The organism is Klebsiella sp. K-3 (genome assembly GCF_051207495.1).
GTDB lineage: Bacteria > Pseudomonadota > Gammaproteobacteria > Enterobacterales > Enterobacteriaceae > Klebsiella > Klebsiella aerogenes.
Genome location: NZ_JBPNXF010000011.1, coordinates 56,915 through 225,671, shown reverse-complemented (window position 1 = coordinate 225,671; position 168,757 = coordinate 56,915). Strand labels below are relative to the sequence as shown.

Annotated in this window: 159 protein-coding genes, 4 tRNA genes and 5 pseudogenes (1 of these 168 only partly in view); 71 read left to right on the top strand and 97 right to left on the bottom strand. The window is 56.2% G+C overall.

All coding sequences use genetic code 11. The features are described from left to right. Window positions 1-350 precede the first annotated feature (350 nt). Window positions 351-1,472 (top strand): cupin domain-containing protein, encoded by a 1,122-nt coding sequence (locus ACSEMK_RS19480; protein ID WP_087858382.1) that lies wholly within the window; start codon window positions 351-353, stop codon window positions 1,470-1,472. Window positions 1,473-1,526: 54 nt separating this feature from the next. On the opposite strand, the gene ACSEMK_RS19475 is transcribed toward ACSEMK_RS19480, so the two are convergent. Together ACSEMK_RS19475 and cusR are read right to left on the bottom strand one after the other, a co-directional pair. Continuing rightward, window positions 1,527-2,969, bottom strand: a complete 1,443-nt coding sequence (locus ACSEMK_RS19475) for a Cu(+)/Ag(+) sensor histidine kinase (protein WP_087858381.1) — start codon at window positions 2,967-2,969, stop codon at window positions 1,527-1,529. Then, complete coding sequence (gene cusR / locus ACSEMK_RS19470; RefSeq protein ID WP_047046104.1) at window positions 2,959-3,642, bottom strand: copper response regulator transcription factor CusR; 684 nt, start codon at window positions 3,640-3,642, stop codon at window positions 2,959-2,961. Before cusR ends, ACSEMK_RS19475 begins: the two co-directional genes overlap by 11 nt. Window positions 3,643-3,706: 64 nt before the next feature. On the opposite strand from cusR, the gene ACSEMK_RS19465 reads away from it, so the two are divergent. The 7 genes from ACSEMK_RS19465 (at window position 3,707) to ACSEMK_RS19435 (ending at window position 11,524) form a co-directional block, all read left to right on the top strand. Further along, complete coding sequence (locus ACSEMK_RS19465; RefSeq protein WP_257394921.1) at window positions 3,707-3,829, top strand: hypothetical protein; 123 nt, start codon at window positions 3,707-3,709, stop codon at window positions 3,827-3,829. Next, a complete protein-coding gene (locus ACSEMK_RS19460; RefSeq protein ID WP_430915300.1) occupies window positions 3,816-5,201 on the top strand; it encodes an efflux transporter outer membrane subunit in 1,386 nt (461 codons plus the stop codon). Before ACSEMK_RS19465 ends, ACSEMK_RS19460 begins: the two co-directional genes overlap by 14 nt. 17 nt (window positions 5,202-5,218) lie before the next feature. Then, window positions 5,219-5,563, top strand: coding sequence for a cation efflux system protein CusF (cusF, locus tag ACSEMK_RS19455; protein WP_430915301.1), 345 nt, complete (start codon window positions 5,219-5,221; stop codon window positions 5,561-5,563). Window positions 5,564-5,607: 44 nt separating this feature from the next. Continuing rightward, a complete protein-coding gene (locus tag ACSEMK_RS19450) occupies window positions 5,608-6,870 on the top strand; it encodes an efflux RND transporter periplasmic adaptor subunit (protein ID WP_430915302.1) in 1,263 nt (420 codons plus the stop codon). An 11-nt stretch (window positions 6,871-6,881) separates the two neighbouring features. Next, the gene (locus ACSEMK_RS19445) at window positions 6,882-10,031 is read left to right on the top strand and encodes a CusA/CzcA family heavy metal efflux RND transporter (protein ID WP_435336628.1); all 3,150 of its coding nucleotides are present in this window, start codon (window positions 6,882-6,884) and stop codon (window positions 10,029-10,031) included. Window positions 10,032-10,348: 317 nt separating this feature from the next. After that, complete coding sequence (locus ACSEMK_RS19440) at window positions 10,349-11,068, top strand: DNA/RNA non-specific endonuclease (protein WP_435336627.1); 720 nt, start codon at window positions 10,349-10,351, stop codon at window positions 11,066-11,068. 114 nt (window positions 11,069-11,182) lie between these two features. Next, the gene (locus ACSEMK_RS19435) at window positions 11,183-11,524 is read left to right on the top strand and encodes a DUF1294 domain-containing protein (RefSeq protein WP_430915305.1); all 342 of its coding nucleotides are present in this window, start codon (window positions 11,183-11,185) and stop codon (window positions 11,522-11,524) included. A 74-nt stretch (window positions 11,525-11,598) separates the two neighbouring features. Here ACSEMK_RS19435 and ACSEMK_RS19430 read toward each other — a convergent pair whose 3' ends face one another. The 4 genes and pseudogenes from ACSEMK_RS19430 to ACSEMK_RS19415 form a co-directional block, all read right to left on the bottom strand. Continuing rightward, window positions 11,599-11,886, bottom strand: coding sequence for a MarR family transcriptional regulator (locus ACSEMK_RS19430; protein WP_430915306.1), 288 nt, complete (start codon window positions 11,884-11,886; stop codon window positions 11,599-11,601). A gap of 11 nt (window positions 11,887-11,897) precedes the next feature. Further along, entirely contained in the window at window positions 11,898-12,197 is a 300-nt protein-coding gene (locus tag ACSEMK_RS19425; protein WP_163312590.1) for a colicin immunity domain-containing protein, read from the bottom strand. Further along, window positions 12,187-12,489 carry a colicin D domain-containing protein gene (locus ACSEMK_RS19420; protein ID WP_430915359.1) on the bottom strand — a complete coding sequence of 101 codons (303 nt, stop codon included), beginning with the start codon at window positions 12,487-12,489 and terminating at the stop codon, window positions 12,187-12,189. The genes ACSEMK_RS19425 and ACSEMK_RS19420 overlap by 11 nt, the downstream gene beginning before the upstream one ends. Before the next feature lie 18 nt (window positions 12,490-12,507). Beyond that, a pseudogene (locus ACSEMK_RS19415) lies at window positions 12,508-12,762 on the bottom strand (DUF6883 domain-containing protein); the annotation flags it as partial. A 71-nt stretch (window positions 12,763-12,833) separates the two neighbouring features. On the opposite strand from ACSEMK_RS19415, the gene ACSEMK_RS19410 reads away from it, so the two are divergent. After that, window positions 12,834-13,954, top strand: a protein-coding gene (locus ACSEMK_RS19410) for an IS3 family transposase (protein ID WP_430915307.1) whose coding sequence is annotated in 2 segments (ribosomal slippage) — window positions 12,834-13,092 and window positions 13,092-13,954 — 1,122 coding nt in all. Because the reading frame shifts where the segments join, the coding sequence is not laid out codon by codon here. Window positions 13,955-13,982: 28 nt separating this feature from the next. After that, window positions 13,983-14,159: pseudogene (locus ACSEMK_RS19405) on the top strand (integrase); the annotation flags it as partial. Window positions 14,160-14,322: 163 nt separating this feature from the next. On the opposite strand, the gene ACSEMK_RS19400 reads toward ACSEMK_RS19405, so the two are convergent. From ACSEMK_RS19400 to ACSEMK_RS19375, 6 genes and pseudogenes are all read right to left on the bottom strand, one after another. Then, on the bottom strand, window positions 14,323-14,451 hold the full coding sequence (locus ACSEMK_RS19400) for a type I restriction endonuclease subunit R, EcoR124 family (RefSeq protein ID WP_430915308.1): 129 nt from the start codon (window positions 14,449-14,451) through the stop codon (window positions 14,323-14,325). 175 nt (window positions 14,452-14,626) lie between these two features. After that, window positions 14,627-15,859 (bottom strand): DNA (cytosine-5-)-methyltransferase, encoded by a 1,233-nt coding sequence (dcm, locus tag ACSEMK_RS19395; RefSeq protein WP_430915309.1) that lies wholly within the window; start codon window positions 15,857-15,859, stop codon window positions 14,627-14,629. Window positions 15,860-15,939: 80 nt separating this feature from the next. Next, a complete protein-coding gene (locus ACSEMK_RS19390; RefSeq protein WP_430915310.1) occupies window positions 15,940-16,659 on the bottom strand; it encodes an Eco47II family restriction endonuclease in 720 nt (239 codons plus the stop codon). A 400-nt stretch (window positions 16,660-17,059) separates the two neighbouring features. Further along, window positions 17,060-17,675 (bottom strand): annotated as a pseudogene (locus ACSEMK_RS19385) (IS3 family transposase); the annotation flags it as partial. Between the two features lies 1 nt (window position 17,676). Next, window positions 17,677-18,108: pseudogene (locus ACSEMK_RS19380) on the bottom strand (tyrosine-type recombinase/integrase); the annotation flags it as partial. Window positions 18,109-18,272: 164 nt separating this feature from the next. After that, window positions 18,273-18,357 (bottom strand) — tRNA-Leu (locus ACSEMK_RS19375). Window positions 18,358-18,929: 572 nt separating this feature from the next. On the opposite strand from ACSEMK_RS19375, the gene ACSEMK_RS19370 reads away from it, so the two are divergent. The 8 genes from ACSEMK_RS19370 to ACSEMK_RS19335 all read left to right on the top strand — a co-directional run bounded on the left by ACSEMK_RS19370 (window position 18,930) and on the right by ACSEMK_RS19335 (window position 27,282). Next, window positions 18,930-19,574 carry a carbonic anhydrase gene (locus tag ACSEMK_RS19370; RefSeq protein ID WP_430915311.1) on the top strand — a complete coding sequence of 215 codons (645 nt, stop codon included), beginning with the start codon at window positions 18,930-18,932 and terminating at the stop codon, window positions 19,572-19,574. After that, window positions 19,571-21,040, top strand: a complete 1,470-nt coding sequence (locus tag ACSEMK_RS19365; protein WP_435336626.1) for a SulP family inorganic anion transporter — start codon at window positions 19,571-19,573, stop codon at window positions 21,038-21,040. Before ACSEMK_RS19370 ends, ACSEMK_RS19365 begins: the two co-directional genes overlap by 4 nt. Before the next feature lie 113 nt (window positions 21,041-21,153). Further along, window positions 21,154-22,173, top strand: coding sequence for an NADPH-dependent aldehyde reductase Ahr (gene ahr / locus ACSEMK_RS19360; RefSeq protein WP_213794703.1), 1,020 nt, complete (start codon window positions 21,154-21,156; stop codon window positions 22,171-22,173). 142 nt (window positions 22,174-22,315) lie between these two features. After that, window positions 22,316-23,188, top strand: coding sequence for a carbohydrate ABC transporter permease (locus tag ACSEMK_RS19355; protein ID WP_113374809.1), 873 nt, complete (start codon window positions 22,316-22,318; stop codon window positions 23,186-23,188). Continuing rightward, a complete protein-coding gene (locus tag ACSEMK_RS19350; RefSeq protein WP_046654732.1) occupies window positions 23,178-24,065 on the top strand; it encodes a carbohydrate ABC transporter permease in 888 nt (295 codons plus the stop codon). The genes ACSEMK_RS19355 and ACSEMK_RS19350 overlap by 11 nt, the downstream gene beginning before the upstream one ends. 10 nt (window positions 24,066-24,075) lie before the next feature. Continuing rightward, window positions 24,076-24,900 (top strand): phosphodiesterase, encoded by an 825-nt coding sequence (locus tag ACSEMK_RS19345; protein WP_430915313.1) that lies wholly within the window; start codon window positions 24,076-24,078, stop codon window positions 24,898-24,900. Window positions 24,901-24,905: 5 nt separating this feature from the next. Further along, window positions 24,906-25,979, top strand: coding sequence for an ABC transporter ATP-binding protein (locus ACSEMK_RS19340; protein ID WP_430915314.1), 1,074 nt, complete (start codon window positions 24,906-24,908; stop codon window positions 25,977-25,979). Beyond that, on the top strand, window positions 25,972-27,282 hold the full coding sequence (locus tag ACSEMK_RS19335; RefSeq protein WP_430915315.1) for an ABC transporter substrate-binding protein: 1,311 nt from the start codon (window positions 25,972-25,974) through the stop codon (window positions 27,280-27,282). The genes ACSEMK_RS19340 and ACSEMK_RS19335 overlap by 8 nt, the downstream gene beginning before the upstream one ends. 100 nt (window positions 27,283-27,382) lie before the next feature. On the opposite strand, the gene ACSEMK_RS19330 is transcribed toward ACSEMK_RS19335, so the two are convergent. The 5 genes from ACSEMK_RS19330 to iolD all read right to left on the bottom strand — a co-directional run bounded on the left by ACSEMK_RS19330 (window position 27,383) and on the right by iolD (window position 33,883). Beyond that, window positions 27,383-28,879, bottom strand: coding sequence for a sugar porter family MFS transporter (locus tag ACSEMK_RS19330; protein WP_015368530.1), 1,497 nt, complete (start codon window positions 28,877-28,879; stop codon window positions 27,383-27,385). Between the two features lie 153 nt (window positions 28,880-29,032). Then, window positions 29,033-29,932 (bottom strand): myo-inosose-2 dehydratase, encoded by a 900-nt coding sequence (iolE, locus tag ACSEMK_RS19325; protein ID WP_430915316.1) that lies wholly within the window; start codon window positions 29,930-29,932, stop codon window positions 29,033-29,035. A gap of 23 nt (window positions 29,933-29,955) precedes the next feature. Further along, window positions 29,956-30,840, bottom strand: a complete 885-nt coding sequence (locus ACSEMK_RS19320; RefSeq protein ID WP_015368532.1) for a sugar phosphate isomerase/epimerase family protein — start codon at window positions 30,838-30,840, stop codon at window positions 29,956-29,958. 41 nt (window positions 30,841-30,881) lie between these two features. Then, window positions 30,882-31,895 carry a Gfo/Idh/MocA family protein gene (locus tag ACSEMK_RS19315; protein WP_335207057.1) on the bottom strand — a complete coding sequence of 338 codons (1,014 nt, stop codon included), beginning with the start codon at window positions 31,893-31,895 and terminating at the stop codon, window positions 30,882-30,884. Between the two features lie 47 nt (window positions 31,896-31,942). After that, window positions 31,943-33,883: a 3D-(3,5/4)-trihydroxycyclohexane-1,2-dione acylhydrolase (decyclizing) gene (gene iolD, locus ACSEMK_RS19310; protein WP_430915317.1), complete on the bottom strand. Its 1,941-nt coding sequence runs from the start codon at window positions 33,881-33,883 to the stop codon at window positions 31,943-31,945. Between the two features lie 527 nt (window positions 33,884-34,410). On the opposite strand from iolD, the gene ACSEMK_RS19305 reads away from it, so the two are divergent. Both ACSEMK_RS19305 and ACSEMK_RS19300 read left to right on the top strand, forming a co-directional pair. Next, window positions 34,411-36,324 carry a bifunctional 5-dehydro-2-deoxygluconokinase/5-dehydro-2-deoxyphosphogluconate aldolase gene (locus ACSEMK_RS19305; RefSeq protein WP_430915318.1) on the top strand — a complete coding sequence of 638 codons (1,914 nt, stop codon included), beginning with the start codon at window positions 34,411-34,413 and terminating at the stop codon, window positions 36,322-36,324. A gap of 148 nt (window positions 36,325-36,472) precedes the next feature. Continuing rightward, the gene (locus tag ACSEMK_RS19300) at window positions 36,473-37,327 is read left to right on the top strand and encodes a MurR/RpiR family transcriptional regulator (protein WP_015368536.1); all 855 of its coding nucleotides are present in this window, start codon (window positions 36,473-36,475) and stop codon (window positions 37,325-37,327) included. Window positions 37,328-37,412: 85 nt separating this feature from the next. Here ACSEMK_RS19300 and iolB read toward each other — a convergent pair whose 3' ends face one another. Beyond that, entirely contained in the window at window positions 37,413-38,213 is an 801-nt protein-coding gene (gene iolB / locus ACSEMK_RS19295) for a 5-deoxy-glucuronate isomerase (protein WP_430915319.1), read from the bottom strand. Window positions 38,214-38,231: 18 nt separating this feature from the next. Beyond that, on the bottom strand, window positions 38,232-39,737 hold the full coding sequence (locus ACSEMK_RS19290) for a CoA-acylating methylmalonate-semialdehyde dehydrogenase (RefSeq protein WP_430915320.1): 1,506 nt from the start codon (window positions 39,735-39,737) through the stop codon (window positions 38,232-38,234). Between the two features lie 122 nt (window positions 39,738-39,859). On the opposite strand from ACSEMK_RS19290, the gene ACSEMK_RS19285 reads away from it, so the two are divergent. From ACSEMK_RS19285 to ACSEMK_RS19275, 3 genes are all read left to right on the top strand, one after another. Continuing rightward, complete coding sequence (locus ACSEMK_RS19285) at window positions 39,860-40,063, top strand: hypothetical protein (protein ID WP_395226853.1); 204 nt, start codon at window positions 39,860-39,862, stop codon at window positions 40,061-40,063. Between the two features lie 29 nt (window positions 40,064-40,092). Further along, the gene (locus ACSEMK_RS19280; protein WP_430915321.1) at window positions 40,093-40,914 is read left to right on the top strand and encodes a TIM barrel protein; all 822 of its coding nucleotides are present in this window, start codon (window positions 40,093-40,095) and stop codon (window positions 40,912-40,914) included. Between the two features lie 87 nt (window positions 40,915-41,001). Beyond that, on the top strand, window positions 41,002-42,504 hold the full coding sequence (locus ACSEMK_RS19275; RefSeq protein WP_430915322.1) for a helicase HerA-like C-terminal domain-containing protein: 1,503 nt from the start codon (window positions 41,002-41,004) through the stop codon (window positions 42,502-42,504). Window positions 42,505-42,646: 142 nt separating this feature from the next. On the opposite strand, the gene lptG is transcribed toward ACSEMK_RS19275, so the two are convergent. Then, entirely contained in the window at window positions 42,647-43,729 is a 1,083-nt protein-coding gene (gene lptG, locus ACSEMK_RS19270) for an LPS export ABC transporter permease LptG (RefSeq protein ID WP_087858348.1), read from the bottom strand. Beyond that, complete coding sequence (lptF, locus tag ACSEMK_RS19265) at window positions 43,729-44,826, bottom strand: LPS export ABC transporter permease LptF (RefSeq protein WP_213317475.1); 1,098 nt, start codon at window positions 44,824-44,826, stop codon at window positions 43,729-43,731. The genes lptG and lptF overlap by 1 nt, the downstream gene beginning before the upstream one ends. A gap of 390 nt (window positions 44,827-45,216) precedes the next feature. Between lptF and pepA the strand changes: the two genes are divergently transcribed. From pepA to ACSEMK_RS19250, 3 genes are all read left to right on the top strand, one after another. Beyond that, on the top strand, window positions 45,217-46,728 hold the full coding sequence (gene pepA / locus ACSEMK_RS19260; RefSeq protein WP_008807121.1) for a leucyl aminopeptidase: 1,512 nt from the start codon (window positions 45,217-45,219) through the stop codon (window positions 46,726-46,728). 121 nt (window positions 46,729-46,849) lie between these two features. After that, complete coding sequence (holC, locus tag ACSEMK_RS19255) at window positions 46,850-47,293, top strand: DNA polymerase III subunit chi (RefSeq protein ID WP_020079783.1); 444 nt, start codon at window positions 46,850-46,852, stop codon at window positions 47,291-47,293. After that, window positions 47,293-50,148, top strand: a complete 2,856-nt coding sequence (locus ACSEMK_RS19250) for a valine--tRNA ligase (RefSeq protein WP_015368547.1) — start codon at window positions 47,293-47,295, stop codon at window positions 50,146-50,148. Before holC ends, ACSEMK_RS19250 begins: the two co-directional genes overlap by 1 nt. A gap of 46 nt (window positions 50,149-50,194) precedes the next feature. On the opposite strand, the gene ACSEMK_RS19245 is transcribed toward ACSEMK_RS19250, so the two are convergent. Beyond that, the gene (locus ACSEMK_RS19245) at window positions 50,195-51,391 is read right to left on the bottom strand and encodes a YjgN family protein (RefSeq protein ID WP_430915324.1); all 1,197 of its coding nucleotides are present in this window, start codon (window positions 51,389-51,391) and stop codon (window positions 50,195-50,197) included. 183 nt (window positions 51,392-51,574) lie between these two features. Here ACSEMK_RS19245 and ACSEMK_RS19240 point away from each other — a divergent pair, with 183 nt between their 5' ends. After that, window positions 51,575-52,078, top strand: coding sequence for a GNAT family N-acetyltransferase (locus ACSEMK_RS19240; RefSeq protein WP_087858344.1), 504 nt, complete (start codon window positions 51,575-51,577; stop codon window positions 52,076-52,078). A gap of 69 nt (window positions 52,079-52,147) precedes the next feature. Here ACSEMK_RS19240 and miaE read toward each other — a convergent pair whose 3' ends face one another. Together miaE and rraB are read right to left on the bottom strand one after the other, a co-directional pair. Continuing rightward, entirely contained in the window at window positions 52,148-52,912 is a 765-nt protein-coding gene (gene miaE, locus ACSEMK_RS19235) for a tRNA isopentenyl-2-thiomethyl-A-37 hydroxylase MiaE (protein WP_213317472.1), read from the bottom strand. A 71-nt stretch (window positions 52,913-52,983) separates the two neighbouring features. After that, window positions 52,984-53,409: a ribonuclease E inhibitor RraB gene (gene rraB / locus ACSEMK_RS19230; protein ID WP_015368550.1), complete on the bottom strand. Its 426-nt coding sequence runs from the start codon at window positions 53,407-53,409 to the stop codon at window positions 52,984-52,986. A gap of 163 nt (window positions 53,410-53,572) precedes the next feature. Between rraB and argF the strand changes: the two genes are divergently transcribed. Continuing rightward, the gene (argF, locus tag ACSEMK_RS19225; protein ID WP_087858342.1) at window positions 53,573-54,577 is read left to right on the top strand and encodes an ornithine carbamoyltransferase; all 1,005 of its coding nucleotides are present in this window, start codon (window positions 53,573-53,575) and stop codon (window positions 54,575-54,577) included. A 54-nt stretch (window positions 54,578-54,631) separates the two neighbouring features. Here the strand turns inward: argF and ACSEMK_RS19220 are convergent, their stop codons facing one another. Then, a complete protein-coding gene (locus ACSEMK_RS19220; protein ID WP_430915325.1) occupies window positions 54,632-55,084 on the bottom strand; it encodes a YhcH/YjgK/YiaL family protein in 453 nt (150 codons plus the stop codon). 164 nt (window positions 55,085-55,248) lie between these two features. On the opposite strand from ACSEMK_RS19220, the gene ACSEMK_RS19215 reads away from it, so the two are divergent. The 4 genes from ACSEMK_RS19215 (at window position 55,249) to ridA (ending at window position 57,290) form a co-directional block, all read left to right on the top strand. After that, window positions 55,249-55,383, top strand: coding sequence for a pyrBI operon leader peptide (locus ACSEMK_RS19215; protein WP_072201274.1), 135 nt, complete (start codon window positions 55,249-55,251; stop codon window positions 55,381-55,383). 36 nt (window positions 55,384-55,419) lie between these two features. Then, window positions 55,420-56,355 (top strand): aspartate carbamoyltransferase, encoded by a 936-nt coding sequence (gene pyrB, locus ACSEMK_RS19210; RefSeq protein ID WP_087858340.1) that lies wholly within the window; start codon window positions 55,420-55,422, stop codon window positions 56,353-56,355. A gap of 13 nt (window positions 56,356-56,368) precedes the next feature. Continuing rightward, the gene (gene pyrI, locus ACSEMK_RS19205; protein ID WP_015368555.1) at window positions 56,369-56,830 is read left to right on the top strand and encodes an aspartate carbamoyltransferase regulatory subunit; all 462 of its coding nucleotides are present in this window, start codon (window positions 56,369-56,371) and stop codon (window positions 56,828-56,830) included. 73 nt (window positions 56,831-56,903) lie between these two features. Then, window positions 56,904-57,290 (top strand): 2-iminobutanoate/2-iminopropanoate deaminase, encoded by a 387-nt coding sequence (ridA, locus tag ACSEMK_RS19200; protein ID WP_020079786.1) that lies wholly within the window; start codon window positions 56,904-56,906, stop codon window positions 57,288-57,290. 57 nt (window positions 57,291-57,347) lie between these two features. On the opposite strand, the gene ACSEMK_RS19195 is transcribed toward ridA, so the two are convergent. The 3 genes from ACSEMK_RS19195 to mgtL all read right to left on the bottom strand — a co-directional run bounded on the left by ACSEMK_RS19195 (window position 57,348) and on the right by mgtL (window position 62,808). Further along, window positions 57,348-59,741, bottom strand: coding sequence for a beta-N-acetylhexosaminidase (locus ACSEMK_RS19195; RefSeq protein ID WP_430915326.1), 2,394 nt, complete (start codon window positions 59,739-59,741; stop codon window positions 57,348-57,350). A gap of 158 nt (window positions 59,742-59,899) precedes the next feature. After that, complete coding sequence (gene mgtA, locus ACSEMK_RS19190; RefSeq protein ID WP_047080044.1) at window positions 59,900-62,608, bottom strand: magnesium-translocating P-type ATPase; 2,709 nt, start codon at window positions 62,606-62,608, stop codon at window positions 59,900-59,902. A gap of 146 nt (window positions 62,609-62,754) precedes the next feature. Continuing rightward, entirely contained in the window at window positions 62,755-62,808 is a 54-nt protein-coding gene (gene mgtL / locus ACSEMK_RS19185; protein ID WP_219340445.1) for a mgtA regulatory leader peptide MgtL, read from the bottom strand. 181 nt (window positions 62,809-62,989) lie between these two features. Between mgtL and treR the strand changes: the two genes are divergently transcribed. The 3 genes from treR to treC all read left to right on the top strand — a co-directional run bounded on the left by treR (window position 62,990) and on the right by treC (window position 67,193). Next, window positions 62,990-63,937 carry a trehalose operon repressor TreR gene (gene treR / locus ACSEMK_RS19180; protein WP_087858337.1) on the top strand — a complete coding sequence of 316 codons (948 nt, stop codon included), beginning with the start codon at window positions 62,990-62,992 and terminating at the stop codon, window positions 63,935-63,937. Between the two features lie 130 nt (window positions 63,938-64,067). After that, window positions 64,068-65,486, top strand: a complete 1,419-nt coding sequence (gene treB / locus ACSEMK_RS19175) for a PTS trehalose transporter subunit IIBC (protein WP_213317467.1) — start codon at window positions 64,068-64,070, stop codon at window positions 65,484-65,486. A gap of 51 nt (window positions 65,487-65,537) precedes the next feature. Next, entirely contained in the window at window positions 65,538-67,193 is a 1,656-nt protein-coding gene (gene treC / locus ACSEMK_RS19170) for an alpha,alpha-phosphotrehalase (protein WP_087858335.1), read from the top strand. 56 nt (window positions 67,194-67,249) lie between these two features. Here treC and celB read toward each other — a convergent pair whose 3' ends face one another. The 3 genes from celB to ACSEMK_RS19155 form a co-directional block, all read right to left on the bottom strand. After that, a complete protein-coding gene (celB, locus tag ACSEMK_RS19165; RefSeq protein WP_015704207.1) occupies window positions 67,250-68,602 on the bottom strand; it encodes a PTS cellobiose transporter subunit IIC in 1,353 nt (450 codons plus the stop codon). A 25-nt stretch (window positions 68,603-68,627) separates the two neighbouring features. After that, a complete protein-coding gene (locus tag ACSEMK_RS19160) occupies window positions 68,628-69,935 on the bottom strand; it encodes a 6-phospho-beta-glucosidase (RefSeq protein WP_032709707.1) in 1,308 nt (435 codons plus the stop codon). Between the two features lie 90 nt (window positions 69,936-70,025). Continuing rightward, window positions 70,026-70,334: a PTS sugar transporter subunit IIB gene (locus tag ACSEMK_RS19155; protein ID WP_020079792.1), complete on the bottom strand. Its 309-nt coding sequence runs from the start codon at window positions 70,332-70,334 to the stop codon at window positions 70,026-70,028. 261 nt (window positions 70,335-70,595) lie between these two features. On the opposite strand from ACSEMK_RS19155, the gene ACSEMK_RS19150 reads away from it, so the two are divergent. The 3 genes from ACSEMK_RS19150 to nrdG all read left to right on the top strand — a co-directional run bounded on the left by ACSEMK_RS19150 (window position 70,596) and on the right by nrdG (window position 74,661). Then, window positions 70,596-71,339 carry a MurR/RpiR family transcriptional regulator gene (locus ACSEMK_RS19150; RefSeq protein ID WP_430915327.1) on the top strand — a complete coding sequence of 248 codons (744 nt, stop codon included), beginning with the start codon at window positions 70,596-70,598 and terminating at the stop codon, window positions 71,337-71,339. Between the two features lie 356 nt (window positions 71,340-71,695). Then, entirely contained in the window at window positions 71,696-73,834 is a 2,139-nt protein-coding gene (nrdD, locus tag ACSEMK_RS19145) for an anaerobic ribonucleoside-triphosphate reductase (protein WP_087858331.1), read from the top strand. A gap of 362 nt (window positions 73,835-74,196) precedes the next feature. Then, window positions 74,197-74,661: an anaerobic ribonucleoside-triphosphate reductase-activating protein gene (gene nrdG / locus ACSEMK_RS19140; RefSeq protein ID WP_430915328.1), complete on the top strand. Its 465-nt coding sequence runs from the start codon at window positions 74,197-74,199 to the stop codon at window positions 74,659-74,661. A gap of 3 nt (window positions 74,662-74,664) precedes the next feature. Here nrdG and ACSEMK_RS19135 read toward each other — a convergent pair. From ACSEMK_RS19135 to pmbA, 14 genes and pseudogenes are all read right to left on the bottom strand, one after another. Then, window positions 74,665-74,950: pseudogene (locus ACSEMK_RS19135) on the bottom strand (type II toxin-antitoxin system RelE family toxin). Beyond that, window positions 74,940-75,182 (bottom strand): type II toxin-antitoxin system RelB/DinJ family antitoxin, encoded by a 243-nt coding sequence (locus ACSEMK_RS19130; protein ID WP_002886901.1) that lies wholly within the window; start codon window positions 75,180-75,182, stop codon window positions 74,940-74,942. Before ACSEMK_RS19130 ends, ACSEMK_RS19135 begins: the two are co-directional and overlap by 11 nt. Window positions 75,183-75,259: 77 nt before the next feature. Beyond that, entirely contained in the window at window positions 75,260-77,170 is a 1,911-nt protein-coding gene (locus ACSEMK_RS19125) for a BglG family transcription antiterminator (protein WP_213794684.1), read from the bottom strand. A 22-nt stretch (window positions 77,171-77,192) separates the two neighbouring features. Then, a complete protein-coding gene (locus tag ACSEMK_RS19120; RefSeq protein WP_430915329.1) occupies window positions 77,193-78,344 on the bottom strand; it encodes a lactonase family protein in 1,152 nt (383 codons plus the stop codon). Window positions 78,345-78,410: 66 nt separating this feature from the next. Continuing rightward, window positions 78,411-79,151: a 2-dehydro-3-deoxy-phosphogluconate aldolase gene (gene dagF, locus ACSEMK_RS19115; RefSeq protein ID WP_020079796.1), complete on the bottom strand. Its 741-nt coding sequence runs from the start codon at window positions 79,149-79,151 to the stop codon at window positions 78,411-78,413. Then, window positions 79,148-80,266, bottom strand: coding sequence for a DgaE family pyridoxal phosphate-dependent ammonia lyase (locus tag ACSEMK_RS19110; RefSeq protein WP_430915330.1), 1,119 nt, complete (start codon window positions 80,264-80,266; stop codon window positions 79,148-79,150). Before ACSEMK_RS19110 ends, dagF begins: the two co-directional genes overlap by 4 nt. Further along, window positions 80,250-81,383, bottom strand: coding sequence for an amidohydrolase/deacetylase family metallohydrolase (locus ACSEMK_RS19105; protein WP_087858328.1), 1,134 nt, complete (start codon window positions 81,381-81,383; stop codon window positions 80,250-80,252). Before ACSEMK_RS19105 ends, ACSEMK_RS19110 begins: the two co-directional genes overlap by 17 nt. A gap of 111 nt (window positions 81,384-81,494) precedes the next feature. Further along, window positions 81,495-82,139 (bottom strand): DUF4310 family protein, encoded by a 645-nt coding sequence (locus tag ACSEMK_RS19100; RefSeq protein WP_015368573.1) that lies wholly within the window; start codon window positions 82,137-82,139, stop codon window positions 81,495-81,497. 13 nt (window positions 82,140-82,152) lie between these two features. Beyond that, window positions 82,153-82,929, bottom strand: coding sequence for a DUF4311 domain-containing protein (locus tag ACSEMK_RS19095; protein WP_015368574.1), 777 nt, complete (start codon window positions 82,927-82,929; stop codon window positions 82,153-82,155). 21 nt (window positions 82,930-82,950) lie between these two features. Then, window positions 82,951-83,250, bottom strand: a complete 300-nt coding sequence (locus ACSEMK_RS19090) for a DUF4312 family protein (RefSeq protein WP_015368575.1) — start codon at window positions 83,248-83,250, stop codon at window positions 82,951-82,953. 2 nt (window positions 83,251-83,252) lie between these two features. Beyond that, complete coding sequence (locus ACSEMK_RS19085; protein WP_015368576.1) at window positions 83,253-83,615, bottom strand: SFCGS family glycine-rich protein; 363 nt, start codon at window positions 83,613-83,615, stop codon at window positions 83,253-83,255. Window positions 83,616-83,625: 10 nt separating this feature from the next. Then, the gene (locus ACSEMK_RS19080) at window positions 83,626-83,964 is read right to left on the bottom strand and encodes a PRD domain-containing protein (RefSeq protein WP_015368577.1); all 339 of its coding nucleotides are present in this window, start codon (window positions 83,962-83,964) and stop codon (window positions 83,626-83,628) included. 278 nt (window positions 83,965-84,242) lie between these two features. Further along, window positions 84,243-84,629, bottom strand: a complete 387-nt coding sequence (gene cybC / locus ACSEMK_RS19075; protein ID WP_015368578.1) for a cytochrome b562 — start codon at window positions 84,627-84,629, stop codon at window positions 84,243-84,245. 64 nt (window positions 84,630-84,693) lie between these two features. Continuing rightward, entirely contained in the window at window positions 84,694-86,046 is a 1,353-nt protein-coding gene (pmbA, locus tag ACSEMK_RS19070) for a metalloprotease PmbA (RefSeq protein WP_045360325.1), read from the bottom strand. Window positions 86,047-86,140: 94 nt separating this feature from the next. Here pmbA and yjgA point away from each other — a divergent pair, with 94 nt between their 5' ends. Beyond that, window positions 86,141-86,692, top strand: a complete 552-nt coding sequence (gene yjgA / locus ACSEMK_RS19065) for a ribosome biogenesis factor YjgA (protein WP_015368580.1) — start codon at window positions 86,141-86,143, stop codon at window positions 86,690-86,692. Between the two features lie 53 nt (window positions 86,693-86,745). Here the strand turns inward: yjgA and ACSEMK_RS19060 are convergent, their stop codons facing one another. Both ACSEMK_RS19060 and mpl read right to left on the bottom strand, forming a co-directional pair. After that, window positions 86,746-87,267, bottom strand: coding sequence for a GNAT family N-acetyltransferase (locus ACSEMK_RS19060; protein ID WP_430915331.1), 522 nt, complete (start codon window positions 87,265-87,267; stop codon window positions 86,746-86,748). 68 nt (window positions 87,268-87,335) lie between these two features. Further along, window positions 87,336-88,709: a UDP-N-acetylmuramate:L-alanyl-gamma-D-glutamyl-meso-diaminopimelate ligase gene (mpl, locus tag ACSEMK_RS19055; RefSeq protein ID WP_015368582.1), complete on the bottom strand. Its 1,374-nt coding sequence runs from the start codon at window positions 88,707-88,709 to the stop codon at window positions 87,336-87,338. A 174-nt stretch (window positions 88,710-88,883) separates the two neighbouring features. Here mpl and fbp point away from each other — a divergent pair, with 174 nt between their 5' ends. After that, window positions 88,884-89,882, top strand: coding sequence for a class 1 fructose-bisphosphatase (fbp, locus tag ACSEMK_RS19050; protein WP_015368583.1), 999 nt, complete (start codon window positions 88,884-88,886; stop codon window positions 89,880-89,882). 42 nt (window positions 89,883-89,924) lie between these two features. Here fbp and yjfF read toward each other — a convergent pair whose 3' ends face one another. The 4 genes from yjfF to ytfQ form a co-directional block, all read right to left on the bottom strand. Beyond that, on the bottom strand, window positions 89,925-90,923 hold the full coding sequence (gene yjfF, locus ACSEMK_RS19045; protein WP_430915332.1) for a galactofuranose ABC transporter, permease protein YjfF: 999 nt from the start codon (window positions 90,921-90,923) through the stop codon (window positions 89,925-89,927). Next, the gene (gene ytfT / locus ACSEMK_RS19040) at window positions 90,910-91,935 is read right to left on the bottom strand and encodes a galactofuranose ABC transporter, ATP-binding protein YtfT (RefSeq protein WP_430915333.1); all 1,026 of its coding nucleotides are present in this window, start codon (window positions 91,933-91,935) and stop codon (window positions 90,910-90,912) included. The genes yjfF and ytfT overlap by 14 nt, the downstream gene beginning before the upstream one ends. A 10-nt stretch (window positions 91,936-91,945) precedes the next feature. Continuing rightward, window positions 91,946-93,448, bottom strand: coding sequence for a galactofuranose ABC transporter, ATP-binding protein YtfR (gene ytfR, locus ACSEMK_RS19035; RefSeq protein ID WP_308957778.1), 1,503 nt, complete (start codon window positions 93,446-93,448; stop codon window positions 91,946-91,948). A 103-nt stretch (window positions 93,449-93,551) separates the two neighbouring features. After that, window positions 93,552-94,508: a galactofuranose ABC transporter, galactofuranose-binding protein YtfQ gene (ytfQ, locus tag ACSEMK_RS19030; protein WP_020079801.1), complete on the bottom strand. Its 957-nt coding sequence runs from the start codon at window positions 94,506-94,508 to the stop codon at window positions 93,552-93,554. 404 nt (window positions 94,509-94,912) lie between these two features. On the opposite strand from ytfQ, the gene ppa reads away from it, so the two are divergent. After that, window positions 94,913-95,443: an inorganic diphosphatase gene (gene ppa / locus ACSEMK_RS19025; protein ID WP_087858319.1), complete on the top strand. Its 531-nt coding sequence runs from the start codon at window positions 94,913-94,915 to the stop codon at window positions 95,441-95,443. Window positions 95,444-95,558: 115 nt separating this feature from the next. Here ppa and ACSEMK_RS19020 read toward each other — a convergent pair whose 3' ends face one another. The 3 genes from ACSEMK_RS19020 to tamA are packed head-to-tail and all read right to left on the bottom strand — an operon-like array spanning window position 95,559 to window position 101,409. Beyond that, window positions 95,559-95,900: a gamma-glutamylcyclotransferase family protein gene (locus tag ACSEMK_RS19020; protein ID WP_015704194.1), complete on the bottom strand. Its 342-nt coding sequence runs from the start codon at window positions 95,898-95,900 to the stop codon at window positions 95,559-95,561. Between the two features lie 2 nt (window positions 95,901-95,902). Next, window positions 95,903-99,679 carry an autotransporter assembly complex protein TamB gene (gene tamB / locus ACSEMK_RS19015; protein ID WP_430915334.1) on the bottom strand — a complete coding sequence of 1,259 codons (3,777 nt, stop codon included), beginning with the start codon at window positions 99,677-99,679 and terminating at the stop codon, window positions 95,903-95,905. Then, complete coding sequence (gene tamA, locus ACSEMK_RS19010) at window positions 99,676-101,409, bottom strand: autotransporter assembly complex protein TamA (RefSeq protein ID WP_063443878.1); 1,734 nt, start codon at window positions 101,407-101,409, stop codon at window positions 99,676-99,678. Before tamA ends, tamB begins: the two co-directional genes overlap by 4 nt. Before the next feature lie 202 nt (window positions 101,410-101,611). Between tamA and msrA the strand changes: the two genes are divergently transcribed. Both msrA and ACSEMK_RS19000 read left to right on the top strand, forming a co-directional pair. Further along, the gene (gene msrA / locus ACSEMK_RS19005; RefSeq protein ID WP_015368592.1) at window positions 101,612-102,250 is read left to right on the top strand and encodes a peptide-methionine (S)-S-oxide reductase MsrA; all 639 of its coding nucleotides are present in this window, start codon (window positions 101,612-101,614) and stop codon (window positions 102,248-102,250) included. Window positions 102,251-102,430: 180 nt separating this feature from the next. Next, entirely contained in the window at window positions 102,431-103,783 is a 1,353-nt protein-coding gene (locus ACSEMK_RS19000; protein WP_015368593.1) for a hemolysin family protein, read from the top strand. Between the two features lie 63 nt (window positions 103,784-103,846). Here the strand turns inward: ACSEMK_RS19000 and ACSEMK_RS18995 are convergent, their stop codons facing one another. Then, window positions 103,847-104,053 carry a DUF1107 domain-containing protein gene (locus tag ACSEMK_RS18995; protein ID WP_015368594.1) on the bottom strand — a complete coding sequence of 69 codons (207 nt, stop codon included), beginning with the start codon at window positions 104,051-104,053 and terminating at the stop codon, window positions 103,847-103,849. Between the two features lie 319 nt (window positions 104,054-104,372). On the opposite strand from ACSEMK_RS18995, the gene ACSEMK_RS18990 reads away from it, so the two are divergent. Further along, a complete protein-coding gene (locus ACSEMK_RS18990) occupies window positions 104,373-104,930 on the top strand; it encodes a YtfJ family protein (RefSeq protein WP_113374757.1) in 558 nt (185 codons plus the stop codon). On the opposite strand, the gene cysQ is transcribed toward ACSEMK_RS18990, so the two are convergent. Further along, on the bottom strand, window positions 104,920-105,663 hold the full coding sequence (gene cysQ / locus ACSEMK_RS18985; protein ID WP_430915335.1) for a 3'(2'),5'-bisphosphate nucleotidase CysQ: 744 nt from the start codon (window positions 105,661-105,663) through the stop codon (window positions 104,920-104,922). The two genes, ACSEMK_RS18990 and cysQ, sit on opposite strands and share 11 nt — an antisense overlap. A gap of 191 nt (window positions 105,664-105,854) precedes the next feature. On the opposite strand from cysQ, the gene ACSEMK_RS18980 reads away from it, so the two are divergent. Further along, entirely contained in the window at window positions 105,855-107,798 is a 1,944-nt protein-coding gene (locus ACSEMK_RS18980; RefSeq protein ID WP_430915336.1) for a bifunctional 2',3'-cyclic-nucleotide 2'-phosphodiesterase/3'-nucleotidase, read from the top strand. Window positions 107,799-107,961: 163 nt separating this feature from the next. Here the strand turns inward: ACSEMK_RS18980 and ACSEMK_RS18975 are convergent, their stop codons facing one another. Further along, window positions 107,962-108,333 carry a winged helix-turn-helix transcriptional regulator gene (locus ACSEMK_RS18975; protein WP_087858307.1) on the bottom strand — a complete coding sequence of 124 codons (372 nt, stop codon included), beginning with the start codon at window positions 108,331-108,333 and terminating at the stop codon, window positions 107,962-107,964. 89 nt (window positions 108,334-108,422) lie between these two features. Between ACSEMK_RS18975 and ACSEMK_RS18970 the strand changes: the two genes are divergently transcribed. The 4 genes from ACSEMK_RS18970 to ytfE all read left to right on the top strand — a co-directional run bounded on the left by ACSEMK_RS18970 (window position 108,423) and on the right by ytfE (window position 111,975). Continuing rightward, a complete protein-coding gene (locus tag ACSEMK_RS18970) occupies window positions 108,423-109,271 on the top strand; it encodes an SDR family oxidoreductase (RefSeq protein ID WP_045386747.1) in 849 nt (282 codons plus the stop codon). An 80-nt stretch (window positions 109,272-109,351) separates the two neighbouring features. Beyond that, window positions 109,352-110,176, top strand: coding sequence for an AraC family transcriptional regulator (locus ACSEMK_RS18965; protein ID WP_020079805.1), 825 nt, complete (start codon window positions 109,352-109,354; stop codon window positions 110,174-110,176). A gap of 76 nt (window positions 110,177-110,252) precedes the next feature. Continuing rightward, a complete protein-coding gene (locus tag ACSEMK_RS18960; protein WP_162750236.1) occupies window positions 110,253-111,227 on the top strand; it encodes a DMT family transporter in 975 nt (324 codons plus the stop codon). An 82-nt stretch (window positions 111,228-111,309) separates the two neighbouring features. Then, window positions 111,310-111,975, top strand: a complete 666-nt coding sequence (ytfE, locus tag ACSEMK_RS18955) for an iron-sulfur cluster repair protein YtfE (RefSeq protein ID WP_087858305.1) — start codon at window positions 111,310-111,312, stop codon at window positions 111,973-111,975. A 64-nt stretch (window positions 111,976-112,039) separates the two neighbouring features. On the opposite strand, the gene cycA is transcribed toward ytfE, so the two are convergent. After that, window positions 112,040-113,443 carry a D-serine/D-alanine/glycine transporter gene (gene cycA / locus ACSEMK_RS18950; RefSeq protein ID WP_015368603.1) on the bottom strand — a complete coding sequence of 468 codons (1,404 nt, stop codon included), beginning with the start codon at window positions 113,441-113,443 and terminating at the stop codon, window positions 112,040-112,042. 307 nt (window positions 113,444-113,750) lie between these two features. Then, window positions 113,751-114,371 (bottom strand): FKBP-type peptidyl-prolyl cis-trans isomerase, encoded by a 621-nt coding sequence (gene fklB / locus ACSEMK_RS18945; protein WP_002886687.1) that lies wholly within the window; start codon window positions 114,369-114,371, stop codon window positions 113,751-113,753. A gap of 209 nt (window positions 114,372-114,580) precedes the next feature. Between fklB and ACSEMK_RS18940 the strand changes: the two genes are divergently transcribed. After that, on the top strand, window positions 114,581-115,258 hold the full coding sequence (locus ACSEMK_RS18940) for a LysM-like peptidoglycan-binding domain-containing protein (RefSeq protein ID WP_430915337.1): 678 nt from the start codon (window positions 114,581-114,583) through the stop codon (window positions 115,256-115,258). Window positions 115,259-115,290: 32 nt separating this feature from the next. On the opposite strand, the gene ACSEMK_RS18935 is transcribed toward ACSEMK_RS18940, so the two are convergent. The 5 genes from ACSEMK_RS18935 to rpsF all read right to left on the bottom strand — a co-directional run bounded on the left by ACSEMK_RS18935 (window position 115,291) and on the right by rpsF (window position 117,810). Next, on the bottom strand, window positions 115,291-116,226 hold the full coding sequence (locus ACSEMK_RS18935) for a DMT family transporter (protein WP_430915338.1): 936 nt from the start codon (window positions 116,224-116,226) through the stop codon (window positions 115,291-115,293). Window positions 116,227-116,371: 145 nt separating this feature from the next. Then, on the bottom strand, window positions 116,372-116,821 hold the full coding sequence (gene rplI, locus ACSEMK_RS18930; RefSeq protein WP_015368607.1) for a 50S ribosomal protein L9: 450 nt from the start codon (window positions 116,819-116,821) through the stop codon (window positions 116,372-116,374). 41 nt (window positions 116,822-116,862) lie between these two features. After that, window positions 116,863-117,090: a 30S ribosomal protein S18 gene (gene rpsR / locus ACSEMK_RS18925; RefSeq protein WP_000135199.1), complete on the bottom strand. Its 228-nt coding sequence runs from the start codon at window positions 117,088-117,090 to the stop codon at window positions 116,863-116,865. Window positions 117,091-117,094: 4 nt separating this feature from the next. Then, a complete protein-coding gene (gene priB / locus ACSEMK_RS18920; RefSeq protein WP_015704181.1) occupies window positions 117,095-117,409 on the bottom strand; it encodes a primosomal replication protein N in 315 nt (104 codons plus the stop codon). 5 nt (window positions 117,410-117,414) lie between these two features. After that, window positions 117,415-117,810 carry a 30S ribosomal protein S6 gene (rpsF, locus tag ACSEMK_RS18915; protein ID WP_004098001.1) on the bottom strand — a complete coding sequence of 132 codons (396 nt, stop codon included), beginning with the start codon at window positions 117,808-117,810 and terminating at the stop codon, window positions 117,415-117,417. 339 nt (window positions 117,811-118,149) lie between these two features. On the opposite strand from rpsF, the gene ACSEMK_RS18910 reads away from it, so the two are divergent. Both ACSEMK_RS18910 and ACSEMK_RS18905 read left to right on the top strand, forming a co-directional pair. Next, the gene (locus ACSEMK_RS18910; protein WP_020079809.1) at window positions 118,150-118,425 is read left to right on the top strand and encodes a DUF1471 domain-containing protein; all 276 of its coding nucleotides are present in this window, start codon (window positions 118,150-118,152) and stop codon (window positions 118,423-118,425) included. A 147-nt stretch (window positions 118,426-118,572) separates the two neighbouring features. After that, the gene (locus tag ACSEMK_RS18905) at window positions 118,573-119,766 is read left to right on the top strand and encodes an MFS transporter (protein ID WP_430915339.1); all 1,194 of its coding nucleotides are present in this window, start codon (window positions 118,573-118,575) and stop codon (window positions 119,764-119,766) included. 61 nt (window positions 119,767-119,827) lie between these two features. Here ACSEMK_RS18905 and ACSEMK_RS18900 read toward each other — a convergent pair whose 3' ends face one another. The 6 genes from ACSEMK_RS18900 to ulaA are packed head-to-tail and all read right to left on the bottom strand — an operon-like array spanning window position 119,828 to window position 124,242. After that, window positions 119,828-120,514 (bottom strand): L-ribulose-5-phosphate 4-epimerase, encoded by a 687-nt coding sequence (locus ACSEMK_RS18900; RefSeq protein WP_087858300.1) that lies wholly within the window; start codon window positions 120,512-120,514, stop codon window positions 119,828-119,830. Next, entirely contained in the window at window positions 120,514-121,368 is an 855-nt protein-coding gene (locus ACSEMK_RS18895) for an L-ribulose-5-phosphate 3-epimerase (protein WP_430915340.1), read from the bottom strand. The genes ACSEMK_RS18900 and ACSEMK_RS18895 overlap by 1 nt, the downstream gene beginning before the upstream one ends. Window positions 121,369-121,377: 9 nt before the next feature. Next, complete coding sequence (ulaD, locus tag ACSEMK_RS18890) at window positions 121,378-122,031, bottom strand: 3-keto-L-gulonate-6-phosphate decarboxylase UlaD (protein ID WP_430915341.1); 654 nt, start codon at window positions 122,029-122,031, stop codon at window positions 121,378-121,380. 15 nt (window positions 122,032-122,046) lie between these two features. Next, entirely contained in the window at window positions 122,047-122,514 is a 468-nt protein-coding gene (gene ulaC / locus ACSEMK_RS18885; protein WP_015368614.1) for a PTS ascorbate transporter subunit IIA, read from the bottom strand. Between the two features lie 9 nt (window positions 122,515-122,523). After that, window positions 122,524-122,829, bottom strand: a complete 306-nt coding sequence (gene ulaB, locus ACSEMK_RS18880) for a PTS ascorbate transporter subunit IIB (protein ID WP_001577590.1) — start codon at window positions 122,827-122,829, stop codon at window positions 122,524-122,526. Between the two features lie 12 nt (window positions 122,830-122,841). Then, entirely contained in the window at window positions 122,842-124,242 is a 1,401-nt protein-coding gene (gene ulaA / locus ACSEMK_RS18875) for a PTS ascorbate transporter subunit IIC (protein WP_087858298.1), read from the bottom strand. A 364-nt stretch (window positions 124,243-124,606) separates the two neighbouring features. Between ulaA and ulaG the strand changes: the two genes are divergently transcribed. Next, the gene (gene ulaG / locus ACSEMK_RS18870; RefSeq protein WP_411325462.1) at window positions 124,607-125,671 is read left to right on the top strand and encodes an L-ascorbate 6-phosphate lactonase; all 1,065 of its coding nucleotides are present in this window, start codon (window positions 124,607-124,609) and stop codon (window positions 125,669-125,671) included. 103 nt (window positions 125,672-125,774) lie between these two features. Next, complete coding sequence (gene ulaR, locus ACSEMK_RS18865) at window positions 125,775-126,530, top strand: HTH-type transcriptional regulator UlaR (RefSeq protein WP_087858296.1); 756 nt, start codon at window positions 125,775-125,777, stop codon at window positions 126,528-126,530. Here the strand turns inward: ulaR and yjfP are convergent. Continuing rightward, window positions 126,527-127,243 carry an esterase gene (yjfP, locus tag ACSEMK_RS18860; protein ID WP_430915342.1) on the bottom strand — a complete coding sequence of 239 codons (717 nt, stop codon included), beginning with the start codon at window positions 127,241-127,243 and terminating at the stop codon, window positions 126,527-126,529. The genes ulaR and yjfP overlap by 4 nt on opposite strands. A gap of 208 nt (window positions 127,244-127,451) precedes the next feature. Between yjfP and bsmA the strand changes: the two genes are divergently transcribed. Both bsmA and yjfN read left to right on the top strand, forming a co-directional pair. Continuing rightward, window positions 127,452-127,760, top strand: coding sequence for a biofilm peroxide resistance protein BsmA (bsmA, locus tag ACSEMK_RS18855; protein ID WP_045379672.1), 309 nt, complete (start codon window positions 127,452-127,454; stop codon window positions 127,758-127,760). A 139-nt stretch (window positions 127,761-127,899) separates the two neighbouring features. Next, a complete protein-coding gene (gene yjfN, locus ACSEMK_RS18850; RefSeq protein ID WP_020079815.1) occupies window positions 127,900-128,175 on the top strand; it encodes a DUF1471 family protease activator YjfN in 276 nt (91 codons plus the stop codon). Here the strand turns inward: yjfN and ACSEMK_RS18845 are convergent. Continuing rightward, window positions 128,166-129,803, bottom strand: a complete 1,638-nt coding sequence (locus ACSEMK_RS18845) for an isovaleryl-CoA dehydrogenase (RefSeq protein WP_316425303.1) — start codon at window positions 129,801-129,803, stop codon at window positions 128,166-128,168. The genes yjfN and ACSEMK_RS18845 overlap by 10 nt on opposite strands. Window positions 129,804-129,982: 179 nt before the next feature. Between ACSEMK_RS18845 and ACSEMK_RS18840 the strand changes: the two genes are divergently transcribed. Next, entirely contained in the window at window positions 129,983-131,278 is a 1,296-nt protein-coding gene (locus ACSEMK_RS18840) for an MFS transporter (RefSeq protein WP_430915343.1), read from the top strand. A gap of 20 nt (window positions 131,279-131,298) precedes the next feature. Here ACSEMK_RS18840 and rlmB read toward each other — a convergent pair whose 3' ends face one another. The 14 genes from rlmB to nnr form a co-directional block, all read right to left on the bottom strand. Next, entirely contained in the window at window positions 131,299-132,030 is a 732-nt protein-coding gene (gene rlmB / locus ACSEMK_RS18835; RefSeq protein WP_015704174.1) for a 23S rRNA (guanosine(2251)-2'-O)-methyltransferase RlmB, read from the bottom strand. Window positions 132,031-132,111: 81 nt separating this feature from the next. Further along, complete coding sequence (rnr, locus tag ACSEMK_RS18830) at window positions 132,112-134,553, bottom strand: ribonuclease R (protein ID WP_316425302.1); 2,442 nt, start codon at window positions 134,551-134,553, stop codon at window positions 132,112-132,114. Window positions 134,554-134,644: 91 nt separating this feature from the next. Continuing rightward, a complete protein-coding gene (nsrR, locus tag ACSEMK_RS18825; protein ID WP_045379682.1) occupies window positions 134,645-135,079 on the bottom strand; it encodes a nitric oxide-sensing transcriptional repressor NsrR in 435 nt (144 codons plus the stop codon). Window positions 135,080-135,229: 150 nt separating this feature from the next. After that, window positions 135,230-136,528 carry an adenylosuccinate synthase gene (locus ACSEMK_RS18820; protein WP_087858289.1) on the bottom strand — a complete coding sequence of 433 codons (1,299 nt, stop codon included), beginning with the start codon at window positions 136,526-136,528 and terminating at the stop codon, window positions 135,230-135,232. Window positions 136,529-136,631: 103 nt separating this feature from the next. Beyond that, window positions 136,632-136,829, bottom strand: coding sequence for a DUF2065 domain-containing protein (locus ACSEMK_RS18815; protein ID WP_015368629.1), 198 nt, complete (start codon window positions 136,827-136,829; stop codon window positions 136,632-136,634). 198 nt (window positions 136,830-137,027) lie between these two features. Further along, window positions 137,028-138,032, bottom strand: a complete 1,005-nt coding sequence (gene hflC, locus ACSEMK_RS18810) for a protease modulator HflC (protein ID WP_015368630.1) — start codon at window positions 138,030-138,032, stop codon at window positions 137,028-137,030. A 2-nt stretch (window positions 138,033-138,034) separates the two neighbouring features. Further along, a complete protein-coding gene (gene hflK, locus ACSEMK_RS18805; RefSeq protein ID WP_015368631.1) occupies window positions 138,035-139,297 on the bottom strand; it encodes an FtsH protease activity modulator HflK in 1,263 nt (420 codons plus the stop codon). A gap of 58 nt (window positions 139,298-139,355) precedes the next feature. Continuing rightward, a complete protein-coding gene (gene hflX / locus ACSEMK_RS18800; protein ID WP_032713510.1) occupies window positions 139,356-140,636 on the bottom strand; it encodes a ribosome rescue GTPase HflX in 1,281 nt (426 codons plus the stop codon). A 75-nt stretch (window positions 140,637-140,711) separates the two neighbouring features. Next, window positions 140,712-141,020, bottom strand: a complete 309-nt coding sequence (gene hfq / locus ACSEMK_RS18795) for an RNA chaperone Hfq (protein WP_045396870.1) — start codon at window positions 141,018-141,020, stop codon at window positions 140,712-140,714. A 92-nt stretch (window positions 141,021-141,112) separates the two neighbouring features. Then, the gene (gene miaA / locus ACSEMK_RS18790; protein ID WP_087858288.1) at window positions 141,113-142,063 is read right to left on the bottom strand and encodes a tRNA (adenosine(37)-N6)-dimethylallyltransferase MiaA; all 951 of its coding nucleotides are present in this window, start codon (window positions 142,061-142,063) and stop codon (window positions 141,113-141,115) included. Next, window positions 142,056-143,918: a DNA mismatch repair endonuclease MutL gene (gene mutL / locus ACSEMK_RS18785; RefSeq protein WP_435336625.1), complete on the bottom strand. Its 1,863-nt coding sequence runs from the start codon at window positions 143,916-143,918 to the stop codon at window positions 142,056-142,058. The genes miaA and mutL overlap by 8 nt, the downstream gene beginning before the upstream one ends. A gap of 10 nt (window positions 143,919-143,928) precedes the next feature. After that, on the bottom strand, window positions 143,929-145,281 hold the full coding sequence (gene amiB, locus ACSEMK_RS18780; protein ID WP_113374744.1) for an N-acetylmuramoyl-L-alanine amidase AmiB: 1,353 nt from the start codon (window positions 145,279-145,281) through the stop codon (window positions 143,929-143,931). 16 nt (window positions 145,282-145,297) lie between these two features. After that, on the bottom strand, window positions 145,298-145,759 hold the full coding sequence (gene tsaE, locus ACSEMK_RS18775; protein WP_316425300.1) for a tRNA (adenosine(37)-N6)-threonylcarbamoyltransferase complex ATPase subunit type 1 TsaE: 462 nt from the start codon (window positions 145,757-145,759) through the stop codon (window positions 145,298-145,300). Then, complete coding sequence (nnr, locus tag ACSEMK_RS18770; RefSeq protein ID WP_183269110.1) at window positions 145,752-147,263, bottom strand: bifunctional ADP-dependent NAD(P)H-hydrate dehydratase/NAD(P)H-hydrate epimerase; 1,512 nt, start codon at window positions 147,261-147,263, stop codon at window positions 145,752-145,754. The genes tsaE and nnr overlap by 8 nt, the downstream gene beginning before the upstream one ends. 13 nt (window positions 147,264-147,276) lie before the next feature. On the opposite strand from nnr, the gene queG reads away from it, so the two are divergent. After that, the gene (queG, locus tag ACSEMK_RS18765; RefSeq protein ID WP_087858283.1) at window positions 147,277-148,416 is read left to right on the top strand and encodes a tRNA epoxyqueuosine(34) reductase QueG; all 1,140 of its coding nucleotides are present in this window, start codon (window positions 147,277-147,279) and stop codon (window positions 148,414-148,416) included. A 270-nt stretch (window positions 148,417-148,686) separates the two neighbouring features. Here the strand turns inward: queG and ACSEMK_RS18760 are convergent. The 3 genes from ACSEMK_RS18760 to ACSEMK_RS18750 form a co-directional block, all read right to left on the bottom strand. Beyond that, window positions 148,687-148,762 (bottom strand) — tRNA-Gly (locus ACSEMK_RS18760). Window positions 148,763-148,833: 71 nt separating this feature from the next. Further along, window positions 148,834-148,909 (bottom strand) — tRNA-Gly (locus ACSEMK_RS18755). 71 nt (window positions 148,910-148,980) lie between these two features. Beyond that, window positions 148,981-149,056, bottom strand: a tRNA-Gly gene (locus ACSEMK_RS18750). 292 nt (window positions 149,057-149,348) lie between these two features. Here ACSEMK_RS18750 and ACSEMK_RS18745 point away from each other — a divergent pair. Beyond that, window positions 149,349-150,080, top strand: a complete 732-nt coding sequence (locus tag ACSEMK_RS18745; protein ID WP_430915360.1) for an arginine ABC transporter substrate-binding protein — start codon at window positions 149,349-149,351, stop codon at window positions 150,078-150,080. Window positions 150,081-150,120: 40 nt separating this feature from the next. On the opposite strand, the gene orn is transcribed toward ACSEMK_RS18745, so the two are convergent. Further along, the gene (gene orn / locus ACSEMK_RS18740) at window positions 150,121-150,666 is read right to left on the bottom strand and encodes an oligoribonuclease (RefSeq protein ID WP_015704162.1); all 546 of its coding nucleotides are present in this window, start codon (window positions 150,664-150,666) and stop codon (window positions 150,121-150,123) included. Between the two features lie 94 nt (window positions 150,667-150,760). On the opposite strand from orn, the gene rsgA reads away from it, so the two are divergent. The 3 genes from rsgA to mscM all read left to right on the top strand — a co-directional run bounded on the left by rsgA (window position 150,761) and on the right by mscM (window position 156,286). Beyond that, on the top strand, window positions 150,761-151,822 hold the full coding sequence (gene rsgA, locus ACSEMK_RS18735; protein ID WP_087859205.1) for a small ribosomal subunit biogenesis GTPase RsgA: 1,062 nt from the start codon (window positions 150,761-150,763) through the stop codon (window positions 151,820-151,822). Window positions 151,823-151,972: 150 nt separating this feature from the next. Beyond that, a complete protein-coding gene (gene asd / locus ACSEMK_RS18730; RefSeq protein ID WP_430915345.1) occupies window positions 151,973-152,935 on the top strand; it encodes an archaetidylserine decarboxylase in 963 nt (320 codons plus the stop codon). Between the two features lie 24 nt (window positions 152,936-152,959). Beyond that, on the top strand, window positions 152,960-156,286 hold the full coding sequence (gene mscM / locus ACSEMK_RS18725) for a miniconductance mechanosensitive channel MscM (RefSeq protein ID WP_430915346.1): 3,327 nt from the start codon (window positions 152,960-152,962) through the stop codon (window positions 156,284-156,286). A 43-nt stretch (window positions 156,287-156,329) separates the two neighbouring features. On the opposite strand, the gene yjeM is transcribed toward mscM, so the two are convergent. Both yjeM and epmA read right to left on the bottom strand, forming a co-directional pair. Next, window positions 156,330-157,832 carry a glutamate/gamma-aminobutyrate family transporter YjeM gene (yjeM, locus tag ACSEMK_RS18720; RefSeq protein ID WP_430915347.1) on the bottom strand — a complete coding sequence of 501 codons (1,503 nt, stop codon included), beginning with the start codon at window positions 157,830-157,832 and terminating at the stop codon, window positions 156,330-156,332. Between the two features lie 202 nt (window positions 157,833-158,034). After that, window positions 158,035-159,012 (bottom strand): elongation factor P--(R)-beta-lysine ligase, encoded by a 978-nt coding sequence (epmA, locus tag ACSEMK_RS18715; RefSeq protein ID WP_015368646.1) that lies wholly within the window; start codon window positions 159,010-159,012, stop codon window positions 158,035-158,037. Window positions 159,013-159,289: 277 nt separating this feature from the next. Between epmA and frdA the strand changes: the two genes are divergently transcribed. The 5 genes from frdA (at window position 159,290) to ACSEMK_RS18690 (ending at window position 163,227) form a co-directional block, all read left to right on the top strand. Continuing rightward, complete coding sequence (frdA, locus tag ACSEMK_RS18710; RefSeq protein ID WP_113374740.1) at window positions 159,290-161,080, top strand: fumarate reductase (quinol) flavoprotein subunit; 1,791 nt, start codon at window positions 159,290-159,292, stop codon at window positions 161,078-161,080. Next, window positions 161,073-161,807 (top strand): fumarate reductase iron-sulfur protein, encoded by a 735-nt coding sequence (frdB, locus tag ACSEMK_RS18705; RefSeq protein WP_087859210.1) that lies wholly within the window; start codon window positions 161,073-161,075, stop codon window positions 161,805-161,807. The genes frdA and frdB overlap by 8 nt, the downstream gene beginning before the upstream one ends. 10 nt (window positions 161,808-161,817) lie before the next feature. After that, window positions 161,818-162,213 carry a fumarate reductase subunit FrdC gene (gene frdC, locus ACSEMK_RS18700; RefSeq protein WP_045362549.1) on the top strand — a complete coding sequence of 132 codons (396 nt, stop codon included), beginning with the start codon at window positions 161,818-161,820 and terminating at the stop codon, window positions 162,211-162,213. A gap of 10 nt (window positions 162,214-162,223) precedes the next feature. Next, complete coding sequence (gene frdD / locus ACSEMK_RS18695; RefSeq protein ID WP_015368650.1) at window positions 162,224-162,583, top strand: fumarate reductase subunit FrdD; 360 nt, start codon at window positions 162,224-162,226, stop codon at window positions 162,581-162,583. 113 nt (window positions 162,584-162,696) lie between these two features. Next, window positions 162,697-163,227, top strand: a complete 531-nt coding sequence (locus ACSEMK_RS18690; protein WP_047046300.1) for a lipocalin family protein — start codon at window positions 162,697-162,699, stop codon at window positions 163,225-163,227. Here ACSEMK_RS18690 and sugE read toward each other — a convergent pair. From sugE to efp, 4 genes are all read right to left on the bottom strand, one after another. After that, window positions 163,224-163,541: a quaternary ammonium compound efflux SMR transporter SugE gene (gene sugE / locus ACSEMK_RS18685; protein ID WP_015368652.1), complete on the bottom strand. Its 318-nt coding sequence runs from the start codon at window positions 163,539-163,541 to the stop codon at window positions 163,224-163,226. The genes ACSEMK_RS18690 and sugE overlap by 4 nt on opposite strands. 138 nt (window positions 163,542-163,679) lie before the next feature. Continuing rightward, window positions 163,680-163,826 carry a lipoprotein toxin entericidin B gene (ecnB, locus tag ACSEMK_RS18680; RefSeq protein WP_015368653.1) on the bottom strand — a complete coding sequence of 49 codons (147 nt, stop codon included), beginning with the start codon at window positions 163,824-163,826 and terminating at the stop codon, window positions 163,680-163,682. Window positions 163,827-163,977: 151 nt separating this feature from the next. Next, window positions 163,978-164,109 (bottom strand): entericidin A/B family lipoprotein, encoded by a 132-nt coding sequence (locus ACSEMK_RS18675; RefSeq protein WP_087859224.1) that lies wholly within the window; start codon window positions 164,107-164,109, stop codon window positions 163,978-163,980. A gap of 64 nt (window positions 164,110-164,173) precedes the next feature. Then, window positions 164,174-164,740 (bottom strand): elongation factor P, encoded by a 567-nt coding sequence (gene efp, locus ACSEMK_RS18670; protein WP_003855940.1) that lies wholly within the window; start codon window positions 164,738-164,740, stop codon window positions 164,174-164,176. A 42-nt stretch (window positions 164,741-164,782) separates the two neighbouring features. Between efp and epmB the strand changes: the two genes are divergently transcribed. Beyond that, the gene (gene epmB, locus ACSEMK_RS18665) at window positions 164,783-165,814 is read left to right on the top strand and encodes an EF-P beta-lysylation protein EpmB (RefSeq protein WP_430915348.1); all 1,032 of its coding nucleotides are present in this window, start codon (window positions 164,783-164,785) and stop codon (window positions 165,812-165,814) included. A 164-nt stretch (window positions 165,815-165,978) separates the two neighbouring features. Here the strand turns inward: epmB and ACSEMK_RS18660 are convergent, their stop codons facing one another. Then, complete coding sequence (locus tag ACSEMK_RS18660) at window positions 165,979-166,536, bottom strand: winged helix-turn-helix domain-containing protein (RefSeq protein WP_087859212.1); 558 nt, start codon at window positions 166,534-166,536, stop codon at window positions 165,979-165,981. A gap of 501 nt (window positions 166,537-167,037) precedes the next feature. On the opposite strand from ACSEMK_RS18660, the gene ACSEMK_RS18655 reads away from it, so the two are divergent. The 3 genes in view from ACSEMK_RS18655 to ACSEMK_RS18645 are tightly spaced (at most 56 nt apart) and all read left to right on the top strand, a layout consistent with a single transcriptional unit that may run on beyond the window. Continuing rightward, the gene (locus tag ACSEMK_RS18655; RefSeq protein ID WP_113374738.1) at window positions 167,038-167,601 is read left to right on the top strand and encodes a fimbrial protein; all 564 of its coding nucleotides are present in this window, start codon (window positions 167,038-167,040) and stop codon (window positions 167,599-167,601) included. Window positions 167,602-167,657: 56 nt separating this feature from the next. Beyond that, window positions 167,658-168,344, top strand: a complete 687-nt coding sequence (locus ACSEMK_RS18650; protein ID WP_113374737.1) for a fimbrial biogenesis chaperone — start codon at window positions 167,658-167,660, stop codon at window positions 168,342-168,344. 35 nt (window positions 168,345-168,379) lie between these two features. After that, window positions 168,380-168,757 carry the start of a fimbria/pilus outer membrane usher protein gene (locus ACSEMK_RS18645; RefSeq protein WP_430915349.1) on the top strand. Its footprint extends 2,166 nt past the window's final position, so 378 of the gene's 2,544 nt are visible here — the first part of the coding sequence; it begins with the start codon at window positions 168,380-168,382; its stop codon lies off the right edge, out of view.

The following is a 168,757-nucleotide window of genomic DNA, read 5'->3' as shown; positions in this document are numbered from 1 at the left end:
GCCGGCTGTTTGTGTGAAGTGATTCACATCTGCCGTGTCAGTGGGAGCGCATTATAGGGAGCTGCTGAGATATAGCAAGCCTTAAAATACAAAAAACTTATCAAGCGCTCATTTATTAAGCTTTTCACGTTTATCCGCGGTAAGACCGAATCGACAAAACCCAGTATTCATGCGGCCTGCAGTGCATTTCCTACCGAAACCACTTTTTTGCGAAAACGCGATTTTTCTCGTTTCCCCACCGCCGCTATCACGCCAATGGTGAATTAAGCACCACTCTTGACCCATGACAAAGCGCCCCGCTTCGTCATCTTTCTATAATCAGAGCCGTTTCTTCCTATTGGTAATAATCTATGGCTTATCAACTCAACATTAACTGGCCCGAGTTTTTAGAGAAGTACTGGCAAAAGCAGCCGGTCGTATTAAAGAAGGCGTTTCCGAACTTCATCGACCCCATCACGCCAGACGAGCTGGCCGGGTTAGCCATGGAGCCGGAAGTCGATAGCCGGCTGGTCAGCCTGGTCAACGGTAAATGGCAGGCCAGTAACGGTCCATTTGAGCATTTCGACGGGCTGGGCGAAAGCGGCTGGTCATTGCTGGCCCAGGCGGTAAACCACTGGCATATGCCGGCCGCCGAGCTGGTGCGCCCGTTCCGCGTGCTGCCTGACTGGCGTTTAGACGACCTGATGATCTCCTTCTCCGTCCCCGGCGGCGGCGTAGGCCCGCATATCGATCAGTATGACGTCTTTATTATTCAGGGCATGGGCAGCCGCCGCTGGCGCGTGGGCGATAAACTGCCGATGCGTCAGTTCTGTCCGCATCCGGCACTGCTGCACGTCGATCCGTTCCCACCGATCATTGATGAAGATCTGGAGCCGGGCGACATCCTCTATATTCCACCGGGATTCCCGCACGACGGCGTAACTCACGAAACGGCGCTGAACTACTCCGTCGGCTTCCGCGGTCCAAATGGCCGCGACCTGATCAGCAGCTTCGCCGACTATGTGCTGGAAAACGATCTCGGCGGCGAACACTACAGCGATCCGGACCTCACCTGCCGCGACCATCCGGGCCGGGTTGAAGAGTATGAACTCGACCGTCTGCGCAACATGATGATCGACATGATTCGCCAACCAGAAGACTTCAAGCAGTGGTTCGGCAGTTTCGTCACCACGCCGCGTCACGAGCTGGATATTGCTCCGGCGGAACCGGCATATGAAGAAGAGGAAGTGGTCGATGCGCTGCTGGGCGGCGAAAAGCTTTCTCGCCTGAGCGGACTGCGCGTTCTGCATATCGGCGACAGCTTCTTCGTACATAGCGAACAGCTGGATACCACCGATGCCGAGGCGCTGGATGCATTGTGCCGCTATACCTCATTAGGTCAAGAAGAGCTCGGCAGCGGCCTGCAAAATCCAGAATTCGTGAGCGAGCTGACGCGGCTGATTAATCAGGGCTACTGGTACTTCGAAGAGTAAAAGAACGGCAATACTGCGGGCAGCCGCCTGGCGCTGCCCGCTTGCTTTCAGCCGTTATTGCGCATATTTCGGCAGCACGATAATAAAGCGCGTAGAGCGCAGATCGGACTGCACCGCTACGCTGCCGTGATGGGCGCTGACAATCGATTTTACAATCGCCAGACCGATACCGCTGCCCTCGCCTTTGCGCTGGCGTGACGGGTCGACGCGATAGAAACGGTCAAACAGGCGCGGCAAATGTTCAGCAGCAATCGGCGCGCCGGGGTTCTCCACCACCAAGCGGATCTTTTCGGCGCTTTCGCTCAACTGAATGGTCACCGCCTGTCCGGCCGGCGTATAGCGGATCGCGTTCGACAGCAGGTTACTGATTGCCCGCCGCAGCATCAGCGGGTCGCCAATCACCCGGCAGTGGCTACCGACAAAACGCAGCGCCACCTCTTTCTCTTCCGCCCACGCTTCAAAGAACTCAAACACCTTATTCACTTCCTCGGCCAGATCCAGCGCCCGTTGTTCAGGGATTAACTGGTTATTATCCGCCTGGGCGAGGAACAACATATCGCTGACCATCCGCGACATGCGCGAAAACTCTTCGAGATTGGAATAGAGCACCTCTTCCAGCTCCTGCTGGCTGCGGCTTTGGCTCAAGGCGATTTCGGTTTGCGTCACCAGGTTGGTAATCGGCGTACGGATTTCATGGGCGATATCGGCGGAGAAATTAGACTGGCGGGTAAAGACATCCTCTATCCGCTCCAGCATATGGTTAAACGACAGCGCCAGCCGTTCCAGCTCGATGGGCACCGCCTGTGGGTCAAGGCGTACATCGAGATCCCGCGAGGTAATATTCTGGATCTGGCGGCTGATCTGGCGAATCGGCTTATGCCCCTGATAGACCACAAACAGCACGATGGCGATAATCAACAGGCTGATTATCGACGCCGCGGAAATCAGCTTCGCTTTGAGTTCATTAATATAGTGCAGGTGAAAGTCGATCGATAAAGCCATCAGCAGATGCCAGGCCGGTTTACCGTCCGACTGCTTGCCGAGCGGCAACATGATTAGCCGCCAGGAGCGGGTCTCCATTTGATGATTATCATGAACCATTTCCCGCGGCTGCGGGTCAGTCCATGAAATCACATTACCATCGCGCAACTTCATCGCCAGCCCCGGCGTACTCATAATATGGCTGAGTTCCGGGCCGTCTGGCGACTGAAATAAGATATTGCCCTCGGCATCATCCAGACAGATAAAGACGTTAGCGTAGCCGCCAATCACGTTTTTTAAGATCTCCAGCCGCCGCTCCTGCGGGTAGTCGGCGTGGTTGAGCACCGTCTCAAGCGTGGTGCTGAGCTGCTTGAGATCGTGAACGTCGCGTTCTTCAAAGTGGGCCTTCACCGAATGGATCATGATCCAGGTGAAGGCAAAGAAAGCGATGATGGTGGCGAGGCTGATAAAGAAGGTCAGCCGGGTGGCCAGCGAAAAGGGGCGCTTAGCGGCCATCCGGCACCTCAAGCATATAGCCGACGCCGCGCACGGTCTGGATAAGCTTCGGCTCGAAGTCGTTATCGATTTTGGCGCGCAGCCGCTTCACCGCCACGTCGATGGCGTTAGTGTCGCTGTCGAAATTCATATCCCACACCTGCGACGCGATCAGCGAGCGGGGTAGCACCTCGCCCTGATGGCGCAAGAAGAACTCCAGCAGGGTAAACTCTTTGCTGGTCAGGGTGATACGAGTCGCGCCGCGCATCACCTTGCGGCTGACCAAATCAACGCTGAGATCGGCCGCCTGAAACTGGCTTTCTACTATTACTGCCGCCCCGCGACGTAGCAGAGTGCGCACCCGCGCCAGCAGTTCCGCAAAAGCAAAGGGCTTCACCAGATAGTCGTCGGCGCCCAGCTCCAGCCCCTTCACCCGATGCTCGATAGTGCCAAGCGCGGTGAGCAGCAGGATCGGCATCCCTTTATTGGCGGCGCGCAGCATGCGCACGATATCCCAGCCGTTGACGTCCGGCAGCATGATGTCGAGGATCAGCAGATCGTAGTCGCTGGTCATCGCCAGGTGATAACCGTTAAGGCCGTTGTCGGCCAGGTCGACGACGAATCCGGCTTCGGTAAGCCCTTTGGTCAGGTACTCCCCGGTTTTCTTCTCATCTTCGACAATCAAAATCTTCACGGCTGGCTCCTTCACGCGCGCTCTGTGCGGGTATTCAATTTTAGAGGAGCCCCTCCGGATAGCAATGAAATATCAGGAAAATGACAGCTTTGTCATTTTCCTGTCACGCGTTGAACAGAGCCCGCTGCGTAAAGTATCCGCCATTGATAAATCGCCGAAAACCGTCTGCCGTCATGCGCCCAATTAAGCTTCTTTCTCTCAGCGTGATATTCGCCTTAACCGGCTGTCTGTCACTTGCTCCGGACTATCAGCGCCCCACCGCGCCGGTGCCACAGCAGTTCTCTCTCAGCCAGAACAAACTGGTTACTGCGACAGCGGGCTACCAGGAGACTGGTTGGCGCACCTTTTTCGTCGACCCACAGGTAAAAAGCCTGATTAGTACCGCGCTGACCAACAACCGCGATCTACGGATGGCGACGCTGAAAGTGCAGGAAGCCCGCGCCCAGTACCGGGTCACCGACGCCGACCACTACCCGCAGCTTAACGGCGACGGCAGCACCACCTATGGCGGCAAGCTCAAAGGCAACACCACCACCAGCAGCGATTATGCCGCTGGCTTGAATCTCAGCTACGATCTCGACTTCTTTGGCCGGTTGAAAAACCTTAGCGAGGCCGACCGGCATAACTTCTTCGCCAGCGAAGAGGCGCGGCGCGCGGTGCATATCCTGTTGATTGCTAACGTTTCACAAAGCTACTTCAACCAGCGTCTGGCGGCGGCGCAGCTACAGGTGGCGAACGACACCTTACAGAACTATCAGCAGTCTTACGCCTTCGTTGAAAAACAGCTGCTGACCGGCAGCACCACCGTCCTGGCGCTGGAACAGGCGCGCGGCATGATCGAAAGCACCCGCGCCGATATCGCCAAACGGCAGGGCCAACTGGCGCAAGCTAATAACGCCCTGCAGCTACTGCTCGGCAGCTATCAACGTCTGCCGGACGATAGCGCCAGCAGCGCGGTGGACCTGAAAGGCGTAACCCTGCCGCCGTCGCTCTCCTCAGAGATCCTGTTGCAGCGGCCGGATATTTTAGAGGCTGAACACAGCCTGTTGGCGGCCAACGCCAATATCGGCGCCGCGCGGGCGGCCTTCTTCCCGTCGATTACCCTGACCAGCTCGCTCTCCGGCAGCAGCAGCGAGCTCTCCAGCCTGTTTAACGCCGGCAGCGCGATGTGGAACTTTATCCCCAAAATCGAACTGCCGATTTTCAACGCCGGGCGTAACCAGGCCAACCTCGATCTGGCGGAGATCCGCCAGCAGCAGCAGGTAGTCAACTATGAGCAAAAAATACAGTCCGCCTTTAAAGAGGTGGCCGACGCGCTGGCCCTGCGCCAGAGCCTGGCCGATCAGATTGCCGCCCAGGAGCGTTATCTCGCTTCACTAAATATCACCCTGCAGCGCGCTACTGCGCTCTATCGTCACGGCGCGGTCAGCTACATCGAAGTCCTGAGCGCCCAGCGCGACATTTTCACCACCCGACAAACCCTGCTGGAACTCAACTATTCCCGTCAGGCTAATGAAATCACCCTGTTCACCGCCCTCGGCGGCGGCTGGATGGAATAACCCGAGGAGTTTTGATTATGAATTCACTGTCTAAATTCGCCCTGTTCACCCTGTTCTCTGGCGCAGTGTTCGCGGCCCAGGCCGCCGAACCGCACGCCGGTATGGCAATGCACGAGCAGCCCGCTGCCCTGCAAACGCAAAGCATCACGAGCAAAGGCGTCATTAAAGCCATTGACATGGATAGTAAAAAAATCACCATCGCCCACGAGGCCATCCCGGCGGTGAACTGGCCGCCGATGACCATGCGTTTCACCATCACCCCGCAGACGCAGCTCAACAATGTGAAGAACGGCGACAGCGTGGATTTCACCTTCGTTCAGCAGGGCAATCTGTCGCTGTTACAGGATATCCGCGCCCAATAACGGCCCGGCGACGGTAGGCTCCTCAACAACTGAATGGACGACACATGGCATCCCTGACACTGAAAAATACGGCGCTGATCCTTGGCAGCATGCTGATTGGCGGCGCGCTTACCGCGGCGCTGTATACCCGACTGACGCCGACAATGGATAGCGCTCCGGCGGCCGAGCAGCAGCGTAAAGTGCTGTTCTGGTACGACCCGATGTACCCGAACACCCGCTTCGATAAACCGGGTAAATCGCCGTTTATGGATATGGACCTGGTGCCGAAATACGCTGATGAGGAGAGTGCCGTCGCCGGTGCGCCAGGGGTGCGTATCGACCCGACGCAAACCCAAAACCTCGGCGTAAAAACCGCCGCGGTCACCCGCAGGCCGCTGCGCTACGCCCAGACCTTCCCGGCCAACATCAGCTATAACGAGTACCAGTACGTGATTATGCAGGCGCGGGCGGCGGGCTTTATTAATAAAGTCTATCCGCTGACCGTCGGCGACAAAGTGAAACAAGGCACGCCGTTACTCGAGCTGACCATCCCGGACTGGGTGGAGGCGCAGAGCGAATATCTTTTATTGCAGGAGACCGGGGGCACCACCACGCAGGTTGAGGGGATCCTCGAACGCCTACGCCTTGCCGGGATGCCGGATGACGATATCCGCCGTCTGAAAACCACGCGCAAAATCCAGACCCGCTTTACCCTCAAAGCACCGATCGATGGCGTTATTACCGCCTTCGATCTGCGTGCCGGAATGAATATCGCCAAAGATAATGTGGTGGCGAAAATTCAGGGCATGGACCCGGTGTGGGTCAGCGTGGCGGTGCCGGAATCCATCGCCTGGCTCATTAAAGACGCCTCGCAGTTCGCCATTCAGGTTCCCGCCTGGCCGGGCAAAACCTTCAGCATCAACAAATGGACCATTCTCCCCAGCGTCGATAGCGCCACCCGTACCCTGCAGCTGCGCCTGCAGGTCAACAACCCGGATGAAGCGCTGAAGCCGGGGATGAACGCTTATCTGAAACTGACCAGCGAAAGCGCGCCGATGCTGCTGATCCCATCAAAAGCGTTGATCGACAGCGGCAACGAGCAGCGAGTGATTACCATGGATAACGAGGGGCGCTTCGTGCCGAAGCTCGTGCAGGTATTCCACGAATCCAATGGCGTTACGGCCATTCGCAGCGGTCTGCAGGAGGGCGAAAAAGTCGTCGCCAGCGGCCTGTTCCTGATCGACTCGGAAGCCAATATCTCCGGCGCGCTGGAGCGCATGCGCGCGCAGGCTCCTGATGTCACAGCCCCTGCCGCCCACGCGCACTGAGGAACGGAACAATGATTGAATGGATTATCCGCCGCTCGGTGGCCAACCGTTTCCTGGTGATGATGGCGGCGCTGTTTCTCAGCATCTGGGGGACCTGGACTATCGTCCATACCCCGGTAGACGCCCTGCCGGACCTCTCCGACGTACAGGTAATCGTCAAAACCAGCTATCCTGGGCAGGCGCCGCAGATCGTTGAAAACCAGGTCACCTGGCCGCTGACCACCACCATGCTGTCAGTTCCTGGCGCCAAAACGGTGCGCGGCTTCTCGCAGTTTGGCGACTCCTACGTGTACGTGATTTTTGAAGACGGCACCGATCCTTACTGGGCGCGCTCGCGGGTGCTGGAGTATCTCAACCAGGTGCAGGGCAAACTGCCCGCCGGGGTCAGCGCCGAAATGGGCCCGGACGCCACCGGCGTTGGCTGGGTCTTCGAGTACGCGCTGGTCGACCGCAGCGGCAAACATGACCTCGCCGAACTGCGCTCGTTGCAAGACTGGTTCTTAAAATATGAGCTGAAAACCATTCCTAACGTCTCGGAAGTGGCTTCGGTAGGCGGCGTGGTCAAGGAGTATCAGATTGTCGTCGACCCAATGAAGCTGACCCAGTACGGCATCAGCCTCGGCGAGGTGAAATCGGCGCTGGATGCCTCTAACCAAGAAGCCGGCGGCTCTTCCGTCGAACTGGCGGAAGCCGAATATATGGTGCGCGCCAGCGGCTACCTGCAGACGCTCGACGACTTCAAAAATATCGTGCTGAAAACCGGTGACAACGGCGTGCCGGTCTATCTCGGCGACGTCGCGCGGGTGCAGATTGGCCCGGAGATGCGCCGCGGTATCGCCGAGCTTAACGGCGAGGGCGAAGTGGCCGGCGGCGTGGTGATCCTGCGCTCCGGCAAGAACGCCCGCGAGGTAATTTCTGCGGTCAAAGAGAAGCTGGCGTCGCTGCAAAGCAGCCTGCCGGAAGGGGTTGAAGTGGTCACCACCTACGACCGCAGCCAGCTTATCGACCGCGCCATCGACAATCTCAGCTACAAGCTGCTGGAAGAGTTTATCGTTGTCGCGCTGGTCTGCGCTCTGTTCTTGTGGCACGTGCGCTCGGCGCTGGTGGCGATTATTTCGCTGCCGCTCGGCCTGTGTTTCGCCTTTATCATGATGCATTTCCAGGGGCTCAACGCCAACATCATGTCGCTGGGCGGGATCGCCATTGCGGTGGGGGCGATGGTCGATGCCGCCATCGTGATGATAGAGAACGCCCATAAGCGGCTGGAGGAGTGGGAACATCAGCACCCGGGAGAGAAGCTCGGCAACGACATCCGCTGGAAAATCATTACCGATGCGTCGGTGGAGGTCGGCCCCGCGCTGTTTATCAGCCTGCTGATCATTACTCTGTCGTTTATCCCGATTTTCACCCTCGAAGGCCAGGAGGGCAAACTGTTCGGCCCGCTGGCCTTCACCAAAACCTGGTCGATGGCCGGGGCGGCGCTGCTGGCGATCGTGGTGATCCCGATCCTGATGGGCTTCTGGATCCGCGGCAAGATCCCTGCGGAGAACAGCAACCCGCTGAACCGCTTTTTGATCCGCATTTATCACCCGCTGCTGCTGAAGGTACTGCACTGGCCGAAGACTACCCTGCTGATTGCGCTTCTGTCGATCCTGACGGTGATTTGGCCGCTTAACCGGGTCGGCGGCGAGTTTCTGCCGCAGATCAACGAGGGCGATCTGCTGTATATGCCGTCAACGCTGCCGGGGATCTCCGCTGCGCAGGCGGCGGATATGCTGCAAAAGACCGATAAGCTGATCATGACGGTGCCGGAAGTGGCGCGGGTGTTCGGCAAAACCGGCAAGGCCGAAACCGCCACCGACTCGGCGCCGCTGGAGATGGTAGAGACCACGATTCAGCTTAAGCCACAGGACCAGTGGCGACCGGGGATGACCATGGAGAAGATCGTCGAGGAGCTGGATAAAACCGTGCGTCTGCCGGGGCTGGCGAACCTGTGGGTGCCGCCGATCCGCAACCGCATCGACATGCTCTCCACCGGCATCAAGAGCCCGATCGGCATTAAAGTTTCCGGCACTAACCTGGCCGATATCGACGCCATCGCCGAACAAATTGAAGTGGTGGCGCGCACCGTGCCGGGAGTTACTTCGGCATTAGCCGAGCGGCTGGTCGGCGGGCGCTACCTCAACATTGATATTCATCGTGAGAAGGCGGCCCGCTACGGCATGACCGTCGGCGACGTGCAGTTGTTTGTTTCGTCCGCCATCGGCGGCGCGATGGTCGGCGAAACGGTAGAGGGCGTCGAGCGATATCCGATCAACATCCGCTACCCGCAGAGCTATCGCGATAGCCCGGAGACCCTCCGCCAGTTGCCGATCCTCACGCCGCTGAAGCAGCAGATCGTGCTCGGCGACGTCGCCGAGGTTAAGGTCGTTACCGGGCCATCGATGCTGAAGACCGAGAACGCCCGCCCGACCAGTTGGATCTACATCGACGCTCGCGACCGCGACATGGTGTCGGTGGTGCGCGATCTGCAGCAGGCCATCGGCAAAGAGGTGAAGCTGAAGCCGGGCATCAGCGTCTCCTACTCCGGGCAGTTTGAGCTGCTGGAGCGCGCCAATCAGAAGCTGAAGCTGATGGTGCCGATGACGCTAATGATTATCTTCGTGCTGCTGTACCTGGCGTTCCGCCGCTTCGGCGAGGCGCTGCTGATTATCACCAGCGTGCCGTTCGCCCTCGTCGGCGGGATCTGGTTCCTCTACTGGATGGGGTTCCATTTGTCGGTGGCTACCGGTACCGGCTTTATCGCCCTGGCCGGGGTGGCGGCGGAGTTTGGCGTGGTGATGCTGATGTATCTGCGCCACGCCATCGAGGCGGAGCCATCGCTGGAGAACCCGCAGACCTTCAGCGCCGATAAGCTCGACGAGGCGCTGTATCAGGGCGCGGTGCTGCGCGTGCGGCCAAAGGCGATGACCGTGGCGGTGATTATCGCCGGCCTGCTGCCGATTTTATGGGGCACCGGCGCCGGGTCAGAAGTGATGAGCCGTATCGCCGCGCCGATGATTGGCGGGATGATCACCGCGCCGCTGCTGTCGCAATTTATCATTCCGGCGGCATATAAGCTGATGTGGCTGTATCGGCATCGGGGCAAACGCGGAGAATAAATAAAGACAAGCCCGTTGGTATTTCACCGGCGGGCTTTTTTATTATTAGCCCCACAAGCAATTACCTCATTTAACCCTCACCCGTTCTCATATTATCTCATCCTCTGCGCCAATCGGCCTTCACTCCTCGTTATCCCCTTTAGCTTCATTGATTTTCCTGCTCTCCCTGGCTGCGTATTTATCACGTGGAAAAAAGGTGGGCCTTAATTCAATGAGCGCTATCGATGAAACTGAATCCTTTTCCACCTTGTTTATTTTTGCTGTTATTACTTTCCCCCCTGAGCACGATATCCCCCTGCCATGCCGCGACAGTAAAGGTGGATAATTGCGAAGTTGGCTGCCCGACCGGCGGCAGCCAACAGACGCTCTTCCGCGCGGCCTACACCCTGAACAACAACCCTCACCGTAAGCTGGCCAACTGGGTAGCGTATAAAATCACCCGCGCCAGCGAGGCAAGCAACCGTAAGAGAGTGTGGAAACAGGACCCCGATCTCCCCGCTGCCGATACCCTGGCGCCCGCCGACTATCGCCGGGCTAATACTTTACTGGCGGTCGATCGCGGCCATCAGGCGCCGCTGGCGAGCCTCGGCGGCGCGGCGGACTGGCCTACGCTGAACTATCTGTCGAATATCACTCCGCAGGAAGCGGCGCTGAATCAGGGGGCATGGGCTCGGCTGGAAGACGCAGAGCGCGCGTTAGCAGAGCGCCCGGAGGTGACAGCGGTTTATGCGGTTACCGGCCCGCTGTTCGAGCGGCATATCGCCACCCTGCCCGCCGCGCCGGGCGTGGAGATCCCCAGCGGCTACTGGAAGATTATTTTCCTCAATGATGGTCTGCAGAGCGGCCAGTACGCGGCATTTGTGCTGGACCAGGCGACACCGCGCGATGCTAATTTTTGCGACCATCAGGTGACGGTGGCGGAGATTGAACGCCGCACCAGTCCGCATTTGACGCTGTGGCCGGCATTGCCGGCGGCCGTTGCCGCAACCTTAAAAAAGCAGCCCGGGAGGTTGGCGCGGGAAATGGGTTGCCGGTAAGGAGCAAGGGGTAAAGTTGTCGACCTGTCGCGAGTAACAATCGGCGTCTTACCGCCAGCCAGCAAACCAGGTATAGTTGCCGTCTCTGCCACTGCTAAGCGCTGTTGATATCGTATGAAGCTCGGTTATTTTTGTTACTTCCTGCTGGCCCTTGCCGCCGTCGGCAGCGTGTTACTGCCCTATTCCATCGCCATGTGGTTCCTGCTGGCGAACGTGCTGACCTGGCTTATCTACGGCATCGACAAATTAGCCGCCCGTAAAGCCTGGGGCCGGATCCCGGAATCCACCCTGCTGGCCTTCGGCCTGCTTGGCGGATGGCCGGGCGCGATTGCCGGGCAGCAGTGTTTTCGCCACAAAACCCAGAAGCAGCCATTCAGGACATATTTCATTATTAGCATCGTGCTGAATGTTGTGGTGCTGGTTGGCGGGTATTGGCTGTACCGGGATTATGGGTAGTGGGAAGAGGATTAAGTTACATAGGCGCTACAGTGACGTTTTACCTTACTCAAGGAGCCGCGCGTTGCAAAAAATCATGAGATATCGTAATCCCTTGTAACCTCGTCAATTTGTCCCAACAACTGATGACCTTGCTCTGATACGCGATAACGTAGTCTCGATGAGTTTTCGTTATAAACAGCATCGACCATCCCTTCATTCATCAAGTTGGTTACTATGTTCACAACATTGCTAAACCTGGGAATTCCCCTTGTAGCAAGGGTGCGATCCAGTATCATCCATGTCCAGTCGATGTCTTTTTCTGCCATGACTTTCAAGACATTGAGTTCTGTAGTAGTTAATGAGTATGTCTCTGTTATCATTATGAATTATGTCAAGCGAGTATGGCGTTTTCCCAAGTGGCTTTAAGGCGTGATACCTCACTTAGCAATTCATCCTCGTTTAAATCATCTTCGTCGATTAACTCGGGATCTGAACAGTAAGAATCGACTAATGAGAAAACTGAGTCAAAAAACTTCTGGGTAGCTATATCGGCTTTTTTTGTATCAGTTGAATCCCTGTAAGTTCGCCATGCGGCGGAGTATTCTTGTTCAAAATCCGATGCAGCAATGTTACCGCACGTAAATGCGTCAATAAGATCCAAAATCGCCGATTCATTTTGATTAAAAGACATTGCCATTACCTATTAGGTCGGTTGATTGAGTATCTGACAGCTTCCATCCGGAAATGAAGTTGCCATCTGTTTTTGTCATAATATTTAGTTTGGTTTCTGGATTGTAGTAGTGATAGACATCCTGATTCCATCGATATTTACCTGTAATTCTATTGGTTAACGGATCGTCTATATGACTTTTTAACGCCTGTTCAAATGATTTTAATCCTTCTGCATTTGGATTGCCGGAAACGTTGAAATCAACAGCATGTTTGAACTTTTTCTGTAGCTGTCGTGACTCGAAACTAACCAACGTTGAAGGCGATGGTTTAGGCGTTTTAGACAGATTGGATAGTGTTTCTATTTCATTTACTGGGGTTAATCTTCCGATGCTAAGTGCCGCTGCAACTGACGCACCGGTGATGAGTAACCCTTTGTTATCCATTACCTGATCGTAACCTGACGGAGCACCCCCGCCGAGCTGCTCTGCGGTCTTTCTGAACCCCTCAACATTACCGTTGTAAATACCGCCTGCGGCCAGAAGCCGACCCGCTGCTTTGCTGTTGATGGTTTTTGCCGCCTGAGCTAACCTGCTCCCCATTGATTAATACACCGCGATGTTAGTAATGTCTTCATAAGCCACATGAGGACATCCCCATGAAGAAGCGTTTTTCCGACGAACAGATCATCAGTATCCTCCGCGAAGCTGAAGCAGGGGTTTCTGCCCGTGAGCTCTGCCGCAAGTACGCCATTTCCGACGCCACCTATTATACCTGGCGTAAGAAGTATGGCGGTATGGAGGTGCCTGAGGTTAAGCGCCTGAAGTCGCTTGAGGAAGAGAACGCCAGACTCAAGAAGCTGCTTGCCGAAGCCATGCTGGATAAGGAGCCACTTCAGGTGGCTCTGGGGCGAAAGTACTGACGACAGACCAGAAGCGGGAAGCAGTGGTATTGATGTGTGATGCGACCGGTCTGTCGCAACGTCGTGCCTGCATGCTTATAGGCTTGTCCCTGTCGACCTGTCGCTATGAGGCTCAGCGTACGACGGCTGATGCGCATTTATCAGGGCGCATCACTGAGCTGGCACTGGAGCGAAGGCGTTTTAGTTACCGCCGCATCTGGCAGTTACCGCGCCGTGAGGGTCTTCATGTTAATTACAAGCGCGTGTACCGCCTTTATCATCTGAGAGAGCTGGGCGTAAAACGCAGACGGCGTCGTAAAGGGCCGGCAACAGAACGTCTGCCTCTGCTCCGCCCGGCGGCGCCCAACCTGACCTGGTCGATGGATTTTGTCATGGACGCGCTCGCCACCGTTCGCAGGATCAAGTGCCTGACCTGTGTGAACGACTTCACGAAGGAATGCCTGACGATTACCATCGCATTCGGGATTTCAGGCGTTCAGGTCACGCGTATTCTGGAAAGCATTGCACTGTTTCGAGGCTATCCGGCGACGATAAGAACTGACCAGGGGTCGGAGTTCACCTGCCGCGCACTGGATCAATGGGCTTTTGAGCATGGTGTTGAGCTGCGCTTAATCCAGCCGGGCAAGCCAACGCAGAACGGATTTATTGAGAGCTTTAACGGGCGATTTCGCGATGAATGTCTGAATGAGCACTGGTTCAGTGATATCGTTCACGCAAGGAAAGTCATTAATGACTGGCGGCAGGATTATAACGAATGTCGTCCACATTCAGCACTGAATTATCAGACGCCATCAGAGTTTGCAGCACGGTGGCGGAATGGAAAATGTGAAGGTAAACAAACCGACGTTACTAACTGATGGTTGTATCTTATACTGGGGGCAGGTCAGGCAGATGAGTCATATGGAACGTAACTCGGTACGCGCAGCATATATTCATAAAGCGGAAAATCTAGATGAACGCAAGTTGATGCTGCAATGGTGGGCTGACTTTCTTGATGCTAACCGAGAGGAAACAATTAGCCCGTTTGATTATGCAAAACTCAATAACCCGATGATTGATTGAATGCCAGCCAGCAGCCTCAGTATATAGCTAACGTTAATTTCATCGCGATGAATCAACGAGATTTAGAAATCCACGTCTTAAAGAATATAGACTTTCTCTTTGCTGGAGTGCTTTTTACCTTGTCTTGGATATCAAAGTATTTACTCGTAAAGTCTGCCTGCGTCTAGTTCGACAATATTTTAGCTGCATCGTTAAAATTGGAAAAGCTTTCGAGGATGTTTTTCAAAAGCATCACATCGCGGAATCCTGTTACAAACGCCAGTTGTGCCTCTTCATCCGGTAAAGCGACCACACTTTCTACTGTTGGGGTCAGCGTTAACAGCCGATGATAATTATTGAAGCACTTGGTGCGCTAACATTATAAATTTATTTCGGAAATCTATCGCAAGAACAATTCAGGAATAAATCTAATGAATCCAGTATAAGGTAAGAATATAAGGGTAGACTATGAAGCCTACCCTGCATGGTTATTTTTTATTTATTTTTTCTAAAAGATGTACAACGGATTTACCAATGGCAAATGACAGATTAACAGGAACAGCATTCCCTATTTGCTTATATTTCGCTGACATTGGACCTTCAAATACCCAGTCATCAGGGAAGGTCTGTATTCTTGCGTACTCACGCACTGTTAATGGTCGTGTTTCTTCCGGGTGGCAACGCTCTGTTTGTTTCTGTGCTGGGGCACATGTTAAAGTGAGGCTTGGTTCATCCCAAGACAAGCGACGAGCCATACCAGTTTTACCACCGCCTAAGTAAAAACTCTTGAGCATGTATTCTTTTTGGATATCTTCTGGAAGGTCTCTCCAGTACCCACCCGGAGGAACCATGCTTAGAATCTCGGCTTTTCTTTTAGGGTATTTTTGCCCATCAGATTCTGGCACGTCGGTATCGTACAGCTCTCCCTTTTTTAAGGCATCTTTAAGAGTTAAGATTTTATTGTAAGATGAAGGCCACTCATAATCTATGTCATTAGCAAGATCATTTCTTACAGCCACTATAATCAAACGCTCGCGTTTTTGTGGCACTTTATAGAAAATAGCCTTAAGCACTCTTGGCTCAAATAAAGTGTAGCCCAAGTCTGTGATAATATTTTTTATTGTATCTAAAGTTCGCCCATCATCATGGTTTAGCAATCCACGTACATTCTCTGCTAAAAGAACTTTCGGATTGATTTCTTTAACGGCTCTAGCGAACTCAAAGAAAAGGGTACCTCGTGTATCTTCAAAACCAAGTTTTTTGCCTGCATAAGAGAATGCTTGGCAAGGGAAACCGCCAGCCAGTACGTCAACGGTATCCCTATAAGGGGTGAAATCTACTTGACTCACATCACCTTCAACCACATTCCATTCAGGTCTATTTATCCGTAGCGTCTTACAAGCATGGGAATCAATTTCATTTAGTAAAACAGATTTTAAACCTGCTTTTTCCAAACCTAAAGCCATACCTCCTGCGCCAGCAAATAATTCTAATACAGTATAATTATTATTGCAGGCTTTAGACTCATCAGACCACTGGCTTTTAAATAAAAACTGAGCCTGCTCAAAATGTTTAAGTTGATCTTTTCTATAAAAACGATAGTTGTTCTCGTCATTTCGTTGAGAAACTAATTTTCCAGCAGTGTCCCAACGCCTTAAAGTTTCTTTTGACACACCCAAAATGTCTGCTACTTCTGAAAGTGAAAACTCTTCCTTTAACATACTTAGTAACCATGCCAACATTAGTCATGGTTACTACTGTATGGGTTTACACTGGCGTTGTCAAACATTGATCATGGTTATCAGCCGTAAGCGAGACCAAAATACTTAATAAAAGAATCTTTATCAGGGATGGAGAAGCCTTTCTGCCCAAGACGCTCGTTCAAAACATACTCAATTGCGTGAGGAAGAACACTATAAAGTTCTTGCAGAGCATCCGGTCTGCCCGTTACTAGTTCATAGAAGCTCGCACCATCAATGATTCGAATGTTAGGATTCGAAGGGCATAGAGTACCGCTACCTTTATTGGAGGGGGTAAAAGGGATGTCAGACCTGACAGGTTTGCGAGGGATTATATTAACAAAGTAAGCGCAGTAATCCTTAAAACGGCTATGTTTAGGTGATACCAGTTCATCTAAGCCTTTATACTTATCAGCTAAGTCCCCGCCAGTAACCGTTGAGTATTTATTCTTCACCTCTGCAATGATTCTTCTCTCTTCGTTGAGGAGATCAACGATGCCCCCAATTCCCATGTCCTGCCATCCATCAACATGGCCGAGGATTTTTTGGTGAAATGTACCAACATGATTCTGAATGGTCTTCTGACGTTGCCGTGCAAGTTCGGAGTTTCGCCACTCTTCATGGGATGAGAAACCCGGAGCTTCAAAAAGCGCGCCAAAAGGGTCAATCACATTGCTGTTAAAAGTCTTCTCAGCGGAGTCTTTTTTCTTTTTAGCTTTAGTTAATAAGGTTTCAACTTCGCTAAAAAGATCTTCATCACTGATATATTCAAGTAATGCCATGGCTTTCTCTCCATCATTCTTTATAATTCATTGACCTGTTTGCGTAGTAACCTTTGGAAACTATTGCTGTTACGGCTGATTACGCAGCAGCTCTCAAAAACATCATTGGAGCAAGTCTTCCCATCATAACGAGTGCGGACATAGATGAGAACGATCAATAGGCATTTAAATGATAGAAAAGGTAGATGTTTGCTGCGGCGGGCTTAGACGGTGTGATGAAAGATAACCCTGCTAAAGCACGCCTGGCAGAACGGGCGTTCCCTTTGATGACTGCCGCCCGTATACACGAGCGCGATCCTGAGGGAGAAGTTGTCGGTTGGATGCGGAGGATACGTGACATGCTTCAGTGATGCCGATACATCAAGATAGCTCTTTTTGTTCTACTGTAAGCACACCTGTTTTAGTTCCACGCACTTTTTGAGAGTCCCGTTTTTTGCCATCAGCCGGTACTCTTCCGGCGTCAGGTTGTTCATAGATTCATGAGGCCGCTCGTTGTTATATTCAATCAGCCAGCGCTCTGTAATTTCCCGTACTTCATTCAGTGTTCTGAACAGGTAAAAATCCAGGATTTCTGTCCGATATGTCCGGTTGAACCGTTCGATAAAAGCATTTTGTGTAGGCTTCCCCAGCTTGATAAATTCGAGCATCACGCCGTGTTCTTCGGCCCATTGTGCCAGCGCCAGCGAGACCAGTTCTGACCCGTTGTCCATCCGCATTTTCAGAGGGTAGCCGCGGTTTGCCACGATCCTGTCCAGTACCCGGATGACTCGCTGAGCCGGGATATTCAGGTCGATTTCTATCGCCAGTGCTTCACGGTTAAAATCATCCACCACATTAAAGGTCCGGAAGCGTCTGCCGCAGACCAACGCGTCGTGCATAAAATCGATGAACCAGCTCTGGTTTAACGCTTGCGGTGTCGCCAGTGGTGCTGGATTACGCACAGGCAACCGCTGTTTTCCCTTGCGGCGAAAATTCAGTTTCAGCAGGCAGTAAATCCGGTGAACACGTTTATAGTCTGGTTTTGAGCTGGCGAATGTCGGACGAACCGATATGAGGGAAAATGTAAAGCTCAAGATAGCGAAGAACGCGCGATCGATGGTCTTCGCTCCAGCGCTTGTTACTGTCATGCCATTCACGAGCGATAGTTTCGAAAGTATATGCCCCCGAATTCTCAGCCCGAGCTTCTTTCTGTTCGGCTTTAGGGTCAATGCCCTGGACTAACAGCTTTTTAGCTTCATCTCGCTTTGCTCTTGCCTGCGCGAGCGTCACTGTAGGCCAAACACCAAAAGCGAGGCGATCCTCTTTTTTGTCAGAGGGACGTCGGTATTTCATGCGCCAGTATTTAGAACCCTTGGCGGAAACCTCGAGATACAAACCGCGGCCATCGGCCATTTTGTAGGTTTTGTCTGTTGGCTTTGCGGTCTCTACCTGTTTGGCGTTGAGCTTCATTTGGGGGCACATTTCTAATCGAAGTTAAGATGCCCCCAATTATGCCCCCAATGACATCCGGATTTCAACGGACAACCTCAGACGAGGCAGGACGTAACAAATCTCTGAACGCATTGATTTTAAAGGGGTATTTGGACTTTCTCGGATGGTCTTGGAAGTACTAATGGTGCCGAAGGCCGGACTCGAACCGGCACGTATTTCTACGGTTGATTTTGAATCAACTGCGTCTACCGATTTCGCCACTTCGGCACTGAAGGGATACGGAAAACGTTTTGGATTATACCTGCCGCTGGCCGCCATGCAAGCGACAGCATGCATCAGTAGTGCTAAGTGTTGAAAAAAACAGCGTAATCCCACAAACGAGCGATGTGGCGTCACATTTTTCAGCCATCAATGCGCAGCAAACCGGCTTCCTGGCCTTCGCTTCCATGCCCCTACGACCAACACATCACAATCCCGCTCCAATTTTTCTCAAACCTATCTCACATTACACCCTCACCGCGCCAACGTTTTATCGCCGCCAACCATAAGCATTTACGCTTCCTTGGGCACTCAATATAAGATTCCAGAATAATTAATGTAATTGATTTATATATTCCATAAAAAACTACTCCATCGCTTTTTCTTATTACCACAATCCTTAAGAATTTATTAATTACGTCAATATTTTTATAACTTTACATTAATGAAAAGTTTTGTTTTCACTCTTTATTCCAGGATTTTCCTCAGGCGTGAAAGTTCCGGTAAATACTATTTTTACTAGTCGCTGTACGAGTCTCGATGGACATCTTCACTCGGTGAATTTACTCAGGAGAAAGACTGTGACTACCCTAAAACCTTTACTGGCGCGTAACCGCAGCTGGGCGCTGCAGAAGTGCCAGCATGACCCGGAATATTTTGAAAAACTGGTAGCCGGGCAGCGGCCACATTCGCTGTGGATTGGCTGCTCCGATAGCCGCGTTCCCGCCGAAGTGCTCACCGGCAGCCATCCCGGCGAACTCTTCGTCCACCGTAATATCGCTAACATGATTGACCCCGCCGACGACAACTTTATGAGCGTACTGCAATATGCCCTCCACTATCTCGAGGTCGAACGGGTGGTGCTCTGCGGCCACTACGGCTGCGGCGGCGTACAGGCGGCGCTCTCGTTGCCGGAGATGCCGCTGGCCAAAGAGTCCTCGGCGCTGGCCCGCCGCATCGGCTCGCTGCGCGATACCCTGCAGGGTGATATCGCTAATCTGACACCCACTGACACTGACACTGACACCGACGCGGCCGAAGCGCTCAACGCCCTGGTGGAGGCCAACGTTCGCGCCCAGTTCAGCCGCCTGCTTGACTGTGAACCCGTACAGACGCTGCTCGCCAGCGGACGGCCGCTCAGCCTGCACGGCTGCGTCTACGATCTGGCATCCGGCCATCTGACCACTCTCGTCGAACACCTCTCACCTCAGGAGCATGCCCCATGAATACTCTTCGTCAGGACTCTCTCGCAGGCATTGTCGTCTTCCTTGTCGCCCTGCCGCTGTGCCTCGGCATCGCCCAGGCCAGCGGCTTACCGCCCTTTGTCGGTCTGCTGACCGGTATCATCGGCGGCCTGGTCGTCACCGCCCTCAGCCCCTCCCGCTTCGCCGTCAGCGGCCCCGCCGCCGGACTGGTCACCATCGTCGCCGCCGCCATTGAATCCCTGGGTTCCTTCTCCGTCTTCCTGATGGCGCTGGTGCTGGCCGGCGTGCTGCAGCTGCTGTTCGGTATTCTGCGGGCCGGGCGCTTTATCTCGCTGGTTCCCGCCAGCGTCATCAAAGGTATGCTGGCGGCGATCGGCATCCTGCTGATTATGCAGCAGATCCCCGTCGCGCTTGGCAGCGCAGAAGAGACCGGGCTCGTTGATATCGTGCAGGGTAACGCCACCTTCTCCCTCAGCGCTATCGCCGTCGCCCTGGGCGGCCTGCTGGTGCTATGGCTGTGGGGTTCGCCGCTTATCCGCCGGGTGACGAGCCTGCGCTGGATCCCCGGCCCGCTGATCGCTGTCCTGCTCGGTTGTGCCACCACCGTATTAATGACCCAGGCTGCGCCACAGCAGCTTGCCTCCCTGCCGCGCATTACCCTGCCGGAGTTCGGTAGCCTCGGCGATCTGCTGGGCGAGCTGGAGTCTCCTGCGTGGAGCGCGTGGCGTAATCCGTCGGTGTGGGTGGTGGCACTGACCCTCGCGCTGGTTGCCAGCCTCGAAACCTTGCTCAGCCAGGAGGCGCTGAAAAAACTGCGTCCGCAAAATCCGCCGCCTTCGCCGAACCGGGAAATGGTCGCCCAGGGCGTCGGCAACCTGCTCTCCGGCGTACTCGGGGCGATGCCGATCACCGCGGTCATCGTCCGCAGCTCGGTCAACGTCAGCAACGGCGCGCAGAGCAAACTGTCGATCTTTATCCACGGCGTGCTGCTACTGATCTGCGGACTGTGGTTTAGCGGCCTGCTGACGTTAATCCCACTCGCCAGCCTCGCCGCCGTGCTGCTGTACACCGGCTATAAGCTGGCGACGCCGCGGCTGTTCATTGAACAGTTCCGCCAGAGCGCCGCGCAGTACGTCCCTTTCCTTGCCACCATTGGCGGGATTATCGGCTTCGGCATGCTGGCGGGGATCGGGATTGGCCTCGCCACCCAGGTGGCGTTCAGCATCTGGCGTAGCCATCGCCATTCGCTGCAGCTGGCGCGCTACGACGACCACTACGTGCTGCGCATCCAGCAGAACCTGACCTTTTTACACAATCCGCATCTGCTGGCGCTGCTGGCGAAAATTCCGGAAAAGAGCGTGGTGATCGTCGAGCACGATAACGTCGGCTATCTTGACCCGGATGTGCAGGCGGTGCTGGATGATTTTGCCGAGAGCGCGCCGCAGCGCGGTATCCGCCTCAATCAGTGGCCGCTTGCCAGCCGCTGACCGTCTCCCGGGCGGCTGGTCCGCCCGCTTATCCACCCCTCCTAATGCCAAGCGACGCCTGTTGCCATGCTCTACACTTTCTTCGTTACTACGCCAACCCCAAGGAAACAAACATGAGCATCATTAAAAGTTACGCCGCCAAAGAAGCGGGCGCCGATCTGTCGCTGTGGGAGTACGATGCCGGCGAACTGCTGCCGGAAGATGTTGAAGTCGAGGTGGAGTACTGCGGGATTTGTCATTCGGACCTGTCGATGATCGACAACGAATGGGGCATGTCGAGCTACCCGCTGGTCGCCGGTCACGAGGTGATTGGCCGGGTGGCGGCGCTGGGCAGCGCGGCGCAGGATAAAGGGCTGAAGATTGGTCAGAAGGTCGGTATCGGCTGGACGGCTCGCAGCTGCGGCCACTGCGACGCCTGTATCAGCGGCAATCAGATCAACTGCCTGGAAGGCTCTGTGCCGACCATTATGAACCGCGGCGGCTTCGCCGATAAGCTGCGCGCCGACTGGCAATGGGTGATCCCGCTGCCGGAGAGCATCGATCTGGCTTCCGCCGGCCCGATGCTGTGCGGCGGCATCACCGTCTTCAAACCGCTGCTGACCCACCGCGTGACCGCCACCAGCCGCGTCGGCGTGATTGGTATCGGCGGCCTCGGCCATATCGCGATTAAACTGCTGCGGGCGATGGGGGCGGAAGTGACCGCTTTCAGTTCCAACCCGGCTAAAGAGCAGGAAGTGCTGGCAATGGGCGCCGATCGCGTAGTGAACAGCCGCGATCCGCAGGCGTTAACCGCGCTGGCCGGTCAGTTCGATCTGATCATCAACACCGTGGCGGTGGATCTCGACTGGCAGCCGTACTTCCAGGCGCTGGCCTACGGCGGCAACTTCCACACCGTCGGCGCGGTGATGAAACCTTTCCCGGTTCCGGCCTTTACTCTGATCGGCGGCGACCGCAGCATCTCCGGCTCGGCGACCGGTAATCCGTCCGAACTGCGCAAGCTGATGAAATTCGCCGGGCGTAGCAAAGTGGCGCCAACCACCGAACTGTTCCCGATGTCGCAAATTAACGAAGCCCTGAAGCACGTGCGCGAAGGCAAAGCCCGCTATCGCGCGGTATTAAAAGCCGACTTCTGATTGGTATTTATCGCCGGGCGTCCCGTTCGCCCGGCGCTTTTCTCCTTGCTTCATCAAACCGTCATCTCCCCGCCATTCCTCTGTAGTCATCGCTTCCCACAATCCGGGCTTCCATAAACGCCTGAACGAGACGCCCGTCACCATGAATAAGCGCTGGCTCCCCTGGCTGATACTGTCGCCTTCTCTATTGTTTTTACTGCTGTTTACCTGGTTTCCGCTTGGCCGTTCGGTCTATGACAGCCTGTTTGATACCCGCATGGCCAGCGACGGCGCACAGTACGTCGGGCTGGATAACTTCACCCGCCTGTTTGCCGACGGCGTGTTCTGGCAATCGCTGGTCAATAACCTGCTCTATATCCTGCTGACGGTGGTACCTGGCGTGACGCTCGCTCTGCTGCTGGCGGTGGCGCTGAGCGAGAATCACCGCGTCAACCGCTGGCTGCGCACCGCCTTTTTCTTCCCGATGATTATCCCGATGGTTAGCGCCGCCGCGCTGTGGCTGTTTATCTTTATGCCCGGCCTCGGCCTCCTCGATCACTATCTGGCGAAGCTATTTGGCCCGCTGAACAACAACTGGCTGGGGCGCAGCAACAGCGCGCTGCTGGCGTTGGCGCTGATTGGCGTATGGAAGTTCGCCGGTTATTACATGCTGTTTTTCCTCGCCGGATTGCAGAGCATTCCAGCCTCGACGCGGGAAGCGGCGCTGATGGAAGGGGCCACCCGCACCCAGGTATTTTTTAAAGTGACGCTGCCGCTGCTGCGCCCGACGCTGAGCTTTGTAATCACCACCGCGCTGATTTACTCCATTACCCAGATTGATCACGTCGCGGTGATGACGCGCGGCGGGCCGGATAACGCCACGACCGTGCTGCTCTATTACATCCAGAATCTCGCGTGGGATACCCACGACCTCGGCAAAGCCTCCGCCGCCACCTTCCTGACGCTGGCCGGGCTGTTTGCCTTCTCGCTGATTAACCTGAAATTGCTGGAAAAAGGAGCCCACTATGAGCGCTGAAATCTCACCGCTGATGGTCCGCTCGCCCGCCGCTGCGCGTCCGCTGTGGTTGCGCCTGCGTCGCTCGCAGCCCTTTACCCTGACGGTAATCATGTGCTGCCTGGCGCTGCTATGGGTGAGCCCGTTTATCTGGATGCTGGCGACCTCGTTCAGCGCCACCACCTTCGGCGAAGATATGGCCTCATTGCTGCCGCGCCTGCCGCTGACTCTCGATAACTTCCGCGACGCCTGGGACAGCGCCGACTGGCTGAGCCTGTACGCCAACACCCTTATTTTTACCTTCGGCACTTTCTTCGTGCAGCTACTCACCATCACCACCGCCGGCTACGTCTTCGCCTGCCACGAATTTCGCGGCAAGAAAACGCTATTTCTGCTGTTTCTCGTCCAGCTGATGATCATGCCGGTGGTGATGATGGTGCCGAATATGCTGACCCTGAAAACCTTCGGCCTGCTCAACACTCTGACCGGCGTGATGATGCCCTACTTCACCTCGGCGTTCGGCGTGTTTCTGATGCGCCAGGCGTTCCTCGCCATCCCGAAAGAGCTGGAAGAGGCGGCGCTGATGGAGGGATGCCGCTGGTGGCAGGTGCTATTCCGCGTACTGCTGCCGATGTCCTGGCCGTCGGTGCTGGCCTTCGCCACCGTCAGCATTACCTACCACTGGAACGAGTACCTGTGGCCGCTGATGATGCTCAACGATCCTGATAAGCAGGTGCTGACGGTCGGGCTGGTCTCTTTCGCCATGGGCGCTGAATCCGGCGGCCAGTGGGGCACCATCGGCGCCGGGACGCTGATGGTCTGCCTGCCGCTGATGCTGGCGTTCATCCTTTTCCAGAAACAGTTCCTGCGAAGCTTCGGCTTCTCCGGGATCAAATAAGGAGTTATTCATGCTGTTAGCGCACATTTCCGATACCCATTTCCGCAGCCGCGGCGAAAAGCTATACGGTTTTATCGACGTCAATGCCGCCAACGCTGATGTGGTTTCTCAACTTAACGCGCTGCGCGAACGCCCGGATGCGGTGGTGGTGAGCGGCGATATCGTCAACTGCGGCCGCCCGGAGGAGTATCAGGTCGCCCGCCGGATCCTCGGCAACCTGAACTATCCGCTGTATCTCATCCCCGGCAACCACGATGATAAAGCGCTGTTTCTGGAGTACCTGCAGCCGCTGTGCCCGCAGCTCGGCAACGATGCCAATAATATGCGCTATGCGGTTGACGACTTCGCTACCCGCCTGCTGTTTATCGACTCCAGCCGCGCCGGCACTTCAAAAGGCTGGCTGACCGACGAGACCATTAGCTGGCTGGAAGCGCAGCTGTTCGACGGCGGCGACAAACCAGCAACGGTGTTTATGCACCACCCGCCGCTACCGCTGGGCAACGCGCAGATGGACCCGATTGCCTGCGAAAACGGCCACCGTCTGCTGGCGCTAGTGGAGCGTTTCCCGTCGCTGACGCGCATCTTCTGCGGCCATAACCATAGCCTGACCATGACCCAGTATCGCCAGGCGCTGATCTCCACCCTCCCCGGCACCGTCCATCAGGTACCGTACTGCCACGAAGACACTCGCCCGTATTACGATCTCTCGCCGGCTTCGTGCCTGATGCACCGCCAGGTCGGCGAGCAGTGGGTAAGCTACCAGCACTCGCTGGCCCACTACGCCGGGCCGTGGCTGTACGACGAAAACATCAGTTGTCCAACGGAAGAGCGCTAACCGCCATGCTCAGTCTGCAAAACATCAGTAAACATTTCGACGGTAAACCCGCGCTCAGCGCGCTGTCGCTTGATATTCACGAAGGCGAATTTGTGGTGCTGGTCGGCCCCTCCGGCTGCGGTAAAAGCACCCTACTGCGCCTGCTTGCCGGGCTGGATCAGGCCAGTGAAGGCGAAATCTGGTTGCATGATGAGAACATCACCGACACCACGCCGCGAGAACGCAATTTTGCGATGATCTTCCAGAACTATGCGCTGTTTCCACATCTTTCGGTGCGCGACAACATCACCTTCGGCATGAAGGTACGCAAGGAAGAGAAAAGCGGCTGGCAGCCGCGGGTAGATAAAGTCGCGCAGATGCTGCAGTTGGAGGCGCTGCTCGATCGCAAACCGGCGAAGCTCTCCGGCGGCCAACGGCAGCGGGTAGCGATGGCGCGGGCGATCGTGCGTAATCCGCGGCTGTTCTTAATGGATGAACCGCTTTCCAACCTCGACGCCCGCCTGCGCAGCGAAGTCCGCGACAGCATTATGGACCTCCACCAGCAGTTAAAAACCAGTACCGTCTACGTCACCCACGATCAAACCGAGGCGATGTCGATGGCCGACCGCATCGTGGTGATGAACGGCGGCCACGTGCAGCAGGTGGGGCGGCCAGAATATCTGTATGCCAACCCGGCCAATCTGTTCGTGGCTGGATTTATCGGTTCGCCGGCAATGAATCTGCTATCGCTCCCCTGCGTTGACGGTAACGTTCAGCTTGGCGAACTACGCCATCCGCTACCGTCGCGCCACCGCAGCCAGACCCGCGTCTGGCTGGGCATTCGCCCGGAACATATTACCGACCGCGTGGAGCAAGGCCATCTGCGCCTGCCGGGCACCGTCCTGCAACGAGAACTGATGGGAGCCGATTATCTGCTCCACGTCAGCACCCCGATCGGCACCCTGCGCTTCAGCCGTCGCCACCGCGGCGCAGTGCCGGAAAAAGGCGAATCGCTGATCCTCGGCTTCTCGCCTGCCGATGTGCATCTTTTTCATGCTGAGACCCAGCATAATTTACTGATGGAGTGTAATCATGTTTAAACCCCTCACCGCCCTGACGGTTGGGCTCAGCCTCGCTCTGAGCGGCGCGGCGCTGGCGAAAGAGAAAATAGACTTTATGTTTCCGGCCCCGGTAGACGGCAAGCTGACGATGGAGATGACCCGCGTTATTAAAGCGTTCAACGACTCGCAGCAGGATGTCGAAGTACGCGGCATCTTCACCGGCAACTATGACACCACCAAGATCAAAGCCGAATCCGCACAGAAGGCCGGACAACCGCCGGCGCTGGTGATCATGTCCGCCAACTTCACCACCGATCTGGCGCTGAAGGGTGAGATCCTGCCGATGGATGAGCTGTTTAAATATGGCGATCAAAAGGCCGGCGATTTTCTGCAAAAGGAGTTCTGGCCAGCGATGCATAAGAACGCCCAGGTGATGGGCACCACCTATGCGATCCCATTCCATAACTCGACGCCGATCCTCTACTACAACAAGACGCTGTTCGATCGGGCTGGGATCGCACAGCCGCCGCAGACCTGGGCCGAGCTGCTGGCCGATGCCAAAAAGCTGACCGACGAGAGCAAAGGCCAGTGGGGGATCATGCTGCCGTCGACCAACGACGACTACGGCGGCTGGATCTTCTCGGCGCTGGTGCGCGCCAACGGCGGTAAATATTTCAATGAAGACTATCCGGGTGAGGTTTATTACAACTCGCCGACCGCTATCGGCGCTCTGCGCTTCTGGCAGGATCTGATCTACAAAGACAAAGTGATGCCTTCCGGGGTACTGAATTCGAAGCAGATCAGCGCCGCATTCTTCTCCGGCAAGCTCGGAATGGCGATGCTCAGCACCGGCGCGCTGGGCTTTATGCGCGAGAACAGTAAAGATTTTGAACTCGGTGTCGCCATGCTACCAGCCAAAGAGCAGCGCGCGGTGCCGATCGGCGGCGCCAGCCTGGTGAGCTTTAAAGGCATCAACGACGCGCAGAAGAAAGCGGCCTACCAGTTCCTGACTTATCTGGTGAGCCCGCAGGTGAACGGCGCGTGGAGCCGCTTTACCGGCTACTTCTCGCCGCGCAAGGCTTCTTACGATACGCCGGAGATGAAAGCATATCTGCAGCAGGATCCACGGGCGGCGATCGCCCTTGAACAGCTGAAGTACGCGCATCCGTGGTACTCCACCTGGGAGACCGTCGCCGTGCGTAAGGCGATGGAGAACCAGCTGGCGGCGGTGGTCAACGATGCCAAAGTAACGCCGGAAGCCGCGGTACAGGCGGCGCAGAAGGAAGCTGACGCGCTAATGAAACCTTATGTTGATAAGACCGCGCTGGGAGAAGTGAAGTAGCACAGGTCTGTCGCGGGGCGCCCGGCTTGCGGCGTAAACGCCCAAGCCGGGTGACCAACCGCCCCCAGCGCAGAATGCGCCGGAGAGATTTTGCGAAGCCTTAGATTTTATCCGCCTGCGACGAAGCCCAGGATTTACGCGCGTAGGCTTTTCCCGCCGGGCTGGTATCCAGCTTCTCACGCAGATAGTGCTCGATCTGCTCAAGGCTGCGGTTGCGCGTTTCCGGCACGCATTTGATCACGAAGATCGCGCCGAAGATACCGATTGCCGCAAAGATAAAGAAGGTTCCGGAGAGGCCGACCCACGACAGTAGCATCGGGAAGAACAGCGAGATCAGGAAGTTGGCAATCCACATTGAGAACACCGCCCCGCCCATAAACATCCCGCGCATCCGGGTTGGGAAAATTTCCGACAACAGCAGCCAGGTCACCGGTGACAGCGCCCCCTGCTGGAAGCTCAGGAACAACAGCATTCCCGCCAGTACCATATAGGCGCGCAGCGCATCCGGCTGACCATTGACCGTTTCCGGCAGCAGGTAGCTCACCGCGCCGATAAACACCAGGCAGGCGGTACAGCCGAACTGGCCGATCATGGTCATCGGGCGACGGCCTATCTTCCCCAGCATCCAGATGCCGACAAAGGTCATCAGCACCGAAACCACGCCGTTGGCAATGGTGGCGAACAGCGCGGCATTATCGGTCATACCGACCGAGGTCAGCACCGTCGGCGCATAGTACATAATGGTATTGACGCCGGTCAGCTGCTGAATAACCGCCACGCCGATACCGATCATGAACAGCTTAAACAGCCACGGAGTCATGATTTCACGAATTTTGGGCTTACCGAGATTGCGCTGCTCGTCGAGAGTTTCCGTAATCTCCATTAGCTCCCATTCGACATCATCTTTACGCCGCGTACGCTCCAGCACCCGGCGCGCTTCCGCCAGTCGGCCTTTCATCGCATACCAGCGCGGGGTATCCGGCATAAACATCATGCCAAACCACAGCAGCACGGCAGGTAGCGTCGCCACCGCCAGCATCCAGCGCCAGGTACTTTCACCGCCCCACAGCTCATGAAAGGTGGCGTTAGAAATATAGGCCAGCAGTTGGCCTGAGACGATCATCAGCTCCTGCAGCGTGACCAGTTGCCCGCGTTTGTTGGCGGGCGCCATCTCAGCAATGTAAACCGGCACCGTTGCCGCCGCGCCGCCAACCGCTACGCCGAGAACCAGGCGGAAGAAAATCATCCAGTTGACGTCCGGCGCGAGGGCGGTTCCCACCGCGCCGATAGCGAAGATCACCGCCAGCCAGAGGATGATTTTCTTTCTGCCTGCGGCGCTGGCCAGATGGCCAGAAAGCAGTGCGCCGAATGCGGCGCCGAACAGCAGCGAGCTGGTCACCAGCCCGGTGGTAAACGGCGTGAGATGCAGCTCCTTACCCATAAACAGTAGGGCGCCGGAAATCACCCCGGTGTCGTAGCCAAAGAGTAAACCGCCTAAGGTCGCAATCAACGCGACGATCTTAACAAACGGCGTTGCCGGGGCGTCGCTATTCGGCCCCGACGCTTTATTGAGTGTGAGATATTGTTCCTGTGACATAGAAGACTCCAGTAACCTACCTTGTAGGGGGAAGATATGCTCTTGTCTGAATACAGAGGCCTCCTGCCTCACGGACGTGTCGTTCTCGTGTGGTTCTCTTGAGGTTTAGAAAAAGCGGGCCACGCAGCTGTGTGGCCCGAAATGCATCAACGATCAGATTCCTGCCGTTTCGCGGATGTACTTACGCGCCTTTACGGCGTATTCGAAGGGGTTCGCCAGCGCAGGGTCTTGTTCGGCTTCCACTACCATCCAACCCTTGTAGCCGTAGTCATCCAGCAACTGGAAGACCGGACGGAAATCTATTTCGCCATCTCCCGGTACGGTAAAGGTGCCTTTCTTGACGCCGTCGAGGAATGAGAGCCCTTCGCGGCGCACCTGCTCAATTACCGCGGGGCGGACGTCTTTCAGATGCACGTGGTTGATGCGCGGCAGATATTTTTTCAGGATCGTCAGCATCGGCGCCTCGCCGCCCTCTGAATACCAGGCGTGACCGGTGTCGTAGAGCAGGAAGACGCGTTCGTCCACCAGCGACATAAACTTGTCGATCTCCGCGGTAGTCTGAATGCCGGTGCCCATATGGTGATGCAGGCAAACCTGCATCCCCTTTTCTGCCGCCAGCTTGCCAAGCGCGTTATAACCTTCGGCTACCCGCTGCCACTCTTCGTCGCTAAAGCACGGCTTCGCATCGCCGAGAATCGGTTTATCGAGCCCCTGGATACTGCCACTTTGCTCAGAGCAGCCAATCACCTTCGCACCCATCGCATGGAGAAAATTCATGTGATTAACGAATTCATCGATGGTTTTTTCTTTTTGGCCATTCGCGAAGAAGGTGCTGAACCAGGCGTTGCAAATTTGCATGCCGCGAATATCCAGCATCGGCTTCAGCACCGCCGGATCGCGCGGATATTTGCTGCCGACTTCGCTGCCGGTAAACCCGGCCAGCGCCATTTCGCTGACCGTTTGCTGGAAGGTGTTTTCGCTTCCCAGCTCAGGCATATCGTCGTTAGTCCAACCGATAGGGGCGATAGCCAGTTTGACATTGTCTTTGTTCATTTTGATGCTCCTGCCGCCGCGCCTTACCGGCGCAGCAGTTCACGTTCTATAAGTTCACGCGTTTCCACGGCCTGGTATTTCATCTTTTCCGGGTAACCAAACAGCGAGGTGCAGACGATCGGTTCACCGCCAACTTTGAAGGTCTGTTCAGCGAAGCGCATATCGCGCAGGGTGCGGAACAGGGCATCGAAATCGACATCCCCCTCACCGACGCCGACGTGCTGGTGTACGGCGGCGTCAACGCCCGGCGGATTAACGATATAGCGGCAGTGTTTGGTGTGGTTGCGGGTATCGGCAATCAACACGTGCGACAGGTCCTGACCGGCATAGCGCAGCATCTTCTCAACTTCACCTTTGCCTTTGTCGTAGAAGAAGGTGTGCGGCACGCTGTAGACATACTTCACGTTGTCGCTGCGAAAGGACTTCACGATATCCACCGTCTCGTTGTTTTCTTCGCAGAAGTCCCACGGGTGGGCCTGGATTTCGACGCGGATACCTTCACGTTCGAATATCGGCAGTAATTCTTCCATCGAGCGGTAGAACATTTCTTCGCAAATTTCCGGCTGGTTAGGATCGCCGGAAAATTCGGTATTGATAACCTGCACGCCCATCTCCACCGCCACTTCGATTAACCGCTTCCAGTTCTTCACCGCCGCCTGACGACGCAGTTCATCCGGGCCGGACCAGCGATACACGCAGATGAACGAGGAGAGCTCAACGCCGTTGTCGCGCAGCGCCTGCTTATACTCGGCCATGATCTCTCGGCTGGCGCGCGGATGTTTGTAGAACGGGTTGATCTGCGGGTGCGGCGACTGCTCAATGTATTTGTAGCCCCACTCCGCCACCTGCTGAACCATTCTGGTGATTCCGAGATCGCGAATCACATCGACATCAAAAGCAATTTTCATCGTCGTTACCTGTTTGAAACGTTACGTCGGTGAAGGAGGATTTAGCGTTGGTAGAATGCCGGGCATTCAGGCAGCGTCACGGCTACCGGTTCGTTACACTCCTGCGCTTTCAGACAGGCGTCGGCGGCAACCGATGCCGCATAGCCGTCCCAGGCAGATGGGCCCTGCAGCTTGCCGGCTTTCACATCATTGATAAATGCCTGCAGTTCGACGTCGTAGGCTTTGATGAAACGGTCTTTCCAGTCGGTGAGGATGGCGGTCGACAGGCTGGCGGCTTTACGCATCTCCACCGCCGACGGTTCCGGCAGGCGCGCAATGCCCGTTTCGCCAACGACTTCGCACTGAATGTCGTAGCCGTACTGGCAATTTACGAAGACTTCGACGTCGATCAGGGTGCCCTTTTTCGTTTCAAACGAGACGATCTGTGGATCTTTCAGCCGCGCATGGGTATGGGAGGTCGAACGCGGGAAGCGTACCTGTACGGAGCGGTAGTCGTCATTTAGCAGCCAGCGCAGCACGTCCAGCTCGTGGATCAGGGTGTTGGTGATCGCCATATCGGTGGTGTAGTTCTCGCCGACCGACTGGTTGCGGTGGGCGCAGCGCAGCATCAGCGGCGCGCCGATATCGCCGTCATCAATGACTTTCTTCAGCGCCAGATAGCCTTCATCGTAAGGACGCATAAAGCCGACCTGAACGAGGCGACGCCCGGCTTTCATTTCAGCATCAACGATGCGGCGGCAGCCTTCCGCGCTCATCGCCAACGGCTTTTCGCAAAATACGGGCTTACCGGCCTCAATAGCCGCCAGGGTGTACTCTTCATGGGTTGGATCCCAGGAGGTCACCAGCACGGCGTCAACGTCGCTGGCTTTAATCACATCATGACCATCGGCGTAGACTTCCGCCTGCACGCCCGGCAGCGCCACTGCCGCACGGGCGTTATCGGCATTGATATCGGAAACGGCGACCACGGTCGCCCCCTGTAAGACCTGGGTGCAGCGACGGATATGTTCTTTACCGATGGCGCCTGCGCCGATGACACCTAATTTGAGTGACATGATGGTTCTCTCCGAAGTTCTGTAGGGTTCAGGGTTCGTGTTCTTTGTTAGTAATCCCGCGCCTGGGCGCGTTTTTCATTAATCATTTCAGCGACTTTACGGATACGTTCCGACAGTGCCGTCTGCGCCACGCCGACGTTCCACCAGCTACCGTATTTGTGGACCATAGTTTTCGGCAGTACTTTAATGTCGATGAGCGTGCTGACGGTTTCACGGCGAGCGGCATCCAGCGCGTGGCGTAGCTCTTCAAGGGTGGTGACCCGCCAGGTCTTGCAGCCGTAGCCGGAAGCGATCGTGGCGAAATCCACCGGCACCAGCCCGCCCTGCAACCGGCCGTTTTCCGCCGAGCGGTAGCGGAACTCGGTGCCGAAGCTATCCATACCGTGTTCCAGCTGCAGGTTGTTGATGCAGCCATTCGCCATGTTGTCGAGCAGAATGACGTTGATCTTCGCCCGCTCCTGCAGGGAGGTGACCAGTTCAGAATGCAGCATCATGAAGGAGCCATCGCCGACCAGCGAATAGACCTCGCTCTGCGGCTGCGCCAGCTTCACGCCGAGAGCGGCGTTGACCTCATAGCCCATGCACGAGTAGCCGTACTCGACGTGATAGGTATTCACCGCCCGGTTGCGCCAGACGCGTTGTAAATCCCCCGGCAGGCTACCCGCCGCCGCCACAATGACCGCATCCGCCGCCAGCGACTCATTCAGCAGGCCAAGAACGCTGCTTTGCGTCAGGGTGGAATCCGTGATTTGACGGAATTCGCGATATACCGATTCACGGTCAATATGGTCGTCAATTTCTGGTACGAAATCCGTTTCCTGCCAGACAGCCTGGTAGACGCGCTGGGTCTCTTTCATCTGCCGGCTCTGCACGCTTGCAATCTGCGCGCCCCATCCTGCCTGCCAGGACTCGTTCGCCAGCGCAGCGCTGAGCGCGCTTAGCGCCTCGCGGGCGTCCGCCAGCATTGGGATGCCGTCCAGCTTCCAGGCATCAAAATTACTGACGTTAACGTTAAGAAAGCGCACGCCCGGGGACTGGAATATCCATTTCGAGGAGGTGGTGAAATCGCTAAAGCGCGTGCCGATACCGATGACCAGATCGGCCTCTTTCGCCAACAAATTGGCAGCCAGACAGCCCGTTTCGCCAACGCCGCCGACGTTCAGCGGATGCGATGAAACCACCGTACCCTTACCGGCCTGTGTTTCCGCAAACGGAATGCCGTAACGTTCGGCGAAGCTCACCAGCGCTTCGCCTGCCGCGGAATATTTCACGCCGCCGCCGCAGACGATGAGCGGTTTACGGCTGGCTTTAATTGCCGCTACCGCATCCGACAGCTGCGCTGCGCTTGGCGGACGGCGATCCAGACGGTGGACGCGGCGGGCAAAAAAGGACTCGGGATAATCCCAGGCTTCACCCTGCACGTCCTGCGGCAGACACAAGGTGACCGCGCCGGTTTCCGCCGGATCCGTCAGCACGCGCATGGCATTAATGCAGGCGCTCATTAGCTGTTCCGGGCGTGTAATTCGATCCCAGTACTTACTCACCGCGCGAAATGCGTCGTTAGTCGTGATACTCAGATCGTGGCTCTGTTCGATTTGCTGCAGTACCGGGTCCGGCTGGCGGGTGGCAAAGACATCGCCCGGCAGTAATAACAACGGGATACGGTTGGCTGTCGCCGTCGCCGCGGCGGTGATCATGTTGGCCGCCCCCGGACCGATGGAAGAAGTGCAGGCAATGATCTGCCGGCGCAGTGATTGACGGGCAAAGCCTGTAGCCGCATGGGCCATGCCTTGTTCATTACGCCCCTGGTAAACCCGCAGTTCGCCGCTGTTCTCTTCCAGCGCCTGGCCTAAGCCCAACACGTTGCCGTGACCAAAAATAGCGAAAATCCCTTTCACGAATTTCTGCGCTTCGCCGTCCACCTCCAGATACTGGTTATCAAGGAACTTCACCAGCGCCTGCGCCATTGTCAGTCTCAGTTTGCCCATGTTGCCTAATCCTTATCGTTCAGTATTTGTCGTGTGAGTTAGCGCTTTGCTCGCCAGAGAAGATGGCGTAGGTGAGGGAAAGCCGTTAACGTCCACTGGAATATTTTTGGATTATAGGCAAACATTTTTTTCATTAAACACAAATACAGAAGAAATGTTTCATTTTGCGAGAAGGATCAAACTCTCTACCCATTTCACACGTTTCACTTACATCTCCTTCGCGAGCAGGTTTCCAAACGAAAGGGTGAATATAAGATTATCTACATGAAAATTATGGATAATATTGATATTAAAAAAAGGGAAACATGGATAAGCGGGATGCATACAACATGTATGGGTGGGCAGCCGCTCATCCGCGCAGAGTGGTAGATCCTTCACACTTTTGGTTTTTTAATTTCGATTAGATTTGAAAATGAAATATTTATTTCTCAAACTAGAGATAACTAATAACCATCAGGCTGTTCACGGCAGACTGTCACTCATGCGACCTTCTCCTGGCAGCAGATTTGCAAAAGGAAACCCTAGCGATGAATGCAGCAGTTAAGCGGCTCGACGTCATCTGTATTGGCCGGGTGGCCGTCGATCTCTACGCCCAGCAGATAGGGGCAAGATTGGAAGATGTGGCCAGTTTCGCCAAGTATCTCGGCGGCTCCTCGGGCAACGTCGCCTTTGGTACCGCGATTCAGGGATTAAAATCGGCGATGCTGGCGCGGGTGGGCGATGAGCACAACGGCCGGTTTCTGCGTGAAACCCTCAGCCGCGCAGGTGTCGATACCGAATATCTGATCACAGATAAAGAACGGCTGACCGCATTGGTGATGCTGGGCATTAAGGATCAGGATACCTTCCCGCTGATTTTCTACCGCGACAACTGCGCCGATATGGCGCTGACGCCTGACGATATCAATGAAGAGTACATCGCCTCTTCACGCGCTCTGGCGGTGACCGGCACCCACCTTTCACACGCCAATACCCGCGATGCGGTACTGAAGGCGCTGGAATACGCCCGCCGCCACGGCCTGCGTACCGCACTGGATATCGATTACCGTCCGGTGCTGTGGGGGCTCACTTCGCTGGGCGACGGTGAAACGCGTTTCATTGAGTCGGGTCCGGTGACCCGTCAGTTGCAGGAAGTTCTGCACCTGTTCGATTTAGTCGTCGGCACTGAAGAAGAGTTTCATATTGCCGGCGGCAGCACCGATACCCTCACCGCGTTGAAAAACGTTCGCCATGCCACCAACGCGACGCTGGTCTGCAAGCGCGGGCCGATGGGCTGCGTGGTGCTGGAGGGCGCCATCCCGGATAGCTGGGACGAAGTGCCGCTGCAGCAAGGCGTTCGCGTCGAAGTACTCAACGTACTCGGCGCCGGCGACGCTTTTATGTCCGGACTGCTGCGCGGCTGGCTTAATGATGAAGGCTGGGAACAGGCCTGCCGCTACGCCAACGCCTGCGGCGCGCTGGTGGTGTCACGTCACGGCTGCGCGCCGGCGATGCCGACGAAAGTGGAGCTTGATGATTATCTATCGCGGGCCGGTGCCGTTCCACGCCCGGATATCGACGCGCGGCTTAATCATTTGCACCGGGTGACCAGCCGATGCCAGTCGTGGCCGGAACTGTGTATCTTCGCCTTTGACCATCGTAAACAGCTGGCGGATCTGGCATTAGAAACCGGGCGCGACCCGGCCTGTATTCCCGAACTCAAACTGCTACTGTTGGCCGCCGCCGAGGCGGCAGCCACAGAGGCCGGACTGGATCGGCGCAGCGGCATCCTCGCCGATGGAACCTATGGTCAACGTTCACTTAACGCCATTACCGGTAAAGGCTGGTGGATCGGTCGGCCGATTGAGCTCCCCAGCTCGCGTCCGCTACGTCTTGAACATGGCAATATTGGCTCACAGCTGATCGACTGGCCGCTTGAGCACGTCGTCAAATGCCTGGTCTTTTACCACCCGGATGACCCGGCAGCGCTGCGCGCCGAGCAGGACGCGCTGCTGCTGGAAGTCTGGCAGGCCTGCAATAAGTCGGGGCACGAGCTGCTATTGGAAGTGATCCTGCCGGAGAACGGACCGGACAAAGATGAACGCCACTACCACACTATGCTGGAGCATTTCTATCAGTTGGGCATCCAGCCGGACTGGTGGAAGCTGCCGCCGCTGGCCAGCGCCCAGTGGGAGCGGATTTCAGCGCTTATCGAGCGCGAAGACCCATGGTGCCGGGGCATCCTGCTCCTGGGGCTGGATGCGCCATCGGATCGATTGCGTTCAGGTTTCGCCGAAGCGGCCGGGCACCCGATGATCAAGGGTTTTGCCGTCGGCCGAACCATCTTTGGCCAGCCTTCGCGCCGCTGGATGCAGGGCGAACTGGATGACGCAGCGCTAATCGATGAAGTGAAACGCAACTATCTACGGCTCATCGGCTACTGGCGCGAAGCGCGCGGCTAACCTCCTTCAGGCCCGCCTCTTCCTTGAAAGCGGCGGGCCTGCGGTTTCTTCGTGAAATGAATCGCGTATTTCATCGCAAAAAATGAAAAATTCGCTTCATTTGGTACACTGGAAGCCATATTCCTTCCATTTTCTCAGAGCGCAACTTATGGCTAATAATCCGACCCAACTGACCATCCTGCAGGATGAAATCAGACGGCGCTACGACACGCTCAGCAAACGTCTGAAGCAGGTGGCGCGCTATATACTGGATAACAGTAATAGCGTTGCTTTCGATACCGTAGCCTCCATTGCGCAACAGGCTGACGTTCCGCCCTCAACGCTGATTCGCTTCGCTAACGCCTTTGGCTTCAGCGGCTTTAACGAAATGAAGCAGATGTTCAGGCAGCATCTGATGGAAGAGACCGCCAACTACACCGAGCGCGCGCGTCTCTTCCGCCAGACTACTAACGACGAAACGACGCCGCCGGAAACGCCGACGGAAATCCTCAACATGTTCAGCATGGTCAATACCCAGGCATTACAGCAACTGGCAATGCAGACCTCCGGCGAAGACCTCAACCGGGCGGTAGATTTACTGGCGGATGCGGAAAATATCTATGTCATCGGTCTGCGTCGCTCGTTCAGCGTCGCCTCTTACCTGACCTACGCGCTGCGCCATCTGGATCGCAAAGCCTTCCTGATCGACGGCCTCGGCGGGATGTTCACCGAGCAGCTCAGTCTGGTGGGGCCGAAGGATGTGGTTGTGGCGGTGAGCTTCTCGCCCTACGCCCGTGAAGTGGTGGAACTGGTTGAGCTTGGCGCCCAGCGCAAGGCGCGACAAATCGCCATTACCGATAGCCAGGTAAGCCCGCTTGCCGCCTTCAGTGATGTGTGCTTTGTTGTGCGTGAAGCGCAGGTTGATGGTTTCCGCTCGCAGGTGGCCTCGCTGTGCCTGGCCCAGACGCTAGCGGTATCGCTGGCATTGAATAGCAGCAAAGAGCCGCAGCAGCACCGCGCCTGATTACCCGTTACACTACGCTGTATACAACGGCAATCAACAGACAAAAAAGCCGGGGACATCCCCGGCTTTTCTCGTTTATCGCGCACTATGAATAGCGCTCGCTGTTGATCCAGGCGTGATCGTCTTCCCAGGTAAATAGCCACTTACGATCCGGCCCCGCCATTACGTTCAGATAGTAGCTGTTGTAACCGGCGATCGCCGCTACCGGATGGTAGCCGCGCGGCACCATCACCACATCATGGTTATAGGGCGCCATACAGGCATCCAGGCTGCGGTCATCGGTGTACACTCGCTGAAAGGCAAAGCCTTGCGGCGGATCGAAGCGGTGGTAGTAGGTCTCTTCCAGCTGGGTTTCCTGCCCCGGCAGCGCGGTATCGTGCTTGTGCGATGGCCAGGAGCTGGTCGCCCCTTCTTCGGTGTAGACTTCCACCACCAGCAGGCAATCCGCCTGCGCATTATCCGGCAGAATATTATGTACCAGCCGCTGGTTACGCCCTTTACCGCGATGCTCTACGCCGACATCCTCAGGCCGTATCACTCGCGCCGGGAAGCTGCCTTTGCCCGGCGCGCTGCAGACCGCCAGCTCAAGATCGGAATCTGCAGTGACCTCGACCTTATCGTGCGGCGGCACATAGACCGACCACGGCGGCGTACGCTCGAATGGCGACATGCGTTTACCAAGGTCGGGAAAATCGGCGTGCTGAGTTTTGATCGAGGCCAGCCCAGAGACCAGAACCAAACATAGCTCACGATCACCGCTCTCCAGGGTCACGGTTTGCCCCTGTTTTAACATCCAGACATCAAAGCCAATATACTGCCACCCCGCGCTCTGCGGGGTGATGTGCTGGATATGTCCCTCTTGTTGCGCTTTAGCCAATAACGACATAGCGTTCTCCTTCGCCGATTAACCTAACGTCGGCATACTGAATTCAGATACGGTTTGCTGCCCCTGCGGCCAACGCACGGTGGCAGTTTTCATACGGGTATAGAAGCGGACGCCGTCCGGCCCGTGGACGTTCAGCGCGCCAAATACCGAGCGCTTCCAGCCGCCGAAGCTATGGAAGGCCATCGGCACCGGCACCGGTACGTTGACGCCAACCATGCCGGCCTGTACGTCATGGACGAACTCGCGGGCGGTATGGCCGTTGCTGGTAAAGACGGCGCTGCCGTTACCGAATTCGTGGCTGTTAACCAGCGACAGCGCGCTTTGGTAATCAGCGATGCGGACAATCCCCAGCACCGGACCAAAAATCTCTTCGCGCCAAATGGTCATTTCCGGAGTGACGTGGTCAAACAGCGTACCGCCAACGTAATATCCGTCCTCATGCCCGGCCACGCGCAGCCTGCGGCCATCCACCACCAACGACGCCCCTTCGCTGACGCCCTTATCAATATAGCCAAGTACTTTTTTCTGATGCGCTTCGGATACCACCGGCCCCATTTCGTTTTCGTCTTTGCCGCGCAGGCAGCCAGGACCGACTTTCAGCGACTCGACTAATGGTTTCAAGCGGGCAATCAACTTATCTGCAGTCTCGTCACCGACGGCCACCACTACCGGCAGGGCCATGCAGCGCTCGCCAGCGGAACCATACGCGCCGCCCATAATGGCATTCACGGTCGCATCAAGATCGGCGTCCGGCATCACGATGGCATGGTTTTTCGCCGCGCCAAACGCCTGGACGCGTTTTCCGTGAGCGCTGGCGGTTTTATAGATATATTCCGCCACGCCGGAGGAGCCGACAAAGCTGACGGCTGCAATACGCGGGTCGGTATAAAGCTGCTCGGCATCTTCATTGCTGCAGTGAATGACGTTAAAGACGCCATCCGGCAGACCGGCTTCTTTCAGTAACTCAGCCATGCGTACCGCCGCGGTCGGGGCCAGCGCAGGTGGTTTTAGCACGAAGCTGTTGCCGCAGGCCAGCGCGATGGGGAACATCCACATCGGCACCATCGCCGGGAAATTAAACGGCGTTATCCCCGCCACCACGCCCAGCGGCTGCATGAGCGAATAGCTGTCGACGCCGGTACCCACGTCGGAAGAAAACTCACCTTTAATGAGGTGCGGAATGCCGCAGGCAAACTCAACCACTTCCATGCCTCGGGTCAGCTCGCCCAACGCATCGGACCATACTTTGCCATGCTCGCTAACGATAATGCCCGCCAGTTCATCGACGTGCTGTTCGAGCAGCATTTTGAAATTGAACAGCACGCGGGCGCGGCGCAGCGGCGTGGTGCGGGACCAGCTGTCAAAAGCGTCGCGAGCGACCTGGATTGCATCGGAAACCTCCTGCGCGGTGGAAAGCGTGACTTCGCGAACCACATCGCCAGTAGCCGGATCGTACACCGGCATCGTTTCCCGGCTGCTGCTGGTTACCGTTTTCCCACCAATAAAGTTACCTGTGATAGTCATCTTCTCGCCTCATAGTGTAGAAGGCCGTGCAAGTTACGGCCCGTCGCTGATTGTGCTGTGCTATAACCGTAGTAAAATGAAATTTATATTTCAATAATCAGATAAAATGAAATTCTACTTTGGTGATGGTTGTCGCATTTTTCAGCAAACCAATCTCCATACAATTTCAAATCACAGCAGTAGCGAAGGTGAGATTTTATGCGGTTATCTTTGATGTAAACCATGAAATGGCGCAGCAACTTTTTTGCGATCGTGCTCAAACAACCATCATTTCATCCATTGCCAATGATGAAATAAACATTTTAACTATCTGGCAAGCGAACTAAACCAGTCAACATCTTGTCAGGAGTGTCAAATGGCCATTGCCCTGCAGCGTTTCTGTATCAATCGTAAAATTGCGCCGTCGCTCAGCATTGAGGCGTTTTTCCGTCTGGTGAGCGAACTCGGGCTGCACAAGGTCGAGCTGCGTAATGATTTACCCAGCGGTAAAGTCACCGACGCGCTCACCCACCAGCAGGTGCGCAGGCTGGCCGACCGTTACCAGCTTGAAATTCTGACGATCAACGCCGTCTATCCTTTCAACCGCCACAGCGCTGAAGTACGTCACCTGACGGAGTCGCTGCTGAAAGAAGCGCAGGCTATTGGCGCCAAATCGCTGGTGATGTGCCCGTTAAATGATGGCACCCCGGTAGCGCCGCAAGAAACGCTTGCCGCTATGCGCGAGCTGGCGCCGCTGTTCGAACAATATGGCATTCAGGGCCTGGTCGAGCCGCTGGGCTTCCCACAAAGTTCGCTGCGCTCGGCGGCGCAGGCTCAGGCGCTCATTCGCGATGCTCAGGTGCCGTTTAAGCTGTTGATTGATACTTTCCACCATCACCTTTATCCACAAGCAGAAGAGGAATTCAGCCAGCTGGACATTGCTGAGATAGGTCTGGTTCACCTCTCCGGCGTTGACGATTCCCGCCCGCGAGAACAGTTGACCGACGACGAGCGCATCATGCTGACGCCGCATGACCGGCTGCTGACCTGTCAACAGGTGCGGCATCTCGAAGCCCGCGGATACCAGGGGGATTACGCCTTCGAGCCTTTCGCTCCGCAGCTGGCGTCATGGCGCGAAGAGGATATTCGCCGCGAGATTGAACAGAGCATTGCGCTGATTCAGCGCCACTGCGCGTAAGATTAAACGTTGAGAGTTATCGATTTCCTCCCTCTTTTTGCTGTCAGGTTGCCTATAATCGACGCAGGATAAATGGAGGAATCGATCATGAGCTCACCCTTGCTAATCGCACGCACGCTGGACAAACAGCTCCATCTGCTGCCAGCAATGGCTAACCGTCACGGCCTAATTACCGGCGCCACCGGTACCGGTAAAACCGTAACGTTGCAAAAACTGGCGGAGTCATTTTCCGAGATCGGCGTGCCGGTCTTTATGGCCGATGTGAAAGGCGACCTGACCGGTATTGCGGAGGCAGGCCAGAGCTCTGAGAAGCTTCAGGCGCGTCTGGAAAAAATCGGCGTTACCGACTGGAAGCCGCACACCAACCCGGTGGTTGTTTGGGATATCTTTGGTGAAAAGGGCCACCCGGTGCGCGCCACGGTGTCGGACCTCGGCCCCCTGCTGCTCGCCCGCCTGCTCAATCTTAATGAAGTACAAAGCGGCGTGCTGAACATTATTTTCCGTATCGCTGACGATCGCGGTCTGCTGCTACTGGACTTTAAAGATCTCCGCGCCATCACCCAGTTTATCGGTGATAACGCCAAAGCCTTCCAGAACCAGTATGGCAACATCAGCAGCGCTTCGGTAGGCGCTATCCAGCGCGGGCTGTTAACCCTGGAGCAGCAGGGCGCAGAGCACTTCTTCGGCGAACCGATGCTGGATATTCAGGACTGGATGCGTGTCGATGCCAGCGGTAAAGGGGTGATTAATATCCTCAGCGCCGAAAAGCTCTATCAGATGCCGAAGCTTTACGCCGCCAGCCTGCTGTGGATGCTCTCCGAACTCTACGAGCGCCTGCCGGAAGCCGGCGACCTCGAAAAACCGAAGCTGGTGTTCTTCTTCGACGAAGCCCACCTGCTGTTTAACGATGCGCCGCAGGTACTGCTGGATAAAATCGAGCAGGTGATTCGCCTTATCCGTTCTAAAGGGGTCGGCGTCTATTTTGTCTCGCAGAATCCGTCGGATATCCCGGATGCCGTGCTCGGCCAGTTGGGCAACCGCGTGCAGCATGCCCTGCGCGCCTTTACCCCGAAGGATCAAAAAGCGGTGAAGACCGCCGCCCAAACCATGCGCGCCAATCCGGCGTTCAGTACCGAGCAGGCCATTCAGGAGCTCGGTACCGGCGAAGCACTGATCTCCTTCCTCGACGAAAAAGGCAGCCCATCGATAGTAGAAAGAGCGATGGTTATCGCCCCATGCTCGCGGATGGGGCCGGTCAGCGACGATGAGCGAAATGGCCTGATTAACCACTCGGCGCTGTACGGCAAGTATGAAGAAGAGATTGACCGCGAATCGGCCTTCGAAATGCTGCAAAAAGGGGTGCAGGTCGCCACCGAGCAGCAGTCGGCGCCGCCGGCAAAAGGCCAACAAAGCGGCGATGACGACGGGCTGCTCGGGGGACTGAAAGATATTCTGTTCGGCACTACCGGCCCGCGCGGCGGTAAACGAGATGGTATTGTGCAGACCGCCGCCAAAAGCGCCGTACGTCAGGTCACCAACCAGATCGTCCGCGGCATGCTGGGAAGCCTGCTAGGCGGAAGGCGCCGTTAACGTCAGTGTCGAGCCCCGGATTGCGGCGCGCTGCGTCCGATCCGGGCGACAACAATACAGGGCATTACACTGCGGATCGCCACTCAAACCGCGGGCACAAAAAACCCGGCGTTGCTTGCGCTTGGCCGGGTCATTTATCGAACTACGCTTTTCTCATCATCAGCCAAAGGCTTATCAGGAAGAAGCTTGCGCTTGGCAGCAGCGCGCCGATTATCGGCGGTATGCCGTAAACCAATGTTAGCGGGCCAAATATCTGGTCGAGTACGTAAAAGATAAAGCCGAAGCTAATCCCGGTAACGACTCTCACGCCCATTGCCACGCTCCGCAGGGGACCAAAGATGAACGACAGCGCCATCAGCATCATCACGGCCACCGACAGCGGCTGGAAGATTTTGCTCCACATGTTGAGCTGGTAACGGCCAGGATCCTGGCCGCTGGACTTCAGATAGGTCACATAGTTATGCAGGCCGCTGATTGATAGCGCGTCCGGATCCAGCGCAACCACGCCGAGTTTGTCCGGCGTCAGTTTGGTCTTCCAGGTTCCGCTGACCATTTGCGTGCCGGTAACCTGTTTCGGATCGGTCAGATTAGATTCATCCACCTGCGACAGGCGCCAGATCTTGGCGTCATTATCAAACTTAGCGGAAGCGGCGTAACGAACAGATTGCAGACGACGGTTATCGTTAAACTGGTAGATGCTCACCCCGCCCAGCTCATCGTTACCCTTTACGCGTTCAATGTAGACAAAATTATGCCCGTCTTTCGCCCACAACCCCTGCTGGGTCGACAGCAGCGAACCGCCGTACATCTGCTGCGCACGGTAGTTACGCGCCATCTGTTCGCCCTGCGGCGCCACCCATTCACCCATCGCCATGGTCAACAACACCAGCGGGATCGCCGTTTTCATCACCGCCAGCGCCACCTGCATACGGGTAAAGCCGGAAGCCTGCATCACCACCAGTTCGCTGCGCTGCGCCAGCATACCCAGCCCCAGCAAAGCCCCAAGCAGGGCCGCCATTGGGAAGAAGATTTGCACATCTTTTGGCACGCTGAGAATGGTATAGAGTCCTGCTCCCAGCGCATCATAGCTGCCCTGCCCGGCTTTTTTCAGCTGGTCGACAAACTTAATAATGCCGGAGAGCGACACCAGCATGAACAACGTCATCATGATGGTGTTGAAAATGGTTTTACCGATATAGCGGTCAAGTACGCCAAACGCCTGCATCACACCGCTCCTTTATTAAACCGGGCACGGAAACGACGCATCGGCACCGTATCCCACAGGTTAAGCAGCACCGCCAACGCGAAGTAGAGCAGGTTCACACCCCACATCCAGATGGCGGGGTCCATTTTGCCTTTACCCGCGTTCGATTTGATCGACGTTTGCAGCAGGAAGAACACCAGATACAGCAGCATCGCCGGCAGCATAGACAGCACGCGGCCCTGACGCGGGTTCACCACGCTGAGCGGGACAACCATCAGCGCCATCATGAACACCGCCGCCACCAGCGTAAATCGCCAGTGCAGCTCGGCGCGGGCGCGATCGGTGTCGGTATGCCACAGGGTGCGCATATTCATCTGTTCAGTGTCGCCAGGATCGGCCGCTACCGCCTGATGGCCAATAACCGCCTGGTAGTTTTTGAAGTCGGTAATACGGAAATCGCGCAGCATCGCCGTGCCTTCAAAACGCGTCCCTTGAGTCATGGTGACCACCTGGGAGCCGTCTTTTTTCTGCGACAACTCGCCGGAATCCGCAACCACCACGGAAGGACGCGCGTTGCCTTTAGGCCTCAGTTGCGCCAGGAACACGTCGTTGAAGCGGTTACCGTTGACGTTTTCGATAAACAACACCGCGCTGCCGTCGCTGGCCTGCTGGAACTGGCCCTGAGCCAGCGCCGCCATTCCGGGGTTAGCTTTGGCTTCCGCCAGCACTTCGTCCTGATGGCGCGACGACCACGGCCCCGCCCACATCACGTTGACCGCCGCGACAGCGCCGGTAAACAGGGCAAGGATCATTGCCGCCTTAATCAATACGGCTTTACTTAAGCCGCAGGCGTGCATCACCGTAATTTCGCTTTCGGTATACAGTTTGCCCAGCGTCATCAACAACCCGAGGAAAAGACTCAGGGGCAGAATGAGCTGCGCCATTTCCGGTACGCCCAGCCCTAACAGCGAGAGCACCAGGTTGGTCGGGATATCGCCATCTACCGCGGCGCCGAGGATCCTGACGAGTTTCTGACAGAAGAAAATCAGTAACAGGATGAATAGGATCGCCAACTGGCTTTTCAGCGTCTCACGAACCAGATATCTTATGATTATCACTATAAATACGCCCGTAAAAACCCGTCTTATTGCAGGAAAATTGCTTGTTTCATGGCTTAAACGTCATTTATTCTCTTTTGTCGTCGAAAACATCGCTAAGATTAAATGACTCATCGGTTCTGCGTATCAGGATCTTTTCTGACGAACCAAGGCCGTAATAACGTTAAGATTAACACGAAGTCACCGCAACAGCGGACATGAGTTACGAAAGCTTGCAATTATATACTCAATGGATTTCGAGTTGTAGAAAGGCGGCAGGACTGTGAAGCCCCAAAGCGGCATCAGCCAGCGTCAGGGGTAAGCAGGCGTAGCCAACGCATCTGCAACTGGAAAGGCGACGAGTATAGCCGTAGCCACCACTGTTGTCTTTAAGATTCAGGAGCATAGTGCATGGAGTTCAGTGTAAAAAGCGGTAGCCCGGAGAAGCAGCGGAGTGCCTGTATCGTGGTCGGCGTCTTCGAACCACGTCGCCTCTCCCCCATCGCCGAACAACTCGATAAAATCAGCGACGGTTACATCAGCGCCCTGCTGCGTCGCGGCGAGCTCGAAGGCAAGCCTGGCCAGACCTTGTTACTGCACCATGTGCCGAACATCCTGTCTGAGCGCATTCTGCTCATCGGCTGTGGTAAAGAGCGCGAACTGGATGAACGTCAGTATAAACAAGTTATTCAGAAAACCATTAATACTCTGAATGACACTGGCTCGATGGAAGCCGTCTGCTTCCTGACCGAACTGCACGTTAAAGGGCGCAACAACTACTGGAAAGTTCGCCAGGCCGTTGAAACCGCCAAAGAGACGCTGTACAGCTTCGATCAGTTGAAGACCAACAAAAGCGAGCCGCGTCGTCCGCTGCGTAAAATGGTCTTTAACGTGCCGACCCGCCGCGAGCTCACCAGCGGCGAACGCGCCATTCAGCATGGCCTGGCGATTGCCGCCGGCATCAAAGCGGCGAAAGATCTCGGCAACATGCCGCCGAATATCTGTAACGCGGCTTATCTGGCTTCCCAGGCGCGCCAGCTGGCTGACACCTACAGCAAGAACGTCATCACCCGCGTAATCGGCGAGCAGCAGATGCGCGAGCTGGGGATGAACTCCTATCTTGCCGTCGGCAACGGCTCGCAGAACGAGTCGCTGATGTCGGTCATCGAGTATAAAGGCAACCCGTCTGAAGACGCGCGCCCTATCGTGCTGGTCGGTAAAGGCCTGACCTTCGACTCCGGCGGTATCTCCATCAAGCCTGCCGAAGGCATGGACGAGATGAAGTACGACATGTGCGGCGCGGCGGCGGTTTACGGCGTAATGCGAATGGTTGCCGAGCTGCAGCTGCCGCTGAACGTCATCGGCGTGCTGGCGGGCTGTGAAAACATGCCTGGCGGTCGCGCGTATCGCCCAGGCGATGTTCTGACCACCATGTCCGGACAAACCGTTGAAGTGCTGAATACCGATGCCGAAGGCCGTCTGGTGCTGTGCGACGTGCTGACCTACGTTGAGCGCTTCGAGCCGGAAGCGGTTATCGACGTTGCGACGCTGACCGGCGCCTGCGTGATTGCCCTCGGCCATCACATCACCGGCCTGATGTCGAACCATAATCCGCTGGCTCATGAGCTGATCGGCGCCTCCGAACTGGCCGGCGACCGCGCATGGCGTCTGCCGCTGGCCGACGAGTTCCAGGATCAGCTGGAGTCCAACTTTGCGGATATGGCCAACATCGGCGGCCGTCCTGGCGGCGCGATTACCGCTGGCTGCTTCCTGTCACGCTTCACCCGCAAGTACAACTGGGCGCACCTCGACATCGCTGGTACCGCCTGGCGTTCCGGGAAGGCCAAAGGCGCGACCGGCCGCCCGGTGGCGCTGTTATCGCAGTTCCTGCTCAATCGTGCGGGTTTTAACGGCGAAGAGTGATTGCCGTCTGATGCCCGGTGGCGCTACGCTTACCGGGCCGACGGAAAGATGCCGTTTGTAGGCCGGGTAAGCGTAGCGCCGCCCGGCTTTGCATTTAAATCCACAACAAGAAGCCCCATATATGAAAAACGCAACGTTCTATCTTCTGGACAACGAAGACACCGTCGACGAGCTCAGCGCCGTCGAACAGCTGGTGTGCGAAATTGCCGCAGAACGTTGGCGCAACGGCAAGCGCGTACTGATCGCCTGTGAAGATGAACAGCAGGCTATTCGCCTCGACGAAGCGCTGTGGACGCGTCCTCCGGAGAGCTTTGTGCCGCATAATCTGGCGGGCGAAGGCCCGAGAGGCGGCGCGCCGGTGGAAATTGCCTGGCCGCAAAAGCGCAACAGCAGTCCGCGGGATATTCTTATCAGCCTGCGGCTAAACTTTGCAGATTTTGCCACCGCTTTCACAGAAGTGATAGACTTTGTCCCTTACGAAGATTCTTTGAAACAACTGGCGCGCGAACGCTATAAAGCGTACCGCATGGCTGGTTTCAACCTGAACACGGCAACCTGGAAATAATGGAAAAGACATACAACCCACAAGATATCGAACAGCCGCTTTACGAGCACTGGGAAAAGCAGGGCTATTTCAAACCGAATGGTGATGAAAGCCAGGAGAGCTTCTGCATCATGATCCCGCCGCCGAACGTCACCGGCAGTTTGCATATGGGTCATGCCTTCCAGCAAACCATCATGGATACCATGATTCGTTACCAGCGCATGCAGGGTAAAAACACCCTGTGGCAGGCCGGTACCGACCACGCGGGTATCGCTACCCAAATGGTGGTTGAGCGTAAGATTGCCGCTGAAGAAGGTAAAACCCGCCACGACTACGGCCGCGATGCTTTCATCGACAAAATCTGGCAGTGGAAAGCGGAATCCGGCGGCACCATTACCCGTCAGATGCGCCGCCTCGGCAACTCCGTCGACTGGGAGCGCGAGCGCTTCACGATGGATGAAGGCCTGTCCAACGCGGTGAAAGAAGTCTTCGTTCGCCTGTACAAAGAAGACCTGATTTATCGCGGCAAGCGCCTGGTCAACTGGGACCCGAAACTGCGTACCGCCATTTCCGACCTCGAAGTGGAAAACCGCGAATCGAAAGGGTCCATGTGGCACATTCGCTATCCGCTGGCCGATGGCGCGAAAACCGCTGACGGTAAAGATTACCTGGTGGTCGCCACCACGCGTCCGGAAACCCTGCTGGGCGATACCGGCGTGGCCGTTAACCCGGAAGATCCGCGTTACAAAGACCTGATTGGTAAATTCGTAGTGCTGCCGCTGGTTAACCGCCGCATTCCAATTGTTGGCGACGAACACGCCGACATGGAAAAAGGCACCGGCTGCGTGAAAATCACCCCGGCGCACGACTTTAACGACTACGAAGTTGGCCGCCGTCATCAGCTGCCGATGATTAATATTTTGACCTTTGATGGCGACATCCGCGAAAGCGCGGAAGTTTACGATACCAAAGGCAACGAATCCGACGTTTATTCCAACGAGATCCCGGCTGAATTCCAGAAGATGGAACGTTTTGCCGCGCGTAAAGCGATGGTTGCCGCCGTCGACGCGCTGGGCCTGCTGGAAGAGATCAAACCGCACGACCTGACCGTGCCTTACGGCGATCGCGGCGGCGTGGTTATCGAACCGATGCTAACCGACCAGTGGTACGTGCGTGCCGACGTACTGGCCAAGCCGGCAGTTGAAGCCGTTGAGAATGGCGACATTCAGTTCGTGCCGAAGCAGTACGAAAACATGTACTTCTCCTGGATGCGCGATATTCAGGACTGGTGTATTTCCCGTCAGCTGTGGTGGGGTCACCGCATCCCGGCATGGTACGACGATCAGGGCAACGTCTACGTTGGCCGCACCGAAGACGAAGTACGCCAGGAAAATAATCTCGGCGCCGACGTTGCCCTGCGTCAGGACGAAGACGTTCTGGATACCTGGTTCTCTTCCGCGCTGTGGACCTTCTCCACCCTCGGCTGGCCGGAAAACACCGACGCGCTGCGTCAGTTCCACCCGACCAGCGTGATGGTGTCCGGCTTCGACATCATCTTCTTCTGGATTGCCCGCATGATCATGATGACCATGCACTTCATCAAAGATGAAAACGGCAAGCCGCAGGTTCCGTTTAAGACCGTCTACATGACCGGCCTTATCCGCGACGACGAAGGCCAGAAGATGTCCAAATCCAAGGGTAACGTTATTGACCCGCTGGATATGGTTGACGGTATCACCCTGCCGGAGCTGCTGGAAAAACGTACCGGCAACATGATGCAGCCTCAGCTGGCGGAAAAAATCCGTAAGCGCACCGAGAAACAGTTCCCGAACGGCATCGAGCCACACGGCACTGACGCCCTGCGCTTTACCCTGGCGGCGCTGGCTTCTACCGGCCGCGACATCAACTGGGATATGAAGCGCCTTGAAGGTTACCGTAACTTCTGCAACAAACTGTGGAACGCCAGCCGCTTCGTACTGATGAATACCGAAGATCAGGATTGCGGTTTCAACGGCGGCGAGATGGTGCTGTCCCTGGCCGACCGCTGGATCCTGGCTGAATTCAACCAGACCGTGAAAGCGTACCGCGAAGCGCTGGATAACTTCCGCTTCGATATCGCCGCGGGCATCCTGTATGAGTTTACCTGGAATCAGTTCTGCGACTGGTACCTTGAACTGACCAAGCCGGTCATGAACGGTGGCAGCGAAGCGGAGCTGCGCGGGACTCGCCATACTCTGGTGACCGTGCTGGAAGGTCTGCTGCGCCTGGCGCACCCGATTATTCCTTTCATCACCGAGACCATCTGGCAGCGCGTGAAAGTAATCTGCGGTATCACCGCCGATACCATCATGCTGCAACCGTTCCCGCAGTATGAGGCTTCTCAGGTTGATGAAGCGGCGCTGGCCGATACCGAATGGCTGAAGCAGGCGATCGTCGCCGTACGTAACATCCGTGCGGAGATGAACATTGCGCCAGGTAAACCGCTGGAACTGCTGCTGCGCGGCTGCAGCAAAGATGCCGAGCGTCGTGTTAACGACAACCGCAGCTTCCTGCTGAACCTCGCGCGTCTGGAAAGCATCACCGTGCTGCCTGCCGATGATAAAGGTCCGGTTTCCGTGACCAAGATTATCGACGGCGCCGAGCTGCTGATCCCGATGGCGGGTCTTATCGACAAAGAAGCCGAGCTGGCGCGTCTGGCGAAAGAAGTGGCGAAAGTCGAAGCGGAAATCGGCCGTATCGAAAGCAAGCTGTCCAACGAAGGCTTTGTGGCCCGCGCGCCGGAGGCGGTTATCGCCAAAGAGCGTGAGAAGCTGGAAGGCTACGCGGAAGCGAAAGCGAAACTGATTGAACAGCAGGCAGTGATCGCCGCACTGTAAAAACTCGCGATAGAAAAAAGCCGGAGCTTGCTCCGGCTTTTTTACATTATAAGAACGGCAGGTTAGGTAAAAAACCGCTGCACAATTTACCAGCTACTGGCGGCTGACAGGCCTCATCTTGCTGCAGGTCGAGCGTTTCAAAGTCACCAATCACCTCAGTGTTGGCGGCAATATAGCGCATCAAATTAATCTTTAACCAGGGATACGCCAGACCCAATGTCAGCGGAGAAAGAAACGTCAGAGCCAATAAACGCGGAGCAAGGCCAAAAAACGTCAGGGTAGAACGAAAACGAATGCTGTCGCCAAGCACCAAATTATTCCACGCGTGATTACGTAAGGCCACCCGGATAAATGCCATGGCTAATACGATACCAATGGTGAGAGATAAATATCCACTCAATACCGCACTAAGATGCCGCAATGCCATAAACAGCGCTGTATTTTCATTACACATGCCGAACATACATCCTGTGAAAAATTGCATAAATGCGGAAATGAAAAAACCCAAAAACAGCACCATAAACGGCAACAAAATTACCGTTGCCCATAAAAACGCCACGATGCAACGCTTCGTGCTGATATAAATATTAAATTTAGTTTTACCTAAGTTTCCGCCTTTGCCGATCAGCTCAAGCCAGTGACTGTAAACCACCCCACTGGCGGCGGCCATGACACACAGTGCCAGTAAAAGCAGGGCAACGAAACCCACTAACATGCCATTTATGCTAAAACCTAACCAGAGACGGCTTCCGGGAATGAAGAGGATAACCGCCATTAGCACGACTATCAGCAAAGGTAACCCGAGCATAATCCACCATGCGCGCAGTAGATTACATTTAAACCCAAAACGAATATTAGCGAATGAGGTCATATTCGCGTGATAGCTTAACCCCTTCATTACCATGACCGGCAGCAGGATAAGAAATGCCAGCGTCTCGAGCCCTTCACTACCGGGAGAGAAAATGGCAAGCGCCAGACTAAGTAAAACCAGCACGATAAACATCAGCAGCCAGCTAAGTAAAATCGTGAAACCGCGCCCGTGGTAAGCAAAACGGTTACCGTTAACTTCCATATTTTCACAAAAATAACGGCGACTACGTACCCATGCCCAGGGAATGAATATCCCTAAAGTAATTACAGACAGTATAATATTAACCAAACAAATAAAAAAATAACTCTTTGCCCGACCGTGAAAAACAAAAAAATGACTACTGCTTTGTTTTTCCCCTGAAAAAATCTCCATACCTCGCCGTCCTTGCATTTTAAAGTATATATATAAATAATAAGCCAGAATTATTGCCATTAAACATACAGAATATATTATCTGGAAATTACCCAGCAATATATTTATGCACGTCTTGCGTCGTTCAAAGAATAATGGTATTAAAACAATGTATGGTTATTTAAGCTAAAATTGAGTGATTCTATGAATCTTGCTGCGCCACAGACCTTTACTTTACGCCGCATTACGGCGGCAGATAATGCCGCCATCGCCCGAGTTATCCGCCAGGTCTCAGCGGAATACGGCCTGACCGCCGATAAAGGCTATACGGTCGCTGATCCCAACCTGGATGAACTGTACGAACTTTATAGCCAACCGGGCTCCGCCTATTGGGTTGTGGAGCAAAATGGCGAAGTGGTCGGCGGCGGCGGCGTGGCGGCGCTCTCATGTAGCGAGTCCGATATCTGTGAGCTGCAGAAAATGTACTTTATGACCTCGGCGCGCGGCAAAGGGCTGGCGAAAAAGCTGGCGCTGATGGCGATGGATTACGCTCGCGAACAGGGTTTTAAACGCTGCTATCTGGAGACCACCGCTTTTTTGAAAGAAGCGATTGCCCTTTATGAGCATCTCGGCTTTGAGCATATCGACGAGCCGCTGGGCTGCACCGGCCACGTCGATTGCGAAGTACGAATGTTGAAACCGCTTTAACGCCTCGCTACCGTGGGCGACCCCGGTAGCGCTGCGCTTACCGGGGCTACAGAGTCCGGAAACCGCGGGCTACGGCGCCGTCGGTACGCCGCTGTGGAAGCGGAACTCGGACTCCGGGCGGAGAATCAATGCCGCTTCCGCCTCGCCAAGCTGGCGTACGCGCTCGCTGATATCTTCCCCCGCTATCTGCTGCGCCAGGTCCAGGTAATCCTGATAATGACGGGCCTCGGAGCGCAGCAACGACAGATAAAACTTCTGGAGATCATCATCCAGCCACGGCGCCAGCGCGGCAAACCGCTCGCAGGAGCGCGCTTCGATATAAGCGCCGCAAATCAGCTTATCGATCAGCATCACCGGCTCGTGCGATCGCACCTCCCGGCGCATACCGCGGGCATAGTTGCTGGCGGTGATTTTGACGTAAGGGATATCTCGCGCCAGCATGATCTCGCGCACCTGCCAGAAGTGGTGCAGCTCCTCTTTAATAAGCAAAATCATGCTGTCGAGCAACTGGCTACCCCACGGGTCGTTGGTTCGCGGCATAGCGCTTTTGTTGATCCGCTTATGCAGAGCGACAAAATCCGGCTCCGGCCCACGGCGATAGGTAAAGTCTTCGTACGGTTTCAGGCATTCCAGTAGCTCGTCGGCGCCGTCTTTATCGGCGACGTAGCGACGCACCAGCAGCATGGCGTTTTGCGCCGCTTTCAGCTCGCATACCATGTGGTCGGTCAGCAGCAGCGGCAGGTTTTCCGGTTTACGGGCTTCGTCAATCCACGCCTGCGGCGTTGGGCAGTGCAGGAATGCTAAAATCGGGGAGAGTATTTGCGGGTAATCCATTGAAGCTCCAGGCTATACCCTAATCAGGACGGGTATATACGGCGGCAGACGCCGCCGTATCCGTTGACGACTTAGTGGCGTACGCCGTTGTCGTCTTCGTCAATTAAATCTTCGTCATCTTCGCCGTCATCGTCTTCGCCGTTCGGGTCTTCGTAATAGGTACCCCAACCGTCGTACTCGACGTTGAATTTTTCCGCCAGGTTCATCAGCTGTTCAACCTGGGCGTCGATCAGATCGGCGTTGAGCGCGCTTTCGCTCAGAATATCGCAGCAGATCACCACTTCGCCTTCTTCGACTTCCAGCTCTTCCGGCTCGGTGACTTCATAACCCATCTTGAAAGCCTCTACCGCCACTTTTTCCAACGTTTCGAAATCGTCGGCAGAGAGATGATGCTCAATGGTATACAGCGCGTCCGGATCGCTGCCATCTTCCAGCAGCTCTTCGATAATCAGACGCGTTTCCTCACGCTGCTCTTCCAGTAGTTCCGGGTTTGCCATGGCTCGTTCCTCATAATGTGCGGCAGATACTCCTATTGTCACATACCGCCGTGATTGCCTCCACCTTCTGTGTAAAAGATTTCTTACTCGGGGTTGCAAATGAATATTCATACATATAAAGTGAATTTTAATTCAATAGTGGCGTTTGCCAGGTGAGGGAATTATGTCCGCGTTATATCAGAAGCATTTCTTGAGATTACTGGATTTCACTGCTGCAGAAATTACCGGCCTTGTCGACCTGGCCGCGCAATTAAAAGCCGATAAGAAAAACGGCATCGAGGCCCAGAAACTAAAGGGCAAAAACATCGCGCTCATCTTCGAAAAAGACTCAACCCGTACACGATGCTCTTTCGAAGTTGCCGCTTACGACCAGGGCGCCCGCGTGACCTATCTCGGATCCAGCGGTAGCCAGATCGGCCACAAAGAATCCATGAAAGATACCGCCCGCGTGCTGGGTCGCATGTATGACGGTATTCAATATCGCGGCTACGGCCAGGAGCTGGTAGAAACCCTGGCGGAGTATGCCGGCGTGCCGGTGTGGAACGGCCTGACCGATGAATTCCACCCGACGCAACTCCTGGCCGACCTGCTGACCATGCAAGAGCACCTGCCGGGTAAGGCATTTAATGAAATGACGCTGGTCTACGCCGGCGACGCGCGTAACAACATGGGTAACTCCATGCTGGAAGCCGCCGCGCTGACCGGGCTGGACCTGCGCCTGGTGGCGCCAAAAGCCTGCTGGCCGGAAGAGGGTTTAGTGGCGGAATGCACTGCGCTGGCGAAAAAGCACGGCGGCAATATTACCCTGACGGAAGATATCGCCGCGGGCGTAAAAGGCGCTGATTTCATTTATACCGACGTGTGGGTGTCGATGGGCGAGGCGAAAGAGAAATGGGCGGAGCGTATCGCCCTGCTGCGCGGTTACCAGGTGAATAAAACCATGCTGCAATTGACCGGCAACCCGCAGGTGAAATTCCTGCATTGTCTGCCCGCGTTCCACGATGACCAGACCATTCTCGGCAAACAGATGGCGGCGGAGTATGGGCTGCACGGCGGCATGGAGGTGACCGACGAGGTATTTGAGTCGCCAGCGAGCATCGTCTTCGATCAGGCGGAAAACCGCATGCACACCATCAAGGCTGTGATGGTGGCGACGCTTGGAAAATAGCCATTAACCACGGTAGATTCCCGGATAGCGCCAGGCGTATCCGGGCTACCCGTTTTAAGCCATCAACACCTTCACCACCGCTTTGCGCACCTTCGCCGGCGTCCCGACCACACAGAGCGGTTTATGCACTTCGCCTGGATAAAACACCACAAAATCGCCCTCGTTAAGGATAACGGTTTTCTCCTGCGCGCCTTCGGCGAGGAAGGCGATGTCTTTGTCCGCCAGCCAGTCAGTCTGCGGCTCGCCTGCGGGTAAGGTGCTGAAGGTCATCCCTTCCTGCCCGCGTAGCACAATCTGGATATCCAGATAGCGGGCGTGATACTCGGCGCGACGCTCGGCCTGCGGTTCGGTGCTGTCTTCAGAAATCAGATAGAACAGATTGTTGCCGTCGATATCGTGCTTGCCCAGCGGCGTCGCCTCGTTGACGTGAGCCTTAACATGCTCAATCGCCTGACGCAGCGCGTCTGGCAGCCAGGATTGCAGATGATGAATGTTGCCGATAATCATAAGAGCCCTCAAATATAAAACAGCTTTTCATTTTTGTTTTATACGCCGCTTACCACTGCCAGACCACATTTTTATCGCGGTTTTTTGCGCTGGCGCAGCCTTCGCAGGCAAACGTTTCCCTGATTGTGGATTAATCGCTTGATTGCTCATCAAAGCTGCGTATAATGCCAGCCGTTTTGCCGGGAGGAAATATGGTCAATTGCGTACGACATTGCTGTGTCTTACCGCGTCTGAAAGCAGGCGCTGGCCTGGCGTTTTTCTTTCCGTTGCTCAATGAATTCTCGAAGCCCCTTATTTAAGGGGCTTTTTTTTTGCTCAGGCGTCAGGAGATAAGCATGGCTAACCCGCTATATCAAAAACATATCATTTCCATAAACGATCTCAGCCGCGAAGACCTCGAACTGGTGCTGGCGACGGCCGCAAAGCTGAAAGCCAATCCGCAACCCGAGCTGCTGAAGCATAAGGTTATCGCCAGCTGTTTCTTTGAAGCCTCCACCCGTACTCGCCTCTCTTTTGAAACCTCCATGCACCGCCTCGGCGCCAGCGTGGTCGGCTTCTCCGACAGCAGCAACACCTCGCTCGGTAAGAAAGGCGAAACCCTGGCCGACACCATTTCGGTGATCAGCACCTACGTCGACGCTATCGTGATGCGCCATCCGCAAGAAGGCGCCGCGCGTCTGGCAACCGAGTTCTCCGGCGGCATACCGATTCTCAACGCCGGCGACGGCGCCAATCAGCATCCAACGCAAACCCTGCTCGACCTGTTCACCATTCAGGAAACTCAGGGCCGCCTTGAGAACCTCAATGTCGCGATGGTCGGCGACCTGAAATATGGCCGTACCGTACACTCGCTGACCCAGGCGCTGGCAAAATTCAACGGCAACCGCTTTTACTTCATCGCCCCGGACGCGCTGGCGATGCCGCAGTACATTCTCGATATGCTGGATGAAAAAGGCATCGCCTGGAGTCTGCATAGCGCCATCGACGAAGTAATGGCTGAGGTCGATATTCTGTATATGACTCGCGTGCAGAAAGAGCGTCTTGACCCATCGGAATACGCTAACGTGAAGGCGCAGTTCGTGTTGCGCGCCGCGGATCTCGAAGGCGCGCGCGCCAATATGAAAGTGCTGCACCCGCTGCCGCGCGTTGATGAAATCACCACCGATGTCGATAAAACGCCGCACGCCTGGTACTTCCAGCAGGCAGGCAACGGCATCTTCGCCCGCCAGGCGTTACTGGCACTGGTATTGAATAGCGAGCTGGCACAGTAAGGGGGATTGAGAGATGACACACGACAATAAACTGCAAGTAGAAGCCATTAAACGCGGCACCGTAATCGACCATATCCCGGCCCAGGTTGGCTTCAAACTGTTGACCTTGTTCAAGCTGACCGAAACCGACCAGCGCATCACCATCGGCCTGAACCTGCCGTCCGGCGAGATGGGCCGTAAAGATTTGATTAAAATTGAGAACACCTTCCTGACCGATGAGCAGGTCAATCAGCTGGCGCTGTATGCGCCGGACGCAACGGTTAACCGTATTGATGATTACGAAGTAGTGGGCAAATCCCGCCCGAGCCTGCCTGAGCGCATCAACAGCGTGCTGGTCTGTCCGAACAGCAACTGCATCAGTCACGCTGAGCCGGTTTCGTCGAGTTTCGCAGTGAAAAAACGCGCCGATGACATTGCACTCAAATGCAAATACTGTGAAAAAGAGTTTTCCCATTATGTGGTGCTGGCCAACTAATTGCGGTTGGTATTAATACCGGCCCTCCCTATAATGGCTACGACCTAATTACTGCAGTTCATCTGGAGATATTATGAGCAAAACTATTGCGACGGAAAAAGCACCAGCAGCTATTGGCCCTTATGTACAAGGCGTTGATCTGGGTAGCATGATCATCACTTCCGGCCAGATCCCAGTAGACCCGAAAACCGGCAGCGTGCCGGAAGATGTCGCCGCGCAGGCGCGTCAGTCCCTGGACAACGTAAAAGCTATCGTTGAAGCCGCTGGCCTGAAAGTGGGCGATATCGTGAAAACCACCGTTTTCGTGAAAGATCTGAACGATTTCGCCACCGTGAATGCCGCGTATGAAGCGTTCTTCACCGAGCATAACGCCACTTTCCCGGCGCGTTCCTGCGTAGAAGTCGCGCGTCTGCCAAAAGACGTGAAGATTGAGATTGAAGCTATCGCGATCCGTCGCTAAGCGCTTCTCTGCCCTCACCCCAGGCGCTTGCGTCATCCGCGGGGTGAGGGAAATGCCCTATTTTATCTTCGTTGCCCGCAGCAGTTTCTCCAGCGGATAGACCGCCGCAATCACCAGCTCATCCTGGGTTTTCGCTGCCGTATCCAGCTGCGCCTGGATTGAGGCGTACTCTTTATCGTCCAGCGTTCCCTGCCGCGCCACCAGATCGGTCAAGCGCAGCCCGAGGCTCGCCAGCTTATCAACCTGCTGCACCACCGGTTTAATCGCCGCCAGCTGATAGTTATTGTCAGTCAGCGCCAGCGCATCGCCGCTGTTGTTCTGCCAGCGGGTAAAAACGTGGCGCAGCGCATCGGCGCTCTCTGTATCTTCAGCATCGCTGATTAGCCGCTCCGCCCACTGGTTCAGGCTGCGTACGGTGTCGCTCTCCGCCGGTAGCGCATCGGCCAGCCGGTTAAGCGGTTCAAATTGATGGTAATTGTTCGCCTGGAACTTGAGATGCTGACGGGTGTAGTAATGCGCTGGCTCCAGCGCCTCGGCGAGGATCTGCAACGCCAGCGTATGGCTGCTGTTCGCCAGCCGGGTGAACTGCTCCAGCTGCTGAGCGTGCTGCTGCAGGCCGACGGAGATCGTTGACCAGCTGTCCATCGCCTGCAGGCGCTGATACATATTGTCGCTGTCTTTGACGTCTTCGGCCGACCACAACCGCTCCGCCACCGCAAAAGCGCGCGGCCACAGCTTGATATCGATGACCGGCGCGGCGACATTTTCCGCCCACAGCGCCGCCTCGCCGCCGAGCAGATTCTTCTGTTGCGGCGCGTCGGGCAGCGTCGGCTGAATGCCCTGCGGCACAGCATCCAGCCGCTTGCCGTCAATGGGATAACGGGTGTTGCCAAGCAGGAAGTAGCCTGCGAGCTTGTCGTCGTTAATGGTTAGCACCGGGCGGGTCTCGCCCATCCAGGTATCAACGCGGAACGTGACCTGATTGTCGCCGAGCCATTCAATCTCCTGCACGGCACGCCGTAATTTCCCTTTAAAATCAATGAATCCACGCCAGCCGCTATCGCCTTTTACCAGCGTAAAGCTGCCCTCAACCGCGCTGCCCTTCAGCCGCGGCATCGAAAACTGCCAGCTCTGGGCGCTGTCGTTATCGGTAATCGTATCCACGCCGTTGAGCCCCTGCGGGATAATTTCATTACGATAGTGATAGGCGGTGTACTGCGGCTGGTCGAGATAAAAACCGGTGGAGAGAATGCCGCGATAGCCGTGTTTAGCGACGTCGCCTAATGCGTCCTGCCCCTGCCACGACTGGATCAAAATGCTCTTCGGTAAATCAGGGTGGTAGATTTCATCCCAGCCGACCATCTGCCGGTGATGTTTTTCGAGTAACGTCTCCAGGCGCCGGTTAAAGTACGCCTGTAGCGCGTGGCTGTCCGCCAGCCCCTTCTCTTTGAGGAATTTCTGAATGGCCGGATTGGCGCGCCACTGGCTGTCATCGACTTCATCACCGCCGATATGCAGATACGGATCGGGGAAGATAGCCGCCAGTTCGCTGACCATCGCCTCGGCAAACGCGTAGGTGGCCTCTTTTGTTGGGTCGAGTACCGGTTTCAGCACGCCCCAGTGGCGCTCCATCGCGTAAGGCCCCGGCGCGCTCATCAGCTCCGGATAAGCCACGGCGATCGCCGAGGCGTGGCCCGGCATATCGATTTCCGGCACCACGCGAATACCGCGTTCGGCGGCATAGCGCACAATGTCTTTCATCTGCGCCTGGGTATAAAACAGGCCGTCGCTTGCCTGCTGCTGCAGCTTCGGATAGCGGCTGGAGGCGAAGCGCCAGCCCTGATCGTCGGTCAGATGCCAGTGCAGTACATTAAGCTTCGCCGCCGCCATACCGTCAATCTGCCGTTTGATCGCCGGTAGCGGCATAAAGTGACGGGCGGAATCCAGCAGCAGTCCACGCCACGGGAAACGCGGCGCATCGTCAATGGCGACATAAGGAATGGTGGTGCCGTCAGGGCCGTTTTGTACCAGCTGTAGCAGCGTTTCCATGCCGCGCAGCGCGCCAAAACGCGTATTGGCTTTCAGGGTCGCGCCGTCTGCGTTAACGGTTAGCTGATAGCTTTCGTCGCTATCCGGCTGCGGCAGGAAAGGCACTTTTTTACTGACGATCACGTTAATGGTTGGGCTTTTCGCCGGCGCCGTCTGCGGCTGAAGCGTCCAGCCGGTTTGCCGCGCAAGACGTTCGCGCCAGCGGTTTGCCGCCTCGCCCAGATCGTCGCCGCTGACGTTGATCGTCAGCTGGTTATTCAACGCCAGCGCCCCGTGCGCCTGCGGGCGCTCCACATGGGCGGGCCACGGCATCAGCGGCAGATCGCCCGCCGGGACGGCAAGCGCCATGCTGCTCAGTAATATTCCGCCGGTCAGCAGACTGTAACGCACGGTGTTAATCATCAATGTTCCTTTTTATGACGGGCCAAAAAAAGCAAAACATTGGGTTAACATGCGCACAAAATTGCGTCAATACATGGTGATGACGGGCTTCACAACTTGATGAGATTTAAGAGAAATACCGGTAAGCCCCTCTGCCGAACGGCAAAGGGGCGAAACCACTACTGCCAGCCGTAGCGGCGGCTGTAGAAGCCTTTAACGGTCTGGGTCAATACCATGTAACCCGCCAGAATCGCCACCAGCCACGGGAAATAGCTGAGCGGCAGCGCCTGCAGCTGCAGGTAGCCCGCCAGCGGCGAGAACGGCAGCGCGATCCCCACCGCCATCACCAGCAGCGTCATCGCGAACAGCGGCCACGCGGCGCGGCTCTGGACGAACGGAATGCGGCGGGTACGAATCATATGCACAATCAGCGTCTGCGACAGCAGCCCTTCAATGAACCAGCCGGACTGGAACAGGGTCTGCATCTCGACGCTGTTGGCGTGGAACACCCACCACATCAGGCCAAAAGTGAGGATATCGAAAATCGAGCTGATCGGCCCGAAGAAGACCATAAAACGCCCGAGATCGGCCGGGTTCCAGCGCTGCGGTTTACGAATCTGCTCATCATCGACGTTATCAAACGGAATCGCCACCTGAGAGACATCGTACAGCAGGTTCTGAATCAACAGGTGCAGCGGCAGCATCGGCAGGAACGGCAGGAAGGCGCTGGCCACCAGCACGCTGAAGACATTGCCGAAGTTGGAGCTGGCGGTCATTTTGATGTACTTGAGCATGTTGGCGAAAGTGCGGCGGCCTTCGATAACCCCCTCTTCCAGTACCATCAGGCTTTTTTCCAGCAGAATGATATCCGCCGCCTCGCGGGCGATATCCACCGCGCCGTCAACGGAAATGCCAATATCCGCCGCGCGTAGCGCCGGGGCGTCGTTAATACCGTCGCCCATAAAGCCCACCACGTGACCTTCGCGTTTCAGCAGCGTCACGATGCGCTCTTTATGCAGCGGCGCCAGGCGCGCGAACAGCGTGGTGCGTTTCGCCAGCGCCGCCAGTTCGTCGTCGCTCATGGCTTCAATCTGGCTGCCAATCACCACTTCGCCGGCATCCAGCCCCACTTCATGACACACTTTCGCCGCCACCAGTTCGCTGTCGCCGGTGAGGATTTTCACCGTAATGCCGCTGGCCTTCAATGCTTTCAGCGCCGGGGCGGTAGTCTCTTTCGGCGGATCGAGGAAGGCGATGTAGCCTTCGAGGATCAGGTCGGATTCATCCGCACGCTGATAGTCGCCTTCCCGCGCCGGCAGGTATTTAGTCGCTACCGCCACCACCCGCAGTCCCTGACGGTTCAGGGTATCGGTCACCCGGCGGATACGGCGCAGCATGGTATCGTCCAACGGTACGATTTCACCGTTGTAGCGCACCTGGGTCGAGACGTTGAGGATCTCCTGCAATGCCCCTTTACAGATCAGCTGATGCGCCTCGTCCTGCTCTTTCACCACCACCGACATGCGGCGGCGTTCGAAATCAAACGGAATCTCATCCACCTTCTGCCAGCGCTCCGCGAGACCGCGAGCGGCATCCAGCTCTACGCCTTCCAGCACCGCGGTATCAAGCAGGTTTTTAAGCCCCGTCTGGTAATGGCTATTGAGCCAGGCGGTGTGCAGGACTCTCTCGCTGGATTTACCGGAAACATCGGTATGGTTCTCCAGCACGATTTTGTCCTGGGTCAGGGTGCCGGTTTTATCGGTGCAGAGGATATCCATCGCGCCAAAGTTTTGAATGGCGTCGAGGTGTTTGACGATAACCTTTTGTTTTGACAGCTTCACCGCCCCGCGCGCCAGCGTCGAGGTGACGATCATCGGCAACATCTCCGGCGTCAGGCCGACCGCCACCGACAGCGCGAACAGCGCCGCTTCCCACCAGTCGCCTTTGGTGTAGCCGTTGATCAGCAGCACCACCGGCGCCATCACCAGCATAAAGCGGATCAGCAGCATGCTGACCCGGCTGATGCCTTTCTGGAAGGCGTTCGGCTCGCTTTCCTGCTCGCTGACGCGCCCGGCAAGCTGGCCGAACCAGGTGTTGCCGCCGGTGGCGTAGACGATAGCCTGCGCCGAGCCGCTCACCACGTTGGTCCCCATAAAGCACAGGGTGTCGCATTCCAGTGGATTGGTTTGTAGCGGATCGCGGGTGCGCGCGACTTTCTCAACCGGCAGCGATTCGCCGGTCAGCGAGGCCTGAGCGACAAACAGGTCGCGCGCCACAATGATGCGCAGGTCCGCCGGGATCATATCTCCCGCCGATAGCCTGACGATATCGCCCGGCACCAGTTGGTCGATGGGCAGTTCGAGCCAGCGGCTCTCGCCCTGCTCGTTGATAACCCGCAGCACCGTGGCGGTATTACTGACCATCGCCTTCAGCGCATCCGCCGCTTTGGTCGAGCGCGCTTCCTGGATGAAGTTAAGCAGCGTCGAGATGCCGACCATCAGCGCGATAACGCCCGCGGCGAATAGATCTTCAGTTGAATAGGAGACGATGCCGAGCACCGTCAACAGCAGGTTGAACGGGTTGCGATAGCAGGTCCACAGATGAACCCACCACGGCGACGGCTTCTGCGCCGGGATTTGGTTATCGCCGTGCAGGGCGATTTTCGCCGCCACTTCGGCGTCGTTCAGCCCTTCAGGGTGGCTATCGAACGCGCGCCAGATCTCCTGCTCATCCATGGCCGCGACGTCCAGACAGCGCTTACCGAGTGAATCCGGGATCGGCGCGCTGGCCAGGTTACGGGCATCGGGCAGCGGATCGCGCTGGATCAAACGATGTGGTAAATGACGGCTAAGCTGCGCGAACAGCTGCCGGGTAAAATTTTTCAGCATAAACAGTCCCTCCGCGCTCGCGCGAGCGAACGCAGCGTTGCCAACAGGCGTGGCAAAGCCTTACCTGTCAGGCATTATTTTTATAGGGCAGGGACATCGAGGACGTCACTGCTTTACGCTTTCCGGTAAAGCAGTGCTAAACAGGCTTACCGGAAAGAAAGGTTGCTCCATCGAGGATGAGGAGTGGGATCGGGGTCCATAAAATTCTCCGGTAAGTAACTCAAGACGGCGCGGAGTATACCGCGACCAGGAAACTATTTGTGGCTATTATGGCTATCATACCGTCCGGCAACTAAACCGGACATCAACCAGTCTTTGCTCATTGAGGATTCGTTGAGTAGCATTAGACTCACTCAAATCGGACGACGGCGAGAACCTCGTATGCAAAACCGGCTAACAATCAAAGATATCGCGCGTTTAAGCGGCGTCGGAAAATCGACGGTGTCGCGCGTGCTGAATAACGAAAGCGGCGTCAGCGAGCGCACCCGCGAACGGGTGGAAGCGGTGATGCAGCAGCACGGTTTCTCCCCTTCCCGCTCCGCCCGCGCCATGCGCGGTCAGAGCGATAAGGTGGTGGCGATTATCGTCACCCGTCTGGATTCGCTGTCGGAAAATTTAGCGGTGCAGACCATGCTGCCCGCCTTTTATCAGCAGGGCTACGATCCTATCATGATGGAGAGCCAGTTTTCTCCGGCGCTGGTGGAAGAACATCTGGGCATGCTCGCCCGGCGCAATATCGACGGCGTGGTGCTGTTCGGCTTTACCGGTATTAGCGAGGAGATGCTCGCGCCGTGGCGCGAAACGTTGGTGCTGCTGGCGCGCGATGCCCCCGGCTTCGCTTCGGTGTGCTATGACGATCATGGCGCGATCAAGTTACTGATGCAGCGTCTCTATGAACGCGGACACCGGCATATAAGCTTCCTCGGCGTGCCGCACAGCGACGTCACCACCGGGGAACGCCGTCATCAGGCGTATCTCGATTTCTGCGCGCAAAAGAAGCTCACGCCAACCGCTGCTTTGCCGGGACTGGCGATGAAGCAGGGGTATGAAAGCGTCGCCAGCGTGCTGACTCCCGAGACCCGCGCGCTGGTCTGCGCCACCGATACTCTCGCTCTCGGCGCCAGTAAATATCTGCAGGAACAACGTATTGAAACTTTACAGCTCGCCAGCGTCGGCAGCACGCCGCTGATGAAGTTTCTGCATCCGGAGATCCTCACCGTCGATCCCGGCTACGCCGAAGCCGGGCGCCAGGCGGCGCAGCAGCTGATCGACCAGATCGCCGGCCACGCCGAACCCCGCCAAATCGTCATTCCCGCTGCCCTGAATTAATCTCGTTCGGGCGATTTATGTGATCTTCGCCGAGTTTCGGGAACGTTCCCATTTTGCATTGCCAACGGAACGGTTAGGATGCATGCAAGTTAAAAACGGCATCTCTCCCCTCTGTTTTTGAGGCTTCATCATGAGCAAAGTAAACCAGCAGGACATCGATAAACTGATCGAACTGGTGGGCGGGCGCGGCAACATTGCCACCGTCAGCCACTGTATTACCCGTTTGCGCTTTGTGCTAAACGATCCGGCCATCGCCAAACCGAAAGACATTGAGCAGTTGCGCATGGTGAAGGGATGCTTCACTAACGCCGGGCAGTTCCAGGTGGTCATCGGCACCGAAGTCGGCGATTACTATAAGGCGCTGCTGGCCACCACCGGCCAGGCGTCCGCCGACAAAGAGCAGGCCAAACAGGCCGCGCGGCAAAACATGAAGTGGCACGAACGGTTGATCTCGCACTTTGCCGAGATCTTTTTCCCGCTCCTGCCGGCGCTAATCAGCGGCGGTCTGATCCTCGGTTTCCGTAACGTCATCGGCGATCTACCCATGAGCAACGGCCAGACGCTGGCGCAAATGCACCCGTCGTTGAAAACGATTTATGACTTCTTGTGGCTGATTGGCGAGGCTATCTTCTTCTATCTGCCGGTGGGGATCTGCTGGTCAGCGGTGAAGAAAATGGGCGGCACGCCGATCCTCGGGATCGTGCTTGGCGTCACGCTAGTCTCTCCGCAGTTGATGAACGCCTACCTGCTCGGCCAGCAGGTGCCGGAAGTGTGGAACTTCGGCCTGTTTACCATTGCGAAAGTCGGCTATCAGGCGCAGGTGATCCCGGCTCTGCTGGCGGGGCTGGCGCTGGGCTTTATCGAAACGCGCCTCAAGCGCATCGTGCCTGACTACCTCTATCTGGTGGTGGTGCCGGTGTGCTCGCTGATTCTGGCGGTGTTCCTTGCCCATGCGGTTATCGGCCCGTTTGGCCGTCTAATCGGCGACGGCGTGGCCTTCGCGGTGCGCCATTTGTTAACCGGCAGCTTCGCGCCGATCGGCGCCGCGCTGTTCGGCTTCCTGTATGCGCCGCTGGTAATAACCGGCGTACATCAGACCACTCTTGCTATCGATATGCAGATGGTACAGAGCATCGGCGGTACGCCGGTATGGCCACTGATTGCGCTATCTAATATTGCTCAGGCATCGGCGGTGGTCGGCATTATTATTGCCAGCCGTAAACAAAATGAACGCGAAATTTCGGTACCCGCGGCGATCTCCGCCTATCTCGGGGTCACCGAACCGGCGATGTACGGTATCAATCTGAAGTACCGCTTCCCGATGCTGTGCGCGATGGTCGGATCCGGCCTTGCTGGCCTGCTGTGCGGCCTGAACGGCGTGCTGGCTAATGGCATCGGTGTCGGCGGCCTGCCTGGCATCCTGTCGATTCAGCCAAGCTACTGGCAGGTCTATGCCATGGCGATGGCCATCGCGGTGATAGTGCCGATTATCCTCACCACCGTAGTTTATCAACGCAAGTACCGTCAGGGCACCTTGCAGATTATCTAACGTCTTCTTTCGGGGCGCCGCTTGCGCCTCCTTTATTCGCAGGAACGTAATATGAATATTCTTCCCCGCTGGTGGCAAAACGGCGTTATTTATCAAATCTATCCGAAGAGTTTTCAGGACACCACCGGCAGCGGTACCGGCGATTTACGCGGCGTCACCGCCCGTCTCGACTACCTACAAAAGCTCGGGGTCGACGCTATCTGGCTGACGCCGTTCTATGTTTCGCCACAGGTGGACAACGGGTATGACGTGGCGAACTATACCGCTATCGATCCCTCTTACGGCACGCTGGAGGATTTCGACCAACTGGTCGCCGGAGCGAAGGCGCGCGGTATCCGTATCGTTCTGGATATGGTACTGAACCATACTTCGACAGAGCATGAATGGTTCCGCCAGTCGTTAAATAAGGCGAGCCCGTACCGCCAGTTCTATATCTGGCGCGACGGCGAGCCGGGAACGCCGCCGAATAACTGGCGCTCAAAATTCGGCGGTAACGCCTGGCAATGGCATGCGGAAAGCGAACAGTACTATCTACACCTCTACGCCACCGAACAGGCGGATCTCAACTGGGAAAATCCGGCGGTACGCGCCGAGCTGAAAAAAGTCTGCGAATTCTGGGCCGATCGCGGCGTTGATGGCCTCCGTCTGGACGTCATTAACGTAATATCAAAAGACCAGAACTTCCCGTCTGATACCATTGGCGATGGACGGCGCTTTTACACCGATGGACCGCGGGCGCATGAGTTCTTGCAGGAAATGAGCCGCGATGTTTTCACTCCGCGTAACCTGATGACCGTCGGCGAAATGTCTTCCACTTCGCTTGAACACTGCCAGCAGTACGCCGCGCTGGACGGACGCGAACTGTCGATGACGTTTAATTTTCATCACTTAAAAGTCGATTATCCCGGCGGCGAAAAATGGACCCTTGCCCGTCCAGACTACGTCGCGCTGAAAGCGCTATTCCGCCACTGGCAGCAAGGGATGCATAACCGGGCATGGAATGCGCTGTTCTGGTGTAACCACGATCAGCCGCGCATCGTGTCGCGCTTCGGCGACGAGGGCGAGTACCGAGTGCCGGCGGCGAAGATGCTGGCGATGGTACTGCACGGCATGCAGGGCACGCCCTATATCTATCAGGGCGAAGAGATTGGCATGACCAACCCGCATTTCAGCAATATCAGCGATTATCGCGATGTGGAAAGCCATAACATGTTTATCGAGCGCGCGGCGCAGGGGCAAAGCCCCGATGAACTGCTGGCGATTCTGGCCAGCAAATCGCGCGACAATAGCCGCACGCCGATGCCGTGGCACGACGGCGATAACGGCGGTTTCAGCGATGGAAAACCCTGGATCGCGTTGGGTGATAACTATCGCGAGATTAACGTCGAGGCGGCGCTGGCGGATCCGGAATCGGTGTTTTACACCTATCAGCAGCTGATCGCGCTGCGAAAAACCACGCCGGTGCTGACCTGGGGGGATTATCAGGATCTGCTGCCGGACCATCCGTCGCTGTGGTGTTATCGCCGCCAGTGGCAGGGGCAGACCCTGGTGGTGGCCGCCAACCTGAGCCGTGAGTTCCAGCCGTGGCAGCCGCCGGAGATGTCCGGCGACTGGCGGGCGCTGATTGGTAACTATGCGGAAACGTCCAACCGCCCGGCGGCAATGACGCTGCGGCCGTTCGAAGCGGTATGGTGGTTGCAGGCGTAAAGCTTTTCCCCGGTGGCGCTACGCTCACCGGGGCTACCGGTTCGTGGGGCTGGAGTTTACGCGCGGTCAGCGTCAGGAAGGATAACGCTCTCCTGCGGCTGCGCTGAGGCGTGCTCCTCTTTGGCCTTCAGCCGATCCCAGGCGCGGAAGAACGGATAATAAACCACCAGCGAAATAGTTAAATTCACGACCTGCAGTATGGTGCCGGAAATATGGCCGCCGGTCGCCAGATAGCCGCTGATGAAGATCGGCGTAGTGAACGGCAGCGCGATTCCGGCCGGCGGCGCAACCAGCCCGGTCGCCATTGCGGTATAGGACACGATCACCAGCAGCACCGGCGTTAAAATAAACGGCAGGAAGAAGTACGGGTTCATCACCAGCGGGATGCCGAACACCATCGGCTCGCTGATGTTAAACAACGCTCCCGGCGCGGCAATTTTCCCCAGCTGTTTCATCTGCTGACTACGGCTGCGCAGCAACATAAAAATCACCAGCCCCAGCAGCGCGCCGGTGCCGCCGGGCGCAATCCACAGGTCGTAAAATTGCTGGGTAATAATATGCGGGATCGGCTGGCCGTTCTGAAAGGCCGTCAGGTTCTCTGACATATTCGACAGCCACACCGGCTGGATAAATACCAGCACAATCGCGTCGCCGTGCAGGCCCAGCGTCCACAAAATACCGATCACTATCACCGAAATAATCATCCCCGGCAGCGTACCGCCGACGTGGTGCATCGGAATACCGATCAGGGTGGCAATCATGCTGTTGATGTCGCCGAACGGCGAGGCCTCAACCGCCAGGCGCAGCGCCAGCACCACCGCCAGAACACAGAAGCCGGGGATCAGAGCGAGGAAAGATTTCGCCACTGCCGGCGGCACGCCGTCAGGCATGCGGATAACGAGGTTGCGGCTGGCGACCAAACGATAAATCTCCGTCGACAGCAGCGAAATAACAATAGCGACAAACAACCCCTGGCTGCCGACCATGCTCACCGGGATCACCCCTTTAATCACCTCCGCCGCGCCGTGTACCGGGGTAAAGAGGGTGTTCTGCGGGATAGTCATCACAAAGGCCACCAGCGACATCGCCCCGGCGCTCAGCGGGTCGATGGTGCGGTACTTCTCCGCCAGCCGATAGGCAATGCCGAAGCTGGAAATCAGCGCCATAATGTCGTAGGTCGCTTTCACCGGGTACAGCATTTTATCGCGCCAGACCTCGCCAAACAGGCCGCTCATCATGTCGGCATAGCCGGGGATCGGCAGGTAGGCGAAAATCAGGAAAAACGAGCCAATCAGCATAAACGGCATATTCAGAATGATGCCATCGCGTACCGACAGGACGTGCTTTTGCCCGGCGATTTTCAGCGCCGCCGGCATGACGTAACGTTCAATCCAGCTTGTATTCGACATGGTGTGCTCCCGAGGGAAATAGCGGTCAGTTAAATTGCGTCAGCCATTGACGGTTTATCGTTAACACTTCATCCAGCAGCGCCTGGGCATCGGTGACGTTACCGACCAGCGGGTTAGCCACTAGCGCCAGCAGCGCGCTCTCGCGGCAGCCGTGTACCGCGGCTTCGATCGTCAGCCTTTCAAAGGCCTTCACCTGCTGCGTCAGGCCGTTCATCGCCGGCGGCAGCGGGCCGAACGCCAGCGGCCGCGCCCCTTGCGCATCGATAATACTGTTGGTTTCCACCACCGCATCATCATCAAGGCCGTGAATCGCGCCGTTGTTGCGGGTGTTTACCACCATCTCCGCGCCCAGGTTGTTGTGAATCGCGTTAATAAGCTCAACGGCCACTTCCGAGTAGTAAGCGCCGCCGCGAAAGCTCAGCTGCTCTGGTTTTTCTTCCAGCTGCGGGTCGGCGTACAGCGCAAACAGCTCCTGCTCGACCTTCATCACCTGCTCGGCGCGGGTGCCTTTGGTTTTCGCTGCGGCGATCTCTTCCGCCAGCATCGCCGGCGTCAGCCAGAAATAACGATGATAAGGGCACGGAATCGCCTTTAGCGCGCGTAGGAATTCCGCCGGCCACGGCAGTTCTTTAATGTTGTTCATCGACAGCGCCTTACCGTCGCAGAGCATATCGATCACTTTACCGGTGACATCCTCGCGCCCCTGTAGCACCTTATGCACCCAAACCATATGGTTGAGCCCGGCAAAGCGCAGTTTCACTTCGGACTCCTGCGCGCCCAACATGCCGACGATCATGTGCTGCATGTTGATCGGCACGTTGCACAGGCCGATGATCTTCGCCTTGCTGTAGCGGCTGACCGCCTCGGTGACGATCCCCGCCGGGTTGGTAAAGTTAAGAATGAACGCTTCCGGCGCCAGCTGTTCCACTTTGCGCGCAACTTCGAGGATCACCGGGATCGTCCGCAGCGCCTTGGCGAACCCGCCGACGCCGGTGGTCTCCTGGCCCAACAGATGATATTTGAGCCCCAGCCGTTCATCGGCGGCGCGCGCCGCCAGTTGACCGACGCGTAGCTGCGTCAGCACAAAGCTGGCGCCGCGGATCGCCTCATCGAGCGTAAAGTGGACGCTGACCGCCACCTGCTCCAGCCCTTTATGTTTCAACATCCGTCGGGCCAACGCGGCAATGATCTCAACTTTTTCCCTGCCGGATTCGACATCCACCAGCGCCAGCTCGGTGACCGGAAGCTGCTCATAACGAACGATAATCCCTTCAATAAGCTCCGGCGTGTAGCTGCTGCCGCCGCCGATAACGGCGATTTTCAGTGCTTGCATAGTGACCTCTATTCGCATTTTTCGGCATGCAGATCGCCGCGCGCGATCGCCAGGACCGCGCGTGAGGGTGATAAAAACGGGATTAGAAAATTAGCGTTCGAGCAGGGCCAGCGCTTTATCCAGCACCGCGGCGCCGCGCATCATGCCGTAGTCGGCCATATCAATCACCGCCACTGCTTTACCCTGCGGCGCCGCCAGCGCGGTCAGGCGGCCGGCTTCGTATTTGACCTGCGGCCCGAGCAGGATGACGTCGGCGTTCGGCAGTTCGCGTTCAAATTCCGCCACCGCTACGGCATAGATTTCCAGCGCCAGCGCGCGCTGCTGGGCTTCCGCTTTCATTTTGTTCACCAGCATGCTGGTCGACATGCCTGCGGCACAACAGAGTACGATTCGTGGCATTGCGCTTCCCCTTTGCGTGTTTATCGCTTCAGCCCTCACGGCCTATGCGACTATATTGTTAATGTTGTGTGATAGTGAAGGCTATATGAAAATAATTTTCACCGATGTGATCGAGGCTCAATTTTTGCGCACTATTTCTTCGTGCCATTGCGAAATATCGACGCCAGACATAGGAAATCGCCTGCGCAGATGCTATAAAAACGGCTATTCACTAAGTGAAAAATATTTTCAATTCCGGGTACTGCCAAAGGGAACATCAGGATGGATATCGTAGGTCAACTACAGGAAGGATTGATCCGCTTTAGCGCTCAGGAGTCGCGCGTCGCCGCCTTTATTCTGGAAAATCTTAGCTTTACCGCCAGCGCCTCCATTGATGAGCTGGCCGCCAGCGCGGGGGTCAGCCCGGCCACCATCACCCGCTTCGCCCGTTCAGTGGGCTGTGATGATATTCGCGATTTACGTAAACAGCTGGCGCAGGCCAGCGAACGGCGCGCCAGCTGGCTCACGCCGGATAGCGCCGCCCTGCCCGTCGCCTGGCGCGACAAACTTAGCAGCCTCGGCGATACGCTAACCCGCCAGCTCGGCCACACCGCCGAAGCGGCGGTGGAGAAGTGCAAATCGCGCCTGCTGAGCGCCCGCGCGGTGCATTGCTTCGCCCTCGGTGCTCAGGATGTGGCGCTGGCGGCGCTGCTGCAGCACCAGCTGCTGCCATCCGGCATCGCGATTAATCTCTGCCAGGATGCGGCGCTGATGCGAATGACCGCCAGTACCCTTAATGACGATCACCTGCTGCTGGTGCTGGCCACCGCCGAAGCCAATACCATATTGCAGAGCGCGACGCTGCAGGCGCGTACGCAAGGGGTGACGATTATCGCTCTGACCCCGGAACAGCATGCGCTGGCCGATATGGCAAGCGCCGTGCTTCCGCTGCCAGCCAACCCGCTGCATGCCCGCTACGCCCTGCTGCTGCTGGTCGATCTGCTTAACGATACATTGATTGCCTGAATATTCTGCCCGTTCCTTTAGCGTTCGGGCCCAATTTTTGCTTATATTTTAAGCGCCTAAATTTACATTTACGCCAGCGCCCATCATCCGTACTCTCACCTTTTTACCTTGTTCTGGGTCAATAAAATCGCAAACATCTTTGATGCAAATCACTACATATAGAACTTAAAATGCGCCCCGGCCCTACATATTGTATTAATCGTCTATTATGTCACCATATCTTGTCGTTGTTGGGCGGTGATGAGATGTGGATAAAAAGGGCCGGATCCGAAGGCAAACGCCGCTACTCGTAGCGTGGCGCGCTTTTGGGAGACCTTCCGCCTCTGTGGATAACCTGTTCTATATATGGAGTGATCATGACACCGCATGTGATGAAACGTGATGGCTGTAAAGTGCCGTTCAAGTCAGAGCGCATTAAAGAAGCAATTCTGCGTGCAGCTAAAGCAGCGGGAGTCGATGACGCAGACTATTGCGCCACCGTCGCAGAAGTCGTTAGCCAGCAAATGCAGGGCCGCGCGCAGGTCGATATCAACGATATCCAGACCGCCGTGGAAAACCAGTTGATGTCCGGCCCGTGGAAACAGCTGGCGCGCGCCTATATCGAATATCGCCACGATCGCGATATCGAGCGTGAAAAGCGCGGCCGTCTGAACCAGGAAATTCGTGGTCTGGTCGAGCAAACCAACTCATCGCTGCTCAACGAGAACGCCAACAAAGACAGTAAAGTGATCCCGACCCAGCGCGATCTGCTGGCCGGTATCGTAGCCAAACACTATGCCCGTCAGCATCTGCTGCCGCGCGATGTCGTACAGGCGCACGAGCGCGGCGAGATCCACTACCACGATCTCGACTATTCGCCGTTCTTCCCGATGTTCAACTGCATGCTGATCGACCTGAAAGGCATGCTGACGCACGGCTTTAAAATGGGCAATGCCGAAATTGAGCCGCCGAAGTCTATCTCTACCGCCACCGCGGTCACGGCGCAGATTATCGCCCAGGTCGCCAGCCATATTTACGGCGGCACCACCATTAACCGTATCGATGAAGTGCTGGCGCCGTTCGTCACCGAGAGCTTCAAAAAGCATCGTAAAATTGCCGAAGAGTGGCAGATCCCGGATGCCGAAGGCTATGCGCGTACGCGTACCGAGAAAGAGTGCTACGACGCGTTCCAGTCGCTGGAGTATGAGGTCAACACGCTGCATACCGCCAATGGCCAGACGCCGTTCGTCACCTTTGGTTTTGGCCTCGGCACCAGCTGGGAGTCGCGCCTGATCCAGCAGTCGATTCTGCGCAACCGCATCGCCGGCCTCGGCAAAAACCGCAAAACGGCGGTATTCCCGAAACTGGTCTTCGCTATTCGCGACGGCCTGAACCATAAATTCGGCGATGCGAACTATGACATCAAACAGCTGGCATTAGAGTGCGCCAGCAAGCGCATGTATCCGGATATTCTCAACTACGATCAGGTAGTGAAAGTCACCGGGTCGTTTAAAACGCCGATGGGCTGCCGTAGTTTCCTCGGGGTGTGGGAAAACGAGAACGGCGAACAGGTACACGATGGGCGCAACAACCTCGGCGTTATCAGCCTGAACCTGCCGCGTATCGCGCTGGAAGCGAAAGGCGACGAAGCCGCCTTCTGGGCGCTGCTGGACGAGCGCCTGCTGCTGGCGCGCAAAGCGCTGATGACCCGTATCGCCCGTCTGGAAGGGGTGAAAGCCCGCGTCGCGCCGATTCTGTATATGGAAGGCGCCTGCGGCGTGCGTTTGAAAGCCGACGACGACGTCGCGGAAATTTTCAAGAACGGCCGCGCGTCCATTTCCCTGGGCTACATCGGGATTCACGAGACCATCAACGCGCTGTACAACAATCAGCATATGTACGATAGCGAAGCGCTGCGTGAAAAAGGCATCGCCATCGTTCAGCGTTTGCGCGACGCCGTTGAACAGTGGAAGGAAGAGACCGGCTACGGCTTCAGCCTGTACAGCACGCCGAGCGAAAACCTGTGCGATCGCTTCTGCCGCCTCGATACCGCCGAATTCGGCGTGGTACCGGGCGTGACCGAGAAAGGCTACTACACCAATAGCTTCCATCTCGACGTCGAGAAGAAGGTTAACCCGTACGACAAGATCGATTTTGAAGCGCCGTATCCTCCGCTGGCCAACGGCGGCTTCATTTGCTACGGCGAATATCCGAATATCCAGCATAACCTCAAGGCGCTGGAAGACGTGTGGGATTACAGCTATCAGCACGTACCGTATTACGGCACCAATACGCCGATCGATGAATGCTACGAGTGCGGTTTTACCGGCGAGTTCGAGTGCACCAGCAAGGGCTTTACCTGCCCGAAATGCGGCAACCACGACGCCGCCCGCGTATCGGTGACCCGCCGGGTATGCGGTTATCTCGGCAGCCCGGACGCGCGTCCGTTCAATGCCGGCAAGCAGGAAGAAGTGAAGCGCCGCGTGAAGCACCTGGGCAATGGGCAGATCGGTTAAGTTCTGCACAGGGTTCTCACCCTCACCCTAACCCTCTCCCTCAAGGGAGAGGGAACCGTTCGAGCCCGGCATTAAGCCCGGCGCTGGTTTTCCCCCTCTCCCCTTGGGAGTGGGAACCGTTCAAGCCCGGCGCTGGTTTTCCCCCTCTCCCCTTGGGAGAGGGCCGGGGTGAGGGTATCAGCCCCTGGTAGCCCGGCCGAGCGCAGCGACGCCGGGAAATGGCCCCACTCCTCCGTTTTCGCAAAGCAATTAACGTCAGAGCAAGGCGGCAAACGAAGGAATCCCCAGGAGCGTACATTCAGTACGTGACTGGGGGGAGTGAGCGCAGCCAACGCCGCTATGGCGTTAATTGAGAAGCGAAAATGAATTATCACCAGTATTACCCCGTCGACATCGTCAACGGCCCCGGCACTCGCTGCACCCTGTTTGTCTCCGGCTGCGTCCACGAGTGCCCCGGCTGCTACAACAAAAGCACCTGGCGGGTGAATTCCGGCATGCCCTTCACGACCGGGATGGCCGACCGCATCATTGCCGACCTCAACGATACCCGCATTAAACGCCAGGGGCTTTCACTCTCCGGCGGCGATCCGCTGCATCCGCAAAACGTCGCGGAGATCCTCAATCTGGTGCAGCGCGTGCGCGCCGAATGCCCGGGCAAAGATATCTGGGTCTGGACCGGCTATAAGCTCGACGAGCTCAATGACGCACAGATGCAAGTGGTGAACCTGATTAACGTGCTGGTCGACGGTAAGTTTGTGCAGGATTTAAAAGACCCGGCGCTTATCTGGCGCGGCAGCAGCAACCAGGTCATGCATCATTTGCGATAGCGTTTAGAGCCGTTTATTCGCCTGATGATAAACGGCCGCTTTCTCTCTTTTGCCAATGGCAATAACGTAAACCACCACCACACTATCTCGTACTTGATACACCAGCCGATAACCTGACGCCTTAAGCTTGATTTTGTAGCAATCCGGTAAATCGCTCAGCCTGGCCGACTCCATTCGCGGATTCTGCACAATCTGCAGGAGCTTATTTTTTGAACTGTTTTTTGACCGTCTCACCAAGCTTCTGCCATTCGCGCCAGGCTCGTGGATCAAACTCCAGTTCATAGGTCATCCAGACTCACCTTAACCCCCGGCCGTGGGTTTTCCAGCCGTTCGCGAACGGTGCGTAATAACGCCGCTTCGCCATCACTGATGGTCATACTTTTCACCGGCATGCGGCCATTTTCCGCAATGTATTGAAACAGCAGGCGTACCGCCTCCGTTGGCGTCATATCGAGTTTCTCCAGCACGGCATAAGCCTCTTTTTTGAGTTTATCGTCCAGTCGAACATTGAGCGTGGCCATTATGCCTCCAGAAAGGGGAATTTTGTAATGCATTATAGCATTACATTTGAATTACATTCGAATCTGGAAAACGCCTCTCAAAACCGGCTGACGCACTCCATCGCCACCGTTTTAAACTCATCGAAGCTGCGGGTCGCGGCGAGGCGGCTCATGGCTCGCTCGCGCAGGAACGTCACAAAAATATCGTAAATCGCCATCGCCTCTTCATACTCGCTCTTACTAATAGCGAGCAGGAAGATGATATGGGCGGTTTCGTCGCCCCAGGCGATTCCCTGCGGAGCAATAACGGTATAGACCACCGTCTTTTTCGCTAACAGGCCGAGGGCGTGCGGCAGCGCAATACCGTCACCCAGCATGGTGCTGACAATCGCTTCACGCTCGACCACCGAATCATGAAATTCTGCATCGACAAAACCTTCTTGCTCCAGCTGCTGGCACAGCTCGGCGAACAATGTTTGCTGATCCATCGGCTTATCGATCACCCGGAAGTGGGCGGCATCGAAGTACTTATTCAACATCCACGGACGGGTACGGTCCACCAGCACCAGCTTGCCAATTTGATCCAACTGGTAATCGGTGGGGAACGGCGCGATGGTCACCACCGGTTTATCTTTTTCGCTAATCCGCACCGTTGAGATAACAAAGTCCTCATCGATCGCTTCTCGCTGTTCGTACTCGCGCTGGGAAATGGTGGCGGCGATCTCCAACTGCGGATATTTGCGCTGCAGGATCGCTTCGATCATCCGCACCATCGCATTGCTGGTATCGCATACCAGCAATACGTGCGGTTGGCGCTGGTAGCCAATGTTGTAGTGGCGTTCCAGCCCGACGCCGATATGCAGCACCAGAAAGCCGATTTCGTTTTCGCTGATGGTATAAGGCGTGTATTTACCCCAGCTCGATACCGCGGCAAGTGTCATATCCCATGCCATCGGATAGTGCTGTTTGATGTTATCGAGCAGCGGATTGGGGATCATTATCTGATAGCGCACGCGGGTGATCATGGTCTTAATGTGGGTCAGCAGATCGGCGTGCAGCTGGGCGTCGTCCAGCAGGTTGTAGTTATACTGGCTGTTGATGTAACGCAGAATGTAATTGACCAGCGCTTCGTCATCGTCGGCGCTGATCGTTTCCGGGTCGACATCCTGTACCTGGCGAGCGGCGATATGCACGCACAGCCACTCTTCTTCGGCGGGCGAGAAGGGTTTTCCGGCCAACCGCTGTAGCTCTCCCGCCAAATCACGCGCGGCGTCGCGGACGTTTTGCGCCACATCTTCGGCGCTAAAATCGGCCAGCGGGTAGCCTTCACTCACGCGGCGCACCACAACCGCGCCGTACAGGCAGATAAAGCGCTCGCCGACATCGGTGAGGCGAATATGATGCCGCGTGAGCGTCTCCTGCAGCACCGGTTCCAGTTGCGCAGGAACATCCGCTTCCAGCGCCTCGGCGCTAATCAACGGATTAATGCCGCCCTGCAGCGTCAGCTCCCACAGTAAATCGGTCAGGCAGGCGCGAATCGATACCTCGCTGCCGAACAGCTTCATGCCGTGGCGCGGGCGGGTTTCAAGAGTCAACTGATAACGCTGGAAGCGCTCGCGCACCTCGACCATATCATTTTGCAGCGTGGCGCGGCTGACGAACCACTCATCGGCCAGATCTTCCAGCTTGATAGAGAATGCCGACGTCAGAAAACGCACCAGCAAAAAGTGGATGCGCTCCTGGGCGGTACGCGGCACGTGCTGCGTCTTCGGCGCCGTCTCCTCCAGCGCCTGAAAACGCGATCGGTCGTCAATCTTCAACTGATAACCGCTACCGCGGTTGAGGGTAAACTGCGCGCCATACTGCGCCAACAGCGCATTCAGCGCGGTAATATCAGCGCGCACGGTACGGGTAGAAACCGACAGCCGCTGCGCCAGTTCATCCTGCGGCAGCGTTTCATTTCGCAGCAGGGTGAAGAGTTGCGCTAAGCGTTGGTTGGGAAATCGCATGTCAGTTCCTTGTTGTTACGGCTCAGGGTTGGGCGGATATCACCATCTGCGATGGGCTACCGACCGGCGTGTAGTCTGAGGCAAAGGTTAATTTGCCATCCTTCGGCGCCACGCTAAAACGGGTAATATTATCGCTACGCTGGTTCATGACGTACAGCCACTGCCCCTGATTATCCAGCGTCAGCGTACGGGGGTAATCCCCGCGCGTCCAGATATCCTCCTGGTGGCTCAGGCTGCCGTCAGCCAACACGCTAAAGTGAGCAATGCTGTTATGCAGGCGGTTGGCGACGTATAGCTGTTTGCCATCGTTGCTCAGCACAAGGCCCGCGGCAAAGCTGGTGCCCTTATACTCTTTCGGCAGCGCGGAGACGGTTTTGCCTTCGCGCAGCAGGCCGCTTTGCTTATCAAGATGATAGAAGGTCAGCGTCGACGCTTCTTCGTTAATCAGCCACAGACCGTCGCCCTTTGGCGTAAAGACGAAGTGGCGCGGACCGGCGCCCGGCGACGAGGCGGCGATAAACGGCGGATCGTTTGGCGTCAGTTTGCCGCTGGCGCTATCCAGCCGATACTGATAGATCCGATCCAGCCCGAGATCGGTGGAGTAAACAAACTTTCCGCTGGGATCGGCGGCGATCATATGGGCATGCGGGCCATTGTGATCGCTAATAGCAAAGCTGCCCTCGACGGCCGCCGCCGGACGTTCGGCGCCGGCCGGACCTTCATCCTGATGCACATCCACCGCTTCGCCCAGGCTACCATCTTCTTTCACCGGTAGCACGGCGGTGCTGCCGCTAACGTAGTTGGCCACCAACAGATATTTACCCTCCGGCGTCAGGGAGAGATACACCGGCCCGGCGCCGCCGGAGGCAACCTGGTTGAGTTCCGTCAGCTCGCCGTTCTTGTCAATTCGCCACGCCTGCACCACGCCTTTTTCGACTTCACTGGCGGCATACAGCGTTTTGCCATCGCGCGACACGGTTAGCTGCGCGACGTTCGGCAACGAGCTTACCAGCGCCTTATCGCGCAGAGCGCCGGTTTTGGCATCGACGGTAAAGCGATACAGACCTTCGCCATTAGGATTATAGGTGCCAATCCAGGCGTAGTGGGTTTGCGCGGCGGCGCCGGCGGCAAGCAAAGACAGTGAAGCAACAAGCAGGTGACGAGCGGTTGGCATGGTAACTCCTTGATGGTTCGGTGGGATAAGTTTCCCCTCACCCTTTGAGGGTGAGGGGCAAAGGCACTACTTCACTAACTGTTTGGTCATCTCCAGCAACTGGCGCACATCGGCCGGGCGGGTGTTGCCGCTGGCTTTATCGATAATCGAGCTGTAAATATGCGGGATGATTTTACTCACGCCGGCATCCAGCGCGATTTTCAGGATCTCGCTGTAGTTTTCCAGATCGATACCGCCGGTCGGCTCCAGCCAGAAATCGTGCGCGGCGCAGGCTTTGGCGACGGCTTCGAACTCAGCGCGGTGCTTCAGGCCGCCCATCGGGAAGTATTTGATTGAGCTGCCGCCCATATCTTTTAACAGCGCGATGGCGGTTTCCAGCGGAACAATCCCATCCGCCGCGCCGCTGCTCAGCGGGCCGGTTGAGATCTTCACCATTCCCGGCGTGCCGGTCGGCGAGACCAGGCCATTCACCACGGTCTCATTCTGCCCGAGCAGCGCGCGGCTGGTAGCCACGCCGGTGAAGACCTGGTTGACGTGCTGCGGCTGCACCTGGCGAGAAATCTCGCTCACCATCGCCGACTGGTTTGGGTCGCCTGCGCCCAGCCCGACGGAGAGCGCGTTATCAATCAGCTTCGCGTATTCACGCATATCGGCCACCGCGCTGGCGACGTCCGGATAGTTTTTGGAGAGCACGCCAACCAGTACGTGACCTTCCGCCGCGTCGTAAATTTCACGGGCGTTGTCTTTGCTGCCCGCCAGTACGTTCAGACACACGCGGTCACGGTAAAAGTTTGGGGTCAGTTTCATGCTTTTTTCTCCTTATTCAGAACTTCTGCGATGCGGCGAGCGACCACATCCAGCTGTTGCGCGTTCACGCTGCGGACATCGGCTTCAATAATGCCTTCATTCGCTTTATAGCCGCGGAAGTAAATGGCGTATTCGCCCTGCTTCAGCGCGTTAACCAGATCGCCGGTATTCACGCCGGTGGTCGCTTCATCAAATTTAATTTCGGCACGAGCGATATCGCGGCCCGCGCTATCCCACACCACCCGCGCGGTCACGCCGTTGAGAGTGTTGAGCTGTTCGATAAACGGCGTCATCTTGGCTACCATCTGCTGGCCGCTCTCTTTGGTCGCCGTCAGGTAGTGTTCAATGGCGCAGGTCAGGCCGAGAATGCCCTCTTTTCCCACTTTCATCGCGCGGCCAATTCCCATCGACTGGCGTTTAACCCATTCAACGTACTGGGTTTTGCCAATCACCAGCCCGCTGGTCGGCCCTTCAATCGCTTTCGCGCCGCTGTAGATAACCAGGTCGGCGCCCATGCGGTAGTAGCACTGCAGATCTTCTTCCGCCGCCGCATCGACGATCAGCGGTAAGTTATGCTGGCGCGCTACTTCCGCGGCCTGCGCGACGTTAAGCATGCTTTTTTGCACGCAGTGGTGGGATTTGATATACAGAATCGCCGCGGTGCGCGGAGTGATCGCCGCCGCCAGCTGTTGGGCAGAACATTCGTTGGCGTAGCCCGCCTCCACCAGCTTACCGCCGCCCAGCGCCACCATGGTGCCAACCGGCGCGCCGAAGTTGACGTTATGCCCTTTCGGCAACACGATTTCGTTATTCTCAACTGGCGTAACGTGCAGGTTCTCCAGCAGCCAGTCGCTGTCTTTCACCAGCACCGCTGCGACCGACTGGGCAATCCCCGCCGACGCGCAGGAGACAACGGTCGCCCCTTCCACATCCAGCAGTTTGGCGATGTACTCGCCGGTTTTATTCACCAGGTCTTTCATTTCAAAGTACTGGTTCATACCGGCCATCGCGGCTTCAACCACTTCCGGGCGCGGCGTGGAGACGCCCAGCGCCGTCATCCGGCCTGAAGTATTAATAACTTGTTTTAAATGGTATTTCTCAAAAATCGAAGGCATGTTCCGCGCTCCCTTGTTCGGTCAGATAGCCCTTGCCCGCGCGAATCGCGGCCAGCGGCACCAGAATGTTGTCAGCCTGCAGGCTCTCTTTTTCGGCATCCACCAGCAACGTGGGCTGATGCTGCAGGCTAAATAGCGTTAAATCGGCATCAAAGCCCACTTCGAGGCGCCCTTTACGCGCCAGGCGCAGCCCCTCGGCGGCGCTGACGGTCACGCAGTCAATCACCTGCGGCAGGGTCATGCCGATGGCGAGGAATTTCGACATCACTAGCGCCAGCGAGCGCACCGGGCCATCGATACGGTTACGGCAGTAAATATCGGAGCTAATGGTGTGCGGCAGAATGCCCATCGCAATTGCCCGCCGCGCCACTTCAAAGCTGAAACTGGCGGTACCGTGGCCGACATCGAGTCGCACGCCGCGCTGCAGAGCGCGAGTAATGGAGCTGCGCAGCTCGCCGGCAGGATTAAGAATACGGTTCGGCTTGCCGTTATAGCAGTGGGTAATGATGTCGCCGCTGCTCAGCAGATCGGCGATTTCATCGAGGTTCGGCGGGTTATTGCCGATGTGCACCATCAGCGGCAGATCGCCGTTTTCCTGCTGAATGGCCTTGGCGCGCGCCAGCGGCGTAATGCCGTTTTCGCCGACGACGCTGCTGCTCATCCGCGCCTTCAGGCCGACGATAAAGTCAGGATGACGCTGCACCGCCTGCTGCACCGCGGCGGCGTCGATATTGGCCATATTCGCCAGCTCATTCTGCGCAATCAGCCCGACGCGGGAGATGTTGAGCAACGCATAAACTTCCGTCGCCGCTTTGCGGGTCAGTTGATAGAAGTCATCAACGTCGTCGGCGCCGGTGCTGCCGGCATCGATCACGGTGGTGACGCCGGTGGCGATGCCGACGCTATCCGGCTCATCGTGATAAATCGGTGAATTCGGGTAGCAGTGAACGTGAGAGTCAATCCAGCCAGCGCTGACGTAAACGTTGCCGTTCAGCTCAATGGTTTTACGGGAGGGCGCGCTAATCTCGCCCAGCGCCGCGATTTTCCCGTCCTGGATGGCGATATCAGTCAGGGTATCGTCGACGAGGCGCGCACGGCGCAGGAGTAAATCAAACATAGCTATCTCCTGATGAAAGAGTGAATCTGTTGCCGGATGGCGGCGTACCGCCTTATCGGGCCTACAAATCGCGCTGACTTGTAGGCCAATAAGCGCAGCGCCATCGGGCAATTAGCTAATCGCAATCGGGAAGATGGAACCGAGGATCATCGCGCCGAGGATGGCGCCGCCGGTGATCGGTTTCTGCCAGATGTAGAACAGCAGTGCGCCAACCAAAGAACCAATCCCAATAGGAATAGACGCCGTCATCGCGCTGAGGATGATCAATGGACCGAGGAAGCGGCCGGAGGCGTTACCGGCCCCCATCATCACGTCAGCGCCGTAGGTAGAGTCGCTCTGGTTGATGGTGAACTTACGCGCCAGAATGATGATGTAGCCGACCGCCAGGCCGAGGATCAGGCCGGTTGCCAGCGACGCGGCGAAGTTCGCCACCGGGAAGACAAAGCCCGCGCCGAGCAGCAGCGCCGGTACGCCGAGGCCGATACCGGTCTGAATGGCGCCGCCGATATCCAGAATCCCCACCAGCGAACCTTCGATGATGCGGGCGAACAGGAAGCTCGCGCCGAATGCCGCCACCGCGCCGTACGCGCCGGTATCAATCCCTGCCTTCAACATCGCCACGAAGGCCACTTCGTTAAAGGCGCCGATGCCGTACAGATAGTACATGTGCGTCCCGGCGAAGACGCCGGAGGAGAGCAGGCCAACAAAGATCGGGAACGACCAGTCGGCATACCAAAAACCTTTATTCTGTTCCATTATCAGGCTCCCGTTACTTGCCGCTGAGTGAGTTGTGGATCATGTCCAGCCAGTTCGGCACGGTCAGATGGAAGGATTCGAGCATCTTCATGTCGAAGCCGCGGAAGAAGCCGCTGAGGACAAACAGCGCGACAATGGCGATCATCATCACTTTGGTTACCCGGTTCCAGCCGCTCTCTTCTACGCCTTTACCGATCAGGATCCCCAGTACCAGACCCGGTACGGCGTTACCCATAATCAGCTGCGCCGCGCCGCCGAAAATCGTCGCCCAGAAGCCTGATTTCTTACCGGCATCAATAGCCGCCAGCCAGAAAATCACCGGCATCACGGTGTTCACCAGCAGGTTTGCCGCCGGAACCAATACCTTAACGGCGGTGACCTGCAGCGCTTCCGGTACGGAAGAGGCGGTCAGGTTAAGGAAGGCGACGACGATCATGCCGATGATGCCGCAGGCAATCGCCATTTTTTTCGGATCGTGTAGCGTTTCGCCAACGTTACGATTTTTCACCATCAACGCCGCCGCGCCCCAGTTCGGGATAATGCGGTGGTCAACGTCTTGGGTGAAGGAGCCTGCTGCAACGGAAGAGGCCCAGGCGTTAAAGAAGAAGCCGAGACCAAAAGAGAAGTGAGAAGCCGGATCGCCTTCGCAGGAATTCAGCTCGCCCAAGGTACGAAACGCCCCCATCCCTTGCGTGGTGGGCGCGTGAAACATGCGTGCCGCTCCGGCGCCCACGCCGACGCCGACCAGGCCGCCGATGATGAGCGATTTTATTAAAATTATCAGGAACATAATCTGACCCTTTGGTAACAATCAGGTTTGCGTGACGAAATCCACTTTATCGAGATCGATGGCGGTCACGTTGACGGTGACGTCCAGCTCCACGCTGTAGGTCCGTCGTTCACGGCGCAAAAAGATGAACAGAAACGCCTCTTTTCGTACCGCTTCGCGCGCATGAACAACCGTCACGTCCTGTGGCTCAATACGCAGTAGGATGCGCGATGATGACTTCATCACCGCAGCCTGCACATGGTTCAGGGCATCGGCGAAGGCCCGTGATTTGCTTTCGCCTTTGCCTGCAACCCTCACCGTGGTGGTGAATTGCTCTTTCATACTTATGCGCCGTATTTCTTTTTCCAGGCTTCAACCAGACGCTCGCCCAGCTCTTCTTTATCCATGAAGCCGAAGCCCAGCACGTTGCAGCCTTCGTTGATGGCGGTGACGCCCTCTTCAATAGAACGCATGCCGTATTTTGCTTTGTAGCCGTACTTGGTCTGCGCGGTGATAGCGCCTGCGCCGCCGCTGCCGCAGAAGGAGATGCCGAAAGAGGCGTTTTCCGCTTTCATCATGTCGCCAAGTTTCATGTCTGCAGCAACGCCAGGGACGACCACTGCACGTGCGCCGGCTTTTTCTGCGCCTGCCGCGACTTTTTGTCCTTTACCCAGACGGTCGCCAATAACTACGGTGATTTGTTCCATGTTTTGCTCCTTACAGGTTTTCTTTTGCGACTTCGAAGTGGACGGACAACAACCAGGCCTCTTCATCAGGCAGGTTGCCGAACTGTGCGACCACTTCGCGGGCCAGCATCATTGAATCTTCAGAAATTTCTTCGAACAGACTGGCATCCACTTCCGGTAGCGGTTCGCCGCTGATTGACCGGTGGGCCATGGCCCGCACGTGGGAAGTCAGCATTTGCTCCTGAACGTCGTTAGGGACGATGTCGTGACGGCTTAACAGGGCGAAGACCTGCTGTAACATCTTGTCAGCCAGGCGTTCGGTCTGCGCCGCCTGCTCCCCTACGTCGTTTATTACCGCTCCGTTATTCACTTGTGTTACCCCGCTGATGTCTCTGGAATCCAAAGTAGCGCCGGGGGTCAGGAGTTTGTAGCGAGTTGTTTTCCACTTCGAAGTGGAAAGGGAGAAGGCTTAGGTGATCGACTCCACATATTCACCGGATAAATGTAAAAACAGGCGATATGACGTGATACGCATCACAACAATGCTCGAGGTTGAGCGGAAAAAGACCGGAAAAAGAAAAGGGAAAAATGTGATACAGGTAGGTTTTTAGGCGGGAGACATCGGCTGACGCCTCCCGAAAACGGCGATTAGCGATACTTCTTATGGTAGGTATTGCGGGTAGTTTTGAAGTCCTCCGCGGCGGCCTGCGCCTCTTTCAGCTTACCGGCGTCAGCTAACTTCAGCGCGCCGTCGATCTGGCCGACCAACGTCTCCAGACCGTGGCGGAAATCTTTCATCTCCGGGCTATCGGCCGCTTTGCCTTCCAGTTTTGGCGGCGTCTCTTTCTGGGCGTCAACCGCAGCGGTACGCATCTTATTCAGCGCCGCTTTCAGCTCGCCAATGTCTGAGGTTTTCTGTACCACCTGCAGGTTTTCCGCAAGGGTGTCCATGTCTTCGCCAAGGTCGGCGAACGCCGATGCCGAACCGAGCGCAAAAGCAGAGACGGCCAGCATCGCTAACAGTTTTTTACGCATTGCTCACTTCCTTTTTATTATGAAGATATCAAGCGGGCGCGGCAGGACGCGCCCGGCACACAGGTCATTGACCGGCGATTTTCATTTCCGGCAGCAGTACGGAACCACACTGAATATTGCTGCGCGTTTCGATATCGTCGCCGACGGTGACAATATTACGCCACATTTCTTTCAGATTTCCGGCGATGGTGATCTCACTGACCGGATACTGAATTTCGCCGTTTTCTACCCAGAAACCGGATGCGCCGCGCGAGTAGTCGCCGGTCACGCCACTGACACCCTGCCCCATCAATTCGGTGACCACAAGCCCGGTGCCCATCTCTTTAAGCATCTTTGCAAAACTCAGGCCGCGGCCGTTGATGCGCCAGTTATGGATGCCGCCGGCGTGGCCGGTGCTTTTCATACCCAGCTTACGCGCGGAGTAGTTAGTGAGCAGCCACTGGGTCAGCACGCCGTCTTTGATGATGTCGCGACGTTCGGTGCGCACGCCTTCGCTGTCGAACGGCGTGGAGGCCAGCCCCTTCAGCAGATGCGGATGTTCTTCGATGGTCAGCCACTCCGGCAGGATCTGTTTGCCGAGGGAGTCGAGGAGGAAGGTCGATTTACGGTAGACCGCGCCGCCGGCGATCGCCCCAACCAGGTGGCCAAACAGCCCGGTAGCCACTTCGTTGGCGAAGATAACCGGCGCTTTCATCGTCGACAGCTTACGCGGCGCCAGGCGCGACAAAGTGCGGCGGGCGCATTCGTTGCCGACCCACTCCGGGGTCTGTAAATCGCCAAGGGCGCGGCCAATGGTGTAGGCGTAGTCGCGTTCCATATCGCCGTTTTCTTCGGCAATCACGCAGCTGGAGAGCGAGTGGCGGGTAGAGCAATAGCTCTGGAGCATGCCATAGCTGTTACCGAACACTTTAATTCCATAGTGGCTGTTGAAGCTGCCGCCTTCGGTATTGGTGATACGTTTGTCGGCCTGCAGGGCGGCCTGCTCGGCGCGGGCCGCCAGCTCGATGGCTTCATCGGGGGAGACCTCCGCCGGATGGAACAGGTCCAGATCCGGGGCGTCAAAGGCCAGCAGTTCTTTATCCGCCACGCCGGCAAACGGGTCCGGCGAGGTGTAACGCGCGATATCCAGCGCCGCCTGCACGGTACGGGCGATAGCGTCCGGGCTCAGGTCGGTCGAAGAGGCGCTGCCTTTACGGTTTTGATGATAAACGGTGATGCCGAGCGCGCCGTCGCTATTGAATTCAACATTCTCCACCTCACCGTAGCGGGTGCTGACGCCGATGCCGGTGGTCTTGCTGACGGAGACTTCCGCACCGTCGGATTTGCCTGCCGCCAGTTCCAGTGCCGTACTAACGGCTTCTTCCAGCGTCTTACGCTGCTGTGCAACTTGAGAGATGACTTTCATTGCTAATGCCATAATGTAAGAAGGAGTTAACTGAAGTCTAACAGAGAACCGTTTTTCAGTGCGCGCCTTAACTGGTAACATTAGCCTCTTTTTTAAGGAGCCTGAGATGACAAAGCAGCCCGAAGACTGGCTCGACGACGTGCCCGGTGATGACGTTGAAGATGAAGATGATGAAATTATCTGGGTCAGCAAGAGTGAAATTAAGCGCGATGCGGAAGAACTGAAGCGTCTTGGCGCGGAAATGGTAGACCTTGGTAAGAACGCGCTGGATAAGCTGCCGCTCGATACCGACCTGCGCGACGCCATTGAACTCGCCCAGCGTATCAAGAAAGAAGGCCGCCGCCGCCAGCTGCAGCTGATTGGTAAAATGCTGCGTAACCGCGACGTCGATCCGATTCGCCAGGCGCTGGATAAGCTGAAGAACCGTCACAACCAGCAGGTGGCGCTGTTCCATAAGCTGGAACAAATCCGCGATCGCCTGATTGATAATGGCGATGATGCGGTCGTAGAGGTATTGAACCTGTGGCCAGACGCTGACCGTCAGCAGCTGCGCTCACTGATCCGCAATGCCAAAAAAGAGAAAGAAGGCAACAAGCCGCCAAAATCCGCGCGCCTGATCTTCCAGTATCTGCGCGAACTGGCCGAAAACGAAGGCTAATTCCCACGCTAACCGCCATCTCCCGGATGGCGGCGCGTTGCGCCTTATCCGGGCTACCCCATCACCTCTCGCCCTAAATCGCGGGCAAACTGCTGATACTGCGCCACATCGATCGGTTGCGGATAGCTCAATACCAGCAGTTCATGATCGTCGATCCCTTGATGATAGGTCGGATGGCGGTGCGCCCAGGCATTGGCATGGAATCCCATCGACTGGTAAAAGCGCAGCCGTTTATGGGCGATTTCGCTGGTGAGCGGATCGATTTCCAGAATGGTCAGCGGCGCGCGCGTCAGGATCTGCGCCAGCAGCTGTTTGCCATAACCGCGCGAACGCAGGGTGTCATCAATCGCCAGATGTTCGATATAGCTATAACCGGCAAACTGCCAGCAGCCGCTCAGGCCAATAAATCCCCCGTCATCAAACCACGCTTCCAACGCATAGTGCGGGTTGCTCAGCGCCTGAAGTTTGGCGTCGCTTTCGCGCTGTTCGTGCCACGGAAAGGCGCGGGCGTACAGCGCGTCAAGCGTGGCGAAATGGGGCGAGTCGGTAGAAAGTACTCTTTCACAGGTCAGCATCACACAATCCCTGGTGGCAAAAACAAAACTGCCCTCACGCGGAGGGCAGTAACCGGAAGCGTTCGCGCTTATTCTGCCGCGACCGCTTTTTGCGCCAGTTTATCCAGCAGCTTCTGATGAATGCCGCCGAAGCCGCCGTTGCTCATCACCAGAATATGGTCACCCGGATGCGCGGTTTTCACGATCATGTCCACCAGCGTATCGACGTCGGCGCTCCAGTGCGCCGGCTGAACGCAGGCTTCCGCCACTTCCGCCACCTGCCACGGGATATGCTGCGGCTGTAGCAGGAAGACTTCATCGGCGCGGCCGAGAGACGGCGCCAGATCGTCTTTGCAGACGCCCATTTTCATGGTGTTGGAACGCGGCTCCAGCACCGCCAGAATACGCGCGGTGCCGCCGACTTTGCCGCGCAGCGCCTGCAGCGTCGCGAGAATGGCCGTCGGATGGTGGGCAAAATCGTCGTAGACGGTCACGCCGTTGGCTTCGCCGCGTAGTTCAAGGCGGCGGCGGGCGTTGATAAAGCTGCCCAGCGCGTTAGCGGCATCCGCCGGCACCACGCCGACATGACGCGCCGCGGCAATCGCCATCAGGCCGTTGTGCATATTATGTTCGCCGACCAGCGCCCAGTTCACTTCGCCGACTTTTTCGCCGTCGAGCAGGACTTCCCACTGCGAGGCATCGGCATTGAGTTTCTTCGCCTGCCAGTGCCCCTGCTCGCCCACCAGCTCCTGTTCGCTCCAGCAGCCCATCGCCATCACCTGCTTCAGGTTGATGTCGCTCTCCGGCAGAATAATTTTGCCTTTGCCCGGCACGATGCGCACCAGGTGGTGGAACTGTTTCTGAATCGCTTTCAGGTCGTCAAAGATATCCGCATGGTCAAACTCAAGGTTATTGAGGATCAGCGTGCGCGGGCAGTAGTGAACGAACTTGGAACGCTTGTCGAAGAAGGCGCAGTCATATTCGTCGGCTTCAATCACGAAGAACGGGCTGTCGCCCAGGCGTGCGGAAACATCGAAGTTCCCCGGTACGCCGCCGATAACGAAGCCCGGCTTATAGCCGCAGGCTTCGAGGATCCACGTCGCCATGCCGGCGGTGGTGGTTTTACCGTGAGTACCGGCGACGGCCAGCACCCAGCGGTCGCGCAGAACGAAGTCGTGCAGCCACTGCGGGCCGGACATGTACGGAATGTTGTTTTCCAGCACCGCTTCGACGCACGGATTACCGCGGGTCATAGCGTTGCCGATAATCACCAGGTCCGGCTGCGGGTCCAGTTGGCTGGCGTCATAGCCCTGAATCAGATCGATGCCCTGGTTTTCCAGCAGGGTGCTCATTGGCGGATAAACGTTAGCATCCGAGCCGGTTACTTGATGCCCGAGGGAACGTGCCAGCATTGCCAGCCCCCCCATAAACGTGCCACAGATTCCTAAAATATGAATGCGCATTCGTTACTTCCCTCATTAATCTGACCCGCATTTTACCCATATGTAGGCCCCCTGAGAAATGCATTTCAGGCAAATCTGCATTTGCTGGCGCGATTCACCTGTGCGCAGTTTTTTTATTATTTGTTAAGATTGTTGCGTTCGTTTTACTCAACATAAAAATGCAGGGAACGAGTTATGAAAACGTTAGGTGAATTTATTGTCGAAAAGCAGCACGAGTTCTCCCACGCTACCGGTGAGCTGACTGCTTTGTTGTCGGCAATAAAATTGGGCGCCAAGATCATCCACCGCGATATCAATAAGGCCGGTCTGGTCGATATCCTGGGTGCCAGCGGTGCGGAAAACGTTCAGGGTGAAGTTCAGCAGAAGCTGGACCTGTTCGCGAATGAAAAATTAAAAGCTGCACTGCGCGCACGTGATATCGTCGCCGGTATCGCCTCGGAAGAAGAAGATGAAATCGTGGTCTTCGAAGGGTGCGAACACGCCAAATACGTTGTGCTGATGGATCCGCTGGATGGCTCCTCCAACATTGACGTTAACGTCTCCGTGGGGACTATCTTTTCTATCTACCGCCGCGTCACACCGGTCGGGACGCCGGTCACCGAAGAAGACTTCCTGCAGCCGGGTAACAAACAGGTTGCCGCGGGTTATGTGGTTTACGGCTCCTCCACCATGCTGGTCTACACCACCGGCTGCGGCGTGCACGCCTTTACTTACGACCCGTCACTCGGCGTCTTCTGCCTGAGCCAGGAGCGGATGCGCTTCCCGGAGAAAGGCAAAACCTATTCCATCAACGAAGGTAACTACATCAAGTTCCCGATGGGCGTGAAGAAATACATCAAGTACTGTCAGGAAGAAGATAAAGAGACCCAGCGCCCGTACACCTCGCGCTATATCGGTTCTCTGGTGGCTGACTTCCACCGTAACCTGCTGAAAGGCGGCATCTACCTGTATCCGAGCACCGCCAGCCACCCGCAAGGTAAACTGCGTTTACTGTACGAATGCAACCCGATGGCGATGCTGGCGGAACAGGCTGGCGGCAAAGCCAGCGATGGTAAAGAGCGTATTCTCGATATCATCCCGGAAAGCCTGCACCAGCGCCGTTCGTTCTTCGTCGGCAACGACCACATGGTAGAAGACGTCGAGAACTTCATTAAAGAGTTCCCGGACGCTTAAGTTCTGCCTTCCCTTCCCGCCTTGCGGGAAGGGAGTTCCCTGTCAGCGATTCACCACCCCACCCACGCGAGTCACCGCCGCATTCTGGCGATTTTCCCACAGCACCGTCAGCCCGCGCTGCAGCGCAATGAAGATAAACAGCAGAATGCCGATGGCAATCTTCGTCCACCATGAACTGAGCGTACCGTCAAAGTTGATGTAGGTCTGAATAAGCCCCTGAATCGCCACGCCGAACAGCGTCCCCAGTACCGTTCCGACGCCGCCGCTCAGCAGCGTGCCGCCTATCACCACCGAAGCGATGGCATCTAGTTCCACGCCGACGCCCGCCAGCGCGTAGCCCGCCTGGGTGTAGATAGAGAAGACAATGCCGGCAAGCGTCGCCAGGCCGGTCGACAGCATATAGATGCGAATGGTGGTGCTACGCGTGGAAATGCCCATCAAATTGGCCGACGTGGCGTTGCCACCGATCGCGTAGACCTGATTGCCAAAACGGGTACGGTGGGCGAGGAAAATTCCCAGCACCACCACCAGCAGCATCAGCAGCCCCATCGCGCTCAGGCGGCCGCCGCCAGGGATGGTCCACGCCAGCCCGGACAGAGTGTCATACAGCGGGTGGTTAATGGGAATCGACTCTTCCGAGACCAGATAGCTAACCCCACGCAGGAAAAACATGCCGGCGAGGGTGATGATAAATGCCGGGATTTTTAGCGCATCGATCAGCAACCCCATAAACGCGCCGAAGGCGCAGCCCATGGCCAGTACCAGCGGGAAAGCCAGCAGCGGCGAGATCCCCCAAAAGCCGATCGCTTTGGCCAGAAACACGCCGGTGAAGGCAATCACCGACCCGACCGACAGATCGATACCGCCGCTGAGGATCACGAAGGTCATGCCGACGGCGATGATCCCAAGGAAAGCGTTATCGGTCAGGATATTGCAAATCACCCGCGTCGACGCAAAACCCGGAAACTGGGTCAGGCAGTAGAGATAGCCCAGCACGGATACCGCGAGGGTAATCATCAAAGGTAAATTACGTTTTATCACGGCCGCGTACCCCTTTCAGTAGACCGATAAAGCGCGGCGACTGAACGATCAGTACGCACAGCACCACCACCGCTTTCACCACCTGGTTGAGCTCCGGCGGGAAACCGGAGAGTAAAATCCCGGTGTTCATCCCCTGGATAATCAGCGCCCCCACCACCGACAGCAGCAGATTAAAGCGCCCGCCCATCAGCGAACCGCCGCCGATCACCACCGCCAGGATGGCGTCCAGCTCCAGCCATAATCCGGCGTTGTTGGCGTCGGCGCCGCGAATATCCGCCGCCACAATAATCCCGGCAATCGCCGCACAGATGCCGCTCAGCACATAGGCCAGCATCACCACAATGCGGGTATTCACTCCGGCATTTTTCGCCGCGCGGATATTGATCCCCACCGCTTCAATAAACATGCCGAGCGCGGTCCGGCGGGTAAACAGCCAGAACAGCAGCAGCGTTGCGACGGCGATAATCACCGGCGTCGGTAGCAACAGCAGCGATCCGCTACCGAGCCAGGAAAGCGCCGGCGAATCAAAGGTGACAATCTGCCCGGAGGTAATCAGCTGCGCGACGCCGCGTCCGGCTACCATCAGGATAAGCGTGGCCACGAAGGGCTGGATCTTCAGCACGGCCACCAGAATGCCGTTCCACAGGCCAGCCAGCGCGCCTGCGCCCAATGCGGCGAGCAGCACCACCGGCAGGCTGTGCCCGGCGACGGTCATCGAGGCAGCGGTCGCCCCGGCGATAGCCATCACCGCGCCGACCGACAGATCGATGCCGCCGGTGGCGATGACCAGCGTCATGCCAATCGCCAGCAGTGCCACCGGCGCCGCCCGGTTGAGAATGTCAATCGGGCTGCCAAACAGCCGCCCATCCTGCAGTAGCACCTGGAAGAAATGCGGCGCCACCAGGCTATCCACCGCTAATACCAGCAGGAGAGCGATAATTTGCGGCATCCCTTTCGGCCAGCTATAGCGCCGTTTTGGCTGTCCGCTTTGTGGTACGGTTCTGGGCATCATGCTGGGCTCCTTATGCCGCAATCGCGTTCATGATCGCCGGGACCGACAGCTCGGCAAGGGGGATTTCCGCCACCTGCTGGCGATCGCGCATGATGATCACCCGGTCAGCGTAGCCCACCAGTTCTTCAAGCTCCGAGGATATAACCAGCAGCGCCAGACCATCGGCGCAGAGGGTTTCTATCAGGCGAATAATCTCAGCGTGGGCGCCGACGTCGATACCGCGCGTCGGCTCATCGAGGATCAGGAACTGGGGTTTGGTCAGCAGCCAGCGCGACAACAATACCTTCTGCTGGTTACCGCCGGAGAGAAATTCGATCGGCTGTTCGGCGCTGGGCGTCCTGATACCTAACTGGCGAATAAAGCGTTCGGCAATCTCATGTTGTTCGCGGCGCGGGATCGGCCGCAGCCAGCCGCGCTGCGCCTGTAGCGCCAGCACGATATTTTCCCGTACCGAGGCGGCGGCGATGATGCCGTCGGTTTTACGGTCTTCAGGACAAAAACCAATGCCGAGGCAGGAGGCCTGATGCGGCGAGCGCAGCGTTTGCGGCTTGCCCTTGATCCACGCTTTACCGCTGTCGGCGGGCTTGATGCCGAAAATGACCTCCGCCGTTTCGGTGCGCCCGGATCCCAACAGCCCGGCCAGGCCGACGATCTCGCCCGGCCGCACCTGCAGAGTAAACGGCGCAATCGTGCCCTTCTTGCCAAAATCTTCAAATGCCGCCACCGGCTTATCGCTGAGCAGCGTGCGCCCGGCGCGCTGCAGCGCCTGATGGTCCAGCTCGCGGCCGAGCATCATTTTGACCAGTTCGATTTGCGGCAGCTCGCGGGTCTCCCGACAGCCGACAAAACTGCCGTTGCGCAGCACGGTAATACGGTCGCTGACGGCATAGACCTGGTCGAGAAAATGGGTCACAAAAATCAGGCTGACGCCGTTATCGCGCAGCTGACGCATCAGGGTGAATAGCATTTCCACTTCCTGAGTGTCGAGACTGGCGGTTGGTTCATCGAGGATCAACACTTTCGCCGACAGGTCGATGGCCCGGCAGATAGCGACGATTTGCTGCATCGCCACCGAAAAACGATTCAGCGGTTCGCGCACGTCGAGCGAGAAGCCGTAAGAGGCCATCAGCGCGGTAGCGCGTTTTTCCATCTCTTTGCGCCGCAGCAGACCAAAGCGCTTCGGCTCGCGGCCAATAAACAAATTATCCGCCACCGACATATTCGGCAGCAGGTTAACTTCCTGGTAAACGGTACCGATACCCAACTGCTGAGCGTGAGCGGTGTTTTTCGGCGATATTTGCTGCCCTTCCAGCCAAATCGCCCCGCGGTCGGCATGATACACGCCGGTGAGCGCTTTAATCAGCGTCGATTTTCCGGCGCCGTTTTCGCCCAACAGAGCCATGATTTCGCCGCGCCGCAGGCTGAAATTAACGTTATCCAGCGCCTTCACGCCGGGGAAGAATTTGCTGAGTCCTTCGGTACGAAGGATCTCCTGGTATTGGTCGGTGGTCATGGTTCCCCCTGCATCACGCCGGATGGCGCTGCGCTTATCCGGCCTACAAAAGAGCGAAATGTAGGCCGGGCAAGCGTAGCGCCCCCGGCATTTTCATGAAGGCTCAGTAACCCATATTTTTCTTCTTCTCTAACTCTTCTTTTGCCGTATCCGGCAGATAAAGGGTCGATTTGGTAATGGTCAGCTTCTCAGGCAGGGTGCCGTCTTTTTTGTATTTTTCCAGCGCATCAAACGCCGGACCGGCCATATTCGGCGTCAGCTCAACGCTGGCATTCGCCTCGCCGGCGATCATGGCTTTATAGATATCCGGCACGCCGTCGATAGACCCGGTGAGGATATCTTTGCCCGGCTTCAGACCGGCCTCTTTGATGGCCTGAATCGCGCCGATGACCATGTCATCGTTATGGGCGTAGACCATGCAGATGTTCTTACCGTTATTCTCCGCTTTGATAAAGCTCTCCATCACCTCTTTCCCCTTACTGCGGGTGAAGTCGCCGGACTGCGAGCGGATAATCTTGATGTTGGACGCTTTGGCAATCGCCTCGGCGAAGCCTTTCTTACGATCGATAGCGACGCTGGCGCCCACGGTGCCCTGGAGCTCCACGACGTTACACGGCTTGCCATCGACGGTTTTCACCAACCAGTCGCCAATCAGCTGGCCTTCCAGCACGTTGTTGGCGGTGACCGTGGTCATATACAGCGACTTATCTTTAACGTCGATCGAACGGTCGAGGAGGAACACCGGGATATTGGCCTCTTTCGCTTCTTTTAGCACCGGCTCCCAGCCAGTCGCCACGACCGGCGCGATAAAGATCGCGTCCACGCCCTGGGCAATGAACGAGCGCACGGCTTTAATCTGGTTTTCCTGTTTTTGCTGACCGTCGGCAATCTTCAGGGTGATACCACGCTTCGCCGCTTCTTCCTTAGCAACATTCGTTTCGGCCGCGCGCCAGCCCGATTCAGAGCCGACCTGCGAAAATCCTACGGTCAGGTTGGCGGCCATCGCCATAGACGACATAGCTGCCGAAACCGCGGTGACGAGAAGTAAGCGCTTCCACATAAGATGTTCCTCGTAGGGTTATTGTTGGTTAAATGCTCACCTGCGAACAAACTATAGACAATCCGTTATGTAACTGAATGCGTTACATCACACTTCGAAAAAGTAAATAAAATGTTAAGTGGTGCGATTTGTCTGAGCTGAGCGGCGATAAGGCTTCCCGCCCAACGGCATGCCCTGCGCCAATGACGAAAATTTACCTTCTGGATAACCGCCGTTTGCGACATTGAAAACGGTTACACAAATTTATTCAGAATGTGGCTATCTTTATGGATTTTAGGGTTATCTGAGGAAGAGAAATTCAGACGCTTCCTCCTGTATCAAGGCAAAAAGAAGCGAAGACATTCGATGTGAGTTGGCTATAATACCGGGCACTTGTTTGCCAAACATTTTTAAAGGAAACAGACATGAGCTTACTCAACGTACCTGCGGGCAAAGAGCTGCCGGAAGACATCTACGTCGTTATCGAAATCCCAGCTAACGCAGACCCAATCAAATACGAAGTTGACAAAGAGAGCGGCGCGCTGTTTGTTGACCGTTTCATGTCCACTGCGATGTTCTATCCGTGCAACTACGGCTACATCAACCACACCCTGTCTCTGGACGGCGACCCGGTTGACGTGCTGGTCCCAACTCCGTACCCGCTGGAACCTGGTTCAGTTATCCGCTGCCGTCCGGTTGGCGTACTGAAAATGACCGACGAATCCGGTGAAGATGCCAAGCTGGTTGCGGTTCCGCACACCAAGCTGAGCAAAGAATACGATCACATCAAAGATGTGAACGACCTGCCGGAACTGCTGAAAGCCCAGATCACTCACTTCTTCGAGCACTACAAAGATCTGGAAAAAGGCAAGTGGGTTAAAGTCGACGGTTGGGACAACGCTGAAGCGGCTAAAGCTGAAATCGTTGCTTCCTTCGAGCGCGCTAAACAGAAGTAATTCTGTTTATCCAGCATAAAAAACACCGCCTCCGGGCGGTGTTTTTGTATGGGCCTGTTCTGGTTTCAGACGGCCAAAAAACAACGCCACCCGAAGGTGGCGTTGCCGTTTTCAATTACTGGTCTCTGTCCAACCAGTTTCCGCTCTCAATCTGCGCAAACCCCTCGACGGAGCGCTGGTAGACATACATCCACGCGCTGCCGTAAGGCGTTTGGATCAGATGGCGCGCGTATTCACCGCCCTTGGTGCGCAGCGCATCCAGCTCGGCCAGCGTCGATGCGTCGATACGATACACTTCACCATGTACTGTGCCCTCGCCCGGCACCGCGCCTGGATAGTGGCCCAGGCTGTACAGCTGATAATCGTCGACACTATGAGCGCCCAGCAACTGGGCGTTGGTCATCCAGTGGCTGTTGCCTTGTTTGCGTCGTAAACTGCCGTAAACAAATATTCGCATTGCTAAAACTCAAACTGATAGAGCAAATCGAGAGCCTGGTCTACGCCAGACACCGCTTCCATATATAGCTTAGGCATCAGGCGATAACGCAGAGTAAGCGTCGCCAAAGAGTCGAAGATGCCGACGCCGTATTTTACCTGAAGACCTGGCAGCACATAGCCGCTGACTACCACCTGGGAGGAGTCGCCTACCCCCTGGGTATCCAGCGCCAAATTGCTTACGCCAAACGTCTCGCCGATTTTACCCACAACCTGACCACTTTGTGCAACCCCCATTCCAATAAGCATTGAGGTCATCGCCGCACTATCGCTCTGTTCGCTGCCTAAACCCTGACCGCGTAACAGATAAGAAAGCGCTTCCTGCTGCGACATTGCCGGGTCGGAGAAGATCTCGGCCTTCGGCTGATCGGCAGAACCGGTGACGCGAACGCCGGCGATCACGTCGTCTTCGGTGGCTTCCGGGTTACGAATCGCTTCGATATTGAGCAGCGGCTGATCCGGCGGCCCGGAGAACAGCAGCTCGCCTTTACGCACGATCAGATCCTGACCATAAGCGTGGAAACGACCTTCCGGAATATTGATCTGGCCATTGAGCCCCAGCCCCTGCTTATCCTGCGCCACTTTCAGATCGCCGGTCAGACGCGCTTTCAGGCCGAAAGCGTCCAGACGCACGTTGTTGCCGACGTGAATCGTCAGGTTGCTGTTGATCGGAATACCGGCGCTCTGCGGCTTAATCGGCTTCAAATCTTTATCCAGCATCACCTCATCGGAAGAGACGCCCACCGCGCTCTCCGGCACCTCGTTCACCACAATACGCGCCCAAGGTACGTCAACGCGGCCATCGAGGTTAAACAGGCTTGGCGTGGCGGTAAACACCACGTCCGGAGAAACATCCAGGCGGACCATCGGCGGCACGGTAATGCGCACCCGGCTGCCCTTCGCCGCAATCTGCGCGCGCCAGTTGTCGATTTGCGTCCAGTCGGCGTTGCCGCTCAGCGCAATCTGCCCCTGTTTGGTATTCACCGTCCCCTGCAGGGTCGAACGCGTTCCATTGAAGTTCATCGCCAGCTGGCTCGGCTGCATATCAAACGGCATAAAGTTGCCGTCGATATCAACGCCGCTCAACTGCATCTGACCAAACAGTTGCGGGCTCTGTAAGTTGCCGCCCAGACGCAGACGGGCATTAAGCTTGCCTTCTGCTTTCTCGCCGCGAGCGAAGATCGGGTTAATCATCGCCAGCGAGAAGTTGCTAATGTTGACGTTGCCGCCCAGGTTACGCCGCCCCTGCGGGTCGGTCACCTCCACCTGGCCATCAAGCTGGCCGTTGTTGGTCAGGCGTATCAGCCAGCCCAACTGCGCCCGGTTGTTATGCAGGTCGGCGCTGAGGTTAAGCGTATCGAAAGCCACCGGCAGCGGTGCGTCGTTGACCGTCTGGGTGACTTTGACGTTGCGCCCGCTGAGGGTGACTTTGCCCTGCGGCAGCCCCTCTTTGGTGGTATCCCAGCTCACATCGGCGTTACCGCTAAACACGCCGCTTGCCTGGGTCGCCTCCGGCATAAACGGCTTCAGCATCGCCAGATCGAAACGGTTGAGATTGACCACCGCGCGCCCGCTGGCGCCGGCATCGATGGTCTGCGGTACGCACAGCTCGGCATTCGGGTTGCTCCAGCAATGTGGCCCGATGCTGATTTTCTGTTCCTGATTACGGTAATCCAGCGCAATGTTGCGCGTCAGCGCTACCGGCCCGACCGGCGTCTGGAAACGGGTATTGCTCAGGGTGCCCTTCCAGCGCTCCTCTTTACGATCGAAGCTGCCCGCCAGCGTCAACTGGCCCGACACCGGCTCGCCCTGTACGCGCAGCTGTAAATCATGCTGCTTCTCAGTCCCTTTGGCATTCAACTGCACCAGGCTGATGTTAACGCCCGGCTGGCTGATACGATCGACGCGTACGTCAAGATTACCGCCAATCTGGTCGCTGGATTTGACGTCGCCTTTGACGTTGACCTGAGCTACCGTCAGTTCCTGCCAGCGTAAAGCGCGAGCGGTGATATCCGCCAGCAGCTGCGGCGCATCGATGGTGCCGCGCACCTTCAGCAGACCTTTCGCCGTACCGCCGAGCCCCGGCAACGCGTTATCGAGATGCGGCGCATCGATGGTGGCGTCGAGATTGAGGTCTTTCACCCCCAGCTCGCCTTTCACATCGGCGCTGTTTGGGCCAAGCGCCAGATGCAGTCCAGGCACTTTCCACTGCATATAGCTGTTACCCTGCAGCGAGCCGTGGACATCCACTTTATTCTGTTTCACGTTGCCGGTAATTTTCAGCTCAGGAACCGCCATCTGCCAGCTGCTGCCATACAGGCTACCCTGGGTTTTGATAATCCCGTTCAGCTTCGACGGCCAGTCCGGCACCTCTTTGGCGGTATTAATGCCATCGAGGGTCAATTCGCCGCGCCAGCTGATCGCCTGCTGCCAGTCGAGCAACGCTTTCAGTTCGGTTTTCCCCTCCAGCGCCGCTACGGTCAGCTTATCCAGGTTCACCTGCTGTTCATTGCCTTTAGCATTAAGGGTAATTTTAGCCGGCGGCAGCGACTGTCCTTTCACCGCGGTACTAAACGCCATGGTGTAGTCGGTCATTTTGCCGCTGAATTTCAGATGCAGATCATCCGCCTGGAACTGTTTCTCGCCGGTAAACGGCCAGTACAGCTGCTTACTCTTCACTTCCATATTCAGCGGCAGACCGGCTTCCGCCAGCTGCGCTTCGGCGCGCAGGGTCATGGCCACCGAGCCGGCTAAATCAACGCCGACCTGCAGTTTTTTACGCAGCTCGCCGCCTACTTTCAGCTTCACCTTCTCGCCTTTCAGCGGGTCGATGTTCAGCGTGCTGTCGAGAGTAATATCGACCGGCCAGTTATCCTGCAGTTGCGCGGTGCCGGAAGCGGTAACCTTGCCCTGGTCGGAATCGACGTCCAGCGCATCAAGTTTCATCTGCCCGTCGATGCTGCTGACCTTCAGCAGCAGGTTGTAGACGGTCATATCGGTATCGCCGGTCAGGCGCAGCTGTTCGCCGCGGAACTCCTGAATATTAAGATTCAGCGGCAGATGCACATCGACCATTTCCGGCAGCACCGGCTGCGAGAACAGATCTTTCATCGTCTCGCCGAGAGGCTTCTCTTCCGGTTTCGGATGGTCAATTTTCGGCTCCACAACCTGCTCCTGCGCCACTTTCGCCACCTTCGGCAGGGCGATGAGTAACCCCTGCAGCGAGGTCGGCGTCAGTGTCAGGTTTTTCTCCTGCCAGTTCAGGCCGGTGGAGAAATCGCGCAGCGAAACGGCGGTGTCGTCGATTTTGACATTGACGTTATGCAGCGCCACGCGGCTGAGGGTAATGGGGTATGGCGTCGAGAGGTTCAGCGGGCCGGAATCTTCTTCCTCTACCGGCGCCGAAGGCGGCATCTTTTTGGTATCGATAGCGACGTAGATATCACGCAGCGAGATATCGTTAACGCACAGACTGCTATCCCACAGGCAGCGCAGCTTGACGCCGAGATGGAACTGGCCGGCCGTCACCGCTACGCCCGGCTGTTCGAAGCGTACGTTCTGTAAGGTCAGGTCACGCCAGCCGCCGGTAACCTTGCCGATCTCCAGCCCCGGCACCCAGCGGTCCGCCGCTTTCAGTACCAGATGCAAACCGGTAGTAGTGCCGACTAAAAAGCCGACCGCGCCAATCAGCAACACTAAAAAGAGTAATACGCCGAGGCTTATCTTCTTCCATAAATTCATAATTCAGGCCCCAGACCGATATAAAACTGTAAACCGTGTTCTTCTTTGTCGCCGATAGGTCTGGCGATATCCAGCTTGATCGGCCCGACCGGCGATTGCCAGCGCACGCCGACGCCCGCGCCGGTTTTAAAATCGCTTTTACGGATGTCGCTCACCGCTTCGCCGCTGTCAATAAACATCGCCCCCCACCATTTTCCGGTGACGTTGTATTGATACTCCAGCGAGCCTGTCGCCAGCTTTGACGCACCGATCAGCTTGCCGTCGTCATCTTTCGGCGAGATCGACTTGTATTTATAACCACGAATGCTGCGGTCGCCACCGGCGAAGAAACGCAGATCCGGCGGGACTTTGCTGAAGTCATCGGCTTCAATCCAGCCGAGGTTGCCGCGCACCACGAAGCGGTGGCGGTCATAGAGGGTGCGGATCCACACGTCCTGCGCCTGCATGACGATAAAGTTAATGTCCGAGCCCCACATGGTGTTGGAGTAGTCCACCGAATAGCGCTGGGAATCGCCCCAGGTCGGCATCAGGCCGCCGCGGGAGCGGGTGCGGTTTACCGAGACGCCGGGATAAAGCAGCATAGTGGTATTGGTGACGTTAGCCTGGGTAAAGTGGTCCAGACTCCAGCGCAGGTTAATCGCGCGCTGCCAGCCGCTCGACATCTCCCAATAGCGCGACAGCGCCAGGGTGGTGGAATCGGCCTTGGTATCGTTAAGGTCGGTACGCTTAAAACCGCCCTGCATCAGGTAATACTGCTCAAGCGGGCTTTTTAATAGCGGGACTTTATAGCTGAAATCGAGCTGCTGTTCCGGCGCGGAGAGGCTAACGCTGGAGGTCAGGCTGTGGCCGTAGGAGTTCATCCACGGCTTTTTCCACGTTGCTTTCACGCGCGGCCCGACGTCTGTCGAATAGCCGACCCCGGTTTCCACGGTGTTCTCTTTGCGTGGCGAAACGACGCCCTGCAGAGGCAGCACCTTGGTTTTACGTGATTTATCAAACTGCGGCGCGACGACCACCGAGTTAAACCAGCCGGTCGCCGCCAGGCGGCGGTTCAGCTCCGCCAAATCCTGCGAGGTGTAATAATCACCCTGTTTAAAGGGCACCAGGTTTTGCAGGTACTCTTCGCGGATCTGCGAACCGGTAAAGCTTACCGGGCCAAAGCGGTAGCGCTCGCCGCTGTTGTAGTCAATGTCCCAGAAAGCCTGATGGCGATCGAGCGACACGCCGAGCTGGCTTTTATTGAACTCGCTATCGAAATAGCCTTTGCGCAGCGCCACCTTGGTGAGCGAGCTTTTGAAGCCGTCATAATCACTGTGATTGAGCACCGTGCCAATTGCCGGACGCGTTTTCAGCAGATCCAGGTAATCGCGGTCGGTGCGCGCGCCGCCGCGCAGGATCACCTCGGTGCCGCCAATGCGCACCGGCTCGCCGGGAGTCACTTTGGCAATCAGCACCTGACGCCCTTTTTTGGGCGGCGGACGCAGATCGAAATCGATGGTGGGTTCATAGTAACCCAGCGCTTTCAGGCCCTCGCGGATGGCGTCATCGACGCGCGCGCGAAAACGACGATCCGGCGTGACCTCATCGCTCTGGATCGTGGATAGTTGGGCGCGGACGTTTTTTTCCAGTTCCCCGGATAACCCCTCAACTTGCAAACGCACATTCGCTGCGCTGGCGACCCCGCTGACCAGCAAAAGGCTGGTAACGCATATCTGGCGGATTTGTTGCACGTGTTCTCCTGAATATCCTTGTTTCCCCCCGAAGGAAACGCAAGTGCCGCTCCACGGCTTAACAAAACCCTAACAACTAAGGGTTGAAAAAGTGACGGTAACCCAAATAATTCTTATGTTTAAATTTAGACGTATTGAGCGTGTTTATTGTCTAAAAAGATACGCGACGTTACAACCTTAACCACAAATTGCGAGGCCAACCGTGAGTCTATTTGATAAAACGCATCTTGTCGCCCAGGCGGATGCGCTGCCGGGGCGCAACACGCCGATGCCGGTAGCAACACTCCACGCCGTTAACGGCCACTCAATGACCAACGTTCCTGAAGGAATGGAGGTAGCGCTGTTCGCGATGGGCTGCTTCTGGGGCGTCGAGCGTCTGTTCTGGCAATTGCCGGGGGTCTACAGCACCGCGGCGGGCTATACCGGCGGCTACACGCCAAACCCTACCTATCGTGAAGTGTGCAGCGGCGATACCGGGCATGCGGAAGCGGTGCGCGTGGTATATGACCCGCAGGTCATCAGCTATGAACAACTGCTGCAGGTTTTCTGGGAGAACCACGATCCAGCGCAAGGGATGCAGCAGGGTAACGACCACGGCACGCAGTACCGTTCGGCTATCTACCCGCTGACGCCGGAACAGCTTGAAGCGGCGCAGGCCAGCATGCTGCGTTACCAGGCAGCGATGCGCGACGCCAACGATACCCGCGAGATCACCACTGAAATCGCCACGGCAAAACCGTTCTACTATGCCGAGGACGATCATCAGCAGTACCTGCACAAAAATCCGTACGGCTACTGCGGTATCGGCGGGATTGGCGTTTGCCTCCCTCCGCAGGCGTAATCCTGTAGAAGAGGCCGCTGGCGAGAATAATTATCGCTCTGGTGGCTTTACAGACATTTACGCTATACTACGCTGTGTCATAGCCGGTCCAGCGCCTTCGGACCGGTTTTTTATGTATTCCACATTAAAAGAGTTATCCACTTCCCTTCCGAGGATCTGGCCTCAACGGTCAGAAAAGATATGTTAAACAGTATTTTAGTAATACTTTTCCTTATTGCCGTCAGTGCATTTTTTTCGATCTCTGAAATCTCACTGGCCGCATCACGTAAAATCAAACTCAAATTGCTGGCTGATGAAGGCAATGTGAATGCGCAGCGCGTTCTCAAAATGCAGGAAAACCCTGGCACCTTCTTCACCGTCGTGCAGATCGGCCTCAACGCCGTGGCCATTCTGGGTGGTATCGTCGGCGATGCCGCATTTTCACCCGCGTTTCACAGCGTATTGAGCCGCTACATGTCGCCGGAGCTTTCCGAGCAGCTGAGCTTTATTTTCTCTTTCACCCTGGTCACCAGCTTGTTCATCCTGTTTGCTGACCTGACGCCGAAACGCATCGGTATGATTGCGCCAGAAGCCGTGGCTTTGCGCATCATCAACCCGATGCGCTTCTGTTTACTGGTCTTCCGCCCGCTGGTGTGGCTGTTTAACGGCATGGCGAACAACATCTTCCGCTTGTTTAAAATCCCGATGGTGCGTAAAGACGACATCACCTCCGATGATATCTACGCGGTGGTGGAAGCCGGCGCGCTGGCCGGGGTGCTGCGTAAACAGGAACACGAATTAATTGAAAACGTCTTTGAGCTGGAATCCCGTACCGTCCCCTCTTCGATGACGCCGCGCGAAAACGTGATTTGGTTCGATTTACACGAAGACGAGCAGAGCCTGAAGAATAAAGTGGCGGAACATCCGCACTCCAAGTTCCTGGTATGTAACGAGGATATCGATCACATCATCGGCTACGTCGATTCAAAAGACCTGCTGAACCGCGTGCTGGCAAATCAGAGCCTGGTGTTAACCGGCGGCGTGCAGATCCGCAATACGCTGATCGTGCCGGATACCCTGACGCTCTCTGAAGCGCTGGAAAGCTTTAAAACCGCCGGCGAAGACTTCGCGGTGATCATGAACGAATACGCGCTGGTGGTGGGGATTATCACTCTCAACGACGTCATGACCACCCTGATGGGCGACCTGGTCGGCCAGGGGCTGGAAGAGCAAATCGTCGCCCGCGATGAGAACTCATGGTTAATTGACGGCGGGACGCCGATCGACGACGTAATGCGCGTGCTGGATATCGATGAATTCCCGCAGTCCGATAATTACGAGACCATCGGCGGCTTTATGATGTTCATGCTGCGTAAGATCCCGAAACGCACCGATGCGGTGAAGTTCTCTGGCTACAAGTTTGAAGTGGTGGATATCGATAACTACCGTATCGACCAACTACTGGTTACCCGTATCGACAACAAACCAACGGTGCTGGTACCGAAACTGCCTGATATCGAAGAAGCGGCGAAGAAAGAAAAAGGCGCGGCGTAAGCGGCCCTGAAAACATCAACGGCTCCCATCGGGAGCCGTTTTTTTTCGTGCCGTCATACCACGTTATGCGGTCTCAGTTTGCAGACGCATAACCTGACGATTGACTTCGGACATCACTGAGAAATGCAGCTTGTCCTTAACCTTCGGGATAAGGATTTTGCCCTTATCAAATTCAAAAGCGCCAACGTCCTTGATGTACAACCGTCCACGAAACAGGATCTTCACGTACTTCGCCACTTGCAGCGGATTGTAGCGTTGGAAAATTTTCATTGTTGTCTCCTGCCAGGGTTACGCTCCTGCGGTGCCACAGTTAGCCCACGTATCGGGAGCGCAAATTTTAATGCCCTAAAACTATAGTCCAGATTTCCGAAGTCACCCAGTCTGTAGAAGTTTTTTTACCCTTTGATGACAATAATTCAGAATTTTCGTTTCAGGCATACGTAGTTGTTAGTATAAGTTTCCGTTTTTTATTGAATGTGTGCGTTGGCACGCAAACTGGCATCACGCTTGCGGGTAATGGCGACAATTCGCACTTATCATTAAACAAGACCAAGTGGTCGGATCACCTGCATATAAAAAAGGATATCTCATGACCCTACGTAAGTTGCTGGCGGTTTCCGCCCTCCTGTTTCCGTTAATGGCTTCGGCGCATAATTTTGTCGACGGTCAACGCGTCGCGCCGGTAGGCATCGCCGATCGCGGAGAACTGATACTGAATAACGATAAGTTTAGCTACAAAAACTGGAATAGCTCGCAGCTGGCGGGAAAAGTGCGCGTCATCCAGCATATTGCCGGGCGCACCTCGGCAAAAGAGAAAAATGCCAATCTGATTGAGGCGATTAAGGCGGCTGGCCTGCCGCACGACCGCTACCAGACCACCACCATCGTCAATACCGACGACGCGATCCCCGGCTCCGGGATGTTCGTGCGCAGCAGCATCGAGAGCAACAAGCAGCTCTATCCGTGGTCGCAGTTTATCGTCGACAGCAACGGTCTCGCGCGCAAAGCCTGGCAGCTCGATGAAGGCAGTTCGGCAATTGTGGTGTTAGATAAAGACGGGCGTGTTCAGTGGGCAAAAGACGGCGCGCTGACCCAGCAAGAGGTGCAGCAGGTCGTCGACCTGCTGCATAAGCTGCTTAATAAATAGAGACCCGGAAGCCGGGGTTGAGGAAGGATTCACGCGGCGTGTAGTCAAGAGTTTTGCCTTGCCAGTCGTGAACATGCGCCCCGGCGGCGACCGCGACCGCATGACCGGCAGCGGTATCCCAGGTGCTGGTCGGCCCGAAGCGCGGATAGAGCTGCGCCTGGCCTTCCGCCACCAGGCAGAATTTCAGCGACGAACCGATTGAGGTGGTCTGGTGCTCGCCCAGTTGCTCCAGATACTCCTGCAGCTCCGGGTCATTACCATGGGAGCGGCTAATCACCACCAGCGGCGGGCGAGCATCGCGAACCTGAATCTGCTTGCGCACGCCGCACTCTTCTTTCCACGCCTTGCCATTTTGCGCGCTGTACATCACTTTCATCACCGGTGCGTACACCACGCCCAGCGTCGGTTTGCCGTTTTCAATCAGCGCGATATTAACGGTGAATTCGCCATTGCGCTTGATAAATTCTTTGGTGCCGTCCAGCGGGTCGACCAGCCAGTAGCGCTGCCAGTGCTGCCGCACTTCCCACGCCGGCGGATCTTCTTCCGACAGGATGGGGATTTTGGCATCCAGCGCCAGCAGGCCGCTGACAATGACTTTATGCGCGGCGATATCCGCCGCGGTAACGGGAGAATCATCCTTTTTGCTGCTCACATCCATCGGCTGGTTCCCATCGTAGACATCCATGATGGCATCGCCCGCGGTCCGTGCAAGCTGACATACTTGTTCTAACATTCTCCACCTCTTCTGGTTACAGTGGCGTTAACTCGTTGTTTTATTTATATCGCATCATCACCAGTTCCGCTATCTGTGATAACACTAGCGGTTTCCATTCACGCTTTTCTGGCAGAATTCACAATTCTGTAAGCAACAGAATGTAAATACATTTTCTTTTGTGCCATTGCTCATAAAAAAGGACGCCTCTGATGATTAAGTTTAGCGCAACGCTGCTGGCCACGCTGGTGGCGGCCAGCGTCAACGCGGCGACGGTCGACCTGCGGATCATGGAAACCACCGATCTGCACAGCAATATGATGGATTTCGATTACTACAAAGATGCCGCGACGGAAAAATTCGGCCTGGTCAGAACCGCCAGCCTGATTGAACAAGCTCGTGCGGAAGCGAAAAACAGCGTGCTGGTGGATAACGGCGATGTTATTCAGGGTAGCCCACTGGGCGACTATATGGCAGCAAAAGGACTCAAAGAGGGGGATGTGCACCCGGTTTATAAGGCGATGAACACCCTGAATTACGCCGTCGGCAACCTGGGCAACCATGAATTTAACTATGGCCTCGACTTCCTGCATAAAGCGCTAGCCGGGGCGAAGTTCCCTTACGTTAATGCCAATATTATTGATGTAAAAACCGGGAAACCGATGTTTACGCCATACCTGATTCAGGATACCCAGGTTCAGGATAGCGATGGTCAGCCCCATACCCTGCGCATCGGCTACATCGGTTTTGTGCCGCCGCAGATCATGACCTGGGATAAAGCCAACCTCAACGGCAAGGTGAAGGTCAACGACATCACCGAAACCGCGCGCAAGTACGTGCCGGAGATGCGCGCGAAAGGCGCTGATGTGGTCGTGGTGGTCGCGCATTCGGGGCTCTCCGCCGATCCGTATCAGGCAATGGCGGAAAACTCGGTCTACTACTTAAGCCAGGTACCCGGCGTTGACGCCATCATGTTCGGCCACGCCCACGCGGTGTTCCCCGGTAAAGACTTCGCCACCATTAAAGGCGCGGATATCGCCAAAGGTACGCTGAACGGGATCCCGGCGGTGATGCCGGGAATGTGGGGCGATCATCTCGGGGTGGTCGATTTAGTGCTGAATAACGATAGCGGTAAATGGCAAGTGGCTCAGGCCAAAGCCGAAGCGCGACCTATTTACGACGCGGTAGCGAAAAAGTCGCTGGCGGCGGAAGATAGTAAAATGGTGGCGGTGCTGAAAGCCGATCACGACGCCACACGCGAATTCGTCAGCAAGCCTATCGGCAAGTCCGCCGACAACATGTACAGCTACCTGGCGCTGGTGCAGGACGACCCGACGGTGCAGGTGGTCAACATGGCGCAAAAGGCCTATGTCAAGCACTACATCCAGGGCGATCCAGATCTGGCTAAACTGCCGGTACTCTCCGCCGCCGCGCCGTTTAAAGTAGGCGGGCGTAAAAACGATCCGGCAAGCTTTGTCGAAGTGGAAAAAGGCCAGCTCACCTTCCGTAACGCCGCCGACCTCTATCTCTACCCGAACACGCTGGTGGTGATGAAGGTAAGCGGTAAAGAGGTCAAGGAGTGGCTCGAATGCTCCGCCGGGCAGTTTAACCAGATTGACCCCGCCAGCAGCAAACCACAGTCGCTGATTAACTGGGACGGGTTCCGCACCTATAACTTCGACGTGATTGACGGCGTAAATTACCAGATCGACGTGAGTCAACCGGCGCGCTACGACGGCGAGTGCCAGATGATTCACCCGCAGTCAGAACGCATTAAAGACCTGACCTTTAACGGTAAGCCTATCGATCCGCAGGCCACCTTCCTCGTCGCCACCAATAACTATCGCGCCTACGGCGGCAAATTCGCCGGTACCGGCGACGACCATATCGCTTTTGCCTCCCCGGACGAAAACCGTTCGGTGCTGGCGGCGTGGATTGGCGCGCAGTCGAAGAAGGATGGTGCGATCCATCCGGCGGCGGATAACAACTGGCGTCTGGCGCCGATTCACAGCAAAACGCCGCTGGATATTCGCTTTGAGACCTCGCCTGGCGACAAAGCCGCGGCGTTTATCAAAGAGAAAGCACAGTATCCGATGCGGCAGGTAGCGACCGATGATATCGGCTTCGCTATTTATCAGCTGGATTTGAGTCAATAATGCCTGCTCCCCGGTGGCGCTGCGCTTACCGGGGCTACAAAGCGGAGCTGGCTGGTAGCCCGGAATAAGGCGCCGGCCGCTTACCGGGGCTACAAAGCGGAGCTGGCTGGTAGCCCGGATCAGGCGCCGGCCGCTATCCGGGGTTACAGGGAGTGATACTTTTTCACTCCCCGTGGTTAGCCAGCACCGCGGGGAGATTCAGCTCGATCCAGTCCGCCAGCGCCGCCACCTTCTCGCTCACCTGCAGACCGAGCGGCGTCAGGCTATATTCAACATGCGGCGGCACCACCGGATACGAGACGCGGTCGATAAAGCCATCCAGTTCCAGCGCCTGTAAGGATTGCGCCAGCATTTTTTCGCTTACGCCACCCATTTTGCGCCGCAGATCGCTAAAGCGGTGAGTCCCCTCGCGAAGCGCCACCAGAATCAACACGCCCCAGCGGCTGGTCACGTGTTTTAGCACATCACGCGACGGGCACTGTTCAGCAAACAGATCCCCGTTGCGCAGTTTGTCGCTCAGCGTCGGTTCGGCCATTTTATACTTACCTTTTTGTACGTACTTACTAAAAGTTAGTTAAGGTGTTAGCTTACCACAACTGCCAATGAACACGAAGGAGAAGAACTATGATCGCGATTACCGGCGCCACCGGCCAGCTTGGCCAGCACGTACTGCATGATCTGTTAAAAACCGTCCCCGCCAGCCAGATTGTGGCGATTGTCCGCAACCCAGCGAAAGCGCAAGCGCTCAGCCAGCAGGGCGTGATTGTGCGCCAGGCCGAATACGGCGATGAAGCCGCGCTTACCGCCGCGCTGCAGGGGGTTGATAAACTGCTATTAATCTCCTCAAGCGAAGTCGGCCAGCGTGCCGTCCAGCACCGTAACGTCATCAACGCCGCCAAAGCCGCTGGGGTGAAATTTATCGCCTATACCAGCCTGCTGCACGCCGATACCTCACCGCTGGGCCTGGCCGGTGAACATATCGAAACCGAACAAATGCTGGCTGATTCCGGTATTCCTTACGCGCTGCTGCGCAACGGCTGGTATACCGAAAACTATCTGGCCAGCGCGCCGCCGGCGCTGGAACACGGCGTGTTTATTGGCGCCGCCGGGGAGGGTAAAATCGCCTCCGCCACCCGTGCCGATTATGCCGCCGCCGCCGCCCACGTTATCGCCGGCGAGGGCCATGCCGGGAAAGTTTACGAACTGGCGGGAGACAACGCCTGGACTCTGAGCGAACTGGCTGCCGAGCTGAGCAAGCAAAGCGGGAAAAATGTGGTTTATCAGAACCTCAGCGAAGCCGATTTCGCCGCCGCGTTGAAGAACGTCGGCCTGCCGGCCGGGCTTGCCGATATGCTGGCGGATTCCGATACCGGTGCGTCGAAAGGCGGACTGTTTGACGACAGCCGCACCCTGAGCAAACTGATTGGCCGCCCGACCACGTCGCTTGCCGATAGCGTAAAAGGCATCATCTAACCAATCCCTGTCAGTTTTTGCGGTTGCGTCCCGGCGCTTCATCTCTAATATTGAAGGGATGAATCGTCGGGAGACACGGCATGCAGGGCGTACCACCACAATTTAGCGATGAAAAAGACCGCGCGCGCTTTCGCCATCTCGAACAACTTCCCGGCGTAGAGCTCTATCACGCCCATATTTCTCGTTATGCCTTTGAACCGCATACCCACGAAGCCTTCGGCATCGGCGTGATTGAACAAGGCGCCGAACGCTTTCGCTATCGCGGTAGTCAGCACGTCGCTTCAGCCAATTCCATCGTCACCATGAATCCGGATGAGCTCCATACCGGCGAGGCGGAAACCGCCGAAGGCTGGCGCTACCGGATGATTTATCTGGAGCCGGATCGGCTGGAAGCCTTCACCGGCGTTCGCCACTGGTGGTTCAGTGAGGTCGTGCGCCAGGAGCCGCAGCGCGCCCGGCAAATCGGCCAACTGATTTACGGCCTGTGGCACGCTGACGATCCGCTGGCGCAGCAAGGGATGCTGCTCGACCTGGTTGATACCTTTCGCCCGCTGGCTCACCATGCGCCAATGGCGCCGGAAGCGGCGCACCGCTTCGATCGGGTACGCGACTACCTGCACGATAACTATATGCGCGCCGTCAGCCTTGATGAACTGGCGCAGGTGGCAGCGCTCAGCCCCTATCACTTCCAGCGCCAGTTTAAAGCCCACTTTCACGTTACCCCGCACCAGATGCTGATGGCGATTCGCCTGTGGCGCGCCAAGGCGTTTCTGACCCACGGCATGCCCGCCGCCGAAGTGGCCATCGCCGCCGGATTAACCGACCAGTCACATTTAACCCGCGCCTTCACCCGTCGCTACGGCATCACGCCGGTGCGTTATCAAAAACAGGTCGCCGGGCGCTAAAGCGCAATCTCATACAATATTCTTACCCTCGCGCCCTCCTACACTTGGCGCAAGCAAACTGAAGATGGATGTCATCATGATTAGCGGCGTGTTGTATGCCCTGCTGGCGGGGTTAATGTGGGGGCTGATTTTCGTCGGCCCGTTGCTGGTGCCGGAATATCCCGCGGTGCTGCAGTCGATGGGGCGCTATCTGGCGCTGGGACTTATCGCCCTGCCGCTGGCATGGCTCGGCCGCGCGCGTCTGCGGCAGCTGAACGGCAAGGATTGGTGGACCGCGCTGGCGCTGACCATGATGGGGAACCTGATCTATTACTTCTGTCTTGCCAGCGCCATTCAGCGCACCGGCGCGCCGGTCTCGACAATGATTATCGGCACCCTGCCGGTAGTATTGCCGGTGTGCGCCAACCTGCTGTATAGCCAGCGCGATGGCAAGCTACCGTGGCGGCGGCTATTTCCGGCGCTAATCTGTATTGCGCTGGGGCTGGTGTGCGTCAACGTGGCGGAGCTGCAGCACGGGCTTCCTGATTTCAGCCCGTGGCGCTATGGTTCGGGCATTGTTCTCGCGCTGATCGCCGTCGTCTGCTGGGCGTGGTACGCCCTGCGCAACGCCCGCTGGCTGCGTGAAAACCCGGATAAGCCGCCGATGATGTGGGCCACCGCGCAGGCGTTGGTCACCCTGCCGGTATCGCTGGTCGGTTATATTGCCGCCTGCGGATGGCTGCAGGGCCAGCATAGCGACTTCCCGCTCCCCTTCGGCCCGCGCCCGGCGGTGTTCATCGTCCTGATGCTGGCGATCGCCGTGCTCTGCTCGTGGGTCGGCGCACTGTGCTGGAACATTGCCAGCCAGCGCCTGCCGACGGTGATCCTCGGGCCGCTGATCGTCTTCGAGACGCTGGCCGGTCTGCTGTACACCTTCCTGCTACGCCAGAGTCTGCCTCCGCTGCTGACGCTGAGCGGGATCCTGCTGCTGGTGCTCGGTGTGGTGTCGGCGGTTCGCGCCCGCCCGGAAAAACCGGTTCTGCAGGAACTGCGCGTCGAGCCAAAAAAATAGCCTGGTATCCTAAAGGGGTATTCCCATGGATTAAAGATGCATTTAATATACATCTTATATTCTTGATGACGAGGTAACTGCTATGGCTTTCCGTGACCAACCTTTAGGCGAGCTGGCGCTGAGTATCCCGCGCGCCTCCGCGCTGTTCCGTAAATACGATATGGATTACTGCTGCGGCGGCAAACAAACCCTGGAGCGCGCGGCGGCGCGCAAAACGCTGGACGTCGCGGCGATTGAAGCCGAACTGGCAAAACTGGCCGAGCAGCCGATCGAGCGCGACTGGCGCGCCGCGCCGTTCACCGACATCATCGACCACATCATCGTTCGCTATCATGATCGTCACCGTGAACAGCTGCCGGAACTGATCCTGCAGGCAACCAAGGTTGAACGCGTCCACGCCGATAAACCGAACGTGCCAAAAGGGCTAACTAAATACCTGACCATGCTGCACCAGGAGCTCTCCAGCCACATGATGAAAGAAGAGCAGATTCTGTTCCCGATGATCAAACAGGGGATGGGAACCCAGGCCGGTGGTCCTATCAGCGTGATGGAAAGCGAGCACGACGAGGCGGGCGAACTGTTGGAAGTCATCAAGCACATCACCCATAACGTGACACCGCCGCCGGAAGCCTGCACCACCTGGAAAGCGATGTACAACGGCATTAACGAAATGATTGACGACCTGATGGAGCACATCAGTCTGGAAAATAACGTGCTGTTCCCGCGTGCCCTCGCCGGAAAACCATAAAAAAAGGCGCCCGCAGGCGCCCTCTCGACATTGTCAGTTTATTGGCCACTCCGGGTGGCCTTTTTTATTTCGCCAGACGTTTTTTACCGGCAAACAGCCAGCCTGCGCCCAGCAGAACAAACCACAGCGGGGTGACCATCAGCGCCTCGCGGGTATCATCTTCCAGCGTCAACAGCACCAGTACGAAGACGAAGAAGGCCATGCACACCCAGCACATCACTTTACCCAGCGGCATCTTATAGATGGACTTCTCGTGCAGCTGCGGACGCTTTTTACGATAGACCAGGTAAGAGCAGAGGATAATGGTCCAGACGAACATGAACAGAATTGCCGACACCGTGGTGATCATGGTGAACGCGGCAATCACGCTCGGGTTGACCATCAACATCACCACGCCGCCCAGCAGGCACATGCAGGAGAAGGTTAAGCCCTTCGCCGGCACCGCACGTTTAGACAGCTTGGCGAACATTTTCGGCGCCTGACCTTCCTGCGCCAGACCGAACAGCATACGGCTGGTGGAGAACACTCCGCTGTTAGCGGAAGAGGCGGCGGAAGTCAGTACCACGAAGTTGATCAGGCTGGCGGCAGCCGGCAGTCCGACCAGAACAAACAGTTCAACGAACGGGCTCTTGCTCGGCACGACGGAGCTCCACGGTGTCACCGACATAATCACAATCAGCGCGAAGACGTAGAACATAATGATACGCAGCGGGATGGAGTTGATCGCCCGCGGCAGCGATTTTTCCGGGTCCTTGGTTTCCGCCGCGGTGGTACCCACCAGCTCAATCCCCACGAAGGCGAATACCGCTATCTGGAAACCGGCAAAGAAGCCGCTGAGGCCTTTCGGGAACCAGCCGCCGTCATTCCACAGATGCGCGAATGAGGCTTCAACGCCGGTCGGCGATTTAAAGTGCATCATCACCATCACCAGGCCGACCACGATCAGCGCCACGATGGCGACGATTTTGATCATCGCGAACCAGAACTCCATTTCGCCAAACATCTTCACGGTAGCGAGGTTCAGGCCCAGCAGCAGCAGGATAACCGCCAGCGAAGCGACCCAGTCAGAAAGTCCGGGGAACCAGAACTGCGCGTAGGCGGTGATGGCGACAACGTCCGCCATCCCGGTGACCACCCAGCAGAACCAGTAGGTCCAGCCGGTAAAATACCCCGCCCACGGCCCTAACAGGTCGGAGGCGAAATCACTGAATGATTTATATTCGAGGTTTGACAGCAGCAATTCGCCCATCGCGCGCATGACGAAGAACAGCATAAAACCGATGATCATATAAACAAAAATAATGGATGGCCCGGCGAGACTGATGGTCTTGCCAGACCCCATAAACAGCCCGGTGCCGATCGCCCCGCCGATAGCAATAAGCTGAATATGCCGGTTAGTGAGATTTCGCCGTAGCGATTGTTCAGTCGTCTCCTGCTCGTCGGCAACGACTTTGACCTGATCTACCATGTGATTTTCTTCCTGTTGTACCTGTCTGTGTTGTTCAGGCTCTGTTGGCCTGTCATTTGTCGCAACCCTGGCAAGAGGGTTTATCGATATTAGGTAAGAATCGGAGGGATGAATACTATGATTTAGATATAATGTTAATTTTATGTTTAAAGTGAGTGTTATATCACCAATGTAACGCGAAACAGCTCACAAAAATACACTCAACGAACTTATATGCAATACAAAATTCCAATAAATTTATAACTTAAGGATTTTGCACTATTTTTATTGGCTCCCTCCCCCTGACAGGAGAGGAAGCCCCTGGTGCTTATATAATGTCCAGCAGCTCAACTTCGAAGATGAGGGTGCTGAATGGCGGGATAGAAGCACCCGCGCCGCGCTCGCCGTAAGCCAGGTTGTGCGGAATGGTCAGCTCCCATTTGGAACCCACCGGCATCAGGGTCAGCGCTTCGATCCAGCCGCCGATCACGCCGGTCACCGGGAATTCAGCCGGTTCGCCGCGGGCCACGGAACTATCAAATACGGTACCGTCGATAAGTTTGCCGGTGTAGTGAACGCGTACACGGTCGGTGCGCGCCGGGATCGGGCCTTCGCCCTGCGTCAAGACGCGGAACTGCAGGCCGGATTCAGTGCTGTTCACGCCTTCTTTTTCACGGTTTTCATCGAGGTATTTCTGGCCATCAGCGGCCATCGCCTGGAAGCGCTCGCGACGCACGGCGTCAGCGCGTTCATGGATTTCACGCAGCGCACGGTGTACCGCTTCAACCGGCACCTGTGGCTGATTACCTTCCAGCGCATCGGCAATGCCGGCAACCAGCGCTTCCGGCAGCAGCCCCTGCAGGCCGGATTCGCTCAGTTGTTGTCCAACCTGCAAGCCGATACCGTAACTTGCCTGCGCTTCGATAGTGTCAAAAGTCGGGGTTGCCATCTTTGTTCCTTTTTTGGGTGATAAACATCTGGAGAAAAGCGTTCGAAAGCATAACAGCCATAGAGGAATGGGTAAAACTTTGTCGGTGGATGATGACAAATCTCAGCGAAACAGAAACAATAGGCGATATCAGGTTAACCTCTACCTTCAGGACGTTAGCCGTCTATACTTATAAGCAGGATAAAAATATGCGGAGCAGGAGGAAAGCCATGCCCGGGCGCTTTGAACTGACATCTACCCTGGCGAAGATCTGGCACGCCCCGGATCAACTTCGTCTTATGGATCCGCTACCGCCCATGCATCGCCGCGGCATCATTGCCGGCTTCCTGCTGGTCATTATTGGTTTCCTGCTCCCTTCCGGCGATAACAGCACGCCAACTCAGGCCAGCCGCGAAGCCAGTCTCGATCTACAGTCCCAGTCTCAGCCGCAAGGTTCAGGCAATCAGGCCGTGCCGCTTCCGCCAATCACCAATACGCCGACGGTCAGCGATGCCGACCAGGTTGCGCCTGTGGCGCCTGAAGCTATTCAGGATGAACAGCCGGACCAGCCGCAGACGCAAACCTCATCCTCTTCTCAGCCGTACCAGCAGCCTGCGCAGCAGCAGTCTGCTCCGGGCATTGAACAGCAATGGCGCACCTACCGGATTGAATCCGGTAAAACGCTGGCGCAGCTGTTCCGCGACCACGGTCTGCCAGCCACTGACGTCTACGCCATGGCGCAGGTCGAAGGCGCCGGCAAACCATTAAGCACCTTGCCGAGTGGACAGACGGTGCAAATTCGCCAGAACGCCAACGGCGTGGTCACCGGCCTCACTATTGATACCGGCAACGGCCAGCAGGTGCTGTTCACCCGCCAGTCGAACGGCAGCTTCGTGCGCGCGCGATAAACGCTTCGCTTAGGCCGGGTTGTACTCCCGGCCTAACGCGCCTGGCTTTTGTTCACCCAGCGGATCCCTACACACACCAGCACCAGCGCGATCGCGTACTTCCACTCAAAGATATTCTCGCCAAGAAAGATCGCTGACAGCACCGTTCCGGCCACCGGGATAACAAAATTAAACGGCGCAATCATACTGACGCGGTTGTGCTTGAGCAGCACGCTCCATAGCGCAAAAGCTATCGACGACAGCAGAGTTAAATAGCCAAGGATCATCGCTGCGGTCAGGCTGTGCATCCGTAGCTCCCCGCCGGTCAAATACCCGCCCGCTACCAGCACCAGACCGCCGAAGGCCAATTGCCAGCCGGTCATCACCGTTGGGTCGACGGTTTGCGAGATGCGTTTGCCGTAGAGCGTCGCCGCCGAGAGGATGAACGCAGCCAGCACAACAAAGCCATCGCCCTGCCAGACAAAATTAAAATCGCCCAATGAGGTGTTGAAGTTCACCAACATCACGCCAATAAAGCCAAGCACGCAGCCGATCGTCTTGTTATAGCTGAGCCGGTCATTCTGGTAGATAAAATGCGCCAGCAGAACGCTGAAGAACGTTCCGGTGGCATTCATGATCGATCCCTTTACCCCGGTGGTAAATGCCAGGCCGACGTAGAAGAAGGCGTACTGGATAGCGGTCTGCGTTAGCCCCAGCATCGCCAGCTGCCCGCACTGGCGGCCATTGAGTCGGGCGATAGGTTTGCGCTGCGCCAGCGCAAACAGCAGCAACAATAAGCCCGCAAAGAGGAAGCGATAGCCGGCAAAAACAATTTTTGAGGGGACATCATCGGTGGCGATGTGCAGAAGCTCATAGCCGTTTTTAATCGCCGGATAAGAACTGCCCCACAGCAGACAGCATAGCGTCGCGCAGACATAAGCTACTTTTTTATTAGCAAAAATCGAGGGGGTCGGAGAGGAAGCGTCCATTAACTTTACCGGAAATAAAATCGTGTTTTATTTTATCATCCAGAAAGTGGCGAGAATAGCTACCATACCAGATAAAAATCAGGCAGGCGCTAAAAAGCAAAACGCCGGCACAAGGCCGGCGCATCGACGTGAGTTGAGTAAAAAATTACTCAGCTACAACGTTAACAACCAGTTTAGCGAAGACTTCGCTGTGAACCTGGAAGTCTACTTCGTGCTCACCGGTGGTGCGCAGAACGCCGTTCGGCAGGCGAACTTCGCTCTTCGCAACGGCAACGCCAGCTGCAGAAACAGCGTCAGCGATGTCGCGAGTACCGATGGAACCGAACAGTTTACCTTCGTCGCCAGATTTGGACGCGATGGTAACGGTGCCCAGTGCGTTGATTGCTTCAGCACGTGCGTTAGCAGCGGCCAGAACGTCAGCCAGTTTGGCTTCCAGTTCAGCGCGGCGCGCTTCGAAGAACTCAACGTTTTTCTTGGTAGCTGGAACAGCTTTACCCTGTGGTACCAGGAAGTTACGAGCATAGCCCGCTTTAACGTTTACCTGATCACCCAGGCTACCCAGGTTTGCTACTTTATCAAGCAGAATAACTTGCATTACCTTATCCTCTCAAAGTCGTATTAATGGACCGTGACCGATTACTGATGACGATCAGTGTACGGCAGCAGGGACAGGTAGCGTGCGCGTTTGATAGCGCGAGCCAGCTGACGCTGATATTTTGCACGGGTACCGGTGATACGGCTTGGGACAATCTTACCGCTTTCGGTGATGTAGTTTTTCAGCGTAGCGATATCTTTATAGTCGATCTCTTGAACGCCTTCCGCGGTGAAACGGCAGAACTTGCGACGACGGAAATAACGTGCCATATGGCTAGTCTCCAGAATCTATCAATTCAATCTGCTCGGCATGCAGAACCATTTTACTCAAGCCGTTCTTTGCCTTATGGCAACTAATGAACCCTTGAACGGTGACTGCGCTACCGACCGTTATACTGTGAGTAATGGCCTGGTTCTCGTGTCCGCTAATAATAACGGGCATTTGGCACCACGCCTGCCGGTGAAAACCGGCTTCCTCCTGCACAGAACGATGCTCAAGCACGAACTGGCAATGAGGAATTCCTGACGGGCTGACCTTTCGAAGGGGCATCCTGCACACGGTGCCGGACAACACCAGACGGTTGGTCATCAGGATTACTCTTCAGAATCCCCAGCTTCAGAATCATCTGCGGTTTCGTTAGCGAAATCTTCACGACGCTCACGGCGCTCGTCTTTCGCTTTAACCATCGGAGATGCTTCGGTAACAGCGTGCTTAGTACGCATTACCATGCTGCGGATAACGGCGTCGTTGAAGCGGAAGTTAGTTTCCAGCTCATCGATCGCTTCCTGCGGCGCTTCAACGTTCAGCAGAACGTAGTGAGCTTTGTGCAGTTTGTTGATCGGATAAGCCAGCTGACGGCGGCCCCAGTCTTCCAGACGGTGGATCGTACCTTCTGCTGCAGTGATTGCACCAGTGTAACGTTCGATCATGCCCGGAACCTGTTCGCTCTGGTCAGGATGGACCATAAAAACGATTTCGTAATGACGCATCGAATTGCTCCTTACGGATTATTCAGCCTCCTGTCTGGGTCAGCCGCGGCCCATGGAGGCAAGGAACGTGTTAAAGGGCGGCTGAAAAATTGACGCGTCATTCTAATTGCGCCCCCCCAGGAACACAAGCGCATTTGCACAAATAATTCGCACTAAGCGCCAAGCTGGGCTAAGTGGGTGATTTAAAATTAACCAATAACGAACGCGGCATTTTTTTGAACAACTGCATCAGAAAAGGTCGCTATCAGGCGACGCGCCAGCGATTACAATTTAATCAATGGCCAGACACCAGCAAGAGGAGTCCAGCGTTTTACCCGTACTGTCAGTAAGGAGCGTTCTATGAAAAGCATTATCATCGCCGTTATGGCTGCGCTACTCCTTAGCGCCAACGCGCTGGCAGCCATCAAAATCGATGGGCGTCAGGCTCGCAACATGGACGATGTGCAGAGTCTGGGCGTAATTTATATCAACCATAATATGGCTAGCGAGCAAGAGGCCGACCAGGCCCTGAACCAGGAAAGCGATGCCCTGGGAGCGAAGTACTTCCAGCCAATCCTGATTCACGAACCGCAGAGCAATGGCCTTATTCATGCCAGCGCCGCTATTTACCGCTAACCCAGGTCGATGCTTCGCCTCTCCTCACGAGGGGCGAAGCGATAGCCGATGTAAACGCAATTGAGAATTATTTTCCAAACTGACTTACCAGCGTCATCGCAACCTGATTTAATCATCAATTCACCGTTTGTTAATCAGGAGTGATTGATGGTCCCGCGTTTCGCGACGTTAGGTCGCATCCCGAAAGGAGTTTGGGTGCTCGGCGGCGTCAGCCTGCTAATGGATGTCTCATCCGAGATGATCCACAGCCTGCTCCCGCTGTTTATGGCCACCACGCTCGGCGCCAGCGTCATTATTATCGGTCTTATCGAAGGGCTAGCCGAAGCCACCGCCTTAATTCTCAAAGTCTTCTCCGGCGTCATTAGCGACTACGTTGGCAAACGCAAAGGGCTGGCGCTGCTTGGCTACGGGCTGGGGGCGCTGAGTAAACCGCTGTTTGCCCTCGCGCCGAGCGCCGGGGTGGTATTTAGCGCCCGCATGATCGACCGCGTCGGAAAAGGTATCCGCGGAGCGCCGCGCGATGCGCTGGTCGCCGACGTAACACCGCCGGAGATCCGTGGCGCTGCCTACGGGTTACGCCAGGCGCTAGATACCGTCGGCGCCTTTCTCGGCCCGCTGCTGGCGGTGCTGCTGATGTTCATCTGGGCCAACGATTTTCACGCTATCTTCTGGGTGGCGGTCATTCCCGCCGTACTATCCATTGCTCTACTGGGCTTTGGCCTGCAGGAGCCGAAATCCGCCATCGCGCACAAACGTAGCAATCCGCTGAAGCGCGAAAACCTGAAAAAGCTCTCCGCCGCCTACTGGTGGGTGGTGGCGATCGGCAGTATTTTCACCCTCGCCCGCTTCAGCGAAGCTTTTTTGGTACTGCGCGCCCAGCAGATGGAGATCCCGCTGTTTACTATTCCGCTGGTCATGGTCGCGATGAACCTGGTCTACAGCCTCACGGCTTACCCGTTCGGTAAGCTCTCTGACAGCATGAGCCACAGTAAACTGCTGCAATGGGGGCTGCTGGTGCTGATCCTCGCCGATATCGTGCTGGCGCTCAGCGGCCACTGGAGCACGCTGCTGATCGGCGTCACGCTGTGGGGGATTCACATGGGGATGACTCAAGGCCTACTGGCGGCCATGGTTGCGCATACCGCGCCGCCGGAACTACGCGGTACGGCATTCGGCATGTTTAACCTGATGAGCGGCCTGGCGCTGCTGCTGGCTAGTACCGGCGCAGGGGTACTGTGGGAAACCTTCGGCGCAGCCTCGACGTTTTACGCCGGCGCGATGATTTGCGTGGTCACGCTCATCGGCATGCGCTGTATGCCATCGGCCTATCGTCAGGGTTAAAAACGGCTCCGGGGCCAGACCAGTTGCTTCACCCTGAGGTGAAAGCCCCGGAGCGCGTAGCTTACTTCTGCCCGTAGTAGGCGTCAGGCCCGTGTTTACGCAGAAAATGTTTCTCCATTAGCCAGCCGTCGATGGGCTGTAGCTGCGGATTAATCCCGCGGGCGATCCACGCCATTCGCGCCACTTCTTCCATCACCACCGCATTGTGCACCGCCTCGTGGGCATCTTTCCCCCAGGAAAAGGGTCCGTGCTGATAGACCACAATCCCTGGCGTATGTAACGGGTTAGCCTCGCCCAGCGTTTCGATAATCACCTTCCCGGTGTTCAGCTCATAGGCCTCTTCCACCTCCTGTGCGCTGAGCGCCCGGGTGCAGGGGATATCACCGAAGAAGTAGTCCGCGTGGGTGGTACCGAGCGCCGGGATTGCCAGCCCCGCCTGCGCCCAGGCGGTAGCGTGCGTCGAGTGGGTATGCACCACCCCGCCGAGGCCGGAATAACGGCGGTACAACGCAAGGTGGGTAGCGGTATCAGAAGAGGGACGCCAGCGCCCCTCCACCACGTTGCCCTGCAAATCGACCACCACCATATCATCTACGGTCATTGACTCGTAGGCTACGCCGCTGGGCTTAATCACCACCAGCCCACGCTGCCGGTCGATTGCGCTGACGTTGCCCCAGGTAAAGGTCACCAGCCCGTAGCGCGGCAGATCCATATTAGCTGCAAATACCTGCTGTTTAAGCTGCTGCATTATGCCGCCTCCGTCAGGCCTGCGCGGGCCATCCGCGCCTTCACCCAGTCACGAGCCTTTGCGACTTCCGCCGCCGGGTCATCGGTGTTTTCGCTCCACATTTCAATCAGATACGGACCGCAGTAGCCTGTCTGCTTGAGCGTTTCGAAGCAACGTTCAAAATCGACGATCCCTTCACCAAACGGCACGTTTTTGAAGACGCCGGGTTTCGTATCTTTGACGTGTACCGCCACGATATGCCCCATGCCGGCCTGCAATTCCATCTGTACGTCGTTATCCCACGCCGACAGATTGCCAATATCCGGATAAAGCTGGAACCACGGATTATTCAGGTAGTGAGCATAGCCCAACGCCTTACTGATCGAGTTCATCAGCGGATAGTCCATGATTTCCATCGCCAGCGTCACCTGGGCCCGGCTGGCCATCCCGACGCTCTCTTTCAGGCCTTCGCGAAAACGGCGTCGAGTCTCATCATTCGCCTGCTGATAATAAACATCGTAGCCCGCCAGTTGGATCACCCGAATCCCCACATCCTGCGCCAGCTGGATGGCTTTACGCATGATGTCCAGTCCCTGATTACGCACCGCGTCATCTTCGCTGCCGAGCGGAAAACGACGATGGGCGCTAAGGCACATCGATGGTACCCGGACGCCGGTTTCGGCTACCGCCTTGACCAGCGCCAGGCGCTGCTCCTGGCTCCAGTCCAGCCGGGCGAGACGAGCATCGGTTTCATCAAGCGACATTTCGACAAAGTCAAAACCGAGGGTTTTCGCGAGCTGTAACCGCTCCAGCCAGCACTCCCCGCCGGGGAGCGCTTTTTCATAGATACCGAGCGGAATATGTTTCGACAACATAGCCGCTCCTTAACCCCACAGCTGGGCGATAGAGCGTTTAAACTGGCGAGCCGCTTCCACCGGCGAGGCGGCATCGCGGATACTGCGCCCGGCAATAAAGACGTGAATAGGGATACCGGCGAACAGCGGCAGGTCTTCCAGCGCCAGCCCGCCGGTCACGGTGACTTTGAAGCCCATATCGGAAAGGCGCTTAATCGCGCTGATATCCGCCTCGTTCCACGCCACGCCCGCGGCCTGCGCGTCGCGGCTGCGGTGATAGACCACCTGCTGAATGCCCGCGTCGCGCCACGCCTGCGCCTGCTCCCAGGTCCAGAAACCGGTCAGTTCAATTTGCACGTCGCCGTTGAACTCTTTGGCGACATCCAGCGCCCCTTTGGCGGTGTTGATATCGGCGCAGCAGATCACGGTCACCCAGTCGGCGTTGGCCTCAAAGCACATCCGCGACAGGATTTTTCCGGCATCGGCGATTTTGGCATCCGCCAGCACGATTTTATGCGGGTACAGCGCTTTCAGATCGCGCACCGCGCGCACCCCTTCGCCAACACAGAGAATAGTACCGACTTCAATGATATCCACCTCTTCGGCGATCAGTCGGGTGGTCTCATAGGCGTGAGACAGGGTTTGGTTATCCAGCGCAACCTGCAACATTGGTAACTGAGACATCGTATAAACTCCCTCTTAAACAGCCGCCGCAGTGGCGTTTTCAATTAAATCCAACACTTCCTGCTCGGTGCGGCAGGCGCGTAAACGGTCGAAATTGGCTTCGTCATCAAACAGGTTAACGATCTGCATGATGCCCACCTCCTGGTGGGTGGTAGCGTCAACTGCCGCCATGGTGATCAGAATGTCGACCGGGTCGTTATCTTCGTGATTGAAAATCAGCGGTTTTTTGAGCGTCACCAGCGCAAAGCCGGTTTTCTTAACGCCCTCTTCCGGACGGCCGTGCGGCATCGCCAGCCCCGGCGCGATAACAAAATAGGGACCATGCTGCGCGACGCCATCGAGGATCGCCTGGTAGTAACGCGGTTCCACTACGTCGGCGGCCACCAGCAGATCGACACCGATTTTCACCGCCTCCTGCCAGCTTTCCGCCTCCGCCTGCAGGCGTATGGAGTGGTTCTGCGCCAGAGAATCATGAAGTTTCATGGCGGCTCCTTATTTCACGTCCTGCGGGAAGTGGGCTTTGATCACTTCAAGCAGTTTTGGGCCGAAATCCGCAGGCGACAGCATGTTGCGCACGCCAACCACGTATTTATTGCCAGTAACGGTGATTTCACCTGCGATGTGGGTCGAGGCAATAATGATATCCGCGCCGTTTAGCTCGCTTTTATACTCACCTACCGCGCAGCTGTTCACCGTGTGGTCTATGTTTGATTGCGTCAGGAACTGGTCCACCTTCATTTTCATGATCATGGAACTACCTTGCCCGTTGCCACACACAGCCAGAATACGTACGGTCATAATCAGAACTCCTTATTGAGCAGAGGCTTCTGCCAGTTGTTTTTCCGCATCTTCCTCGGCGCGCAGCGCGCGGCCGGCGAAGAACATATAAGCCAGTGAAATCAGAATAATGACGGCCATAAACGCCAGCCCTATCGAGGCGAAGCCCTGCATCATCGGCGGCGCCAGGATTGACCAATCCGCCATGCCCATCCAGGCGCTCATCCCGGTCAGCTTCACCGCCCATACGCAGCCGAAGATTTCAATCATGCCCATCACCAGACAGATCTTGAGCGCCGCGCGCCAGCCGCCGAAGTGATTAGCAAAAACGCCAATCGTCGCGTTAGAGAAGAACATTGGGATAAAGCCCGGGATGATCAGAATGGAGGAGCCAATGCCGACGAGAATACCAACGGCAATCAGTTGACCGATGGTGCCCCACATAAAGCCCCAGACCACGGCATTCGGCGCAAAGCTATAGATAGCGGCGCAGTCAATCGCCAGCACGGCGCCGGGAATCAGGCGCTGAGAGATGCCGTTGAAGGCTTCGGACAGCTCGGCGACGAACATGCGCACGCCCTGGGTAATGATGAAAATGGCCACGGCGAAGGAGAAACCAGTCTGCAGGATATAGACCGTCCAGTGGGTTTTGCCCGCCATCGTCTGTACAACATCGATACCAAACGAGAGCAGAATGGCGCCAAAGAAAATGGTCATCACAATCGCGGTAGAGACGATGTTGTCGTGGAAGATATTGAGCCAGCCCGGCAGCTTGAGGTCTTCGACGCTCTCCTCTTTTTTCCCCAGATACGGCGCCACTTTATAGGCAATCCACGAGGCAAACTGCTGTTGGTGGCCGATAGAGAAGCCGCAGCCGTCGGTAACCAGTTGAGTCGGCTTGAACATCATGTTGGAGGTGATACCCCAGTACAGGGAGACCAGCACCGCGGTGCAGATAATGGTCGTCCACATGGAGTAGCCGAAGATGAAGAAAGAGACAGCAATCAGCCCCGCCTGCTGAAACATGATATGGCCAGTCAGCATGATAGTGCGGATGCCGGTAATGCGGCGCAGCAGGACGTAACAGATGTTTAGCGCCAGCGCCAACAGCACCGCATACCCCACCCAGCTGTAGGCCTCGCCCATCCGGTCGATGGTCGCCATCATTGAGGCGTAGGTATCGGAAATCGCGCCATTGATGCCATAAACCTCTGACATTTTCGCCACCACCGGCTTAAAGGTGCTGGTAAGAATGCCGGAGCCGGCTTGTAACAGCATGAAACCAATGATGGTTTTGATCGTGCCTTTGATAATCACGCTGACGCTTTTACGCAACAAGATATAGCCAAGGCAGGTCACGATACCCAGCAGCAGCGGGGCATTAGTCATTACCTGATTAAAGAAGACGGTAAAGATGTTGTAGAGGATCTCCATAACACACTCCAGAAGAGGAAGGCTTAGAACGCGCATGACGCTCAGCAGTTGTCGTCGCCCTCACTCTAATAATCAAAAACAATCACAACAAGATTGAATTTGATTAAATGTGACGCATCACGCAAATAATCATATTTTTTATAGGTGTATTCTCTCCCACGTCACGCGATAACCAAACAAACCACTAATATCAACAATATACATACATGTCCGATATTAAATTCAGGGGTTTTCAGCGCGTTAGCGCTACGATATCACCGTATTTCATCGAAAATAGCCGATTGCATTCCTGAAAAAACAGTGCCAGTATCAATCAAAACAAATCACCAATTGATTACTTTTGAAATAAAAGAGGAAGAGATCGATGAGTAAAGTGCAAACCATCACCCGTGAATCCTGGATTTTGAGCACTTTCCCGGAATGGGGCAGCTGGCTGAATGAAGAGATCGAACAAGAGCAGGTTGCGCCGGGCACCTTTGCCATGTGGTGGCTGGGATGCACCGGTATTTGGCTGAAATCGGAAGGCGGCGCTAATATTTGCGTCGATTTCTGGTGCGGCACCGGTAAGCAGAGCCACGGTAATCCGCTGATGAAAACCGGCCACCAGATGCAGCGCATGGCCGGAGTGAAAAAACTGCAGCCGAACCTGCGCACTACGCCATTCGTGCTCGATCCTTTCGCCATCCGTCAAATTGACGCCGTGCTGGCGACGCACGATCACAACGATCATATCGACGTTAACGTCGCCGCCGCAGTGATGCAAAACTGCGCCGCCGATGTGCCGTTTATTGGACCAAAAACCTGCGTTGACCTGTGGATTGGCTGGGGCGTGCCGGCAGAACGCTGCATCGTCATGAAGCCGGGCGATGTGGTGAAGATCAAAGACATTGAGATCCACGCGCTCGACGCATTCGATCGTACGGCCCTCATTACCTTGCCTGCCGATCAAAAAGCCGCCGGCGTGCTGCCGGACGGCATGGACCAGCGCGCGGTCAACTATCTGTTCAAAACGCCGGGCGGCAACCTGTACCACAGCGGCGACTCCCACTACTCCAACTACTATGCAAAGCACGGTAACGACCATCAGATTGACGTCGCCCTCGGTTCCTACGGGGAAAACCCGCGCGGTATCACCGACAAAATGACCAGCGCCGATATCCTGCGCATGGCGGAATCGCTAAATGCCAAAGTGGTTATCCCGTTCCATCACGATATCTGGTCCAACTTCCAGGCGGACCCGCAAGAGATCCGCGTGCTGTGGGAAATGAAAAAAGATCGTCTGAAATACGGCTTCAAGCCGTTTATCTGGCAGGTCGGCGGTAAATTTACCTGGCCGCTGGATAAAGACAATTTCGAGTACCACTACCCACGCGGGTTCGACGACTGCTTTACCATTGAGCCGGACCTGCCGTTCAAATCCTTCTTGTAAGCGTATCCCGGCGGGCACGCCCGCCGGAATTCCCTTTCCGCATTAGTATTTAGCGTTAATTTCAAATATCATCTTTGCTTGTCACTTTTAATCGGATTCGCTCATGACTGAAGCGCAAAGACATCAAATTTTACTGGATTTGCTGGCGCAAACGGGATTCGTCACCGTTGAACAGGTAATCTCCCGCCTCGGCATCTCTCCGGCGACGGCAAGACGCGATATCAATAAGCTTGATGAAAACGGCAAGCTGAAAAAAGTCCGTAATGGCGCGGAAGCCATCAGCGAACAGCGTCCGCGTTGGTCGCCAATGAACATTCATCAGGCGCAAAACCACGATGAGAAAGTGCGGATTGCCCGCGCCGCCTCGCAGCTGGTGTCGCCGGGCGAAAGCATCGTTATCAACTGCGGCTCCACCGCCTTCCTGCTTGGCCGTGAATTATGCGGCAAACCGGTGCAGATCATCACCAACTACCTACCGCTGGCCAACTATCTGATTGACCAGGAGCATGACAGCGTGATCATTATGGGGGGGCAATATAACCACAGCCACTTCATCACCCTCAGCCCGCAAGGTAGCGAAAACAGCCTGTATGCCGGGCACTGGATGTTCACCAGCGGCAAAGGGTTAACCGCCGAGGGATTGTACAAAACCGATATGTTGACCGCGATGGCCGAACAGAAAATGCTGAATGTCGTCGGCAAGCTGGCGGTACTGGTCGATAGCAGTAAAGTCGGCGAGCGCGCCGGGATGCTATTCAGCCAGGCCAGCCAAATCGACCTGGTCATTACCGGCAAGCAGGCCGATGAAGCGATCCTCAAGCAGCTTGAGGATCAGGGCGTGCAGGTTATCCGCGTTTAAAGGTGCTGTAAAAAAAAGGCGGTGGTCGCGTCCAGCGCTTCCGGGGTAATGCGGTGACGCACGCCCTTTTGCCAGTGGCAGGTCAGGTTAGTTGCCAGGCCGCTCTGCGTTAACGCCTGCTGCAGGCGGAAAGTTTCGCCTGGCGGAACCACGTCGTCTGCGTCGCCGTGCCACAACAGCAGCGGCTTGTCGGCTAGCGCCGCTAACTGATGAGTCACGTCCCACTCCGCCAGGCTTGCCGTATCGAATCCGGGCGACGGAAACAGCGTCTGCGCGAGGCTGCTGAAATAGCCCGAGCCCATCAGGCAGGCCACGCATTTTAGCTCCGGATGATGAGTCATGATGCCAAGCGCGGTCATGCCGCCCATTGACGCGCCGGCCACCGCCAGCCGCTCGCCTTCCAGCCACCCCTCAGCGATAATCGCTTCTCGCAGTGCGGAAAACTCAACAAAGTTCTGTCGCAGGATCGGCCAAAAGCGCTGCATTCGCCCGGCATCATCGCCGTGAAAACGCGCGCCGTGTTCGGCGGCATCAGGCATAACCACCCGGAAACCGGCATCGGCCAGCGCGACGGCGAAGTAGCTGTAGACCAGCTTGGAAGAGGTAAAACCGTGATAGAAGACGATAACCGGCAGAGGCTTATCCGCCATCCCAGCCGGATAGGCGTGAATCACTTCACCGCCTGCCAGATTGCGCATTTCGAGTGTAATCAACTATCGTCTCCTTCTTTATAGTGGCACGACGTTGCGCACCAAAACATTCGCCAAAGCTTTACGTTGAGCACGATTTATAATGTTGAGAGCTCGGTTACGCTTTCATAACATTTTCATTCGAAAATCGCGCGATAGATAACAATTCGGGAACATTCCCCAGAAATGATGTTCAGGCTACCACTACACTATCACTATCAGGAAACGAGATATGGTCATGCGTAGGTTTACACCGTGGTTACTGGCTCTCGCCTTAAGCGGATGTAGCATCCTGCAGGGTACGCCGGAGGCGCCGCCGCCGGCAAGCGATCATCCGCAGGAGATTCGTCGCAATCAGACTGAGGGCCTGCAAAAGATAGGTACCGTCAGCGTTCTGATGTACGGTTCGCCGATGGATGTCGAGACCGCGTTGAAAGCCAAAGCAGAAGCCGCAAAAGCGGATTACTACGTCATCGTCATGATCGATGACACCATGGTTCCCGGCCAGTGGTATTCGCAAGCGATTCTGTATCATAAATAGCGGTGTGATGCGTTTTTAACCAGCTTTACACTGCTTTGCGTCCATTCACGTTCTCCTGCGCATAATAACGTTCAGCCAGCCTTTTGGCAGAACGTTAGCAAACGGACTGCCCTCGGGATTACGTGAAATGGAGCTGACGATGAAACGATCACTGACCTTACCCAGCCTGTTGCTGACCACCGCGACGGCCAATACTTCCGCTCAGTCAGCCGAATTCGCCAGTGCGGATTGCGTCACCGGCCTGAACGAAATTGGTCTGATTTCCGTCAATAATATTTCCGGCAGTCAGCAGGATGTCGAGCACGCCATTGCCGTAAAAGCCGATGAGCAGGGCGCTTCCTGGTATCGTATCGTTCAGATGTATGAAGAGCCGCAGCCGGATAGCTGGCGAGTGCAGGCTATTCTCTACGCCTGAGAAGGCTGTCGTCCGCGCCCCATCGCCCGCAGCAGCGCATCGTCCAGCAGCTGCGCGTCCAGGCGGATACCTCCTCGCGGATCCAGCATCATCCGGCACCATGCCTGGGCCAGCGGTGGAGACGCAAAGCGCAGCATCTGCGCGCCCGCCCCCAGGCAATACACCAGACGCGCTATTTCTCGTCCCTGCGCCTCAACAGGTCGCCGTAAGAGTTGCTGAAGCTGTCGCCACGCGCGGTCATAATGCCGGTTCTGCCCCTTAACCTCAGCACACTCCGCTGCCAGCATTTCTAACGCCGCCGGCTGCTTGCCAAGCACCCGCATCACGTCGAGACACATAATATTGCCGGAGCCTTCCCAGATACTATTCACCGGCATCTCACGGTATAAGCGCGGGAGTTCGCTCTCTTCGCAATAACCGATACCGCCCAGCACTTCCATCGCCTCAGCGACAAACGGTATACCGGCGCGACAGATAGCAAACTTGGCGACCGGGGTAAATAAACGAGCCCATAGCACTTCATGCGCATCGTCGCGCCGATCCCAGGCGCGAGCCAGACGGAACAGAAAAGCGGTTTGTCCTTCAAGACGCAGCGCCATCTGGCCCAGCACCTGGCGCATCATCGGCTGATCGGCCAGATTCTTGCCGAACGCCTGACGCTGCAGCGCATGGTACAGCGCCACCGAGTATGCGCGGCGCATCAGGGCATGGCTGCCGGCCGCGCAGTCGAAGCGGGTCAGCGCGCCCATCTTGAGAATTTGCCGCACGCCATCGCCCTCTTCGCCTATCAGCCACCCGCAGGCGTCAAAGAATTCGGCTTCGCTACTGGCGTTAGAGCGGTTGCCTAATTTATCTTTCAGCCTCTCCAGGCGCACGCCATTGCGTTGGCCATCGGGTAAAAAGCGCGGCACAAAGAAGCATGAGAGCCCGCCCGGCGTCTGGCCTAATACCAGATGCGCATCGCTCTGCGGCACCGAGAAGAACCATTTATGGCCCACCAGCCGATAGAATCCTTCCGCCGTTTTTTCCGCTCGGGTGGTATTGCTGAGCACATCCGAACCACCCTGTTTTTCGGTCATTCCCATGCCAATCAGCAATCCACGTTTCTGATCGCCCGGTGCGAGATGCGGGTCATAGCGATCGCTGAGTAATGGCGGCAACCAATCGCTGAACACAGCAGGTAACGCGCGCTGCAGCAGCGGCGTTGCGGCGAAGGTCATGGTTATCGGGCATAACGTTCCCGCCTCCACCTGAGCATGCAGCATAAAGCGGGCGGTACGGGCAACAAATGAACCCGCGCGGGCGTCTTCCTGCCAGGAGAGGTTATGCACCCGGTTGGCGCACAGTCCCTGCATCAGCAAATGCCAGGCGGGATGAAACCGCACGTCATCCAGCCGGGCGCCGGTGGCGTCATAGCGTAATAGTTCTGGCGGGTTGCTATTCGCCAGTCGCCCCAGCTCCAGCGATTCCGCCGTGCCCAACTGTTGGCCGATGCTGGCGAGCAGATCGCCATCCCAACCGGCGCCTTCACGCACTACCGCCTCACAAAGCGCGGTATCGGACAAAAACAGATTGCTGTTACACAGCGGCGTCGGTTGATTGAATACGGTATGCGTTTGCCAGTGCATGATGTCTCCCTCCGTCAATGGCTCTGATAGTAAGTATGGTCGCCCGCATAGACGGTCACAAAAAAACCGCTACGCCTTCGTGAAGCCCATCACAGGCATAAGAATTTAAAATTTCCTCAGGAAAAATGTATGGAATAATTTATTCATTCGTTACTGTTTTGTATCAGTCGGGGCTTCCTATGCACACCGCCAGCACAACATCAGCGGCGCAAAAACGCGCGCTGATCGCCGGTTCTATCGGTAACTTTATTGAATGGTACGAGTTTGCGGTCTATGGCTTTCTGGCGACCGTAATTGCAAAAAACTTCTTCCAGTTGAACGGGGAAGCGCCGCTGACCGGGCTGATTCTGACTTACGCCTCTTTCGCGATTGCGTTCTTCTTTCGCCCGCTGGGCGCCATCGTTTTTGGCCGTCTCGGCGATCGTATTGGCCGCAAGCCGACGCTGATTATCGTGTTGGTACTGATGACGCTCGCCACCACGGCAATCGGGCTGGTACCGGTTTACGCCAGCATCGGTATTGCGGCGCCACTCCTGCTGACCGGATTACGTATTCTGCAGGGGTTGTTTGCCGGCGGCGAGTATGGAGGAGCGGTATCGCTGATGACCGAGTTCGCCCCTAAAGGTAAACGCGGTCTGTATGGCGCATGGCAATCTTTTACCGTGGCATTAGGGTTGCTGGCAGGCGCAGGCGTGGTCGCGCTGATTTCCGCCGTACTGAGCCCCGAAGCGCTGCATGACTGGGGCTGGCGAATTCCCTTCTTCCTCGCCATACCGATGGGCATCGTTGCGCTATGGCTACGCGTTAAAATGGAAGAGACGCCGGGCTTTTTACGCCAGCAGCAGACTACGCCGCCTGCGGAAACCCGCGCCAGTTGGCGCCAGACGCTCAAAGCGATTTTCACCGGCATTGGCCGGCTGATGGTATGGTCGGCGGCGGGTTATACCTACCTGGTGATCATGCCCTCGTACCTCCAGTCCGCGCTACACACCGGTTTTAATCAGGCGCTGCTAATTGCGGTGATCTCCAACATTGGCTTCGCCATCACCATCTTGCCTGCCGGGATGCTCAGCGATAAGTTGGGACGTCGGCGGGTGATGGTCGCGGCTGCGGTATTGCTGCTGGTACTGGCGCTACCGCTGCTGAAAATATTGCAGGCGGAAAGCAGCACGCTGCTGGTGAAAGGTATCGTGGTGCTGATTGCGGGTGGACTGGTGGGGATTCTGGCCGGGCCTGGGCCGGCGATGCTGGCGGAGATGTTCCCTACCAGGGTGCGTTATACCGGGCTGGGGTTAGCCTATTCGCTATCAAATGCCGTGTTTTCCGGCTGTGCCGGATTGATTATTACCGGCCTGATTAAACAGACCGGTAATCTGGACATTCCGGCGTACTACGTGATGGCGACATCCGTCGTCAGTATTGCCGCGCTAATGACGCTCAATAAGAACGATCATCTGCGCGCGCTGGATGACTAACCCACCGCGCCAGCGGCGGCTTAGCTGCGCTGGCGCACCGCTTCAAACAGGCAGATACCGGTGGCGACGGAGACGTTCAGCGAAGAGACGCTACCCGCCATCGGGATGCTGATCAGTTCATCACAATGCTCGCGGGTCAAACGACGCATACCTTCACCTTCCGCGCCCATCACCAGCGCCATCGGGCCGGTCATTTTGCTCTGGAACAGCGTATGGTCGGCTTCGCCGGCGGTACCGACAATCCACACGTTTTCTTCCTGCAGCAGACGCATAGTACGCGCCAGATTGGTGACGCGGATCAGCGGCACGCTTTCCGCCGCGCCGCAGGCGACTTTTTTCGCCGTAGCATTGAGCTGAGCGGAACGATCGCGCGGCACGATCACCGCATGCACGCCTGCGGCGTCGGCGCTACGCAGGCAGGCGCCGAGGTTGTGCGGATCGGTGACGCCGTCGAGGATCAGCAGGAACGGTTGATCGAACTGCGCCAGCAGATCCGGCAGATCGTTTTCCTGATACTGACGTCCCGGCTTCACGCGGGCAATGATGCCCTGATGCACCGCGCCTTCGCTTTTCTCATCGAGGAACTGGCGGCTGGCAACCTGAATCACCACGCCCTGCGCTTCAAGGGCATGGATCAGCGGCAGCAGACGCTTATCCTCACGGCCTTTCAGAATAAAAACTTCCTGAAAACGCTCAGGGGCGCGTTCCAGCAGTGCCTGCACCGCATGGATGCCGTAAATCATTTCACTCATTGATGTACTCGTTTTAGGTTCTGTTATCCGTTCCCTTCACCCCGTTCTGCGCCAGCAGACTTCAGGGCGAAGGGACGTCAATCACTCGGCGATCTTCTTTTTCGCCGCGCGCTTGGCTTTGGTTGCCGCGGCGATTTTCTGCGTTTTCGCCGACGGTTTTTTCGCTTTCTTTTCGCCTTTCGGTTTGGCTTTAGCTTTCTCTTTTTCCTTACGGAAGGCGCTATCCGGCTCGAAGTTTACCTGCTTGCCAACCTGACGACGACGGCCGCCGCCGTTTTTACCCGGCGCGCCCTTCTTCGCTTTTTCGCGTGCGGTTTTGCCAACATTACGCGGACCGCGTTCGCTGGAAATCAGGCTGAAATCAATCTTACGCTCATCCATATTGACCGCTTCGACGCGCACTTCCACGCGGTCGCCCAGGCGGTATGTCTGGCCGCCGGACTCGCCGATCAGCCGCTGCCCGACCTGGTCGAAGCGATAGTAGTCATTATCCAGCGAGGAGACATGTACCAGACCATCGATAAACAGATCGTTCAGGCGGACGAAGAAGCCAAAGCCGGTGACGCTGGCGATCACGCCGGAGAAGGTGTTGCCCACCTGATCCTGCATGAAGTCGCACTTCAGCCAGTCTGACACTTCGCGCGTCGCTTCATCGGCGCGGCGCTCGGTCATCGAGCAGTGCTCGCCCAGCTGCAGCATCTCTTCCATGCTGTAGTGCCAACCGCCGGTCTCGGTGCTATTGCCTTTATGTCCCTGCTCTTTCGCCAGTAAATACTTAATAGCGCGATGCAGCGACAGGTCAGGATAACGACGGATCGGCGAGGTGAAGTGGGCGTATGACTGCAGCGCCAGGCCGAAGTGGCCGCGGTTTTCCGGATCGTAGACCGCCTGCTTCATGGAACGCAGCAGCATCGTCTGCAGCATTTCCGCATCCGGGCGATCGGCGATGGAAGTCAGCAGCTCGGCGTAATCGCGCGGCTCCGGTTTGTTGCCGCCCGGCAGCTCCAGCCCCAGCTCCGCCAGCACGGTGCGGAAGGCGGTAATCGCTTCGGTGCTTGGCTTATCGTGAATACGGAACAGCGCTGGCTCCTGCGCTTTCTCAACGAAACGCGCCGCGGAGATGTTCGCCAGAATCATGCACTCTTCGATCAGCTTGTGCGCATCGTTACGCTGAGTCTGTTCGATACGCTCGATACGACGCTCGGCGTTGAAGATGAATTTAGCTTCTTCACTTTCAAATGAGATACCGCCGCGCTCTTCACGGGCGCCATCCAGCACCTTATAGAGGTTATGCAGCTCTTCAATATGCTTCACCAGCGGCGCGTAGTGTTCGCGCAGCTCTTGATCGCCCTGCAGCATATGCCAAACCTTGGTGTAGGTCAGACGGGCGTGAGAGCTCATCACCGCTTCATAGAATTTAAAGCCGGTCAGGCGACCTTTTGACGAGATCGTCATTTCGCAGACCATACACAGGCGATCGACCTGCGGATTCAGCGAGCACAGGCCGTTGGACAGCACTTCCGGCAGCATCGGTACGACCTGCGAAGGGAAGTAGACTGACGTCCCGCGGCTGCGCGCTTCGCCGTCCAGCGGCGTACCAGGGCGCACATAGTAGCTCACGTCGGCGATAGCCACCCATAGACGCCAGCCGCCGCCGCGTTTTTTCTCGCAGTACACCGCGTCATCAAAGTCGCGGGCATCTTCGCCGTCAATAGTAACCAGCGGCAGAGAGCGCAAATCAACGCGCCCCGCTTTCGCCTCTTCCGGCACCTGCTCTTTGAGGCCGGAGACCTGTTTTTCCACCGCCGGCGGCCAGATGTAAGGGATCTCATGGGTACGCAGCGCCATATCAACGGCCATGCCAGTGCCCATATTGTCGCCCAGCACTTCAACTATTTTGCCGACCGCCTTGGTACGACGGGTTGGACGCTGGGTCAGCTCGACCACCACCACGTAGCCCATACGCGCGCCCATAATCTCTTCAGGCGGGATCAGGATATCGAAGCTAAGACGGCTGTCGTCCGGCACCACGAAGCCTACACCGGCATCGGTGAAGTAACGGCCGACGATCTGGCTGGTTTTCGGCACCAGAACGCGAACGATGCGCGCTTCTCGACGGCCCTTGCGGTCCGCGCCCAGCGGCTGGGCCAGTACCTGGTCGCCATGAATACACATTTTCATCTGCTCAGATGAAAGATACAGGTCGTCTTTGCGCCCTTCGACGCGTAAAAAGCCGTAGCCGTCGCGGTGGCCAATAACGACGCCTTTGACTAAATCGAGACGCTCCGGCAGCGCATAGCACTGACGACGAGTGAAGACCAACTGGCCGTCACGTTCCATCGCACGCAGGCGGCGACGCAGCGCTTCAGTTTGTTCTTCGCCCTCAATATTTAACTCAATCGCCAGCTCATCACGGCTGGCCGGTTTTTCACGTTTGGTTAAATGTTCGAGGATAAATTCCCGGCTCGGGATTGGATTCGCGTACTTCTCAGCTTCGCGTTCCTGGAATGGGTCTTGTGACATATCGGTTCCTCCGTTGTCATCTCCGATGAAAGTCTGACTGCGTTTTACGCCGCCGCTTTGTGGGTTCTCTTTACGCTGCGGCGCAAATCATTCAGCGCTTTTCTTCCACCAGTAATAATTTATATAGCGGTTGATTCTTTTCAACCAAATCGGCCAGCGTGTAGTTATCCAGTTCCTTCAGGAAACTTTGCGCGGCTTCGGCAAGTGCCTGTTTCAGGCGGCAAGCGGGAGTAATGTGGCAAAATTCGCTGCTGCAATTCACCAGCGATAGCGGCTCCAGATCGCGTACAACATCACCCACGCGAATCATTTTAGCCGGCTTGCCAAGGCGAATCCCCCCATTCTTTCCCCGCACGGCCGTCACGTAGCCAACACGGCTTAACTGATTGATTATTTTGACCATATGATTACGGGAAACGCCATAGACATCCGTCACCTCGGAAATACTGGTCATTCGGTCATCCGGCAACGACGCCATATAAATCAGCGCGCGTAATCCATAATCGGTGAAACTCGTTAACTGCACATCAACCTCAGGGTAAGGGGAAAGCGGTGAATCCGCGGGTATTAACTCTATTGATGATAAACCAGCCAGCGCTCAGGCCGCTAATTTATTTGAAATGGGGCGGGCGAACTGCAAAAACAAGGGCGCCCGAACGGCGCCCCTGGATGATGATTACGCGTCGAACGGGTCACGCAGAATCATAGTCTCAGTACGGTCAGGACCGGTAGAGATGATATCAACCGGCACGCCGGTCAGCTCTTCAATACGAGCGATGTAGTTCAGCGCTGCCTGCGGCAGACCGCTGCGCTCTTTCACGCCGAAGGTGGTTTCGGACCAGCCCGGCATGGTTTCGTAGATAGGCTCAATACCTTCCCAGTTGTCGGCAGCCAGCGGAGTGGTGGTCACTTCACGGCCGTCCGGCATACGGTAGCCGACGCAGATTTTCACTTCTTTCAGGCCGTCCAGGACGTCCAGTTTGGTCAGGCAGAAGCCGGACAGGGAGTTAATCTGCACCGCGCGGCGTACCGCAACAGCGTCCAGCCAGCCGGTACGACGACGACGGCCGGTAGTGGCGCCGAATTCGTTACCCTGCTTGCACAGGAACTCGCCGGTTTCATCAAACAGCTCGGTCGGGAACGGACCCGCGCCTACACGAGTAGAGTAAGCTTTGATGATACCCAGAACGTAATCCACATAACGCGGGCCCAGGCCGGAACCGGTCGCCACGCCACCAGCAGTGGTGTTGGAGGAAGTTACATACGGATAGGTACCGTGGTCGATATCCAGCAGCGTGCCCTGCGCGCCTTCGAACATCACGAAGTCGCCGCGCTGACGCGCCTGATCCAGCAGATCGGAAACATCAACGACCATGCCGGTGAGGATGTCGGCAATCGCCATCACATCGTCCAGCACTTTCTGGTAGTCAACCGCTTCTGCTTTATAGAAGTTCACCAACTGGAAGTTGTGATATTCCATCACTTCTTTCAGTTTGTCAGCGAAGGTGGCTTTATCAAACAGGTCGCCAACGCGCAGGCCGCGACGAGCGACTTTATCTTCGTAAGCCGGGCCGATACCGCGACCGGTCGTACCGATAGCTTTCGCACCGCGTGCTTTTTCACGCGCTACGTCCAGCGCAACGTGATAATCGAGAATAAGCGGACAGGCTTCGGACAGCAGCAGACGCTCACGAACAGGGATACCACGGTCTTCCAGACCTTTCATCTCTTTCATCAGCGCAGCCGGAGACAGCACAACACCGTTACCGATGATGCTGGTTACATTCTCGCGGAGAATACCTGATGGAATAAGATGGAGGACGGTTTTTTCACCGTTGATTACGAGAGTATGGCCTGCGTTATGGCCACCCTGGTAGCGCACAACATATTTAGCCCGTTCTGTCAGGAGATCGACGATCTTCCCTTTACCTTCGTCACCCCATTGGGTGCCCAGTACGACGACGTTGTTACCCATTTTTTCAAAATCACCGTTTGCTTAAAAATGGATTCTACCATCGCTTTTTCAGAGTTACAGCACTTTTTGCACTCAAAATGAGGGTAATCCGATTATTTTTTGATCAGCCAATCGATTTCCTCAACATGTAGTAGATGACGATGCCAGCTACCACAAGACCGCCGCCAAAGCGACGCAATAAATTATCCGGCAGTTGGCTCATGGTCGCTACCATCTTGCGCCAGGCGCGGGGATAAAGCAGTGGGCCAAGACCTTCGAGAACTAAAACCAGCGCCAGTGCCAGCCAAATTGTTGCATTCATTATTGATGACCCTTATAGAAAAACAAAACCGCCGCCAGTTTGGCGCCGGTGAGTATTACCGCAAACCCTTTTTCTTTCTTCACATTCTCCGGCATTTCATAGGCAATATGAAACCACTAGCTGAGAGAAAAATCACAATCAATGGCATGAAAAAAGGCGCCTCTTGCAAGGCGCCTTCTGATTTCACACCAACCCGGCTTATTTACGCACGGAATCCGGTGACTTCATGTAACGGAAGAAATCGCTATCCGGGCTGAGAACCATCACGTCCTGGTTGCTCTGGAAGCTCTTCTCGTAAGCACGCAGGCTACGGATAAAGGCATAGAAGCCCGGATCCTGACTGAATGCATCGGCAAACAGTTTTGCCGACTCGGCATCGCCTTCACCGCGCAGGATACGCCCTTGACGCTCTGCTTCCGCCAAAGTCTTGGTCACTTCATAGTCCGCGGTCGCGCGCAGTTTTTCCGCCTCTTCCTGACCTTGTGAACGATGGCGACGAGCAACCGCTTCACGCTCAGCGCGCATACGGTTGTAGATCGCTTCAGACACTTCAGCAGGCAGGTTGATCTGCTTGATACGTACGTCAACGACTTCAATACCCAGCGCCGCCATACTGTTCGGGTTGATCACCTGAACCTTACCGTTAGTTTCAGCTTCTACACGCTCTGCCGCTTTAGCGATAGCGTCATCGGCTGCCGGCGTCGAAACTTCATCTTCTGTACCTGCAGAACCTGAGTTCAGCGCATCACGCACTTCCAGGGTCAAACGACCGCGGGAATCAGTCACGATGTCTTTCACGTCCAGACGACCAATCTCAGAGCGCAAACGGTCAGAGAACTTACGTTTCAGCAGAACTTCGGCCTGGGAGACGTCGCCGCCGCCGGTCGCCAGATAGTAACGACTGAAGTCACTGATGCGCCACTTGATATAGGAGTCGACGATCAGATCTTTCTTCTCTTTGGTAACAAAGCGGTCAGCCTGGTTGTCCATGGTCTGGATACGCGCATCCAGCATTTTCACGGATTCAATAAACGGGATCTTGAAGTGCAGACCCGGCGCATACACCAGCGGCTTGTTCTCATCGTCGCGCAGAACTTTGCCGAAGCGCAGCGTAATGCCACGCTCGCCTTCTTTCACCACGAAGACAGACATGTAGAGCACTACCAGCACGACGACAATGATCGCGATAACAGATTTACGCATCGTTATTCCCCCTGACGCTGGTAGTCGTTACGCTGCGCGTTGGCGCGGCGTTGGTCCATAATGGTACCCCCGGTTGAACTCGAGGTTGATGAAGTGCTGGCGCTGCTTGAGCTGGACGCAGGCGGCAGGCGCAGCAGATCGCTTGCGCCACTGCTATCGCTCTTTGCCGGCGCACCAGTGGCGCCTTTCAGCATCTGATCCAACGGCAGAACCATCAAGTTGCCGCCCTTGCTGTCATTAACCAGCACTTTGCGGGTATGGCTCAGCACTTTTTCCATGGTTTCGATATACAGACGCTCGCGGGTAATTTCCGGCGCGGCTTTATATTCCGGCAGGATCTTCGCAAAGCGAGCGACTTCACCCTGCGCTTCCAGTACGGTCTGGGTTTTATACGCACGCGCCTCTTCGAGGATACGCTGCGCCTGACCGTTAGCACGCGGCTGAACTTCGTTGGTATAAGCTTCCGCTTCGCGGATGTACTGCTGCTCGTTCTCACGCGCGGCAATGGCATCATCAAACGCGGCCTTCACCTCTTCCGGCGGACGCGCCGTCTGGAAGTTGACGTCCAGCAGGGTGATACCCATGTTGTACGGACGAATGGTCTCTTCCAGCTCGCGCTGGGTATCGCTACGGATAACGGTACGACCTTCGGTCAGTATACGGTCCATGGTGTACTTACCAATGACGCCACGCAGGGCGCTGTCGGTGGCCTGACGCAGACTATCGTCGGCGCTGGTCACGCTAAACAGGTAGCGCTCCGGATCGGTCACCCGGTACTGTACGTTCATCTCAACGCGCACGACGTTCTCATCGGAAGTCAGCATGACGCCGGACGCTGCCAGTTCGCGAACCGACTCGACGTTCACCGCTTGCACATTATCGACAAAAGTTGGCTTCCAGTTCAGACCTGGCTCAACCAGATGGCTGAACTTGCCAAAGCGTGTCACCACACCACGTTCCGCTTCCTTGATGGTATAGAAACCGCTGGCTGCCCAGATAATCACCGCCGCTGCAGCAACGATGCCGACAATGCGCCCGCCCATCGGGCCACGCGGCCCCTGCGTCACATTACCGCCACCCTGGCCGCCTTTACCGCCGCCGAGACCGCCAAGTTTTTTGCTTAACTTGCGGAAGATATCATCCAGATCGGGCGGCCCCTGATCGCGACCGCCTTTGTTGCCATTTCCCTCAGAGTTGCCGCCATTCTTGCTGCTTCCCCACGGGTCGCGGTCCTGTCCGTTATTACCGGGCTGATTCCACGCCATGTATATGCTCCATATTTGTTTTTGATATCCCCACAGGGGTTAATATCTTCAGGCCAGGTCAAACCACGTAGTCGACCAACGCAGGCTCTTGTTTGCAGAGGCGACGCCAGTCCACGATGGGCATGCGCACTTGCAGGCTTACGCTGCCGTCATCCTCCATCCACTCTTTTTCTATCGCCTGAAGCTGATAGAACCGGCTTCTCAGACGACCTTCCTGCGGCGGTAAACGCAGCGTATGCTGCGCCACTTCGCCGGAAAGACGTTCTGTTAACGCCTGAAAAAGCAGTGGTACGCCAATCCCGGTCTGGGCGGAGAGCCAGACCCGAATCGGTTTATTCTCTTCATCCCGATCGATGCGCGGTTCAAAATCGTCAAGCACATCGATTTTGTTCATCACCAGCAATGACGGAATTTCATCGGCCTCGATTTCAGCAAGGACCGTATTTACTGCATCAATATTTTCCTGCACGCGGACATCCGCCGCGTCGATAACGTGCAGCAGCAGCGTCGCCTGACGCGTCTCCTGCAGAGTCGCTTTAAACGCCGCCACCAAATCGTGCGGCAGATGACGAATAAAACCTACGGTGTCTGCCAGTACCGTTTCGCCGACGTCTGTGACGTTAATACGGCGCAGCGTCGGGTCCAGAGTGGCGAACAGTTGGTCCGCGGCATAGACTTCCGCTTCGGTTATCTGGTTGAACAGCGTTGATTTTCCGGCGTTGGTATATCCCACCAGCGAGACGGTAGGGATATCGGCCTTGGCGCGTGACCGCCGACCTTGCTCGCGCTGTTTTTCTACTTTTTCCAGTCGCGACAGGATCTGCATAATACGGTTACGCAGCAATCGACGGTCGGTTTCGAGCTGGGTTTCACCCGGTCCGCGCAAACCAATCCCGCCTTTCTGCCTTTCAAGGTGGGTCCAGCCGCGTACCAGACGCGTGGCCAGATGGCGCAACTGCGCCAGCTCAACCTGCAGTTTCCCTTCGTGGGTACGTGCTCGCTGGGCAAAAATATCTAAAATCAGACCGGTGCGATCGATAACCCGGCATTCGCATAGCTGCTCCAGGTTACGTTCCTGGGCCGGACTCAAGGCATGATCGAACAGCACGACCGAGGCGCCGGTCGCTTTTACGGCTTCCGCAATTTCAACAGCCTTACCTTCACCAACAAAATACTTCGGGTGCGGTGCTTTACGGCTACCGGTAATCACCTGCATTGCTTCGACACCGGCGGAAGAGACCAAGGATTCAAACTCCTGGAGATCCTCCATATCTTTGTCTTGCGAAAAATAGATGTGTACCAGTACCGCCTGCTCACCGGCATCATAACGGTCAAACAAGCGTAAACCCCTTATAAAATACCAGCGGGGAACGCAGAAAACCTGGCTCCCCGACGTGGAAAAACAGCATTAGCCTTATTCGGCGTCGTCGCTGTCTTGCTGCGGCGCAGAAGAACCTTGCGCGCTACCACCATGGTGATAGTTGCTTGCACCGCCGCCAGCATTATTGCTGTGGTGAGACACCGGACGGGACGGGACAACAGTAGAAATTGCGTGCTTATAGACCATCTGGCTGACCGTGTTCTTCAACAGGATCACGAACTGATCGAAAGACTCAATTTGCCCTTGCAGCTTAATACCATTCACCAAATAAATAGAAACCGGAACACGTTCCCGACGCAAAGCGTTCAGGAACGGATCTTGTAAAGATTGCCCCTTAGCCATTCTCTCTTTTCCTTATATGTATGCTTGTTTTGTACTCAGAACCTTACGATTCTTAAAAAAAATTACGCACGATACCGTTCAATTGTACACGTTCAGTTCTGGCTAGCACCAACAACCTGTAATACTTTGTTGAGCGCTTGTTCAGGTTGCTCACTGTCTAACCAGTGAACATCTTCCCAACCGCGCAGCCAGGTGACCTGACGTTTCGCTAACTGTCTCGTCGCGCAAACACCTCGATAAACCATTTCATCATACGAGACCTCGCCTTCAAGGTATGACCACATCTGGCGGTATCCAACACAACGAATGGAAGGCATATCCGTATGCAAATCTCCACGGGCAAATAGCGCCCGCACTTCTGCTTCAAAACCTGAAGCCAACATCTGATGAAAACGCTGCTCAATGCGTTGATGTAGCAGTTCACGGCTCGCCGGGGCGATGGCGAACTGATGCACCTGATACGGCAGAGCCTCTCCTGACGTTTGCGTCAGTTCCGTTAAAGTTTTACCCGAAATGAAAAAAACTTCCAGTGCTCGGGAAAGTCTTTGCGGATCATTTGGATGAATACGCGCGGCGGCCACGGGATCGATCTCCTGTAACTGCCGGTGCAATGCGTGCCAACCCTGCTCTGCTGCTTGTTGCTCAATTCTGGCCCTGACTGCGGGATCCGCCGAAGGCAGCGGCGATAACCCTTCCAACAACGCTTTGAAATACAACATCGTTCCGCCGACCAACAGCGGTATGCGCCCGGCGGCGACGATATCCGCCATTTCCGCCAACGCATCGCGACGAAAATCCGCCGCCGAGTAAGACTCTGCCGGATCAAGGATATCCAGCAACCGATGCGGCGCAGCGCTAAGCTCCGCGGCATCGGGTTTGGCCGTACCGATATCCATTCCTCGATAGATGAGGGCGGAATCGACGCTAATCAACTCTACGGGCAAAACTTTACGCAAGGCGATAGCTAATGCGGTTTTACCGGAGGCCGTCGGCCCCATTAAAAAAATTGCCTTAGGCAGGCTCGCCTCAGTTACATCACTCATCTTTCAGGGCTGTCATCGCCGAATGTAAATCAACAGGTTGTAACAGACCACCCGGCGGCGCTTTAATCAGCTGCGGACATAAACGCTCAACGTCCGCCAGAACCGAAATCGCCTGCGCCATACTCCACTGCGCGTGCTCGCTCGTCAGATTACGCGCCGTCCACTGGGCAATGTCGGCGACGTTGAATGCCGTTAGCTGCGCCAGGTAGCCTATCAGTTCAGGAATCAAGATTTGTAAATTTTGTTGTCTTAAGGGTAAAGGCACCGCGCGGACCGTCACGTGCTGGGCATCTGCTTGTAAATCGATGCCCAATTGCGCCAGCGCCGGCTGCGCCTTTTCCAGCGCCTTACGTTCTGCTTCACTCACTTTAAGACGCAGCGGGATAAGCAGCGGCTGCGCGCAAACCGCTTCCGCGCCCGGCGTTAGCTGCGCCTGACGCAGCCAGCGTTCCGCCACCGGCAGCGCCAGCAACGCCAATGTGCCGCCCCGCTCGAGCAGCGCGCAATCGCCGCCGATAATAGTCAGCACCCGGCCAAAGCTTTGGCCATGGGCCGCCAGACTTTCCGCAGGCGCCGGCGCAACGGGTGCCTTTTCCGCCGCCGGGGTTTGCAGCAGTTGACGATAAAGCGCCCCTTGCTGTTTTTGATAACCCGGCTGGGCGTGCGGCCAGCTGGCGCCGCCTGCGCTATAGCCGCCGGCGGCGGCAGGTTCGCGCGGCGCGCGAGTATCATAACCCGCCGCCGGTTCCCGGGTCGGCGATGGGCGAGCGAAATGGTTCGCGCCCGCCGCCACGCGGTTTTCCGGCACCTGCCGCGGCGCTGGCGCTTCGTCCTCTGCCACCAGCGGCGCATCAAGCTGCTGCTGCAGCACGCTCAGTACGCCCTGGTAGATAAAATCATGCACCAGCCGTGATTGATGGAATCGCACTTCGTGCTTCGCCGGATGCACGTTGACATCAACCTGATGCGGGTCAATCTCCAGATACAGTACAAACGCCGGCTGCTGGTCAGCGCCCAGCTTGTCTTCGCAGGCCTGGCGAATGGCATGGTTGATAAGCCGGTCGCGCATCATACGCCCGTTGACGTAACAATACTGGATTTCCGCTAGTGCCGGATTGGTATGCAACGGGTCGGCGACCCAGCCGCGCAGTGTCAAATCGCCATGCTGCCACTCAATGGCCAACGCATGTTCCAGAAACGCCGCGCCGCAAATCGAGCCGAGGCGACGTTCACGCGGGCCGCCTTCCGCCACTGCGCGATACTGGCGCATCATTTTGCCGTTATGGCTGAGATTAATCGTCACATCGAAACGCGCCAGCGCGATGCGGCGGACGATTTCATCAATATGATTAAACTCGGTTTTTTCGGTGCGCATGAACTTGCGTCGCGCGGGAGTGTTGTAAAACAGATCCAGCACTTCCAGCGTGGTGCCTATCGGATGCGCCGCCGGTTTCACCGTCACCGCCTGGTCGCGCCCTTCAGCATAGGCCTGCCATGCCTCTTGCTGCTCCGCGGTACGCGAAGTCAACGTCAGGCGGGCGACAGAGCTGATACTGGCCAACGCTTCGCCGCGAAAGCCAAGACTGATGATCGCCTCAAGGTCATCCAGCGAGGCGATTTTACTGGTGGCGTGACGAGCCAGCGCCAGCGCCAGCTCATCTTTTTTGATCCCACAGCCGTTATCGCGAATACGGATAAGCTTCGCGCCGCCGCGTTCGATATCAATGTCGATACGGGTCGCGCCGGCATCAAGGCTGTTTTCGACCAGCTCTTTAACGACCGACGCCGGACGTTCCACCACCTCGCCAGCGGCAATCTGGTTGGCGAGCTGCGGCGGTAGAACCTGAATCGGCATGACCTTCTCCTTAGTTAATCAACGACCCGCCAGGCGAACTGGCGCTGGCGGTTTGCGCAGCCGTGCCGCGCGGCGCTGATTGCAGCGGGTGCTGCATATAATAGTTACGCAGCCCTTTATAAATCGCCTCTGCAATCTGCTGTTGGTAATCATCGCTACCCAGCAGGCGCTCTTCGCCGTTATTACTGATAAAGCCAGTTTCTACGAGGATCGACGGAATATCCGGCGAGCGCAGAACGCCAAGGCTGGCATGCTCCGGGCGGCGTTTATGCAGATTACCAACCCGCTGGAGCTGGCTGAGTACATCGGTCGCCACATCATAACCGACGCGCTGGGAATGGCCGAACTGTAAATCCAGCACCGCCTGGCTCAGATAAGGATCCGACTGGCTATTCGCCAGCACATCGCCCGCACCGCCCAGAAGTTCGGATTGTTTCTCATGCTGTTCAAGCCAGCCGGCCATTTCGCTGTTAGCGCGGCGGTTAGAAAGCACCCACACCGATGCGCCAGTCGCATCGCGATTCGGGGCCGCATCGGCATGGATAGAGACCAGGAAATTGGCGTTTTGTTTGCGCGCCACGTCCGAACGCCCCATGACCGAGATGAAGTAGTCGCCGTTGCGGGTCAGCACCGGTTTAAACTGCGGATCGTTGTTGAGCAACGCCCGTAGCTTATGGGCGATAGCAATCGTGACGTTTTTCTCTTTGGTGCCGCCCGGCCCAATAGCACCAGGATCCTGGCCGCCGTGACCGGCATCAATAGCGATAATTATTTTTTCGTCAGATGAGACGGTACGCGCCGCCGGTCGGCTGATGGTCTGGTTGTTAGTCATCGCCGGCTGACTGCTGGTGACCACCGTGGTTCTGTCGCTACCAGAGTTTTTAAACGGATTGCGCGGCGGCTCGCTCGGACGCGGGGCCACTACCGGCGCTTCGACCCGTTTCGCTACCACTGGCGGCGGCGGAGGGGGCGGCGGCACATCGGCGTTAATGGTAAAGACGACGGTATAGTTGGCGCCGTTTTGCTGCTTCGCCGCCCGCGTTTTACCATCTTCCGTCAGATCGACCAACAGACGCAGAGATTGCGTATCCTGAGGCGAGCCAGAGCGAATGCTTTTGACCAGATTATTACCGCTAAACTGCAGCGGCAGCCCCTGAAGCACGCCGGTTTGTTTGATATCCAACGCCACCACGCGCTTACCTTGCGGGGTGAAGGAATATTCGGGATCGCCGACAAAACTTAGCGTGATGCGGGCCTGCCGATCGCCGTTTGAGACCTGGATATCGGATAAACTTGCCGCGGACGCCTGAGTGCCGAACAGCATCAGAGCGGCGGCCAGCCAACTGGTTATACGATACTTCATCCCGTCATCCTTTAGGCTAAATGGCTAAACGCGCCAATAAAGACTCACCCAATGAAGAGACCGCCGTTACGCGCGCCTCACGCCCTTGCGCCTGGTAATCCAGGTGAATTTCGACATCCGGGTCAGGCAGTACACCCGCGCCTTGTTGCGGCCATTCCACCAGGCAGATGGCATCGTTAGCGAAGTAATCGCGGATCCCCATAAATTCGAGCTCCTCAGGATCCGCCAGGCGGTACAGGTCGAAGTGATACACCATCAGATCTTCGAGGGTGTAAGGCTCCACCAGCGTATACGTTGGGCTTTTGACATTGCCGCGGTGGCCAAGGGCCTGTAGAAAACCGCGGCTGAAGGTGGTTTTACCCGCGCCTAAATCGCCATACAGATAGATAACCGTCGCGCCGGTACAGGCCTGCGCTACGCGGTTGCCAAGGTCTAATGTCGCCTGCTCGTCGGGTAAAGGAATCACACGGTTAATCATGGTCTAGGTCAATCACATCCGGGTTAACAACACGCCTTAGCGTGCAAAAAAGATCGGTCGCCAGCATCCCTCGGGCGCCATCTCTGGCGGCCAGTCGGTCTGCGGCTTCGCCGTGCGCCACGCAGCCTGCGCAAGCGGCATCATATGGGGTCAGCCCCTGTCCCAACAGCGCGGCGATAATGCCGGTGAGCACATCGCCCATCCCGCCGCTGGCCATTCCGGGATTACCGGCATCAATGATACCGATTTCACCCGCGTTATTCGCCACTACGGTTCCTGCGCCTTTTAGCACCACCACGCCGCCATACCGTTTTACCAGACGTTGTACAGAATGTAAGCGATCGCTTTCAACTTCTGCCACGCTGATATTCAATAAACGGGCGGCTTCGCCAGGATGCGGGGTTAACACGCGATTGTGACGTTTATCGGGATTGATTGCCAGCAGGTTCAACGCGTCGGCATCCCAGACCATTGGTTTGCGAAAATTCTCTACCTGCCGCAGCGCCGCTTTCCCCCATTCGCTTTGCCCAAGACCGGGGCCAATCGCCACGACATCCGCCCACTCCAGGCTCTCGGTAAGGGTGTCGCCGTTCAGCTCATGAACCATCAATTCCGGCCTGGCAGTCACGATCCCCGCGATATTTTCCGCCCTGGTCAGCACGCGTACTAAACCCGCGCCGGCACGCAGCGCGGCCTCACCCGCCATACGAATGGCGCCAGCGGTGCCGCGATCGCCGCCGATAATCACCAGCCGACCATGCGAGCCTTTATGCGACGTCGGGCGACGCGGCGGCAGCCATCCTGCCAGCTGCGCTGCGGAAAAACGACGAATAGCGGTGTTTTGCCCGGAAAGCCAGCGCTCCAGGCCGAGTGCATGATGATGTAAGCGCCCGACGACGTCGCGGGCATTGCCGGTCAGCAGTCCGGGTTTTAGCGCGATAAACGTCAGGGTATGGGCGGCGTGAATCGCCGCGCCAGGCGTCGCGCCGGTTTGCGCGTTCAGCCCGGAGGGGATATCAAGCGCAATAACCGGCGCGGGATAGGCGTTCGCCAGTTCAATCAGCCCGGCGACGTTAGCGCGCGGCGCGCTATGCAGGCCGGTGCCGAGCAGCCCGTCAATAATCAATGAGATATCATCCGGCCAGGCGCTATCGGCGGCGTGGATGACGCCGCCGGCATTGAGCCACTCTTCCCGCGCGGCCTGCGCCTCTTCCGGCAGCGGCTTATCGCTTTCCAACGCCAGTAGCGTTACCGCGATGCCCTGCGCCTGCGCCAGCCGCGCGACGACATAGCCGTCGCCGCCGTTATTGCCGTGGCCGCAAAGAATCAACCAGTGCTGGCTGGCGGGATAAAGGCTTCGGGCCAGTTGAAACGCCGCCTCGCCGGCACGCCGCATCAATTCAAAAAGCGTCAGCCCGAGACTATCCGCCGCCTCTCTTTCCGCCTGGCGCAGCGTCTCCGCTGGCCATACGATGTGTGGTATACTGTCAGGGTTTTTCGTCATTGTATGGTCCATCATGTCACAGCCCCTCGATCTCAATCAGTTAGCGCAGCAAATCAAACAATGGGGCACCGAGCTTGGCTTCCAGCAGGTCGGTATTACCGATACCGATCTCAGCGCCAGCGAACCTAAACTACAGGCATGGCTGGATAAACAATACCATGGCGAAATGGAATGGATGGCTCGCCACGGCATGATGCGCGCCCGACCGCATGAACTGCTGCCCGGTACGCTACGGGTGATTAGCGTGCGCATGAACTATCTGCCCGCCAATGCTGCTTTCGCCAGCACTCTGAAAGATCCCACGCTGGGTTACGTCAGCCGTTATGCCCTGGGGCGTGATTATCATAAGCTGCTACGTAACCGCCTGAAAAAACTCGGCGAGATGATTCAGGAACAGTGTGCTTCGCTCAATTTTAGACCGTTTGTCGATTCCGCGCCTATCCTGGAGCGGCCAATCGCTGAAAAAGCGGGCCTTGGCTGGACAGGTAAGCACTCACTTATCTTAAGCCGCGACGCCGGATCGTTTTTCTTCCTGGGCGAGTTGCTTATCGATCTGCCACTGCCGATAGACCAGCCGGTTGCCGAAGAGTGCGGGCGCTGTGTCGCCTGTATGACTATCTGCCCCACCGGCGCCATCGTCGAGCCCTATACCGTTGACGCACGGCGCTGCATCTCCTATCTGACCATCGAGCTGGAAGGCGCTATCCCGGAAGAATTTCGTCCGCTTATCGGCAACCGTATTTACGGCTGCGATGATTGCCAGTTGATTTGTCCGTGGAACCGTTTTTCGCAGCTTACCGATGAAGAGGACTTCAGCCCGCGTAAAGCGCTACATGCGCCGCAGCTGATTGAGCTGTTCGCCTGGAGCGAAGCCTGGTTCCTGAAAGTCACCGAGGGGTCGGCGATACGCCGTATCGGCCACTTACGCTGGCTACGCAATATCGCCGTCGCGCTCGGTAATGCTCCCTGGAATGAAGCCAATCTGGCAGCGCTGGAAAGTCGCCGAGGTGAGCACCCACTTCTCGATGAACACATCGAATGGGCGGTTGCGCAGCAGATAGAAAAGCGAAATGCCAACGTTGTCGAAGTGCAGTTGCCGCAGAAACTACGCCTGGTCCGGGTGGTCGAGAAAGGATTGCCGCGCGACGCCTGATTCATTCACAGGCTGTGAATAAAAACAAAAAAACATTGCGTTTCAACGGGCAGACGTACGTCAAGTGATCAAATTAACAGTTTGAAATGAAATTTAAATGTTAAATTTCAATCAGATACAATAATACTATTTACAAAGTGAAGCATTTGTCGCGCAGTCAGCCAAACGACAGCCTGTGGATAACTCTGTTTACAGTATTTTTGGATAGGTAATGAAAATCATCCCCGGCGCGATTTCGCACTGTGGATAAATTGGATAAAGGAAGAAATTTGGAGCGGGAAACGAGACTCGAACTCGCGACCCCGACCTTGGCAAGGTCGTGCTCTACCAACTGAGCTATTCCCGCTTACATCGGTTTTCAATTTACCTGCTGGTAACCTGAAAACTATGCTTTGGTATGGTGTGTCTTTCAAATTTTGGAGCGGGAAACGAGACTCGAACTCGCGACCCCGACCTTGGCAAGGTCGTGCTCTACCAACTGAGCTATTCCCGCTTACATTGGCTTTCAATCTACCTGTCGGTAACCTGAAAACTATGTTTTGGTATGGTGCTGCTTTCAAATTTTGGAGCGGGAAACGAGACTCGAACTCGCGACCCCGACCTTGGCAAGGTCGTGCTCTACCAACTGAGCTATTCCCGCGTTACTGCTTTTTTGCCATATTTCGATGGCGTCGTAATTTGCATTTCTGCGTCGTTACGGGAGGCGCATTATACGAGAATTCGATTCACCTGCAACCCCCTGGCGAGCACTTTTTTTCGTTTTTTGTTTGAATGGACATTTTCTCGCCACACAGCCCACTGAATTGTATAAATAACCGCCATAATTAGCAAAATATCTTTTTCCCCCCGCGCGAATGGCGCAAAATCGCCCGCATGACACCGCGGTGGCTATCCGCGAAAAGGTCCACCATGACGACTATCAGGGATTCAGAATGAAAAAAGCGCTTTCCGTCCTGCTGCTGACCACATCAATCATCGGAACAGCTTCTGCCGAGACGCTCCATTTTGGCACCACAACCGCCAATCCGCCGTTTGAGACCGTCAAAGGCAAAGGCCAACCTACGGGTTTTGACATTGATTTGGCCAATGCGCTGTGTAAACAGATGCAGGCGGAATGTAAATTCACGCCGCAGCGCTTTGATACGCTCATCCCGGCGCTACGCTTTAAAAAGTTCGACGCTATTATCGCCGGCGTTGAAGTATTGCCGATGCGTGAAAAGCAGGTCGCCTTCACTCAGCCTTATCGCCAGGAGCTCTCCGGGGTGGTAGTCACGGCAAAAGACGCCGCCCACGGGTTTGCCGACCTGCAGGGTAAAAAGCTCGCCGTGGTCAAAGGCAGCGTTCATCAGCGTTATCTACGCGATAAACAAAAAGGCATTCAAACCGTCGCCTTTGGCAGCGATAGCGAGGCGCTGACGGCGTTGAAAAGCGGCGAAGTCGACGGCGCGATCGGCGATTTAGCGACGATGGTCCAGTGGCTGGCGGATAATCCTGATTACGCAGAGATGAAAGAGCGCGCCACCGACCCGGCCTATTACGGCAAACAATATGCCATCGCGGTACGCAAAGACGACCCGGAGTTGCTTAAGCAGATTAATGACGCGCTGGAGGTCGTGAAGGCGTCGCCGGAGTTCCAGCAGATGGAACAAAAGTGGTTTAATTAACGCAGTAAAACGACGAGGCCATGGTGGCCTCGTTTATGCTTCAGAGCTTAATAAAATGCTCGCGATAATAGGCTAACTCGGCGACGGATTCGCGGATATCGTCCATCGCCTGGTGAGTGCCCTGCTTTTTAAAGCCATCAAGGATTTCCGGCTTCCAGCGGCGCGCCAGCTCTTTTAGGGTGCTGACGTCGAGATAGCGATAATGGAAGTAAGCTTCCAGTTCCGGCATATATTTGAACAGGAAGCGGCGGTCCTGACCGATGCTGTTGCCACAAATTGGCGATTTCCCCGCCGGCACCCACTGCTTGAGAAACTCAATAGTGGCCAGTTCCGCTTCGCGGTCGCCCACGGTACTGGCCTTCACGCGATCGACCAGCCCGCTGCCGGTATGAGTGCGCACGTTCCATTCGTCCATTAGCGCCAGCTGAGCATCAGACTGGTGCACGGCAATGGTCGGGCCTTCTGCCAGAATATTAAGATTCGCGTCGGTGACCAGGGTGGCGATTTCGATAATGCGATCGCGCTCGGGATCCAGCCCCGTCATCTCAAGATCGATCCAAATCAGGTTGTTTTCATCTGCACTCATGCTATTTTCCACCCTTCTTGCGTGACTATATTCATCTAAAATAGCGTGTATCATAGAGGTTTTGCCCCATCAGGGCGACCAGGAGCCAGTTCGATTGAGTAAAAATAAGCTCTCCAAAGGCCAGCAGCGCCGCGTTAAGGCCAACCACCAGCGCCGCCTGAAAACGACTTCGGAGAAGGCCGACTACGATGACAACCTGTTTGGCGAGCCTTCTGAAGGTATCGTCATCAGCCGTTTTGGTATGCATGCCGATGTCGAATCCGCGGATGGCACGACCCACCGCTGCAACATTCGCCGGACCATTCGTTCTCTGGTAACCGGCGACCGCGTAGTCTGGCGGCCAGGCAAAGACGCCGCCGACGGGGTCAACGTCAAAGGCATCGTCGAAGCGGTACATGAACGCGTCTCGGTGCTGACGCGCCCGGACTTTTACGACGGCGTGAAGCCTATCGCGGCAAATATCGACCAAATCGTGGTGGTTTCGGCCATTTTACCCGAACTGTCGCTCAATATTATCGACCGCTATCTGGTGGCCTGCGAAGCGCAGAATATCGAACCGCTGCTGGTACTGAATAAGATAGACCTGCTGGACGAGGAGGGTATGGCCTTCGTCAATGAGCAGATGGATATCTATCGCCAGATCGGTTATCCGGTTTTGATGGTGTCCAGCCATACTCAGGACGGCCTGAAGCCGCTTGAAGAGGCCCTGACCGGGCGTATCAGTATCTTTGCCGGCCAGTCCGGGGTGGGTAAATCCAGCTTGCTGAACACGCTGCTGGGACTGCGGGATGAGCAAATCCTGACGAACGACGTCTCTGATGTTTCAGGGCTCGGCCAGCACACCACCACCGCCGCACGTCTTTATCACTTCCCGCACGGCGGCGATGTGATTGACTCCCCAGGCGTGCGCGAGTTCGGCCTGTGGCATCTTGACGCGGAACAAATCACCAACGGCTTTGTCGAATTCCATGATTATTTAGGCCATTGCAAGTATCGCGACTGCAAGCACGACACCGATCCGGGCTGCGCCATTCGCGAAGCGGTAGAAAAAGGCGCTATCGCCGAAAGCCGTTTCGCCAACTATCACCGCATCCTGGAAAGTATGGAACAGGTGCAGGTAAAAACGCGTAAAAGCTTTTCATCAACCGACGACTGACATTTAAGCTGTCGTCGCTATACGTAATCGCTTTGCCGGCAAGACGGCGCGGATACAATTCGCTGAAGTTTACGTATAGAATCGTCCCCCTTTTCAGTACCCCGCGCCAAAGCGGGGTCAGGAACGACAATTAACGGCCTGGAGGCTACCTTGTTAAACTCGTTTAAACTCTCACTGCAATACATTCTGCCTAAACTGTGGCTCACCCGCCTCGCAGGCTGGGGGGCAAGTAAACGAGCAGGCTGGCTGACTAAACTGGTTATCGATCTGTTCGTCAAATACTACAAAGTCGATATGAAAGAGGCGCAGAAGCCGGATACTGCCGCTTACCGCACCTTCAACGACTTCTTCGTCCGCCCGCTGCGTGACGATGTTCGCCCGCTGAACACCGATCCCAACGTGCTGGTAATGCCGGCTGACGGCGTTATCAGCCAGCTTGGCGCTATCGAAGATGACAAAATTCTGCAGGCCAAAGGCCACAATTACACCCTGGAGGCCCTGCTGGCGGGTAACTACCAGATGGCCGACCTGTTCCGTAACGGTAGCTTCGCCACCACTTATCTGTCGCCGCGCGACTATCACCGCGTGCATATGCCGTGCAACGGCATCCTGCGCGAGATGATCTATGTCCCAGGCGATCTGTTCTCGGTCAACCACCTGACGGCGCAAAACGTACCGAACCTGTTTGCCCGCAACGAGCGCGTTATCTGCCTGTTCGATACTGAATTCGGTCCGATGGCGCAGATTCTGGTCGGCGCAACGATTGTTGGCAGCATCGAGACTGTCTGGTCCGGCACCGTGACGCCGCCGCGGGAAGGCATTATCAAGCGCTGGACCTGGCCTGCAGGCGAAAGCGAAGGCTCCGTTGCGCTGCTGAAGGGCCAGGAGATGGGCCGCTTTAAGCTGGGCTCAACGGTGATTAACCTGTTTGCGCCAGGCCAGGTGAAGCTGGTTGAACAACTGCAAAGCCTGTCAGTCACCAAAATCGGCGAACCGCTGGCGACGGCCGTAGAAGCTGATATCTCCGTGGAACCTGCGCCGTTGCCGGAAGAAGAGATCCGCGCCGAACACCGCGCCAGCCCGCAGGTTGACGATAAACAAGACGAAGGTTAATTCCGGACGACAAAGGGTTACGCCGTGCGCCTGATATACACTTTTCTGTTGGCCTTGAGCCTCAGCTTCGGGGCGTACGCAGCGACGGCCCCGGACGTCAAACAAATTACCCAGGAACTGGAACAGGCGAAGGCGGCGAAACCCGCCCAGCCTGAAACCGTCGAAGTCCTGCAAGCCGCGCTGAATGCGCTGGAGGAGCGCAACGCCTCCGTTGAGCGCGCTCGCCAATACCAGGACGTTATCGATAATTTCCCCAAACTGTTTCAAACGCTCCGCGCTCAGTTAGCGAATGTCAACGAAACGCCGCACCAGGTACCTACCGCCCTCACCGCCGACGCGCTAAATCAGGAGATCCTGCAGGTCAGCAGCCAGCTTCTGGAAGCCAGCCGCCAGGCGCAGCAGGAGCAGGATCGGGCGCGGGAAATCGCCGACTCCCTTAATCAATTACCGCAGCAGCAAACCGACGCCCGCCGCAAGCTTAATGAGATTGAACGTCGCGTCGGCGCGCAGCCCGGCAATACGCCGCTGGCGCAGGCGCAAAATCTCGGTCTGCAGGCGGAATCCGCGCGTCTGAAAGCGCTGGTCGACGAGCTGGATCTGGCCCAACTCTCCGCTAACAACCGCCAGGAACTGTCGCGCATCCGCTCTGAGCTGGCGCAGAAACAGAGCGAACAGCTCGATGCCTACCTGCAGGCGCTGCGTAATCAGCAGAACAGCCAGCGCCAACGCGAAGCGGAAAAGGCGCTGGAGAGCACCGAGCTGCTGGCGGAAAACAGCGAAAACCTGCCGCCGGGGATCACCGACCAGTTCAAAATTAACCGCGAACTATCGCAGGCGCTTAATCAGCAGGTTCAGCGCCTGGATCTGGTGGCCTCGCAGCAGCGGCAAGCAACCAATCAAACGCTCCAGGTGCGCCAGGCGCTGAACACCCTGCGCGAACAGTCGCAGTGGCTGGGATCATCGAATCTACTCGGCGAAGCGCTACGCGCCCAGGTCGCCCGTCTGCCGGAGCGCCCGCGCCCACAGCAGTTAGATACTGAAACGGCCCAGCTGCGCGTACAGCGCTTGCATTACGAAGACCTGCTCAGCAAGCAGGCGCAGCTACGGCTGATTCGCCAGGCCGACGGCGAGCCGCTCACCGCGGAACAAAACCGCATCCTGCAGGCGCAGCTGCGTACCCAGAGCGAGCTGCTTAACTCGCTTCTACGCGGCGGCGATACCCTGCTGCTCGAACTGACGAAACTGAAAGTCGCCAACGGCCAGTTAGAAGACGCGCTGAAAGAGATTAACGAAGCAACCCACCGCTATCTGTTCTGGACCTCGGACGTCAGTCCGATTGGCTTCTCCTGGCCGCTGGAAGTGGTGCAGGATCTGCGTCGTCTGATCTCGCTTGATACCATCAACCAGCTCGGTAAGGCCAGCGTCATGATGCTGACCAGCAAAGAGACGCTGTTCCCGCTTTTTGGCGCGCTGGTGCTGGTGGGCTTCAGTATCTATTCGCGACGCCACTTTACCCGCTTCCTTGAGCGCTCCAGCGCGCGGATTGGCAAGGTGACGCAGGATCACTTCTGGCTGACGCTGCGTACCGTGTTCTGGTCAATTCTGGTGGCATCTCCGCTGCCGGTATTGTGGATGACGCTCGGCTATGGATTGCAGGCGGCCTGGCCCTTCCCGCTGGCGGTCGCCATTGGCGACGGCGTGACCGCCACCGTGCCGCTGCTGTGGGTGGTGATGATTTGCGCCACCTTCGCCCGGCCGAATGGATTGTTCATCGCCCACTTCGGCTGGCCGCGTAACCGCGTCGCCAAAGCCATGCGCTACTACCTGATGAGCATCGGGTTGATCGTACCGCTGATTATGGCGCTGATCATGTTCGATAATCTCAACGACCGTGAATTCTCGGCCTCTCTGGGCCGCCTGTGCTTCATGCTGATATGCGGCGCGCTGGCGCTGGTTACCTTGAGCCTGAAGCATGCCGGGATACCGCTGTATCTTGATAAAGCAGGCGACGGCGAGAACATGGTGAACCGTCTGCTGTGGAACCTGCTGCTCGGCGCGCCGCTGATCGCGATGCTGGCAGCGGCAGTGGGCTATCTTGCCACCTCGCAGGCGCTACTGGCGCGACTGGAAACCTCGGTCGCCATCTGGTTCCTGCTGTTGGTGGTTTACCATATTATTCGCCGTTGGATGTTGATTCAGCGTCGGCGTCTGGCCTTCGATCGCGCCAAACACCGCCGTGCGGAAATCCTCGCCCAGCGCGCCCGCGGCGAAGAAGATACCGCCCACTCCACCAGCACCGAAGGTTCGGTCGAAGCGGAAGTCAGCGAAGTCGACCTCGACGCCATCAGTACCCAGTCCCTGCGCCTGGTCCGCTCGCTGCTGATGCTAATCGCCCTGCTGTCGGTGATTATTCTGTGGTCGGAAATTCACTCGGCATTCGGCTTCCTCGAAAATATCTCGCTATGGGATGTGACCTCCACGGTACAGGGCGTCGAAAGTCTTGAACCCATTACTCTTGGCGCCGTCCTGATCGCCATTCTGGTGCTGATTATCACCACCCAACTGGTGCGCAATCTCCCGGCGCTGCTGGAGCTGGCGATTCTGCAACATCTGGATTTGACGCCGGGTACCGGCTACGCCATCACCACCATCACCAAATATCTGTTGATGCTAATTGGCGGGCTGGTCGGCTTCTCGATGATTGGTATTGAGTGGTCGAAACTGCAGTGGCTGGTGGCGGCGCTCAGCGTCGGTCTTGGTTTTGGTCTACAGGAAATTTTCGCCAACTTTATCTCCGGCCTGATCATCCTGTTTGAAAAACCGATCCGTATCGGCGATACGGTCACTATCCGCAGCCTGACCGGTAGCGTGACGAAAATTAATACCCGCGCCACCACCATCAGCGACTGGGACCGTAAAGAAATCATCGTGCCGAACAAAGCGTTCATCACCGAACAGTTCATCAACTGGTCGCTGTCGGATTCGGTCACTCGCGTGGTGTTGACTATCCCGGCGCCCGCGGAGGCCAATACGGAAGAGGTCACGCAGATTCTGTTGACCGCCGCTCATCGCTGCTCGCTGGTGATTGATACCCCGGCGCCGGAAGCATTTCTCGTTGACCTGCAGCAGGGGATACAGATTTTCGAGCTGCGTATTTACGCCGCCGAGATGGGTCACCGTATGCCGCTGCGTCATGAGCTGCATCAGCTGATTCTGGCGGGTTACCGCGCGCACGGCATCGACATGCCGTTCCCACCGTTCCAGATGCGCCTGGAAAGCCTGGATGGTCTGCGCAGCAGCCAGCCGCTGAACTCAGCGGGTAAAAGCAGCCGTACGCCAGGAAGTTTGTAAGCACTAACTAGCCCGGTGAGCGCTTCACCGGGCATTCTCTTTCTTAACCCTCCGCCAGCGCTACCTGTACCGCCGTTCTCTGACGATAGTTCTCGTAGATCCCTAGTGCCAATAGCGAGAAGAAAATCGGCCCGCCGACCATCCACAGCGTACTGTTCCAGTCACCGGAATCCATCACCGGCTGAATAACGGTAAAGATATTGGCGAACGCTACCACCAGTACCACTATCGTCGTCGCCAGCAGCGTGCTCACCCGGCTTTTAAACATCACAAATGGACGATCGAGATCGGCTTTGGCCTTAAAGAACGGGAACGCGATAGCCAGGAACAGATACGGCAAGGTCATCGAGACGTTAGCCATCAGCGTTAGCTTGTTATAAAACGCTGAAGCGGTATCGCCGCCGAAAGAGACCAGCAAAATAAACAGACTCACCAGCAGACACTGCAGCCACATGGCGTTAGCCGGCATGCCGTTAGCGTTGACTTTGGTCATCATCGTCGGCCACAGCGCTTTCGGCGTCCCCTGAATGATCGCCTTCAGCGGCGAATAGCTCAGGGTGAAGAATGCGCCGGTATAGGCAAGGAACATCGACAGCCCGGTAATGCGCGCAAACCATACGCCGGTCAGCGCCGCCGCCTGCGGCGACAGATGAAGCGCTAGTCCAAGCGTCGCGCCGAGGCTGGTCATCAACACGTAGGTGATATTGCCAAGGTTGGTACTGTGGTTGCTCAAGACCTGCTGCCAGTTGGCACTGACGCCCCACAGCACAATAGCCAGCGAGTAACCGATCGAAATCACCAGCGCGGCGATGATAATGCCTTTGGCAAAGTTCTTTTCCGGCTTCTCGGTTTTATCCACCAGTCCGCCGACCGCTTCAATCCCGCCATAGGCAAAAATGGCGAACACCACGAAAGACAGCATCGCCAGCCCGGATTGATATCCCGGGTTCGGCGACGCCGTGAAATCCAGCGATTGTGCGAAATGGCCGCCGTTCAGCAGCAGAATCGCCCCGCTCACCAGCAGCAGTACCAGATTAAGGCACATCACCGAGATGCCGCCCACGGCGGTAATTTTGGCAATCTTATTTATCCCTTTCGCCGCCACCAGCGTCACCAGCACCATCCAGCAGGCGGCCAGCACGCCGACGGTTTGCGTCGAGGTTAAGCCGGCAAAAGCCCAGCTCTGGGTTTTATCCGCGCCGAAGAGAAAGGTCGAAAACGGGACCCAAATTTTCGCCGCGGTACTGACCATCCACACCACATAGGATGAAAACCACATAAAGGTGCCAATAAATGCAAAGCGCGGCCCGACGCTACGGTTCATCCACGAATAGATCCCGCCCTCTTCCTTACGATAGGCCGAGCCCATCTCCGCCATCATTAAGGCAAAAGGAATAAAGAAAAACAGCGCCGAGAAAAGATAAAACGGCATTGCGCTATAACCCATCAGATAAAACGCCGAAGGGCTGTTGGCAAAGCCAAACACCGAAGTGAAGATCATTAATATCAGCCCAATCAGGCTCATCTTCTTGATTTGTTGAGGCATAAATCGATCCAAACGTGAGCGTCGCCGAACAACGTCGCCAGGTAAGCAGAAATTGAACGCGGATCCTAGCAATAATCCAGTTTGAAATTGTGGTTATTAGGGCTAATGCAGCGGAGAGAACTGTAAAAATCTTTGAATGAAGGGGATAACGCTAACGGCGGGAAACGGCTTCCCTCTCCTCATGAAAGGGAAGCGTAATTAATCAGGCGCGATCGACGGTGAATGAGATCACTTCGCCGATGGTCTCTACACCTAACGCCAGCATCACCAGGCGGTCTACCCCCAGCGCGACGCCGGAACAATCCGGCAGTCCGGCTTCCAGCGCGGCCAGCAGGTTATAGTCGATGGGCTGCTCCGGCAGGCCGCGGGCCGCACGTTTGCGGTTGTCCTGCTCAAAACGCTGCTGTTGTTCGCGTGCGTCGGTCAGCTCGTGGAAGCCGTTCGCCAGCTCCATCCCCTTGTAGTAGACCTCAAAGCGCTCGGCGACGCGGTGATCTTCGGTGCTGATCTGCGCAAGCGACGCCTGGCTTGCCGGGAAGTGATAGACGAAAGTCGGACGTTCTTTACCGATGTGCGGCTCTACACCCATGGCGAACAGCAGCTGCAACAGCGTATCGCGATCTTCTTCCGTATCGGCGATATTACTGAGATCGAGCTTTGCCGCCACTTCACGCAGCTGGGTTTTGTCTGCCGACAGCGGATCGATCTCCAGATAGCGCTGGAAGGCCTGTTGATAAGAGAGGCTTTCCGCGGGTTGGCACTCGAGCACCTGCTGCAGTAAATCGTCAACTTCGTTAATCAGACGATACATGTCGTAGCACGGACGGTACCACTCCAGCATGGTGAACTCTGGGTTGTGGTGGCGGCCCATCTCTTCATTGCGAAAGCTACGGCACAGTTGGAAAACCGGCCCGCATCCGGCGGCCAGCAGCCGCTTCATGTGGTATTCCGGGCTGGTCATCAGATACAGATTCAGACCCTGAGAGTGGCCGGGGCCGACGAAACGGGTTTCAAACGGGAACATGTGGATATCGGTCACCGTTGCCTGACTCATACAAGGCGTTTCCACCTCCAGCACGCCGCGGTCGGTAAAGAAACGGCGAATTTCCGCCATTACAGCCGCACGTTTTAACAGATTTGGAATGGATGCGCTCGGCTGCCAGGTTGCCGTCTCGCTCATGGTACTTTTCTCCGATTTCATACAAGGGCACGAAGTCTACTCGCAACCGTCGAGTGAAACAAATTTTGTGCAATCCGGCGGCGATATTACATCCTGATAATTTATTGCTAACTTAATTGCATAAATAAAATTGATAAATCAGCGCACGGATTGATAAAAAAATCGAACGCGTCAATTTTCCCCAACATCCCTATGGCTATACTCATTTACCTATAAAGGAGCAGTGATACTTTTTCGCCAGCCCGGCGGCGAAATACACAAAAACTGGAGGAATGTCGTGCAAACTTTTCAAGCCGATCTTGTCGTCATTGGCGCAGGCGGAGCAGGTCTTCGCGCAGCCATCGCCGCTGCGCAGGCTAATCCAAAAGCCAAAATCGCACTGATTTCAAAAGTCTATCCAATGCGTAGCCATACCGTCGCCGCCGAAGGCGGTTCTGCGGCGGTCGCGCAGGATCACGATAGCTTTGAATACCATTTTCACGACACCGTCGCCGGCGGCGACTGGCTCTGTGAACAGGATGTCGTAGACTATTTCGTACACCACTGCCCCACGGAAATGACCCAGCTTGAGCTGTGGGGCTGCCCGTGGAGCCGCCGCCCGGACGGCAGCGTCAACGTTCGCCGCTTCGGCGGGATGAAAATCGAACGTACATGGTTCGCCGCCGATAAAACCGGCTTCCATATGCTGCATACCCTCTTCCAGACCTCCCTCCAGTTCCCGCAAATTCAACGTTTCGACGAGCACTTCGTGCTGGATATTCTCGTCGATGACGGCCAGGCCCGCGGCCTGGTGGCAATGAATATGATGGAAGGCACGCTGGTGCAAATTCGCGCCAATGCGGTCGTCATGGCTACCGGCGGCGCTGGCCGCGTCTATCGCTATAACACCAACGGCGGCATCGTCACCGGCGATGGCATGGGCATGGCGCTGGGCCACGGCGTCCCGCTGCGCGACATGGAGTTCGTCCAGTATCACCCAACCGGCCTGCCGGGTTCGGGGATCCTGATGACCGAAGGCTGCCGCGGCGAAGGCGGTATTCTGGTGAATAAAAACGGCTACCGCTACCTGCAGGATTACGGTATGGGGCCAGAAACGCCGCTCGGCGAGCCGAAAAACAAATACATGGAACTCGGCCCGCGCGATAAAGTCTCTCAGGCCTTCTGGCACGAGTGGCGCAAAGGCAACACCATTTCGACGCCGCGCGGCGACGTGGTTTATCTCGACCTGCGCCATCTCGGCGAGAAGAAACTGCTTGAACGCCTACCGTTCATCTGCGAACTGGCGAAAGCCTATGTCGGCGTCGATCCGGTAAAAGAGCCCATTCCGGTGCGTCCGACCGCCCACTACACGATGGGAGGCATCGAAACTGACCAGCAGTGCGAAACCCGCATCAAGGGCCTGTTCGCCGTCGGCGAATGTTCCTCCGTCGGTCTCCATGGCGCCAACCGTCTGGGATCCAACTCGCTTGCCGAGCTGGTGGTCTTTGGCCGCCTTGCCGGTGAGCAAGCCATGCAGCGCGCGATGGCCGCGGGCGAAGCCAACAACGCGGCGCTGGATGCGCAGGTCAACGACGTTGAAAACCGTCTGAAAGACCTCGTCAACCAGCAGGGCAATGAAAACTGGGCCAAAATCCGCGACGAAATGGGTATGTCGATGGAAGAAGGCTGTGGTATTTATCGCACGCCGGAGCTGATGCAAAAAACCATCGATAAGCTGGCCGAGCTGCAGGAGCGCTTTAAGCGCGTGCGTATCACCGACACCTCCAGCGTGTTCAATACCGACCTGCTCTACACCATTGAGCTGGGCCATGGTCTCAACGTCGCCGAATGCATGGCGCACTCCGCTATCGCGCGTAAAGAGTCTCGCGGCGCCCATCAGCGTCTCGATGAAGGCTGCACTGAACGCGACGACGTCAATTTCCTCAAGCATACGCTCGCCTTCCGTGAGGCTGACGGCAGCACGCGCCTGGAGTATGGCGATGTGAAGATCACCACTCTGCCGCCGGCTAAACGCGTGTATGGCGCCGAAGCGGAAGCCGCTGAGAAGAAGGAGACGACCCATGGCTGAGATGAACAAACTGAAAATTGAAGTGGTGCGCTACAACCCGGAAGTCGATACCGCGCCACACAGCGCTTTCTATGAAGTCCCCTACGACGAACAAACCTCGCTGCTCGACGCGCTGGGCTATATCAAAGACAACCTCGCGCCGGATTTAAGCTACCGCTGGTCGTGCCGCATGGCGATCTGCGGTTCTTGCGGCATGATGGTCAACAAGGTGCCAAAACTGGCCTGTAAAACCTTCCTGCGCGACTATACCAAAGGGTTGAAGGTAGAAGCGCTGGCCAACTTCCCGATCGAGCGCGATCTGGTGGTCGATATGACCCACTTTATCGAAAGTCTGGAAGCGATTAAGCCGTATATCATCGGAAATAACCGCACGCCGGAGCAGGGGCCGAATAAGCAGACTCCCGCGCAGATGGCGAAATACCATCAGTTCTCCGGCTGCATCAACTGCGGTTTGTGCTATGCCGCCTGTCCGCAATTTGGTCTGAACCCGGAGTTCATCGGCCCAGCGGCGATCACCCTCGCCCATCGCTACAACGAAGACAGCCGCGACCACGGCAAAAAGGAACGTATGGCGCAGCTTAACGGCCAGAACGGCGTGTGGAGCTGTACGTTTGTCGGCTTCTGCTCCGAAGTTTGCCCGAAGCATGTCGATCCGGCGGCCGCCATTCAGCAGGGCAAGGTAGAAAGTTCGAAAGACTTCCTGATCGCCACCCTGAAACCACGCTAAGGAGTGCACTATGACGACTAAACGCAAACCCTACGTGCGGCCCATGACCTCCACCTGGTGGAAGAAGCTGCCATTTTATCGCTTCTATATGCTGCGTGAAGGGACGGCGGTGCCGACGGTCTGGTTCAGCATCGTGCTGATTTACGGCCTGTTCGCCCTTAAGCACGGCGCCGAAAGCTGGGATGGCTATGTGGCATTCCTGCAAAACCCGATTGTGGTGATCCTCAACCTGATCACCCTGGCAGCGGCGCTGCTGCACACCAAAACCTGGTTTGAGCTGGCGCCGAAAGCCGCCAACATCATTATTAAAGGCGAGAAAATGGGGCCTGAGCCGCTGATTAAAGGGCTGTGGGCGGTAACGGCGCTGGTTAGCATCGTGATCCTGTTTGTCGCGTTGTTCTGGTAAGGAGGCTGATATGATTAATCCCAATCCCAAACGTTCCGATGAACCGGTGTTCTGGGGGCTGTTTGGCGCAGGCGGCATGTGGGGGGCGATTATCGCGCCGGTGATGGTGCTACTGGTCGGCATTCTGCTGCCGCTGGGACTCGCCCCTGGCGATGCTTTCAGCTACGAACGCGTTTACGCCTTCGCCCATAGCTTCATCGGCCGCCTTTTCATCTTTCTGATGATTGTTCTGCCGCTGTGGTGCGGCCTGCACCGTATCCACCATGCGATGCATGATCTGAAAATCCACGTACCGAACGGCAAATGGGTCTTCTATGGCCTGGCGGCGATTTTAACCGTCGTTACCCTGGTCGGCGTGTTATTTATCTGATGCGACATCTCGCCCGGTAGCAATCTGTTACCGGGCTCGCTTATCGACAAAATCTCCCTACTATTTTCCTGCCGCTATCTACACTTAGAGAAAAAGCGGTAAGGAAGGTACCTATGCGTCTGCTGCCAGTGTTAACCGTGGTTATCGCGTCGTTGCTGAGCGTTGCGTGCAGCAATCCCGTTCCTCCCGCTGGCGTGACCGTCGTCAGCCCATTCGAAAGCCAACGCTTCCTCGGCACCTGGTATGAAATAGCCCGCTTCGATCATCATTTCGAAAGCGGGCTGGAAAAGGTTACGGCGACTTACAGCCTGCGCGGCGATGGCGGCATTGATGTGGTCAATAAAGGTTATAACCCTGACCGCGGCATCTGGCAGAAAACAGACGGCGTGGCCTGGTTCACCGGCGATCCGAACCGCGCGGCGCTAAAAGTCTCGTTCTTCGGCCCTTTCTATGGCGGCTACAACGTGATTGCGCTGGATAAAGAGTACCGCCATGCGCTGGTTTGCGGGCCGGATCGCGATTACCTGTGGCTACTGGCGCGTACGCCGAAGATTTCGCCGCAGGTAAAACAGCAGATGCTGGATATAGCCACCCGGCAGGGCTTCGACGTGAGCAAACTGATTTGGGTTAACCAGCGCTATTAATGTGCGCTGATTTTCAGCCCGATAATGCCGATGACAATACAGGCCAGGCTTGCGATACGCATCGGGCTTGCGGATTCACCCAGCAGCACGATGCCGGTTATCGCTGCGCCTACGGCGCCGATCCCGGTCCACACCGCATAGGCGGTACCCACCGGCAGTGATTTCATCGCCCACGATAGCAGCGCCATACTGACGACCATAGCGGCAATGGTAATCACGCTTGGCAGCAGACGGCTAAACCCATGGGTGTATTTGAGGCCGACGGCCCACACGACTTCCAGCAAACCGGCGATAAAGAGAATGATCCAGGACATATGGCTCCAGTAATGGGGCCGTCCCCGAATGAGATACGCTCACGGGTCGTCCCGCAAGGTGGTTGAAAACGCCGGGATTATAAACAACGGCGCCGTGAATGTGAAGACCGGTACGGCGCGAGGCCGTACCGGTAATGTTTAATTCTGAGCTTTGGTCGCCGCACCAGAGATAGCGCTGCCGCCGTCAGAAATGTCTTCACCGATACCACGCGTGGTGTTACATGCGGTGAGCACGGAGGAAAGGACCAAAACAGTAAAGAACGCCGCAATCGTTTTTTTCACCATAATATCATCCTTATAAACAGTTTTTGTTTTCTTGCCCTATAAGCATAGCCAAACTGATTCAGAATGAAGGGATAGTCGCGTTTTTTAAGAGAAAAAGAGGTTCAGACTGAACTGCGCAAAATGAATTGCAGGGAAGGCAGATGAAATGAGACTAGCTGACGGCGTGAGAAATCGCGTGCCCTAACCCCTGGATATCTTCGCCAAAACCGCGGGCGGTATTACATCCAGTAAGCAGCGCGCCGCTGAGCAGCAGCAAAATGAGAAATTTGAGCGTCCGGTTCATGTTAATCCTGACATGAAACTGGAGGCGCAGCAGCATGGCTGCGCCCACCGTCTCACAGCATGAATTACTTCACGCGAGATACGTATTCGCCGGAGCGGGTATCTACTTTGATGACTTCGCCAATCTGAACGAACAGCGGAACTTTAACCACAGCGCCAGTGGACAGAGTAGCCGGCTTGCCGCCAGTACCTGCGGTGTCGCCTTTCAGACCTGGATCGGTTTCAACGATTTCCAGTTCAACGAAGTTCGGCGGCGTGACAGCGATAGGCTGACCGTTCCACAGGGTCACGATGCACTCAGCCTGATCCAGCAGCCATTTCGCGTTGTCGCCGATAGCTTTAGCATCAGCGGACAGCTGTTCGAAGGTTTCGTTGTTCATGAAGTGCCAGAACTCACCATCGTTGTACAGGTAAGTCAGGTTCATATCGACAACGTCCGCGCCTTCTGCAGAGTCGGTGGACTTGAACGTTTTTTCTACACGGGTGCCGGTCAGCAGACGACGCAGCTTAACGCGTGCGAATGCCTGACCTTTACCTGGTTTAACGAATTCACTGGCTTCAACCGCATACGGTTCACCATCCATCATGATTTTAAGACCAGCACGAAAATCGTTGCTATAGTAAGTCGCCATAAGGCCCTCTGAAATTGTTTAACTTGGTAGCTAAGCCACAAAATGGCGCATATTGTAACCCTAAATACCCCATCCAGAGAAGATTGGATCTCGCAACTTGCCGATGTTGTGACCAGTCCCGATGAACTATTGCATCTTTTAGATCTGGAAACAGATGCAAACCTATTGGCGGGACGTGATGCGAAGCGTCTCTTCGCGCTGCGCGTACCGCGCGCGTTTATTGCACGTATGGAAAAGGGCAACCCAAACGATCCCCTTCTTCGTCAGGTGCTTACCGCACAAGAAGAGTTTGTTGCCGCCCCTGGTTTTTCCACCGATCCGCTGGAAGAACAACACAGCGTTGTACCAGGCCTGCTGCATAAATATAGCAACCGGGCGCTATTGCTGGTGAAAGGAGGCTGTGCAGTCAACTGCCGCTACTGCTTCCGCCGCCACTTCCCCTATGCCGAGAACCAGGGCAATAAACGCAACTGGCAGGCAGCGCTCGAGTACATTGCCGCCAATCCGCAGCTTGATGAAATTATTTTTTCCGGCGGCGATCCGTTGATGGCCAAAGACCACGAACTGGATTGGTTACTGACGCAACTGGAAGCTATCCCGCATATTAAACGGTTACGCATCCATAGCCGCTTGCCGATTGTCATTCCGGCGCGGATCACCGAAGGGCTGGCGGCTCGCTTTAACGCCTCCTCGCTGCAGATCCTGTTGGTTAACCATATCAATCATGCCAATGAGATCGGCCCGGAATTTCGGGCGGCAATGGCGCTGCTACGGCAAGCGCGCGTGACGCTGCTCAACCAAAGCGTCCTGCTGCGCGGCGTTAACGACAACGCACAAACCCTGGCGGACCTCAGCAACGCGCTGTTCGATGCCGGGGTGATGCCCTACTACCTGCACGTGCTTGATAAAGTCCAGGGCGCAGCCCACTTCATGGTCGAAGACGAGGAGGCCCGGGCAATCATGCGTAAGCTATTAACGCTGGTATCCGGATATATGGTGCCAAGGTTGGCACGTGAAATCGGCGGCGAACCGAGTAAAACGCCGCTGGATTTAGGTTTAAAGCAACAAAACTAAGTTTTTCTGCCGGCCCTGTCCGGCAGATACTTAAATGACAAGTATGTTCGCCTGGCAAATAAAAGATATAACATTTTTCACCAGCGTTATCCAGAAAGCGGTGTTTGCTTAACATTTATAATTATATATACGCGTATCTATTAAATGATGCGCTAATAGAGCATCTAAAAAAGCAGTGAAAGTATATTAGTTGCGACCATAACAATAAACATCACCACGATCCATTTAGGTAATTTAAACGTAGTTCCTCTGCGACTTTCGCTTCGATTAGCATTAACGGTATTTTTAACTTCGTACATTTCGCTCTCTATGCTCTCCCTATCACTTGCAGAATCATCTACATTCGTTGATGGGCTCGCTATTATCTCTTGCGTTGTGGTAACTGGAGTGATTACCGCATCCGTGGCAAGGATAAACCCGCGCTGCCTGACGGTAATAATGATATCCTGAGATAGTCCGGCCTTTACCAGTGATTTTCTGAGCAATGAGATATTTTGGTAAAACGTGTTTTGCGCAACTATTACCCCCCTTGTTTTCCAGACAGTTTCCAGAAATTCCTCACGTGAAATGATCCTGCCATTACTTTCTATCAGCAACAATAAACAACGCGCCGTTGGTCCATTTAAGTTAACGGTAGTGCCATTTTCATTAACAGTTCGCAACTCACTCATATTCACGTCAAAAATAACTTCATCATTAATGATGAATTCACTAAATGCCATAATGTCTTCCCTTTTTCATTAGCTATGTGAAATAAACATGAAATTAATGAAATCCCATCTTTAATGTTGCGCGAATAGCCTTGAACAGGCCTGCTATTAGATGGCTTCATATATCAATCATTGAGTCTCGATTTTGCATCAAAGATAAGACTAACATGATATTTAAACTGAATGGAAGCCAGAGATACCGCACAACATTCATCGAATCAACGCTATCACTTATAGTTCGAATAAAAATGTGAATCGTTCCTTTAGTCATTAAAAAGATTATTCAATTAAAATTCACATGCATTTTCACCAACGGCGAATTAGATTCCTCAGTGCTCCCGTCTTAAGCTAAATGCAGGCTAACACCTGCTTATTAGCGTAAGGGACAACAAGGAGTACAGAGATGGGATAGTGTAGTTCTTGGGGCAATTATTGAATTATTAGACCAACCAATAATTAGCAATTAGAGCGATATCTATTTCAAGGATTACGTATTTATACATGGACAAATAAATGAAAAAAACAATCGTAGCTGTAATGGTTGCTGCATCTGCAGTTCTGAGTGCTCAGGCAATGGCCGCTAACACTGCTGAAGTGACCGTTCTGGGTGAAGTCAATGACTCCTCCGCTTCTTGCGTAGTCACCCCGACTGGTACTCTGAACAACGGCATCGTTCGTCTGACTTCTGTTACCACCAGCGAAGCGAACGCTCAGGCTGCAAACACCCTTTTCAAAAGCCAGAAGTTTGGTTTTGATGTTTCTGATTGCGCCCAAGGCAGCAAAGATCCGGCAACTGGCCTGACTGTTGCTGTTACTGGTACCACCAGCAGCAACGCGACCATTCTGGACAACACCGCTGACGACGGCGCTGCCGGTATCGGTATCGGTATCGCGAAAGTCAGCGATGGTTCTCGCGTAGCCTTCGATGGTTCCCAAACCATGTCCGAAACCTACACTGACGGTTCCGTCACTTCCCTGAACTACTACGCTGGTTATGTGAAAGTAAATGCCACAACTGCTGTAACCGAAGGTCCGGTTAAAGGCGTTGCAACCTTTACTATCGACTACACCATCTAATTCTATTTTAGAGGGCTCGCCAACTGGCGAGCCCTTTTTCCGTTTAGAGAAATGCTATGTCAAGCACCTTATTTAAACTTTTCATTCCCTTTTTTTTATTGATTAGCGGTATTGCACATGCTGGTATCGTTATCGAGTCAACTCGCTATCTTTACAAAGAGGGCGCTCGCGAAATCACCGCGCAGATTGAGAACAAAGACGGTATTCCTTACTTAATTAAGTCGTGGATTGAGACCCCAAAAGGGCAAATACCCTCTTTCACGGCGACTCCGCCACTATTCCGACTCGAAGCAAAACAGCAAAATACCGTGCGTTTGTTTTCAACCAATAATGTTACTGCGCCAACAGATCGAGAATCTATATTTTATTTCAATATTATGGCTATCCCGCCAGCTGATGACACCAATGCCAAAAACAATACGATTCAGCTAGCGGTTCGCCACCGTATGCGTCTGGTATACCGGCCAAAATCGCTGTTTGATATGAAGCCAAATACAGAAGCGGCAAAACTCCAATGGCGTAAATCAGGCAATAAATTGTTCATTAACAATCCGACACCTTTTTTCTATTACTTCAACACAATAAAAATAGGTAACACCGAAATAAAAAATGAAGTAAACACCGTCCCTCCGATGGAAACAAAAGAAGTCACGTTAAAGGAAAGTGTCAATGCATCAAGCGTGACATGGAAAATAGTTAATGATTATGGTGGGGCCGGATCGCTCTATTCATCACCGTTGTAATTTGGAATTTTTATTAACGTTATAGGGATGTGTCTATGCAAAATAAAAATAAAGAGCTATTCAAACTATCAACGCTCTGCATCACGTTGTTGCCAGCGTTTTTTTGTGGTTTGGATAATAAAGCGCAAGCACGTGATTTCTTCGATCCCTCATTCATCAATTCATTGAATGGTAGCGATCCTTCAAACGCCCCAGACTTATCTGTTTTTGAAGCCAGGAACGCTCAGGCGCCCGGAGATTATCGGGTTGACATTGTTTTCAACGGCCAATATCTGGATACCCGTACTATCAAATTTGTTATTGATAGTCATAGTGCTGATAAGAGTGATGATATCAAATTAACCCCCTGTTTCACGCTTAAAGACCTGGCGGAATATGGTGTCAGAGTGAAATCCTTCCCAGCTCTGAAAGAA

What these genes read in the sequence shown, in the direction of transcription:
- miaE (WP_213317472.1), bottom strand. Translation starts at nt 52,912, where the DNA reads ATGGATTACCCGCAAATACTCTCCCCGATTTTAGCATTCCTGCACTGC.
- ACSEMK_RS18935 (WP_430915338.1), bottom strand. Translation starts at nt 116,226, where the DNA reads ATGGACGCTTCCTCTCCGACCCCCTCGATTTTTGCTAATAAAAAAGTA.
- ACSEMK_RS18660 (WP_087859212.1), bottom strand. Translation starts at nt 166,536, where the DNA reads ATGGCATTTAGTGAATTCATCATTAATGATGAAGTTATTTTTGACGTG.
- ACSEMK_RS19240 (WP_087858344.1), top strand. Translation starts at nt 51,575, where the DNA reads ATGAATCTTGCTGCGCCACAGACCTTTACTTTACGCCGCATTACGGCG.
- pmbA (WP_045360325.1), bottom strand. Translation starts at nt 86,046, where the DNA reads ATGGCATTAGCAATGAAAGTCATCTCTCAAGTTGCACAGCAGCGTAAG.
- holC (WP_020079783.1), top strand. Translation starts at nt 46,850, where the DNA reads ATGAAAAACGCAACGTTCTATCTTCTGGACAACGAAGACACCGTCGAC.
- iolE (WP_430915316.1), bottom strand. Translation starts at nt 29,932, where the DNA reads ATGAACAAAGACAATGTCAAACTGGCTATCGCCCCTATCGGTTGGACT.
- ACSEMK_RS19250 (WP_015368547.1), top strand. Translation starts at nt 47,293, where the DNA reads ATGGAAAAGACATACAACCCACAAGATATCGAACAGCCGCTTTACGAG.
- epmA (WP_015368646.1), bottom strand. Translation starts at nt 159,012, where the DNA reads ATGAGCGAGACGGCAACCTGGCAGCCGAGCGCATCCATTCCAAATCTG.
- ACSEMK_RS19000 (WP_015368593.1), top strand. Translation starts at nt 102,431, where the DNA reads ATGTTAAACAGTATTTTAGTAATACTTTTCCTTATTGCCGTCAGTGCA.
- ACSEMK_RS19355 (WP_113374809.1), top strand. Translation starts at nt 22,316, where the DNA reads ATGAATAAGCGCTGGCTCCCCTGGCTGATACTGTCGCCTTCTCTATTG.
- argF (WP_087858342.1), top strand. Translation starts at nt 53,573, where the DNA reads ATGTCCGCGTTATATCAGAAGCATTTCTTGAGATTACTGGATTTCACT.
- ACSEMK_RS19090 (WP_015368575.1), bottom strand. Translation starts at nt 83,250, where the DNA reads ATGAAAGAGCAATTCACCACCACGGTGAGGGTTGCAGGCAAAGGCGAA.
- rraB (WP_015368550.1), bottom strand. Translation starts at nt 53,409, where the DNA reads ATGGCAAACCCGGAACTACTGGAAGAGCAGCGTGAGGAAACGCGTCTG.
- ACSEMK_RS19060 (WP_430915331.1), bottom strand. Translation starts at nt 87,267, where the DNA reads ATGCTGACCTGTGAAAGAGTACTTTCTACCGACTCGCCCCATTTCGCC.
- ACSEMK_RS19330 (WP_015368530.1), bottom strand. Translation starts at nt 28,879, where the DNA reads ATGTCACAGGAACAATATCTCACACTCAATAAAGCGTCGGGGCCGAAT.
- rpsR (WP_000135199.1), bottom strand. Translation starts at nt 117,090, where the DNA reads ATGGCACGTTATTTCCGTCGTCGCAAGTTCTGCCGTTTCACCGCGGAA.
- ACSEMK_RS19245 (WP_430915324.1), bottom strand. Translation starts at nt 51,391, where the DNA reads ATGGAGATTTTTTCAGGGGAAAAACAAAGCAGTAGTCATTTTTTTGTT.
- frdD (WP_015368650.1), top strand. Translation starts at nt 162,224, where the DNA reads ATGATTAATCCCAATCCCAAACGTTCCGATGAACCGGTGTTCTGGGGG.
- orn (WP_015704162.1), bottom strand. Translation starts at nt 150,666, where the DNA reads ATGAGTGCAGATGAAAACAACCTGATTTGGATCGATCTTGAGATGACG.
- ACSEMK_RS19345 (WP_430915313.1), top strand. Translation starts at nt 24,076, where the DNA reads ATGCTGTTAGCGCACATTTCCGATACCCATTTCCGCAGCCGCGGCGAA.
- ulaC (WP_015368614.1), bottom strand. Translation starts at nt 122,514, where the DNA reads ATGAAACTTCATGATTCTCTGGCGCAGAACCACTCCATACGCCTGCAG.
- sugE (WP_015368652.1), bottom strand. Translation starts at nt 163,541, where the DNA reads ATGTCCTGGATCATTCTCTTTATCGCCGGTTTGCTGGAAGTCGTGTGG.
- priB (WP_015704181.1), bottom strand. Translation starts at nt 117,409, where the DNA reads ATGACCAACCGTCTGGTGTTGTCCGGCACCGTGTGCAGGATGCCCCTT.
- ACSEMK_RS19150 (WP_430915327.1), top strand. Translation starts at nt 70,596, where the DNA reads ATGGATATCGTAGGTCAACTACAGGAAGGATTGATCCGCTTTAGCGCT.
- ytfT (WP_430915333.1), bottom strand. Translation starts at nt 91,935, where the DNA reads ATGATGCCCAGAACCGTACCACAAAGCGGACAGCCAAAACGGCGCTAT.
- hflC (WP_015368630.1), bottom strand. Translation starts at nt 138,032, where the DNA reads ATGCGTAAATCTGTTATCGCGATCATTGTCGTCGTGCTGGTAGTGCTC.
- ACSEMK_RS19365 (WP_435336626.1), top strand. Translation starts at nt 19,571, where the DNA reads ATGAATACTCTTCGTCAGGACTCTCTCGCAGGCATTGTCGTCTTCCTT.
- lptG (WP_087858348.1), bottom strand. Translation starts at nt 43,729, where the DNA reads ATGCAGGCGTTTGGCGTACTTGACCGCTATATCGGTAAAACCATTTTC.
- ACSEMK_RS19320 (WP_015368532.1), bottom strand. Translation starts at nt 30,840, where the DNA reads ATGAAAATTGCTTTTGATGTCGATGTGATTCGCGATCTCGGAATCACC.
- tamB (WP_430915334.1), bottom strand. Translation starts at nt 99,679, where the DNA reads ATGAATTTATGGAAGAAGATAAGCCTCGGCGTATTACTCTTTTTAGTG.
- ACSEMK_RS19390 (WP_430915310.1), bottom strand. Translation starts at nt 16,659, where the DNA reads ATGGCATTACTTGAATATATCAGTGATGAAGATCTTTTTAGCGAAGTT.
- dagF (WP_020079796.1), bottom strand. Translation starts at nt 79,151, where the DNA reads ATGAAACTGACCCCAAACTTTTACCGTGACCGCGTGTGTCTGAACGTA.
- nrdD (WP_087858331.1), top strand. Translation starts at nt 71,696, where the DNA reads ATGACACCGCATGTGATGAAACGTGATGGCTGTAAAGTGCCGTTCAAG.
- ACSEMK_RS19125 (WP_213794684.1), bottom strand. Translation starts at nt 77,170, where the DNA reads ATGCGATTTCCCAACCAACGCTTAGCGCAACTCTTCACCCTGCTGCGA.
- ACSEMK_RS18895 (WP_430915340.1), bottom strand. Translation starts at nt 121,368, where the DNA reads ATGTTGTCGAAACATATTCCGCTCGGTATCTATGAAAAAGCGCTCCCC.
- ACSEMK_RS19275 (WP_430915322.1), top strand. Translation starts at nt 41,002, where the DNA reads ATGAGCTCACCCTTGCTAATCGCACGCACGCTGGACAAACAGCTCCAT.
- ytfQ (WP_020079801.1), bottom strand. Translation starts at nt 94,508, where the DNA reads ATGTGGAAGCGCTTACTTCTCGTCACCGCGGTTTCGGCAGCTATGTCG.
- ACSEMK_RS18845 (WP_316425303.1), bottom strand. Translation starts at nt 129,803, where the DNA reads ATGCACTGGCAAACGCATACCGTATTCAATCAACCGACGCCGCTGTGT.
- ACSEMK_RS18815 (WP_015368629.1), bottom strand. Translation starts at nt 136,829, where the DNA reads ATGAATGCAACAATTTGGCTGGCACTGGCGCTGGTTTTAGTTCTCGAA.
- ACSEMK_RS19280 (WP_430915321.1), top strand. Translation starts at nt 40,093, where the DNA reads ATGGCCATTGCCCTGCAGCGTTTCTGTATCAATCGTAAAATTGCGCCG.
- ACSEMK_RS18980 (WP_430915336.1), top strand. Translation starts at nt 105,855, where the DNA reads ATGATTAAGTTTAGCGCAACGCTGCTGGCCACGCTGGTGGCGGCCAGC.
- cusF (WP_430915301.1), top strand. Translation starts at nt 5,219, where the DNA reads ATGAATTCACTGTCTAAATTCGCCCTGTTCACCCTGTTCTCTGGCGCA.
- ACSEMK_RS18970 (WP_045386747.1), top strand. Translation starts at nt 108,423, where the DNA reads ATGATCGCGATTACCGGCGCCACCGGCCAGCTTGGCCAGCACGTACTG.
- mutL (WP_435336625.1), bottom strand. Translation starts at nt 143,918, where the DNA reads ATGCCGATTCAGGTTCTACCGCCGCAGCTCGCCAACCAGATTGCCGCT.
- pyrI (WP_015368555.1), top strand. Translation starts at nt 56,369, where the DNA reads ATGACACACGACAATAAACTGCAAGTAGAAGCCATTAAACGCGGCACC.
- ACSEMK_RS19475 (WP_087858381.1), bottom strand. Translation starts at nt 2,969, where the DNA reads ATGGCCGCTAAGCGCCCCTTTTCGCTGGCCACCCGGCTGACCTTCTTT.
- ACSEMK_RS18995 (WP_015368594.1), bottom strand. Translation starts at nt 104,053, where the DNA reads ATGAAAATTTTCCAACGCTACAATCCGCTGCAAGTGGCGAAGTACGTG.
- ahr (WP_213794703.1), top strand. Translation starts at nt 21,154, where the DNA reads ATGAGCATCATTAAAAGTTACGCCGCCAAAGAAGCGGGCGCCGATCTG.
- ACSEMK_RS18745 (WP_430915360.1), top strand. Translation starts at nt 149,349, where the DNA reads ATGAAAAAAGCGCTTTCCGTCCTGCTGCTGACCACATCAATCATCGGA.
- frdC (WP_045362549.1), top strand. Translation starts at nt 161,818, where the DNA reads ATGACGACTAAACGCAAACCCTACGTGCGGCCCATGACCTCCACCTGG.
- ulaG (WP_411325462.1), top strand. Translation starts at nt 124,607, where the DNA reads ATGAGTAAAGTGCAAACCATCACCCGTGAATCCTGGATTTTGAGCACT.
- amiB (WP_113374744.1), bottom strand. Translation starts at nt 145,281, where the DNA reads ATGAAGTATCGTATAACCAGTTGGCTGGCCGCCGCTCTGATGCTGTTC.
- ACSEMK_RS19300 (WP_015368536.1), top strand. Translation starts at nt 36,473, where the DNA reads ATGGCTAATAATCCGACCCAACTGACCATCCTGCAGGATGAAATCAGA.
- celB (WP_015704207.1), bottom strand. Translation starts at nt 68,602, where the DNA reads ATGTCGAATACAAGCTGGATTGAACGTTACGTCATGCCGGCGGCGCTG.
- ACSEMK_RS19130 (WP_002886901.1), bottom strand. Translation starts at nt 75,182, where the DNA reads ATGGCCACGCTCAATGTTCGACTGGACGATAAACTCAAAAAAGAGGCT.
- ACSEMK_RS19215 (WP_072201274.1), top strand. Translation starts at nt 55,249, where the DNA reads ATGCCAGCCGTTTTGCCGGGAGGAAATATGGTCAATTGCGTACGACAT.
- ACSEMK_RS18905 (WP_430915339.1), top strand. Translation starts at nt 118,573, where the DNA reads ATGGTCCCGCGTTTCGCGACGTTAGGTCGCATCCCGAAAGGAGTTTGG.
- ACSEMK_RS19480 (WP_087858382.1), top strand. Translation starts at nt 351, where the DNA reads ATGGCTTATCAACTCAACATTAACTGGCCCGAGTTTTTAGAGAAGTAC.
- ACSEMK_RS19290 (WP_430915320.1), bottom strand. Translation starts at nt 39,737, where the DNA reads ATGACTATCACAGGTAACTTTATTGGTGGGAAAACGGTAACCAGCAGC.
- ACSEMK_RS19460 (WP_430915300.1), top strand. Translation starts at nt 3,816, where the DNA reads ATGCGCCCAATTAAGCTTCTTTCTCTCAGCGTGATATTCGCCTTAACC.
- ACSEMK_RS18900 (WP_087858300.1), bottom strand. Translation starts at nt 120,514, where the DNA reads ATGCAGCAGCTTAAACAGCAGGTATTTGCAGCTAATATGGATCTGCCG.
- ACSEMK_RS18690 (WP_047046300.1), top strand. Translation starts at nt 162,697, where the DNA reads ATGCGTCTGCTGCCAGTGTTAACCGTGGTTATCGCGTCGTTGCTGAGC.
- ACSEMK_RS19465 (WP_257394921.1), top strand. Translation starts at nt 3,707, where the DNA reads ATGAAATATCAGGAAAATGACAGCTTTGTCATTTTCCTGTCACGCGTT.
- rpsF (WP_004098001.1), bottom strand. Translation starts at nt 117,810, where the DNA reads ATGCGTCATTACGAAATCGTTTTTATGGTCCATCCTGACCAGAGCGAA.
- ACSEMK_RS19160 (WP_032709707.1), bottom strand. Translation starts at nt 69,935, where the DNA reads ATGCAAGCACTGAAAATCGCCGTTATCGGCGGCGGCAGCAGCTACACG.
- ACSEMK_RS18910 (WP_020079809.1), top strand. Translation starts at nt 118,150, where the DNA reads ATGAAAAGCATTATCATCGCCGTTATGGCTGCGCTACTCCTTAGCGCC.
- ulaD (WP_430915341.1), bottom strand. Translation starts at nt 122,031, where the DNA reads ATGTCTCAGTTACCAATGTTGCAGGTTGCGCTGGATAACCAAACCCTG.
- fklB (WP_002886687.1), bottom strand. Translation starts at nt 114,371, where the DNA reads ATGGCAACCCCGACTTTTGACACTATCGAAGCGCAGGCAAGTTACGGT.
- ACSEMK_RS19445 (WP_435336628.1), top strand. Translation starts at nt 6,882, where the DNA reads ATGATTGAATGGATTATCCGCCGCTCGGTGGCCAACCGTTTCCTGGTG.
- pyrB (WP_087858340.1), top strand. Translation starts at nt 55,420, where the DNA reads ATGGCTAACCCGCTATATCAAAAACATATCATTTCCATAAACGATCTC.
- pepA (WP_008807121.1), top strand. Translation starts at nt 45,217, where the DNA reads ATGGAGTTCAGTGTAAAAAGCGGTAGCCCGGAGAAGCAGCGGAGTGCC.
- queG (WP_087858283.1), top strand. Translation starts at nt 147,277, where the DNA reads ATGTCACAGCCCCTCGATCTCAATCAGTTAGCGCAGCAAATCAAACAA.
- dcm (WP_430915309.1), bottom strand. Translation starts at nt 15,859, where the DNA reads ATGTTAAAGGAAGAGTTTTCACTTTCAGAAGTAGCAGACATTTTGGGT.
- ACSEMK_RS18975 (WP_087858307.1), bottom strand. Translation starts at nt 108,333, where the DNA reads ATGGCCGAACCGACGCTGAGCGACAAACTGCGCAACGGGGATCTGTTT.
- ACSEMK_RS18650 (WP_113374737.1), top strand. Translation starts at nt 167,658, where the DNA reads ATGTCAAGCACCTTATTTAAACTTTTCATTCCCTTTTTTTTATTGATT.
- ACSEMK_RS18960 (WP_162750236.1), top strand. Translation starts at nt 110,253, where the DNA reads ATGATTAGCGGCGTGTTGTATGCCCTGCTGGCGGGGTTAATGTGGGGG.
- ppa (WP_087858319.1), top strand. Translation starts at nt 94,913, where the DNA reads ATGAGCTTACTCAACGTACCTGCGGGCAAAGAGCTGCCGGAAGACATC.
- mgtA (WP_047080044.1), bottom strand. Translation starts at nt 62,608, where the DNA reads ATGCTGAAAAATTTTACCCGGCAGCTGTTCGCGCAGCTTAGCCGTCAT.
- cybC (WP_015368578.1), bottom strand. Translation starts at nt 84,629, where the DNA reads ATGCGTAAAAAACTGTTAGCGATGCTGGCCGTCTCTGCTTTTGCGCTC.
- ytfR (WP_308957778.1), bottom strand. Translation starts at nt 93,448, where the DNA reads ATGACCACCGACCAATACCAGGAGATCCTTCGTACCGAAGGACTCAGC.
- ACSEMK_RS18840 (WP_430915343.1), top strand. Translation starts at nt 129,983, where the DNA reads ATGCACACCGCCAGCACAACATCAGCGGCGCAAAAACGCGCGCTGATC.
- ACSEMK_RS19085 (WP_015368576.1), bottom strand. Translation starts at nt 83,615, where the DNA reads ATGGAACAAATCACCGTAGTTATTGGCGACCGTCTGGGTAAAGGACAA.
- treR (WP_087858337.1), top strand. Translation starts at nt 62,990, where the DNA reads ATGCAAAACCGGCTAACAATCAAAGATATCGCGCGTTTAAGCGGCGTC.
- ACSEMK_RS19105 (WP_087858328.1), bottom strand. Translation starts at nt 81,383, where the DNA reads ATGTTTGATTTACTCCTGCGCCGTGCGCGCCTCGTCGACGATACCCTG.
- ulaA (WP_087858298.1), bottom strand. Translation starts at nt 124,242, where the DNA reads ATGGAGATCCTCTACAACATCTTTACCGTCTTCTTTAATCAGGTAATG.
- ACSEMK_RS19430 (WP_430915306.1), bottom strand. Translation starts at nt 11,886, where the DNA reads ATGATAACAGAGACATACTCATTAACTACTACAGAACTCAATGTCTTG.
- iolD (WP_430915317.1), bottom strand. Translation starts at nt 33,883, where the DNA reads ATGGGCAAACTGAGACTGACAATGGCGCAGGCGCTGGTGAAGTTCCTT.
- ACSEMK_RS19315 (WP_335207057.1), bottom strand. Translation starts at nt 31,895, where the DNA reads ATGTCACTCAAATTAGGTGTCATCGGCGCAGGCGCCATCGGTAAAGAA.
- ACSEMK_RS19100 (WP_015368573.1), bottom strand. Translation starts at nt 82,139, where the DNA reads ATGGAACAGAATAAAGGTTTTTGGTATGCCGACTGGTCGTTCCCGATC.
- cycA (WP_015368603.1), bottom strand. Translation starts at nt 113,443, where the DNA reads ATGGTAGATCAGGTCAAAGTCGTTGCCGACGAGCAGGAGACGACTGAA.
- efp (WP_003855940.1), bottom strand. Translation starts at nt 164,740, where the DNA reads ATGGCGACTTACTATAGCAACGATTTTCGTGCTGGTCTTAAAATCATG.
- nnr (WP_183269110.1), bottom strand. Translation starts at nt 147,263, where the DNA reads ATGACGAAAAACCCTGACAGTATACCACACATCGTATGGCCAGCGGAG.
- ACSEMK_RS19350 (WP_046654732.1), top strand. Translation starts at nt 23,178, where the DNA reads ATGAGCGCTGAAATCTCACCGCTGATGGTCCGCTCGCCCGCCGCTGCG.
- hfq (WP_045396870.1), bottom strand. Translation starts at nt 141,020, where the DNA reads ATGGCTAAGGGGCAATCTTTACAAGATCCGTTCCTGAACGCTTTGCGT.
- ACSEMK_RS18655 (WP_113374738.1), top strand. Translation starts at nt 167,038, where the DNA reads ATGAAAAAAACAATCGTAGCTGTAATGGTTGCTGCATCTGCAGTTCTG.
- hflK (WP_015368631.1), bottom strand. Translation starts at nt 139,297, where the DNA reads ATGGCGTGGAATCAGCCCGGTAATAACGGACAGGACCGCGACCCGTGG.
- ACSEMK_RS19120 (WP_430915329.1), bottom strand. Translation starts at nt 78,344, where the DNA reads ATGCCAACCGCTCGTCACCTGCTTGTTGCTTCACTGTCTTTGCTTGCC.
- ACSEMK_RS19425 (WP_163312590.1), bottom strand. Translation starts at nt 12,197, where the DNA reads ATGTCTTTTAATCAAAATGAATCGGCGATTTTGGATCTTATTGACGCA.
- rnr (WP_316425302.1), bottom strand. Translation starts at nt 134,553, where the DNA reads ATGTCACAAGACCCATTCCAGGAACGCGAAGCTGAGAAGTACGCGAAT.
- treB (WP_213317467.1), top strand. Translation starts at nt 64,068, where the DNA reads ATGAGCAAAGTAAACCAGCAGGACATCGATAAACTGATCGAACTGGTG.
- ACSEMK_RS19450 (WP_430915302.1), top strand. Translation starts at nt 5,608, where the DNA reads ATGGCATCCCTGACACTGAAAAATACGGCGCTGATCCTTGGCAGCATG.
- yjeM (WP_430915347.1), bottom strand. Translation starts at nt 157,832, where the DNA reads ATGCCTCAACAAATCAAGAAGATGAGCCTGATTGGGCTGATATTAATG.
- yjgA (WP_015368580.1), top strand. Translation starts at nt 86,141, where the DNA reads ATGACAAAGCAGCCCGAAGACTGGCTCGACGACGTGCCCGGTGATGAC.
- ACSEMK_RS19335 (WP_430915315.1), top strand. Translation starts at nt 25,972, where the DNA reads ATGTTTAAACCCCTCACCGCCCTGACGGTTGGGCTCAGCCTCGCTCTG.
- ACSEMK_RS19220 (WP_430915325.1), bottom strand. Translation starts at nt 55,084, where the DNA reads ATGATTATCGGCAACATTCATCATCTGCAATCCTGGCTGCCAGACGCG.
- ACSEMK_RS19340 (WP_430915314.1), top strand. Translation starts at nt 24,906, where the DNA reads ATGCTCAGTCTGCAAAACATCAGTAAACATTTCGACGGTAAACCCGCG.
- ecnB (WP_015368653.1), bottom strand. Translation starts at nt 163,826, where the DNA reads ATGGTGAAAAAAACGATTGCGGCGTTCTTTACTGTTTTGGTCCTTTCC.
- fbp (WP_015368583.1), top strand. Translation starts at nt 88,884, where the DNA reads ATGAAAACGTTAGGTGAATTTATTGTCGAAAAGCAGCACGAGTTCTCC.
- ACSEMK_RS19305 (WP_430915318.1), top strand. Translation starts at nt 34,411, where the DNA reads ATGAATGCAGCAGTTAAGCGGCTCGACGTCATCTGTATTGGCCGGGTG.
- iolB (WP_430915319.1), bottom strand. Translation starts at nt 38,213, where the DNA reads ATGTCGTTATTGGCTAAAGCGCAACAAGAGGGACATATCCAGCACATC.
- ACSEMK_RS19195 (WP_430915326.1), bottom strand. Translation starts at nt 59,741, where the DNA reads ATGATTAACACCGTGCGTTACAGTCTGCTGACCGGCGGAATATTACTG.
- ACSEMK_RS19435 (WP_430915305.1), top strand. Translation starts at nt 11,183, where the DNA reads ATGAAGCTCGGTTATTTTTGTTACTTCCTGCTGGCCCTTGCCGCCGTC.
- ACSEMK_RS18940 (WP_430915337.1), top strand. Translation starts at nt 114,581, where the DNA reads ATGCCCGGGCGCTTTGAACTGACATCTACCCTGGCGAAGATCTGGCAC.
- ACSEMK_RS18820 (WP_087858289.1), bottom strand. Translation starts at nt 136,528, where the DNA reads ATGGGTAACAACGTCGTCGTACTGGGCACCCAATGGGGTGACGAAGGT.
- ACSEMK_RS19095 (WP_015368574.1), bottom strand. Translation starts at nt 82,929, where the DNA reads ATGTTCCTGATAATTTTAATAAAATCGCTCATCATCGGCGGCCTGGTC.
- ACSEMK_RS18990 (WP_113374757.1), top strand. Translation starts at nt 104,373, where the DNA reads ATGACCCTACGTAAGTTGCTGGCGGTTTCCGCCCTCCTGTTTCCGTTA.
- cysQ (WP_430915335.1), bottom strand. Translation starts at nt 105,663, where the DNA reads ATGTTAGAACAAGTATGTCAGCTTGCACGGACCGCGGGCGATGCCATC.
- nrdG (WP_430915328.1), top strand. Translation starts at nt 74,197, where the DNA reads ATGAATTATCACCAGTATTACCCCGTCGACATCGTCAACGGCCCCGGC.
- rlmB (WP_015704174.1), bottom strand. Translation starts at nt 132,030, where the DNA reads ATGAGTGAAATGATTTACGGCATCCATGCGGTGCAGGCACTGCTGGAA.
- mpl (WP_015368582.1), bottom strand. Translation starts at nt 88,709, where the DNA reads ATGCGCATTCATATTTTAGGAATCTGTGGCACGTTTATGGGGGGGCTG.
- yjfN (WP_020079815.1), top strand. Translation starts at nt 127,900, where the DNA reads ATGAAACGATCACTGACCTTACCCAGCCTGTTGCTGACCACCGCGACG.
- ACSEMK_RS19020 (WP_015704194.1), bottom strand. Translation starts at nt 95,900, where the DNA reads ATGCGAATATTTGTTTACGGCAGTTTACGACGCAAACAAGGCAACAGC.
- treC (WP_087858335.1), top strand. Translation starts at nt 65,538, where the DNA reads ATGAATATTCTTCCCCGCTGGTGGCAAAACGGCGTTATTTATCAAATC.
- epmB (WP_430915348.1), top strand. Translation starts at nt 164,783, where the DNA reads ATGGCGCATATTGTAACCCTAAATACCCCATCCAGAGAAGATTGGATC.
- ACSEMK_RS18965 (WP_020079805.1), top strand. Translation starts at nt 109,352, where the DNA reads ATGCAGGGCGTACCACCACAATTTAGCGATGAAAAAGACCGCGCGCGC.
- ACSEMK_RS18675 (WP_087859224.1), bottom strand. Translation starts at nt 164,109, where the DNA reads ATGAACCGGACGCTCAAATTTCTCATTTTGCTGCTGCTCAGCGGCGCG.
- ACSEMK_RS19155 (WP_020079792.1), bottom strand. Translation starts at nt 70,334, where the DNA reads ATGCCACGAATCGTACTCTGTTGTGCCGCAGGCATGTCGACCAGCATG.
- ridA (WP_020079786.1), top strand. Translation starts at nt 56,904, where the DNA reads ATGAGCAAAACTATTGCGACGGAAAAAGCACCAGCAGCTATTGGCCCT.
- ulaR (WP_087858296.1), top strand. Translation starts at nt 125,775, where the DNA reads ATGACTGAAGCGCAAAGACATCAAATTTTACTGGATTTGCTGGCGCAA.
- frdB (WP_087859210.1), top strand. Translation starts at nt 161,073, where the DNA reads ATGGCTGAGATGAACAAACTGAAAATTGAAGTGGTGCGCTACAACCCG.
- ACSEMK_RS19110 (WP_430915330.1), bottom strand. Translation starts at nt 80,266, where the DNA reads ATGCCTTCGATTTTTGAGAAATACCATTTAAAACAAGTTATTAATACT.
- ytfE (WP_087858305.1), top strand. Translation starts at nt 111,310, where the DNA reads ATGGCTTTCCGTGACCAACCTTTAGGCGAGCTGGCGCTGAGTATCCCG.
- rplI (WP_015368607.1), bottom strand. Translation starts at nt 116,821, where the DNA reads ATGCAAGTTATTCTGCTTGATAAAGTAGCAAACCTGGGTAGCCTGGGT.
- bsmA (WP_045379672.1), top strand. Translation starts at nt 127,452, where the DNA reads ATGGTCATGCGTAGGTTTACACCGTGGTTACTGGCTCTCGCCTTAAGC.
- ulaB (WP_001577590.1), bottom strand. Translation starts at nt 122,829, where the DNA reads ATGACCGTACGTATTCTGGCTGTGTGTGGCAACGGGCAAGGTAGTTCC.
- miaA (WP_087858288.1), bottom strand. Translation starts at nt 142,063, where the DNA reads ATGAGTGATGTAACTGAGGCGAGCCTGCCTAAGGCAATTTTTTTAATG.
- tsaE (WP_316425300.1), bottom strand. Translation starts at nt 145,759, where the DNA reads ATGATTAACCGTGTGATTCCTTTACCCGACGAGCAGGCGACATTAGAC.